The sequence below is a fragment of the Enterobacter sp. BIDMC93 genome (assembly GCF_001037805.1).
GTDB lineage: Bacteria > Pseudomonadota > Gammaproteobacteria > Enterobacterales > Enterobacteriaceae > Enterobacter > Enterobacter hormaechei_C.
Window position 1 is genome coordinate 3,696,597 of record NZ_KQ089962.1, and the last position, 230,686, is coordinate 3,927,282.

208 protein-coding genes, 8 tRNA genes and 1 pseudogene (2 of these 217 only partly in view) are annotated in these 230,686 nt (G+C 56.8%); 114 read left to right on the forward strand and 103 right to left on the reverse strand.

The annotated features are described in order from the left end of the window. The 10 genes from tolA to mngA all read right to left on the reverse strand — a co-directional run. A protein-coding gene (tolA, locus tag SK58_RS17350; RefSeq protein WP_048220264.1) for a cell envelope integrity protein TolA crosses the window boundary here: on the reverse strand, window positions 1-764 show its 5' portion. Its footprint begins 484 nt before the window's first position; 764 of the gene's 1,248 nt are visible here — the first part of the coding sequence; it begins with the start codon at window positions 762-764; its stop codon lies off the left edge, out of view. Between the two features lie 28 nt (window positions 765-792). Continuing rightward, on the reverse strand, window positions 793-1,221 hold the full coding sequence (tolR, locus tag SK58_RS17355) for a colicin uptake protein TolR (RefSeq protein ID WP_003858589.1): 429 nt from the start codon (window positions 1,219-1,221) through the stop codon (window positions 793-795). 3 nt (window positions 1,222-1,224) lie between these two features. After that, window positions 1,225-1,917, reverse strand: a complete 693-nt coding sequence (gene tolQ, locus SK58_RS17360) for a Tol-Pal system protein TolQ (protein WP_003858590.1) — start codon at window positions 1,915-1,917, stop codon at window positions 1,225-1,227. After that, complete coding sequence (ybgC, locus tag SK58_RS17365) at window positions 1,914-2,318, reverse strand: tol-pal system-associated acyl-CoA thioesterase (RefSeq protein ID WP_003858593.1); 405 nt, start codon at window positions 2,316-2,318, stop codon at window positions 1,914-1,916. The genes tolQ and ybgC overlap by 4 nt, the downstream gene beginning before the upstream one ends. Before the next feature lie 148 nt (window positions 2,319-2,466). Then, a complete protein-coding gene (gene ybgE, locus SK58_RS17370; RefSeq protein ID WP_003858596.1) occupies window positions 2,467-2,757 on the reverse strand; it encodes a cyd operon protein YbgE in 291 nt (96 codons plus the stop codon). After that, on the reverse strand, window positions 2,757-2,870 hold the full coding sequence (cydX, locus tag SK58_RS17375) for a cytochrome bd-I oxidase subunit CydX (RefSeq protein WP_003858598.1): 114 nt from the start codon (window positions 2,868-2,870) through the stop codon (window positions 2,757-2,759). The genes ybgE and cydX overlap by 1 nt, the downstream gene beginning before the upstream one ends. Window positions 2,871-2,884: 14 nt before the next feature. After that, on the reverse strand, window positions 2,885-4,024 hold the full coding sequence (gene cydB, locus SK58_RS17380; RefSeq protein WP_017384964.1) for a cytochrome d ubiquinol oxidase subunit II: 1,140 nt from the start codon (window positions 4,022-4,024) through the stop codon (window positions 2,885-2,887). Between the two features lie 15 nt (window positions 4,025-4,039). Next, on the reverse strand, window positions 4,040-5,608 hold the full coding sequence (gene cydA, locus SK58_RS17385; protein ID WP_017694134.1) for a cytochrome ubiquinol oxidase subunit I: 1,569 nt from the start codon (window positions 5,606-5,608) through the stop codon (window positions 4,040-4,042). A 679-nt stretch (window positions 5,609-6,287) separates the two neighbouring features. Continuing rightward, window positions 6,288-8,924 (reverse strand): mannosylglycerate hydrolase, encoded by a 2,637-nt coding sequence (gene mngB / locus SK58_RS17390; protein ID WP_048220265.1) that lies wholly within the window; start codon window positions 8,922-8,924, stop codon window positions 6,288-6,290. A gap of 23 nt (window positions 8,925-8,947) precedes the next feature. Continuing rightward, window positions 8,948-10,864: a PTS 2-O-a-mannosyl-D-glycerate transporter subunit IIABC gene (mngA, locus tag SK58_RS17395; protein WP_023303308.1), complete on the reverse strand. Its 1,917-nt coding sequence runs from the start codon at window positions 10,862-10,864 to the stop codon at window positions 8,948-8,950. A 170-nt stretch (window positions 10,865-11,034) separates the two neighbouring features. Between mngA and SK58_RS17400 the strand changes: the two genes are divergently transcribed. Continuing rightward, a complete protein-coding gene (locus tag SK58_RS17400; RefSeq protein WP_017384967.1) occupies window positions 11,035-11,751 on the forward strand; it encodes a GntR family transcriptional regulator in 717 nt (238 codons plus the stop codon). 86 nt (window positions 11,752-11,837) lie between these two features. Here SK58_RS17400 and sucD read toward each other — a convergent pair whose 3' ends face one another. The 8 genes from sucD to sdhC all read right to left on the reverse strand — a co-directional run bounded on the left by sucD (window position 11,838) and on the right by sdhC (window position 21,489). After that, window positions 11,838-12,707 carry a succinate--CoA ligase subunit alpha gene (sucD, locus tag SK58_RS17405; protein ID WP_003858609.1) on the reverse strand — a complete coding sequence of 290 codons (870 nt, stop codon included), beginning with the start codon at window positions 12,705-12,707 and terminating at the stop codon, window positions 11,838-11,840. Further along, a complete protein-coding gene (gene sucC / locus SK58_RS17410; protein ID WP_017384968.1) occupies window positions 12,707-13,873 on the reverse strand; it encodes an ADP-forming succinate--CoA ligase subunit beta in 1,167 nt (388 codons plus the stop codon). The genes sucD and sucC overlap by 1 nt, the downstream gene beginning before the upstream one ends. 85 nt (window positions 13,874-13,958) lie before the next feature. Next, a complete protein-coding gene (odhB, locus tag SK58_RS17415) occupies window positions 13,959-15,185 on the reverse strand; it encodes a 2-oxoglutarate dehydrogenase complex dihydrolipoyllysine-residue succinyltransferase (RefSeq protein ID WP_003858613.1) in 1,227 nt (408 codons plus the stop codon). A 14-nt stretch (window positions 15,186-15,199) separates the two neighbouring features. After that, window positions 15,200-18,007 carry a 2-oxoglutarate dehydrogenase E1 component gene (gene sucA, locus SK58_RS17420; protein ID WP_003858615.1) on the reverse strand — a complete coding sequence of 936 codons (2,808 nt, stop codon included), beginning with the start codon at window positions 18,005-18,007 and terminating at the stop codon, window positions 15,200-15,202. Window positions 18,008-18,245: 238 nt separating this feature from the next. Next, complete coding sequence (locus SK58_RS17425; RefSeq protein WP_023303307.1) at window positions 18,246-18,962, reverse strand: succinate dehydrogenase iron-sulfur subunit; 717 nt, start codon at window positions 18,960-18,962, stop codon at window positions 18,246-18,248. A gap of 15 nt (window positions 18,963-18,977) precedes the next feature. Next, window positions 18,978-20,744 (reverse strand): succinate dehydrogenase flavoprotein subunit, encoded by a 1,767-nt coding sequence (gene sdhA, locus SK58_RS17430; protein WP_017384970.1) that lies wholly within the window; start codon window positions 20,742-20,744, stop codon window positions 18,978-18,980. Then, window positions 20,744-21,091 (reverse strand): succinate dehydrogenase membrane anchor subunit, encoded by a 348-nt coding sequence (gene sdhD / locus SK58_RS17435; RefSeq protein ID WP_003858621.1) that lies wholly within the window; start codon window positions 21,089-21,091, stop codon window positions 20,744-20,746. Before sdhD ends, sdhA begins: the two co-directional genes overlap by 1 nt. Then, the gene (gene sdhC, locus SK58_RS17440) at window positions 21,085-21,489 is read right to left on the reverse strand and encodes a succinate dehydrogenase cytochrome b556 subunit (RefSeq protein ID WP_026080740.1); all 405 of its coding nucleotides are present in this window, start codon (window positions 21,487-21,489) and stop codon (window positions 21,085-21,087) included. The genes sdhD and sdhC overlap by 7 nt, the downstream gene beginning before the upstream one ends. 638 nt (window positions 21,490-22,127) lie before the next feature. Between sdhC and SK58_RS17445 the strand changes: the two genes are divergently transcribed. Beyond that, the gene (locus SK58_RS17445) at window positions 22,128-23,411 is read left to right on the forward strand and encodes a citrate synthase (protein WP_006809584.1); all 1,284 of its coding nucleotides are present in this window, start codon (window positions 22,128-22,130) and stop codon (window positions 23,409-23,411) included. Between the two features lie 84 nt (window positions 23,412-23,495). Here SK58_RS17445 and nei read toward each other — a convergent pair whose 3' ends face one another. From nei to SK58_RS17480, 7 genes are all read right to left on the reverse strand, one after another. Beyond that, entirely contained in the window at window positions 23,496-24,287 is a 792-nt protein-coding gene (gene nei, locus SK58_RS17450; RefSeq protein WP_032670331.1) for an endonuclease VIII, read from the reverse strand. An 18-nt stretch (window positions 24,288-24,305) separates the two neighbouring features. Then, entirely contained in the window at window positions 24,306-25,046 is a 741-nt protein-coding gene (gene pxpA, locus SK58_RS17455; protein WP_048220266.1) for a 5-oxoprolinase subunit PxpA, read from the reverse strand. Then, window positions 25,033-25,965 carry a 5-oxoprolinase subunit PxpC gene (pxpC, locus tag SK58_RS17460; RefSeq protein ID WP_032652989.1) on the reverse strand — a complete coding sequence of 311 codons (933 nt, stop codon included), beginning with the start codon at window positions 25,963-25,965 and terminating at the stop codon, window positions 25,033-25,035. The genes pxpA and pxpC overlap by 14 nt, the downstream gene beginning before the upstream one ends. Beyond that, window positions 25,959-26,615 (reverse strand): 5-oxoprolinase subunit PxpB, encoded by a 657-nt coding sequence (gene pxpB, locus SK58_RS17465; protein WP_003858633.1) that lies wholly within the window; start codon window positions 26,613-26,615, stop codon window positions 25,959-25,961. The genes pxpC and pxpB overlap by 7 nt, the downstream gene beginning before the upstream one ends. A gap of 14 nt (window positions 26,616-26,629) precedes the next feature. Then, entirely contained in the window at window positions 26,630-27,373 is a 744-nt protein-coding gene (locus SK58_RS17470; RefSeq protein ID WP_026094364.1) for a type 2 GTP cyclohydrolase I, read from the reverse strand. A gap of 10 nt (window positions 27,374-27,383) precedes the next feature. After that, complete coding sequence (gene phrB, locus SK58_RS17475; protein WP_023296128.1) at window positions 27,384-28,796, reverse strand: deoxyribodipyrimidine photo-lyase; 1,413 nt, start codon at window positions 28,794-28,796, stop codon at window positions 27,384-27,386. A gap of 598 nt (window positions 28,797-29,394) precedes the next feature. Beyond that, the gene (locus SK58_RS17480) at window positions 29,395-29,601 is read right to left on the reverse strand and encodes a YbfA family protein (RefSeq protein WP_003858637.1); all 207 of its coding nucleotides are present in this window, start codon (window positions 29,599-29,601) and stop codon (window positions 29,395-29,397) included. A gap of 309 nt (window positions 29,602-29,910) precedes the next feature. Here SK58_RS17480 and kdpF point away from each other — a divergent pair, with 309 nt between their 5' ends. The 9 genes from kdpF to potE all read left to right on the forward strand — a co-directional run bounded on the left by kdpF (window position 29,911) and on the right by potE (window position 41,843). Next, window positions 29,911-30,000 (forward strand): K(+)-transporting ATPase subunit F, encoded by a 90-nt coding sequence (gene kdpF / locus SK58_RS22760; protein ID WP_003858638.1) that lies wholly within the window; start codon window positions 29,911-29,913, stop codon window positions 29,998-30,000. Next, entirely contained in the window at window positions 30,000-31,679 is a 1,680-nt protein-coding gene (kdpA, locus tag SK58_RS17490; RefSeq protein WP_048220267.1) for a potassium-transporting ATPase subunit KdpA, read from the forward strand. The genes kdpF and kdpA overlap by 1 nt, the downstream gene beginning before the upstream one ends. Before the next feature lie 18 nt (window positions 31,680-31,697). After that, window positions 31,698-33,746, forward strand: a complete 2,049-nt coding sequence (kdpB, locus tag SK58_RS17495) for a potassium-transporting ATPase subunit KdpB (protein WP_048220268.1) — start codon at window positions 31,698-31,700, stop codon at window positions 33,744-33,746. A gap of 12 nt (window positions 33,747-33,758) precedes the next feature. Further along, complete coding sequence (gene kdpC, locus SK58_RS17500) at window positions 33,759-34,334, forward strand: potassium-transporting ATPase subunit KdpC (protein ID WP_015571119.1); 576 nt, start codon at window positions 33,759-33,761, stop codon at window positions 34,332-34,334. Continuing rightward, window positions 34,335-37,022: a two-component system sensor histidine kinase KdpD gene (gene kdpD, locus SK58_RS17505; protein ID WP_048220269.1), complete on the forward strand. Its 2,688-nt coding sequence runs from the start codon at window positions 34,335-34,337 to the stop codon at window positions 37,020-37,022. It abuts the gene before it with no gap. Beyond that, window positions 37,019-37,696: a two-component system response regulator KdpE gene (gene kdpE / locus SK58_RS17510; RefSeq protein ID WP_033486402.1), complete on the forward strand. Its 678-nt coding sequence runs from the start codon at window positions 37,019-37,021 to the stop codon at window positions 37,694-37,696. The genes kdpD and kdpE overlap by 4 nt, the downstream gene beginning before the upstream one ends. A 278-nt stretch (window positions 37,697-37,974) precedes the next feature. After that, complete coding sequence (gene speFL / locus SK58_RS22540; protein WP_003858645.1) at window positions 37,975-38,079, forward strand: leader peptide SpeFL; 105 nt, start codon at window positions 37,975-37,977, stop codon at window positions 38,077-38,079. A gap of 255 nt (window positions 38,080-38,334) precedes the next feature. Beyond that, entirely contained in the window at window positions 38,335-40,533 is a 2,199-nt protein-coding gene (speF, locus tag SK58_RS17515) for an ornithine decarboxylase SpeF (protein WP_015571121.1), read from the forward strand. After that, entirely contained in the window at window positions 40,530-41,843 is a 1,314-nt protein-coding gene (potE, locus tag SK58_RS17520) for a putrescine-ornithine antiporter (protein WP_003858648.1), read from the forward strand. The genes speF and potE overlap by 4 nt, the downstream gene beginning before the upstream one ends. Window positions 41,844-41,988: 145 nt before the next feature. Here the strand turns inward: potE and pgm are convergent, their stop codons facing one another. Continuing rightward, window positions 41,989-43,629, reverse strand: a complete 1,641-nt coding sequence (gene pgm, locus SK58_RS17525; protein WP_048220270.1) for a phosphoglucomutase (alpha-D-glucose-1,6-bisphosphate-dependent) — start codon at window positions 43,627-43,629, stop codon at window positions 41,989-41,991. 24 nt (window positions 43,630-43,653) lie between these two features. Beyond that, window positions 43,654-44,199: a replication initiation negative regulator SeqA gene (gene seqA / locus SK58_RS22960; protein ID WP_003858650.1), complete on the reverse strand. Its 546-nt coding sequence runs from the start codon at window positions 44,197-44,199 to the stop codon at window positions 43,654-43,656. 183 nt (window positions 44,200-44,382) lie between these two features. On the opposite strand from seqA, the gene ybfF reads away from it, so the two are divergent. The 4 genes from ybfF to fur all read left to right on the forward strand — a co-directional run bounded on the left by ybfF (window position 44,383) and on the right by fur (window position 46,996). Then, the gene (gene ybfF / locus SK58_RS17535) at window positions 44,383-45,156 is read left to right on the forward strand and encodes an esterase (RefSeq protein WP_023296122.1); all 774 of its coding nucleotides are present in this window, start codon (window positions 44,383-44,385) and stop codon (window positions 45,154-45,156) included. Between the two features lie 128 nt (window positions 45,157-45,284). Next, window positions 45,285-45,572 carry a LexA regulated protein gene (gene ybfE, locus SK58_RS17540; RefSeq protein ID WP_003858652.1) on the forward strand — a complete coding sequence of 96 codons (288 nt, stop codon included), beginning with the start codon at window positions 45,285-45,287 and terminating at the stop codon, window positions 45,570-45,572. A gap of 155 nt (window positions 45,573-45,727) precedes the next feature. Beyond that, entirely contained in the window at window positions 45,728-46,258 is a 531-nt protein-coding gene (gene fldA, locus SK58_RS17545) for a flavodoxin FldA (RefSeq protein ID WP_003858653.1), read from the forward strand. A 291-nt stretch (window positions 46,259-46,549) separates the two neighbouring features. After that, complete coding sequence (fur, locus tag SK58_RS17550) at window positions 46,550-46,996, forward strand: ferric iron uptake transcriptional regulator (RefSeq protein ID WP_010428651.1); 447 nt, start codon at window positions 46,550-46,552, stop codon at window positions 46,994-46,996. Window positions 46,997-47,138: 142 nt separating this feature from the next. Here fur and chiQ read toward each other — a convergent pair whose 3' ends face one another. Both chiQ and chiP read right to left on the reverse strand, forming a co-directional pair. After that, on the reverse strand, window positions 47,139-47,465 hold the full coding sequence (chiQ, locus tag SK58_RS17555) for a ChiQ/YbfN family lipoprotein (protein WP_032102682.1): 327 nt from the start codon (window positions 47,463-47,465) through the stop codon (window positions 47,139-47,141). Window positions 47,466-47,512: 47 nt separating this feature from the next. Further along, window positions 47,513-48,910, reverse strand: coding sequence for a chitoporin ChiP (chiP, locus tag SK58_RS17560; protein ID WP_017694280.1), 1,398 nt, complete (start codon window positions 48,908-48,910; stop codon window positions 47,513-47,515). Window positions 48,911-49,437: 527 nt separating this feature from the next. Here chiP and SK58_RS17565 point away from each other — a divergent pair. From SK58_RS17565 to SK58_RS17575, 3 genes are read left to right on the forward strand one after another with little or no spacing between them, the layout of a single operon-like run. After that, window positions 49,438-50,427, forward strand: coding sequence for a LacI family DNA-binding transcriptional regulator (locus SK58_RS17565; RefSeq protein WP_225986312.1), 990 nt, complete (start codon window positions 49,438-49,440; stop codon window positions 50,425-50,427). Between the two features lie 33 nt (window positions 50,428-50,460). Continuing rightward, entirely contained in the window at window positions 50,461-52,596 is a 2,136-nt protein-coding gene (locus SK58_RS17570; protein ID WP_032647708.1) for an ADP-ribosylglycohydrolase family protein, read from the forward strand. Then, window positions 52,593-53,885 carry an ABC transporter substrate-binding protein gene (locus tag SK58_RS17575; RefSeq protein WP_017694283.1) on the forward strand — a complete coding sequence of 431 codons (1,293 nt, stop codon included), beginning with the start codon at window positions 52,593-52,595 and terminating at the stop codon, window positions 53,883-53,885. Before SK58_RS17570 ends, SK58_RS17575 begins: the two co-directional genes overlap by 4 nt. 59 nt (window positions 53,886-53,944) lie before the next feature. Here SK58_RS17575 and glnS read toward each other — a convergent pair whose 3' ends face one another. Further along, on the reverse strand, window positions 53,945-55,612 hold the full coding sequence (glnS, locus tag SK58_RS17580; RefSeq protein WP_015571127.1) for a glutamine--tRNA ligase: 1,668 nt from the start codon (window positions 55,610-55,612) through the stop codon (window positions 53,945-53,947). Window positions 55,613-55,781: 169 nt separating this feature from the next. Continuing rightward, window positions 55,782-57,731, reverse strand: a complete 1,950-nt coding sequence (gene nagE, locus SK58_RS17585) for a PTS N-acetyl glucosamine transporter subunit IIABC (protein WP_048220271.1) — start codon at window positions 57,729-57,731, stop codon at window positions 55,782-55,784. Between the two features lie 325 nt (window positions 57,732-58,056). Between nagE and nagB the strand changes: the two genes are divergently transcribed. From nagB to SK58_RS17650, 12 genes are all read left to right on the forward strand, one after another. Further along, entirely contained in the window at window positions 58,057-58,857 is an 801-nt protein-coding gene (gene nagB, locus SK58_RS17590) for a glucosamine-6-phosphate deaminase (protein WP_003858663.1), read from the forward strand. 55 nt (window positions 58,858-58,912) lie between these two features. Then, the gene (nagA, locus tag SK58_RS17595) at window positions 58,913-60,061 is read left to right on the forward strand and encodes an N-acetylglucosamine-6-phosphate deacetylase (RefSeq protein ID WP_048220272.1); all 1,149 of its coding nucleotides are present in this window, start codon (window positions 58,913-58,915) and stop codon (window positions 60,059-60,061) included. Between the two features lie 8 nt (window positions 60,062-60,069). Next, a complete protein-coding gene (locus tag SK58_RS17600; protein WP_006809613.1) occupies window positions 60,070-61,290 on the forward strand; it encodes a DNA-binding transcriptional regulator NagC in 1,221 nt (406 codons plus the stop codon). A 45-nt stretch (window positions 61,291-61,335) separates the two neighbouring features. After that, window positions 61,336-62,088, forward strand: coding sequence for a ribonucleotide monophosphatase NagD (gene nagD / locus SK58_RS17605; RefSeq protein WP_003858667.1), 753 nt, complete (start codon window positions 61,336-61,338; stop codon window positions 62,086-62,088). 250 nt (window positions 62,089-62,338) lie between these two features. Further along, window positions 62,339-64,003 carry an asparagine synthase B gene (asnB, locus tag SK58_RS17610; RefSeq protein ID WP_015571128.1) on the forward strand — a complete coding sequence of 555 codons (1,665 nt, stop codon included), beginning with the start codon at window positions 62,339-62,341 and terminating at the stop codon, window positions 64,001-64,003. Between the two features lie 225 nt (window positions 64,004-64,228). Continuing rightward, a tRNA-Met gene (locus tag SK58_RS17620) sits at window positions 64,229-64,305 on the forward strand. Between the two features lie 8 nt (window positions 64,306-64,313). After that, a tRNA-Leu gene (locus SK58_RS17625) sits at window positions 64,314-64,398 on the forward strand. A gap of 23 nt (window positions 64,399-64,421) precedes the next feature. Next, window positions 64,422-64,496: transfer RNA gene (locus tag SK58_RS17630), tRNA-Gln, on the forward strand. Window positions 64,497-64,528: 32 nt separating this feature from the next. After that, window positions 64,529-64,603: transfer RNA gene (locus SK58_RS17635), tRNA-Gln, on the forward strand. A 17-nt stretch (window positions 64,604-64,620) separates the two neighbouring features. Further along, window positions 64,621-64,697: transfer RNA gene (locus SK58_RS17640), tRNA-Met, on the forward strand. 41 nt (window positions 64,698-64,738) lie between these two features. Beyond that, window positions 64,739-64,813: transfer RNA gene (locus SK58_RS17645), tRNA-Gln, on the forward strand. Window positions 64,814-64,847: 34 nt separating this feature from the next. Continuing rightward, window positions 64,848-64,922: transfer RNA gene (locus SK58_RS17650), tRNA-Gln, on the forward strand. 108 nt (window positions 64,923-65,030) lie between these two features. On the opposite strand, the gene ubiF is transcribed toward SK58_RS17650, so the two are convergent. Continuing rightward, complete coding sequence (gene ubiF / locus SK58_RS17655; protein WP_003858670.1) at window positions 65,031-66,206, reverse strand: 3-demethoxyubiquinol 3-hydroxylase; 1,176 nt, start codon at window positions 66,204-66,206, stop codon at window positions 65,031-65,033. A gap of 135 nt (window positions 66,207-66,341) precedes the next feature. Here ubiF and miaB point away from each other — a divergent pair, with 135 nt between their 5' ends. From miaB to rihA, 10 genes are all read left to right on the forward strand, one after another. After that, window positions 66,342-67,766 (forward strand): tRNA (N6-isopentenyl adenosine(37)-C2)-methylthiotransferase MiaB, encoded by a 1,425-nt coding sequence (gene miaB, locus SK58_RS17660; RefSeq protein ID WP_015571130.1) that lies wholly within the window; start codon window positions 66,342-66,344, stop codon window positions 67,764-67,766. A gap of 163 nt (window positions 67,767-67,929) precedes the next feature. Continuing rightward, entirely contained in the window at window positions 67,930-68,976 is a 1,047-nt protein-coding gene (locus SK58_RS17665) for a PhoH family protein (RefSeq protein ID WP_003858674.1), read from the forward strand. Then, window positions 68,973-69,440: an rRNA maturation RNase YbeY gene (gene ybeY, locus SK58_RS17670; protein ID WP_017694310.1), complete on the forward strand. Its 468-nt coding sequence runs from the start codon at window positions 68,973-68,975 to the stop codon at window positions 69,438-69,440. The genes SK58_RS17665 and ybeY overlap by 4 nt, the downstream gene beginning before the upstream one ends. Window positions 69,441-69,524: 84 nt before the next feature. After that, window positions 69,525-70,403: a CNNM family magnesium/cobalt transport protein CorC gene (gene corC / locus SK58_RS17675; protein ID WP_003858679.1), complete on the forward strand. Its 879-nt coding sequence runs from the start codon at window positions 69,525-69,527 to the stop codon at window positions 70,401-70,403. A 5-nt stretch (window positions 70,404-70,408) separates the two neighbouring features. Continuing rightward, entirely contained in the window at window positions 70,409-71,947 is a 1,539-nt protein-coding gene (lnt, locus tag SK58_RS17680) for an apolipoprotein N-acyltransferase (RefSeq protein ID WP_047735286.1), read from the forward strand. A 380-nt stretch (window positions 71,948-72,327) separates the two neighbouring features. Further along, window positions 72,328-73,233: an amino acid ABC transporter substrate-binding protein gene (locus SK58_RS17685; RefSeq protein ID WP_003858681.1), complete on the forward strand. Its 906-nt coding sequence runs from the start codon at window positions 72,328-72,330 to the stop codon at window positions 73,231-73,233. A gap of 155 nt (window positions 73,234-73,388) precedes the next feature. Further along, on the forward strand, window positions 73,389-74,129 hold the full coding sequence (gene gltJ / locus SK58_RS17690; RefSeq protein WP_015571133.1) for a glutamate/aspartate ABC transporter permease GltJ: 741 nt from the start codon (window positions 73,389-73,391) through the stop codon (window positions 74,127-74,129). Beyond that, on the forward strand, window positions 74,130-74,804 hold the full coding sequence (gltK, locus tag SK58_RS17695) for a glutamate/aspartate ABC transporter permease GltK (protein WP_003858686.1): 675 nt from the start codon (window positions 74,130-74,132) through the stop codon (window positions 74,802-74,804). It begins immediately after the preceding gene. Then, window positions 74,804-75,529, forward strand: coding sequence for an amino acid ABC transporter ATP-binding protein (locus tag SK58_RS17700; protein WP_017382465.1), 726 nt, complete (start codon window positions 74,804-74,806; stop codon window positions 75,527-75,529). Before gltK ends, SK58_RS17700 begins: the two co-directional genes overlap by 1 nt. A gap of 119 nt (window positions 75,530-75,648) precedes the next feature. Next, on the forward strand, window positions 75,649-76,590 hold the full coding sequence (gene rihA, locus SK58_RS17705; protein ID WP_032671312.1) for a pyrimidine-specific ribonucleoside hydrolase RihA: 942 nt from the start codon (window positions 75,649-75,651) through the stop codon (window positions 76,588-76,590). A gap of 56 nt (window positions 76,591-76,646) precedes the next feature. Here the strand turns inward: rihA and SK58_RS17710 are convergent, their stop codons facing one another. Beyond that, window positions 76,647-77,129, reverse strand: a complete 483-nt coding sequence (locus SK58_RS17710) for a zinc ribbon-containing protein (RefSeq protein WP_003858689.1) — start codon at window positions 77,127-77,129, stop codon at window positions 76,647-76,649. Between the two features lie 214 nt (window positions 77,130-77,343). Here SK58_RS17710 and leuS point away from each other — a divergent pair, with 214 nt between their 5' ends. The 14 genes from leuS to lipA all read left to right on the forward strand — a co-directional run bounded on the left by leuS (window position 77,344) and on the right by lipA (window position 92,300). Further along, complete coding sequence (gene leuS / locus SK58_RS17715; RefSeq protein WP_048220273.1) at window positions 77,344-79,926, forward strand: leucine--tRNA ligase; 2,583 nt, start codon at window positions 77,344-77,346, stop codon at window positions 79,924-79,926. 14 nt (window positions 79,927-79,940) lie between these two features. Beyond that, the gene (gene lptE / locus SK58_RS17720; RefSeq protein ID WP_045615085.1) at window positions 79,941-80,510 is read left to right on the forward strand and encodes an LPS assembly lipoprotein LptE; all 570 of its coding nucleotides are present in this window, start codon (window positions 79,941-79,943) and stop codon (window positions 80,508-80,510) included. Further along, on the forward strand, window positions 80,510-81,541 hold the full coding sequence (gene holA, locus SK58_RS17725; protein ID WP_032671314.1) for a DNA polymerase III subunit delta: 1,032 nt from the start codon (window positions 80,510-80,512) through the stop codon (window positions 81,539-81,541). The genes lptE and holA overlap by 1 nt, the downstream gene beginning before the upstream one ends. Further along, window positions 81,534-82,199 (forward strand): nicotinate-nucleotide adenylyltransferase, encoded by a 666-nt coding sequence (gene nadD, locus SK58_RS17730; protein ID WP_003858694.1) that lies wholly within the window; start codon window positions 81,534-81,536, stop codon window positions 82,197-82,199. Before holA ends, nadD begins: the two co-directional genes overlap by 8 nt. A 268-nt stretch (window positions 82,200-82,467) precedes the next feature. Then, window positions 82,468-82,785 carry a ribosome silencing factor gene (rsfS, locus tag SK58_RS17735; protein WP_003858696.1) on the forward strand — a complete coding sequence of 106 codons (318 nt, stop codon included), beginning with the start codon at window positions 82,468-82,470 and terminating at the stop codon, window positions 82,783-82,785. Window positions 82,786-82,788: 3 nt separating this feature from the next. Further along, window positions 82,789-83,256: a 23S rRNA (pseudouridine(1915)-N(3))-methyltransferase RlmH gene (gene rlmH, locus SK58_RS17740; RefSeq protein WP_003858701.1), complete on the forward strand. Its 468-nt coding sequence runs from the start codon at window positions 82,789-82,791 to the stop codon at window positions 83,254-83,256. A 28-nt stretch (window positions 83,257-83,284) separates the two neighbouring features. Beyond that, a complete protein-coding gene (mrdA, locus tag SK58_RS17745; RefSeq protein ID WP_015571138.1) occupies window positions 83,285-85,186 on the forward strand; it encodes a peptidoglycan DD-transpeptidase MrdA in 1,902 nt (633 codons plus the stop codon). A gap of 2 nt (window positions 85,187-85,188) precedes the next feature. Further along, on the forward strand, window positions 85,189-86,301 hold the full coding sequence (gene mrdB, locus SK58_RS17750) for a peptidoglycan glycosyltransferase MrdB (RefSeq protein ID WP_015571139.1): 1,113 nt from the start codon (window positions 85,189-85,191) through the stop codon (window positions 86,299-86,301). 16 nt (window positions 86,302-86,317) lie between these two features. Further along, the gene (gene rlpA / locus SK58_RS17755; protein WP_017382470.1) at window positions 86,318-87,424 is read left to right on the forward strand and encodes an endolytic peptidoglycan transglycosylase RlpA; all 1,107 of its coding nucleotides are present in this window, start codon (window positions 86,318-86,320) and stop codon (window positions 87,422-87,424) included. Between the two features lie 139 nt (window positions 87,425-87,563). Beyond that, window positions 87,564-88,775 (forward strand): D-alanyl-D-alanine carboxypeptidase DacA, encoded by a 1,212-nt coding sequence (gene dacA, locus SK58_RS17760; protein WP_003858714.1) that lies wholly within the window; start codon window positions 87,564-87,566, stop codon window positions 88,773-88,775. A 107-nt stretch (window positions 88,776-88,882) separates the two neighbouring features. Further along, window positions 88,883-89,146: a DUF493 family protein YbeD gene (gene ybeD, locus SK58_RS17765; protein WP_003858718.1), complete on the forward strand. Its 264-nt coding sequence runs from the start codon at window positions 88,883-88,885 to the stop codon at window positions 89,144-89,146. Window positions 89,147-89,240: 94 nt separating this feature from the next. Next, window positions 89,241-89,882, forward strand: coding sequence for a lipoyl(octanoyl) transferase LipB (gene lipB, locus SK58_RS17770; RefSeq protein ID WP_048220274.1), 642 nt, complete (start codon window positions 89,241-89,243; stop codon window positions 89,880-89,882). A 291-nt stretch (window positions 89,883-90,173) separates the two neighbouring features. Then, window positions 90,174-91,127 carry a YbeF family transcriptional regulator gene (locus SK58_RS17775; protein WP_032647690.1) on the forward strand — a complete coding sequence of 318 codons (954 nt, stop codon included), beginning with the start codon at window positions 90,174-90,176 and terminating at the stop codon, window positions 91,125-91,127. Between the two features lie 207 nt (window positions 91,128-91,334). Beyond that, window positions 91,335-92,300: a lipoyl synthase gene (gene lipA / locus SK58_RS17780; RefSeq protein WP_006809637.1), complete on the forward strand. Its 966-nt coding sequence runs from the start codon at window positions 91,335-91,337 to the stop codon at window positions 92,298-92,300. A gap of 80 nt (window positions 92,301-92,380) precedes the next feature. Here lipA and tatE read toward each other — a convergent pair whose 3' ends face one another. Together tatE and SK58_RS17790 are read right to left on the reverse strand one after the other, a co-directional pair. Beyond that, window positions 92,381-92,584, reverse strand: a complete 204-nt coding sequence (tatE, locus tag SK58_RS17785) for a twin-arginine translocase subunit TatE (RefSeq protein ID WP_003858723.1) — start codon at window positions 92,582-92,584, stop codon at window positions 92,381-92,383. 125 nt (window positions 92,585-92,709) lie between these two features. Continuing rightward, on the reverse strand, window positions 92,710-93,498 hold the full coding sequence (locus SK58_RS17790) for a deaminated glutathione amidase (protein ID WP_045907127.1): 789 nt from the start codon (window positions 93,496-93,498) through the stop codon (window positions 92,710-92,712). Between the two features lie 67 nt (window positions 93,499-93,565). Here SK58_RS17790 and crcB point away from each other — a divergent pair, with 67 nt between their 5' ends. Next, a complete protein-coding gene (gene crcB / locus SK58_RS17795) occupies window positions 93,566-93,949 on the forward strand; it encodes a fluoride efflux transporter CrcB (RefSeq protein WP_017382474.1) in 384 nt (127 codons plus the stop codon). Window positions 93,950-94,168: 219 nt separating this feature from the next. On the opposite strand, the gene cspE is transcribed toward crcB, so the two are convergent. From cspE to SK58_RS17830, 7 genes are all read right to left on the reverse strand, one after another. Then, entirely contained in the window at window positions 94,169-94,378 is a 210-nt protein-coding gene (gene cspE, locus SK58_RS17800; protein ID WP_002439184.1) for a transcription antiterminator/RNA stability regulator CspE, read from the reverse strand. Between the two features lie 190 nt (window positions 94,379-94,568). Beyond that, the gene (gene pagP / locus SK58_RS17805; RefSeq protein WP_017382475.1) at window positions 94,569-95,144 is read right to left on the reverse strand and encodes a lipid IV(A) palmitoyltransferase PagP; all 576 of its coding nucleotides are present in this window, start codon (window positions 95,142-95,144) and stop codon (window positions 94,569-94,571) included. Between the two features lie 161 nt (window positions 95,145-95,305). Beyond that, the gene (locus SK58_RS17810) at window positions 95,306-98,422 is read right to left on the reverse strand and encodes an efflux RND transporter permease subunit (RefSeq protein WP_047727370.1); all 3,117 of its coding nucleotides are present in this window, start codon (window positions 98,420-98,422) and stop codon (window positions 95,306-95,308) included. After that, window positions 98,419-99,618, reverse strand: coding sequence for an efflux RND transporter periplasmic adaptor subunit (locus SK58_RS17815; protein WP_045334371.1), 1,200 nt, complete (start codon window positions 99,616-99,618; stop codon window positions 98,419-98,421). Before SK58_RS17815 ends, SK58_RS17810 begins: the two co-directional genes overlap by 4 nt. After that, a complete protein-coding gene (locus SK58_RS17820; protein ID WP_015571145.1) occupies window positions 99,615-100,871 on the reverse strand; it encodes a TolC family protein in 1,257 nt (418 codons plus the stop codon). Before SK58_RS17820 ends, SK58_RS17815 begins: the two co-directional genes overlap by 4 nt. Before the next feature lie 11 nt (window positions 100,872-100,882). Beyond that, on the reverse strand, window positions 100,883-101,176 hold the full coding sequence (locus SK58_RS17825) for a copper-binding protein (RefSeq protein WP_015571146.1): 294 nt from the start codon (window positions 101,174-101,176) through the stop codon (window positions 100,883-100,885). Between the two features lie 54 nt (window positions 101,177-101,230). Further along, entirely contained in the window at window positions 101,231-101,632 is a 402-nt protein-coding gene (locus tag SK58_RS17830) for a hypothetical protein (RefSeq protein WP_032620077.1), read from the reverse strand. A 340-nt stretch (window positions 101,633-101,972) separates the two neighbouring features. On the opposite strand from SK58_RS17830, the gene dcuC reads away from it, so the two are divergent. From dcuC to ptsP, 7 genes are all read left to right on the forward strand, one after another. Then, window positions 101,973-103,340, forward strand: coding sequence for an anaerobic C4-dicarboxylate transporter DcuC (gene dcuC, locus SK58_RS17835; RefSeq protein ID WP_017382481.1), 1,368 nt, complete (start codon window positions 101,973-101,975; stop codon window positions 103,338-103,340). A 94-nt stretch (window positions 103,341-103,434) separates the two neighbouring features. Next, window positions 103,435-104,244 carry a ribonuclease I gene (gene rna / locus SK58_RS17840; protein WP_003858741.1) on the forward strand — a complete coding sequence of 270 codons (810 nt, stop codon included), beginning with the start codon at window positions 103,435-103,437 and terminating at the stop codon, window positions 104,242-104,244. 173 nt (window positions 104,245-104,417) lie between these two features. Then, window positions 104,418-104,741, forward strand: a complete 324-nt coding sequence (locus SK58_RS17845) for a PTS fructose transporter subunit IIB (protein ID WP_017382483.1) — start codon at window positions 104,418-104,420, stop codon at window positions 104,739-104,741. A 27-nt stretch (window positions 104,742-104,768) separates the two neighbouring features. Further along, a complete protein-coding gene (locus SK58_RS17850; protein ID WP_017382484.1) occupies window positions 104,769-106,019 on the forward strand; it encodes a PTS fructose transporter subunit IIC in 1,251 nt (416 codons plus the stop codon). Window positions 106,020-106,030: 11 nt separating this feature from the next. Next, window positions 106,031-107,143, forward strand: coding sequence for an aminopeptidase (gene ypdF / locus SK58_RS17855; protein WP_048220275.1), 1,113 nt, complete (start codon window positions 106,031-106,033; stop codon window positions 107,141-107,143). Next, on the forward strand, window positions 107,116-108,156 hold the full coding sequence (gene ypdE, locus SK58_RS17860; RefSeq protein ID WP_048220276.1) for an aminopeptidase: 1,041 nt from the start codon (window positions 107,116-107,118) through the stop codon (window positions 108,154-108,156). The genes ypdF and ypdE overlap by 28 nt, the downstream gene beginning before the upstream one ends. 22 nt (window positions 108,157-108,178) lie before the next feature. Beyond that, complete coding sequence (gene ptsP, locus SK58_RS17865) at window positions 108,179-110,674, forward strand: phosphoenolpyruvate--protein phosphotransferase (RefSeq protein ID WP_045910654.1); 2,496 nt, start codon at window positions 108,179-108,181, stop codon at window positions 110,672-110,674. Window positions 110,675-110,677: 3 nt separating this feature from the next. Here the strand turns inward: ptsP and SK58_RS17870 are convergent, their stop codons facing one another. Together SK58_RS17870 and SK58_RS17875 are read right to left on the reverse strand one after the other, a co-directional pair. Further along, window positions 110,678-111,532, reverse strand: coding sequence for a helix-turn-helix domain-containing protein (locus tag SK58_RS17870; RefSeq protein WP_032671319.1), 855 nt, complete (start codon window positions 111,530-111,532; stop codon window positions 110,678-110,680). A gap of 1 nt (window position 111,533) precedes the next feature. Beyond that, entirely contained in the window at window positions 111,534-112,154 is a 621-nt protein-coding gene (locus tag SK58_RS17875; RefSeq protein ID WP_003858756.1) for a flavin reductase family protein, read from the reverse strand. A gap of 262 nt (window positions 112,155-112,416) precedes the next feature. Here SK58_RS17875 and rnk point away from each other — a divergent pair, with 262 nt between their 5' ends. Together rnk and yldA are read left to right on the forward strand one after the other, a co-directional pair. After that, entirely contained in the window at window positions 112,417-112,827 is a 411-nt protein-coding gene (gene rnk / locus SK58_RS17880; protein WP_006809650.1) for a nucleoside diphosphate kinase regulator, read from the forward strand. 137 nt (window positions 112,828-112,964) lie between these two features. Continuing rightward, window positions 112,965-113,054 (forward strand): small membrane protein YldA, encoded by a 90-nt coding sequence (gene yldA, locus SK58_RS23250; protein WP_015571155.1) that lies wholly within the window; start codon window positions 112,965-112,967, stop codon window positions 113,052-113,054. 10 nt (window positions 113,055-113,064) lie between these two features. Here the strand turns inward: yldA and SK58_RS17885 are convergent, their stop codons facing one another. Next, the gene (locus SK58_RS17885) at window positions 113,065-114,303 is read right to left on the reverse strand and encodes a zinc-dependent alcohol dehydrogenase (RefSeq protein ID WP_015571156.1); all 1,239 of its coding nucleotides are present in this window, start codon (window positions 114,301-114,303) and stop codon (window positions 113,065-113,067) included. A 181-nt stretch (window positions 114,304-114,484) separates the two neighbouring features. On the opposite strand from SK58_RS17885, the gene uspG reads away from it, so the two are divergent. Then, window positions 114,485-114,913 carry a universal stress protein UspG gene (gene uspG, locus SK58_RS17890; protein ID WP_006809652.1) on the forward strand — a complete coding sequence of 143 codons (429 nt, stop codon included), beginning with the start codon at window positions 114,485-114,487 and terminating at the stop codon, window positions 114,911-114,913. 59 nt (window positions 114,914-114,972) lie between these two features. On the opposite strand, the gene ahpF is transcribed toward uspG, so the two are convergent. Together ahpF and ahpC are read right to left on the reverse strand one after the other, a co-directional pair. Further along, window positions 114,973-116,538, reverse strand: coding sequence for an alkyl hydroperoxide reductase subunit F (ahpF, locus tag SK58_RS17895; protein WP_017382489.1), 1,566 nt, complete (start codon window positions 116,536-116,538; stop codon window positions 114,973-114,975). Window positions 116,539-116,726: 188 nt separating this feature from the next. Next, window positions 116,727-117,290 (reverse strand): alkyl hydroperoxide reductase subunit C, encoded by a 564-nt coding sequence (ahpC, locus tag SK58_RS17900; protein ID WP_014882974.1) that lies wholly within the window; start codon window positions 117,288-117,290, stop codon window positions 116,727-116,729. Between the two features lie 621 nt (window positions 117,291-117,911). Between ahpC and SK58_RS17905 the strand changes: the two genes are divergently transcribed. From SK58_RS17905 to SK58_RS17915, 3 genes are all read left to right on the forward strand, one after another. Further along, window positions 117,912-118,832, forward strand: coding sequence for a DNA-binding transcriptional repressor CitR (locus SK58_RS17905; protein ID WP_045348560.1), 921 nt, complete (start codon window positions 117,912-117,914; stop codon window positions 118,830-118,832). Between the two features lie 126 nt (window positions 118,833-118,958). Further along, entirely contained in the window at window positions 118,959-120,182 is a 1,224-nt protein-coding gene (locus SK58_RS17910; RefSeq protein ID WP_017382491.1) for a phosphoadenosine phosphosulfate reductase, read from the forward strand. Further along, window positions 120,167-120,793: an IbrB-like domain-containing protein gene (locus SK58_RS17915; RefSeq protein WP_023303279.1), complete on the forward strand. Its 627-nt coding sequence runs from the start codon at window positions 120,167-120,169 to the stop codon at window positions 120,791-120,793. The genes SK58_RS17910 and SK58_RS17915 overlap by 16 nt, the downstream gene beginning before the upstream one ends. On the opposite strand, the gene SK58_RS17920 is transcribed toward SK58_RS17915, so the two are convergent. Beyond that, window positions 120,794-121,954, reverse strand: coding sequence for a pyridoxal phosphate-dependent aminotransferase (locus SK58_RS17920; protein ID WP_017694327.1), 1,161 nt, complete (start codon window positions 121,952-121,954; stop codon window positions 120,794-120,796). 122 nt (window positions 121,955-122,076) lie between these two features. Here SK58_RS17920 and SK58_RS17925 point away from each other — a divergent pair, with 122 nt between their 5' ends. The 3 genes from SK58_RS17925 to SK58_RS17935 are packed head-to-tail and all read left to right on the forward strand — an operon-like array spanning window position 122,077 to window position 123,916. Next, a complete protein-coding gene (locus tag SK58_RS17925) occupies window positions 122,077-122,691 on the forward strand; it encodes a methylthioribulose 1-phosphate dehydratase (RefSeq protein WP_017382494.1) in 615 nt (204 codons plus the stop codon). Further along, complete coding sequence (mtnC, locus tag SK58_RS17930) at window positions 122,688-123,377, forward strand: acireductone synthase (RefSeq protein WP_048220277.1); 690 nt, start codon at window positions 122,688-122,690, stop codon at window positions 123,375-123,377. The genes SK58_RS17925 and mtnC overlap by 4 nt, the downstream gene beginning before the upstream one ends. After that, a complete protein-coding gene (locus SK58_RS17935) occupies window positions 123,374-123,916 on the forward strand; it encodes a 1,2-dihydroxy-3-keto-5-methylthiopentene dioxygenase (protein ID WP_023315605.1) in 543 nt (180 codons plus the stop codon). Before mtnC ends, SK58_RS17935 begins: the two co-directional genes overlap by 4 nt. A 95-nt stretch (window positions 123,917-124,011) precedes the next feature. On the opposite strand, the pseudogene SK58_RS23280 reads toward SK58_RS17935, so the two are convergent. Further along, window positions 124,012-124,080, reverse strand: a pseudogene (locus SK58_RS23280) (polyketide cyclase); the annotation flags it as partial. Window positions 124,081-124,183: 103 nt separating this feature from the next. After that, window positions 124,184-125,200, reverse strand: a complete 1,017-nt coding sequence (gene mtnA, locus SK58_RS17940; protein WP_040117363.1) for an S-methyl-5-thioribose-1-phosphate isomerase — start codon at window positions 125,198-125,200, stop codon at window positions 124,184-124,186. Between the two features lie 102 nt (window positions 125,201-125,302). On the opposite strand from mtnA, the gene mtnK reads away from it, so the two are divergent. After that, the gene (gene mtnK / locus SK58_RS17945; RefSeq protein WP_048220278.1) at window positions 125,303-126,502 is read left to right on the forward strand and encodes an S-methyl-5-thioribose kinase; all 1,200 of its coding nucleotides are present in this window, start codon (window positions 125,303-125,305) and stop codon (window positions 126,500-126,502) included. Between the two features lie 87 nt (window positions 126,503-126,589). Here the strand turns inward: mtnK and SK58_RS17950 are convergent, their stop codons facing one another. The 4 genes from SK58_RS17950 to SK58_RS17965 all read right to left on the reverse strand — a co-directional run bounded on the left by SK58_RS17950 (window position 126,590) and on the right by SK58_RS17965 (window position 131,502). Then, a complete protein-coding gene (locus SK58_RS17950) occupies window positions 126,590-127,831 on the reverse strand; it encodes an LVIVD repeat-containing protein (RefSeq protein ID WP_075262157.1) in 1,242 nt (413 codons plus the stop codon). 92 nt (window positions 127,832-127,923) lie between these two features. After that, window positions 127,924-128,988: a sugar ABC transporter substrate-binding protein gene (locus SK58_RS17955; protein WP_015571167.1), complete on the reverse strand. Its 1,065-nt coding sequence runs from the start codon at window positions 128,986-128,988 to the stop codon at window positions 127,924-127,926. A 19-nt stretch (window positions 128,989-129,007) separates the two neighbouring features. Next, on the reverse strand, window positions 129,008-130,003 hold the full coding sequence (locus tag SK58_RS17960; RefSeq protein WP_032103096.1) for an ABC transporter permease: 996 nt from the start codon (window positions 130,001-130,003) through the stop codon (window positions 129,008-129,010). Beyond that, window positions 130,000-131,502: a sugar ABC transporter ATP-binding protein gene (locus tag SK58_RS17965; protein WP_023296101.1), complete on the reverse strand. Its 1,503-nt coding sequence runs from the start codon at window positions 131,500-131,502 to the stop codon at window positions 130,000-130,002. The genes SK58_RS17960 and SK58_RS17965 overlap by 4 nt, the downstream gene beginning before the upstream one ends. A 159-nt stretch (window positions 131,503-131,661) precedes the next feature. Between SK58_RS17965 and SK58_RS17970 the strand changes: the two genes are divergently transcribed. The 4 genes from SK58_RS17970 (at window position 131,662) to SK58_RS17985 (ending at window position 134,416) form a co-directional block, all read left to right on the forward strand. Beyond that, window positions 131,662-132,750: an oxidoreductase gene (locus tag SK58_RS17970; protein WP_047063326.1), complete on the forward strand. Its 1,089-nt coding sequence runs from the start codon at window positions 131,662-131,664 to the stop codon at window positions 132,748-132,750. A 57-nt stretch (window positions 132,751-132,807) separates the two neighbouring features. After that, window positions 132,808-133,551 (forward strand): SDR family NAD(P)-dependent oxidoreductase, encoded by a 744-nt coding sequence (locus tag SK58_RS17975; protein ID WP_017382507.1) that lies wholly within the window; start codon window positions 132,808-132,810, stop codon window positions 133,549-133,551. 183 nt (window positions 133,552-133,734) lie between these two features. Further along, window positions 133,735-134,031 (forward strand): type II toxin-antitoxin system RelE family toxin, encoded by a 297-nt coding sequence (locus SK58_RS17980; protein ID WP_023303272.1) that lies wholly within the window; start codon window positions 133,735-133,737, stop codon window positions 134,029-134,031. Next, window positions 134,012-134,416 carry a helix-turn-helix domain-containing protein gene (locus SK58_RS17985; RefSeq protein WP_023303271.1) on the forward strand — a complete coding sequence of 135 codons (405 nt, stop codon included), beginning with the start codon at window positions 134,012-134,014 and terminating at the stop codon, window positions 134,414-134,416. Before SK58_RS17980 ends, SK58_RS17985 begins: the two co-directional genes overlap by 20 nt. Here SK58_RS17985 and SK58_RS17990 read toward each other — a convergent pair. The 7 genes from SK58_RS17990 to entC form a co-directional block, all read right to left on the reverse strand. Further along, on the reverse strand, window positions 134,413-134,610 hold the full coding sequence (locus SK58_RS17990) for a YbdD/YjiX family protein (RefSeq protein ID WP_006809671.1): 198 nt from the start codon (window positions 134,608-134,610) through the stop codon (window positions 134,413-134,415). The genes SK58_RS17985 and SK58_RS17990 overlap by 4 nt on opposite strands. A gap of 60 nt (window positions 134,611-134,670) precedes the next feature. Beyond that, window positions 134,671-136,776 carry a pyruvate/proton symporter CstA gene (gene cstA / locus SK58_RS17995; RefSeq protein WP_017694336.1) on the reverse strand — a complete coding sequence of 702 codons (2,106 nt, stop codon included), beginning with the start codon at window positions 136,774-136,776 and terminating at the stop codon, window positions 134,671-134,673. A gap of 149 nt (window positions 136,777-136,925) precedes the next feature. Beyond that, window positions 136,926-137,339, reverse strand: coding sequence for a proofreading thioesterase EntH (entH, locus tag SK58_RS18000; RefSeq protein WP_015571173.1), 414 nt, complete (start codon window positions 137,337-137,339; stop codon window positions 136,926-136,928). Beyond that, window positions 137,339-138,091, reverse strand: coding sequence for a 2,3-dihydro-2,3-dihydroxybenzoate dehydrogenase EntA (entA, locus tag SK58_RS18005; RefSeq protein ID WP_015571174.1), 753 nt, complete (start codon window positions 138,089-138,091; stop codon window positions 137,339-137,341). The genes entH and entA overlap by 1 nt, the downstream gene beginning before the upstream one ends. After that, window positions 138,091-138,945 (reverse strand): isochorismatase, encoded by an 855-nt coding sequence (locus SK58_RS18010; RefSeq protein WP_015571175.1) that lies wholly within the window; start codon window positions 138,943-138,945, stop codon window positions 138,091-138,093. The genes entA and SK58_RS18010 overlap by 1 nt, the downstream gene beginning before the upstream one ends. 10 nt (window positions 138,946-138,955) lie before the next feature. Further along, window positions 138,956-140,566 (reverse strand): (2,3-dihydroxybenzoyl)adenylate synthase EntE, encoded by a 1,611-nt coding sequence (gene entE, locus SK58_RS18015; RefSeq protein ID WP_048220280.1) that lies wholly within the window; start codon window positions 140,564-140,566, stop codon window positions 138,956-138,958. Between the two features lie 9 nt (window positions 140,567-140,575). Beyond that, complete coding sequence (gene entC / locus SK58_RS18020) at window positions 140,576-141,751, reverse strand: isochorismate synthase EntC (RefSeq protein WP_017382512.1); 1,176 nt, start codon at window positions 141,749-141,751, stop codon at window positions 140,576-140,578. Window positions 141,752-141,938: 187 nt separating this feature from the next. Between entC and fepB the strand changes: the two genes are divergently transcribed. Then, window positions 141,939-142,898, forward strand: a complete 960-nt coding sequence (gene fepB / locus SK58_RS18025; protein ID WP_032103091.1) for a Fe2+-enterobactin ABC transporter substrate-binding protein — start codon at window positions 141,939-141,941, stop codon at window positions 142,896-142,898. A 77-nt stretch (window positions 142,899-142,975) separates the two neighbouring features. Here the strand turns inward: fepB and entS are convergent, their stop codons facing one another. Further along, a complete protein-coding gene (entS, locus tag SK58_RS18030) occupies window positions 142,976-144,202 on the reverse strand; it encodes an enterobactin transporter EntS (protein WP_017382514.1) in 1,227 nt (408 codons plus the stop codon). A gap of 109 nt (window positions 144,203-144,311) precedes the next feature. Here entS and fepD point away from each other — a divergent pair, with 109 nt between their 5' ends. Genes fepD through fepC form a run of 3 tightly spaced genes read left to right on the forward strand, consistent with a single transcriptional unit; the run spans window position 144,312 to window position 147,096 of the window. Next, on the forward strand, window positions 144,312-145,316 hold the full coding sequence (gene fepD / locus SK58_RS18035) for a Fe(3+)-siderophore ABC transporter permease (protein WP_017382515.1): 1,005 nt from the start codon (window positions 144,312-144,314) through the stop codon (window positions 145,314-145,316). Then, a complete protein-coding gene (fepG, locus tag SK58_RS18040; protein ID WP_075262171.1) occupies window positions 145,316-146,305 on the forward strand; it encodes an iron-enterobactin ABC transporter permease in 990 nt (329 codons plus the stop codon). Before fepD ends, fepG begins: the two co-directional genes overlap by 1 nt. Next, window positions 146,302-147,096 carry an iron-enterobactin ABC transporter ATP-binding protein gene (fepC, locus tag SK58_RS18045; RefSeq protein ID WP_032652926.1) on the forward strand — a complete coding sequence of 265 codons (795 nt, stop codon included), beginning with the start codon at window positions 146,302-146,304 and terminating at the stop codon, window positions 147,094-147,096. Before fepG ends, fepC begins: the two co-directional genes overlap by 4 nt. Window positions 147,097-147,178: 82 nt before the next feature. Here the strand turns inward: fepC and entF are convergent, their stop codons facing one another. The 3 genes from entF to fes are packed head-to-tail and all read right to left on the reverse strand — an operon-like array spanning window position 147,179 to window position 152,455. Beyond that, entirely contained in the window at window positions 147,179-151,036 is a 3,858-nt protein-coding gene (entF, locus tag SK58_RS18050; protein WP_048220282.1) for an enterobactin non-ribosomal peptide synthetase EntF, read from the reverse strand. Continuing rightward, on the reverse strand, window positions 151,033-151,245 hold the full coding sequence (locus SK58_RS18055) for an MbtH family protein (RefSeq protein ID WP_015571182.1): 213 nt from the start codon (window positions 151,243-151,245) through the stop codon (window positions 151,033-151,035). Before SK58_RS18055 ends, entF begins: the two co-directional genes overlap by 4 nt. Before the next feature lie 10 nt (window positions 151,246-151,255). Beyond that, the gene (fes, locus tag SK58_RS18060; protein WP_039271380.1) at window positions 151,256-152,455 is read right to left on the reverse strand and encodes an enterochelin esterase; all 1,200 of its coding nucleotides are present in this window, start codon (window positions 152,453-152,455) and stop codon (window positions 151,256-151,258) included. A gap of 146 nt (window positions 152,456-152,601) precedes the next feature. On the opposite strand from fes, the gene SK58_RS18065 reads away from it, so the two are divergent. Together SK58_RS18065 and entD are read left to right on the forward strand one after the other, a co-directional pair. Beyond that, a complete protein-coding gene (locus SK58_RS18065) occupies window positions 152,602-154,851 on the forward strand; it encodes a TonB-dependent siderophore receptor (RefSeq protein WP_015571183.1) in 2,250 nt (749 codons plus the stop codon). A 62-nt stretch (window positions 154,852-154,913) separates the two neighbouring features. Beyond that, complete coding sequence (gene entD / locus SK58_RS18070; protein WP_045142675.1) at window positions 154,914-155,603, forward strand: enterobactin synthase subunit EntD; 690 nt, start codon at window positions 154,914-154,916, stop codon at window positions 155,601-155,603. Here entD and SK58_RS18075 read toward each other — a convergent pair. Genes SK58_RS18075 through SK58_RS18090 form a run of 4 tightly spaced genes read right to left on the reverse strand, consistent with a single transcriptional unit; the run spans window position 155,539 to window position 158,940 of the window. After that, window positions 155,539-156,378, reverse strand: coding sequence for a metal ABC transporter permease (locus SK58_RS18075; protein ID WP_017382522.1), 840 nt, complete (start codon window positions 156,376-156,378; stop codon window positions 155,539-155,541). The genes entD and SK58_RS18075 overlap by 65 nt on opposite strands. Then, a complete protein-coding gene (gene sitC, locus SK58_RS18080) occupies window positions 156,372-157,223 on the reverse strand; it encodes an iron/manganese ABC transporter permease subunit SitC (RefSeq protein WP_015571185.1) in 852 nt (283 codons plus the stop codon). The genes SK58_RS18075 and sitC overlap by 7 nt, the downstream gene beginning before the upstream one ends. Further along, window positions 157,220-158,026: an iron/manganese ABC transporter ATP-binding protein SitB gene (sitB, locus tag SK58_RS18085; protein ID WP_032647626.1), complete on the reverse strand. Its 807-nt coding sequence runs from the start codon at window positions 158,024-158,026 to the stop codon at window positions 157,220-157,222. Before sitB ends, sitC begins: the two co-directional genes overlap by 4 nt. 2 nt (window positions 158,027-158,028) lie before the next feature. Continuing rightward, window positions 158,029-158,940 carry a metal ABC transporter substrate-binding protein gene (locus SK58_RS18090; RefSeq protein WP_045337974.1) on the reverse strand — a complete coding sequence of 304 codons (912 nt, stop codon included), beginning with the start codon at window positions 158,938-158,940 and terminating at the stop codon, window positions 158,029-158,031. Between the two features lie 212 nt (window positions 158,941-159,152). Between SK58_RS18090 and SK58_RS18095 the strand changes: the two genes are divergently transcribed. Genes SK58_RS18095 through SK58_RS18105 form a run of 3 tightly spaced genes read left to right on the forward strand, consistent with a single transcriptional unit; the run spans window position 159,153 to window position 160,566 of the window. Beyond that, on the forward strand, window positions 159,153-159,713 hold the full coding sequence (locus SK58_RS18095) for a hypothetical protein (protein WP_017382526.1): 561 nt from the start codon (window positions 159,153-159,155) through the stop codon (window positions 159,711-159,713). Next, entirely contained in the window at window positions 159,710-160,066 is a 357-nt protein-coding gene (locus SK58_RS23285) for a putative T6SS immunity periplasmic lipoprotein (RefSeq protein WP_017694783.1), read from the forward strand. Before SK58_RS18095 ends, SK58_RS23285 begins: the two co-directional genes overlap by 4 nt. Beyond that, window positions 160,066-160,566 carry an Hcp family type VI secretion system effector gene (locus tag SK58_RS18105; RefSeq protein ID WP_045339334.1) on the forward strand — a complete coding sequence of 167 codons (501 nt, stop codon included), beginning with the start codon at window positions 160,066-160,068 and terminating at the stop codon, window positions 160,564-160,566. The genes SK58_RS23285 and SK58_RS18105 overlap by 1 nt, the downstream gene beginning before the upstream one ends. Window positions 160,567-160,656: 90 nt before the next feature. On the opposite strand, the gene SK58_RS22545 is transcribed toward SK58_RS18105, so the two are convergent. Next, window positions 160,657-161,103 carry a SymE family type I addiction module toxin gene (locus SK58_RS22545; protein WP_072159691.1) on the reverse strand — a complete coding sequence of 149 codons (447 nt, stop codon included), beginning with the start codon at window positions 161,101-161,103 and terminating at the stop codon, window positions 160,657-160,659. Window positions 161,104-161,483: 380 nt separating this feature from the next. After that, window positions 161,484-163,517 (reverse strand): choline BCCT transporter BetT, encoded by a 2,034-nt coding sequence (gene betT, locus SK58_RS18115; RefSeq protein WP_017694351.1) that lies wholly within the window; start codon window positions 163,515-163,517, stop codon window positions 161,484-161,486. Window positions 163,518-163,645: 128 nt separating this feature from the next. Between betT and betI the strand changes: the two genes are divergently transcribed. The 3 genes from betI to betA are packed head-to-tail and all read left to right on the forward strand — an operon-like array spanning window position 163,646 to window position 167,397. Next, window positions 163,646-164,233 (forward strand): transcriptional regulator BetI, encoded by a 588-nt coding sequence (gene betI, locus SK58_RS18120; RefSeq protein WP_017382531.1) that lies wholly within the window; start codon window positions 163,646-163,648, stop codon window positions 164,231-164,233. Window positions 164,234-164,246: 13 nt separating this feature from the next. Next, window positions 164,247-165,719 carry a betaine-aldehyde dehydrogenase gene (betB, locus tag SK58_RS18125; protein ID WP_048220283.1) on the forward strand — a complete coding sequence of 491 codons (1,473 nt, stop codon included), beginning with the start codon at window positions 164,247-164,249 and terminating at the stop codon, window positions 165,717-165,719. 13 nt (window positions 165,720-165,732) lie between these two features. Next, on the forward strand, window positions 165,733-167,397 hold the full coding sequence (gene betA, locus SK58_RS18130; protein WP_048220284.1) for a choline dehydrogenase: 1,665 nt from the start codon (window positions 165,733-165,735) through the stop codon (window positions 167,395-167,397). Window positions 167,398-167,490: 93 nt separating this feature from the next. Here the strand turns inward: betA and SK58_RS18135 are convergent, their stop codons facing one another. Further along, window positions 167,491-168,189, reverse strand: a complete 699-nt coding sequence (locus SK58_RS18135) for a GNAT family N-acetyltransferase (protein ID WP_048220285.1) — start codon at window positions 168,187-168,189, stop codon at window positions 167,491-167,493. Between the two features lie 200 nt (window positions 168,190-168,389). Between SK58_RS18135 and SK58_RS18140 the strand changes: the two genes are divergently transcribed. From SK58_RS18140 to SK58_RS18160, 5 genes are all read left to right on the forward strand, one after another. Further along, the gene (locus SK58_RS18140) at window positions 168,390-169,958 is read left to right on the forward strand and encodes an ABC transporter substrate-binding protein (RefSeq protein ID WP_048220286.1); all 1,569 of its coding nucleotides are present in this window, start codon (window positions 168,390-168,392) and stop codon (window positions 169,956-169,958) included. Between the two features lie 98 nt (window positions 169,959-170,056). Next, window positions 170,057-171,070 carry an ABC transporter permease gene (locus SK58_RS18145; RefSeq protein WP_023303249.1) on the forward strand — a complete coding sequence of 338 codons (1,014 nt, stop codon included), beginning with the start codon at window positions 170,057-170,059 and terminating at the stop codon, window positions 171,068-171,070. After that, on the forward strand, window positions 171,070-171,903 hold the full coding sequence (locus SK58_RS18150; RefSeq protein WP_023296077.1) for an ABC transporter permease: 834 nt from the start codon (window positions 171,070-171,072) through the stop codon (window positions 171,901-171,903). Before SK58_RS18145 ends, SK58_RS18150 begins: the two co-directional genes overlap by 1 nt. Continuing rightward, window positions 171,896-172,732, forward strand: coding sequence for an ABC transporter ATP-binding protein (locus SK58_RS18155; protein WP_023303248.1), 837 nt, complete (start codon window positions 171,896-171,898; stop codon window positions 172,730-172,732). Before SK58_RS18150 ends, SK58_RS18155 begins: the two co-directional genes overlap by 8 nt. Further along, window positions 172,719-173,423, forward strand: coding sequence for an ABC transporter ATP-binding protein (locus tag SK58_RS18160; RefSeq protein ID WP_048220287.1), 705 nt, complete (start codon window positions 172,719-172,721; stop codon window positions 173,421-173,423). Before SK58_RS18155 ends, SK58_RS18160 begins: the two co-directional genes overlap by 14 nt. Window positions 173,424-173,492: 69 nt before the next feature. Here the strand turns inward: SK58_RS18160 and SK58_RS18165 are convergent, their stop codons facing one another. The 4 genes from SK58_RS18165 to budA all read right to left on the reverse strand — a co-directional run bounded on the left by SK58_RS18165 (window position 173,493) and on the right by budA (window position 177,367). After that, a complete protein-coding gene (locus SK58_RS18165) occupies window positions 173,493-173,966 on the reverse strand; it encodes a cold-shock protein (protein ID WP_015571193.1) in 474 nt (157 codons plus the stop codon). A gap of 137 nt (window positions 173,967-174,103) precedes the next feature. Beyond that, the gene (locus SK58_RS18170) at window positions 174,104-174,874 is read right to left on the reverse strand and encodes a (S)-acetoin forming diacetyl reductase (protein WP_015571194.1); all 771 of its coding nucleotides are present in this window, start codon (window positions 174,872-174,874) and stop codon (window positions 174,104-174,106) included. A 20-nt stretch (window positions 174,875-174,894) separates the two neighbouring features. Then, window positions 174,895-176,574, reverse strand: coding sequence for an acetolactate synthase AlsS (gene alsS / locus SK58_RS18175; protein ID WP_023296074.1), 1,680 nt, complete (start codon window positions 176,572-176,574; stop codon window positions 174,895-174,897). Between the two features lie 13 nt (window positions 176,575-176,587). Then, window positions 176,588-177,367, reverse strand: a complete 780-nt coding sequence (budA, locus tag SK58_RS18180) for an acetolactate decarboxylase (protein WP_026080550.1) — start codon at window positions 177,365-177,367, stop codon at window positions 176,588-176,590. 105 nt (window positions 177,368-177,472) lie between these two features. Between budA and SK58_RS18185 the strand changes: the two genes are divergently transcribed. Beyond that, window positions 177,473-178,354, forward strand: coding sequence for a LysR family transcriptional regulator (locus SK58_RS18185; RefSeq protein ID WP_003858850.1), 882 nt, complete (start codon window positions 177,473-177,475; stop codon window positions 178,352-178,354). A gap of 284 nt (window positions 178,355-178,638) precedes the next feature. Beyond that, on the forward strand, window positions 178,639-179,094 hold the full coding sequence (locus tag SK58_RS18190) for a hypothetical protein (RefSeq protein ID WP_048220288.1): 456 nt from the start codon (window positions 178,639-178,641) through the stop codon (window positions 179,092-179,094). Window positions 179,095-179,354: 260 nt separating this feature from the next. Here SK58_RS18190 and SK58_RS18195 read toward each other — a convergent pair whose 3' ends face one another. Together SK58_RS18195 and SK58_RS18200 are read right to left on the reverse strand one after the other, a co-directional pair. Further along, entirely contained in the window at window positions 179,355-180,050 is a 696-nt protein-coding gene (locus SK58_RS18195) for a hypothetical protein (protein WP_047746743.1), read from the reverse strand. 326 nt (window positions 180,051-180,376) lie between these two features. Continuing rightward, a complete protein-coding gene (locus tag SK58_RS18200; protein WP_048220289.1) occupies window positions 180,377-181,267 on the reverse strand; it encodes an oxidoreductase in 891 nt (296 codons plus the stop codon). A gap of 105 nt (window positions 181,268-181,372) precedes the next feature. On the opposite strand from SK58_RS18200, the gene SK58_RS18205 reads away from it, so the two are divergent. Further along, window positions 181,373-182,494 carry a YbdK family carboxylate-amine ligase gene (locus tag SK58_RS18205; protein WP_015571201.1) on the forward strand — a complete coding sequence of 374 codons (1,122 nt, stop codon included), beginning with the start codon at window positions 181,373-181,375 and terminating at the stop codon, window positions 182,492-182,494. Here SK58_RS18205 and SK58_RS18210 read toward each other — a convergent pair. The 3 genes from SK58_RS18210 to SK58_RS18220 form a co-directional block, all read right to left on the reverse strand. After that, complete coding sequence (locus tag SK58_RS18210) at window positions 182,424-185,579, reverse strand: efflux RND transporter permease subunit (RefSeq protein ID WP_047746741.1); 3,156 nt, start codon at window positions 185,577-185,579, stop codon at window positions 182,424-182,426. The genes SK58_RS18205 and SK58_RS18210 overlap by 71 nt on opposite strands. Before the next feature lie 9 nt (window positions 185,580-185,588). Beyond that, on the reverse strand, window positions 185,589-186,653 hold the full coding sequence (locus tag SK58_RS18215) for an efflux RND transporter periplasmic adaptor subunit (protein ID WP_017694366.1): 1,065 nt from the start codon (window positions 186,651-186,653) through the stop codon (window positions 185,589-185,591). Between the two features lie 106 nt (window positions 186,654-186,759). Beyond that, a complete protein-coding gene (locus SK58_RS18220; protein WP_048220290.1) occupies window positions 186,760-189,468 on the reverse strand; it encodes a cation-transporting P-type ATPase in 2,709 nt (902 codons plus the stop codon). A gap of 488 nt (window positions 189,469-189,956) precedes the next feature. Between SK58_RS18220 and SK58_RS18225 the strand changes: the two genes are divergently transcribed. Continuing rightward, window positions 189,957-190,205 carry a DUF1158 domain-containing protein gene (locus tag SK58_RS18225; protein WP_003858875.1) on the forward strand — a complete coding sequence of 83 codons (249 nt, stop codon included), beginning with the start codon at window positions 189,957-189,959 and terminating at the stop codon, window positions 190,203-190,205. On the opposite strand, the gene SK58_RS18230 is transcribed toward SK58_RS18225, so the two are convergent. After that, a complete protein-coding gene (locus SK58_RS18230; RefSeq protein WP_026094387.1) occupies window positions 190,191-191,759 on the reverse strand; it encodes an alpha/beta hydrolase-fold protein in 1,569 nt (522 codons plus the stop codon). The two genes, SK58_RS18225 and SK58_RS18230, sit on opposite strands and share 15 nt — an antisense overlap. A gap of 123 nt (window positions 191,760-191,882) precedes the next feature. Between SK58_RS18230 and SK58_RS18235 the strand changes: the two genes are divergently transcribed. Continuing rightward, window positions 191,883-194,027: a TonB-dependent siderophore receptor gene (locus tag SK58_RS18235; RefSeq protein ID WP_048220291.1), complete on the forward strand. Its 2,145-nt coding sequence runs from the start codon at window positions 191,883-191,885 to the stop codon at window positions 194,025-194,027. A 73-nt stretch (window positions 194,028-194,100) separates the two neighbouring features. On the opposite strand, the gene SK58_RS18240 is transcribed toward SK58_RS18235, so the two are convergent. Next, entirely contained in the window at window positions 194,101-194,442 is a 342-nt protein-coding gene (locus tag SK58_RS18240; RefSeq protein ID WP_003858880.1) for a RamA family antibiotic efflux transcriptional regulator, read from the reverse strand. 32 nt (window positions 194,443-194,474) lie between these two features. Continuing rightward, on the reverse strand, window positions 194,475-195,578 hold the full coding sequence (locus SK58_RS18245; protein ID WP_017694371.1) for a RomA family MBL fold metallo-hydrolase: 1,104 nt from the start codon (window positions 195,576-195,578) through the stop codon (window positions 194,475-194,477). Window positions 195,579-195,769: 191 nt separating this feature from the next. On the opposite strand from SK58_RS18245, the gene SK58_RS18250 reads away from it, so the two are divergent. From SK58_RS18250 to nfsB, 3 genes are all read left to right on the forward strand, one after another. Beyond that, window positions 195,770-196,360 (forward strand): TetR/AcrR family transcriptional regulator, encoded by a 591-nt coding sequence (locus SK58_RS18250; protein ID WP_003858882.1) that lies wholly within the window; start codon window positions 195,770-195,772, stop codon window positions 196,358-196,360. Beyond that, on the forward strand, window positions 196,350-196,718 hold the full coding sequence (locus SK58_RS18255) for an MmcQ/YjbR family DNA-binding protein (protein WP_003858883.1): 369 nt from the start codon (window positions 196,350-196,352) through the stop codon (window positions 196,716-196,718). The genes SK58_RS18250 and SK58_RS18255 overlap by 11 nt, the downstream gene beginning before the upstream one ends. A gap of 120 nt (window positions 196,719-196,838) precedes the next feature. Beyond that, entirely contained in the window at window positions 196,839-197,492 is a 654-nt protein-coding gene (gene nfsB / locus SK58_RS18260; RefSeq protein WP_003858884.1) for an oxygen-insensitive NAD(P)H nitroreductase, read from the forward strand. 36 nt (window positions 197,493-197,528) lie between these two features. Here nfsB and SK58_RS18265 read toward each other — a convergent pair whose 3' ends face one another. From SK58_RS18265 to SK58_RS18275, 3 genes are all read right to left on the reverse strand, one after another. Continuing rightward, a complete protein-coding gene (locus tag SK58_RS18265; RefSeq protein WP_015571209.1) occupies window positions 197,529-197,816 on the reverse strand; it encodes a helix-turn-helix domain-containing protein in 288 nt (95 codons plus the stop codon). Next, window positions 197,797-198,126 (reverse strand): type II toxin-antitoxin system RelE/ParE family toxin, encoded by a 330-nt coding sequence (locus tag SK58_RS18270; RefSeq protein WP_017382553.1) that lies wholly within the window; start codon window positions 198,124-198,126, stop codon window positions 197,797-197,799. The genes SK58_RS18265 and SK58_RS18270 overlap by 20 nt, the downstream gene beginning before the upstream one ends. 139 nt (window positions 198,127-198,265) lie before the next feature. Next, window positions 198,266-199,135 carry a helix-turn-helix transcriptional regulator gene (locus SK58_RS18275; RefSeq protein ID WP_048220292.1) on the reverse strand — a complete coding sequence of 290 codons (870 nt, stop codon included), beginning with the start codon at window positions 199,133-199,135 and terminating at the stop codon, window positions 198,266-198,268. Between the two features lie 107 nt (window positions 199,136-199,242). On the opposite strand from SK58_RS18275, the gene SK58_RS18280 reads away from it, so the two are divergent. Further along, window positions 199,243-200,679 (forward strand): MFS transporter, encoded by a 1,437-nt coding sequence (locus tag SK58_RS18280; protein ID WP_048220293.1) that lies wholly within the window; start codon window positions 199,243-199,245, stop codon window positions 200,677-200,679. Window positions 200,680-200,746: 67 nt separating this feature from the next. Next, window positions 200,747-201,991: a mechanosensitive ion channel family protein gene (locus SK58_RS18285; protein WP_022650531.1), complete on the forward strand. Its 1,245-nt coding sequence runs from the start codon at window positions 200,747-200,749 to the stop codon at window positions 201,989-201,991. Here SK58_RS18285 and SK58_RS18290 read toward each other — a convergent pair whose 3' ends face one another. From SK58_RS18290 to SK58_RS18330, 9 genes are all read right to left on the reverse strand, one after another. Next, window positions 201,992-202,963 (reverse strand): LacI family DNA-binding transcriptional regulator, encoded by a 972-nt coding sequence (locus SK58_RS18290; protein ID WP_045344575.1) that lies wholly within the window; start codon window positions 202,961-202,963, stop codon window positions 201,992-201,994. A gap of 75 nt (window positions 202,964-203,038) precedes the next feature. Continuing rightward, window positions 203,039-204,181 carry a Gfo/Idh/MocA family protein gene (locus SK58_RS18295; protein WP_048220294.1) on the reverse strand — a complete coding sequence of 381 codons (1,143 nt, stop codon included), beginning with the start codon at window positions 204,179-204,181 and terminating at the stop codon, window positions 203,039-203,041. Continuing rightward, window positions 204,174-205,199, reverse strand: a complete 1,026-nt coding sequence (locus SK58_RS18300) for a sugar phosphate isomerase/epimerase family protein (protein ID WP_023296060.1) — start codon at window positions 205,197-205,199, stop codon at window positions 204,174-204,176. The genes SK58_RS18295 and SK58_RS18300 overlap by 8 nt, the downstream gene beginning before the upstream one ends. Before the next feature lie 15 nt (window positions 205,200-205,214). Beyond that, a complete protein-coding gene (locus tag SK58_RS18305) occupies window positions 205,215-206,450 on the reverse strand; it encodes an MFS transporter (protein ID WP_015571216.1) in 1,236 nt (411 codons plus the stop codon). A 316-nt stretch (window positions 206,451-206,766) separates the two neighbouring features. Continuing rightward, on the reverse strand, window positions 206,767-208,152 hold the full coding sequence (pheP, locus tag SK58_RS18310; RefSeq protein WP_048220295.1) for a phenylalanine transporter: 1,386 nt from the start codon (window positions 208,150-208,152) through the stop codon (window positions 206,767-206,769). Between the two features lie 102 nt (window positions 208,153-208,254). Beyond that, window positions 208,255-210,228 (reverse strand): PhoX family protein, encoded by a 1,974-nt coding sequence (locus tag SK58_RS18315; RefSeq protein WP_048220296.1) that lies wholly within the window; start codon window positions 210,226-210,228, stop codon window positions 208,255-208,257. 127 nt (window positions 210,229-210,355) lie between these two features. Then, window positions 210,356-212,539 carry a TonB-dependent receptor gene (locus SK58_RS18320; protein WP_023296057.1) on the reverse strand — a complete coding sequence of 728 codons (2,184 nt, stop codon included), beginning with the start codon at window positions 212,537-212,539 and terminating at the stop codon, window positions 210,356-210,358. 200 nt (window positions 212,540-212,739) lie between these two features. Then, complete coding sequence (gene yahO / locus SK58_RS18325) at window positions 212,740-213,015, reverse strand: DUF1471 family periplasmic protein YahO (protein ID WP_017382562.1); 276 nt, start codon at window positions 213,013-213,015, stop codon at window positions 212,740-212,742. Window positions 213,016-213,240: 225 nt separating this feature from the next. Continuing rightward, window positions 213,241-213,317 (reverse strand) — tRNA-Arg (locus SK58_RS18330). A 303-nt stretch (window positions 213,318-213,620) separates the two neighbouring features. On the opposite strand from SK58_RS18330, the gene SK58_RS18335 reads away from it, so the two are divergent. The 3 genes from SK58_RS18335 (at window position 213,621) to fimZ (ending at window position 216,466) form a co-directional block, all read left to right on the forward strand. Beyond that, on the forward strand, window positions 213,621-214,283 hold the full coding sequence (locus SK58_RS18335; protein WP_017383241.1) for an EAL domain-containing protein: 663 nt from the start codon (window positions 213,621-213,623) through the stop codon (window positions 214,281-214,283). A 24-nt stretch (window positions 214,284-214,307) separates the two neighbouring features. Then, window positions 214,308-215,024, forward strand: a complete 717-nt coding sequence (locus SK58_RS18340; protein WP_017383240.1) for a helix-turn-helix transcriptional regulator — start codon at window positions 214,308-214,310, stop codon at window positions 215,022-215,024. A gap of 809 nt (window positions 215,025-215,833) precedes the next feature. After that, on the forward strand, window positions 215,834-216,466 hold the full coding sequence (gene fimZ, locus SK58_RS18345; protein ID WP_003858901.1) for a fimbria biosynthesis transcriptional regulator FimZ: 633 nt from the start codon (window positions 215,834-215,836) through the stop codon (window positions 216,464-216,466). Between the two features lie 50 nt (window positions 216,467-216,516). On the opposite strand, the gene sfmF is transcribed toward fimZ, so the two are convergent. From sfmF to fimA, 6 genes are all read right to left on the reverse strand, one after another. Beyond that, on the reverse strand, window positions 216,517-217,038 hold the full coding sequence (sfmF, locus tag SK58_RS18350) for a fimbria assembly protein (protein WP_023296055.1): 522 nt from the start codon (window positions 217,036-217,038) through the stop codon (window positions 216,517-216,519). Between the two features lie 9 nt (window positions 217,039-217,047). Then, entirely contained in the window at window positions 217,048-218,055 is a 1,008-nt protein-coding gene (fimH, locus tag SK58_RS18355) for a type 1 fimbria D-mannose specific adhesin FimH (protein ID WP_017383238.1), read from the reverse strand. Further along, window positions 218,048-220,606, reverse strand: a complete 2,559-nt coding sequence (locus SK58_RS18360; protein WP_048220297.1) for a fimbrial biogenesis usher protein — start codon at window positions 220,604-220,606, stop codon at window positions 218,048-218,050. The genes fimH and SK58_RS18360 overlap by 8 nt, the downstream gene beginning before the upstream one ends. Before the next feature lie 14 nt (window positions 220,607-220,620). Continuing rightward, window positions 220,621-221,313 carry a type 1 fimbria chaperone FimC gene (fimC, locus tag SK58_RS18365; protein WP_017383236.1) on the reverse strand — a complete coding sequence of 231 codons (693 nt, stop codon included), beginning with the start codon at window positions 221,311-221,313 and terminating at the stop codon, window positions 220,621-220,623. 34 nt (window positions 221,314-221,347) lie between these two features. Further along, the gene (gene fimI, locus SK58_RS18370; protein WP_017383235.1) at window positions 221,348-221,890 is read right to left on the reverse strand and encodes a type 1 fimbrial protein subunit FimI; all 543 of its coding nucleotides are present in this window, start codon (window positions 221,888-221,890) and stop codon (window positions 221,348-221,350) included. Between the two features lie 69 nt (window positions 221,891-221,959). Next, entirely contained in the window at window positions 221,960-222,523 is a 564-nt protein-coding gene (gene fimA / locus SK58_RS18375; protein WP_003858911.1) for a type 1 fimbrial major subunit FimA, read from the reverse strand. Between the two features lie 310 nt (window positions 222,524-222,833). Here fimA and folD point away from each other — a divergent pair, with 310 nt between their 5' ends. The 5 genes from folD to SK58_RS18400 all read left to right on the forward strand — a co-directional run bounded on the left by folD (window position 222,834) and on the right by SK58_RS18400 (window position 227,392). Then, window positions 222,834-223,700, forward strand: a complete 867-nt coding sequence (gene folD / locus SK58_RS18380; RefSeq protein WP_048220298.1) for a bifunctional methylenetetrahydrofolate dehydrogenase/methenyltetrahydrofolate cyclohydrolase FolD — start codon at window positions 222,834-222,836, stop codon at window positions 223,698-223,700. 2 nt (window positions 223,701-223,702) lie between these two features. Continuing rightward, entirely contained in the window at window positions 223,703-223,915 is a 213-nt protein-coding gene (ybcJ, locus tag SK58_RS18385) for a ribosome-associated protein YbcJ (protein ID WP_023296053.1), read from the forward strand. 282 nt (window positions 223,916-224,197) lie between these two features. Beyond that, window positions 224,198-225,697, forward strand: a complete 1,500-nt coding sequence (locus SK58_RS18390; protein ID WP_003858916.1) for a PTS transporter subunit EIIC — start codon at window positions 224,198-224,200, stop codon at window positions 225,695-225,697. An 83-nt stretch (window positions 225,698-225,780) separates the two neighbouring features. Continuing rightward, window positions 225,781-226,797 carry a Mal regulon transcriptional regulator MalI gene (gene malI, locus SK58_RS18395; protein WP_048220299.1) on the forward strand — a complete coding sequence of 339 codons (1,017 nt, stop codon included), beginning with the start codon at window positions 225,781-225,783 and terminating at the stop codon, window positions 226,795-226,797. Between the two features lie 73 nt (window positions 226,798-226,870). Then, window positions 226,871-227,392 carry a metal-dependent hydrolase gene (locus SK58_RS18400; RefSeq protein WP_023296050.1) on the forward strand — a complete coding sequence of 174 codons (522 nt, stop codon included), beginning with the start codon at window positions 226,871-226,873 and terminating at the stop codon, window positions 227,390-227,392. Window positions 227,393-227,483: 91 nt separating this feature from the next. Here SK58_RS18400 and cysS read toward each other — a convergent pair whose 3' ends face one another. Then, window positions 227,484-228,869, reverse strand: coding sequence for a cysteine--tRNA ligase (gene cysS / locus SK58_RS18405; protein WP_048220300.1), 1,386 nt, complete (start codon window positions 228,867-228,869; stop codon window positions 227,484-227,486). Between the two features lie 175 nt (window positions 228,870-229,044). On the opposite strand from cysS, the gene ppiB reads away from it, so the two are divergent. The 3 genes from ppiB to purE form a co-directional block, all read left to right on the forward strand. Continuing rightward, the gene (ppiB, locus tag SK58_RS18410) at window positions 229,045-229,539 is read left to right on the forward strand and encodes a peptidylprolyl isomerase B (protein ID WP_000256009.1); all 495 of its coding nucleotides are present in this window, start codon (window positions 229,045-229,047) and stop codon (window positions 229,537-229,539) included. Between the two features lie 3 nt (window positions 229,540-229,542). After that, complete coding sequence (gene lpxH / locus SK58_RS18415) at window positions 229,543-230,265, forward strand: UDP-2,3-diacylglucosamine diphosphatase (protein WP_017694382.1); 723 nt, start codon at window positions 229,543-229,545, stop codon at window positions 230,263-230,265. A gap of 119 nt (window positions 230,266-230,384) precedes the next feature. Beyond that, window positions 230,385-230,686 carry the 5' portion of a 5-(carboxyamino)imidazole ribonucleotide mutase gene (purE, locus tag SK58_RS18420; protein WP_006809824.1) on the forward strand. 208 nt of this gene lie beyond the right edge of the window, so 302 of the gene's 510 nt are visible here — the first part of the coding sequence; its start codon is at window positions 230,385-230,387; its stop codon lies off the right edge, out of view.

The window sequence follows — 230,686 nt, forward strand, 5'->3', positions numbered from 1 at the left end:
TTTTTATCAGCAGCGGCTTTTTCCGCAGCGGCGGCTTTTTCTGCCGCAGCTTTCTCGGCGGCGGCCGCTTTTTTCGCAGCATCAGCAGCCGCTTTCTTCTCTGCTTCCTGCGCAGCTTTTTTGGCGGCTTCCGCTTCGGCTTTCTTCTGTGCGTCAGCGGCCGCTTTTTTCGCCGCTTCGGCTTCTGCTTTCTTCTTCGCATCAGCAGCGGCTTTCTTCGCTGCTTCGGCTTCCGCTTTCTTCTGCGCATCAGCAGCCGCTTTCTTCGCCGCGTCTGCGGCTAACTTAGCCTGAGCATCTGCCTGCGCCTTCGCGTCTGCTGCGGCTTTGGCTGCCGCCTCTTCCGCCTGCTTCTGCTGCTCCTGAGCTTTCTTCGCTGCGGCTTCAGCCTGTTTCTGCTGCTCCGCCTGCTCTTTAGCGGCTTCCTGCGCCTGCAAACGCTCTTTCTCAAGCTGCTTCAGACGTTCCTGCTCGGCGGCCTGCTTTTCACGCAGCTCTTCCGCCTGCTGTTGCGCCTGTTTTTCACGCTGTTCTTCCGCGCGTTTTGCGCTCGCCTGCTGCTGTTGCTGACGATTATAGTTCTGAACGATCGCACCGGGATCCACCATGACGGCGTCGATGGACGAGCCACCACCGCCGCCTGATGCATCAAGGTGCTCATCGAACGAACTCCAGATCAGCGCTGCAAAAAGAATTACGTGCAGCACTGCGGAGACGATTATCGCTCGCTTAAGCTTGTCGTTCTGTTCGGTTGCCTTTGACACTATCGGTTCCCAAAAACTACGCAGATGATCAAATAGGCTGAGTCATTAAGCCAACTGACTTAACGCCCGCGCTATGTAGCAAGTTCAGCGCTTTGATAATTTCATCATATGGTACGTCTTTCGCACCACCGATTAAGAAGACCGTCTTCGGATTTGACTCCAGGCGTCGTTGCGCTTCAGCAATAACCTGCTCTGGCGGAAGCTGATCCATACGATCTTTCTCTACCACCACGCTGTACTGCCCTACGCCGGAAACCTCAATGATGACCGGAGGATCGTCATTGGTGCTTACCGCCTGTGATTCTGTCGCATCCGGCAGATCAACTTCCACGCTCTGGGTGATGATGGGCGCTGTCGCCATAAAGATCAGCAGCAGCACCAGCAGCACGTCCAGTAACGGAACGATATTGATTTCGGACTTGAGCTCGCGACGACCTCGTCCACGCGATCTGGCCATGGTTTACCCCTTGTTGCTCTCGGTGCTGGTAAACGCCTGACGATGCAGAATCGCGGTGAACTCTTCCATAAAGTTGTCGTAGTTCAGTTCCAGTTTGTTCACGCGCTGGTTCAGACGGTTGTACGCCATTACCGCCGGAATTGCGGCGAACAGACCGATTGCGGTCGCGATCAGTGCTTCTGCGATACCCGGCGCAACCATCTGCAACGTTGCCTGCTTCACCGCCCCAAGGGCGATAAAGGCGTGCATGATCCCCCACACCGTACCAAACAGGCCGATATACGGGCTGATGGAGCCAACGGTTCCGAGGAAAGGAATATGCGTTTCAAGATTTTCCAGTTCGCGGTTCATGGAGATGCGCATCGCACGCGACGCCCCTTCTACCACGGCTTCCGGCGCATGGCTGTTAGCGCGATGTAAGCGAGCGAACTCTTTGAAACCGCTATAGAAAATTTGTTCGGAGCCTGAAAGGTTATCACGGCGTCCCTGGCTTTCCTGGTACAGACGAGAAAGCTCAATACCCGACCAGAACTTATCTTCAAACGCTTCGGCTTCGCGGCCAGCGGCATTGAGGATACGCGTTCTCTGGATGATGATGGCCCAGGATGCGATTGAAAAACCAATCAAAATCAACATGATAAGTTTAACCAGAAGGCTTGCCTTCAGGAACAAATCAAGGATATTCATGTCAGTCACTGCTTAAACTCCGCGACAATAGACTTAGGAAGCGCACGAGGCTTCATTATGGTTGGATCAACACAGACAATCAGGACTTCAGCTGAGTTCAGTACCGTGTTCTCTGCATTGACTATCCGCTGCGTGAAAACCAGTGAAGTTCCGCGCATTGATGTAATTTCTGTTTGGACTTCGAGCATATCGTCGAGTCTGGCAGGCGCAAAATACTCAAGCGTCATCTTGCGTACCACGAAGGCAACTCGCTCAGCCAACAGCACCTGTTGACTAAAGTGATGATGGCGCAGCATCTCTGTGCGTGCCCGTTCATAAAAAGCAACGTAGCTGGCGTGGTAGACCACACCACCGGCATCGGTATCTTCGTAATAGACACGTACCGGCCATCGAAACAGCGTTGTATTCACTTTACATCCCAGTAATACAAGAAAAGTTGGAGCTTTCAAACTTCGCTACTATACGCGCGGGAATGATGGTTTGGAATGGGAGAAAGTAAACGGAGAGTAAATTTTTATGGGCCAGGGTAAGCCCATAACGTTAACGGACATTTCTTATTCAGAAGAAGAAGAAAATCAAACCGGCGAGGAGAACCAGATCGGCAATCAGTGGGCAGAAGATGCCCTGCCAGTGAAGCGCTTTCGGACGAAAGCCGACACCGTGAATCACGCCTGCGCACACCGCCCACATAATCAGGAAGCCGTGCCAGATTTCAAGCTCGCTGGTTTTCGCCGCGAAGCGCGACGGGTCCCAGAAGATACAGCCTGCCAGCAGTAATGCCATAATGAGGGAAAGCGCCCTCAAGGGGCGCTTATCCATTACCGCATATAACGTTGCGATAATATTCATTAGTGCTTTTCTTCACCTGCTTTGGTCGCTTCTACATGCTCAAGCGCCAGGGCAGTGATGACACCAAACGCACAGGCAAGAAGCGTCCCTAAAATCCATGCGAAATACCACATATTCAGCTCCTTACTTAGTACATAGAGTGGGTGTTGCTTTCGATATGTTCTTTAGTGATACGACCGAACATTTTCCAGTAACACCAGATGGTGTAAGCCAGAACAATCGGAACGAACACGCAAGCAACATAGGTCATTAAGTTAAGCGTCATATGGCTGGACGTTGCATCCCACATGGTCAGGCTGGCATTCATCATGGTGCTGGATGGCATCACGAACGGGAACATCGCAATACCGGCCGTCAGGATGATGCACGCCAGCGTCAGGGAAGAGAATACGAACGCCAGAGCGCCTTTCTCCAGACGAGACGTCAGCATGGTCAGCAGTGGCAGCAGCACACCCAGAGCCGGGATAGCCCACAGCACAGGGGTAGTGTTGAAGTTCACCAGCCATGCACCGGCCTGACGCGCCACCTCTTTGGTCAGCGGGTTAGACGGTGCAGCGTGGTTGATCGCGGAGGTCACCACGTATCCATCAATACCATACACCACCCACACGCCTGCCAGCGCGAAGCAGACCAGCGTCACCAGCGCCGCCACCTGAGCGGTAGCGCGGGAACGCAGGTGCAGTTCACCTACGGTACGCATCTGGAGATAGGTTGCGCCCTGGGTGATGATCATCGCCACGCTCACCACGCCTGCCAGCAGACCAAACGGATTCAGCAGCTGGAAGAAGTTACCGGTGTAGAACAGACGCATATATTCGTCGACGTGGAACGGTACGCCCTGCAACAGGTTACCAAACGCCACACCAATGACCAGCGGTGGAACGAAGCTACCGATGAAGATGCCCCAGTCCCACATGTTACGCCAGCGGGTGTCTTCAATCTTGGAACGGTAGTCGAAACCCACCGGACGGAAGAATAAAGAAGCCAGCACCAGAATCATCGCCACATAGAAGCCGGAGAACGCAGCCGCGTAGACCATCGGCCAGGCAGCGAACAGCGCGCCGCCTGCGGTGATCAGCCACACCTGGTTACCGTCCCAGTGCGGGGCGATGGAGTTGATCATGATTCGACGCTCGGTGTCATTACGACCGAGGAAACGGGTGAGCATGCCCACGCCCATGTCGAAACCATCGGTGACCGCGAAACCAATCAGCAGAACACCGATCAGCAGCCACCAGATAAAACGCAATACTTCATAATCGATCATTTGATGACTCCTGTCTTAGCGTGCCGGCTGAGTAGTCGCAACAGACTGCTCGTAGTGGTAGCGACCGGTTTTCAGGCTGCTTGGGCCAAGGCGCGCGAACTTGAACATCAGGAACAGTTCAGCCACCAGGAACAGGGTGTACAGACCGCAAATGAGCAGCATGGAGAAGATCAGGTCGCCTGCGGTCAGGGAGGAGTTTGCTACCGCTGTTGGCAGCACCTCACCGATCGCCCACGGCTGACGGCCATATTCCGCAACAAACCAGCCGGACTCGATAGCAATCCATGGCAGTGGGATACCGTACAGCGCGGTGCGCAGCAGCCATTTTTTCTCACCGATACGGTTACGAATGACTGACCAGAACGAGGCCGCGATGATCAGCAGCATGATAATGCCGCAACCCACCATGATGCGGAACGCGAAGTACAGCGGCGCAACGCGTGGAATAGAGTCTTTGGTTGCCATCTGAATCTGCGCTTCCGTCGCGTCGGAGACGTTCGGGGTATAGCGTTTCAGCAGCAGACCGTAACCGAGGTCTTTCTTCACGTCGTTAAATTGATCGCGAACGCCCTGGTCGGTAGAGCCGGCGCGCAGCTGTTCCAGCAGCGAGTAGGCTTTCATCCCGTTACGGATACGCTCTTCATGCTGCACCATCAGATCTTTCAGGCCAGTCACCTGTTTGTCGACGGAGCGCGTGGCGATAATACCCAGAGCGTAAGGAATTTGAATGGCGAAGCGGTTTTCCTGCGCTTCCTGGTCAGGCACACCGAACAGGGTAAACGCTGCCGGTGCCGGCTGGGTTTCCCATTCAGCTTCAATTGCGGCGAGTTTGGTTTTCTGCACGTCGCCCATTTCATAACCGGATTCATCACCCAGAACAATAACGGACAGAATCGCGGCCATACCGAAGCTTGCTGCGATAGCAAAAGAACGCTTGGCAAAGGCGAAGTCGCGGCCGCGCAGCATATAGTAGGAGCTGATGCCCAGCACGAACATCGCGCCGCACACATAGCCAGACGCCACGGTGTGAACGAATTTAACCTGAGCAACCGGGTTCAGGACCAGCTCAGCGAAGCTGACCATCTCCATACGCATGGTTTCGAAGTTGAAATCAGATGCGATTGGGTTTTGCATCCAGCCGTTCGCCACCAGGATCCACAGTGCGGACAAGTTGGAGCCTAATGCCACCAGCCAGGTTACCGCCATATGCTGGACTTTACCCAGACGGTCCCAACCGAAGAAGAACAGACCTACAAAGGTGGATTCGAGGAAGAAGGCCATCAGACCTTCAATGGCCAGCGGCGCACCGAAAATATCCCCCACATAATGGGAATAGTAAGACCAGTTTGTCCCGAACTGGAACTCCATGGTCAGACCGGTTGCCACGCCCAGCGCAAAGTTGATACCAAACAACTTGCCCCAGAACTTGGTCATATCTTTATAAATCTGTTTGCCGGAGAGGACGTAAACCGTTTCCATGATGGCCAGCAGGAACGCCATACCGAGCGTCAGCGGCACAAACAGGAAGTGGTACATCGCGGTCAAGGCAAACTGTAAGCGCGACAGTTCGACTACGTCTAACATTATGACTCCTTGCTCATCGCATGAAGACTCCGAGAGTGAACCCCGTTAGATAAGGATCCACACGCATGCCCCAATACAAAGTTATCTGCTTCCCTTCTTCGTTGCTTATTCTCTTCAGGAGGAAAAAGCAATGATGAAAGGTTACAAATACGTTAAGAAAAAACCAAATTGATCCCGTAAATATAATACGCTGCAAAACCCTTACAATAAACAGGTTTTTATTCGAACAGATTTACGTTTTTCGACGGCGATCAATTTATAGCAAAATTACCACTTTTCGGCCATTTTGATCGGGAACAATTTAACGCCTTTCGGAGCCTTTTTCCAAGTATTAAACATTGATTTAAATCAAAAACAGTCAGAGCTGTTAATGATGTTTCTTTGTGGTGCGGATAGTAAAAACCTTGTTAACAATATGTATATTTAAAGGCGTTATTGGTTATAAAAGCCAGAAGATAATATAAACAGTTGTGATTTTTATTAACGCGCAAGAAAAAACGCATTTTGCCGGAAGATAAACATATAATGTTATCTGCTTCACAGTATTTTTCTTTCGCTTTGCTACCCGCCGAAGCGATTACATTTCATTCACCTTTAATAATCTTAAAATTAACACCCTTTCGTGACTATTTGATGAAATAAAGGCCGCATTCCTGCGGCCTTTATTTTGTTCGGAGGATTACCTTTCAATTTTTATGCTAAAGGTGCGTGACTGGCATGGCCGGAACGCCCCCGTAATGGCTGAACCCTCCTCCCCTTGCGCCTTGCGCACCTCATTCATGTCCGTTTCGCAACAGGCCTGGACCTCACGGTTCACAGACAAAGCCACGTCACCGGAGCGGGTCTCCGCAGGGTTGTACAGACGAAGAATCATCTCGTCACGATCCTCCGCTTTTTTCAGCGCACTGAGTACGCATCCGTTAGGCGCCAGCGTTAACAGGCTATAGCTACAGGGTGTGGTGAAAAAGGCGCGGTTAAGCTTCATCGCATCCCACGGGATTTTGTTATAACAGTGCACTGGCGTTAACCACGACTTCGCCTGCTGCGCAACGCCAGCACTGACGGGCGTACCATTAAAACTGAACAGGCTAAAGCGACAGGTTAACTGGCCCCGCATCTGCGAATCAGGCACCGGCATTTTGATCCCGGACGGTCTGCCGGGGCGCAGCAGTAAATCTTCCTTCCCAAGCACCCCCACGCCGCGAAGCAACGTCAGGGCAAACGTTTTTTGACGCTCGCCAGTCACTTCAAATTCGCGCAACCCTTCGGTAAACAGGGCCATTCCGTTACGCCGTTCCTGGAGCACCGCGTAGTTGAGCAGATTCCACACCGGCAGCGGCGCTTCCTTCCAGCCCTCCTCCTGCCAGTTCGCCATCGCTTCATCCTGTACAGGTCGCGTCAGCGAACCGAACTGGGTATCGGCTAACACCGTGTCTGCGGTAAATGGCGTCGGGATCAGCACCCGCACACGGTGGTCATCCGCGTGATTTCCGAGACGCGCCTCAACGTCGATACGTCGGCTGTTATGGCTGAGCGTGACCGTGAGTTCTGCCTCAAGCGTTCCCGTCTGCTGACGCGCAGAACGTTCGGCGAGATCCGCCGGCACCGCCATGCGATGGCGGATCACCGCCCTGCTCTGCCAGGCCTCGTGGATCACCTCAACCTCATGCTCGCCCTGAGCGGAAGTGAGTCTCCACTCTTCCCGTGAAGGCGAGTAGTCGTACTCATCGCCATCATCCGAGCTCTCTTCTATTTCCAGCACGCGGTCATAGATAAGCCCGGACGCTTTATCGAGCAGACGCAGGGTGCCGTCGTCGTTTAACGTTATTTCCCAGAAAGCATTTTCCAGTAACGCCTCCGACGATTTTTCTGCCGCCAGCAGCTTGCCGGCTACGTGCGGCTCGATATAGAGCGTGCGGTAACCCATTGATGGCAGGATCTGATTGAGCTGGATATCAAACTCCATAAAGGGATCGTAGTTACCGTAATGCACAATCTGCCGGTCAATCAAGCCGGGGTCGATTTCACGCGCGCTGCGCAGGCAGTAAGGGATTTCATTCCCCCTATCGTCCAGCAGGCGGAACTGGCTGGCGCGCAGACGTATCGTGGTGTTAATCACTTCCTCACGCGGCCAGGGCGTGAGGTTAAACATCACCAGTTTGTCTTCCTCGCTCTGCGGCATGTTGTCGACAATCTTGCGCATATAGAAGCATGTCAGGTTATCGGCCATGTCTTCCGCCAGCTCGAAGCGGGACATCACCTCGCGATGCACTTTGTCACTACAGCAGCAGCCGATACTGTCATGGGCGTGATTCTTGAGGATCTCTTTCCACATTTTTTCCAGCAAGCCGTGGTGATACTCAAAGCCCAGCGTCCAGGCAAGCGTGGCCAGCGGCTCAAGGACGTTGACGATTTTATTCTCTATCCGGGCGTGGGCGATTTTGATGTCCATCCGCGTGGAGCCTATCGTCCGGTGCACCCGCATATATTTACCGTCAATAAACTCCCCTTTCAGCGTCGCCAGTTCATCGCGGTGCGCATCAATGTGGTCAAACACCTCCTCGAAGCGGCTCATCACAAACTGACGCTGCGGATAGATTTCGCGCAGCTTATCCATCACCGCAAAGATGTTCTGCTGGAGCGGCATCTGATCATGGCCGTTAGGCAGTAAGATTTCTTTCGTCACGGAGGCTTTTTCCAGCACCTCGAAGTACGTGTCGAGCCGTTTGCGCAGCCCGGCCTCATCCTCCGGTAAGTACTTACCAATCGCGTAGCCCAGCGGTAGCACCTGTGCCGTCACTTCGCTGCCGTCCTGGCTTTGCCAGAGAAATTCGGTTTTATCGGTACCGTGCCGCTCGGAACACCCGCGCCAGAACATGGTGCGCGAGATGCCAAAACCGTTGTAAATGTGCGGCAGCTGGGAGGACATGCCGAAGGAGTCCGGCAGATAGCCAATTTTCATCGGCTCGCCAAAGGCCAGACAGTCGCGTATACCGTACATCAGATTTCGGACAATCGACTCGCCGGAAACAAGGGTGGTATCCGTCTGGGTATACCACGGCCCGATAATCAGCTTCCCGGCCGCCACCAGTGCCTTCACGCGTGGCCTGTTTTCCGGTTTCACGGCAAAATAATCTTCCAGCACCGCCGTCTGGCCGTCGAGTACGTAGTATTTATACTCTGCGTCCTGCTCAAGACGAGTGAGGATCTCTTCCATATTATTGACCAGAAGAATACGTGACGCTTCGGTGGTGAAGTACCACTCCCGGTCCCAGTGCATATGTGGCGTGATATGAACGCGAGATACAGCTTTCATCTTCGTTTCCTGTCGGTGCGTGTTTAGGAGGGTATGTCTTCAGTCACGTAGGTGCCGCTCTTCACGGCCTGGCGTCGCCAGAGCAGTAAAATGAGCGTAGAGATTGCGGCGCCAGCCAGCGCGGCGCCAAACCAGCCGACAGCGGCCATCACGCCGCCCAGCCCGGCATCATGCAGTAAGAAGAGCGAGAAAATGCCCGCGCCGGGGGTGGATAGCCCAATCCCCATCGCCCCGACAATCGCTCCGGTCACCATTGACCCCAGAACAAATGAGCCAATGACCCGCAACGGATCCTCGATAGCCATCGGAATTGCCCCTTCGGTGATGCCCGCCAGCCCCAGCAGCCAGGTGGACTTGCCGGTTTCAATTTCGAACTGTTTGAACAGGTTCGGAGCCAGCATCGTTGATGCCGTCACGGTAAAGGCCGATACCATTTTGACGGAGGCAAAAATCGCATAAGGCCCGTATACGCCATTGGCCATCGCTCCCAGACAGAACGCGTAAGAGGCTTTGTTGACCGGACCGCCCAGATCGAACGAGCACATAAAGCCCAGGATCGCCCCCAGCAGCAGCGCGTTCGCGCCGGACAGACCGTTAAGCCAGGCGGTCAGGGCATTATTGATCCAGGCCACCGGTTCGCCGATCACAAACAGCATCAGGCTGCCTGCGCCCAGCACGCCAATCACCGGATAGAGATAAAAGGTCAGAAAGCCGTTGTAGCGGCTACTCAGCCGGATGTGGTTTTTCACCCAGCGCATCAGGTAGCCCGCAATCAGCCCGCCGACGATGGCCCCGAGAAAACCAGAGCCGATCATATTGGCGGCAAGACCCGCCGCAAAGCCCGGCGTTAGCGCAGGTTTATCCGCCAGCGAGTAAGCGGTATAGGCCGCCAGAACAGGCACCATCAGAATACCGAGCATCCCGCCGCCCAGTTTGCGGTACATCCACAGCCACGAGTTTTCCTGATCGAACAGATGCTGCAAGCCCAGGATTTGCGCAAGCAGTACCGACACCGCCAGCACCGTACCGCCGGCGACAATCAGCGGTACCGCAAAGGAGATACCGCTGAGCAGCGCCTGCTTGAGTTCGGTTTTAACGCACTTTTTCGCGTCCGTGTCGACGTGCGCAGGACGCGCATCGGATACAGGCTGTAGCGCCAGCGCACGCTCAATGAGCGCTTCCGCATGGCGTAAGGGTTCCGCGACGGGCACGGAAATGGCGGGCATCCCCTGAAAACGCTCACGCTCTTTGATCGCCACTTCCGCCGCGAAGATACACGCTTTTGCCTCCTGCAACTGCTGCGCGGTGATGCGCCCCTCAATACCATTTGCCCCCTGCTTTTCGACCACCACATTGACGCCGAGCTTACGTCCCGCTTTTTCGAGATACTCCGCTGCCATGTAGGTATGGGCGATCCCGGCCGGACAGGCGGTAACGCAGACGATCGTCGGGGCATTCTCCGCAACGGCGGTTTCTTGTGTGTCAGGCGCTGTTTCCAGCGCCGCAAGCACCGCTTCCGCGCTGGTCGCCGTCATCACGCGCGCCCTGAGCTCGTCATCCGCCAGGCGAGACGTCAGTTCCGTCAGGACCTGAATATGCGTTGATCCCGCTTGTGCGGGAGGAATGGCGAGCAGAAAAATCAGCTCGACCTCCTCCGGTCCGTCCACACCTTCCCAGGCCAGCGGCTCACGCAGTGTGGCCACGGCAAAAGCCGCTTCGTTTACCGCCACTGATTTACCATGAGGTACGGCCAGCCCCTCGCCCAGCGCCGTCGGGCCAAGCGATTCCCGATGGAAAACGTCTGCCAGAAACGTATCGGCGTTGGCTATTTTGCCCAACGCCACCAGCCGCGTCGCAAGCTGACGGATTGCCTCATCACGGCTGGTAAACTGCGCCTGCACGCAGACAGCACGGGGGTCGGTCAGAGTCGTCAGGTTCATAAGATCCTCACCTATCCAAAGTTATTGTCTGGGCAGGATTGTGGCAGACCGGATAATACATTTATGTGATCATTTTCACTAACACCGATATTTGTATCTTATTTGTATTATTTACAAATTTACCACTGAAGGCATAATTCCCTGAAAACGTATTAAAAAGGCGCGACACAATGGGCAATAAACCGATGTACCGGCAGATCGCCGATGCGTTCCGCGAGAAAATTAATGCCGGTGAGTTAAAACCTGGCGACGCGCTGCCGACGGAATCCAGCCTTCAGGAGGCGTTTAGCGTCAGCCGGGTCACCGTGCGGCAGGCTTTGAAGCTGCTCGCCGACGAGCAGATCATCGAAAGTATTCAGGGCAGCGGCTCGTATGTAAAAGAGGAGCGGGTGAATTACGATATTTATCAGCTCACCGGTTTTTACGAAAAGTTAGCGGATCGCAACGTCGATACGCACAGCGACGTCAGCGTCTTCGAAGTGGTGAAAGCCGATGAGCGGCTCGCGGCAAAACTTGCGCTCAATCCGGATGATAAGGTCTGGCACGTCAAGCGCGTACGCTTCATCAGGGAAAAGCCGGTGAATCTGGAAGAGACATGGATGCCGCTGGCGATGTTCCCCGACCTCACCTGGGAAGTGATGGAACAGTCGAAATACCATTACATTGAGCAGATCAAAAAGATGGTGATCGATCGCAGCGAGCAGGAGCTGGTGCCAGTCATGCCATCGGATGAGGCGATTGCCGCCCTGGCGCTCGATCCGGCAAAACCGATTCTGGAAAAAGTCTCTCGTGGCTTTCTGAAAGACGGCCGGGTATTTGAATACAGTCGCAACGTGTTTAACACCGACGACTATAAATTCACTCTGGTGGCTAAACGCAGGCAATAAAAAAAGGCCGCTTTACAGCGGCCAACCATGTCGAAACGGACATTTTTTTATACTTCAACGCGCCCCATTCGGGGAGCAGAGAGGACTTACTTAATGATGGATTTCAGTGCTTCACCGATATCCGCCAGGCTGCGAACGGTTTTCACGCCTGCGGCTTCCAGTGCTGCGAATTTCTCATCAGCCGTACCTTTACCGCCTGCGATAATCGCGCCCGCGTGACCCATACGTTTGCCTTTCGGCGCGGTCACACCCGCGATGTAACCCACCACCGGCTTGGTCACATGATCTTTGATGTAAGCAGCCGCTTCTTCTTCCGCGCTACCACCGATCTCACCGATCATCACGATCGCTTCGGTCTGTGGATCTTCCTGGAACAGCTTCAGGATGTCGATGAAGTTAGAGCCCGGGATCGGGTCACCGCCGATGCCCACGCAGGTGGACTGGCCGAAACCGTAGTCGGTGGTCTGCTTAACCGCTTCATAGGTCAGGGTACCGGAACGGGACACGATACCCACTTTGCCTGGGCGATGAATGTGGCCCGGCATGATACCGATTTTGCATTCGCCTGGAGTGATAACGCCTGGGCAGTTCGGGCCGATCATGCGCACGCCTGCTTCGTCCAGCTTCACCTTCACGGTCAGCATATCCAGCGTCGGGATGCCTTCGGTGATGGTGATGATCAGCTTAATGCCTGCGTCGATCGCTTCCAGAATAGAGTCTTTGCAGAACGGCGCCGGTACGTAGATCACGGTCGCGGTTGCGCCCGTCGCTTCTACCGCTTCACGCACGGTGTTGAACACCGGCAGGCCCAGGTGCGTGGTGCCGCCTTTACCTGGCGTTACGCCGCCAACCATCTGCGTACCGTAGGCAATCGCCTGTTCGGAGTGGAAAGTCCCCTGGCTACCGGTGAAGCCCTGGCAGATAACCTTGGTATCTTTATTAATTAAAACGGACATTATTTCCCCTCCACTGCGGCAACAACCTGCTGAGCTGCATCCGTCAGACTTTTCGCTGCAATAATATTCAGGCCGCTGTCAGCCAGTTTTTTCGCGCCGAGTTCAGCGTTGTTCCCTTCCAGACGTACAACAACCGGAACGTTAACGCCCACTTCTTCTACCGCGCCGATGATACCGTCGGCGATCAGGTCGCAACGTACGATACCGCCGAAGATGTTCACCAGAACCGCTTTCACGTTGCTGTCAGAGAGAATGATTTTGAACGCTTCGGTTACGCGCTCTTTAGTTGCGCCACCGCCCACGTCGAGGAAGTTCGCTGGCTCACCGCCGTGCAGCTTAACGATGTCCATGGTGCCCATTGCCAGGCCCGCACCGTTAACCATGCAGCCGATGTTGCCATCCAGCGCGACGTAGTTCAGCTCCCACTGTGCAGCCTGTGCTTCACGCGGATCTTCCTGAGACTGATCGCGCATTTCACGCAGATCGGACTGGCGGAACAGCGCGTTGCCGTCAGCGCCCAGCTTGCCGTCGAGGCAGATCAGGTCGCCCTGGGTGGTGATCACCAGCGGGTTGATCTCGATCAGCGCCAAATCGCGCTCCAGGAAAATGGTCGCCAGACCCATGAAGATCTTGGTGAACTGCTGAACCAGCTTGCCTTCCAGACCCAGTTTGAATGCCAGCTCACGACCCTGGTAAGGCATTGGGCCCGCCAGCGGATCGATAGCCACTTTGTGGATCAGGTGCGGGGTTTCTTCCGCCACTTTTTCGATTTCCACGCCGCCTTCGGTAGACGCCATGAACACCACGCGACGGGAGCTACGGTCTACGACTGCGCCGAGGTACAGTTCTTTCGCGATGTCGGTTGCCGCTTCAACCAGGATCTGGTTAACCGGCTGGCCGTTCGCATCTGTCTGGTAGGTTACCAGACGCTTGCCGAGCCAATGTTCAGCAAACGCACGGATCTCTTCTTTGCTCTTAACAACCTTCACACCGCCCGCTTTACCACGGCCACCAGCGTGAACCTGACATTTAACTACCCACGGGCCGGAACCGATTTTAGACGCGGCTTCTTCTGCTTCACGCGGGGTAGTACAGGCATAACCCACCGGAGCCGGTAAGCCATACCGGGCAAACAGCTGTTTGGCCTGATATTCATGTAAGTTCATGTGTTCTATCCATCCTTCAGGTAATCGTTAGGTAGTGCTTTTGTAGGCCCGGCAAGCAACGCGCCGCCGGGCAAGACTGCAAAAACTAGACGTCCAGCAGCAGACGCGTTGGATCTTCCAGCAGCTCTTTAATGGCAACCAGGAAGCCTACGGACTCGCGGCCGTCGATCAGGCGGTGATCGTAAGAGAGCGCCAGGTACATCATCGGCAGGATCTCCACTTTACCGTCTACCGCCATTGGACGATCTTTAATGGCGTGCATACCCAGGATCGCGCTCTGCGGCGGGTTGATGATCGGGGTAGACATCAGCGAGCCGAACACACCACCGTTGGTAATGGTGAAGTTACCGCCAGTCAGGTCCTCAACGGTCAGCTTGCCGTCGCGGCCTTTCACGGCCAGCTCTTTGATTTTCTTCTCGATGTCAGCCATACCCAGGGTATCCACGTCACGCAGAACCGGGGTAACCAGGCCGCGTGGGGTAGAAACCGCCATGCTGACGTCGAAGTAGTTGTGGTAAACCACGTCATCGCCATCGATAGACGCGTTCACTTCCGGGTAGCGTTTCAGCGCTTCAACTACCGCTTTCACGTAGAAGGACATGAAGCCCAGACGGATACCGTGACGTTTTTCAAACGCGTCACCGTACTGCTTGCGCAGATCCATGATTGGCTTCATGTTGACTTCGTTAAAGGTGGTCAGCATCGCGGTGGAGTTTTTCGCTTCCAGCAGACGCTCGGCCACGCGCTTACGCAGGCGGGTCATCGGCACGCGTTTTTCGCTACGTGCGCCCAGAGCTGGCTGTGCCGCTGGTGCTGCCGCAGGGGCTTTCGCTTCCGCTTTCGCCTCAGAAGGCGCTTTTGCCAGATGCTTGTCGATGTCTTCGCGCGTCAGACGGCCACCCACGCCGGTGCCTTTGATGGCTGCCGGATCGAGGCTGTGCTCAGCCAGCAGGCGACGGATCGCCGGGCTGAGCGCGTCATTGGTCTGATCGGACAGAGACGCCTGCTGGCGCTGGGCCGGAGTAGACGCTTTCTCTTCAGATTTGGCGCTGGACTCTTTGCCCGCGCTATTGCCTTCACGCAGGCGACCCAGGATCTGGCGAGAAGTGACGGTCGTACCTTCATCTTCCAGGACTGCATCCAGAATGCCATCCGCTGAAGCCGGTACTTCCAGTACCACTTTGTCAGTTTCGATTTCTACCAGCACTTCGTCACGGGTTACCGCGTCGCCTGGTTTTTTGTGCCAGGTGGCGACGGTTGCATCTGCTACGGACTCAGGCAGGTCGGGAACAAGAATATCTACGCTACTCATTATGTATCCTTTAATTAATCGACGTTCAGCGCGTCATTGACCAGATCTTGTTGCTGCTTCTGGTGAACGGACATATACCCTACCGCCGGAGAGGCGGAGGCCGGGCGACCTGCATAACGCAGGGCAGACCCAAATGGAATCACTTCACGGAAATGATGCTGGCTGCAATACCATGCGCCCTGGTTGAGCGGCTCTTCCTGGCACCAGACAAAATCATGAACGTGAGCGTACTGTTTCAGCACTTCCTGCATCGCCTGATGCGGGAACGGATAAAGCTGTTCGATACGCACGATGGCGACATCTTTCTGATCGTTCTTACGGCGCTGTTCCAGCAGGTCGTAATAAACCTTACCAGAACACATTACGACACGCTTAACGGCCTGCGGATCCAGCTCGTCAATTTCACCGATGGCCGGCAGGAAGGTGCCGTTTGCCAGCTCTTCCAGGCTGGAGACCGCCAGTGGATGGCGCAGCAGGGATTTTGGCGACATGACCACCAGCGGACGGCGCATACCGCGCAGCGCCTGACGACGCAGCATGTGGTAAACCTGAGCCGGAGTGGACGGCACGCAAACCTGCATATTCTGCTCGGCGCAAAGTTGCAGATAACGCTCCAGACGCGCGGAGGAGTGCTCCGGACCTTGTCCTTCATAGCCGTGCGGCAGCAGCATCACCAGACCGCACATACGGCCCCACTTCTGCTCACCGGAGGAGATGAACTGGTCGATGACGACCTGCGCACCGTTGGCGAAGTCACCGAACTGCGCTTCCCAGATGGTCAGGGTGCGGGGTTCTGCGGTGGCGTAGCCGTATTCGAAGGCCAGAACCGCTTCTTCTGACAGCACGGAGTCCCAGACCTTGAACTGGCCCTGACCGTTATGCACGTGCTGAAGCGGAGTGTACGTTGAACCGTTAGACTGGTTGTGTACAACCGCATGACGGTGGAAGAAGGTGCCACGACCCGCATCTTCACCGGACAGACGAACCGGAATACCTTCGTCAACCAGCGTCGCATAGGCCAGCGTTTCCGCGCCGCCCCAGTCGAACAGCTTCTCACCCGCCGCCATTGCCTGGCGATCGCCATAGATCTTGGCCACGCGGGACTGCATCTCGATCGCTTCCGGCACGGTGCTGATGCGTTTAGCCAGTTCCTGCAAACGCTTCATCTCAACCTTGTTCGGGTAGCTCTCGTCCCACTCGTGGTTGAGATACGGCGACCAGGTAAAGGAGTGCATGTTCATTGGGCGCAGCTCTTTCACTACGCATTCACCCGCATCCAGCGCGTCGCGATAAAGATTGACCATCTCGGTCGCATCTTCCAGCGTCGCCACTTTTTCGCTTTCCAGCTTGTCAGCGTAGATTTTACGCGGCGTCGGGTGTTTTTTGATTTTCTGGTACATCAGCGGCTGGGTTGCACTTGGCTCATCCGCTTCGTTGTGGCCGTGACGGCGGTAGCAGAAGAGGTCAATGAACACGTCGCGCTTGAAGGTGTTACGGAAGTCCAGCGCCAGACGGGTAACGAAAGCAACGGCTTCAGGGTCATCCGCGTTAACGTGGAAGATGGGTGCCTGAACCATTTTACCGATGTCGGTGCAGTACGGGGTGGAACGCGCATCCAGCGGGTTAGAGGTGGTGAAGCCCACCTGGTTGTTGATTACGATGCGAACGGTACCGCCCACTTCATAACCACGCGCTTTCGACATGTTCAGGGTTTCCTGAACCACGCCCTGCCCTGTGACCGCCGCATCACCGTGAATGGTGATTGGCAGCACTTTATTGCTGCTCGGCTCGTCCAGACGATCCAGACGCGCACGCACGGAACCGATAACCACCGGGCTGACGATTTCCAGGTGCGACGGGTTAAACGCCAGCGCCAGGTGAACCTGACCGCCCTCGGTTTCGATATCTGACGAGAAGCCCATGTGGTACTTCACGTCACCGGTGCCGAGGTGCTCTTTATGTTTACCCGCAAATTCGTCGAACAGATCCTGCGGCTTTTTACCCAGCACGTTAACCAGCACGTTCAGGCGACCACGGTGCGCCATGCCCAGCACCACTTCGCGCGTGCCGCTCTTACCGGCATGACGAATCAGCTCTTTCAGCATCGGGACTAACGCATCGCCGCCCTCCAGTGAGAAGCGTTTTGCGCCAGGGAATTTCGCGCCCAGATAGCGCTCAAGGCCTTCCGCTGCGGTCAGTTCGCTGAGGAAACGTTTTTTCTCTTCTGCTGAGAAATTCGCGTGGCCTGCCACGGATTCGATACGCTGCTGGATCCAGCGTTTCTCTTCGGTGGAGGTAATGTGCATATATTCCGCGCCGATGGAGCCGCAGTAGGTTTGCTTGAGCGCGTCAATCAGATCGCCCAGCTTCATCGTGTCTTTGCCGATGGCAAAGGAACCTACGTTAAAGCTTTCCTGGAAATCGGCCTCGGTCAGATCGTGATAAGCCGGATCAAGATCCGCTACACGTTCCTGCTGCCACAGTCCCAGCGGATCGAGATTCGCATGCTGGTGACCACGGAAGCGATAAGCGTTGATAAGTTGCAGGACTTTAACCTGCTTCGCATTGGTGTCAGGGTCGGAAATCGCAGAAGAGTAACGTGAGGCATCCTTCGCCAGACGACGGAAATAATCACGTGTTTTTGAATGGAATTGATCCGGTTTGACCCCTGTACCAGGCAACTGCTGGAACATGGAACGCCAGTTTGCGTCCACTGAGTCAGGATCGGTTAAGAAGTCTTCATAGAGCTGTTCTATCCAGCTCTGGTTTGAACCAGAGAGGTAAGAAGAGTCCAGCCAGGCTTTCATTGCGCCGTTCTGCATCGTGATCCCTTAAGCATTTTTATGCTTACTTTCGCCGTAGAAACTACCACGCACACCACGTGTACGTGCCGGGGTTCACCTGCGAGCTCTTTTCATTTGGCCCGCGAAGGAACCTTTAGAAACTGTCTAAACTTCAGGGCAGTTTTTAAAGGTTTCTGCAATTTGCCCGGTGACGCTACGCTTACCGGGCCTACTGTTACGTAGGCCGGATAAGCGCAGCGCCATCCGGCGATGTTACTTACGCACTGCGCTGCAACAACATCGACTTAATATGCCCGATGGCGCGCGTCGGGTTCAGCCCCTTAGGACACACACTGACGCAGTTCATGATGCTATGGCAGCGGAATACGCTGAAAGCGTCACTTAGCCCTTCCAGACGATTCTCGGTTTCGGTATCGCGGCTGTCGATCAGGAAGCGATAGGCAGCCAGCAGACCCGCAGGGCCGATAAATTTATCCGGGTTCCACCAGAATGACGGGCATGACGTAGAACAGCATGCACAGAGAATACACTCGTACAACCCATCGAGTTTTTCACGCTGCTCAGGAGACTGTAAGTGCTCGCGAGCGGGTGGATTTTGCCCATTATTCAATAAGTAAGGCTTAATCTTCTCATATTGTGCATAGAATTGCCCCATGTCCACCACCAAATCACGCACGACCGGCAGGCCAGGCAGAGGACGGATCACAATTTTCTGGCCAGAACGCTGTAGCGCTGAAATTGGCGTAATACAGGCCAGACCGTTTTTGCCGTTCATGTTTACACCGTCAGAGCCACACACCCCTTCACGGCAGGAGCGGCGGAACGACAGCGTAGGATCTTTCTCTTTCAGCTGGATTAAGGCATCCAGCAGCATCATGTCACGACCTTCTTCCGCTTCGAGGGTGTAATCCTGCATACGCGGAGCATCGTCTACATCCGGGTTATAACGATAAACTGAGAATTCGAGTTTCATTATCCTGTCTCCGCATTAGTAAGTACGAATCTTCGGCGGGAACGCCGGACGCAGTTTCGGTTCCATGTTAACGCTACGACGCGTCATGGTTTCCGACTCTGGCAGATACAGGGAATGGCACAGCCAGTTTTCGTCATCACGATCCGGGAAGTCGAAGCGGCTATGGGCGCCACGGCTTTCGGTACGGAAGTTTGCCGACATCGCAGTGGCGAACGCGGTTTCCATCAGGTTATCCAGCTCCAGGCACTCAACGCGCTGGGTGTTGAACTCGCTGGAGGTATCATCCAGACGGGCATTCTTCAGACGCTCGCGGATCGCTTTCAGCTGCTCAAGCCCTTTGGCCATCGCGTCACCTTCGCGGAATACCGAGAAGTTGTGCTGCATACACTCCTGCAACGCCTTACGGATCTCCACCGGATCTTCGCCGCTACGGTTGCCGTTCCAGCGGTTGAGGCGCTCAAGAGAGGCATCTATTTCGTCGTCGGTCGCATCACGCAGCGCGCCCTGCTCGGCAATAGACTCCTGGAGATGCAGACCCACCGCACGACCAAATACCACCAGGTCCAGCAGGGAGTTGCCGCCCAGACGGTTTGCGCCGTGCACGGATACGCAGGCAATTTCGCCTACCGCGAACAGGCCAGGGATGACCACGTCTTCGCCCTGCTCGTTCACGGTCAGCGCCTGACCGGTCACTTTGGTCGGAATACCGCCCATCATGTAGTGACAGGTTGGGATAACCGGAATTGGCTCTTTCACCGGGTCGACGTGCGCGAAGGTGCGGGACAGCTCCAGAATGCCCGGCAGACGGGATTCCAGCACTTCTTTACCCAGATGGTCGAGTTTCAGCTTCGCGTGTGGACCCCAAGGGCCGTCACAGCCGCGGCCTTCACGGATTTCGATCATGATGGAACGCGCCACCACGTCACGGCCCGCAAGGTCTTTTGCGTTTGGCGCATAACGCTCCATGAAGCGCTCGCCATGTTTGTTCAGCAGGTAACCACCTTCACCACGGCAGCCTTCTGTCACCAGTACGCCCGCACCGGCGATACCGGTTGGGTGGAACTGCCACATCTCCATGTCCTGCACCGGCACGCCAGCGCGGATCGCCATCCCAACGCCGTCACCGGTGTTGATATGGGCGTTGGTAGTGGACTGATAGATACGGCCTGCGCCGCCGGTCGCCAGCACGGTTGCGCGGGCTTTGAAGTAGACCACTTCACCGGTTTCGATGCACAGGGCGGTACAACCCACCACGGCGCCATCGGCGTTTTTCACCAGATCCAGCGCATACCACTCGGAGAAGATGGTGGTGTGGTTTTTCAGGTTCTGCTGATACAGCGTGTGCAGCAGCGCGTGGCCGGTACGGTCAGCCGCCGCTGCGGTTCGTGCCGCCTGCTCGCCGCCGAAGTTTTTCGACTGGCCGCCAAACGGACGCTGATAGATGGTGCCATTTTCCAGACGAGAGAACGGCAGACCCATGTGGTCCAGCTCCAGAATCGCTTCCGGGCCGGTTTTACACATATATTCGATGGCATCCTGGTCACCGATGTAATCGGAACCTTTTACCGTATCGTACATATGCCATTCCCAGTTATCTTCATGGGAATTACCCAGCGCAACGGTGATACCGCCCTGCGCAGACACAGTGTGGGAACGGGTCGGGAATACTTTAGAGAGCAGCGCACAGGTCTGGCCGCTCTGGGAAATTTGTAGTGCGGCGCGCATACCTGCGCCACCCGCACCAATCACAACAGCATCAAATTCTCTGACTGGCAGTTTCATTACACACCCCACACCACAACAAATCCATAAATGACGTAAACCAGCAGAGCAACAACAATAATCAGTTGCAGCGGAAGGCGAATCGCCAGCGGTTTAACGTAATCGGTCAACACCTGCCACATGCCAATCCAGGCATGAATAAGGATGGAGAACAGGGCCAGCAGGGTGAACACTTTGGTGAAGGCCGATCCGAAGAAACCACTCCAGATTTCCCACGTCAGCGTGCCGCTGGTCGCGAAGAAACCGATCATATAGATGATGTAAAGGGTGAGAACGATGGCGGTAGCACGGACCAGGATGAAGTCATGTACGCCGTTGCGTCCTAATGCGGAGGCGTTGCTTACCATACGAGAACTCCTGCGAGAAGTGAAAGCACGACAGTGATCACAAATGAAATGTTAGCGGTACGTTTACCGGCCTCGAACGTCTCTTCCAGGTAGCCAAAGTCCATCAGCATATGGCGAACGCCGCCAACCACGTGATAGGCCAGCGCGGTCAGAATGCCCCACATGATAAATTTCACGAAGAAGCTGTTCATGATGGCTGAGGCCTGGAGGAATCCTTCAGGGGATGAGAGGCTGGTTCCCAGTAACCACAGCAAGATACCGACCGCCACAAACGTAATCACACCAGAAACACGGTGCAGAATGGACGCTATTGCTGTTACAGGGAATCGGATCGTTTTGAGATCCAGATTGACAGGTCTTTGTTTTTTCACATTTCTTATCATGAATAACGCCCACATGCTGTTCTTATTGTTTCCTTCCTCCGGACTGCGATGCGGGTCAGACAGCGTTCCTTTTCTATAACTGCGCGTCATGCAAAACATTGCTTCCAAATGCTAAAACGACACGTTACAACGCTGGGTGGCTCGGGATTGCAGGGTGTTCCGGAGACCTGGCGGCAGTATAGGCCGTTCACAAAATCATTACAATTAACCTACATACAGTTTGTTGGGTTTTCTCTGGAACAGTGATCGGGGTCACGATAACAACATCTTTTTAATTTTTAATCATCTGATTTGACAAATGTTAAACAATATTGTTACAAACGTCATCAGAAAAGGCATATAATGCGCAAAAGTTATGAGGTCTCTCTTTCACCTGACAAATAGTTATGTAACAGTGTGATGGTATTGACCGAAGTTATCAGGACAGTTATTAGTGATATACAGGTTTGAATAATTCGGACTGCAAAACGCTGATTTGCTGTTGTTTCACTGATATTTCATTCGTTTACCTGCAAGGCGCCATAGCTCTGTACCCTGGTTTCTCCTCGTGAGCTGAGCGGTAAGCCAAATAACAATCTGGTAACGATGATTAACAGCTGAAAGCAAATCCGGTAAAGCGCAGTCTTAAGCATAAGGCGCTAAGGAGACCGTAAATGGCTGATACAAAGGCAAAACTCACCCTAAATGGTGATGATGCTATTGAACTGGATGTGCTAAAAGGCACGCTCGGTCAGGATGTTATTGATATCCGTACGCTGGGTTCCAAAGGGGTATTCACCTTTGACCCTGGATTCACCTCCACCGCATCTTGCGAATCCAAAATCACCTACATTGACGGTGACGAAGGTATCCTGCTCCATCGCGGCTTCCCCATCGATCAGTTAGCCACCGAATCCAACTATCTGGAAGTGTGCTACATCCTGCTGAACGGCGAAAAACCGACGCAGGCCCAGTACGATGAATTTAAAACCACCGTGACCCGTCACACCATGATCCATGAGCAGATTACCCGTCTGTTCCATGCGTTCCGTCGTGACTCTCATCCGATGGCGGTCATGTGCGGTATTACCGGTGCGCTGGCGGCGTTCTACCACGATTCTCTGGACGTGAATAACCCACGTCACCGTGATATCGCGGCGTTCCGTCTGCTGTCTAAAATGCCTACCATGGCGGCGATGTGTTACAAATACTCTATCGGTCAGCCGTTTGTGTACCCACGCAACGACCTCTCCTACGCGGGTAACTTCCTGCGTATGATGTTCTCCACGCCGTGCGAAGAGTACGAAGTGAACCCGGTGCTGGAACGCGCGATGGACCGTATTCTGATCCTGCACGCTGACCACGAACAAAACGCCTCGACCTCTACCGTCCGTACCGCGGGCTCTTCCGGCGCGAACCCGTTCGCCTGTATCGCTGCGGGCATCGCCTCCCTGTGGGGACCGGCGCACGGCGGCGCGAACGAAGCGGCACTGAAGATGCTGGAAGAGATCAGCTCCGTTGAGCACATTCCTGAGTTCGTGCGCCGCGCGAAAGACAAGAATGACTCCTTCCGTCTGATGGGCTTCGGTCACCGTGTTTACAAAAACTACGACCCGCGCGCGACCGTCATGCGTGAGACCTGCCACGAAGTGCTGAAAGAGCTGGGCACCAAAGATGATCTGCTGGAAGTAGCGATGGAGCTGGAACACATCGCGCTGAACGACCCGTACTTCATCGAGAAGAAACTCTACCCGAACGTCGATTTCTACTCTGGCATTATTCTGAAAGCGATGGGCATTCCGTCTTCCATGTTCACCGTAATCTTCGCCATGGCGCGTACCGTGGGCTGGATTGCGCACTGGAACGAAATGCACAGCGAAGGCATGAAAATCGCGCGTCCTCGTCAGCTGTATACCGGCTACGAGCAGCGTGATTTTAAGTCTGACATTAAGCGCTAAAAAACACGCCCGGCGGCGCTTCGCTTGCCGGGCCTACAAGTGCGAGATGTAGGCCGGGTAAGGCGTAGCCACCACCCGGCTTTTTTACATCTGGCACCCAGGACACCAGTAAAACGGCCTGGAAGAGATCGTCGCCTTCTCAATCACCCCGCCGCACCGCTCACACTTTTTACCTGCCCGATGAAACACCTTGAAGCGGAACAGCGCCCCGTGATGCTTGTTCTCATCCACCACGCCGCGCGTGTTGTACGACAGCCGTGGAATATCCAGTAACGCGTGCGACAGCGCCTCCAGCTGTTCATCGCTCAGCTGCGACGCTTTGCGCTGCGGCGCCAGCCCCACTTCCCAGAGGATCTCCACCCGCAGGTAGTTTCCCAACCCCGCCAGAAATGCCTGATCGAGCAACAGCCCGGAGAACTGCCGGTTGCGGAATGTGGGGGATAACAACCGGGCTTTCACATCGCTTGCCGTCAGACGCATGTCGAGCACGTCCGGCCCGACCCGCTGTAAGAACGGATGCGTCAGCAGCTGCTCCGGCGTTAACATTTCGATATCAGAGGCGCTGTAAAGCAGGATCGCCTTATCCGCCGTTTGTAGCCGCACGCGCAGCACGCGGGTCGTTTGCGGCTGCTCGTCCGCCTCCACCACCCGCCAGACACCGTAAAGCTGATTATGGCTGTATAACGTCAGGTTATGGGAAAAGTGGGTGAGTAACGCCTTGCCGCGCGTTTCAATGTGGGTCACCGTCTGCCCCACCAGCTGCGATTCAAACGGCTTGAGTTGAGGAAAGGCAAACCAGACGTGTGTCAGAGGTTTGCCCTTTATCGCCGCCTCCAGGCTATCCGCCGCGCGGCGGATCTCCGGACCTTCTGGCATGTTATTGTCCTTTCATGATTATTCTGCGCTGACAACAATGCCCTCTTCCGAGAACGCCGCCCGCAGGCGTCGCGCAAACTGGAGCGCATGCTCGCCGTCACCGTGTAAGCACACCGTATCAGCCTGAACGTTTGCCGTTGTCCCCTCCGTTGAGGTTACTCGCCCGAAGCGCACCATCTCCAGCGTCTGCGCCAGTGCTTTACCTTCGTCGGTGATCAGCGCACCGGCCTGCGTACGCGGAACAAGGCTACCGTCCGGCAGGTATCCCCGATCGGCAAACACTTCCTGCCGCGTAGTCAGCCCCAGCCGTTCTCCGGCACGAATAAGCTCGCTGCCCGCCAGGCCTACCAGAATCAGTTGCGGATTACAGTCCCGCACCGCACGGGCAATGGCATCCGCCAACACCGGATCTTTCGCCGCCTGGTTATAGAGCATGCCGTGCGGCTTGACGTGGCGCAACACGCCATTCTCAGCGCGCACTATCGCCTCCAGCGCGCCGATCTGGTAGAGCATTTGCGCGTAAACCGTCTCAGGCGGCAGATCCATCGCTGTGCGACCAAAGTTTCCCCGGTCGGGAAAGCTGGGGTGAGCGCCAATCGCCACGCCGTTTTTCATGGCATTGCGCACGCTCGCCAGCATGGTCTGCGCATCGCCGGCATGAAACCCGCAGGCGATATTCACCGAGGAGACCAGCGTCATCAGCGCCGCATCGGCGTTGCTGCCCTCCCCCAGATCGGCGTTTAAATCAATCTTTACCATCGAGCCTCCACGCCAGCTGTTCGAGATAACGCTGCTGATCCTGCCGGGCTTTCAGCGCCTCCTCCAGCGAACACTGCACAAAATGAATGGGCTGACCTAGAGGAATTTGCGCCAGATGGTAGCGATCCGCTTCGATAATGCAGGCAATACGCGGATATCCCCCCGTGGTTTGCGCATCGTTCATCAGTACGATGGGCTGCCCGTTGCCCGGCACCTGAATCACCCCGGGCAACAGACCATGGGAAAGCAGCTCCCGGTCAGTCGTGCGGATCAGCGGCTGCCCCTGAAGCCGGTAACCCATGCGGTTACTCTGCGGGCTGATCTTCCACGGCGAGCGCCAGAAAGACTCTTTCGCGGCTTCATCAAACTCATGGTATTCCGGTCCTGGTAAGGCGCGGATCACGTTCCCCCACAGCAGCTGTTTCACGCCCTGCGTGGTGGTGAAATGACGCGTTGAGGTCTTTATTCGCAGACGATCGCCGTCACGCAGCAGCCGTCCTTCATGGCCGCCCATTCCCGCTTTCTGGTCGGTGCTGGATGAGCCCAACACCTCCGGCACGTCGATCCCCCCCGCCACCGCAAGATAGCTGCGCACGCCGTGCAGAGGACGCTTGAGCGTCAGACGCTGCCCGGCCTTCGCCCGCAGGCGCCAGCCGGTCCACACCGCTTTGCCGTCCAGCGTCGCATCACAGCCCGCGCCGGTTAAGGCAAACCAGGTTTCCTGACCAAACTCAATCACGCACTGACCCAGCGTAATTTCTAACGCCGCCGTGCTGCCTGCGTTACCTACCAGCAGGTTGGCAATCTCCAGCGAAGGGCGATCGAGCGCACCGCAGTAGCTTACGCCCGACTGACGCAGCCCAAAACGCCCGGCATCCTGTACCGAGGTGTAAAGCCCTGCGCGAATAAGCGTTAACATACCCCCTCCTTCTGCGGGATAAAGCGCAGGGTATCCCCCGGACGCAGGAGTATGGGCGCGTCCTGGCCTGGTTCAAATAACGGCGTGGACGTGTGCCCAATCAGTTGCCAGCCTCCCGGTGAGGCGAGCGGATAAATTCCCGTTTGCTCGCCACCAATCGCCACGCTGCCCGCCGGTACGCTCAGGCGCGGCTCAGCCCGGCGCGGCGTATGCAGCTGGGGCGATAACCCGCCCAGATAGGGGAAACCCGGCTGAAATCCCAAAAACCAGACAACATAGTCGACTGAGCTATGCAGCTCCACAACCTGCTTCTCCGTTAATCCACAGTGTTCGGCCACCACGCCAAGGTCGGGACCTCCCTTGCCGCCATAGACAACCGGGATCTCAATCGTCCGCGATTCCGGCTCCAGCGCCTCGCTCTCCTCCCACCAGCGTTGCAGACGCTCAATGGCATCCAGCGCCCCCGTGTGCGGATCACGCAGCACCACGGTGATATTATTCATACCCGGAATAGCTTCAACCACGCCGGGTAGCTCGGGCAGTCGCTGAGCCAGACGCCAGATACGCTTTTGCGTGGCAAGCGTCACCGGAGGCTCAAGCTCCAGAACTACCGCGGTTTCACCCAGAAGATAACAACGCGCTCGCTGCACTTAACTACCTCTCATCAGGCCGGATTAGGGATATCAATAAACGTCACATCCAGATCGGTATTTTCCGTCAGCCACTCGCTGAGGGCGCGGATGCCGCCACGCTCGGTGGCGTGATGGCCCGCCGCGTAAAAATGCAGGCCTTGTTCACGGGCTGAGTGAATGGTCTGCTCGGAGACTTCGCCGGTAATGAAGGCGTCGACACCAAAACGCGCCGCGCTGTCAATAAAGCCCTGGCCGCCGCCGGTGCACCATGCCACGCGCTTCACGGTATCCGGCCCGGTGTCGCCGCACCACAGCGGACGACGCCCCAGGCGCGCTTCGATCCACGAAGCCAGCTCCAGACCCGGAACCGGCATCGACAGTTCGCCCCACGGCACCAGAGGTTCAATTTCACCCATCACGGTAATCCCCAGCAGCTGCGCAAGCTGAACGTTATTTCCCAGTTCAGGATGCGCATCGAGCGGCAGGTGATAGCCGTACAGGTTGATGTCATTCGCCAGCAGCGTTTTGAGTCGGTTGCGCTTCATGCCGCGAATAATCGGTGATTCGTTTTTCCAGAAATAACCGTGGTGGACAATCACCGCATCGGCTTCCTGACGCACCGCCTCATCCAGCAGCGCCTGGCTTGCCGTTACGCCGGTGATGATTTTTTGCACCGCCTCGCGCCCCTCCACCTGCAAGCCATTCGGGCCGTAGTCGCTAAACGAAGCCGTGTTGAGTTTTTCGTTAATCAGGCGTTCCAGTTCACTGTTTTTCATCATCATTCTCTCAAACTTTTCGGGCGGCTTCGTACGCCGCCAGCGTGGCGACGCGCGCCTGTTTATGGTCGACAATGGGACGGGGATAGTTCAGGGTAACACGCTGTTTATCCGCCCATACCCAGGGTTCATGAATGGCTTTGGCCGGGACATCCTTAAGCTCCGGCAGCCAGCGACGGATAAACTCGCCGTCGGCGTCAAATCGTTGTCCCTGCGTGGTCGGATTGAAGATCCGAAAATAGGGAGCCGCATCCGTTCCGGTGGAGGCCGCCCACTGCCAGCCGCCGTTATTCGCCGCCAGATCGCCATCGATCAGCTGAGAGATAAAATAACGCTCTCCGGTTCGCCAGTCGATAAGCAGATCCTTCACCAGGAAGCTGGCGGTAATCATACGCAGACGGTTATGCATCCACCCGGTTTCATTGAGCTGCCGCATAGCCGCATCAACAATCGGGAAGCCGGTGAGCCCACGCTGCCATGCTTTAAGCAGCTTCTCATTCGACTGCCACTGTACCTGTTCGGTCCAGCGAATAAAGGGCCGATGTTTACACAAATCAGGATGATACGTCATCAGATGGCGATAAAACTCACGCCAGATCAGTTCGTTCAGCCACACTGCGCCCGCCCCCCCGTCTAAGGCCTGAGGCTGTTCCGCCAGCAGGCGATGTAAACACTGGCGCGGAGAGAGCGCGCCCAGCGCTAAACAGGCCGACAAGCGGCTGGTGCCTTCAGTCGCTGGAAAATCCCGTCGCGCCTCGTACTCCGCCGCCCCCTGCGTGCAGAACTGACGCAACCGGGCAATAGCTGCTTTCTCACTGGCGGGGAATAGTGTTTCATCGAACGACTGCTGGGGATAATTCAGCCTGATCGCCGGCAGATCCGTTATCGTTTCCCCTCTCACGGTCGGGGCGGTAACGCACTCAGGTAGTCCCTCTTTCAGGCGTTTGATAAAGGCATTTTTAAACGGCGTGAAAACTTTATACATCTCGTGGTTACCGGTCATTACGCTGCCCGGCGCGAGCATCACGCTGTCATCAAAGCCTTCACAGACCACGCCCGCAAGGGTTTTCTCCAGCTGACGATCCCGCTGTTGCTCGTTGAATTCATACTGATAGTTGTAATAAAGATGCGTTACTGCGTGCTGCTGGCAGATTGCCTGCACCGTCTGGCGCTGCGCGGCGAAATCATGGGCCTCTTTATAGATCAGCGGAATGCCTTTTTCAGCCAGTGAATGTTGCAGGTCATTCAGATACGCGCTGAGTAGTGCCACTTGCCGGGGCGCCATGTCATGCTGCCGCCACTGTTCAGGCGTGGCGATAAACAGTGCCAGCACATTCGCGTCTTTAGCGCGGCAGGCCGCCGCGAGAGCGAAGTTGTCGTGAATGCGTAAATCCGCGCGAAACCAAACCAGATGGGTGGGCATAAAACTCCTGGCAATTGTCCATTATGTCCGTAAGGGCATGCCGTAAAAGGAAAAAGGCACGCTTTGAACTACTTTGCCATGAAGTGTAGACGGGATGAAATAAAAAAGGCCGCCCAAGGCGGCCTTAACGCTACTTGTCCTGCGCTATCAGGGTAAAGGCAATAAACACATCCGGTTTATCACTCTTTACAACGAGTGCGCTGGCGACAATGAACGCGATGCATAAATAGCGTTTCACTATGCGGTCCCTGCTGCTAACCGCTCCACCTATCACCACCGGTGATAAATCGGTGGACACAAGCCCGGGTAGGTGGGCTGCTTTACGGCTATGGATACACCTTTCCCAGGACCGATGCCCATTTGCGAGATGGCGGAAAGGGACGTGGCATAATAATTAGCACCAACACCAAAAGTAAGTTATTTCAGTAAAATTAGGAATTTATAAAGGTGAAGTGGATTGTGAACTTTTTAAAGAAGGGTATGATAAAAATCCCGGGTAGGGGCTGCAAGATTACCCAACGGACCGCGAATCCCGAGGGACAAAAAAACCGCCACATTGCTGTAGGCGGTTTTTTTATGGCTACGATGTCACACCGTATCAGTAGAAATCGCAGGTCGCTTTCTCGGCCTGATCCATCCACACCGGCTTCTCGCTGGTTTTCGCCCAGACGCGGTGCAGGTAACTGTAGAAACGTGCGCGATCTTTCCAGAACAGCATCACCGGCAGGGCCAGCACGCCAGCCACTACGGCGAAAGTGCGACGCATGAAAATGATATGAGCCGGAAACTCTTTATAAAGATCCATAATTTTCTCCCCTGTAGTTGGCCGGAAACCGTCTCCGGAAAATGTGAAATCTGTGACCTGGTTAAAATAATACCGCTTTGTTTGTAATTTTACTACTCATCCGACCACTTATTTTCATTCATTTCGTGAATATTTACATTCCCGCCTGTAATTAAGTTACAAAAAAGTTAACGATTTACTTACCAATAGTTAAATTGTGGTCTTTCCCTTTTTATACTTTTTTTACACCTGCCCTTCTGATTTTTGCGAAATCTTTGCGCCATAAATCCTACCGTTTGTACAACAACAAAAGTCACCCGGAGGTGGATTGTGAGTGCAGGTCTGATTGCCGGCATCGTGCTGGTGTTCCTGTTATTGGGTTATCTGATTTATGCCCTGATTAATGCGGAGGCATTCTGATGGCTGCTCAGGCGTTTTTGCTTATTGCCAGCTTTTTACTGGTACTGTTTGTGCTCGCCAGGCCGCTGGGAACAGCGCTGGCGCGGCTGATAAACAACGTGCCATTGCCTGGCACGCGAAATATTGAAAACGTGCTCTGGCGCATTTCAGGTATCAGCGATCGGGAAATGAACTGGCGCCAGTACCTAATGGCGATACTGCTTCTGAATATCCTGGGGCTTATTGCCCTCTTTACGCTGCTGATGCTCCAGGGCAGTCTGCCGTTGAACCCGCAGCAGTTACCGGGTTTATCCTGGCATCTGGCGCTGAACACGGCGGTCAGCTTTGTCACCAACACCAACTGGCAGTCTTACGCTGGTGAAACCACGCTCAGCTACTTCAGCCAGATGGCCGGGTTAACCGTGCAAAACTTTCTTTCTGCGGCCAGCGGTATCGCGGTGATCTTCGCCCTGACACGCGCGTTTGCCCGTCAGAATGTCAGCACCCTCGGCAACGCCTGGGTTGATGTCACGCGCATCACCCTTTGGATCCTGGTGCCTGTTGCGCTGATTATTGCCCTGTTCTTTATTCAGCAAGGCACTCTGCAAAACCTGCTGCCTTATACCCCTTACACCTCGCTTGAAGGGGCCAGGGAACTCCTTCCAATGGGGCCGGTGGCGTCGCAGGAAGCGATCAAGATGCTGGGCACCAACGGCGGCGGCTTCTTCAACGCCAACTCATCGCATCCGTTTGAAAACCCAACGGCATTAACCAATTTTGTACAGATGCTGGCGATCTTCCTGATCCCCGCCGCGCTCTGCTTCGCCTTTGGCGATGTGGTTAACGATCGCCGCCAGGGACGTACGCTGCTGTGGGCGATGTCGTTGATCTTCGTGGTCTGCGTAGCACTGGTGATGTGGGCCGAATGGAACGGCAACAGCCACTTCATGCAGCTGGGGGCTAACAGCAATATCAACCTGGAAGGCAAAGAGAGCCGCTTCGGCATTCTTGCCAGCAGCCTCTATGCGGTGGTCACCACGGCGGCCTCCTGCGGGGCAGTGAACGCCATGCACGACTCTTTTACCGCGCTCGGCGGCATGATCCCGATGTGGCTGATGCAGATTGGCGAGGTAGTTTTCGGTGGGGTCGGTTCGGGGCTGTACGGCATGCTGTTGTTCGTTCTGCTCGCCGTGTTTATCGCCGGGCTAATGATCGGTCGCACGCCGGAGTATCTCGGCAAAAAAATCGACGTCCGCGAAATGAAATTAACCGCGCTGGCAATTCTGGTCACCCCCACCCTTGTGCTGCTCGGTACCGCGCTGGCGCTGATGACCGACGCCGGGCGCAACGGCGTCTTTAACCCGGGCATTCACGGCTTTAGCGAAGTGCTTTACGCCGTTTCGTCTGCCGCCAACAACAACGGCAGCGCCTTTGCAGGATTAAGCGCCAACTCGCCGTTCTGGAACTGTTTGCTGGCGTTCTGCATGTTCATCGGACGTTTCGGCGTGATTATTCCCGTCATGGCGATCGCTGGAACACTGGTGAATAAGAAGCTCCAGCCGACCACCACCGGTACGTTACCGACTCACGGCGCGCTGTTCGTCGGCCTGCTGATTGGCACCGTTTTGCTGGTGGGTGCCCTGACCTTTATCCCCGCCCTCGCGTTAGGCCCGGTTGCGGAATATCTCTCTTTACGCTGATTTTGCGGAGAATTTGTCATGAGTCGTAAACAACTGGCCCTGCTCGAACCGACGTTAGTTCGTCAGGCCCTCATGGATGCGGTAAAAAAACTGAGCCCGCGCGTGCAGTGGCACAACCCGGTGATGTTTATTGTCTGGACTGGAAGTTTACTCACCACCGCACTGGCGATTGCCATGGGAACGGGACACCTTTCAGGGAATGCAACCTTTACCGCCGCCATCAGCCTGTGGCTGTGGTTTACCGTGCTGTTCGCCAACTTCGCCGAAGCGTTAGCGGAAGGCCGCAGTAAGGCACAGGCCAACAGCCTGAAAGGGGTAAAAAAGACCGCCTTTGCGCGCAAATTACGCGAACCTAAATACGGCGCGCAGATGGACCACGTTCCGGCGGATGAACTGCGCAAAGGTGACGTGGTGCTGGTGGAAGCTGGCGACATCATCCCCTGCGACGGTGAGGTGATTGAGGGCGGCGCGTCGGTAGACGAAAGCGCCATTACCGGGGAATCCGCACCGGTGATCCGTGAGTCGGGCGGAGATTTCGCCTCAGTTACCGGCGGAACGCGCATTCTTTCCGACTGGCTGGTGATCCAGTGCAGCGTTAACCCGGGCGAAACCTTTCTCGACCGGATGATCGCCATGGTGGAAGGCGCACAGCGTCGTAAAACGCCGAACGAGATCGCCCTGACCATTCTGCTGGTGGCGCTCACCATTGTCTTCCTGCTGGCAACGGCAACCCTGTGGCCCTTCTCCGCCTACGGCGGTACAGCGGTTAGCATCACCGTACTGATCGCCCTGCTCGTCTGTCTGATCCCCACCACTATCGGCGGCCTGCTTTCCGCGATTGGCGTGGCGGGGATGAGCCGGATGCTGGGCGCGAACGTCATCGCCACCAGCGGACGCGCCGTTGAAGCGGCGGGTGACGTAGACGTGCTGCTGCTGGATAAAACCGGGACCATCACCCTGGGCAATCGTCAGGCCTCTGACTTTCTACCTGCTCCCGGCGTGGATGAAAAAACGCTGGCTGACGCGGCGCAGCTTTCCTCGCTGGCCGATGAAACGCCGGAAGGCCGCAGTATCGTGATCCTCGCCAAGCAGCGCTTTAACCTGCGCCAGCGCGACGTTCAGAGCCTGCACGCCACGTTCGTGCCCTTCACAGCGCAAACCCGAATGAGCGGAATTAACATTCAGGACCGGATGATCCGTAAAGGGTCCGTTGATGCCATTCGCCGTCATATTGAAGCCAATAATGGACACTTCCCCCCGAAAGTCGACAACCTGGTGGAAAGCGTGGCGCGTCAGGGAGCAACCCCGCTGGTGGTGGCGGAAGGTGCAAGCGTTCTGGGGGTTATCGCCCTGAAGGATATCGTTAAAGGCGGTATTAAAGAGCGTTTCGCCCAGATGCGTAAGATGGGCATTAAAACAGTGATGATCACCGGGGATAACCGTCTGACTGCGGCGGCCATTGCCGCCGAAGCGGGCGTGGATGATTTCCTTTCCGAAGCGACGCCGGAAGCGAAGCTGGCACTCATTCGCCAGTATCAGGCGGAAGGCCGTCTGGTGGCGATGACCGGCGACGGCACCAACGACGCCCCGGCGCTGGCGCAGGCCGACGTGGCGGTGGCGATGAACTCCGGTACCCAGGCGGCAAAAGAGGCGGGCAACATGGTGGATCTCGACTCGAACCCGACCAAGCTGATCGAAGTGGTACATATCGGGAAGCAGATGCTGATGACGCGCGGCTCGCTGACCACGTTCAGTATCGCCAACGACGTGGCGAAGTATTTCGCCATCATTCCGGCGGCTTTTGCGGCAACCTACCCGCAGTTGAATGCCCTGAACGTGATGCACCTGCACTCTCCGGCCTCGGCCATTTTGAGCGCGGTGATCTTCAACGCGCTGATTATTGTCTTTCTTATTCCGCTGGCGCTGAAAGGGGTGAGCTATAAGCCGCTGACGGCCGCCGCCATGCTGCGCCGTAACCTGTGGATTTACGGTCTGGGTGGGCTGGTGGTGCCCTTTATTGGGATCAAGGTTATCGACATGCTGTTAACGCTGTTCGGGCTGGTTTAAAAGGTGGATCCAATGACGATGTTACGTCCCGCTATACTGTTGTTTATTCTGCTGTCTCTGATTACCGGCGGGCTTTACCCGCTGATGACTACCGCGCTGGGCCAGTGGTGGTTTAAAGATCAGGCCAACGGCTCGCTGATTATCCAGAACGGTGAAAACCGCGGCTCGCGTCTGATTGGGCAGAACTTTACGGACCCGCGCTACTTCCAGGGACGCCCTTCCGCCACTGCGGAAAGCCCGTATAATCCAATGGCCTCCGGCGGCAGCAATCTGGCTGGCAGTAATCCTGACCTGGACAAAGCCGTTGCTGAACGCGTTGCCGCCCTGCGCGCCGCGAATCCGCAGGCCAGCCGTGAGGTGCCGGTTGAGCTGATCACCGCTTCCGCGAGCGGGCTTGATTACAGCCTGACGCCGGATGCGGTGGTGTGGCAGATCCCACGCGTGGCAGCCGCCCGTCAGCTGACCGTCGAGCAGGTGAGCCAGCTGGTTGCAGAACATACGCAAAAGCCGCTGGTCAGCTTCATCGGCATGCCGGTAGTGAACATTGTTGAGCTGAATCTGGCGCTGGACGCGCTAAGGAAGAACTAAATGACCGACGAGCCCATGCGCCCGGATCCGGACAGGCTGCTTGAACAGACGGCTGAAGCCCACCGCGGCAAGCTGAAAATTTTCTTCGGCGCCTGCGCGGGCGTCGGGAAAACCTTCGCCATGCTGACGGAAGCCCAGCGGCTTCGGGCGCAGGGGCTTGATATTCTCATCGGCGTGGTGGAAACCCACGGTCGCAAAGAGACGGCTACGCTACTGACGGGGCTGGCGACGCAGCCGCCCCAGCGTATCAGCCATCGCGGGCGGCTGGTCACTGAGTTTGATCTTGATGCCGCCCTCGCCCGCCGCCCTGCCCTGATCCTGATGGACGAACTGGCGCACAGCAATGCGCCAGGCTCCCGCCATCCGAAGCGCTGGCAGGATGTTGAGGAGCTGCTTGAGGCAGGCATTGACGTCTTCACCACGGTGAATGTTCAGCATCTGGAAAGCCTGAACGACGTAGTGAGCGGCGTAACCGGTATCCAGGTGCGGGAAACCGTCCCCGATCCGTTTTTTGATTCTGCCGATGAAGTCGTACTGGTTGACCTGCCGCCGGACGATCTGCGCCAGCGCCTGCACGAAGGCAAAGTGTATATTGCCGGCCAGGCCGAACGCGCCATCGAACATTTTTTCCGCAAAGGAAACCTGATTGCCCTGCGCGAGCTGGCCCTGCGCCGCACCGCCGATCGCGTTGATGACCAGATGCGCGCCTGGCGAGACCTACAGGGACAAGAGCGCGTCTGGCACACGCGGGACGCCATTCTGTTATGCATTGGTCACGGCAGCGGCAACGAAAAACTGGTTCGCACCGCCGCCCGGCTGGCAGCGAAATTTGGCAGCGTCTGGCACGCGGTCTACGTCGAAACGCCGCAGCTGCATGGCCTGCCAGAAAATCAGCGTCGCGCCATTTTGAGCGCGCTGCGGCTGGCGCAGGAGCTGGGTGCCGAAACCGCCACCCTTTCCGAACCGCAGGAAGATAAAGCCATTCTGCGCTACGCGCGCGAGCACAACCTGGGCAAGATTGTCATTGGACGTCGACAGCATCGCCGCTGGTTTAGCCGCGAATCTTTTGCCGACAGGCTGGCCCGCCGCGCGCCGGATCTTGATTTAGTCATCGTCGCGCTGGATGACAAGCCCGCCCCTCTGCCCAACCGTACGCCGGATGCTCGCACCTTTGGCGAAAAATGGCGCATTCAGATCCGGGGTTGCCTGGTGGCAGTGGTCCTTTGCGCCCTGATTACGGTGATTGCCAGCCAGTGGCTCATCGCCTTCGACGCCGCCAATCTGGTCATGATTTATCTGCTCGGCGTCGTTGTGGTCGCGCTCTTTTATGGCCGCTGGCCGTCGGTGCTGGCAACGGTGATCAACGTCATCAGCTTCGACCTTTTTTTTATCGCTCCGCGCGGGACGCTTGCTGTCTCGGACGTGCAGTACATTCTGACTTTTGCCGTGATGCTTACCGTCGGGCTGGTGATCGGGAATCTGACGGCAGGCGTACGCTACCAGGCACGCATTGCCCGCTATCGCGAGCAGCGCACGCGCCATCTGTATGAAATGTCAAAATCGCTGGCGGTTGGCCGCACGCAGCGAGATATCGTGCAGACCAGCGAGCAGTTTATCCGTTCGACCTTTCATGCCAGTAACCTGATTTTGCTCCCCGACGAACAGGGGCGCCTTCGCCCGCTGACCTCCCCTTCGGGGATGACGCCCTGGGATGAAGCGATTGCCCGCTGGAGTTTCGATAAGGGGTTACCTGCCGGCGCCGGCACCGACACTCTGCCCGGCGTGCCTTACCAGATCCTGCCGCTGCGCAGCGCGGATAAAAATCACGGGCTGGTCATCGTCGAGCCGTCTAACCTGCGTCAGCTGATGATCCCAGAGCAGCAGCGCCTGCTGGAAACCTTCACCCTGCTGGTCGCCAGCGCCCTTGAACGGCTGGCGCTCACCGCCAGCGAAGAGCAGGCGCGGCTGGCAAGCGAGCGCGAAAGTATTCGCAATTCGCTGCTGGCAGCGCTGTCTCACGATTTGCGCACCCCGCTTACCGTGCTGTTTGGCCAGTCCGAAATTCTGACGCTGGATCTGGCGGCGGAAGGATCAAAGCACGCGATGCAGGCCAGCGAAATTCGCCAGCACGTGCTGAATACCACGCGCCTGGTGAACAACCTGCTGGACATGGCGCGCATTCAGTCCGGCGGGTTTAACCTCAAAAAAGAGTGGCTCACCCTTGAGGAGGTTGTCGGCAGTGCGCTGAAGATGCTGGAGCCGGGTCTCGGCGGGCGCCATATTGAGCTGGACATGCCGGAACCCCTGACCTTAATCCATGTGGATGGCCCGCTGTTTGAGCGCGTGCTGATTAATCTGCTGGAAAACGCGGCTAAATACGCCGGGACAAAGGCCCGGCTGGGGATTGCTGCCAGGGTGGATAAACGTGTGCTGCGGCTCGACGTCTGGGATACCGGGCCGGGTATTCCGGCTGGTCAGGAGCGCGCCATATTCGAAAAATTTGCGCGCGGTAATAAGGAATCCGCCATTCCGGGCGTTGGGCTGGGTCTGGCGATCTGCCAGGCGATTGTCGACGTGCATGGTGGCACTATTTCCGCAGAGAACCGCCCGGAAGGTGGGGCACGCTTTTGTGTTACACTTCCTCTTGAAACCCCACCAGAACTTGATGAATTACCAGAGGATTTGTGATTAACGTTCTGATTGTTGAAGATGAGCTCGCTATCAGCCGATTTCTGCGTACCGCGCTGGAAGGCGACGGCTTGCGCGTGCATGAAGCCGGTACGCTTCAACGGGGGTTAATTGAAGCCGCCACCCGCAAGCCAGATCTGGTGATCCTGGATCTGGGACTTCCGGATGGCGACGGCATCGATTTTATTCGTGAGGTGCGTCAGTGGAGCCAGATGCCCATTCTGGTGCTCTCTGCCCGCACCGAAGAGACGGATAAAATCGCCGCGCTGGATGCCGGAGCGGATGATTATCTGATCAAACCGTTTGGCATTGGCGAGTTACAGGCCCGGCTTCGTGTGGCGCTGCGTCGACACAGTGCCACGTCCCCTTCCGATCCGGTGTACGCCTTTAGCGATATCCGCGTCGATCTTGCCGCCCGCCGCATCGTGCGAGGGGAAGAAGAGATCCACCTTACGCCTATCGAATTTCGTCTGCTGGCCGTGCTGCTCAATAACCACGGAAAAGTGTTAACGCAGCGACAGCTGTTAAGCCAGGTCTGGGGACCGAATGCTGTCGAGCATAGTCACTATTTACGCATTTATATGGGACACCTTCGCCAGAAACTTGAAGCCGATCCCGCGCGTCCTCGTCATTTATTAACAGAAACCGGTATCGGATATCGGTTTATGATCTGAATAAGTATTCACTTTAATTTTAAATAAAAAACATACCAGCCTTAATATAGCCATGAAAATAACGATGAGTTTATTTTCATAGCTATATCCGCCCTCTTTAAACACAATTAAAACATCAAATTAACACCGAACCAACAAAACAGCATTTTGATCTGCGTTATTCACTCAAAACGATTAATTATTTCTGAAATGATCGGTTATTGGTGATCTGTTTCACAGTTAATCCCTTTTTCCTGGATAAAATGACCATGCTTTCAATTACTGAAAGGAAACTGAACATGGAAAACAATAATCGTTTAATGCCCCATATAAGGCGGACAACACATATCATGATGTTTGCCCACCGTAACTGTTTTGACTTTCATCTCTTTAACGCCCGGTAGTCCTTCGACTTCTGGCGCATCTGCTTACAGGTTATCCTGAAAAACGCTATTTTACAGGCTGTTGCCTGTGAACACCTGCGCTCATTCCTTGTGATTCAGATTCTCCGCAACCGGGCGGACTGAATTCTACTCAGCAAAAAAGCAATTAACTGATTTCGTATCAGCGGACACGCTTTGCTTTTTTTTCCGGAAATAATCGATTTCTTTACCGCAAGAAGTCGAGGGCCCCATATTGCCTGAAATAAAGAGATAAAGATGAAAACGTTAAAAATTGCCGTCAGCCGTGCCTGCCCTGAATGCTTTACCACTTCGCGCGACATCGTGGATATCACCGCATCAGATTATATTGATGTGGCAGCCGTGGTTCTGGCCGTCAGCGATATTTTCAATGGCGCCATAGAAGAAATAGAAGCCACGGGATTCGGTATCCCGGTGTTTATTGCCACGCATAAAGAAGAAAGGGTTCCGGCTGAATTTCTGTCGCGTATTCACGGCGTTTTTGAGTACTCCGACACCAGCAATGCGTACTACGGACGCCAGCTTGAAGCGGCTGCGCAGAAGTACGAAACCCAGCTCCGCCCGCCGTTCTTCCGCGCGCTGGTCGATTACGTCCAGCAGGGGAACAGCGCGTTTGACTGCCCCGGACATCAGGGAGGCCAGTTCTTCCGCCGCCATCCGGCCGGAAACCAGTTTGTCGATTTCTTTGGCGAAACGCTTTTCCGCGCCGATCTGTGCAATGCCGACGTGGCAATGGGCGATCTGCTGATCCACGAAGGCGCGCCATGCATCGCCCAGCAGCATGCGGCAAAAGTCTTTAATGCGGATAAAACCTACTTCGTGCTGAACGGCACCTCCTCTTCCAACAAGGTGGTGCTCAATGCCCTGCTCACGCCAGGCGATCTGGTGCTGTTCGATCGCAATAACCATAAATCTAATCACCACGGGGCGCTGTTACAGGCGGGCGCGACGCCGGTGTATCTGGAAACGGCGCGCAACCCGTACGGGTTTATCGGCGGTATCGACGCACACTGTTTCGACGAGAGCTACCTGCGGGAGCTGGTGTCAGAGGTCGCGCCTGGCCGTGCGCGGGATGAACGTCCGTTCCGTCTGGCGGTGATCCAGCTGGGCACCTACGACGGTACCATTTATAACGCCCGTCAGGTGGTGGATAAGATTGGTCACCTGTGCGATTACATTCTGTTTGACTCCGCCTGGGTGGGTTACGAGCAGTTTATCCCGATGATGGCCGACTGCTCGCCGCTGCTGCTGGAGCTGAACGAAAACGATCCGGGCATTCTGGTGACCCAGTCGGTGCATAAGCAGCAGGCGGGCTTCTCGCAAACCTCGCAAATCCATAAGAAGGACAGCCACATAAAAGGCCAGCCGCGCTATGTCCCGCATAAACGCCTCAACAACGCCTTTATGATGCACGCCTCCACCAGCCCGTTTTATCCGCTGTTTGCCGCCCTGGATATCAACGCCCGCATGCACGAGGGGCAAAGTGGGCGCAACATGTGGATGGACTGCGTGGTGACGGGTATTGAAGCGCGGAAACTGATCCTTCAGAACTGTCAGTTTATTCGTCCGTTCGTGCCGGAGACGGTGGATGGCCGTCCATGGGAAAGCTGGGATACGGCAGAGATTGCTACCGATCTGCGCTTCTTCCATTTCGTTCCGGGCGAACGCTGGCACGCCTTTGAGGGATACGCCGAGCATCAGTATTTTATCGATCCCTGCAAACTGCTGCTAACTACGCCGGGCATCAACGCCCGCACCGGTGAGTACGATGATTTCGGCGTGCCCGCGACCATCCTCGCCAACTTCCTGCGTGAAAACGGCATCGTGCCGGAAAAATGCGACCTCAATTCCATTCTGTTCCTGCTCACCCCGGCGGAGGACATGGGCAAATTGCAGCAGCTCGTCGCCCAGCTGGTGCGCTTCGAAAAACTGCTCCAGAGCGATGTGCCGCTGAAAGAGGTTCTGCCCTCTCTTTATAAGCAACATCCGGAACGTTATGCGGATTATACCCTGCGTCAGATTTGTCAGGAGATGCATGACCTCTACGCCCGCCATAACGTGAAGCAACTGCAAAAAGAGATGTTCCGCAAGTCTCACTTCCCGCGCGTCATGATGAACCCGCAGGAGGCGAACTATGCCTATCTGCGCGGTGAGGTCGAGCTGGTGTCCCTGCGCGACGCGGAAGGCCGTATCGCCGCGGAAGGCGCGCTGCCTTACCCACCGGGGGTGTTGTGCGTGGTGCCGGGAGAAGTCTGGGGCGGTTCCGTGCTGCGCTATTTCGCCGCGCTGGAAGACGGGATCAATCTGCTGCCGGGTTTTGCGCCGGAGTTACAGGGGGTTTACGTCGAGGAGTGTGACGGTCGCAAACAGGTGCGCTGCTACGTCATCAAACAACCTGCCGCTCAGCCATCGCTGCTGAAAGGAGAAAAATTATGAGTAAGGCCAACAAGATGGGCGTGGTGCAACTCACTATTCTCACCATGGTGAATATGATGGGTTCGGGGATCATCATGCTCCCCACCAAGCTCGCTGAAGTGGGGACGATTTCGATTATCTCCTGGCTTGTTACCGCCGTGGGTTCGATGGCGCTGGCGTGGGCGTTTGCCAAGTGCGGTATGTTCAGCCGCAAGTCCGGCGGCATGGGCGGCTATGCCGAATATGCGTTTGGTAAGTCCGGTAACTTTATGGCGAACTATACCTATGGCGTGTCGCTGCTGATCGCCAATGTGGCGATTGCCATTTCCGCTGTCGGTTACGGCACAGAGCTGTTTGGCGCGACGCTGACCCCGGTGCAAATTGGGCTGGCGACCATCGGCGTGCTCTGGATCTGCACCGTCGCTAACTTTGGCGGCGCGCGCATCACCGGACAGCTCAGCAGCATCACCGTCTGGGGCGTCATCATCCCGGTTGTCGGCCTGTGCATCATCGGCTGGTTCTGGTTCAGCCCGACGCTGTACGCCAATTCCTGGAATCCGCATCACGTACCGTTCTTCACCGCCGTGGGATCGTCCATCGCCATGACGCTGTGGGCCTTCCTCGGGCTGGAGTCGGCCTGTGCGAATGCGGAAGTGGTGGAAAACCCGGAGAAAAATGTGCCGATCGCGGTACTCGGCGGGACGCTGGGGGCGGCGGTGATCTATATCGTCTCAACCAACGTGATTGCGGGAATTGTGCCCAACATGGATCTGGCTAACTCCACGGCGCCGTTCGGACTGGCGTTTGCGCAGATGTTTACGCCGGAGGTAGGGAAAGTGATCATGGGACTGATGGTGATGTCCTGCTGCGGCTCGCTGCTGGGCTGGCAGTTCACCATCGCCCAGGTATTCAAATCTTCCGCTGACGAAGGTTATTTCCCGAAAATCTTCTCCCGCGTCACCAAAGCGGATGCGCCGGTGCAGGGTATGCTGGCGATTGTGATTTTCCAGAGCGGTTTGTCGCTGATGACCATCAGCCCGTCACTGAACAGCCAGTTTAACGTGCTGGTCAACCTGGCGGTGGTGACGAACATCATTCCGTACATTCTGTCGATGGCGGCGCTGGTGATTATTCAGAAGGTGGCGAAGGTGGATCCGCGCAAAGCCCGGGCGGCCAATATCGTGGCGCTGATTGGGGCGATTTACAGCTTCTATGCGCTCTACTCGTCCGGTCAGGAGGCGATGCTGTATGGGGCGATGGTGACATTCATGGGCTGGACGCTGTACGGTCTGGTCTCACCACGGTTTGAACTGAAGAATAAACATAGTTAAAAAAGAAGCCCGGTGGCACTGGCGCTTACCGGGCCTACGAGGTCAATGCAAAACGGCAACCCTGAGGTTGCCGTTTTTTATGTTTTCTCCCTCTCCCAGTGGGAGAGGGCCGGGGTGAGGGCATCAGCCCGCACCAGATCACGACTTATGCGTTTTTCAGCACTTCGCTGACAATCTCTACCGCTTCTTTCTCAATCTGCTGGCGGTGCTCAGCGCCGAGGAAGCTTTCGCAATAGATTTTGTACGCATCTTCCGTACCGGATGGACGCGCGGCGAACCAGCCGTTTTCGGTCATCACCTTCAGGCCGCCGATCGATGCGCCGTTACCCGGCGCCGCCGTCAGGCGCGCGGTGATCGGGTCACCTGCCAGGGTACTGGCACTGACCATCTCCGGAGAGAGTTTTGACAGAGCTGCTTTTTGCGCAGACGTGGCGCCAGCCTGAATACGGTTATAGCTTGGCGCACCAAAACGTTCCGCCAGCTCGTTGTAATGTTCCTGCGGGTTCTTACCGGTGACCGCGGTGATTTCCGCCGCCAGCAGGCACATGATGATGCCGTCTTTATCGGTTGACCATGGGGTGCCGTCGAAGCGCAGGAAGGATGCCCCCGCGCTCTCTTCACCGCCAAAGCCGAAGCTGCCGTCGTGCAGACCATCAACAAACCACTTAAAGCCCACCGGCACTTCCACCAGCTTGCGACCCAGCGCGTCGACCACACGGTCAATCATAGCGGAAGAGACCAGCGTTTTACCCACCGCGACCTCTTTGCCCCACTGCGGACGGTGCTGGAAGAGATAATTGATTGCAACAGCCAGGTAGTGGTTCGGGTTCATCAGCCCTGCCGGGGTGACGATACCGTGGCGGTCGTAGTCCGGGTCGTTGGCAAACGCCAGATCGAACTTGTCGCGCAGCGCCAGCAGGCCAGCCATTGCGCATTCGGAGGAGCAGTCCATACGGATCGCGCCGTCTTTGTCCAGGTGCATAAAGCGGAAGGTCTGATCGACGTGATCGTTCACGATGGTCAGATCCAGCTTGTAGTGCTCGGCAATGCGTTTCCAGTATTCAATACCGGAGCCGCCCAGTGGATCCACGCCCAGCTTCAGACCGGCTTTCTGGATAGCGGCCATATCGACGATATCCGCCAGCCCTTCCACGAACGGCTGCACCAGATCCTGCTCTTTCACGTGGCCGGAGGCCATGGCTTCATCCAGCGAGATGCGTTTCACACCGTTCAGACCGTTAGCCAGTAATGCGTTGGCACGATCTTCCACCACTTTCGTGACGTTGGTATCCGCCGGGCCACCGTTAGGTGGGTTGTACTTGATGCCGCCATCTTCCGGTGGGTTGTGGGACGGGGTGATCACAATGCCGTCAGCCTGCGCGCCACCTTTTTTGTTGTGTACCAGAATAGCGTTAGAAACCGCTGGCGTTGGCGTGAAACCGTTGTTCTCCTGAACAATCACGTCTACGCCGTTCGCCGCCAGCACTTCCAGCACGGAGATAAAAGCAGGTTCAGACAGGGCGTGGGTATCTTTCCCTACATAGCACGGACCGGTGACGCCATTTTTGGCGCGCTCTTCCGCGATGGCCTGAGCAATGGCCAGAATGTGCGGTTCGTTAAAGCTGTGGCGCGCCGCACTACCGCGGTGGCCAGATGTACCAAACTTCACTGCGTGTTCTGCGTTGCCCACAACCGGCTTCAGCACGTAGTACTGCGCGGTCAGTTGAGCGACGTTAATCAAATCGCTTTGTTGTGCAGGTAGTCCTGCACGGCTGTGATTTGCCATTGCCTGGTCCTTCTGATGCAAGGGTTAAATTGTACCGCAAACCTTTTCGATCAATTCCGCCGGGAACTGCATGGACTGCATGATATGTTCGATCATGCTGCACTTACGGCCCGTATTGGTGTTGGTGATCACCCAGTATGGTGTACCGGGAACGTGTTTGGGCTTGGTTTGGTTGCCATTTTGCAGCAGGGTCTGCTCGTCGCCTGCGAAGTAAACGCGCGTGCGACCGTGCAGCGACTCTGTCGCTTCTGCAAATGCGTTGTTATCCAGTGAGTAAAGTGTAGACAGCACCAGCATAAAGCGGTTAACCGCCTTTTTCTGCTCGGCATATTCATCGGACAGCAGCAGCTCGCGCATCGCGCGCACTTTGTCTTTTGCCGGCATGACAGCAGGTTTTACTTGTGCAACAACGCTCGGCTGAGACACGACATCTTTAGTGACAGGAGTGGGCTGTGAGGCGGCGGAAATTTTAAGCATGCGCCGTAAAATGTCGGACGCGCTCTCCCCAATATGCCGCGTCTGGCTGGCAATATACTGATAGAGTTCGTCATCAACTTCGATTGTTTTCATCTTAATCCAGTGCGATATCTTATCTGAATACAAGTCGTTGAGATTATAAGGTCAAATCCCAACAGCGGATAGCGTCAAACCAGGTTGGCGGCAAAAGTCAGATTAAACTGGATCCTTGCCCCCGGGCGGCAGAATGGTCAACATGATACCCTAACCTGACAAACCTAAAAAAAGAACTTTGCCATGAAATTGAATACCCGAGCGCAAACTGCACAATCGCCGAACAATAATTCTCCCATCGTACTGGTTCACGGCCTGTTTGGTAGCCTGGATAATCTGGGTGTGCTGGCGCGCGATTTAGTGACCGATCACGCGATCCTCCAGGTTGATATGCGCAATCACGGTCTTTCTGGGCGCTCGGAGGAGATGACCTACGCAGCCATGGCGCAGGATCTGCGGGACACCCTCGATGCGAATAATATCCAGAAAGCGACGCTTATCGGGCATTCAATGGGCGGCAAAGCGGTGATGGCGCTCACTGCGCTGGCCCCTGAGCGAATTTCCGGGCTGGTGGTCATCGACGTTGCGCCCGTCAATTACGACGTTCGCCGTCACGATGAGATTTTTGCCGCCATCAATGCGGTCACCGAAGCGGGTGTCGCAACCCGCCAACAGGCGGCTGCCGTTATGCGTGAGCATCTTGATGAGGAAGGCGTAGTTCAGTTCCTGCTGAAATCGTTTGTTGACGGACAATGGCGCTTTAACGTCCCGGTATTGTGGGATCAGTATTCGCATATTGTGGGCTGGGAAACCGTCCCCGCCTGGCCGCACCCTACCCTTTTTATTCGCGGCGGCAACTCCCCTTACGTCACTGATGCGTACCGTGACACGCTGCTGGCGCAATTCCCGCAGGCTCGCGCTCACGTTATTGCGGGTGCCGGGCACTGGGTACACGCGGAAAAACCGGATGCCGTCCTGCGCGCCATTCGCCGCTATCTTACTGATACAGCGAATTGATTAAAAAGCCAGCGACCGGAAGACGACGGGCTTCCAGTCGTTGGCGTGTGGATTTGGGTGATGTATGATGGCGCGCTTATCGCCCGGGCATTAGCAGGGCGGCGTGTTTCCCCCGAAGTCTCAGAATCATGGCCAAAGAACAAACGGACCGTACGACACTAGATCTGTTCGCGAATGAGCGTCGACCGGGACGACCGAAAACGAATCCGCTTTCGCGCGATGAACAGCTGCGTATCAATAAACGCAACCAGCTTAAACGCGATAAAAATCGTGGGCTTAAGCGTGTCGAACTGAAGCTTAATGCCGATGCCGTCGATGCGCTTAACGAGTTAGCTGACGCGCGCAACATCAGCCGCAGCGAACTGATCGAAGAGATGCTGATCGCCCAGCTTGAGACGTTACGCGGCAAGGCGTGAGTCAGAAAATCCCCAATATTACCTTTTTCATGTAGCACAGAGTGCAGTCCTGCGTGATAGCTGTTTCCGCAGGGTTGCCTGTTCTGCTATTATTGCCCTTATCCGTGGACAATTTGCGCCACCATACCATTAAGTTTCAAGAGGTTATTTCACTCATGGCAATCATCGGCATTTTCTTTGGCAGTGATACCGGCAATACTGAAAATATCGCAAAAAACATTCAAAAACAGCTCGGTAAAGACGTTGCTGATGTGCATGACATCGCCAAGAGCAGCAAAGAAGATCTCGAGGGCTATGACATCCTGCTGCTGGGCATCCCGACCTGGTACTACGGTGAAGCACAGTGTGACTGGGACGATTTCTTCCCGACGCTGGAAGAAGTAGACTTCAACGGCAAGCTGGTTGCCCTGTTTGGCTGTGGCGATCAGGAAGACTATGCTGAGTATTTCTGTGATGCGCTGGGCACTATTCGCGACATCATTGAGCCACGCGGTGCGGCGATCGTCGGTCACTGGCCAACGGCGGGTTACCATTTCGAAGCGTCCAAAGGTCTGGCAGATGACGATCACTTCGTTGGCCTGGCCATTGATGAAGACCGTCAGCCAGAGCTGACCGCTGAGCGTGTAGAAAAATGGGTTAAGCAGGTTCGTGAAGAGCTGAACCTGGACGATATCCTTAACGCCTGATATCCCTGCGGCGCAACTCCGGTTGCGCCCGTTTTCCAGGTAGAACCGATTAAATTAATTGCTACAAACTTTTAACTTTTTCGCCCAGACCTGTACAATATCCCCCTGGTAAAAAGTGGGTGCCATCGAACAAGTTTGTTGGTGATACCACGTTTTTATAAGCATACTTTGCTTGAGACTTGCAGTTTTCATTTAGCCATGGCAGTTCTATAATGAGACGCATTATCCCAAGTGCATTTTCTGTCACTTCTTCTTTTGAAGTGAATCGTTTAGCAACAGGACAGATTCCGCATGACTGACAACAATACCGCATTAAAGAAAGCTGGCCTGAAAGTAACGCTTCCTCGGTTAAAAATCCTTGAAGTGCTTCAGGGGCCAGACAATCACCATGTCAGTGCGGAAGACCTTTATAAGCGTCTTATCGATATGGGTGAAGAGATTGGGCTGGCAACCGTCTATCGTGTGCTGAACCAGTTTGATGACGCGGGCATTGTTACTCGTCATAATTTCGAAGGCGGTAAATCCGTGTTCGAGCTGACTCAGCAGCATCACCACGATCACCTGATCTGCCTCGACTGTGGCAAGGTCATTGAATTTAGCGATGATTCCATTGAATCACGCCAGCGTGAAATCGCCGCCCGTCATGGCATCCGCCTGACCAACCACAGCCTGTACCTGTACGGTCACTGCGCTGAAGGCGATTGCCGCGAAGACGACCACGCGCACGACGCGAAATAATATCGTGTTCATACTCTGAGCCAGCCGTAAGGTTGGCTTTTTTTTGCCTGAAAAAAGCCCGGTGGTGCTGCGCTTACCGGGCCTACGGGCTGTGACACCGTTGTAGGCCCGGTAAGCGCAGCGCCACCGGGCGTAAAGCAACTTATTTATTGTTATTGCGAATCTCGTCCCAGATCTTATCGCAACGCTTCGCCACTTCCTGATCGTTACCGCTTTTCCGCGCCTGGATACAGGCCTGGTAATCCATCACGCGAACATTTTCCTGCGTCGCAAACTGCTCATGCGCTTTCTCTTTTTTCAGCACATTCAGCACGCTCTGGCAGGCTTCAATCTTCTCTGGCGATCCTTGTGCTGTATTGATGCAGGCGCTATACGCCTCCTTCAGACGGGAGTCTTCTTTCTGCGCCTGATCCTGCGCACACGCCACCAGCCCCGATGCCAGCAGCGCAACGATTACCATTTTTTTCATCATATGCAGTCTCCATGCAGGCGGGATTTCGCCCGCCTGCGTATTCATCAGAAGATTGTGAATGGCGCAATGACCATGAATTTCACGTCACGTTCATCCTGGAAGATGTTGCCGTAACCGCCCGCGTAGCTCGGGATATCGGAGTGGTTGTCATACTGGGTGAAGTGCAGTTTGAACATCGTGCCTTTCGCACGGCCCTCCTGAAGGGTGTAAATCGCATCCAGGCTGTATGAAGACTCTTTCAGACGGTAGTTCGGATCGTAGTAGGCGTCTGGCGTAGCCATATCTGCTGGCTTCGCGTCCCAGGCGTACGCGTAGGACGCACCCACCGCCCAGCCAGGCAGGTTCCAGTTCTTCAGGTCATACATTGCGCCGAAGAAGACCGCCTTTTCGCCGTCGGCGTTGAAGTCAGAGCGGTTATCCCACCAGATATCCAGACGACCATTGGAAGAGGCGTAGGTTGGCGTCATACGTTGCAGGAAGTAGCCCTGCTGCCCTTCTGCCTTGACCCATGTTCCCTCCAGACGTAAATCAACCTGACCTACCTTGTAGCCGAAGGTCAGCGCCTGTAACCACGCGGTGCCGTCATAGATATCATTTACGCTGCCATCACTGACTTTGTCGCGCGTACCGTAGAACTGATAGCTGGTGCTCAGCGGGCTACCCGCGATATCAAATTTGTAGCTGGCTTTAGCAAAGTACTGATCGATATAGCCTTCAGCCTGACCAAAAGCAGCTTCCAGCACCAGATCGTTTTTGAAGTCGTACTTCGCCCCCAGCGAGTGGAGATAATCAACTTTGGTTTTTTTATCGTTCTGATAGAACTTGTCCATCTCAATGTGCCACGGCGCTTTGTACTCGTTGGTCCACATATAGGAGAAGCTCAACGCCCCCGCATCGCCGTAGTCAAAATTAGCACCGGCTTCCGCACCCTGATAAGTGCCTGGCATAAAGCTCCAGTGCGGTGCTAACAGCGTCTGACCAGTTGGCTGGATATAACCTCCACGCGCCCAGACCGGACCATATTTGAATTTTGCAGCCGCTTTATACAGGCTGATTCCGCTTTTATCGCCGGACCAGTCTTCGTCGTAGGCTTTATTGCTGGAGGAGAACGCAATTTCGTTCGGATGGCCGCTGTCGCCATTTTCGGCCATTTCAATTGCGGTGAACGCTGCAATATCGATCCCGAACATATCGGCGGCATATCCCGACTGGAAATCAAGGTTGGCGTTCCAGGTCGAGTGAGAAAGGTTGGTTTTGTATTTATCTTCAGTGACGTCTTTACGGTCACGCTCACGCTGCCAGTAATAAATACCGCCCGTGAGGGTGGAATCTTCGATGAAACCTGCTGCTTTTGCCTCTGGCGCAACCACCAGGCCCGACATTGCTGTCACACCGGCGATAGCCAGCGCCAGCGCACTACGTTTGCCACTGAACGTACGCATATGTTTATCCTCTTTGACGTATAAATTGCTGTTACCAAAGGCAAACAGCGAAAAAATAAAATGAAAAAGTAGCGTTGAGAAAAACCTCGTTGACTACAATGGTTAGACTATTTTTCGCGACGCGAATTATCAATCTCTTTCTGTAACGGGAATGTAAGAATATGAGCAACCGCACATATTTCATCGTTTTCTGTTACATTTCATTCATAACTCCAAAAATGCGGGCGTTTGACAAAAAACCTTTTATTTCCATAAACATGTAATCGGTTTCATCGTTTAAACATTTGAGATGTTTATTTTTTAATTGAAATCATTTATGAAAATAATAAATTTTGAATTGTTATTAATTCGCTGCGCAAAGCGGGTTCTCCCTTACTCTGACAGTACCCGTTAAAGGATGTGAGATTGCTCGCTTTTTCTAAATTAACCGTCTGTTTTTACTGTTTCTCGTCTTGACGCTGCCAAAAGACCTCATTAATTATGTGGTCAGGTTATACGTATAAGTTGGCGCACATATGGCAAAAAGAATGACGCAACGCGATGTCGCTGCACTGGCGGGAGTTTCTCAGGCGGTGGTCTCAGTAGTGTTAGGCATGGGAAAACACGCCTATCCCCAGGAGACAGTTGCCAGAGTGGAAAACGCGGCGAAACAACTGGGCTATGTACCAAACCGCTTCGCCCAAGCATTGAAAACCAATAAAACACTGTCCGTGGCCTGTATTATTCCGGACATTGCCAACCCGTTTTATGCCTCGCTGATACGCGGGGTGCAATCGGTGATGGATGCCCATCGTTATGATGTCATCGTTGCCAGTACCGATGCTGTGCGGGAAAGGGAACTGCATTTTCTGAACTGGTCGGCTCAGGGGCGCGTCGATGCCGTAATTGGCACTTTTTTTCATGCCGGCGTTAATGATTTTGAACCCTATCTCATGGCCGGTTTTCCCATCGTCCGGCTTGAAGCGGAGTATAAAACCGCCGGGAATTTGCCGTTACACAATATTTTTATCGACAACACCGCTGCCGCCCGCCGCGCTGTCGAATATCTGCTGGCTCAGGGGCACAAACACATCTGTATGATCGCAGGCGCTGGCGGCCCGGCTGGTGCCCGTGTGAAAGGCTATCAGCAGGCGATGGTGCAGGCTGGCCTTACGCCACAAATTCTTATGCAAGCAGATTTCTCAGAACCTACCAGCTATCAGTCCGCACTATCACTTTTCCGCAATGTTCCTCGCCCGGACGCTATCTTTGCCGCCAACGATGTAATGGCTATCGGCGTGATGCGGGCGGCAAGAGAGACGGGAATAACCATTCCCGGGCAGCTTGCCGTGGTCGGTTTTGATGATATCCCCTCGGCCGGACTGGTCACCCCTTCCCTGACCACTATCGCCCACTTTCCGGAACTAATCGGACAAAAAGCCGGTGAAATCCTGATGAATCACCTGTCCGGGGAACAGGATTCACCGGGAAGCACAACCGAAATGCCCTACCGCCTGGTAAAAAGGGAATCCGCCTGACTGGCGATTAATTACAGAGAAAAGGATGAAAAAATGGAATTACCTTCAGATTATTACCAGCGCGTTTACGCTGGGGTATTAGGGAAATTGATCGGCGTGTATCTGGGTCGCCCTTTTGAAGGCTGGACCTGGCAAAAAATCATGCGGGAACTCGGACCAATACGGTATTACGTTAATGAAAAATTCAATCGCCCTCTGGTGATTACCGATGACGACGTAGCCGGAACATTCACATTTATTCGCGCGCTTGAGGATTACGCGTTACCGCCAGACCTGACAGCCGAACAGATGGGGCACTGTTGGCTGAATTACATCATTGATAAGCGCACTATCCTCTGGTGGGGGGGTAATGGTAATTCAACAGAACATACGGCGTGGCTGAATCTTAAAAAGGGTATCCCTGCCCCGCTGAGTGGCGCTATCGCCACCAATGGCAAAACCATCGCAGAGCAAATCGGCGCGCAAATTTTCATTGATAGCTGGGCGCTCGTGGCTCCCGGCCAACCGCAACTGGCGGCGTCTCTGGCAAAAACAGCCGCCAGCGTGAGTCACGATGGGGAATCCGTTTATGCCGCCATGCTTTGGGCGGCAATGGAGTCACAGGCTTTTATCTGCCAGGACATCGAAAAACTGATTGCCACAGGCTTATCCGTTATCCCCCCAGATTCGCAAATTGCCATACTGGTCGCCGATGTCTGCCGCTGGCGCCAAGAGGATAACGACTGGCAGACGACGCGCCAGAAAATTGAAGACCACTACGGCTACCATAAATATCCCAGCAACTGCCATGTGATCCCCAACCACGCGTTGATGATTATGGCGATGCTCTACGCGCCGGACGATTTCCAGCAGTCCCAGTGCATCGTTAATACCTCCGGATGGGATACCGACTGCAATGCGGGCAACGTTGGCTGCCTGTCTGGAATTATGCTCGGGTTACAGGGTATTGACGCCGGCCCGGACTGGCGCGGCCCGTTGGCGGACAGAATGCTAATCTCTTCCGCGGACGGCGGTTTTTCCATCAACAACGCAGTACGCATTACGGATTATCTGGTGGATTTAGGCCATCAGATTGCCGGGCTTCCGCGCCCTGAACCGAAGAAAGGTGGGGCTCAATACCATTTCTCCCTGCCGGGAAGCGTACAGGGTTTTCGCTGGCTGAAGGAAGAGAATACCGCTCCGGTTGAGGTGAAAAACGAAGCCTGGCAGGGGCAGCAGATGCTGAGCATTCATTATCATCACCTCGCGCAGGGTCTTCAGGCCAGTGTGACCACGCAAACTTTTACCCCGCCGGAAATCGTGGAAATGCGCAGTTACGATCTCATGGCCACGCCACTGATCTACCCTGGACAACGCTTGCACGCTACGCTTATTGCCCCATCGGACAATATCTCGTCGCTTAACGTGCGGCTGTGCTATCGGGTCTATGACGATAACAATTGTCTGATCCCTTGCTACGGTGACACGCACCACGTTGCCCCAGGCGAAGAAATAACGCTCTCGCTGGATATCCCTGACTGTAAAGGCCAACCAATAGGTGAAATTGGCGTGACGCTGAGTACCGACGCCCGTACTGCCCGTGGTCGACTCCTTATCGACAGCATGTGCTGGGATGGCGTCCCGAAACTGACCCTGCGCAAACCCGCCGGAGAGAACGACTTCTGGTGGCGCTCATGGGTCAACGGAGTGGATCTCTTTTCCCGCCATTATCCAACCAGCTTTCGGATCTCAAAAGAATACGATGAGGGTTTAATCATTCACGGCACTCGCCAGTGGAATAACTATCGGGTGCAAAGTGACATCACGCTGCATTTGGGTGACTACGGTGGTCTGGCCTTCCGGGTACAGGGGATGAGACGTTACTACGCAGCGCGCGTAATGCGCGACGGAAAGGTACAGATAATACGCGTCCGCGACGCGGTGACCCGTATTCTGGCAGAAACCGTCCTGTCTGACGTTTATGAGCGGCCCCTCGTTTTCGATATCGCTGTTATGGGAAACACCCTTACCGCCACTGTCGATGGAAAAACCCTTTCCGTGGAAGATACCGAACGTGAAGCGTTTGCCGATGGTGGGATCGGGTTATTGATATGCGCCGGTGCGCTGTCAACCGACGCTATCCATATCTGCGCCAATGAAACGGTATCACAACAAGGGATGAAAAAATGAAAACAACAAACAGGCTACGGGCCCTGGCCCTGGTCGTTGCGGCATTACTCTCAGGATGTAAAGAGGATAAACCGCAGCAGGTTACAATTGAATTTATGCACTCCTCCGTAGAGCAAGAGCGCCAGGCCGTTATACGCGGCCTGATCGACCGCTTTCAGAAAGAAAACCCTACTATTACCGTGAAGCAGGTGCCGGTGGAAGAGGACGCCTTTAATACCAAAATGATTACGCTTGCCCGTTCAGGCGCGTTGCCGGAAGTGATCGAAGTTAGCCATGACTACGCCCGGGTAATGGACAAAGAGTCGCTAATCGATCACAAGGCGGTAAAAGCCCTGATAGAGAAACAAGGGGAAGCGTCTTTCTATGACGGCGTGTTGCGTATTGTCCGCACCGAAGACGGAAATGCATACACTGGCGTACCCATTAGCGCCTGGTTACAGGGGATCTGGTATCGAAAATCCGTACTGGCTAAGGCAGGGATTAGTGAGCCCAAAAACTGGGCCCAATTGCTGGATGCGGCGCGCAAGCTGACCAAAATCGGTGACAAAAAATACGGTATCGCTCTGCCGACGGCAGAGAGTGTGATGACCGAGCAAACTTTTTCCCAGTTTGCGCTTTCAAATCATGCCAACGTATTTAATGCTGACGGCAAGGTCACCGTCAACTCACCGGAAATGCTCGCGTCGCTGAATTATTACCGCGATCTTTCCCGATACACGATGCCCGGCTCTAATAATGTTATGGAGATCAAAGACGCCTTTATGAACGAGACTGCACCGATGGCGGTCTATTCGACCTACATTCTGCCAGCTATCGCTCAGGAAGGTTCGCTGGCCGACATCGGCTTTGTCGTTCCGACTGAAAAAACCTCTGCGGTGTATGGCGTAATCACTTCATTAACCATCACTACTGGGCAGAAGGAAGAAGAGACGGAAGCCGCTGAAAAATTCGTGTCATTTATGGAGCAAGCGCAAAATACCGCAGAATGGGTATTAATGTCGCCAGGGGCGATGCTGCCGGTGACAAAAGCCGTTGCTGCACACACCGTTTACAAAGATAACCCGGCTATTAAAGCCTTTGGCGATCTGACGACTCAACTGATTGCTCAGTATCCGCATATGCAGGTCTTTGGTTCCGTCGGTGAGAAGAATTTCACAGGGATGGGGGATGTCACCGGCTCCGCTATTCTCAGTGAAATGGTCAATCAGGTGACAGTAGGAAAACAGGAGACTGCCCCCGCGCTGGAACGCAGCCAGCAGCGAGTAGCTGAACTTTTGCAACGCCATTAACCCTCAAAAAAAACGCCGCATTACGCGGCGTTTGTTTCTCATTGACCATGCCAGCGTTATTATTCGCCGATCTTAGTCCAGGTATCACGCAGACCGACGGTACGGTTAAATACCGGTTTTTCCGCCGTGCTGTAACGGCTGTCCAGGCAGAAGTAACCCTCACGTTCAAACTGGAACGCTTTACCGGCTTCAGCGGCTTTCAGAGACGGCTCGGCATACCCCTGTTTGATAATCAACGACTCAGGGTTGATAACCGCCAGGAAGTCCTCCGCAGCGCCTGGGTTAGGTACGCTGAACAGACGATCGTAGAGACGGATCTCAACCGGCAGCGCATGCTGCGCACTCACCCAGTGGATCACACCTTTCACTTTACGGCCATCCGCCGGATCTTTACTCAGCGTCTCTGCGTCGTACGTACAGAAGATGGTCGTGATGTTACCTTCCGCATCTTTCTCTACGCGCTCGGCTTTGATCACATAGGCGTTACGCAGACGCACTTCTTTGCCCAGCACCAGACGCTTGTACTGCTTGTTCGCTTCTTCGCGGAAGTCGGCACGATCGATCCAGATTTCACCGCTGAACGGCACGTCGCGGGTGCCCATTTCCGGTTTGTTCGGATGGTTAGGCATCGAGACCAGTTCGCTTCCACCCTGCGGATAGTTTTCGATGACCAGTTTCACTGGATCGATCACTGCCATCGCGCGCGGCGCGTTTTCGTTCAGGTCTTCGCGAATGCAGGATTCCAGAGACGCCATTTCGATGGTGTTGTCCTGCTTGGTAACGCCAATACGTTTGCAGAACTCACGAATGGACGCCGAGGTATAGCCACGACGACGCAGGCCAGAGATGGTTGGCATACGCGGGTCGTCCCAGCCTTCAACGTGCTTGTCGGTCACCAGCAGGTTCAGCTTACGCTTGGACATCACGGTGTATTCCAGATTCAGACGAGAGAACTCGTACTGACGCGGATGCACAGGAATGGTGATGTTATCCAGCACCCAGTCATACAGACGACGGTTGTCCTGGAACTCCAGCGTACACAGCGAGTGCGTAATGCCTTCCAGCGCATCGCTGATGCAGTGCGTGAAGTCGTACATCGGGTAGATGCACCACTTGTTACCGGTCTGGTGGTGTTCCGCGAACTTAATGCGGTACAGCACCGGATCGCGCATCACGATGAACGGAGACGCCATATCGATTTTGGCGCGCAGACACGCTTTGCCTTCTTCGAAGCCACCGGCACGCATTTTTTCAAACAGCGCCAGGTTCTCTTCCACGCTGCGATCGCGGAACGGGCTGTTTTTGCCAGGCTGAGTCAGCGTACCGCGGTATTCACGGATTTCGTCAGCAGACAGTTCGTCGACGTACGCCAGACCTTTGTTGATCAGTTCAACCGCATAGGCATACAGCTGATCGAAATAGTCAGAGGAGTAGCAGATATCGCCAGACCAGTTAAAGCCCAGCCATTGCACGTCGTTTTTAATCGACTCAACGTATTCGATGTCTTCTTTTACTGGGTTGGTGTCATCGAAACGCAGGTTGCACTGCCCCTGGTAGTCTTGCGCAATACCAAAGTTCAGGCAGATCGATTTGGCGTGACCAATGTGCAGGTAGCCATTTGGCTCCGGCGGGAAACGCGTGTGGACTGTGGTGTGCTTACCACTGGCCAGATCTTCATCGATGATCTGACGAATAAAGTTACTCGGGCGGGCTTCTGCCTCACTCATCGTGGATTCCTCAAAGCGTAAACAACGTATAACGGCATATGATCTTATAAGCCGGACGTAGTGACAACCCTTAAAACGTCCCGGAAGAAAATAATGGGGGCAAATGCTGCAAAAAAAAGCGGCGGAGGATATCCCCCGCCGCTAAAGGCATGACTCTACTCAGGAGCGATTACTTGCCTTTAATCTCATACAGTGGCGTCTGGCCTGCAACCACCTGACCCTGCGCCTGGATCACCAGACCGCTGAAGTCGTCGATGTTGCTGCACACTACCGGGCTAATCATGGAGCGCGCATTGGCATTGAGGTAATCCAGATCCATCTCCAGAATCGGCTGACCTGCCACCACTTCGGCACCCTCTTCCACCAGGCGAGTAAAGCCCTGACCGTTCAGCGCAACGGTATCGATACCCATATGGACAACGATCTCCGCGCCTTTTTCGGTTTCGAGGCAGAACGCGTGGTTAGTATTGAAGATTTTCACGATAGTACCAGCTGCCGGAGAGACCACGGTTTTGTCCGTTGGTTTCACCGCCACGCCGTCACCGACCGCTTTGCTGGCGAACGCTTCGTCAGGCACCTGCTCAAGCGCAACAACGTCACCTGTCACCGGAGAGACCAGCGCAGCGATGGTCACCGCATTTGGCACCGCCTGCGGTTTTGCAACCGGCGCGTCAGCTACTGGCGCGCTGTCCGTTGAGGCGGCTGCGACCGGCCCACGGGCAACCACTTTTTTCATTTCATCGCCGATCGATTCGGCTTTCGCACCCACGATAACCTGGATGGTTTGCTTATTCAGTTTCACCACACCCGACGCGCCCAGGCGTTTGCACATTGCATCGCTCACGCGTGCAGAGTCACCTACGGTCAGACGCAGACGGGTAATACAGGCATCGATCGCTTTCAGGTTGTCAGTACCGCCTACAGCGGCAATGTAGCTGGTTGCCAGCTGGGTTAAACCTTCTTCGGTATTGCTGTTTGCTTCACTGGTCACCACATCGTCTTTCGTATCTTCGCGGCCCGGCGTTTTCAGGTTAAACATACGAATAACCGCGCTGAACAGAACGAAGTAGATAACGAAGAATACCAGGCCCATCACCACCAGCATCCAGACGTTGCTGCTTGCCGCTGGCAGGTTGTACATCAACACATAGTCGATGGCGCCTGCGGAGAAGGAGAAGCCAGCATGGATACCCAGAAGGGTGGCGACGAACAGGCTGATACCGGTCAGGATCGCGTGCATCAGATACAGCAGCGGAGCCAGGAACATGAACAGGAATTCCAGTGGCTCGGTCACGCCGGTCAGGAAGGCGGTGATCGCAACGGACAGCAGCATCCCGCCAACCATTGGGCGACGCGCTTTCGGCGCAGCCAGGTACATTGCCAGCGCAGCGCCAGGCAGACCAAACATCATGATTGGGAAGAAGCCAGACATGAACATGCCCGCGGTGCCGTCGCCTGCGTAGAAGCGGTTGATATCACCGTGGAACACCGCGCCAGCCGCGTTGGTGAACTCACCAATCTGGAACCACGCGATGGTGTTCAGTACCTGATGCAGACCGGTTGGGATCAGCAGACGGTTAATGAAACCGAAGATGCCCGCACCCATTGCACCCGCAGACACGATCCACTCGCCGCCCGCATGGATAGCATGCTGCACCGGTGGCCACACGTAGCCAAAGATGGCTGCGAGGATCAGACAGAAAAAGCCCGTCGCAATCGGCACAAAACGTTTACCGCCGAAGAAGCTCAGGAAGTCAGGCAGTTTGATACCCGCCCAACGGTTGTACACGGCACCACCGACCAGACCGGTAATGATACCTGCCAGCACACCCATGTTGATTTCAGGGTTGATGGTTACCATCGCTTTCGTGAGGATGAAGTAACCGACAGCCCCTGCCAGTGCCGCGGCACCAGCGCTGTCTTTAGACCAGCTTGACGCCACACCGATGGCGAAAATCAGCGCCAGGTTGTCAAAAATTGCGCCGCCTGCCTGGGCAATAAACGGCACGTTAAGAAGATCGGGTTGCCCGAATCGCAGCAGCAATGCTGCAACCGGTAGCACGGCGATAGGGAGCTGCAAAGCCCTACCGAGGCGCTGGAAAAAACCTAAAATATTCATCCTATTCCCCCTACGAGACCCATTGTTAAGACTCGCGCATAAACTATGTTTTTATTGTGTCACGAACGATAGATACAGTTGATGATTCACTGGCAGTGTGAGTGTGTGAAAAATTAATTCGTATCGCAAATTAAACACCTATTTTTTGTGATTATTGTCACCAAATATCGTATTAAACCCTCCCTTTCGCTGGCTAACGACGAAAACTTATTTTATCATTCAAAAAATCAAGACGGATTGATCCGGCCTGAAAGGTTCCAGGTTACGCTTAGTTCAGGTTGCACTAATCATCCGCCCACTTTTACTTAAACTTTAGAGGTGAATAATGAGACTGATTCCCCTGGCAACAGCTGAACAAGTCGGAAAATGGGCTGCGCGTCATATCGTTAACCGCATCAACGCGTTCAAACCAACAGCCGATCGTCCTTTCGTTCTCGGTCTTCCAACCGGCGGTACACCCCTGACCGCGTATAAAGCTCTGGTTGAAATGCACAAAGCGGGCCAGGTTAGCTTCAAACACGTTGTAACCTTCAACATGGACGAATATGTCGGCCTGCCAAAGGAACATCCGGAAAGTTACCACAGTTTTATGCACCGCAACTTCTTCGATCACGTTGATATTCCGGCGGAAAACATTAATCTGCTGAATGGAAACGCGCCTGATATTGACGCAGAATGCCGTCAGTATGAAGAAAAAATCCGTTCCTACGGTAAAATCCACCTGTTTATGGGCGGCGTAGGCAACGACGGTCACATCGCGTTCAACGAACCGGCATCGTCACTGGCTTCCCGCACCCGTATTAAAACGCTGACCCATGACACGCGTGTGGCTAACTCCCGCTTCTTTGACGGCGACGTCAATCAGGTACCTAAATACGCCCTGACCGTGGGCGTGGGCACGCTGCTGGATGCCGAAGAGGTGATGATTCTGGTGCTGGGCGCGGTGAAAGCGCAAGCGCTTCAGGCTGCCGTAGAAGGCAACGTGAACCATATGTGGACGATCAGCTGCTTACAGTTGCATCCAAAAGCGGTTGTCGTGTGTGACGAACCGTCCACCATGGAGCTGAAAGTGAAAACGCTGAAATACTTCAACGAGCTGGAAGCTGAAAACATTAAAGGTCTGTAATTGAATAACCGCCTCTTTTATCCGGGGCGGTCGCTTTTTTTAACCGGGGGTCGATATGTACGCTTTAACCCACGGTCGGATTTATACCGGCCATGAAATTCTGGATGACCATGCGATCGTTATCGCCAATGGCCTGATTGAACGTGTTTGCCCACTGGCGGAACTGCCGCCGGAGATCGAACAGCGTTCCCTCAATGGAGCAGTAATCTCCCCCGGTTTCATCGACGTACAGCTCAACGGCTGCGGCGGTGTCCAGTTTAACGATACCGCAGAGGCGGTGACGGTTGAAACGCTGGAAATCATGCAGAAAGCTAACGAGAAATCGGGCTGCACCAGCTATCTGCCGACGCTCATCACCAGCAGTGATGACCTGATGAAACAGGGTATCCGCGTCATGCGCGACTACCTGGCAAAACACCCAAATCAGGCGCTGGGTTTGCACCTGGAAGGACCATGGCTGAACATGGTCAAGAAAGGCACCCATAACCCGAATTACGTGCGTAAACCCGATGCCGAGCTGGTGGATTACCTGTGCGCCAATGCCGATGTGATCACCAAAGTGACGCTGGCACCGGAAATGAGCGGCACGGACGTGATCAGCAAGCTGGCAGCCGCCGGGATTGTGGTGTCTGCGGGTCATTCGAACGCGACGCTGAAAGAGGCGAAAGCTGGCTTCCGCGCGGGCATCACGTTTGCCACGCACCTCTATAACGCAATGCCGTATATTACCGGCCGCGAACCGGGGCTGGTCGGCGCAATTCTGGATGAGCCGGACGTCTACTGCGGCATTATCGCTGACGGCCTGCATGTCGATTACACCAATATCCGCAACGCCAAGCGCCTTAAGGGCGACAAGCTCTGCCTGGTCACGGATGCCACCGCTCCGGCAGGGGCGAATATTGACCAGTTCATTTTTGCTGGTAAAACAATATACTACCGGAATGGACTGTGTGTGGATGAGAACGGCACGCTGAGCGGTTCTTCGCTGACAATGATCGAAGGGGTTCGTAACCTCGTTGAGCATTGCGGCATTGCGCTTGAGGAAGTGTTGCGCATGGCCACGCTTTATCCGGCGCGCGCCATTGGCGTCGATAAACAGCTCGGCGGTATTGCGCCAGGTATGGTTGCAAACCTGACGGCGTTCACACACGATTATAAAATTATTAAGACCATCGTTAATGGTAACGAGGTCGTCACTGAGTAAGTAAAAGTATGACACCAGGCGGACAAGCTCAAATCGGTAATGTCGATCTCGTTAAACAACTTAACAGCGCGGCAGTTTATCGCCTGATTGACCAGCACGGGCCAATCTCACGCATTCAGATAGCCGAACAAAGCCAGCTTGCTCCCGCCAGCGTGACAAAAATTACACGTCAGCTTATTGAGCGCGGCCTGATCAAAGAAGTCGATCAGCAGGCCTCCACCGGAGGTCGCCGCGCGATTTCCATTGTCACGGAAACCCGTAATTTTCAGGCGATTGGCGTCCGCTTAGGCCGTCATGACACCACGCTTACGCTCTACGATCTGAGCAGCAAGGCCATTGCCGAAGAGCACTACCCCCTTCCTGAGCGCACGCAGGAGACGCTTGAACACGCGTTACTGAATACCATTGCGCATTTTATCGAAAGCTGTCAGCGCAAGATCCGTGAACTCATCGCCATCTCGGTGATTTTGCCCGGCCTGGTTGACCCGGAAAGCGGCGTTATTCGCTACATGCCGCATATTAAGGTAGAGAACTGGGGGCTGGTTGAGGCGCTGGAAAAGCGCTTTAAGCTGACCTGCTTTGTTGGTCACGATATCCGCTCGCTGGCGCTGGCGGAGCACTACTTTGGTGCGAGCCAGGACTGCGAAGACTCTATTCTGGTGCGCGTTCACCGTGGTACAGGTGCGGGCATCATCTCAAATGGCCGCATTTTTATTGGCCGTAACGGCAACGTCGGCGAGATTGGTCATATTCAGGTTGAACCGCTTGGCGAGCGCTGCCACTGCGGTAACTTTGGCTGTCTTGAAACCGTTGCCGCCAATGCCGCCATTGAACATCGCGTTCGCCACCTGCTGGAACAGGGTTATCAGAGCCGCGTCACGCTGGACGATTGTAAGATCGGTGCCATCTGCAAAGCCGCTAATAAAGGTGATGCGCTGGCCTGCGAAGTGATCGAACAGGTAGGACGCCACCTGGGTAAAACCATCGCCATTGCCATCAACCTGTTCAATCCGCAAAAAGTGGTGATTGCCGGTGAGATTGTGGAAGCCGAAAAAGTGTTACTGCCCGCGATTGAAGGCTGCATCAATACCCAGGCGCTGAAAGCCTTTCGCCAGAACTTGCCGGTGGTGCGCTCTACGCTCGATCACCGCTCGGCGATTGGCGCATTCGCCCTGGTAAAACGTGCCATGCTCAACGGGATCCTGCTGCAACATTTGCTGGAATCCTGATCGGACCTTATAGTAACGCCTTCTTTTTTTGATGTCGGATTGTCCATGACCATTAAGAATGTAATTTGTGATATCGACGGCGTGCTGATGCACGACAACGTTGCCGTGCCGGGTGCTGCGGAGTTTCTTCACCGCATCATCGACAAAGGAATGCCACTGGTTCTTCTCACGAACTACCCTTCACAGACTGGTCAGGATCTGGCAAACCGCTTTGCAACCGCAGGCGTCAACGTCCCGGACAGCGTGTTTTATACCTCTGCAATGGCGACCGCGGATTTCCTGAAGCGTCAGGAAGGCAAAAAAGCCTACGTGGTCGGCGAAGGCGCGCTGATCCACGAGCTGTATAAAGCGGGCTTCACCATTACCGACGTGAACCCGGACTTTGTCATCGTGGGCGAAACGCGCTCCTTTAACTGGGAGATGATGCATAAAGCAGCCTACTTTGTCGCCAACGGTGCACGTTTTATCGCCACCAACCCGGATACGCACGGTCGTGGTTTTTATCCTGCCTGCGGTGCGCTGTGTGCCGGTATCGAAAAAATCTCTGGTCGTAAGCCGTTTGTTGTCGGCAAACCGAGCCCGTGGATCATCCGCGCCGCGCTGAATACGATGCAGGCACACTCAGAAGAAACCGTCATTGTGGGCGATAACCTGCGCACCGATATTCTGGCTGGCTTCCAGGCGGGGCTTGAAACCATTCTGGTGCTGTCTGGCGTCTCGCAGCTTGATGACATTGATACGATGCCGTTCCGCCCAAGCTGGATATATCCCTCCGTCGACGAAATCGACGTTATTTAATTCAGAACCACGCCTCAGGGCGTGGTTTTTCATTTCCGCCGCCTGAAAACCTTACCCCATCTAACAAAAGCCATCTTTCATTGAATAAACATCAATAAAATCGCTTTAGACATACTCGTTTTTTAAGATTCAGCAATCGCCATTGCACTTTTTACGTTTTCACCCGTAAAACGCTTGCGCCCCCTCCCCCTTTTGCGGCATTTTCATAAGCAAGCAACATCACAACGCAACAGGGTTAACGGAGAAGGTTATGTGTTCTATTTTTGGCGTACTGGATATTAAAACTGACGCGGGCGAACTGCGTAAAAAAGCACTCGAATTGTCCCGCCTGATGCGCCATCGCGGTCCGGACTGGTCAGGCGTATACGCCAGCGATAAAGCGATTCTGGCTCACGAACGTCTCTCCATTGTTGATGTCAACGCTGGCGCACAGCCGCTGTATAACGAGAAAAAAACGCACGCGCTGGCTGTTAACGGTGAAATTTACAACCATCAGGCGCTGCGCGCCGAGTACGGCGATCGCTACGCGTTTCAGACTGGCTCAGACTGCGAAGTGATCCTGGCGCTGTATCAGGAGAAAGGCCCGGAGTTCCTCGACGATCTGCAAGGGATGTTCGCCTTCGCCCTGTACGACAGCGAAAAAGACGCTTACCTGATTGGCCGCGACCATATTGGTATTATCCCGCTGTACATGGGGCACGATGAGCACGGCAACTTCTACGTTGCCTCAGAGATGAAAGCCCTGGTACCGGTGTGCCGCACCATCAAAGAGTTCCCGGCAGGTAGCTACCTGTGGAGTAAAGACGGCGAGATCCGCCCGTACTACCAGCGCGACTGGTTTGATTATGAGGCGGTGAAAGACAACGTGACGGACAAAGCCGAACTGCGTCAGGCCCTGGAAGAGTCAGTGAAAAGCCACCTGATGTCAGACGTACCTTACGGCGTACTGCTCTCCGGCGGTCTGGACTCCTCCGTGATCTCCGCGATCACCAAGAAATTCGCCGCACGTCGCGTGGAAGATCAGGAGCGCTCTGAAGCCTGGTGGCCGCAGCTGCACTCCTTTGCCGTGGGTCTGGAAGGGGCACCTGACCTGAAAGCCGCCCAGGAAGTGGCAAATCATCTCGGCACGGTGCACCATGAAATTCACTTCACCGTACAGGAAGGTCTGGATGCGATCCGCGATGTGATCTATCACATTGAAACCTATGATGTGACCACCATTCGCGCCTCCACACCGATGTATTTGATGTCGCGGAAGATCAAAGCGATGGGCATCAAGATGGTGCTCTCCGGCGAGGGTTCTGACGAAGTGTTTGGCGGTTACCTCTATTTCCACAAAGCGCCAAACGCCAAAGAGCTGCATGAAGAAACGGTGCGTAAGCTACAGGCGCTGCACATGTTTGACTGCGCGCGCGCCAACAAAGCGATGTCCGCCTGGGGTGTGGAAGCCCGCGTGCCGTTCCTCGATAAGAAATTTCTTGATGTGGCGATGCGCATCAACCCGCAGGACAAAATGTGCGGCAACGGCAAAATGGAGAAACATATCCTGCGAGAATGTTTTGAATCCTACCTGCCGGCGAGCGTGGCGTGGCGTCAGAAAGAGCAGTTCTCGGATGGCGTGGGTTACAGCTGGATCGACACCCTGAAAGAGGTGGCGGCGAAACAGGTTTCTGATCAACAACTGGAAACTGCGAGCTTCCGTTTCCCGTACAACACGCCAGCCTCGAAAGAAGCGTATTTGTACCGTGAGATCTTTGAGGAGCTGTTCCCGGTTCCAAGCGCAGCAGAGTGCGTACCGGGTGGCCCATCGGTCGCCTGCTCTTCTGCTAAAGCCATTGAATGGGATGAATCATTCAAAGCGATGAACGATCCGTCAGGACGCGCGGTGGGCGTTCACCAGTCTGCCTATAAATAATGTTCAGAGTATCATCAGGCCCTCCGGGGCCTGATTTTTTTGCCTCTCTTTTCCCCCGTCAAAAACGATAAATAACCAATAATTGTCGAATATTCGGCCTCGCTGTTCGCAACCTAACCAAACAGTCACATTCCGGCTATTTTCATTGAAAAAGGTGTTGACGCTGCAAGGGTCTATACGCATAATGCGCCCCGCAACGCCGATAAGGTAACGCGAAAAAAAGATGGCTACGTAGCTCAGTTGGTTAGAGCACATCACTCATAATGATGGGGTCACAGGTTCGAATCCCGTCGTAGCCACCATCTTTTTTGCGGGAGTGGCGAAATTGGTAGACGCACCAGATTTAGGTTCTGGCGCCGCAAGGTGTGCGAGTTCAAGTCTCGCCTCCCGCACCATTCCCAGGTAAGCGTTGCACGGATGGGGTATCGCCAAGCGGTAAGGCACCGGTTTTTGATACCGGCATTCCCTGGTTCGAATCCAGGTACCCCAGCCATATTTCTTCGATCATGCGGTTCTCCGCGGTATTGGGGTATCGCCAAGCGGTAAGGCACCGGTTTTTGATACCGGCATTCCCTGGTTCGAATCCAGGTACCCCAGCCATCGAAGATTGCAGTACTGGCTACGTAGCTCAGTTGGTTAGAGCACATCACTCATAATGATGGGGTCACAGGTTCGAATCCCGTCGTAGCCACCATATTTATGTTATCGAATACGATTCGGTAAACTGAACATTGTTGGGGTATCGCCAAGCGGTAAGGCACCGGATTCTGATTCCGGCATTCCGAGGTTCGAATCCTCGTACCCCAGCCACTTTAAAGTCGTTAAGCAGTTTGTTTAACGCAATTGGGGTGTCGCCAAGCGGTAAGGCTCTGGTTTCTGATACCAGCATTCCGGGGTTCGAATCCCTGCACCCCAGCCACTTAAAACAAACAAGCCCGCTCTGCGGGCTTTTTTGTTTTTGTTGTTCAGAATAGTGCGGCCTGATGCCCTCACCCTAACCCTCTCCCACGGGGAGAGGGAATAAAGATCAGAGTCCGAGGGCGTATTTCAGGGCCTGACGCTTCAGCCCACCGGCACGCTCCGCCGCCATCAATCCAATATTGCGCACTATACGCACCGGACCAACATCGTTGCTGAACCCGGCGTAGAACAGATCCATCCCCGACTGCATAATGAAGTTATCCGCCATACGGCGCGTCTGGTAGCGCTTCAGTACCTGATGGCTGGCCCAGGCTTCCGCGTGGGCGCGAGCGTTACCCAGCACATCCAGTAACGCATCGACGTCACGGTATCCCAGATTCACCCCCTGCCCCGCCAGCGGATGAATGGTGTGCGCCGCGTCCCCCACCAGCACCAGTCCTTCACGGGCATACTGCAACGCATGGCGTCGCATCAGCGGGAATGCGCCGGCGGCAACCGGGGTCACGTTGCCCAGACGGCTCGGGAAGTGCTGGCGAATTTCGCGCTGCAACTGATCCATGGACAGACCCTGCAACTGTCGAATGCGCGCCGGTTTGTCGTACCACACCAGCGAAGCCCAGTTATCAAACAGCGGTAAGAATGCATGCGGGCCGTTCGGCGTAAAATGCTGCCACGTGCTCTCGCCCGGCGCGTTTTCTGACTGCACGGTGATCAACATGCAGGACTGCTGGTACTGCCAGGCATGGATCCCAATGCCTGCCATCTGCCTGACCTGCGAGTTCGCGCCATCCGCCCCCACCACCAGCTTCACGGCCAGCTCATCGTCGTTGTCCAGCGTCAGGAGATACCCGCCCTCATGACGATGCAGGCCTTTCAGCGAGTCCGGAACGCGCAGCGTCACCTTCGGGTGCGCCTCCAGCGCCTGCCAGAGTGCCTGCTGGAGCACGTTGTTTTCCACCATATAGCCCAGGCGCGGCAGTTTCAGCTCGGCGGCATCAAACGACACGTGAGCATTTTCCCACTCCCAGGTTTCAAGACGGCTGTATGGGTGCGCGCGCATCGCCAGCACCGCCTCCCAGACGCCCAGCCCGCGAAGCAGATCAACAGAGGCCGCGCTGATGGCGGAAATACGCACGTCCGGTTGGCTGGCAGGATCGAATGCCGGCGGAGCCGCCTGTTCAATAACGGTTACGTCAAATCCCTGCTGCGCCAGCCCCAGCGCCAGTGCGCCGCCGACCATACCGCCGCCAACAACGGCAACTTCGGTGTTCAGGAGTGTCATGGTCACTATTCCTTATTGGAGAATACCTTAAGTTTACCGGATTTTTGCGGCCCTGAGGTTGACAACCTTCATACTGGTCACAACCGCACCAAAGCATTACAATACGCGGCTTGCAATCCTGAGCTGAGCAAGTCGATGACTAAAAAACTCCATATAAAAACCTGGGGCTGTCAGATGAACGAATACGATTCATCGAAGATGGCCGATCTGCTGGATACCACCCACGGATACCAGCTGACTGAAAATGCGAAAGAAGCCGATGTGCTGCTGCTGAACACCTGTTCAATTCGTGAAAAAGCACAGGAAAAAGTCTTTCATGTGTTAGGCCGCTGGAAGCTTCTCAAACGGAAAAATCCGGACCTGATTATTGGCGTGGGTGGCTGCGTCGCATCGCAGGAAGGTAAGCTGATCCGCCAGAGAGCCCCCTATGTGGATATCGTTTTTGGCCCTCAGACCCTGCACCGCCTGCCAGAGATGATTAATCAGGTTCGCGGCAGCCGTAGCCCGGTGGTTGACGTGAGCTTCCCGGAGATCGAGAAATTTGACCGTCTGCCTGAGCCGCGCGCTGATGGCCCGACCGCCTTCGTCTCCATCATGGAAGGCTGCAACAAATACTGTACTTACTGCGTGGTGCCTTACACCCGCGGTGAAGAAGTGAGCCGCCCGGCAGACGATATCCTGTTTGAAATCGCGCAGCTTGCCGCGCAGGGCGTTCGTGAAGTGAACCTGCTGGGTCAGAACGTGAACGCCTGGCGCGGGGAAAACTACGACGGCACCACCGGCAGCTTTGCTGAACTGCTGCGTCTGGTGGCGGCGATTGACGGCATCGACCGCATTCGCTTTACCACCAGCCATCCGATGGAATTTACCGACGACATTATTGACGTCTATCGCGATACGCCAGAGCTGGTGAGCTTCCTGCACCTGCCGATCCAGTGCGGTTCTGATCGCGTGCTGAACCTGATGGGTCGTCCACATACGGTGCTCGAGTATAAGTCCACCATCCGCAAGCTGCGTGAAGCGCGCCCGGATATCCAAATTAGCTCCGACTTTATCGTCGGCTTCCCTGGCGAAACCGCTGATGACTTTGAGCGCACCATGAAGCTCATCGGCGAGGTGAATTTCGACGTCAGCTACAGCTTTATCTTCTCTGCGCGCCCGGGCACCCCTGCGGCCGATATGGTTGACGATGTGCCGGAAGAAGAGAAAAAGCAGCGTCTGTATATTCTACAGGAGCGTATCAACCAGCAGGCCAACGCCTGGAGTCGTCGTATGCTCGGCACTGTCCAGCGTATTCTGGTGGAAGGCACCTCCCGTAAGAGCGTCATGGAACTGTCTGGTCGAACCGAAAATAACCGCGTGGTGAATTTTGAAGGCACCCCGGACATGATCGGTAAGTTTGTGGACGTCGAGATTGTCGAAGTACTCACGAACTCGCTGCGCGGGAAGGTGGTACGCACTGAGGACGAAATGGGTCTGCGAATTGCACAGACTCCGGAATCCGTTATCTCTCGCACCCGCAAAGTCAACGATTCTGGCGTGGGTATTTACCAGCCTTGATCCTTCTGGCCTGCCTGTCCGGCAGGCCTTGTATTTCCTCTCATCGCCCCCAATATCTACCGCAACGCTTGCGCCTTTATTCTGTGGCGTGAATAATTTCGGTAATGACCGTTTTATTACGCCGTGTGGCCACAGGTCAGTTAACCAATTAAAGAGGAACAGTTTGAACATAGATACGCGTGAAATTAGCCTTGAGCCCGCAGACAACGCTCGCCTGCTGAGCCTGTGCGGGCCGTTTGATGACAATATCAAACAACTGGAGCGACGTCTGGGTATCGAAATCAATCGTCGCGATAACCATTTCAAACTCACCGGACGCCCAATCTGCGTCAACGCCGCGGCAGATATTCTCCGCAGCCTGTATGTTGATACCGCCCCGATGCGCGGTGAGATCCAGGATATTGAACCTGAACAGATCCACCTGGCCATTAAAGAGGCGCGCGTGCTTGAGCAGAGCGCGGAAAGCGTGCCGGACTATGGCAAAGCCATCAACATCAAAACTAAACGCGGCGTGATTAAGCCTCGTACCCCGAACCAGGCGCAGTACATCGCCAACATTCTCGACCACGACATCACCTTCGGCGTAGGCCCGGCGGGTACGGGTAAAACCTATCTGGCGGTTGCCGCTGCGGTCGATGCGCTCGAGCGTCAGGAGATCCGCCGTATCCTGCTGACCCGCCCTGCTGTTGAAGCCGGTGAAAAACTGGGCTTCCTGCCGGGCGATTTGAGTCAGAAAGTAGATCCCTACCTGCGCCCGCTGTATGACGCGCTGTTCGAAATGCTCGGCTTCGAGAAAGTTGAAAAGCTCATCGAGCGTAACGTGATTGAAGTTGCTCCGCTGGCCTACATGCGTGGCCGTACGCTTAACGACGCGTTCATCATTCTGGATGAGAGCCAGAACACCACCATCGAACAGATGAAGATGTTCCTGACGCGTATTGGCTTTAACTCGAAAGCGGTTATCACCGGTGACGTCACCCAGATTGACCTGCCGCGTAACACCAAATCGGGTCTGCGTCACGCCATCGAAGTCCTGGCCGAGGTAGAGGAAATCAGCTTTAACTTCTTCCACAGTGAAGACGTGGTACGCCATCCGGTCGTCGCGCGTATCGTTAACGCTTATGAGGCCTGGGAAGAGGCAGATCAGAAGCGCAGGGCCGAACTGGCCGCAGAACGTAAGCGCGAAGCGCAGGAGCATGAACAGAAATGAGTCAGGTGATCCTCGATTTACAGCTGGCCTGTGATGATAATTCCGGCATGCCAGAAGAGGCACAGTTTCAGAAATGGCTGGATGCCGTTATCCCCCAGTTTCAGGAAGAATCAGAGGTCACGATTCGCCTGGTGGATGAAGCAGAAAGCCATGAGCTCAACCTGACCTACCGCGGGAAAGATAAGCCGACCAACGTGCTCTCTTTCCCGTTCGAAGCCCCTCCGGGCATTGAGATGCCGCTGCTGGGCGATCTGATCATCTGCCGTCAGGTGGTTGAGCAGGAAGCCAAAGAGCAGCAAAAGCCGCTGGAAGCGCACTGGGCACACATGGTGGTGCACGGTAGCCTGCATCTTCTGGGTTACGACCATATTGAAGATGACGAAGCGGAAGAGATGGAATCCCTCGAGACAGAGATAATGCTTGCTCTGGGCTATGAGGATCCGTACATTGCCGAGAAAGAATAGTCAGTCACTGACTACCATGCCGCCGCGCAGGGACATAGCGCGGCGGTTAACATTGAACTAACAAGAGAACCCTTAACAAACGCCATGAGCGACGACAATTCACACAGTAGCGACACGACAACCACTAAAAAGGGATTTTTCTCCCTCATTCTGAACCAGCTTTTCCACGGCGAACCGAAAAACCGTGATGAACTGCTGGAGCTGATTCGTGATTCCGGGCAGAACGACCTTATCGACGAAGATACGCGCGAAATGCTCGAAGGGGTGATGGACATCGCCGACCAGCGCGTCCGCGACATCATGATCCCCCGCTCGCAGATGATTACCCTGAAACGCAACCAGACGCTGGACGAGTGCCTCGATGTGATTATCGAATCGGCTCACTCACGTTTCCCGGTCATCAGCGAAGACAAAGATCACATTGAAGGGATTTTGATGGCGAAAGATCTGCTGCCGTTTATGCGCAGCGATGCCGAAGCCTTCAGTATGGAAAAGGTGTTACGCCCGGCCGTGGTTGTGCCGGAAAGTAAACGTGTGGATCGGATGCTGAAGGAGTTTCGCTCCCAGCGCTATCACATGGCGATTGTTATTGATGAATTTGGTGGCGTTTCCGGTCTGGTCACAATCGAAGACATCCTTGAGCTGATCGTGGGCGAAATCGAAGATGAGTATGACGAAGAAGAGGATATCGACTTCCGTCAGCTGAGCCGCCACACCTGGACCGTGCGCGCGCTGGCCTCCATTGAAGACTTCAACGATACCTTTGGCACCAGCTTCAGCGATGAAGAAGTGGACACCATTGGTGGCCTGGTGATGCAGGCCTTCGGCCATCTTCCGGCCCGCGGTGAAACCGTTGACATCGATGGTTACCAGTTCAAGGTCGCAATGGCTGACAGCCGACGTATTATTCAGGTTCACGTCAGAATGCCGGACGACTCACCGGTGCCAAAACTGGAAGATTAATGTAAATGGCATTTGCCCCACTCTTTGAACGCCAGCGCGTCCGTTTGCTGCTGGCGCTGTTACTCGGAGCCAGCGGTACGCTGGCTTTTTCTCCTTACGATATCTGGCCAGCCGCTATTCTCTCCCTGATGGGGCTACAGGGTCTTACCCTGAACCGCCGTCCGGTACAGGCCGCGGCCATTGGCTACTTCTGGGGGCTGGGGCTGTTTGGCTCTGGTATCAACTGGGTCTACGTCAGTATCGCGCAATTTGGCGGAATGCCGGGGCCGGTTAACGTCTTCCTGGTTGTGCTGCTCGCCGCCTATCTCTCGCTCTACACCGGCCTGTTCGCGGGCATCCTGTCTCGCCTGTGGCCAAAAACGACCTGGCTGCGCGTGGCGATAGCGGCACCCGTTGCCTGGCAAATCACCGAATTTCTGCGCGGCTGGGTACTGACCGGCTTCCCGTGGTTGCAGTTCGGCTATAGCCAGGTAGACGGCCCGCTGAAAGGCCTGGCCCCGGTCATGGGCGTGGAGGCGATCAACTTCCTGCTCATGGCGGTCAGCGGCCTTCTGGTGCTGGCTCTGGTGACACGTAACTGGAAGCCGCTGGTTGCCTCGTTGATCCTGTTTGCCCTGCCCTTCCCGCTGCGTTATATCCAGTGGTTTACGCTGGAGCCCGCGCGCGCCACGCAGGTTTCACTGGTACAGGGCGATATCCCGCAGTCCCTGAAATGGGATGAGAATCAGCTGCTGAACACGCTGAAAATCTACGCCAACGCCACTGAAAAGGTGATGGGCAAATCGCAGCTCATCATCTGGCCTGAGTCTGCGATCCCGGACCTGGAGATCAATCAGCAGCCCTTCCTGAAGATGATGGACGATCTGCTGCGCGCGCGCGGCAGTACGCTGATCACCGGAATTGTGGATGCGCGTCTCAATCAGCAGAACCGCTATGACACGTACAACACGATCATTACGCTCGGTAAGGACAGCGAATACAGCTATACCTCCACCAATCGCTACAACAAAAACCACCTTGTACCGTTTGGCGAATTTGTTCCGCTGGAGTCTATTCTGCGCCCACTGGCACCGTTCTTTGATTTGCCGATGTCCTCATTCAGCCGGGGCCCTTACGTTCAGCCGCAGCTGCATGCGCACGGTTTTGCCCTGACGGCCGCCATTTGCTACGAGATTATCCTCGGCGAGCAGGTGCGCGATAATTTCCGCCCGGACACCGACTATCTGCTGACCATCTCAAACGATGCGTGGTTCGGTAAATCGATTGGCCCGTGGCAGCACTTCCAGATGGCGCGAATGCGTTCTCTGGAGCTGGCACGTCCGTTGCTGCGCAGCACCAATAACGGCATTACCGCCGTGATTGGTCCGCAGGGTGAAATCCAGGCCATGATCCCGCAATTTACCCGTGAGGTGCTGACTACTAACGTCACGCCAACTACCGGGCTTACGCCTTACGCGCGCACCGGGAACTGGCCGCTGTGGATTTTGACCTTGCTCTTCGGCTTTGGCGCAGTACTGATGAGCCTGCGTCAGCGTCGTAAATAACCTTACCTTCTGTTGCCGGGTGGCGGCTACGCCTTACCCGGCCTACTCTCCGCCGCCCCCACCCGACAATTTCCTCCCAAACTTCAATTCTGGCACGCCTGTTGCTTTGTTTATTCATATCAACGCTGTCTGGCTTAACGTGCAACTTTGTCGCACCAGCGTAGATCATCGGTAGCACCTAAACGGTGCAACGAGGGATTATTGCCTCTGAATGGTGCGGCGCGCTTCGCAAAAATAAACAATAACGCAGCAAAATCTTTACATTAAGCCAGACTAAATGTTAACAAGCTTGCACAACACTGCACTCGCATTGCGCGAGATATAACAACATCACAATGGGTATCTATGCGTCACTGGCGCTGATAAGAAAGGAGTTGGGTATGCAATTACGTAAACTGGCCACAGCAATGCTGGTTATGGGAATGTCTGCGGGGGTTGTCCACGCTGAAGACGCTCCGGCAGCAGGAAGCACTCTCGACAAGATTGCCAAAAACGGCGTGATCGTGGTCGGCCACCGTGAATCTTCTGTCCCGTTCTCTTACTACGACAACACGCAAAAAGTCGTGGGCTATTCACAGGATTACTCCAACGCCATCGTTGAAGCCGTGAAGAAAAAGCTGAACAAACCTGACCTGCAAGTGAAGCTGATCCCCATCACTTCACAAAACCGTATTCCTCTGCTGCAAAACGGCACATTTGATTTTGAATGTGGCTCAACCACCAACAACCTTGAGCGTCAGAAACAGGCCGCTTTCTCGGACACCATCTTCGTTGTGGGCACCCGCCTGCTGACGAAGAAAGGCGGCGACATCAAAGATTTTGCTGACCTGAAAGGCAAAGCGGTTGTCGTGACCTCCGGTACCACGTCCGAAGTGCTGCTGCACAAGCTGAACGACGAGAAGAAAATGGACATGCGCATCATCAGCGCGAAAGACCATGGCGACTCCTTCCGTACCCTGGAAAGCGGCCGTGCTGTCGCGTTTATGATGGATGACGCCCTGCTGGCGGGCGAACGCGCGAAAGCGAAGAAACCAGACAACTGGGAAATCGTCGGTACCGCCCAGTCGAAAGAAGCCTACGGCTGTATGCTGCGTAAAGGTGACGAGGACTTCAAGAAACTGATCGATGACACCATCGCTCAGGCGCAAACCTCCGGCGAAGCGGCAAAATGGTTCGACAAATGGTTCAAGAACCCAATTCCACCAAAAAACCTGAACATGAACTTTGAACTGTCTGACGACATGAAAGCGCTGTTCAAATCACCAAACGACAAAGCTCTTAACTAATTAGAACGACAGGGGCGGGATCTCCTGCCCTCTCGATTGTCGGGAAGCATGGACAGACTATACGTTGAGTGGTCGTTCCCCACTCAGCGCAAAAATTGAGCTTCTCACCAATCTTCGAGGGTAGCGCTGCTACCCTTTTTTTTCTGGAGTTTACTATGTCAATTGACTGGAACTGGGGCATCTTTCTGCAACAAGCCCCGTTCGGCAACACCACCTATCTCGGCTGGCTGTGGAGCGGCTTTCAGGTTACCGTTGCGTTATCGATAACGGCGTGGATTATCGCGTTTCTTGTCGGTTCGCTGTTCGGTATTCTGCGTACCGTCCCTAACCGTTTTCTCTCTTCGATTGGCACGCTCTATGTGGAACTGTTCCGTAACGTTCCGCTGATCGTGCAGTTCTTTACCTGGTATCTGGTGATCCCGGAACTGCTGCCGGAAGATCTCGGCATGTGGTTTAAGGCCGAGCTGGATCCTAACGTACAATTTTTTGTCTCCTCTATGCTGTGTCTGGGGCTGTTCACCGCTGCGCGCGTCTGCGAGCAGGTACGTGCCGCCATACAGTCACTGCCGCGCGGGCAAAAGAATGCGGCACTGGCAATGGGCCTGACTCTGCCCCAGGCCTACCGTTACGTACTGCTGCCTAACGCTTACCGCGTCATCGTTCCGCCGATGACGTCCGAGATGATGAACCTGGTAAAAAACTCGGCTATCGCCTCAACCATCGGTCTGGTGGATATGGCGGCACAGGCGGGCAAACTGCTGGATTACTCCGCTCACGCCTGGGAATCCTTCACGGCGATCACGCTCGCCTATGTTCTGATTAACGCTTTCATCATGCTGGTGATGAACCTGGTTGAACGCAAAGTACGCCTGCCGGGCAATCTGGGGGGCAAATAAATGTACGATTTTGACTGGAGTTCCATTGTTCCCTCCATGCCCTATCTGCTGGATGGACTGGCAATCACCTTAAAGATCACCGTTATCGCCATTATCGTCGGTATTGTCTGGGGCACCCTGCTGGCAGTGATGCGCCTGTCGAGCTTTAAGCCGCTCGCCTGGTTTGCCACGGCCTACGTTAACGTATTCCGCTCCATTCCACTGGTCATGGTGCTGCTGTGGTTTTATCTGATTGTTCCCGGCTTTTTACAGAACGTACTGGGACTGTCGCCAAAGACCGATATCCGCCTGATCTCTGCCATGGTGGCGTTTTCCATGTTTGAAGCCGCCTACTACTCAGAGATCATCCGCGCAGGTATTCAGAGTATCTCTCGCGGGCAGTCCAGCGCTGCGCTGGCGCTCGGTATGACGCACTGGCAGTCCATGAAGCTCATTATTTTGCCGCAGGCGTTTCGCGCCATGGTTCCGCTGCTGCTGACGCAGGGCATCGTCCTGTTCCAGGATACCTCCCTGGTCTACGTGCTGAGTCTGGCAGACTTCTTCCGTACCGCCTCCACCATTGGAGAACGTGACGGAACGCAGGTTGAGATGATCCTCTTCGCGGGCGGGGTCTATTTTGTGATTAGTTTAAGCGCATCGCTGTTGGTCAGCTGGCTGAAGAAAAGGACGGTATAATGATTTCCCTGAAAAATGTTTCTAAATGGTATGGGCACTTTCAGGTGCTGACCGACTGCTCAACAGAAGTAAAAAAAGGCGATGTGGTAGTGGTATGCGGCCCGTCCGGTTCCGGTAAGTCCACGCTTATCAAAACCGTTAATGGGCTGGAACCTGTCCAGCAGGGCGAGATTGTCGTTAACGGCACCAAAGTAAATGACCGCAAAACCAACCTTGCCCAGCTTCGCTCCCACGTAGGGATGGTGTTCCAGCATTTTGAGCTGTTCCCTCACCTGTCCATCATTGAGAACCTGACGCTGGCGCAGGTCAAAGTGCTGAAGCGCGACAAAAAAGCGGCGCGCGAAAAGGGGCTGAAGCTGCTGGAACGCGTCGGGCTGTCTGCGCATGCGAATAAGTTCCCGGCCCAGCTTTCGGGCGGCCAACAGCAGCGTGTGGCAATCGCGCGTGCGCTGTGCATGGATCCGGTGGCAATGCTGTTTGATGAGCCGACGTCCGCGCTCGACCCTGAGATGATCAACGAAGTGCTGGACGTCATGGTGGAGCTGGCGCACGAAGGGATGACCATGATGGTGGTGACGCACGAAATGGGCTTCGCCCGTAAAGTGGCCAACCGCGTGATCTTCATGGATGAAGGGAAAATTGTTGAAGACTCACCAAAAGAAGAGTTCTTCGCAAATCCTAAATCTGAACGTGCAAAAGACTTCCTCGCCAAAATCCTGCATTAATCTTTTTAGTGCGCAATCTGCGGATTGCGCACTGCTTCACGCTTTAGATCTCTTTTTCTATTCGGCGTCACATCGCAGCGTTAACCTTGTCACAAATAATGCTGAGAATGGAGAACGCTATGGCACAGCCAATTATTCTCGACTGCGATCCGGGTCATGATGACGCGATCGCACTCGTCCTTGCTCTTGCTTCCCCTGAACTGGACGTAAAAGCTGTCACCTCCTCCGCCGGGAACCAGACGCCGGATAAAACCTTACGAAACGTGTTGCGGATGTTGACGCTGCTGAAACGCACCGATATTCCGGTCGCAGGTGGCGCCGTTAAGCCACTAATGCGCGAGCTGATCATTGCGGATAATGTTCACGGTGAAAGTGGGCTGGATGGCCCGGCGCTACCGGAGCCGAATTTCACACCGCAAAACTGCACTGCCGTCGAGCTCATGGCGAAGGTGCTGCGTGAGAGCGCAGAGCCCGTGACGCTGGTGGCGACCGGCCCGCAGACCAACGTAGCGCTGCTGCTGAACAGCCATCCTGAACTGCACAGCAACATCGCCCGTATCGTCATCATGGGCGGGGCAATGGGGCTGGGGAACTGGACGCCAGCAGCAGAGTTCAACATCTTCGTTGACCCGGAAGCCGCGGAAATCGTCTTCCAGTCGGGCCTGCCGATTGTGATGGCGGGGCTGGACGTTACCCACCGCGCACAAATTATGGCGCAGGACATCGAACGATTCCGTTCTGTGGGCAACCCGGTTGCAACGACCGTGGCCGAGCTGCTCGACTTCTTTATGGAGTATCACAAAGCCGAGAAGTGGGGCTTCCACGGCGCCCCGCTGCATGACCCATGCACCATCGCCTGGCTGCTGAAGCCGGAAATGTTTACCACGGTCGAGCGTTGGGTTGGTGTGGAAACACAGGGGAAATATACCCAGGGAATGACGGTGGTGGACTATTACTCGCTGACGGGAAACAAGCCGAATACCACGGTAATGGTGGATATCGATCGGGAAGCGTTTGTGGATTTGCTGGCGGAGCGGCTGGCTTATTATTCTGCGGCCTGATGCCCTCACCCCGCCCCTCTCCCACAGGGAGAGGGTGCAAACAGTTTTGCTTTTACCTACGGCTCAAATGGCCGACGCTGGAACTGGTCGTGCCCGCACTTCGGACACAGCGACAACACCTCCGGCGTATAAACGGCGATATGATGGTGGCACTTCTCACACACCAGGTTCCCCAACCCCACTACTTCGCCGCTGTGATAGACACCGTGGTGGTTTAAATCCTGAAACACCTCACGCCATTCCAGCTGAGTTTTATCGGTAATATCCGCCAGCTCCTGCCACAGGCTCTCTTTGATGACCCGCATAAAAACGCTGTCGGCGATCTCGTCCTGGCTTTCTTCATAGCTTCGCGCGAACTCCTCCAGGTCACGGCGCACGGCGCGCGTCACCTCTTCCACTTCGGTTCGCGTTAACTCACCCGTTTGTGTCACGCGTGCGCGTGCCTGTTCGACCAGCGCGTCGATATCACGCTCGCCGTTACGCAGCCGTTCCGTCAGAGTCGCTACCAGTTCACGGTAAAATTGAGCAACCTTGTTCATCATTTTGCCTCTCGGGTAAGTAACTGTCTCTAATAATAGACCTTATTTCGCCGCCGCTTTGTCAGGTGAAGCACAGACCCGGTAAATTCCTGCAAAGTGCATTTGCGTGAAAGGCTGTTTTGACGCGGGCGTTTGGGCTATGCTATGCGGATCTGAATTACCACATCCATTGGCTACATTTGTAGCTGTATTGAACACAGGACCACTGGCTGCCATGCAAGAGCAATACCGCCCGGAAGAGATAGAATCAAAAGTCCAGCAACACTGGGACGAGAAGCGCACCTTTGAAGTAACCGAAGACGAGAGCAAAGAGAAGTATTACTGCCTGTCGATGCTTCCCTATCCTTCTGGTCGACTACACATGGGCCACGTGCGTAACTACACCATCGGTGACGTGATTGCGCGCTACCAGCGTATGCTGGGCAAAAACGTTCTTCAGCCTATCGGCTGGGATGCGTTCGGCCTGCCTGCTGAAGGCGCGGCGGTGAAAAACAACACGGCACCGGCTCCGTGGACGTACGACAACATTGCGTACATGAAAAACCAGCTGAAAATGCTGGGCTTTGGCTATGACTGGAGTCGCGAGCTGGCAACCTGTACCCCGGAATACTACCGCTGGGAGCAGAAATTCTTTACCGAGCTGTATAAAAAAGGCCTGGTGTACAAGAAGACCTCTGCCGTTAACTGGTGCCCGAATGACCAGACCGTTCTCGCGAACGAACAGGTTATCGATGGCTGCTGCTGGCGCTGCGACACCAAAGTAGAGCGTAAAGAGATCCCGCAGTGGTTTATCAAAATCACCGCCTACGCTGACGAACTGCTGAACGATCTGGATAATCTGGACCACTGGCCAGATACCGTTAAGACCATGCAGCGCAACTGGATCGGCCGTTCCGAAGGTGTGGAAATTACCTTCAACGTTGAGAACTACGACCAGACCCTGACCGTCTATACCACCCGTCCGGACACCTTCATGGGCGCGACCTACCTGGCCGTGGCCGCAGGTCACCCGCTGGCGCAGAAAGCGGCAGAAAACAATCCGGAACTGGCGACCTTCATCGACGAATGCCGCAATACTAAAGTGGCCGAAGCCGACATGGCGACGATGGAGAAAAAAGGCGTTGATACCGGCTTTAAAGCCATTCACCCGCTGACGGGCGAAGCGATCCCTGTCTGGGCAGCCAACTTCGTACTGATGGAATACGGCACAGGCGCAGTGATGGCCGTGCCGGGTCACGACCAGCGCGACTACGAATTTGCCACCAAATACGGCCTGACCATCAAGCCTGTTATTCTTGCCGCTGACGGCTCTGAGCCCGATCTCTCTGAGCAAGCGCTGACTGAAAAAGGCACCCTGTTTAACTCCGGTGAGTTCAGCGGCCTGAGCTTCGAAGAAGGCTTCAACGCCATCGCCGACAAGCTGGCCTCCCTGGGCGTGGGCGAGCGTAAAGTGAACTACCGTCTGCGCGACTGGGGCGTTTCCCGTCAGCGTTACTGGGGTGCGCCAATCCCAATGGTGACTCTGGAAGATGGCACCGTGATGCCAACGCCGGAAGATCAGCTGCCGGTGATCCTGCCGGAAGACGTGGTCATGGACGGCATCACCAGCCCGATCAAAGCCGATCCTGAGTGGGCGAAAACCACCGTCAACGGTCAGCCAGCGCTGCGTGAAACCGACACCTTCGACACCTTTATGGAATCCTCCTGGTACTATGCGCGCTACACCTGCCCGCAGTACAAAGAAGGCATGCTGGATTCCGATGCAGCAAACTACTGGCTGCCGGTAGACATCTACATCGGTGGCATTGAACACGCCATCATGCACCTGCTCTACTTCCGCTTCTTCCACAAACTGATGCGTGACGCAGGCCTCGTCAACTCCGACGAGCCGGCAAAACAGCTGCTGTGTCAGGGTATGGTGCTGGCAGATGCGTTCTACTACGTTGGCGCGAACGGCGAGCGTAACTGGGTTTCTCCGGTTGATGCGATTGTGGAGCGCGACGAGAAAGGCCGTATCGTGAAGGCGAAAAACGCCGAAGGTCATGAACTGGTGTATACCGGCATGAGCAAGATGTCCAAGTCGAAAAATAACGGTATCGACCCGCAGGTAATGGTTGAGCGTTACGGCGCTGACACCGTGCGTCTGTTCATGATGTTCGCCTCCCCGGCAGATATGACGCTGGAATGGCAGGAATCCGGCGTTGAAGGGGCAAACCGCTTCCTGAAACGCGTCTGGAAACTGGTGTACGAGCACACCTCTCAGGGTGATGCGCCTGCGCTGAACGTGGCTGCACTGAGCGAAGATCAGCAGGCGCTGCGTCGTGATGTTCATAAAACCATTGCGAAAGTCACCGATGATATTGGTCGTCGTCAGACCTTCAATACCGCAATTGCGGCTATTATGGAACTGATGAACAAGCTGGCGAAAGCCCCGCAGGACGGCGAGCAGGATCGCGCCTTAATGCGTGAAGCGCTGCTGGCGGTCGTTCGCATGCTTAACCCGTTCACGCCGCACGTTAGCTTCACCCTGTGGCAGGAGCTGAAAGGCGAAGACGATATCGACAACGCGCCGTGGCCAGTGGCGGATGAATCCGCTATGGTGGAAAACACCACGCTGGTGGTGGTGCAGGTTAACGGTAAAGTGCGCGGTAAAATTACCGTCGCGGTCGACGCAACCGAAGAACAGGTTCGCGAGCGCGCAGGCCAGGAGCATCTGGTCGCGAAATACCTTGAGGGCGTTACCGTACGTAAAGTGATCTACGTACCGGGTAAACTGCTGAATCTGGTCGTTGGCTAAGCGCGGGAGGAAACGTGCGACAACTGGCAACAATACTCTTATCTCTGGCGGTGCTGGTCACCGCTGGCTGCGGCTGGCACCTGCGCAACACCACGGCAGTGCCTGCTCAGATGAAAACAATGATCTTCGACTCATCCGATCCGAACGGACCGCTGAGCCGGGCCATTCGTAACCAGCTGCGTTTGAACGATGTTGAGCTGATCGAGAAGGGAACCCTGCGTCAGGATGTTCCTTCGCTTCGCGTCCTGAAATCAACGCTGGCAAAAGACACTGCGTCAATTTTCCAGGATGGGCGGACGGCGGAATATCAGATGGTGCTGACCGTTAGCGCGGCTGTTCTGATACCGGGTAAAGATATTTACCCTATCAGTACCAAAGTCTACCGTTCGTTCTTCGATAACCCGCAGACGGCGCTGGCGAAAGACGCCGAAGAGCAGATTATCATCAAAGAGATGTACGATAAGGCTGCGGAGCAGCTGATCCGTAAGCTGCCTACCATTGCCGCGTCGACGAAAAAAGGCGCTGACGTCATCGAAACACCGGATGCCCGCACGCCGGATATGCCAACGTCTCTGGGTAACTGATGATCAGGTTGTATCCTGAACAACTCCGCGCGCAGCTCAACGAAGGGCTGCGCGCGGCCTATCTGCTACTCGGCAATGACCCCCTGTTACTTCAGGAAAGCCTTGATGCGGTTCGCCATGCGGCAGCCGCACAGGGTTTCGATGAGCATCATACGTTCCAGATCGATAACAGTACCGACTGGAACGCTATCTTCTCGCTTTGTCAGGCCATGAGCCTGTTTGCCTCTCGTCAGACAATCCAGATCCTGCTGCCGGAGAATGGTCCTAACGCTGCCATCAATGAACAGCTGGCTATGCTGGTGAGTTTGTTACACGGCGATCTTCTGCTTATCGTACGCGGCAACAAACTCACAAAAGCGCAGGAAAACGCGGCCTGGTTTACCCGGCTAGCCCCCAGTGCGGTGCTGGTCACCTGCCAGACGCCAGAGCAGGCGCATCTGCCAAAATGGGTTGCCGCGCGAGCAAAGCAGCACAATTTGCAGCTGGATGAGGCCGCCAGTCAGCTCCTGTGCTACTGCTACGAAGGCAACCTTCTGGCACTGGCGCAGGCGCTGGACAGGCTCGCCCTGCTGTGGCCCGATGGTAAGCTGACGCTGCCGCGCGTGGAACAGGCGGTGAATGATGCCGCGCACTTTACCCCCTTCCACTGGGTTGATGCGCTGCTGTCGGCGAAAAGTAAGCGTGCTCTGCACATCCTGCAACAGCTGCGCCTGGAAGGGAGTGAGCCGGTCATTCTGCTCCGTACGCTCCAGCGCGAATTACTGCTGCTGAACAACCTTAAACGCCAGTCAGCACACACGCCCCTGCGCGCCTTATTCGACAAACATCGCGTCTGGCAAAACCGTCGGGCGATGACCACGGAGGCGATAAACCGCCTGAGCCAGGAGCAGTTGCGTCAGGCAGTACAACTTCTGATGCGCGCCGAACTGACGTTAAAACAGGATTACGGCCAGTCTGTCTGGGCGGAGCTGGAGAGCCTCTCTTTGCTGCTCTGCCATAAGGCGCTGGCAGACGTATTTATCGATGGGTGATATGCATTCTTTACAGGCAATGTATGGCGGGACCTTCGACCCGGTACACTATGGGCATCTTAAGCCGGTAGAAATCCTCGCGAATTTGATTGGGTTGCAGCGGGTAATCATCATGCCCAACAATGTTCCGCCGCACCGTCCTCAGCCAGAAGCAACCAGCGAGCAGCGTAAAGCGATGCTCGCACTGGCTATCGCCGATAAGCCTCTCTTCACGCTGGATGAGCGTGAACTGCGCAGGGATACCCCTTCCTGGACATCGCAAACGCTGCGGGAGTGGCGCGCTGAGCAAGGGCCCATGAAACCGCTGGCGTTTATCATCGGCCAGGATTCCTTGCTCAACTTTCCCAGCTGGTACCAGTACGAAACCATTTTGGAAAACAGTCATCTGCTGGTCTGCCGCCGTCCGGGCTACCCGCTGACCATGCGCGACGCACAGCATCAGCAGTGGCTTGACGCGCATCTGACGGACAATATAGAAGACCTGCACAGTCTCCCCGCCGGGAAAATTTACCTCGCTGAAACGCCGTGGTTTGATATTTCCGCAACCCTCATCCGCGAGCGTCTCCAGCAGGGTTTAGACTGTGACGATCTCCTCCCCTCGCCCGTGCTGGCCTATATCCATGCGCACGGTCTGTATCAGAAAAGTACAGATGTCTGAGCATCGCCGGCGAAATTGTCCGTTAATGATTATCCTGCCTTGACAGGCTAAGCCATACTGATATCCTCCGCTGCCAGACTTTCCCGCCGATCGCTGCTTTACAGAAATTGTTTTACAAAAATGGCGATGCAATATCAGGCGGAGGGTGGGATGATACCCGCCTTCAAAAGCCGGGCGGTGACATTTGTCCCGCGACTGGCGTCAGTTCAGGTATACTGACTGACCACGAATTCATAGTTGTACAATCTCATACACCCAGGGGGAAAACTTGCAGGGTAAAGCACTCCAGGATTTTGTTATCGACAAAATTGATGACCTGAAAGGTCAGGACATCATCGCTATCGACGTTAAGGGTAAATCCAGCATCACCGACTGCATGATCATCTGCACCGGGACCTCAACTCGTCACGTTGTTTCGATTGCTGACCATGTTGTTCAGGAATCGCGCGCGGCAGGGCTGCTTCCGCTGGGCGTTGAAGGTGAAGCGACCGCTGACTGGGTGGTTGTCGATCTCGGCGATGTGATTGTCCACGTCATGCAGGAAGAGAGCCGTCGCCTGTATGAGCTGGAAAAACTCTGGGGTTAATGCGTGAAGTTGCAACTGGTCGCCGTCGGCACCAAAATGCCGGACTGGGTACAAACCGGTTTTACTGAGTATCTGCGTCGTTTCCCAAAAGATATGCCGTTCGAACTGGTGGAGATCCCAGCAGGAAAGCGCGGCAAGAACGCAGATATCAAACGTATTCTCGATAAAGAGGGAGAGCTGATGCTGGCTGCCGCAGGCAAAAACCGCATCGTGACCCTCGATATTCCGGGCAAACCCTGGGATACGCCGCAGCTGGCGCACGAACTGGAGCGCTGGAAGCAGGATGGTCGGGACGTCAGTCTGTTGATTGGCGGACCAGAGGGGTTATCTCCCGCCTGCAAAGCAGCAGCAGAACAAAGTTGGTCACTCTCGGCGCTGACGCTGCCCCACCCGCTTGTACGGGTTCTCGTGGCAGAAAGTTTGTATCGCGCATGGAGCATCACTACCAACCACCCTTATCACCGCGAGTAATGACTGACCAGGGTAATTTAAGCAGCGGATGAAACTACAGAATTCTTTTCGCGACTATACGGCTGAGTCCGCGCTGTTTGTGCGCCGGGCGCTGGTCGCCTTTACGGGGATTTTGCTGCTTACCGGCGTGCTGATCGCCAACCTCTATAATCTGCAAATTGTCCGCTATACCGATTACCAGACCCGCTCAAACGAAAACCGTATCAAGCTGGTGCCCATCGCGCCCAGCCGCGGCATTATCTACGATCGTAACGGCACGCCGCTGGCGCTTAATCGCACCATCTACCAGATAGAGATGATGCCCGAGAAAGTGGATAACGTGCAGGATACCCTGAACGCGCTGAGAAGCGTTGTCGACCTGACTGATGACGATATCGCTGCGTTCAAAAAAGAGCGCGCACGTTCTCACCGCTTCACCTCCATTCCGGTAAAAACCAACCTGACGGAAGTGCAGGTCGCCCGTTTTGCCGTTAACCAGTACCGTTTCCCCGGTGTGGAAGTCAAAGGCTATAAACGCCGCTACTATCCTTACGGCTCCGCGCTGACGCACGTCATTGGTTACGTCTCCAAAATCAACGATAAAGACGTCGAACGCCTTGATAAAGACGGCAAGCTGGCTAACTACGCCGCAACCCATGATATTGGCAAGCTGGGGATCGAACGTTATTACGAAGACGTGCTGCACGGTCAGACCGGGTATGAAGAGGTTGAAGTTAACAACCGTGGCCGCGTGATCCGTCAGCTGAAAGAGGTTCCCCCGCAGGCGGGGCATGACGTCTATCTGACGCTCGACCTGAAGCTACAGCAGTATATCGAGACGCTGCTGGCGGGTAGCCGTGCTGCGGTTATTGTGACCGACCCGCGTACCGGCGGCATTCTGGCGATGGTTTCGATGCCAAGCTACGATCCGAACCTGTTCGTGGATGGCATCTCCAGCAAGGATTACTCCGGCCTGCTCAACGATCCAAACACGCCGCTGGTGAATCGCGCGACGCAGGGGGTTTATCCTCCAGCTTCAACGGTTAAACCGTATGTCGCCGTGTCTGCGCTAAGCGCGGGCGTCATCACCCGCAATACCAGTCTGTTTGACCCCGGCTGGTGGCAGTTACCTGGCTCTGAGAAACGCTACCGCGACTGGAAAAAATGGGGCCACGGCCATCTGAACGTGACCAAATCACTGGAGGAGTCGGCGGATACCTTCTTCTATCAGGTCGCCTACGACATGGGTATTGACCGTCTGTCTGAATGGATGAGCAAATTCGGCTACGGGCATTACACCGGTATAGATTTGGCTGAAGAGCGTTCCGGCAACATGCCAACCCGCGAATGGAAGCTGAAGCGCTTTAAAAAACCCTGGTATCAGGGTGACACCATTCCGGTAGGGATCGGCCAGGGCTACTGGACGGCAACGCCGCTGCAAATGAACAAGGCGATGATGATCCTCATTAACGATGGCGTTGTGAAAGTGCCGCACCTGCTGCAAAGCACCGTTGAAGACGGCAAAAAAGTGCCGTGGATACAGCCGCACGAGCCGCCGGTGGGTGACATTCATTCCGGCTACTGGGAAATCGCGAAAGACGGCATGTACGGTGTAGCCAACCGTCCTAACGGGACGGCGCACAAATATTTCGCCGGCGCACCGTATAAGGTAGCCGCGAAATCAGGTACGGCTCAGGTCTTCGGTCTGAAAGCGAATGAAACTTATAACGCACATAAAATTGCCGAACGTCTGCGTGACCACAAGCTCATGACGGCGTTTGCCCCTTATGATAACCCGCAGGTTGCGGTGGCGATGATTCTTGAGAACGGCGGCGCAGGCCCGGCGGTGGGTACCATCATGCGTCAAATCCTCGACCACATCATGCTGGGTGACAACAACACCGAACTGCCAGCTGAAAACCCGGCAGCCGCTGCGGCGGAGGACCAATAATCATGACGGATAATCCGAATAAAAAATCGCTGTGGGACAAGATCCACATCGACCCAGCCATGCTGCTGATCCTGCTGGCTCTGCTGGTCTATAGCGCCCTCGTTATCTGGAGCGCCAGCGGCCAGGATATCGGCATGATGGAGCGTAAAATCGGCCAGATCGCCATGGGTCTGGTCATTATGGTGGTGATGGCGCAAATACCGCCGCGCGTGTACGAGGGCTGGGCGCCCTATCTCTATATTTTCTGTATCATTTTGTTGGTGGCAGTAGATGCTTTCGGTGCCATCTCGAAGGGGGCGCAACGCTGGCTGGATCTGGGGATTGTCCGCTTCCAGCCGTCGGAAATCGCCAAAATCGCCGTCCCGCTGATGGTGGCGCGCTTTATTAACCGCGACGTCTGCCCGCCGTCGTTGAAAAATACCGCCATTGCGCTGGTGCTGATTTTCCTGCCGACGCTGCTCGTGGCCGCACAGCCGGACCTCGGTACTTCAATTCTTATCGCCCTCTCCGGCCTGTTCGTCCTGTTCCTGTCCGGCCTGAGCTGGCGTCTGATTGGTATCGCCGTGGTGCTGGTTGCCGCGTTTATCCCCATCCTCTGGTTCTTCCTGATGCATGATTACCAGCGTCAGCGCGTTATGATGCTGCTCGATCCCGAGACCGATCCGCTGGGCGCAGGCTATCATATTATTCAGTCGAAGATTGCGATTGGCTCCGGAGGCCTGCGTGGTAAAGGCTGGCTGCACGGTACGCAGTCGCAGCTCGAATTTTTACCGGAACGCCACACCGACTTTATCTTTGCCGTTCTGGCTGAGGAGTTAGGGCTGGTTGGCATCCTGGTGCTGCTTGCACTCTACGTGCTGCTGATCATGCGAGGTTTGTGGATTGCCGCGCGCGCGCAAACCACCTTTGGTCGCGTGATGGCAGGCGGATTAATGTTGATTTTGTTCGTTTATGTCTTCGTAAATATTGGTATGGTGAGTGGTATTCTGCCGGTTGTTGGCGTACCGCTGCCGCTGGTGAGTTACGGGGGCTCGGCACTGATCGTGTTGATGGCCGGGTTTGGTATCGTCATGTCGATCCATACCCACAGGAAAATGTTGTCCAAAAGCGTATAAAAATAAGGGGATCGCAATGCGTAAGCAGTGGCTGGGGATCTGCATCGCAGCAAGTTTACTTGCCGCCTGTACAAGTGATGATGGTCAGCAACAGGCAACCGTCGCGCCGCCGCAGCCTGCGGTCTGTAATGGCCCGATTGTTGAGATTAGCGGTGCCGATCCCGTTTATGAACCGCTGAACGCCAGCGTGAATCAGGATTATCAGCGCGACGGTAAAAGCTATAAAATCGTTCAGGATCCTTCCCGTTTCAGCCAGGCTGGCTTTGCTGCCATCTATGATGCTGAGCCCGGCAGCAATCTGACCGCGTCGGGTGAAACCTTTGATCCGATGCAGATCACGGCGGCACACCCGACGTTGCCTGTCCCGAGCTATGCACGCATCACTAACCTGGCGAATGGCCGAATGATCGTGGTGCGTATCAACGATCGCGGTCCTTACGGCACCGATCGCGTGATCTCCCTGTCCCGCGCGGCGGCCGACCGTCTGAACACCTCAAACAATACTAAAGTGCGTATCGACCCGATTATCGTGGCGCAGGATGGTTCACTGTCTGGCCCGGGCACGGCCTGTACCACGGTCGCGAAACAGACCTATGCCCTGCCCGCTCGCCCGGATCTGAGCGGTGGTATGGGGGGCGCTTCAACGCCGGCAGAGCCCGCACAGCCGCAGGGTGAAGTGCGTGCTATCAGCAACGATACGCTGCAAAGTGAAGACGCGACCGGCGCCCCGGTGAAAAGCAGTGGTTTCCTTGGCGCACCCACCACGTTAGCGCCGGGCGTGATTGAATCAAATGAACCTGCCCCAGCGCCTGCGCCCGTCGCTGCTGCACCCGCTACACAACCCGCCCCGGTGGCCGCGCCTGCTGCTACGCAGACTGCGGCGCCTGCGACGGCGAGCGGCAGCTACGTGGTTCAGGTTGGCGCCGTCAGCGATCGGACCCGTGCAGAGCAATATCAGCAGCGTTTAAGCAAGCAGTTTGGCGTGCCAGGCCGCGTTGAGCAAAACGGTGCGGTATGGCGTATCCAGATGGGTCCGTTTGCCAGCAAATCGCAGGCAGCGTCCCTGCAACAGCGTTTGCAGAGCGAGGCGCAGCTCCAGTCGTTTATCGCTGTTGCAAAATAATTATTCGGTGGTATCCGAAATGTCAGTTTGTGTAAAGCACGTTAACACTCTCATGATGAAAGTCGGATGCCTGCCCGTATAGCATTTGCTATAGTAAGGCACTTTTTTTAATTCCATCACGGATGTCGTAGTTCTGACCATGAAGACCACTTTTTCTGCTCGTTTTGTGCAGCGCATGGCGCTGACCACGGCCCTTTGCGCTGCTGCGTTCTCCGCAGCTCACGCGGACGACCTGAACATCAAGACCATGATCCCTGGCGTTCCGCAGATCGACGCGGAATCCTACATCCTGATTGATTACAACTCCGGCAAAGTTCTGGCAGAACAGAACGCCGATGCCCGCCGCGATCCGGCCAGCCTGACCAAAATGATGACCAGCTATGTTATCGGCCAGGCCATGAAAGCAGGCAAATTCAAAGAAACCGACCTGGTGACCATCGGTAATGATGCGTGGGCAACCGGCAACCCGGTGTTCAAAGGTTCATCGCTGATGTTCCTGAAGCCAGGCATGCAGGTTCCGGTCTCTCAGCTTATCCGTGGCATCAACTTGCAGTCCGGTAACGACGCCTGCGTGGCCATGGCCGATTTTGCAGCGGGCAGCCAGGACGCATTTGTGGGCCTGATGAACAGCTACGTCTCCGCCCTGGGCCTGAAAAACAGCCACTTCCAGACCGTTCACGGCCTGGACGCCGAGGGTCAGTACAGCTCCGCGCGTGACATGGCGCTGATCGGTCAGGCGCTGATCCGCGATGTGCCAAACGAGTACTCTATCTACAAAGAGAAAGAGTTCACCTTCAACGGCATTCGTCAGACCAACCGTAACGGCCTGCTGTGGGACAACAGCCTGAACGTCGACGGCATCAAAACTGGCCACACCGATAAAGCCGGCTATAACCTGGTGGCCTCCGCCACTGAAGGCCAGATGCGTCTGATCTCTGCCGTGATGGGGGGACGTACGTTTAAAGGCCGCGAAACGGAAAGCAAAAAGCTGCTGACCTGGGGCTTCCGCTTCTTCGAAACCGTGAACCCGCTGAAAGCCGGTAAAGAATTTGCCTCTGAACCTGTCTGGTTTGGCGATAACGATCGCGCTTCCCTGGGCGTGGACAAAGATCTCTATCTGACGATCCCACGCGGTCGTATGAAAGATCTGAAAGCCAGCTACGTGCTGAATACCACCGAGCTGCACGCCCCGCTGCAAAAGAATCAGGTCGTGGGTACGATTAACTTCCAGCTGGATGGCAAAACCATCGATCAGCGCCCGCTGGTGGTGCTGGAGGAAATTCCTGAAGGCAATTTCTTCGGCAAAATCATTGATTACATTAAGCTGATGTTCCATCACTGGTTTGGTTAAAAATTGAACACTTGAAAGTGTGATTTTGATCCCCATATACTACGTATCAGTAAAACTCCCGCCCCGTGGCGGGAGTTATTATTTTTTATACACACGCCGGAGCTGACATGAAAACCAAACTTAACGAACTGCTTGAATTCCCTACCCCTTTTACTTACAAAGTAATGGGTCTGGCGAAACCTGAGCTGGTTGATCAGGTGGTTGAAGTGGTACAGCGCCATGCGCCGGGTGACTACTCTCCATCAGTCAAACCGAGCAGCAAAGGTAACTACCACTCGGTCTCAATCACCATCACTGCGACACACATTGAGCAGGTTGAGACGCTGTACGAAGAGCTCGGCAATATCGAAATTGTTCGTATGGTGCTGTAGTCCCCCTGCGGTTACCCGGTTTGCCGGGTAACCCACTTCCCCGCTGTGATATACTCCCCGTTACCTATTCTCCCTTGTCTTCGGAGACGTCCTTTTGTACCAGGATAAAATTCTTGTCCGCCATCTTGGGCTACAGCCTTACGAGCCAGTCTCTCAGGCTATGCATGAATTTACCGATATGCGCGATGACACCACCCCTGATGAAATCTGGCTGGTTGAACACTTGCCGGTGTTTACTCAAGGCCAGGCAGGAAAAGCCGAACATTTATTGATGACGGGTGATATCCCGGTGATCCAGAGCGATCGCGGTGGACAGGTAACCTACCACGGCCCGGGCCAGCAGGTAATGTATGTCCTGCTTAACCTGAAACGCAGAAAGCTGGGCGTGCGTGAGCTCGTGACCTTACTGGAACAAACCGTGGTGAACACGCTCGCTGAGTACGGTATCGATGCTCACCCTCGCGCCGATGCCCCGGGCGTCTACGTGGGAGAGATGAAGATCTGTTCGCTGGGGCTGCGTATCCGTAAAGGCTGCTCGTTCCACGGGCTGGCGCTGAATATCAATATGGATCTGACCCCTTTCCAGCGCATCAACCCATGCGGGTATGCCGGTATGGAAATGACGCAAATGCGCCAGTGGGTCGATACCGCCACCCCTGAGAATATCCGCCCCGTGCTTCTGAAGAAGTTTTTAGCGCTGCTTAACAATCCTGACTACGAACATATTGCTGCTTAACACACTTCCGGCAGTGGTTCGGTTATTTGACCAGCCACTGCTTAATTGCCGCATTTACGCTTTACAATAAACCGCATATTCTATATTTTCGAGTCGCCCATATATTAGCGTCCCATATTAATTAGAACCTTAATAGTACCATCACCGGGTATCGTGTAACGTGCGTGATAATCACCCAACTGCTTGTTTTCGATAAACAAGGGAAACTTGCGAAACACTTTACGAATCTCTGCAAGCATAATAAATAAATTCAACTATCATTCATATTGTGAATGGATACGGAGTAAGAGCGTGGAGCCTACTAATTTACCAGCCAAACGCCTGAATGAAACCAGCGGCGAAGATAAGCCGCAAATTTTCCGGACTTTACGTAATATTGATCTCAATTTATTGACTATTTTTGAGGCGGTATATGTCCACAAAGGTATCGTTAATGCTGCGAAAATTCTTAATCTCACGCCCTCCGCTATTAGCCAGTCAATTCAAAAATTGCGCGCGATATTTCCCGATCCCTTATTTATTCGTAAAGGCCAGGGCGTAACCCCCACCGCGTACGCCACCCATCTGCATGAGTACATCAGCCAGGGTCTGGAATCGATTCTGGGCGCGCTGGATCTCACCGGCAGTTACGATAAGCAACGAACCATCACCATAGGCACCTCTCCCTCTGTGGGCGTTCTGGTCATGCCCGCTATTTACCAGGCTGTTAAACAGCATGCGCCACAGCTGCTGATCCGCAACGTGCCCGTTAACGATCCGGAAACTCAGCTGGCACAATTCCAGACGGACCTGATCATCGACAGCAACAGCTTCGCGGCCAGGGCATTAGGGCATAACGTTCTCTATACCGACTCTCTGGCGCTCGTGTGTCGTCAGAGTCATCCTGCTTTGGGCGCAGCTTTGACGCCTGAAAATTTGCGTCATTACGAACATGCAACCTTTATGTCCGAGGGGCAGGGTCCGGATCCGCTGCGCCAGCGTATTGACGAACTGTTCCCGGACCGTCTGATCAGCTTCAGCAGTTACAATATGTTTACCCTTGCGGCCCTGATTGGCAGCAGCGATTTGCTCTGTATTATGCCTGTGCGTCTCTTCACTCTGCTTCAAAAATGCTGGCCGCTGGAGAGCATTCCATTGAGTCAACTTACGACGGAATCTGTTGAAATCTCACTGCATTACAACAAGCTAAGCCTGCGCGATCCGGTGCTGGAAAACGTCATTAACGTGATCCGCCAGGCGTTCTGATCCCGCCTTTCAGCACAAGCCCCTGCCGCAAGCGGGGCAAAAGGCACAAAACAACAACTATTTTACAAATTGGCGACCTGGCAGGCTGCTTTATCGCCCCTTTAAATGATATACTGCCTGTCGTTCGTTCAAAAATAGTTGATAATTACAACATTCCCTTGAATTGAAACGCTTTCCTTCGATATTCGCAACTGGAACACGCACGCTATGAGTAAACCCATTGTGATGGAACGCGGTGTTAAATACCGCGATGCCGATAAAATGGCCCTTATCCCGGTTAAAAACGTGGCTACAGAGCGCGAGGCGCTGTTAAGAAAACCGGAATGGATGAAAATCAAACTTCCGGCCGACTCTTCGCGTATCCAGGGGATCAAAGCGGCGATGCGCAAAAATGGCCTTCACTCTGTCTGTGAAGAGGCCTCCTGCCCTAACCTTGCTGAATGTTTCAATCACGGTACCGCGACATTTATGATTCTGGGTGCCATCTGCACCCGCCGCTGTCCGTTCTGTGACGTTGCCCATGGCCGTCCTGTTGCGCCTGACGCAAACGAACCGCAAAAACTGGCGCAGACGATTGCCGATATGGCGCTGCGTTATGTTGTTATCACCTCCGTTGACCGTGACGATCTGCGCGATGGCGGTGCTCAGCATTTTGCTGACTGTATTACCGCCATCCGCGAAAAAAGCCCGAACATTAAGATTGAGACGCTGGTGCCAGACTTCCGTGGCCGTATGGATCGCGCGCTCGATATCCTGACCGCGACGCCACCAGATGTGTTCAACCACAACCTGGAGAACGTACCGCGTATCTACCGACAGGTACGTCCCGGTGCAGACTACAACTGGTCGCTGAAGCTGCTGGAGCGCTTTAAAGAAGCCCATCCGCATATTCCAACCAAGTCCGGCCTGATGGTCGGCCTGGGTGAAACCAACGCTGAGATCATTGAAGTGATGCGCGATCTGCGCCGCCACGGCGTCACCATGCTGACGCTGGGCCAGTACCTCCAGCCAAGCCGTCACCACCTGCCTGTACAGCGTTACGTGAGCCCGGATGAGTTCGATGAAATGAAAGCCGAAGCGATGGCGATGGGCTTTACCCATGCCGCGTGCGGTCCGTTTGTTCGCTCCTCTTATCACGCCGATATGCAGGCGAAGGGCGAAGAAGTGAAATAAAGCTGTAAAATTTATTTACAGTAAAACAAAAAACCGGCCTCGTGAGCCGGTTTTTTTATGCAAGCCTTGCAGCATTGCCATTACTCTTTGTGTGAAAGCTTCTGTGCAGTGATGTCATCTTCGGCGCTTTTCTTTGCTGCCGCGTCGTCATCGTTCATTGCTTTCTTAAAGCCCTTAATGGCAGCACCCAGGTCTCCACCCAGCGTGCGTAACTTCTTGGTACCGAACAGCAGGACGACCAGTGCGGCAACCACCAGCAGTTTGGTAATACTAATCTCACCCATAAATACCTTCTTTACATGAAACAGGCTGCATTCCGCCAAAAAACCTGAACGTATTAACGGTCATTTGGCGCGTGCACACAATAGCAATCTGTAACAAGGTGAATCAAGCATTGTTGAAAAAAACATCACATTAATTGCGGTGGCGCAAACCTGCGGTTGCGCAGAACAGGTAATTGCTGACGCGCAAGCGCTATTCGGGCGAAAATTATCTCCGTCAGCAATAACGCAGGCGTCTCCGCTGCTGCCGCAACCGTCACCCCCAGCGGATCGACAACCCTGCTCTGCCCGATATTTTTGTTACCACATTCACCCGCGGCTACCACGTAACAGGTGGTATCCAGCGCACGTGCTGCCAGCAGCGTCGCCCAGTGATGCTCCTTAAGCGGTCCTTTGACCCACGCGGCAGGCAGAACCAGCACCTCGGCCCCCTGCAATGCCAGGTTCAGCGCCAGCTCGGGAAAACGGATATCGTAGCAGGTCATCAGGCCAATCTTAAAACCCTCGACCTCAATCAGCGGCGGAATTACACTCCCCGGATCGACCAGGCGCGACTCCTGAACGCTGAACGCATCATACAGATGAAGTTTGGCGTAGCTCGCGACGATGGCACCCTCACGTATCGCCACCAGCGTGTTTACCGCGCGCCCCGGCGAGGACGGAACATGGACCGTCAAGATGGTGGTGAGCGTGTTGCCAACGCTTTCGGCCAGCAGTCGTTTCAGAAACGCCCCTTCCAGCGTTTGCGCAGACTTTACCGACAGGTCTGGATCGCCATCATCACGGGCCAGTAACGCCTCGGGAAGTACCAGCAACGATGCCCCCTTTTGCTTCGCCTGATGCATCAGGGAGACGCATTTTTCCGCGTTTTCATTCCAGTCCCGCGTCACCGCGAACTGCCCTACTGCAACATACATAATTGTCCCCCGGTTAAAAACAGCGTTACACTCGATGCACTTACACAGCAAATAGCAGGTATTGACAGTGTTACAACTACTTATAGCCGTTTTTATTGGTGGAGGCACGGGTAGCGTTGCGCGGTGGCTCTTAAGCATGCGGTTTAACCCCCTGCATCAGGCCATTCCGATGGGGACACTGGCGGCAAATCTGATCGGGGCGTTTATTATTGGGATGGGGCTGGCCTGGTTTAATCGCATGACCAACATCGACCCTATGTGGAAGGTTCTGATTACAACTGGTTTCTGCGGCGGTTTAACAACGTTTTCTACCTTCTCTGCGGAGGTGGTCTTTCTGTTTCAGGAAGGCCGGATGGGCTGGGCGCTGACCAACATTGCCGTTAACATGCTTGGCTCGTTTGCGATGACTGCGATCGCATTCTGGTTATTTTCCTCCGCCAGCGGACATTAAGCGCGGCAACCTTAATGTTGGCTTAATTTTTCTCTGTCACTCTTGGCTCAATATTGAACGAGGGTGATAGCATGAAAGAAACTCTGTCAGGCGTGGGTATGGTATTGCTAAGCGTCGCGATTGTGGCCAGCTTCCTGAAGATCTATCTTATTGGTTGATTCAGAACGAAAAAAACCCGCTCATTGAGCGGGTTTTGAAATTCTTGCTGACGCGTCTGAATTACAGAGCAATTACGTTAGCAGCAGAAGGGCCTTTGGCACCGTTAGTGATTTCGAACTCTACGCGCTGACCTTCAGCCAGAGTTTTGAAACCATTAGACTGGATTGCAGAGAAGTGTACGAACACGTCTTTGCTGCCATCTTCAGGAGTAATGAAACCGAATCCTTTGGACTCATTAAACCACTTAACGTTACCTTTAATCTTAGACATCAAAATTACCTTTACATTAAAAAACGACACAAATGCTGTGTCGGGTATCAGTACAACAATTGTGAGGCGTTTTGTCCAGCGGATCTTTGATAAAAAGTGACAAAAGTCGCGTTAATTTTCGCTGTTCGATTTTTATCCTTTACATTTCAATGTCTGTGCGTTTTTTGGCCGATTTAGCAGAAAAATTCAGTTAAAACTGAAACCGCATCCAGGCAAAGTAAACGTTACCGTTGTTATAGGTACCCGGTATGTAGGTCATCTGAAACGTTGCCGGACCATAGCCGATGGAGGCAAGCGGCAGCAGTACCGGAACAGGAATGTATTTCCAGTTATCACGCGCCGTGAACCCTGCCGTATAGCCCAGCCCCAGACGGAAGTTGTCGTCTGATAACGGACGCCAGGTTTTTTCCCAGCCGTAGCCACCAATAGGCTCCCATTTATTGTAGGAGTCCTTAAACGCCATCAGGTACAGGCCATGCCAGTTACCTTTTTCATCCCAGCGAGACTGACCGAAGCCGGCCCCCCACGGACGCTCGTTATAACGGTCAGTTTTTTCTTTATCGTAGGCAAAACGTGCATGCCACGTAATGGCCGGAATATAGAGATCGTAATGCTCAGGTTCATTCCATGTTTGCGCAACGTTATCCGTGAAGGTGGTGAACCAGCCTTTATCCGCTGTATTGCTGTCTGCATTAACCGCAGACGCAAACGATAACTGCCCAATAATAAACAACAAAATCAGGGGGAATTTAATTCGTACAATCACAATGCCATTACCATATTTAGTATTCGGTGCAGACCTTAACACAGAATACTTGAATGAACGCTTAACAGCATGGGTGTTATTCCTAATTACCATCCCGTTCCTGGGAATAATCTGAGGATACATAAACTGCATGCCTGAATAAGCACATGCAGTTGACATATTTAACGTTGATGTAACAATTTGTAGAGTGCGGGAATAACTAACATCGATAATAACGGTGCCGTTACCATGCCACCAATCATAGGCGCGGCAATACGTTGCATCACCTCCGAACCACTCCCACTCCCCCACATAATGGGCAGCAGTCCTGCCATAATAGTGGCGACCGTCATCACCTTCGGACGCACGCGCAGCACGGCACCTTCGTGGATCGCCCGCATCAGCACCGTATTTCCCCCTTCTGGCTCCAGCCTGTGATATTTATCGAGCGCATGATTCAAATAAAGAACCATAATTACGCCGAATTCTGCCGCCACTCCGGAAAGGGCGATAAAGCCAACGGCCCCCGCCACTGACAAATTATATTCAAGCAGCCACAGTAACCACACGCCCCCAATAAGCGCGAACGGCAATGTCCCCATTATTATCAGGACATTTGATATCCGCCTGAAGGTTAACCATAAAAGGACGAATATAATCATCAGCGTGACAGGTAAAACTATTTTGAGCGTCGCGGTCGCCCGTTCCAGATATTCAAACTGCCCGGACCAGGAGAGAGACACGCCCTGCGGCAATACCACCTTCTCCTCCACCCGTTTTTGCATTTCATCCACGGCGGACTTCAGATCGCGCCCGCGCAAGTCCACGTAGATCCAGCTGGAAAGGCGCGCGTTTTCACTTTTGAGCATCGGTGGGCCTTCCGTCACGACGATATCGGCCAATTCCCCCAGCGCCACCTGGCTACCGCTGGCGGTCACTACCGGCAACACCCGCAACGTGTCGACGTTATCACGCAAATCGCGGGGATAACGCAGGTTGATGGGATACCGCTCGCGTCCCTGGATCACCTCACCAATGTTATCGCCCCCGACCAGCGTGGAGACCAGGCTTTGCAGTTCATCGACGGAAACGCCGTAGCGCGCGGCTTTTTGCCGATCGATACGAATATCCACGTAGCGCCCGCCTTCCAGACGCTCCGCCAGCGCAGAGGAGACGCCAGGAACGTCCTTCACCACCTGCTCAATCTGCCGGGCCACGCGCTCAATGTCGGCAATATTATTGCCGTTCACCTTAATGCCGACAGGGCTTTTGATCCCGGTTGCCAGCATGTCCAGGCGGTTACGGACAGGCGGCACCCACACATTGGCAATACCCGGCAGCGACACGGTTTTATCAAGCTCCTCCACCAGCTTTTGCGGCGTCATTCCTGGCCGCCACTGCTCGCGGGGCTTAAAGTGAATGGTTGTTTCCAGCATGGTTAATGGCGCGGGATCGGTTGCCGACTCCGCGCGACCGGCTTTGCCAAACACGCTCGCGACCTCCGGTACGCTTTTGATCAAGCGGTCCGTCTGCTGAAGCAGCCGCGATGCCTCGCGAGCAGAGATCCCCGGCAGCGTGGAGGGCATATAGAGTAAATCCCCTTCATCCAGCGGCGGCATAAATTCGCTTCCCAGGCGGCTCAGCGGCCAGAGCGTGGCGATCAGCAGCAGACATGCCAGCGCCAGGGTCGTTTTCGGGAAGGTCAGCACCTTGTCCAGCAGCGGCTCATACAGGCGGATCAGGAGGCGGTTGATCGGGTTTGCCTTCTCATCCGGGATTTTCCCGCGAATGAAAAAGCCCATTAGCACCGGCACCAGGGTGATCCCAAGCCCGGCGGCCACGGCCATCGACCAGGTTTTGGTGAACGCCAGCGGCGAGAACATTCGTCCCTCCTGCGCTTCCAGCGAAAAAACCGGTATAAATGACAGCGTGATGATTAACAGGCTGCAAAACAGCGCTGGTCCCACTTCAACCGCCGCCTTTTCCGCCAGACGCCAGTACTCTCCCGTCGCGGGCTCCTTGCCCGGATTATCATGCCGCCACTGCTCCAGCACCTTGTGCATATTTTCAATCATCACAATTGCCGCATCCACCATCGCCCCGATGGCAATGGCGATCCCGCCGAGCGACATCATATTCGCGTTAATGCCCTGATAGTGCATCACCACAAAAGCCCCGAGGATCCCCAGCGGCAGAGAGACCATTGCTACCAGCGCGGAGCGCAGGTGGAACAGGAACAGCGCGCACACCAGTACCACCACGGCAAACTCTTCGAGCAGCTTGTGCGTCAGCGTTTTGACCGAGTCCTCAATCAGCGTGGAGCGATCGTAGACCGGAACAATCTCGACGCCCTGCGGCAGCGTTTTTTGCAGCTCGCTCAGTTTCGCTTTTACCGCACGAAGCGTTTCCAGCGCATTCTGCCCGTAGCGCATCACGATCACGCCGCCAGCGACCTCCCCTTCACCGTTAAGCTCCGCCACGCCCCGGCGGATCTCCGGGCCAATACCAATGGTGGCGACATCTTTCAGCAGGACAGGCACGCCATTGCGGGTGGCGATCACCACATTGCGAAAATCTTCCAGCGAGCGCACATAGCCCGTTGTCCGCACCATATACTCCGCTTCGCCCATCTCCAGCAGGGCGCCGCCGCTCTCTTTATTGGCGGCCTGCACCGCGCCGGATAGCTGGCTATGGGTAATATTCAGCGCGCGCATTTTCGCCGGGTCCGCCACGATCTGATACTGACGCACCATTCCGCCAATACTTGCCACTTCAGATACATTCGGTACCGCCTTAAGCTCGAACTTAAGCGTCCAGTCCTGAAGGGCCCGCAGATCTGCCAGGCTGTGTTTTCCACTACGGTCGATCAGCGCATATTCGTAGATCCAGCCCACGCCCGTCGCATCCGGCCCCAGCGACACCTTAACGCCCGGCGGAAACTGCGCCTGTACCTGGCTTAAATATTCCAGCACCCGGGATCGCGCCCAGTAGAGATCGGTGCCATCCTCAAACAGCACATACACATAAGCGTCACCAAACATTGAAAAACCACGCACGGTTTTAGCTCCCGGCACAGACAACATGGACGTTGTCAGGGGCCAGGTCACCTGATCTTCAATCACCTGCGGCGCTTTTCCGGGGTAACTCGCTTTGATAATGACCTGCACATCAGACAGATCGGGCAACGCGTCCAGCGGCGCGCGCTGCACCGCCCACCAGCCCCAGCCGGCCATCATCAGCGCGGCCAGGATCACCAGCAGGCGGTTACGCAACGAGGCGCGAATCACAGCGGCAATCATGGCGTCACCTCCGGCATCACGCTACGCAGGCTGGCTTCGGAATCAATGAGGAATTGCCCGGACGTCACCACCTTATCGCCCTCTTTGACCCCGGACAGGATCGCCGTCCAGCCCTGCGCCGTCAGGCCGGTTGTCACCGTCACAGGCTGGAAATAACCGTCCCCGCTGGCCAGCAGCAGACGCGCAGACTCTCCGCTGTTAATCACCGCCTCTTCCGGCACCGCCAGCACCGGCGGGCCTTTCATCTCTTCCGCACGCCTGACGGAGAGGTACATGCCTGGCTTCAGCTTATGTGCGGTATTTTCCAGCACGATACGGGCTTTCAGGGTTCGCGTGGTCGCCTCCATCTGCGGCAGCAATTCGCTGACCGTGCCGTGGAATTGCTCCCCCGGCCAGCTTTCTGACGTTGCTACCACGTTGCTGCCCACTGCCAGAGACTGCGCCTGCGTTTGCGGGTAGTCGACCACCAGCCAGACAGGATCGAGGCTGGCGATCTCAAACAGCGGCGCCGTTGCGGTGATTTGCGCCCCTTCCCGCACGTCCAGCTTCACCACATAGCCCGCCCGGTCAGCGCGCAGGGTGAGCGTGGTCTGCGGTTTACCGCTACGCTCCAGCAAACGAATGACCTCTTCCGGCATAAACTGCAACGCCAGCCGCTCGCGTGCGGCGCGGGTCAATGCGGCATCGCCAAGCTGACGAACCGCGAGGTACTCCTGCTGGGCGGTGGTCCATTGCGGGATCCACAGTTGCGCCAGCGCCTCTCCGGCTTTCACCTGCTGCTGTGGCGCATTAACAAACAATTTTGACACCACGCCATTGGCCGGGGCTGACACCACCGAGACGTTACGTTCATCCGTTGCAACCGTGGCAAAGGCCGAGAACGGCGAAACCAGCTGGCGCATCTCAACGTTGGCGGTTTTCATCCCCAGGTTTTGCTGCTGTTGAGTGCTGATGACCACGCCTGACGCCGCCTGTGCTTCATCGGCGTAGCGCGGGACCAGATCCATATCCATAAAGGGGGATTTACCCGGCTTATCGAAGCGCTGACCGGGCACCATAGGGTCGTACCAGTAAAGCACCTTACGTTCAGAGGGTTGTGCAGCCGCAGCCGGCTGATGCGTCTGCTTCTTTCCGACAAAATAGCCGCCAGCGGCAGCTATCGCGATGGCAATCGCCATTAACGTTGTTTTTTTCATTGCGCCAGCTCCTGCGGGATCAGCCAGTTCACGGCAGCCCAGGTTCGCGCCATTTCGCGCTCCGCCTGGTTCACCGCCAGTTCCGTATCCAGTACGCCACGACGCGCCTCCAGCAGGGCCGGAAGCGCCGACTGTCCAGAGCGATATTGCGCCGTCAGCACCGCCAGCCGTTGACGTTGCAACGGCAGTACCTCGTCCCGCTGACGCTGCCACACCGTTTGCGCAGCCTGATACTGCGCCACCAGCGTTTGCACCTGGGCAATGTGTTCGCGTTTGAGCAGCGTGAGTTGATCCACCGCCTGCATTGAGCGGGAAACATCGGCGGCGTAATCCTTGTCCTGACGTTTTGACTGGAACAGAGGCAGATCCACGCTGAACATCACGCCAGCCATATCGTCGTAGCCTTCGGCGCGGTGGGCGTAATAGACCTCCACATCCACATCGGGTATCGCCGCCACGGCAGATTGCGCTGAACGCGCTTTCGCGGTCTCGGCTTCACGTCGTGCGGCCTCCACTTCCGGGTGCCTGACGATCCCCTCCTGCAACGTTTTTTCATCGGCAGGAAGACGCTGATAGCGCGGCAACGGACCGCGAACCGCCGTAATCGCGTGCCCCGTAAGCTCCAGCAGACGGCTTTGCGCCAGCTGCACATCCCGCTGCGCCAGCGTCTCTTTGTCGCGCATGGCGCTGAGGATCATTTGCAGGGCCAGTACGCTGTCCGGCGTGGCGCTTCCCGCCCCGACGCTCGCCTTCTGCACGCCCCGCTGGCGTTCGGTTTCACGGACCAGCGTTCTGGCCGTGTTCAGCGCCTGCTGGGCCAGCGCCAGATCCAGCCAGGCCTGGGCGGTATCACGCTGAAGCGCGGCGCGGACGGCTTCGGATTTTGCCAGCACGCTTCGCGCCTGCGCCTGAAAGGTCTGCGCTTTACGTTCCCGCTTCTCTGAGCTGACGTAGCTTTGCATGATGCCAACCTTCTGCATGGTCATCCCTTCGCGCGTCAGCCGCCGATCGTTGCTGCCCTGTACCGGCACGTTTTCGATGCCGAATTTCAGTTTTGGGTCAGGTAATTGCCTGGCGGAATCCGCCATCGCATCCAGCGCCTGCGCTTCGTTACGGCTGGCGGAGAGTTCTGCTGAGTAGCGCTGGGCTTCGGTGAGGGTGTGTTCGAGCGTCCACGGCTCCGCCTGCGCGGCGGAGGTTAACAGGCCGAACAACACCCCACCGAGCCACAGGCTCAGTGTGTGTTGTTTCATGGTGACCTCGCTTAGCGTGCTGGCGTCAGCGAGATAATCTGGAAACCGTCACCCGCACGCTCAAGCGTGAAGGTCACTTCATCCCCTGGTTTGGCGTCACTCAGCGTGGCGCCGGCAGATAAAGTAAACGGCATGGTCATTGCTGGCCATTTTAGTTCCGGTATGGCCTCGTGCCGGAGCATGACGGCGCTGTCAGAGATCGACTGAACCACGCCGTGGCCCTGCCAGGTCTGGTTTGCCTGAACGGTATAAGAAGCGAAAGAGACGGACGCGCCAACCAGCGCGGAAAGGAATATAGTACGCATGAAAAAAACTCCTGTTAAACGTTAAGTAAATAAAATCAACGAATTAACAGGTTTTTACTCCCGAAACCGGCAGTAGCGGATCGTTGCCGGCGGCCCCACAGCAGGGGGGGTAACGGACCACGCAGAATGGCTTGCAGACGAGCACTCTGGGGTCGTTAAGGTCAGGGTCATGGCGGCAGGCAGCGCCACCAGATGCGGCTGGGCAGGATCTTTTTGTACCTGATCCGGCACACAATGCTTTTCACACAGCGGTGAAGCACCGGCAGCATAATGCGGCCCCGGTTGCGCCATCATCTCCATATGCTGGATAGTGGCCACCTCACCGCGCAAATCCATTGAACATTGATGGGAGGCGACGGCCACCTGACTCTGGATCAACAGCCAGCCAAACGCCAGCAAAAACATCAGCAGATGTTTTTTTATAAAGCGCAGGCGATATGTCCAGCTGGCGTGCATATTCAGATCGTCGGATAGGGTAAAAGTGAACCGAGTATAAGCAGGCAAAAGAATGAAAGAGAAGTGGTTTTAAAGAGATTTACGTTTTAAATCGATTCTCGGCAAGTAATACTCAAAACCTTAACACTTCACCATCAATTTAATGACATATAATATCTATTCATCAGGTCAATAACGTCTTAATATAAATGACGCAGGGTTAGCAAAAATATCGTCATCAGTGCCTTTAGTAGTCTCTTTCTTGATTTTAATCAGCAAGGACTGGACATTTATTCGGCACATTTCAGCTTCTTTTTTATTGATTATTTGTCTCTCGGGCAGCAAGGATACAGGGGAAATCATGCTTACTTTTCTCGAACTCCTCATTGGAGTCGTGGTCATTGTCGGTGTAGCACGCTACATCATTAAAGGTTACTCAGCCACCGGCGTGCTATTTGTCGGCGGCCTGACGCTGCTGATCATTAGCGCGCTAATGGGTCATCAGGTTTTACCCGCCAGCGAAGCCAGTACCGGATATACCGCTACCGATATTGTGGAATATATAAAAATTCTGCTGATGAGCCGCGGCGGCGATCTGGGCATGATGATCATGATGCTCTGCGGATTTGCTGCCTATATGACCCATATCGGCGCGAATGATATGGTGGTCAAGCTGGCTTCTAAGCCGCTGCAATATATTAATTCCCCCTATCTGCTGATGGTCGCGGCCTATTTCCTGGCCTGTCTGATGTCATTAGCCGTTTCCTCAGCAACCGGTCTTGGCGTGCTTTTAATGGCAACGTTATTCCCGGTAATGGTTAACGTCGGGATCAGCCGTGGCGCAGCGGCGGCTATTTGCGCCTCTCCGGCGGCGATTATTCTCTCCCCTACTTCCGGTGACGTAGTGCTGGCCGCAAAAGCCGCGGAAATGTCGTTGATTGACTTCGCCTTCAAAACCACACTGCCGATCTCCATCACCGCTATTCTCGGCATGGGCGTGGCGCATTTCTTCTGGCAGCGCTATCTCGATAAGAAAGAGAACGTCAGCCACGAAATGATGGACGTCAGCGAAATCACCACTACCGCCCCGGCGTTTTATTCCATCCTGCCCTTCACGCCGATTATTGGCGTGCTTATTTTCGACGGCAAATGGGGCCCGCAGCTGCACATCATCACTATCCTGGTGATCTGTATGCTGCTGGCGGCCATCCTGGAGTTCGTTCGTGGTTTTAATACCCAGAAAGTGTTCACGGGTCTGGAAGTTGCCTTCCGCGGTATGGCGGATGCCTTCGCGGGCGTGGTGATGCTGCTGGTTGCCGCGGGAGTGTTTGCCCAGGGGCTGAGCACCATCGGCTTTATTCAGAGCCTGATCTCTATCGCCACCTCGTTCGGCTCGGCCAGCATTATCCTGATGCTGGTGCTGGTGGTGCTGACCATGCTGGCGGCGATGACCACCGGCTCCGGTAACGCGCCGTTCTACGCCTTTGTTGAGATGATCCCGAAGCTGGCGCACTCCTCCGGCATCAACCCGGCTTACCTGTCCATTCCGATGCTTCAGGCTTCCAACCTGGGTCGTACCATTTCTCCGGTATCGGGCGTGGTGGTTGCGGTTGCGGGGATGGCGAAAATCTCTCCGTTTGAAGTGGTAAAACGCACGTCAGTGCCGGTGCTGGTTGGCCTGATTATCGTTATTATCGCCACCGAAGTGCTGGTTCCCGGCGCTGCCTAAGTGAAATTCCTGATTTCCAAAAAGCGCCCGCAGGCGCTTTTTGTGCTTTAATAACCCCCAGAAATTAATCGCGCCCAACCAATCAGGAAAGCAAATGTTCAGGAAGGATATCGTTATCCCATCTGGCGCAGTAGCGCTTGCACTCTGTGTCTTCTCAATTCAGGCAGATCCGCTTAAGCCAACCCAGTACGGCGATTTCGATCGCTACGTTCTGGCCCTTTCCTGGCAAACCGGATTTTGCCAGAGCATGGTCGAACGTAACCGTGACGAACCGGAAGAGTGTCGCCTGCAAAAAGAGAGCAGCAACAAAACCGATTTTCTGACCGTCCACGGCTTATGGCCCGCGCTGCCGAAATCTATTGCCGCTCGCGGAGTGGATGAACGCCGCTGGATGCGCTTCGGCTGTGCCACTCGTCCGGTTCCAAATATGCCGGAAGCAAAAGCCAGCCGCAAATGTGACGCCGCAGAGACCGGACTATCGCTAACCGGCGCGGCGAAGCTGAACAGCGTGATGCCCGGCGCGGGCGGCAACTCCTGCCTTGAACGTTATGAATACGCGAAACACGGCGTCTGCTTTGGTTTTGATCCCGACGCTTACTTCGGCACCATGGTGCGCATGAACCAGGAAGTGAAGCACAGCGCGGCAGGAAAATTTCTGGCAGAAAACTATGGCAAAACCGTCCGCCGCAGCGACTTCGATGCCGCCGTGGCCAAAAGCTGGGGGAAACAGAGCGTAAAAGCGTTCAAGCTTACCTGCCACGGCAATCCGGCTTATCTGACCGAGATGCAGATCTCGCTGAACGCCAGCACCATCAACAACCCGCTCTCTGCCGGCTCCTTTGCGCCACAGCCGCATCCGGGCAACTGCGGCAAACAGTTTGTCATTGATAAAGCCGGTTACTGATACTGCGCCGGGCACCTTTTTGCCCGGTTTTTCATTGATTTCCGTGATATGACGATTAACCTCACACTTCCGCTCACACGCATCATTTTTCCAGCTAAAGCATTATTAATCCGGTAAACATCACTGAAACCTCCCCGCCATAATCATGGCGTTATCTACAGGAGGAATTTCACATGGCTAAAAAACTGATTGCACTGTGCGCCTGCCCGATGGGCCTGGCACATACCTTCATGGCAGCCCAGGCGCTGGAAGACGCGGCGACGGAAGCCGGTTATGAGGTAAAAATTGAAACCCAGGGCGCGGACGGGATCCAGAATCGCCTGACCCCACAGGATATTGCCGACGCTGACATTATTATCCACGCCATCGCGATCACCCCGGAAGACAATGAGCGCTTCGAAACGCGCGACGTGTATGAGATTACGCTTCAGGACGCTATTAAAAACGCGGCAGGCACCCTGAAAGAGATCGAAGAGATGATTGCAGCAGAACAATAATAATCCTCACACCCAGGGGTTTTCGTCATGGCTATTAAAAAACGCAGCGCGGTTCGCCCGGACAGTCACGAGGGTGACACACTTGCCATCAAATCCGCACCGGTTGCCGCCGGTGCGTCTTTCTGGAAAGAGCTTCCACAGCACATTATGTCGGGGATATCCCGCATGGTGCCAACGCTTATCATGGGCGGGGTTATCCTCGCCATTTCACAGCTCATCGCCTACGTCTGGCTGGAGATCCCGCCTGACACCGGTATTCTCGACGCGCTTAACTCTGGCAAATTCACCGGTTTCAATCTCTCGGTATTGAAATTTGGCTATCTGACCGAATCGTTCGGCGGGCTGCTGTTCAGCTTCGCCATCCCGATGTTTGCCGCCTTTGTCGCCAACTCTATCGGCGGAAAGCTGGCCTTCCCGGCCGGGTTTATCGGTGGCCTTGTCGCCACGCAGCCGACGCTGGTGCTGAACTTTGATGCGGAAAAACTGACCTGGCTTGCCACCAAACCCGTGCCCTCCACGTTTATTGGCGCGCTGATTATCGCCATAGCCGCAGGCTATCTGGTCAAATGGCTGAATAGCCGTATTAACGTACCGCAGTACCTGCTGGCCTTTAAAAGCACCTTTCTGATCCCAATCCTCTCGGCGCTGTTTGTGATGCTGGCGATGTATTACATCATCACGCCGATTGGCGGCTGGCTGAATGCAGGTATGCGGACCGTACTGCTGGCGGCGGGTCAGGCGGGCTCCATGATGTACGCCATCGGGATGGCGGCGGCCACGGCGATTGATCTTGGCGGCCCCATTAACAAAGCGGCGGGATTTGTTGGCCTGGGGCTGACAACCGATCATGTCCTGCCCATCACCTCCCGCGCCGTGGCGATTGTTATTCCGCCCATTGGTCTGGGGCTGGCCACGCTGATTGACCATCGTCTGACCGGCAAACGCCTGTTTAGTCCGCAGCTTTATCCGCAAGGCAAAACGGCCATGTTCCTCGCCTTTATGGGCATCAGTGAAGGGGCCATCCCGTTCCTGCTGGAAAATCCGCTTGCGACGCTGCCGGCGTATATGGCGGGTGCGATCGCGGGTGCGATGACCGCCACCGCGCTCGGTGCCGTGCAGTGGTTCCCTGAATCGGCGATCTGGGCGTGGCCGCTGGTCACCAATCTGGGGGCGTACATGCTCAGTATTGTGGTCGGGGCGGCGATCACCGCGCTGTTGGTCGTGATTATTCGTAACAGTTTGCACAAGCGCGGAAAACTCGCTATCGACACGCTGTAACGGGGTGAACCATGGAATTACTGAGAAGGCTTCGTGCCTGGCTGGCTGCGGAAAAACTGGACGGCGTGCTCATCTCTTCGCGCCAGAATAAACAGCCGCACCTGGGCATTTCAACCGGTTCGGGATATGTGCTGGTGACACAAACCGCGGCACATATCCTGGTGGATTTCCGTTACTACAGCGATATCGCTTCACGAGCGGCGGGCTATGAAATGCACCTGCTTAACACGGAGAACCCGTTTGCGCAGGCGGTGAAACAGATTATTGCGAAGGAAGATCTTACCCGTCTTGGCTTTGAGGGTGAATACGTGAGCTGGCAAACAGGCGTGCTGTGGCGCGATACGCTGGATACCACCCTTTGCAGCACCTCGCTCGACGCGCTGCGGCAGATAAAAACCGCTGACGAAATCGACCGTATCCGTGCAGCATGCGGCATTGCCGACCGCGCCGCACAGCACATCCGGCGTTTCATTCAGCCCGGTATGCGCGAGCGTGAAGTCGCTGCCGAGCTGGAGTGGTTTATGAAGCAGGAGGGTGCGGACAAGCCCTCTTTCGACACCATTGTCGCCAGCGGGCCGCGCGGTGCGCTGCCCCACGGCAAAGCCTCTGACAAAGTGATTATGCCTGGCGAGATGATCACCCTTGATTTCGGCGCCCAACACCAGGGGTATTGCTCGGATATGACAAGGACCTTTCTTGTCGCCGGGCAAAACACGCCGCCGGAGGAGCACCCTCTCTATGCGGTGTACCAGATCGTTCTGGCGGCACAACAGGCGGCCATTGATGCCATCCGCCCCGGCGTTTCCTGTCATCAGATCGATAGCGCCGCACGTTCCGTGATTGAACGTGCAGGTTACGGTCCGCAGTTCGGGCATAACACCGGCCATGCCATTGGTATTGATGTCCATGAAAATCCACGTTTTTCCCCTACCGACCGCACCCCGTTGCAGCCCGGCATGGTGCTGACCGTTGAACCGGGGATCTACCTTGAACACCTGGGCGGGGTACGAATTGAAGATGTGGTGCTGGTGACGGAAACGGGCGCCGAGGTGCTTTATACCCTCGACAAACGGCTATTGCTGACGGGAGAACAAGAGTGGACAGAGATTTACTGCGCGCCCTGAGCGAAGCAGACGCCATTGCGGCCTCAGAGCAAGAGGTGCGCGACATCCTGCTCAGTGAGGCGCAAAAATACCATAAAGAGGTTCAGTTTGATGGGCTGGGTTCCGTGCTTATCCGCGTCAACCAGAGCCGGGGCCCGAAGGTGATGGTCTGCGCCCATATGGATGAAGTCGGTTTTATGGTGCGTAGCGTCTCGCGCGAAGGGGCCATTGATGTCCTGCCCATCGGCAACGTGCGCATGATGGCCCGTACCCTTCAGCCGGTGCGCATCACCACGCGTAACGGGGAAAAAATACCGGGCCTGCTGGATGGAGATCTGAAAGGAGAAAACGTTGACAATTTGCGTGTCGACATTGGCGCGACGTCGGCGGAGGAGGTGTTCGCCGCCGGTATCGACGCAGGCGACCGCGTGGCGTTCGATACACCCTTTCAGACCCTTCCCCACAATCGGGTGATGGGTAAAGCCTTCGACGATCGTCTCGGCTGTTACCTGCTGATCGCGCTGCTGCGTGAGCTGCACCAGACGCCGCTCGACTGCGAGCTTTGGCTGGTGGCCAGCTCAAGTGAAGAGGTCGGCCTGCGCGGGGGCCAGACCGCCACGCGCGCCATTCATCCTGATATCGCGCTGGTGCTGGATACCGCCTGCTGGTCAAAAAATTTCGATTATGGCAGCGCCAACCATCGCCAGATCGGTGCGGGCCCGATGCTGGTGCTGTACGACAAAACGCTCATCGCCCCAGCCAAACTGATTGCGCTGGCTGAGACGATCGCGCGCTCGCAAGGGATCCCGCTGCAAAAAGACATGTTCAGCAACGGCGGAACGGACGGCGGGGCGATCCATCTCTCCGGCACTGGCGTGCCGACTCTTGTGCTTGGTCCCCCAACCCGACACGGGCACTGCGCGGCATCCATTGCCGACGAAAAAGACATTCATCACACCCAACAACTGCTTGTCGCGCTTGTGGCATGCATGAACCGTGAGACCGTGGATCATCTGACGGACTTCAGATGCTGATCTCACGCGGCCAGGAGGAAGTATGCTTTCAATTGAATTTTTCTGCCCACTGCCCAACGGCCTGCATGCGCGTCCGGCCTGGGCGTTAAAAGAGCAGTGCAGCGCATGGCGCAGCGACATCCGTTTTATCAACAGACGGCTTAACACTCACGCGGATGCCAAAAGCTCGCTGGCGCTGATCAGTACCGGTACGCTGTTTAATGACAGCTGCGTGCTGGAAATTAACGGCAGCGACGAGGAGCAGGCCCGACGCGTGCTGGAGGCGTATCTCACCGGCGCGTTTATCGACAGCGACAGTATTCCCTCCGGCGACGCGCCGCACGTTGCGCATCCCCTGCCCCGTTCGCTTGTAAGGCTTGCTCCCCACCTTCAGCACGGCATTACGCTCGCCAGTGGCATCGGGGCTGGCACTCTGCGAGGCTGGCAGAGCGATAACCTCAAACGTTATTGTCAGATCCCCGCCTCGCCGGAAGATATTACCCGCCTGGAACACAGCCTGGCGACGCTGGCTGAACAGCTCAACCACCGCCTGCGCGGGCTGGACGGCGAGAGTAAAACCATTCTCAGCGCGCATCTTTCGCTGATCCAGGATGAGGAGTTTGGCGGCACCATACGCCGACTGATCGCCGAGGAGCGGCTAAGCCTTGCGGAGGCGATCATTCGTAATATGGAGCTGATCTGCGACAAGCTGTCGCTCTCCGCCAGCGACTACCTGCGTGAACGCGTCAGCGATATTCGAGACATCAGCGAGCAGCTTCTTAACATTACCTGGCCGGAGTTGCAGCAAACCTCCGCATTCACCCTCAGCGCTCCCACTATTCTGGTGGCGGAAGATCTGACGCCCAGCCAGTTTCTCAGCCTCGACACGCAGTATCTGAAAGGCATGGTGCTTGAAAAAACAGGCCGGACGTCGCATACGCTGATACTGGCACGCGCGGCCTCCGTGCCTGTGCTGAGTGGTTTAACGGTCGCCTCGCTGGCGCCGTTGATGGGAAAAGAGGTCATTCTGGACGGCATCTGTAGCGTGCTGGTCGTTGAACCCAACGACGCGGTGAATGATTACTATAGCGTGGCGCAGCGCCTTGCCGACCGACGCCACCAGCAGCAGATCAAAGATGCGGGTCTTCCAGCACTCACCCGCGACAACGTACCGGTAGAGATTGCCGCCAACATCGGCAGCGCGCTGGAAGCGCCCGGGGCGTTTACCTGCGGCGCGCAGGGTATCGGGCTGTTTCGCACTGAAATGCTGTATATGGACAGAGACTCCGCGCCGGACGAGCAGGAGCAATTCGAAGCCTATCAGCAGGTGCTGCTCTCCGCGCAGGGCAAGCCGGTCATCTTTCGCACAATGGACATCGGCGGCGATAAGCAGCTCTCTTACCTGAACATTCCCCAGGAAGAAAACCCCTTCCTCGGCTATCGTGCCGTTCGTATTTATCCCGAATTTGCCGATCTCTTCCGCACCCAACTGCGCGCGATCTTACGCGCAGGCGCCAGCGGCAATGCGCTGTTGATGATCCCGATGGTGCACAGCCTCGATCAGATTTTATGGATCAAACAGGAACTGCAAAACGTTCGTGACGCCCTGGCCTCACAGGGGTTACGTCACACCGCGCACCTGCCGCTGGGGATCATGGTTGAAGTGCCTTCAGTCTGCTTTATCATCGATCACTTCTGCGAAGAGGTGGATTTCTTCAGTATCGGCTCGAACGATATGACTCAGTATCTCTACGCTGTCGATCGCAACAACCCGCGAGTTTCGGGGCTGTATAACCCCATCACACCGTCTTTTTTACGCATGGTTCGCCAGATTGTCGCCGCAGCGCATCGTCACGGGAAATGGGTCGGCATTTGCGGGGAACTTGGCGGAGAGCAGCGCTACCTCCCTCTTCTGCTTGGTCTGGGCTTAGATGAGTTCAGCATGAGCGGGCCGCGCATCCCTGCGGTAAAAACCCAGCTGCGTCAGCTGGACATGGCAACCTGCCGGGCGCTGGCGGAAAAGGCCTGCGACAGCCGCAGCGCAGAGGAAATTGAAGCCCTGCTGGCGGATTTCACACCGGAAGCGCCGCCGCGTCCCTTGCTGGCCCTGGAGACTATCGTGGTCAATGAGCCGCTGACCTCAAAAGAGCAGGTGCTTCAGTTCTTATGCGGAAATCTTGCGATTCATGGCAGGACCGAAAACCCGCTCGAACTTGAAGAAGATCTCTGGCAGCGCGAAGAGATTGTCACCACCGCCGTCGGGTTTGGCGTGGCGATCCCTCACACCAAATCGCAATGGATACGCCACTCCAGCATCAGCATTGCACGCCTGGACAAGGCGATTGACTGGGAGTCGGATTTGGGCGACGTCGAGCTGGTGATCATGCTGACGCTCGGCGCTCAGGAAGGGATTAATCACGTGAAGGTCTTTTCCCAGCTGGCGCGGAAGCTGGTCAATAAAACGTTTCGCGAGTCGCTGTTTGCAGCAACGACGCCGCAAAGTATCCTGGATCTGTTGAACGCTGAAATCACGTTCTGACTGTCACTGAAAGCGTGCGCGATACTCCCCCGGCGTCAGGCCAAACTGGCGCCGGAACAGACGGCTAAAATAGTCGCTATCGGCATAGCCGCAGCGCTTCGCCACTTCCCCCACCGGCAGGTGGTATTTTTGCAGGATGGTTCTCGCCTTCGCCATACGCACCCAACGAACGTAATCCACAAAACTCATCGTCCCCTGTTGGGAGAACAGGCGTGACAGATGGTTAGCCGAAATATTAAAAAGCGCGGCGACGCTGTCCCGCGACAGGGATTCAGCATAGTTTTCCTGCACCCAGTTACAAATGCTCTGATAGAGGAAATCCCCGCGCGACAGTCCCGGTTCAGGCAGCGACGACACCACTTTCCGGCACCAGTGCAGCAGGCTCAGCACCAGCGGTTGAATAATGGCCTGATCCTGCGGGGAAGCGCTCAGGTGCGTCAGGGCCATCAGCATCGCAGCACATTCGCCTCGTTCAGGGTGAGGAAGCTCAACGTGTCGCTGCGCAGGCACGGAGCGCCCGTGACGGGTATCATGAAACACCAGCCCCAGCCACGACGGCGCAAAAAGAATGCTCAGCAGCATGACCGGTCGTTCAAACACCGGGACGCTGGCGGCCTGGGCGGGAAGAAACAGCATTTCCCCCTGGCAGAGGGTCTGCTGCCCGGTAACCAGTCTGTTGCCATATTCCCCGCGAAGAACGACATCAAGCCGTGGCCAGTCGCGGCTCACGCTTCCGACAGCGTCAGACGCGCCACGTTGAGCAAACCAGACTCGCCCCAGTTGCTGTGGGTTGAGCACCAGGCCGCTCAACAGATCGGCAAAAAACTGCTGATCGGCGGGCAACAGGGTTGCGTGCATATCACCCCCTGCGCGCATCCGGGCGTACCAGATCGAAGCGATGGCTGTCACTGATGGCGTAGTAGGCCGTCGGTCCACCCGCACGCAGAATGGGCTGCGCTTTCGCGGTCTGGTAAATCCCCTCTTCCAGCAAACTCTCGGCGATATGGACGCCCACGACTTCGCCGAGCACCAGCCAGGTATCAATCGGTGTCCCATCCGCGCCGGTAAGCTGAATGCACTGTGACAATCGACACTCGAAATTCACCGGGCTTTCCGCCACGCGCGGCGAGCTCACAAGCTGGCTGGCAACGGGCGTCAGGCCGGCAAAGGTAAATTCATCCTCGCCATGAGGGAGCGTGGCGGAGGTTTCATTCATCGCCTCGGCGAGATCGCGCGTTGCGAGGTTCCAGACAAACTCCCCCGTTTCGGTAATATTCCGCACGCTATCCTTCCAGCCGTTGCTGGAAAAACCAATGATCGGTGGGCGATAGTTAAAGCAGTTAAAGAAGCTGTACGGGGCAAGGTTCAGTTGACCGGCCTTATCACAGGATGAGATCCAGCCAATCGGACGTGGACCGATAATGGCGTTCAGCGGGTCGTGCGGCAGGCCGTGCCCCTGAGACGGTTGGTAAAAGTACATATCGCTCTCTCTACGCTGGGGCTGCAACGCGCATTGCCCGGGTTCAGTCTTTCCAGCGTAACGAAATTTCCGTTCAGCGTGAATCGGGACGCCGGGTTTATTGCCAAAAATTCATATGGCGCATGATTGTGACCTTCATCACTTCAAACTTACGGTTTCAGACAGTATCATCAGATAAGTTAAACCCTCGCTGCCAGACGGCGAGGGTTTTCTTTTGGATTGGTTTCTGCGTTACACGCAGCATTAACGACATGGAGTAAAAATGTCCAGACCTACGATTATCATCAATGAACTCGACGCAGAACGTATTGACCGACTGTTGGAGAAACCAGAATTCGCCTCGCTGCCGGTAGCCGATGCGCTGAACGAAGAGCTCGACCGGGCGCAGATGTGTACGCCTGAGACCATGCCGCATGATGTGGTCACCATGAACAGCCAGGTGAAGTTCCGCAACCTGACCACCGGAGAGGAGCTCACCCGTACGCTGGTCTATCCGGCGCAGATGACCGACAGCAGCACGCAACTGTCGGTGCTGGCACCCGTGGGCGCGGCGCTGCTTGGACTGCGCACGGGCGATACCATCCACTGGGAACTCCCGGGCGGCGCCTCAGCTCACCTGGAAGTGCTTGAGCTGCTCTACCAGCCCGAAGCCGCTGGCGATTACCTGCGTTAATCCCTTCTGAACAAGCGACCCCGCTTTGCACAGAGGATGCACCCGCATCCTCTTTCCGCAAATTCACCCTATTGTGCTATACCGGACAAAAACCGCTTAATCCACGCTTAGTCTGTTGTAGTGCCGTGGGGACGGTCATGGGTGAGATACTTGTTATCACACTGGTTTTTCTCATCATCCTGGCGATCCTCGTCGTGGCGGTGCTGTATCTTGAGCGCCACTGGTGAGTGAGGAACCTCACACAACGCCGCCGGGGAAGGCATTCACCAGTCCCTTCACTTTCTGCTGCGCTGCCTCCGGGGTGTCTGCGCCAGGCACCAGGATCACCTTGCGGCACTCCTCCTCCCGTTTTTCGAAGATCTTATAGGCGCGTTCCGCATCAGCCAGCGGAAGATAGTGGGTCACAATATCTTCCGGGGTAAGCAGCCCTTTTTCGATGAGCGGCAGCAGCTCTCCCAGCCAGGCATGGACGTGGGTCTGCCCCATCTTAAAGCTCAGCCCTTTATCGAAGGCATCGCCAAACAGGAAGCCGTGAATAAAACCGGCGTACACGCCCGGCACGCTGACCACGCCGCCGCGTCGCACCGCAGCAATGCACTGGCGCAGGGCTTTGCCGCTGCTGCCTTCAATTTTCAGGTTACTGAGGATCGTTTCCGTGGTGCTGCCTTTGGCCTCAAACCCGACGGCATCAATCACCGCATCCACTCCGCGCTGTCCGGCCGTTTGCTCAATGATTTTCTCCGCCGCGTCGTTATCGTCATCAAAGTTAATCGGGATCGCGCCGTAGCGCTCCTGGGCAAACCGCAGTCGATAGGGATGATGGTCAACCACGAAAATCTGCTCTGCGCCGAGAAGCCGCGCGCAGGCAATGGTCAGTAACCCCACCGGCCCGGCCCCGAATACGGCGACGCTGGAGCCTTTCTGGATCTGCGCATTTTTTGCCGCCTGCCAGGCGGTAGGCAGAATATCTGACAGGAAAAGCGCTTTGTCGTCAGACAGCAGCTGGGGCACTTTAAACGGCCCCACGTTGCCTTTCGGGACGCGCACATACTCCGCCTGTCCGCCCGGCACGCCGCCGTAAAGATGGCTGTAGCCAAACAGCGCGGCAGGGGCGGGAATTTGCTTTTTGTTCAGCGCCGCGCCCTGCCCGCGGTTCGTGTTTTCGCAGGCCGCGTACTGTTGCATCTGGCAAAAGAAGCAGTCACCGCAGGCAATCACAAACGGGATCACCACCCGGTCACCTTTCTGCACGTTTTTCACTTCGCTCCCGCACTCCACCACCTCGCCCATAAATTCATGACCAAAGATATCGCCGTGCTGGACCTTGGGAATTTTTCCGCGATAAAGATGCAAATCAGAACCACAGATCGCCGTGGCCGTTACGCGCAGGATGATATCGTCAGGCTGTTCGATGCCCGGATCGGGGACATTATCGACCCGAACATGATGTGGACCGTGATAGGTGAGAGCTTTCATGCAACCTCCGAAAGGGTGTGGGTAAGCTTATAAAAGGGTAGCTACCTCTCGGGATCTGCCCCGGAATCCGGCTGTTTTGAGATTTATCCTGGCGAGATAAAAAAGTGCTGTCGGGATTACAGAAACCTTTTATATTTTGTGGTTGAATGATTTCAGCGTTTATAAACAAGGAGAAACGGTTATGTATCAAACAATCATTATGCCGGTTGATGTTTTCGAAATGGAACTGAGTGATAAGGCTGTACGTCACGCGGAATTTCTCGCGCAGCAGGACGGAGTTATTCATCTTCTGCATGTTTTACCGGGCTCTGCCAGCCTGAGCCTGCATCGTTTCGCTGCTGATGTGCGTCGTTTTGAAGAGCATTTACAGCATGAAGCCGAGACACGCCTGCAAACCATGGTCGGGCACTTCAGCATCGATCCTTCCCGCATCAAAACCCACGTCCGGTTCGGTAGCGTGCGCGACGCCGTTAATGAGCTGGCGGGGGAATTAAATGCCGACGTGGTAGTGATTGGTTCACGTAACCCTTCCATCACCACTCACCTGCTGGGGTCGAACGCCTCCAGCGTGATCCGCCACACCCACATTCCGGTGATGGTCGTGAGATAAAAAAAGAGGCCACCTTTTGGTGGCCTCTGGCATTGCAGGTGTCGTCTTGCTTTCTTTTATTATGCGGTTTTGGTGCGGATCAGATAATCAAACGAGCTCAGCGACGCTTTCGCACCTTCGCCAGTGGCGATGATGATCTGTTTGTACGGCACGGTGGTGCAGTCGCCCGCCGCAAATACGCCCTTCACGCTGGTTTCGCATTTCGCATCAATGATGATCTCGCCCATGCGGTTGCGCTCAATCGCGCCTTCCAGCCAGGTGGTGTTTGGCAGCAGGCCAATCTGAACAAAGATCCCTGCCAGCGCCACGCTGTGGATATCGCCACTCACGCGGTCACGGTATTCCAGACCGGTCACTTTGCTGCCGTCGCCTTTCACTTCTGTCGTCTGGGCATTGAGCACAATATCGACGTTATTCAGGCTACGCACCTTATCCTGCAACACCTGGTCCGCTTTCATCTCCGGGGCGAACTCCAGCAGGGTAACGTGTTCAACAATTCCCGCCAGATCGATAGCCGCTTCCACGCCGGAGTTACCGCCGCCGATCACCGCTACGCGTTTACCTTTGAATAGCGGGCCGTCACAGTGCGGGCAATAGGTCACGCCTTTGGTGCGATACTGATCTTCGCCCGGGACGTTCATGTTGCGCCATTTCGCGCCGGTGGCAATGATCACGCTGCGCGCCTTCAGCACCGCGCCGGACGCCGTTTCAATCTGGTGCAAACCACCCTCGACCGCGGCCGGAACCAGTTTGCTGGCGCTCTGGCTGTCAATGACATCCACGTCGTAGTCGCTGACGTGCGCTTTCAACGCCCCGGCCAGCTTCTGGCCTTCGGTTTTCGGCACGGAAATGTAGTTTTCAATGTCAACGGTATCCAGAACCTGACCACCGAAACGCTCCCCCATCAGACCGGTACGGATCCCTTTACGTGCGGAGTAGACCGCTGCCGCCGCGCCCGCCGGGCCGGAGCCAACAATCAGTACGTCGTACGCATCGCGTTGGTTCAACTCTTCCGCCGCACGTTTTTCTGCGCCGGTATCCACTTTGGCGACGATTTCGGTCAAGGTCATACGCCCCTGGCCGAACTCCTGACCATTCAGGTAAACCGCCGGAACGCCCATCACGTTGCGCTCGGTGATTTCGTTCTGGAACGTACCGCCGTCAATCGCCGTGTGCTTAATGCGTGGGTTGAGGACTGACATCAGGTTCAGCGCCTGCACCACGTCCGGACAGTTATGGCAGGAGAGTGAGTAATAGGTTTCAAACTCAAAATCACCATCGATATCGCGGATCTGCTCCAGCAGCGCCTGCGCTTCTTTTGACGGATGACCACCGGTCCACAGCAGCGCCAGCACCAGGGACGTAAATTCGTGCCCCAGCGGAGAGCCCGCGAAACGCGGCCCCTGGTCAGACCCTGGGTTGGCGATCAGGAAAGAAGGCTTACGGACTGCCAGCGTGTTGTCTTCTTTGAAGGTCACCTTCGGCGACAGCTCAGCAATCTCTGTCAGCAGCGCTTTGATTTCTGCCGATTTCGCGCTGTCGTCCAGCGTGGCAATCAGCTCAACAGGTTTGGTCAGTTTCTCAAGGTAGGCCTTGAGCTGGGTTTTCATGTTAGCGTCGAGCATTATTCTTCCCTCTCTTAAAACGTCATCATGCAAGCCGCCTTATACGGGCTGCCTGAATGCAACTTGCATCATGGTGCTGGAATGAAATGGGCGCGGGGAGCGCCCATTGATTGCCGGGTGGCACTTCGTTTACCCGGCCTACGATACTGTAGGCCTGTGCAAGCGTAGCGCCGCTAGGCTTTACAGACTTAGATCTTGCCAACCAGGTCCAGAGATGGCGCCAGCGTCGCTTCGCCTTCTTTCCATTTCGCCGGGCACACTTCGCCTGGGTGAGAAGCAACGTACTGAGCCGCTTTCACTTTGCGCAGCAGGTCAGATGCATCACGGCCGATACCTTCAGCGGTAACTTCGATAGCCTGGATAATGCCCTGCGGGTCAACAACGAAGGTCGCGCGGTCTGCCAGGCCTTCATCTTCACGCATGTTGTCGAAGTTACGGGTCAGGGCGCCAGTCGGGTCGCCGATCATCGCGTATTTGATTTTCGCGATAGTTTCAGAGCTGCTGTGCCACGCTTTGTGGGTGAAGTGGGTATCGGTAGAAACAGAGTAAACGTCTACGCCCAGCTTTTGCAGTTCTTCGTAGTGGTCTGCCACGTCGCCCAGTTCGGTCGGGCAAACGAAGGTGAAGTCAGCCGGATAGAAGAAGAACACGCTCCAGCGGCCTTCGGTATCTTTCTCAGTTACTTCGATGAACTCACCGTTTTTGAACGCCTGGTTTTTGAAAGGTTTAATTTTGGTGTTAATCAAGGACATCTGTACTTCCTCCGTGTTTTCGTTGAGATGTAAGGTAACCAACTTTGTTCATCGGGGCTAATGCGTATGCTTTATCAAATCAATCAGCCAAACCTTACAACAGCAACAAGACAGCAAGGTGAACCTTTTACAGGAAAGCCTGAAAGTAAAAAGGCCGCCTCAACGGGCGGCCCTGATACCTGAATTCCCCGCAGGTACATTCAGTGCCAGCCGAAGCTGGCGTTGCGTTGCGCTCTACATACCTTGTATCAAGGCCGTAACAGCGGTTTGATTACAGCATCCGTGCGCGCATTGAGCAATGCATAAGAGGGATAGTCCTGCCTATGGTTGTGATAGGCAGAATCGAACAGGTCTCAGAAACGTTATAAATTTAATTTCATTATAAATTTCGCGCTATATATAAATGCCAGTTGTCATTCAAATAATTCAATCACACTTTAAAGATAAAATTATCTTAATAAATCTTGAAGTTGTGTTTCAATAATCCAAAGCCGTGATATATTAAGATCACTTAATTTTTAAATTAAGCGAGTTACCCCCACGGATTGTTAAAGGTAACTTCCCTCTGTCGTACTCCATGATGTGATAACGACAGCAAACACAGCACACTCAGGACGAAACATGGCCAACCTCTACGACCTAAAAAAATTCGATCTCAATCTGTTAGTCATCTTCGAATGCATTTACCAACATCTCAGTATCAGTAAGGCTGCCGAGACACTTTATATCACGCCATCCGCCGTGAGCCAGTCGCTGCAACGTCTGCGTGGCCAGCTCAATGACCCCCTGTTCATCCGCTCAGGTAAGGGAATTACGCCGACCACGGTGGGCACCAACCTGCATCATCATCTTGAACAGAATCTCAACCAAATTGAGCAGACGATCAACATGATGCATCACTCGGACATCAAGAAAAAGTTCGTTATCTATTGCTCTCAAATGATGTCGCCCGGCTATATGCTCGAACCAATGAAGCTGCTAATGTCAGAGGAAAATTACGAGATAGAACAACGAGATATGCTTATCTCTCCGGAATCCGCAGAGGACCTGCTCGCCTACCGTAAAGCCGACCTGATCTTTACTATTGCCCCAATTAAGAATCGCTCTGTGGTGTGTTCTCACTTTGCCACGGTGCCAATAGCGTTAATCTGCCGAGAAAACCACCCAAGACTCGCCGATACGGTCAGTCTTGAAGCGTTATACCGGGAAAAATTCACCTTTTACCAGAGTGCGCACCCGGGCGTTAAAGAGTTCCAGAATCGCGCCAATGACCTTTTCCCGGAAAGAGATATTGCTTTTCGCACGGACTCCATCAGCTCGCTTATCTCCATGGTCAGTTCATCTGATCTGTTAGGCTTTATACCCGTATCAATCTATGAAGCCTATAAAGAGACGTTAAAAATAAAACGGATCGCCGCCCCATTTGAATTGCCCGAAATACATGTCTATATGCTTTACAGCCGTTCATCGCTGAACAGCAGCGTTTTTTCAACGTTCATTGAGAAAATGCATAAACTCTGTCTTTCCGCTCCATCTGCGTAAAATCATTTATATGATGAATATAAAAATCGCAAACTGAAAAAATGATCCCGTGAAAATAATGAAAAATGATTTCATAATATCGTCTTAATTTTTTCCAGACATTTAACACGCAGGATGCGATTAACCATGTCTATCTATAAAATCCCTTTACAGGAAAATGTTTTAGACGCTTCAGCGGAACGCATAGACTGGACGCTAAACAATTTCTCCAGGGTATGCGTTTCCTTTTCCGGTGGAAAAGATTCTACCGTGATGCTGCATCTCGTTGCCCAGCAAGCACGGCAATTAAAGCGAAAAATAGATGTCATCTTTCTGGACTGGGAAGCGCAATTCTCCTCAACCATTCAGCATGTTGACACGATGAGAACGCTGTATCGGGATGTTATCCATCAGTTCTGGTGGGTAGCGCTTCCGCTCACGACCCAGAACGCCCTGTCACAGTTTCAACCTGAATGGCAGTGCTGGGAACCCGGGACAAACTGGGTTCGCCAGCCACCGGAAGATGCCATTACCGATTATCACTATTTCGATTTTTATCAGCAGGGAATGACGTTTGAAGTCTTCGTGCGAGAGTTTGCCGAATGGTATGCGCAAAAACGTCCTGCCGCCGTTATGGTGGGGATCCGCGCCGATGAATCCTACAACCGCTTTCTGGCTATCGCGTCGGCACGTAAGCAGCGCTTTTCTGACGATAAACCCTGGACGACCGTCGCACCGGGCGGGCACACCTGGTACATCTACCCTCTGTACGACTGGAAAACCGCCGACATCTGGACGTGGTTCGCAAAATCAAAATGTTGCTATAACCCGTTATACGACCTGATGTACAAGGCGGGGGTGCCGCCGCGTTATATGCGCATCTGCGAACCGTTTGGCCCGGAACAGCGTCAGGGCTTGTGGCTCTATCATGTCATTGAACCCGAACGCTGGGCGGCGATGTGTGAGCGTGCCTGCGGGGTGCGCAGCGGCGGTATTTATGCCGGGCACGATAACCATTTTTATGGCCACCGGAAGATCCTGAAACCAGACCATCTTGGCTGGCGCGAATACGCCATGCTGCTACTCGACAGCATGCCGCAAAATACGGCGGAACATTACCGCAATAAAATCGCGGTTTATCTCCACTGGTATCAAAAGCGAGGCATGAACGATATTCCCGATACGCAGGAGGGTGACATTGGTGCAAAAGATATCCCCTCCTGGCGACGCATTTGTAAGGTTTTACTCAACAATGACTATTGGTGCCGGGCACTTTCGTTTAGCCCAAATAAGCCCAAACACTATCAGCGCTACAGCGACAGAGTGAAAGCAAAACGCAAGGAATGGGGGATTTTATGCAACAACGAATAATCACCGAAATGGAAACGTACCTTCAGGCACTTTCTGAGGAAGAGCGAATAGCCGCTATTAATGCGTTTCGTCAGGCATTACATGAAATCAGCCCTTTTCGCGATCAGCCCGTCGATTGCGTATTGTGGATAAAAAAGACAAACATCAGCGCTAACGATTACAACCCAAATAACGTCGCGCCACCGGAAAAGCGGCTGCTCAGCAAGTCACTGGAGCTGGATGGATTCACACAGCCTATCGTGGTGACGGAAAATGCGCCACAGCACTACGAAATTGTCGATGGTTTTCACCGCCATGATATCGGCAGTAACCGGGCGACCCTGAAGCGCCAGCTTAAGGGTTACCTTCCTGTCACCTGCCTGCGTAAAGCGCGGCAGGAAAAGTTCGACCGCATGGCTGCGACCATTCGCCACAACCGCGCGCGCGGACGCCACCAGATCAACGCCATGTCAGAAATCGTGCGCGAGCTGGTGCTTATGGGCTGGAGTGAGCAGAAAATTGGCCAGGAGTTGGGTATGGACAGCGATGAAGTACTGCGTCTGAAGCAGATCAACGGTCTGCTCGAACTCTTCGCAGACCGTCGTTTTTCTGAAGCCTGGACGGTGAAATAGTCAGAGCGCGTTTAACCGCGCTGCCGCTGCCAGCAGCGTCGATTCCTGCTTCGCAAAGCAAAGTCGGATCAGCTTATGCGGGAAGGGATCGGCGCAGAACACCGACAGCGGAATGGCCGCCACGCCCACCTCTTTCGTCAGCCACTGGCAGAAACTCACGTCGTCCAGATCGGAAATCGCGCTGTAGTCGGCCAGCAGGAAATAGGTCCCTTCACAGGGTAAAATCTCCAGACGGCTTTTGCTCAACGCAGCCACAAACCGATCCCGACGCGCACGGTAGAAATCCGGTAGCTCACGGTAGTGTCCGGGTTCGCTGCGCAACATGTCCGCCAGCGCCAGCTGAGCGGGTGTGTTCACCGCAAACGTCAGATACTGGTGCACTTTACGCAGCTCAGCGCTGATGGCGGCGGGCGCCACGCAGTACCCGACCTTCCAGCCGGTCATATGGTAGGTTTTGCCAAATGACGATACCGCGATTGCACGCTCACGAAGCTGCGGATGCGCCAGCACGCTGGCATGCCCCTCTTCGGCGAAGCAGATATGCTCATACACCTCGTCGCTCAGAACATAGATTTCACGTTCGGCGATGGCCTGCCACAGGGCGGCAAAATCGCTCTTCTGCCACACCGTCGCCGATGGGTTGTGCGGCGTATTCAGGATCACCAGCCGGGTTTTATCGCTCAGCAGCGCGGCAAACGCCTGCCAGTCCGGACGAAAATGCGGCGGCTGGAGCGCCACGCGTTTCACTACGCCGCCGGCCAGTTCAATCGCCGGGGCGTAGCTATCGTAGCTTGGGTCAAAACAAATCACCTCATCGCCCGTACGCACCAGGGCGGTTATCGCCGCATACAGCGCTTCGGTCGCCCCTGCGGTTACCGTGACATCGCTGTTCGCATCAGGTTTATAGCCATACAGCTCAGCCGTTTTATCCGCAATGGCTTCACGCAACGCCTGCACGCCGGTCATCGGCGCGTACTGGTTTGCCCCCTGCGCCACGTGGTACGCCAGACGCTCCTGCAAATAGCGCGGGCCGTCAAAATCCGGGAACCCCTGCGAGAGGTTAATGGCGTTATGCTGCTGCGCCAGAGCGCTCATCCGGGTAAAAATCGTCGTGCCGAGATTTGGAAGTTTACTCTGCGGGATCAACGGGTTATTGCTCATTGTAGTGTGCCTGCCTGTAATACTTATGTTGCTGACACTATAACACGATGTTAGTCTTTGGCAATCAAGACGCTTAGACGTCTAAACGATATAAATATTCCTGACCGAGAGGGTAAAAGGAAATGACAGACAACCTGCAACTCACACACCTGGTCGAGGCCTGCCGCTGGATTGGCGCTAAAGGCTGGGCGCCCGCTACCGGCGGCAATATGTCCGTGCGTCAGGATGAACACCTGTGCTGGCTGAGCGAATCCGGAAAAGACAAAGGCAGCCTGACCACCGCCGATTTTCTACAGGTTGAAATTGCCACCAACCGTGCGCCGTCTGGCCGTAAACCGTCGGCAGAGACCGGGCTGCATACCCTCATCTATCGCCTGTTTCCCGAGGCTAACGCCGTCCTGCACGTTCACACCGTCAATGCCACGGTGCTGTCGCGTCTGGTCAACGAGGCCGAGCTGAAGATCACCGGTTTCGAGATGCAAAAATCCCTTACCGGGCAGACCACGCACCAGGATACGGTGGCCATCCCGGTGTTTGATAACGACCAGGACATCGACGCCCTCGCCTCGCGCATCGCCCATTACGCGCAGGAACGCCCGCTTAATTATGGTTTTCTTCTGCGCGGTCATGGCTTAACCTGCTGGGGACGCGACGTGGCCGAAGCCCGCCGTCATCTGGAAGGTTTAGAATTCTTATTTGAATGCGAAATGCGTTTACGACAATGGGAGAGAGTATGATTCGCGCGATTGTGACGGATATTGAAGGGACCACCAGCGATATCCGTTTTGTCCATGATGTTTTGTTCCCCTACGCGCGTGAGCGGCTGGCGGCCTTCGTGACCGCGCAGCAGTACGCCGAGCCGGTCAAATCGATTCTGGACAACCTGCGCGATGAAATCAGCGCTCCGCATGCCAGCGTCAGCGATCTCATCAACGTACTGTTTACCTTTATGGATGAAGACCGCAAATCGACGGCGCTCAAAGCCCTGCAAGGCATCATCTGGCAGGACGGTTACGTCAACGGTGACTTTACCGGACACCTCTATCCTGACGTACTGCCCGCGCTGGAAAAATGTAAGGCGCAAGGGATTGATCTCTATGTTTATTCCTCTGGCTCTGTCGCCGCGCAGAAACTGTTATTTGGCTACAGCGACGAAGGTGATATTACTCATTTGTTCAGCGGCTATTTTGATACCCACATTGGCGCCAAGCGCGAGGTGCAGTCTTATCAAAATATTGCGGCGCAAACGGGCATTGCCCCGTCGCAGATCCTGTTTCTGTCGGATATTCATCAGGAGCTGGACGCGGCTGAGCAGGCGGGTTTTCGTACCCTGCAACTGATTCGCGGTGAAGATGACGGCGCAAGCCATCATCATCAGATCCACCAGTTTGACGAGATTAATCCGGAGCAAATCCCTTCATGAGCGCATTGACCATTTATTCCGATAAAGACGCCAGTCAGCACCAGTGGCACAGCACCGACGCCGCCGAGATTGCCCAACAGCTCAACGCCAAAGGCGTGCGGTTTGAACGCTGGGCTGCGGATCGCGATTTAGGGCACGATCCCGCGCCTGAAGCCGTGATCGCGGCCTATCAGCATGCGATCGACAAGCTGGTGGCAGAGAAAGGTTACCAGAGCTGGGATGTGATCAGCCTGCGCGCCGACAATCCGCAGAAAGAGGCGCTGCGCGCGAAGTTTCTGAACGAACACACTCACGGTGAAGACGAAGTGCGCTTTTTCGTGGAAGGGGCGGGATTGTTCTGCCTGCACATCGGCGATGAGGTGTATCAGGTGCTGTGCGAGAAAAACGACCTGATTTCCGTTCCCGCGGGCACGCCGCACTGGTTTGATATGGGCTCAGAGCCGAACTTTACGGCGATTCGTATTTTCGATAACCCGGAGGGTTGGGTCGCACAGTTTACCGGGGATGCGATTGCGGATGCGTATCCACGCCTGGCATAGTCTGAACAGGCACGGTTAGCCCCCTCTCCCTGTGGGAGAGGGGGTTGAAGAGTCTTCACATAATACCCCACCAGCTGATCCAGCACAACACCCTACCCTTCATGGAAGCCCATCTGCTCATGCTGCTCGCGGATCTCCTTCGTCGGATGACGCGCAATCGCTGAGGTCGCGCGGTGCATCCACCACGCGCTCCAGTTTTAAGTCTGTGTCAGGATCGAGCGTCACGATGTTGTCCTCTCAGGGAACGCCCTTAAAGGATAGCCGGACTCAGGCAAATTTCCCTTTCGCTACCTCGTCCGGTGTGACCACGCCTGTATCCAGCACCCAGCCGCTAATCAGCGAGGCGGGGGTGACGTCAAACGCCGGGTTATAGACCTGCGCCTCTTGCGGCGCCCACTGCACCGCGCCAAAGCTCCCCGCCACGCCCGTCACTTCACTGGCCGCGCGCTGCTCAATCGGGATTGCGTCACCGTTCGGGCAGTCCGGGTCGAGGGTCGTTTGCGGGGCAGCGACGTAGAACGGAATGCCGTGAAACTTCGCCAGCACCGCCAGGGAATAGGTGCCGATTTTGTTCGCCACGTCGCCGTTGGCGGCAATGCGGTCTGCACCCACCCACACGGCGTCCACCTGCCCTTTTGCCATCAGGCTGGCGGCCATGGAGTCGGTAATCAGCTGATACGGTACGCCCAGCTCGCCGAGTTCCCACGCGGTCAGCCTGCCGCCCTGCAATAGCGGACGGGTTTCATCCACCCAGACGTTGCTTACCTTGCCTTCCTGATGCGCGCGGGCAATCACCCCCAGCGCGGTACCGACGCCCGCCGTCGCCAGCCCGCCGGTGTTGCAGTGGGTCAGCAGACGGCTGCCGCGCTTCACCAGCGCGCTGCCAGCACTGGCAATAGCGTCACAGAGCCGTTTGTCTTCGTCAATCAGCCGCAGCGCTTCAGCCACCAGCGCCGGAACATAATCTTCCTGCCACAGCGCATTCTTCATGCGATCGAGGTTATTCATCAGGTTCACCGCCGTCGGGCGGGAGGCGCGCAGGGTTTCCAGCGCCACCGCCAGCTCGTCGCGGCTTTTGCCGCTTTCCGCTAACAGCGCCAGCAACAGGCTTGCAGAGAGACCAATCAGCGGCGCGCCGCGCACCCGCAGGGCGTGGATGTGCCCGACCAGCGCCTCGACCGTCGAGGCATCCAGCCAGCGTTTCTCCTGTGGAAGCGCCTGCTGGTCGAGAATAAAGAGCTGATTATCCGCCACCCGCAGGCTGGTCGTCTGTAATGTCTGCATGTCGTTAATTCCCTGTTGCGTTGTTGTAGCACATTGTGTCAGGATGAAATCCAGATGTATAGACGTCTACATGTCTTAATTAGCAAAACTGAGGAGCAGGCCATGTCGCAATACCGTACCTTTACCGCTCAGGACGCCGTGGAGTATGCCAGGCAGTTTGGCGGACTTGACGATCCTTCATCGCTGGTAGAGGCGCAGGAAATCGGCGACGGCAACCTCAACCTGGTCTTTAAAATTTTCGACCGCGCGGGCGTGAGCCGCATCGTCGTTAAGCAGGCGCTGCCCTATGTACGCTGCGTCGGCGAATCCTGGCCGCTGACGCTGGATCGTGCCCGTCTTGAAGCGCAAACCCTGGTCGAGCATTACCAGCACAGCCCGCAGCACACGGTGAAAATCCACCACTTTGACCCGGAACTGGCGGTGATGGTGATGGAAGATCTCTCCAGCCATCGCATCTGGCGCGGCGAGCTGATTAACAACATTTACTACCCCCAGGCGGCGCGTCAGCTGGGGGAATATCTGGCTCACACCCTGTTCCACACCAGCGATTTTTATCTGCATCCGCACGATAAAAAAGCGCAGGTAGCGAAATTCATCAACCCGGAGATGTGCGAGATCACCGAAGATCTGTTCTTTAACGATCCGTACCAGATCCACGCGCGCAACAGCTACCCGGCCGATCTGGAAAACGACGTTGCCGCCCTGCGCGACGACGCCCAGCTTAAAATCGCCGTGGCCTCCCTCAAGCACCGCTTTTTCTCGCACGCCGAAGCCCTGCTGCACGGAGACATTCACAGCGGTTCGATTTTTGTGGCCGAAGGCAGCCTGAAGGCCATCGACGCTGAGTTCGGCTATTTTGGGCCGATTGGCTTTGACGTTGGCACCGCCATCGGCAACCTGCTGCTGAACTTCTGCGGCCTGCCTGGGCACCTCGGCATTCGCGATGCCGCCGCCGCGCGCGAGCAGCGCCTGACCGATATTCAGGAACTGTGGAACACCTTCGCGGAGCACTTCCAGGCGCTGGTAAACGAGAAAGCACGCGACGCCGCACTCAGCGCGCCGGGCTATGCCTCCGCGTTCCTGAAAAAGGTCTGGCATGACGCCATCGGGTTCTGCGGCACCGAGCTGATTCGCCGCAGCGTCGGGCTTTCACACGTGGCGGATATCGATACCATCCAGGATGAAGCCATGCGCCACGAATGCCTCCGCCATGCAATATCCCTCGGTAAAGCGCTGATTGTCATTGCCGACCGCATCGACAGCGCGGAAGAGCTGGTGGCGCGAGTGCGGCAGTACAGTTGAGAACGTTTGCCCGGTGGCACTGCGCTTACCGGGCCTACGGGTGCAAAATGTAGGCCGGGTAAGGCGAAGCTGCCACCCGGCAAAAACTCACCCCAGATACTCAATCACCGACATCCCGCCGTTATAGTCCGTGCTGTAAATAATCCCCTGCGCATCCACAAACACGTCGCACGACTGGATCACCTGCGGGCGGTTGGGCCGCGTATCCATCATCCTCTCCGGCGCCGCGGGCACCAGCGCTCCCGTTTCTACCGGGCGATACGGATTGGAAATGTCATACGCGCGCACGCCCGCGTTCTGGTACGTCGCGAAGATCAGCGTTGAGCTGACGAAGCTTCCCGGCCGGTTCTCGTGCAGGTTGTGCGGGCCGAAATGCGCCCCTTTCGCCACGTAGTCAGTTTCATCCGGCTGCGGGAAGGTGGCAATACTTACCGGATTCGACGGCTCGCGGATATCAAACAGCCAGATCAGCTTTTCGCCGTCCTGCTGGTTATCCAGCACCGCCTCGTCCAGTACCACCAGCAGGTCGCGATCCGGCAGCGGCAGCGCGGTGTGCGTCCCACCGCCAAACGGCGGGCTCCAGTTACGGTGGCTAATGAGCTTAGGCCGGGTGCGGTCCTTCACGTCCAGCAGCGTCAGGCCGCCGTCACGCCAGCTGCCATACGCGGTGTCGCCGGCAATAATCGCATGGTGCAGCGCGTAGCGTTTGCCTTCCGGCCAGCCCGGCTTCTCACCTTCGGCCTGGTTCATCCCGGGCAGCCACCAGCGCCCCGCGACTTCAGGCTTACGCGGGTCCGCAAGATCGATGATCAGAAAGATGTAATCGGTAAAGCCGTCGATCAGCGCTGAAACGTAGGCCCAGCGGCCGCCGACGTACCAGATGCGGTGAATGCCGATGCCACTCAGCGACAGAAAGCCGATTTCGCGCGGCGCGTCCGGCGTGGAGATATCAAAGACGCGAAGCCCGGCGCTCCAGCCTTTATCCTGCACGTCGCTGACGGTCTCCCCCACCTGGCGGGTGTAGTAGACCTTCTCATCGGCAAAACGCGCATCGGCAAACAGATCCCGGGCGTTAATCACCAGCAGCAGATCGTCGTGCGCCTGGAGGTGTACGTTCCAGGTACCCGGCGGCGCGGGCACGTAACCTGCGGCTTTTGGTTTTTTCGGATCGCGCACGTCAACAATGGAAAAGCCCTGCGACACCATATGACCGATATAGGCGAAACCACGGTGCACCATCAGCTGTACACCGTCCGGACGACCGCCCTGGTCGCTATGGCCAATCAGCCGCATATTGCGGCTGTATTCGGGAGGGGGTAATTGAGACACCTTATGCTCCTTACGCCCGGTGGCGCTACGCTTACCGGGCCTACGGGTGCGAAATGTAGGCCGGGTAAGGCGCAGCCGCCACCCGGCTTGGTTTACTTGTTTTTAGCGGCAAGCGTCGCAAACCACGGCGCGATAAAATCTTCCGTCTGGCCCCAGCCTGGAATGATTTTCCCCAGAGACGCCACGTTCACCGCGCCCGGCTGGGCGGTCAGCAGCGCCTGCGGAATAGCCGCCGCCTTGAAATCGTAGGTGGCAGGCGTCGCTTCTCCGGCAATCTTATTGGCGATCAGGCGTACGTTGGTCGCGCCAATCAGCTTCGGATCTACCGCCACGCTCACCTTCCACGGGCTACCCGGCTCGCGCATCAGCTGGAGATCCTGGTTGGAGATGTCGATGCTGTAGAGCTTGATCTCGGTGCGGCCGTTCTCTTTCAGCGCCTTATACGCGCCCTGGCTGAAGGCATCCCAGGTCCCCCAGATGGCGTCGATTTTACCTTTCGGGTATTTCGCGAGGATCGCCCCCACCTTGTTGGCGGTGTCGCCCTGCACGTCAGAGGAGACCGCGCCGATGGACTCCAGCTCTTTAATCTCCGGATACTGCTTTTGCAGTTCTTTATACGCCGCCTGACGGCGCTCCATCGGCGGGAAGCCCGCGACCCACAGCTTGACGATATTGGCCTTGCCGTTGAAATCTTTCGCCAGTTGACCAAAAGAGAGGTTGGTCAGGGAGGCATCGTCCTGCTGGGTAACGGTTACGCCCGGGATCTCGCCGTTCACGGCGGTATCAAACACCGAAACTTTAATCCCGGCATCCACCGCCTTCTTTACCAGCGCGGTGGAGTACGGATCGCGCCCCTGAGAGAGAATAATCCCGTCGTATTTCTGGCTGATGGCCTGGTTCACGAAATCCTGGAATCTGGCGTCGTCCCCGTTACTTAAAAACGTGCTGACCTTAAAGCCGAGCTTTTTCCCTTCCTGAATCGCCCCGGCAACAAACTGCGTGGTGTTGTCGTCCGAGCCCAGGTTGCGGATCACCGCAATGCGAATGGGGCCGTCATGGCTGGCAATGGCGGCCGGAACCGGCGCGGGGGTAGCCGCCAGGCCCGGCAAAGAAGTGAGTAATCCAAGAGCTACTAAAGAGAGCGCAATCTTTTTCATTTATTATCCCGTTGTGTTGTCAGCGTTTTTGTATGTAAGTAATCGCCAGTGCCATCGCGAGCACCAGCCCTTTTATAATGTCCATGGCGTAATACGGCACGGAGAGCATCACCAGCCCGTTCGACAGCACGCCGAGGATCACCGCCCCCACCAGCGTGCCCAGCGCGTTCGGCTTGCCGGACCCGGCCAGCGAGAACCCGATCCACGCCGCCGCCACCGCATCCATCAGGTAGCCGCCCCCCGCATTCACCTGCGATGAACCGATACGCGAAGCCAGCAAAATTCCACCCAGTCCCGCCAGCAGCGAGGCGATCACGTAGGCCGCCACCTTGTAGCGCGTGGTGCGAATGCCGGAAAGGCGCGCGGCTTCCGGGTTGCCGCCAATGGCGTACATCCGGCGTCCGTGGGTGGTCAGCGACAGGCCAAGCTGCGCCAGAATCGTCACCACCAGCATGACGATCACAATGGTCGGCACCTGCCCCAGCAGGCTGAACGCCGCCGGAATGGTCCCTTCCGCCATGTCGCCGCTCGGCAGCACCATGTTCTCGGTAATCGACCCGCCGTAGCTGTAGGTCATCGCCACGCCCTGGATGACAAACAGGCTGGCAAGGGTCGCGAGCATGTCCGGAATGCGCAGGATGACGATCAGAAAGGCGTTAAACAGGCCGACCAGCGTGCAGAGCGCAAGGGTAAGCAGAATCGACTCGGTGGTGCCGAAGCCGTGCCAGACGAAAAGCGAAATCACCAGCGCGTTCGCCAGCGATGCGGTTGACCCCACCGAGAGATCGAACCCGCCGACGGTCAGCGAAATCGAGACGCCGATGGCAATCACCGTCACGATGGCAATCGAGCGCAGAATGTTGATGATGTTGTTCGGATCGAGGAAGCTGTCCGACGCCAGGCCAAACACCGCTACCAGCGCGACGACGGTCAACAGCATGCCCCACCTGTAGAGAAAATCGAAAATCTGCTGACGGCCAGACGCCGCCGCGTTCACTGAAAGGGCCTTGCTCACGACGCCGTTCCTCCGGTTGAATAATAAAGTAGTGTCTCTTCCCGGGCCTCGGCTCCGGCGATTTCCGCCACGATGCGTCCGTCCCACAGCACGCAGATGCGGTCGCACAGCCCGACCAGCTCGGCGAACTCGCCCGAGGCGTAAATGACACCTTTGCCCTCGCGCGCCAGGCCGTCGATCAGCTGAAACAGATCGGTTTTGGCCTTCACGTCCACGCCTTTGGTCGGCTCGTCGAATATCAGCACGCTGGCGTCATTGCGCAGCCATTTGCCGATGGCGACCTTCTGCTGGTTACCGCCGGAAAGCCGACGCAGCACCTGCCCCGGCCCGCGCGTGCGCACACCGACGCGGGCGATCACCTCTTCTGCCCAGCGCCACGCCTGACGATGACCAAACAGGCTCCAGCGCGAGAAGCTGTTATCGGCGCACACGGCAAGGTTCATGCTCACCGGCTCGTCGATAAAAATGCCCTCTTTGCGCCGCTCCTCCGGCACCAGCGCCAGACCGCGCAGTACCGAGTCTGCCGGATCGCGCGGTTTCCAGGCCTGATGGTTCAGCTCGCCGCGCGCGACGCGGCTTTTGCTGGCGCCAAACAGCGCCTTGCAGAGTTCCGTTTTCCCCGCCCCCGCCAGCCCGGCAATGCCAAGGATTTCACCTTTGCGCAGGTGCAGGGAGATATCTTTCAGCAGCGCATCGTCGTGCAGCCCTTCCACCCGCAGCAGCGTCTCCTCACCGTGCGGCGGGCGCGGGGGCGGATAGATATCGCTCAGCTCGTGGCCGAGCATCTTCTCAACAATCGCTTCGCCGCTCAGATCCGCCATCGGGCCGGACTCAATCAGCCTGCCGTCGCGCAGCACCGTCAGGGTGTCGCAGATGGCCTTCAGCTCGTGAATGCGGTGAGAGATAAACACCACGCCGATACCCTGCTGTTGCAGACGTCTTACTACCGCAAACAGACGCTCACTCTCGTGCGCGTCCAGCGGCGCGGTGGGCTCATCAAGAATGAGAAAACGGCAGTGGTGCGAGAGCGCCCGCGCAAGCAAAATCTGCTGTTTTTCAGCCAGCGTGCAACTGTCGATGGAGCGGCGTACGTCGAGCGAAACATCCAGCTGCGCCAGCGCCTGCCGCGCCTGCTGACGAACCGCGCGCCAGCTGTAGCGGTGCCCCGGATGCGCCAACTGGTCGAGCATGATGTTTTCGGCAATGCTTAACCCGGGGATGAGCGCCACATCCACCTCCTGCTGCACAAGGTGGATACCCAGCCGTTTGGCGTCCAGCGGCTCGCGGATACTTACCGGCTGGTTGTTAATGCAGATTTCGCCTTCATAACGATCGTGCGTCCCGCACAGCACCGCCATCAGCGTCGATTTCCCCGCGCCGTTGGCGCCGGTCAGCGCATGCACCGACCCGCCGTTCAGGGTGAAATCCACGCGCGACAGGGCCTGAAAGCCGGAAAAGGCCAGGCTGATACCGCGCATCTCAAGGCGACTGGAAACCATCCGCGTAAATCCTTCATTACTCTTCTGATTTAGCGAATTTTTCACAGCTCTTGTTGACTGACAACGACGTAAAAGGCATAAGTTAAAGCAAAATATTATTAGCCATCCGGATGTCCAGACATAACATCGGGTTAGCGCTTGCTAAAAAAGGACAACTTCATGAGCAACACCGATATCCGCGTCGTGCCCGGCCCGGCGAACTACTTCTCTCATCCGGGAAGCCTTGCCCACCTGGATGATTTCTTTACTCCGGAACAGCTTTCCCGCGCGGTGTGGATCTACGGCGAGCGGGCAATCGAGGGCGCACGCCCTTATCTGCCGCAGAGTTTTAACGCGACGGGGGCAAAACATCTGCTGTTTAAGGGCCATTGCAGCGAGCGTGACGTCACCCATCTGGTGAACGAGTCGGGTAGTGAAACCAGCGTGGTGATTGGCGTGGGCGGCGGTGCGGTAATGGATACCGTCAAGGCCGTGGCGCGTCGTCTGGGCGTGCCGTTCGTAGGCATTCCCACTATCGCCGCCACCTGCGCGGCGTGGACCCCGCTCTCCGTCTGGTACAACGATGCCGGTCAGGCGCTACAGTTTGAGATTTTTGACGACGCCAACTTTCTGGTGCTGGTGGAGCCGCAGATCATCCTTAACGCCCCGGCGGAATATCTGCTGGCGGGCATCGGCGATACGCTGGCGAAGTGGTACGAAGCGGCGGTGCTCGCCCCTCAACCTGAGAGTCTGCCGCTGACCGTGCGTCTTGGCCTGAACGGTGCGCTGGCGATCCGTGACGTGCTGCTGGCACGCAGCGAAGAAGCGCTTGCGGATCAGCAGCGCGGCGAACAGACGCAGGCGTTCCGGGACGTGGTGGATGCGATTATTGCCGGAGGCGGAATGGTCGGCGGTCTGGGTGAGCGCTATACCCGCGTGGCGGCGGCGCACGCGGTGCACAACGGCTTAACCGTGCTGCCGCAGACGGAAAAATACCTGCACGGCACCAAGGTGGCCTACGGCATTCTGGTGCAGAGCGCCCTGCTCGGTCAGGACGACGTGCTGGCGCAGCTGGTGGCGGCGTACCAGCGCTTCAATCTGCCGACCACGCTTCGCGAGCTGGACGTCGATATTCACAACCGCGACGAGCTGGATAAGGTCATTGCCCACACCCTGCGCCCGGTGGAGTCGATTCACTATCTGCCGGTGACGTTAACGCCTGAGGTGCTGCGCGCCGCGTTTGAGAAGGTGGAATCCTTCAGCCGTTAATCGCGCCGACGGGCTATACCTAAGGATGATTCTCTCCACTCTTGCAACGAGGTCATCATGCAGATCGATTTAACAGGTAAAAAGGCGCTGGTTACTGGCGCCAGTCGTGGGCTGGGTCGGGCGATTGCGCTGTCGCTGGCACGCGCCGGTGCCGATGTGGTTATCACCTACGAAAAATCCGTCGATAAAGCCCAGCAGGTTGTCGATGAGATCAACGCGCTGGGGCGACACGGCGAGGCGATTCAGGCCGACAGCGCCAGCGCGCAGGCGATTCAGGATGCGGTCACGCAGGCGGCGCGCTCCCTCGGCGGGCTGGATATTCTGGTCAATAACGCCGGGATTGCGCGCGGCGGCCCGCTGGAGTCCATGACCCTGGCGGACATCGACGCTCTGATCAACGTCAACATCCGCGGCGTGGTGATCGCCATTCAGGAAGCGCTGGTGCATATGTCTGACGGCGGACGCATCATCAACATCGGTAGCTGTCTGGCGAACCGCGTGGCACAGCCGGGGATCGCCGTCTACTCGATGACCAAGTCTGCCCTTAACTCCCTCACCCGAGGTCTGGCCCGCGATTTAGGCCCGCGCGGCATTACCGTCAACCTGGTCCACCCCGGCCCGACCAACAGCGATATGAACCCGGAAGACGGCGAGCAGGCTGACTCTCAGCGTCAGCTTATTGCCCTGGGCCATTACGGCCAGCCGGAGGATATCGCAGCGGCGGTCACCTTCCTCGCCAGCCCGGCTGCGGGGCAAATTTCCGGCACCGGTCTGGATGTCGACGGCGGTCTGAACGCCTGATCGCAAATTTACTGTATGCCTCTGTCGTCCGGCAGAGGCCTGTTCGAGCCGCCTCGACGATTCGCGGTTTGCCGCTTTCTCGCGGTTTTTCTCCGCTCTACAGTAACCCATAAGAAATTCGGAATTTATCTAATAGTCTTATTATTTCCTTATATTTTGTGTGGGCGTACAGTGGAGGTACGGATGAAGATTGTCTGGTCAAAGAATGCAAAGAAAGAGTTTTCCAAAATCGATGGCCGATATCAGCGAAGAATCAAAGCAAAACTTGCTGAGCTGGACGATCGCTCAGCTCCCCGGCCCGATATCAAAAAAATATCGGCAACAGAAAATCATTTCCGGCTACGCGTTGGCGATTACCGCATTCTGATTACACTTCGGGACGATCCCGATAACCATTGTTATGTTTTGGCCGTCAAGCGCAGAACATCAACGACCTACCTTCACGAGGAGAAAGCCCCCTATGGCTGTTCAGCTAATTAAGGACGATGACGGAAAAGCGCAGTACGTCGTTATTCCCTATGATGAATACTTTCGTATGTGCTTACAGATGGCAGAAATTGACGACGAAACCGATGATGATCTAGAGGATATTGAAGTCGAACACGATTGTTATGATGACGTAGGATTACCTGGTGAAGTATGCGACATCATGCATAGCGAGAACGTCAGCCTACAGGCCGCCTGGCGCATTTTACGCGGCATGTCCCAGCAGGAGGTGGCGGAGAAGCTTGACATCAGCCAGTCCGCCGTATCACAGCTTGAGGCGCTGGACTCCCGACCGCAAAAGCGCACCCGCGAAAAGCTGGCGGCAATTTACGGCTGTAAACAGGAGCAGATCAGCCTCTATTTACCAAAAGAGGGTTAACAGCACTTCGCCCCGCCCTTGCCGCCGTAGCGGGCGTCCTGACGGTCGCGGAAAAATTCTTCGTAGGTCATGGGCGTCTGGTCCGGGTGGTTGACGCGCATATGCTCGACGTAGTTGTCGTAATCCGGCACGCCAATCATCATTTTAGCGGCCTGGCCCAGGTATTTACCTGCTTTGGAAAGGGTGTCGAACATAGTTCTGATCTCACAGGAAATGTAGGCCGGGTAAGGCGAAGCCGCCACCCGGCACACGGGTTAATGCGCCCCTTTCGCCTGGGTGACAATCTCGTCCAGGTTCTCAGGCATTGGCTCATACGGCGTCTCTTTCGCCGTCGGTGTGTCGACTTTCAGCGCCGCCAGCGCGGTTTTCAGAGAATACAACGCCAGCACCACAACCACCACCATAAAGAAGATGGTCAGCCCGGCGTCCAGACGGTTGTTAAACACCAGCTGCGACAGCTGCGACTCGGTGTACTGCGCCGGGATCTTACCGCTGTCGATCATCGCCTGGAACTTGTTGGCGATCGCCAGGAAGCCCACCTTGTTGTCCGGGCTGAAGGCTTTCTGCCAGCCCGCGGTCAGGGTACAGATCAGCAGCCACGCCGTTGGCACCAGCGCCACCCATGCGTAACGCTGGCGCTTCATCTTGAACAGGACTACGGCACAGAGCATCAGGGCCATGCCCGCCAGCATCTGGTTGGCGATACCGAACAGCGGCCACAGGGTGTTAATCCCGCCGAGCGGATCGACCACGCCCTGATGCAGGAAGTAGCCCCACGCCAGCACGCACAGCGCCGTCGCCAGCAGGTTAGCCGGGAGTGAATCGGTACGCTTCAGGTTCGGGGAGATCACCCCCAGCAGATCCTGCAACATAAAGCGCGCCGCACGCGTACCGGCATCCACCGCCGTCAGAATAAACAGCGCCTCGAACAGAATGGCGAAGTGATACCAGAACGAGACATCCATCAGCCCGCCCAGCGCGCCGTGCAGAATGTAGGCCATGCCCACCGCCAGCGTTGGTGCCCCGCCTGCACGAGAGATAATCGACTGCTCGCCGACCTCATTAGCGATATGCGTCAACGTTTCAGGGGTAATCGCAAAGCCCCAGCCGCTGACCACCTGCGCGGCAGAGGCAACCACGTCAACGGTGCCGGCCGGTGCCAGTACCGCCATTGGGCTGTTCATCGCAAAGTAAACGCCCGGGTCAATAATACAGGCCGAAACCAGCGCCATAATCGCCACGAAGGATTCCATCAGCATGCCGCCGTAGCCAATCAGGCAGGCCTGATTTTCATTCGCCAGCATCTTCGGCGTGGTCCCGGAGGCAATCAGCGCGTGGAAGCCCGACACCGCCCCACAGGCGATGGTGATAAACAGGAACGGGAACAGGTTACCGGTCCAGACCGGGCCGGTGCCGTCAATAAATTTGGTCAGCGCAGGCATGGTCAGGGTCGGGCGCATAATCAGAATGCCGATCGCCAGCCCGACGATGGTGCCGATTTTCAGGAAGGTGGAGAGGTAGTCACGCGGGGCCAGCAGCAGCCATACCGGCAGCACCGCCGCCACGAAGCCATAGCCCACCAGCATCCAGGTCAGTTGCACGCCGGTGAAGTCGAAGAACGGCGCCCAGGTCGGGCTTTCCGCTACCCAGCCGCCGGAGATAATGGCAAACACCAGGAACACCAGGCCAATAACTGAAACTTCACCAATGCGCCCCGGACGCAGATAGCGGATATAGATCCCCATAAACAGCGCCAGCGGAATGGTGAAGGCGACGGTATAGGTTCCCCACGGGCTGTGGGTCAAGGCTTTCACAACGATCATCGCCAGCACCGCGAGGATGATCACCATGATCATAAAGGTCGCCACCAGCGCAATCACCCCGGCGGTTGCGCCCATCTCCTCTTTCACCAGCTCACCCAGCGAACGACCGTCGCGGCGGGTGGAGACGAACAGCACCATGAAGTCCTGCACCGCGCCCGCCAGCACCACCCCCGCGAGGATCCAGATCATCCCTGGCAGGTAGCCCATCTGCGCGGCCAGTACCGGCCCCACCAGCGGGCCTGCCCCGGCAATCGCCGCGAAATGGTGACCGAACAGCACTTTTTTATCGGTCGGCACGTAGTCCAGACCGTCGTTATGACGCACGGCTGGCGTCATGCGCGTGCCGTCTACGCCCAGCACCGTCTTCGCGATATAGCGGCCATAAAAACGGTATGCGATCAGATAAATGCAGACGGAGGCGACGACGATCCACAGCGCGTTGATCTGCTCCCCCCGGTTGAGGGCGATATAGCCCAGGGCAAAGGCTCCCACCACGGAGAGCACCGCCCACGTAAGGTATTTCCCTGAGTTGTTCATAGTTGTTGTCCGTTGTTGTGAAACAGTGAGATGTTACATTTTGTTTCTAGAACAACGGATAAAATTTAACAACTTTGAAACGCAATAATGCGTGGTCAAACCAGAGATTTACACCACAGTGTTAAGCCGATCACTTTCAGCTGAATGACTTACCCCAACACCATCGTACTCAACCGACAGGTACAGCACCGCCGCCCCTGCTCGTCGAACACCACGATCTCCCAGCTCTGACTGGAACGGCCCAGATGCAGCGGCTGACACACGCCGCGTACCTTACCGTGAGAGACCGCGCGGTGGTGCGTGGCATTCAGTTCCGTGCCCACCACGTTCTGCCCGTCACGGGTCATCAGAAAACCGGCCATTGAGCCCAGCGTTTCCGCCAGCGCCGCCGAGGCGCCGCCATGCAGCAGGCCAAACGGCTGGTGGGTGCGGGCATCCACCGGCATCTCTGCTTCCAGCGTATCGTCCCCGAGGCGGGTATAGACGATGCCAAGGTGCCCCACCATCGTATTCAGGCTGGTGGCGTTCAGCTCCTCGAGCGTTAAATGACGTTTCCAGATCATTACGCCCCCAGCGTGGAGCCGCCGTCCACCACGATATCCTGCAAGGTGATATGGCTGGCGGCATCGGATGCCAGGAACAGCACGGTCGCAGCAATCTCCTGTGGACGGGCAATTTTACCGAGCGGAATGCCGAGCTTGAACTGCTCGCCAAAGCCGCGAATGCGCCGCTGTTCCGCATCATCGCTGGTCCACAGGGTGCGCTGCATGTCGGTATCCGTTGAACCCGGCGACACCAGGTTACAGCGTACGCCGCTGCCCGCCAGCTCCAGCCCGACGGTCAGCGCCAGGCTTTTCAGCGCCGCTTTCGACGCGCCGTAGGCGCTCATGCCGATGCGCGGCGTGTGCGCCGCGTCAGAGGCCACCGTCACAATCGCCCCCCCCTGCTGATGACGGAACTGGCCCATCGTCTGCTGGAACAGGTTGAACGCGCCGCCGACGTTGACCGCAAAGGTCTGCTGCCAGTCCTCCTGGGAGAGCTGATCCGTCGCGCCCATACGCAGAATGCCCGCCGCGTTAACCAGCACATCGAGCCGCTCAAGGCTGCTGAGCAAACGCCCGCAGACGTCACTCGCCTGCGCCGCATCCGCCACGTCCAGCGTTTCGGTGGCAAACGGATATTCGCCGTGAGGGAAAGCCAGATCGAACCCGGTCACCTGCGCCCCGGCCTCCACAAATGCCAGCGCGGTCGCATAACCAATGCCCTTACCCGCGCCCGTCACCCAGACCGTTTTACCGGTGAAATCAAAAGCCATCACTTCACCTCGCGGGAGAGCAGCGCCCACCAGGCATCGAGGGTCGGATTTTTTGCCAGCATCACGAAATCAATGTCGCCGTGCACTTTGCGCCAGCGGGCGGCCAGCGCCATCATCCTCACTGAATCCAGACCGTAGTCGATCAGGTTTTCGTCATCCATCGGCTCGTCGGACTCGTCCAGCAGCGGCAGGATCAGCTCACGCAGCGCGGCTTTCGTTGTCGGAACGGACGGCAGCAGTTCGTCGGTCATCACCACGCGGCCCGAACGTCCTGCCACGTATTTCAGCGACATCAGGTGCTCGTCGCGGGTGAAATCCGCCAGCGCGTCGGCGATAAAGAACGGTTTGATGTCGCGCATAAAGGCGTCGGTGGCGGTGGTCATGCAGCCGATGTGGGCGTACACGCCGGTGATCAAAAGCTGGTTGCGCCCGGTCTCTTTAAGCATCTGCTCCAGCGGCGAGCGGTGAAACGCGCTGTAGCGCCACTTCACCAGCACGGTGTCCGCTTCGTCCGGGGTCAGCTCAGCGACGATGCGCTGCTGCTCCGGCGAGCGAGTCAGGCCCGGCCCCCACATATCGTTCAGCAGGGCGCGGTCTTCATCGCTCTGATCTTTCGGCTGCGCGGTGTAGTACACCGGAATATTGTGCTCTTTGCAGTACGCGCGCAGTTTAGCGATGTTCGCCACTACCTGCTGCATCATGTCGCTATTTTCGCCCCAGAAGTTCAGGAAGTACTCCTGCATATCGTGGATCAGCAGCGCGGCGCGCTCCGGTTCAAACGCCCAGTTCACTTTACTGGTCGGCAGTTCGGCGGCGGTTGGCAGCGCGTATGCGGTTAATTTTGGAATGGCCATTCTCTGTTCCTCAGCCCCGGGCGCGTTCAGCAAGCCACAGGCGCAACTGTTTCTTATCAACTTTGCCGACCGGCGTGAGCGGAAGCGCATCCACGCTCTCCACGCGGTCCGGCAGCTTAAATTCGGCGACGCCCTGCTCGCGCAGGAAGCGGCGCACCTCCACCGCGCGCAGGGGCTGTTTCATCACCAGGTACGCGCAGCTTTTTTCGCCCAGCAGGCTGTCTTCCATGCTCACCAGCGCGGCGTGGATCACCGCGTCGTGGCGCAGCAGCAGGTTTTCGATCTCTTCGGCGGCGATCTTCTCGCCACCGCGGTTGATCTGATCTTTCTCGCGCCCCTGCACGGTGATGTAACCCTGCTCATCGATGGCGATCAGATCGCCCGAGCAGTAGAAACCGTTGGCATCAAAGGCGCTGGCGTTGTGTTCCGGGCTATTGAAATAGCCGCGGAAGGTGTAAGGGCCGCGCGTCATCAGACGCCCGACTTCCCCGCGCGGCAGCGGGTTGCCGTCCTCGTCCGCCACCCACACTTCATCGTCCGGGCACATCGGGCGGCCCTGGGTATTGATGATGCGCTCCGGCGCATCGTCGAGGGCGGTGTAGTTCACCAGCCCTTCCGCCATGCCAAACACCTGCTGAAGCTGGCAGCCAATTTCCGCCGGAATACGTGCCGCAAGCGTGGCGGAGAGACGTGCGCCGCCTACCTGGAGCAGTTCAAGGGATTTCAGCTGGGCGTTCCCCGCGCCGTCGGCAATCGCCTGCAACCACAGGCTGACCGCGGGCGGCACCAGTGAGGTGACGTTTATCTGATGCTGCTCAATCAGCGGGAAGCAGAGCGTGGCGCTCGGATCGTTCGCCAGCACCACGCAGCCGCCCGCGGTGAAGACGCCTAACGATCCCGGCGAGCTCATGGCGTAGTTATGCGCCGCGGGAAGCGCGTTCAGATAGCGGGTGTGCGCAGTGATACCGCAGATTTCGTTGCTGCGACGGATGCTGTAGTCGTAGTCGTTGTGCGTACGCGGGATCAGCTTCGGCGTGCCGGTGCTGCCGCCGGAGAGCTGGAAGAACGCCACTTCGTCGGCGGGCGTCGGGTTCGGGATGAAATTGTCCGCCGGGCGTGCAATCGCCGCCTCCAGCGCGTGTTCGCCCTTATCGCCGCGTAGCAGCACAACGCGTACCGAGCGATGCGCATCCACAAAGGTATTGAGAAAATCATCACCCGCGAACAGCGTGTGGTCGCGGTCGGCAATCAGCACGGCGGGTTTGATCTGCTCCGCGTAGGCGTTGAGTTCGCTGCGCTGATGGCTAAAGAGCGCGTTGACCGGTGCGACGCCGATTTGCAGCAGCGCGAAGAAGGTGATGTAGAACTCGGCCACGTTGCCGAGCTGCACCAGCGCGGTCTCGCCGCGATGCAGCCCCTGCGCCTGAAGGACAGACGCCAGATTCGTCACCGCCTGATTAAACGCGCGGTAGGTGATGCGGCGATCGCCGTCAATTATCGCGACCGCATCGTTGTCCGCATGGTCCGTCAGGATGTGGGTCAGCGGCAGATCCTGCCAGTAGCCTTTTTCACGGTAGCGGCGGGCACAATCCTCAGGCCAGCGGGTAAAAGGGATGGTCATGAGTATTCCTTAGTGCAAACCAAACACGTTGAGCATGGTGGAGAGCTTCACGCCCGTCTCGCGCCACTCGCCCACCGGGGAGGAAGCAGGCACAATACCCGCGCCGGCAAACAGGCGAACGGTATTTTGATGCAGCCGCGCGCAGCGGATAGTTACCACCCACTCGCCGTTACCTTCGCTGTCGCACCAGCCGACGATGCCGCCGAACAGCTCACGATCGAACGGCTCCAGCTCGGCAATCAGCTCTTTTGCCGCCTGATGCGGGAAGCCGCTCAGCGCTGGCGTCGGGTGCAGCAGACAGGCCAGCGTCAGGGCGTTCTCGTTTTCACGCGCGTCACCTTCTACCGGCGTCGCCAGATGCCACAGCGTCGGGGTGGTGATGAGCTGCGGGGAAGCCGGCATGGTCAGATGATGGCTGCGCGGTTCCAGAATGGTTTTCATCGCCTGCGTTACCAGGTCGTGCTCGTGACGGTCTTTTTCGGAGGCCAGCAGCTTAGTGCCCGCTTCGCGATCCAGCACATCGTCCGGCTGACGGCGCGCAGAGCCCGCCAGCGGCAGCGAGCTAAAGTGCGCGCCCTCTTTACGCAGCAGCAGTTCCGGGCTGGCGCCCAGCAGCACGCCGCCGTCTTCCAGCGGTACGTGGAAGTTAAAGCTCGCCGGGTTCTGGGCGATAAGACGCTCCATCAGCGCGCTGCTATCAATCTGTTTGTCGGTGGCGATATCAATCAGGCGCGACAGCACCACCTTATTCACCTGCGGCGTGGCGGTGAGCGACGCGGCGCGGGCGACCATCTCCTCGAAAACCGGCTGCGGCGGGATCTCGGTGCGTTGTTGCACATTCAGCGTCTGCGCGCCGGAGGCGTAGCGTGCGGACTGCTGACGCGCCGGGCGAGAGAAGGTTTGCCAGCGTTGCGGAATAAACAGCGATGACGGTTTGCGGGTATCGAAGGGGATCGCCCCTACCATCACCGGATGGGCAATGCCGCTGTTTTTCGCATTCTGGAAAGCCTGAGCTAATTTCTGCTGAAAGGGGCCCGCCGGATCGTCACCGCCGACGGCGGGTTCAGAAAAACGGGCAAAACAGCCTGACGTGGTAAAACTGCGATAGGGCGACATAAAGAAAAAGCTGTCTGATTGCAGCGTGGTCGCGGTGTGCTGAAGGTCCTCAGCCAATGACGTATCCATATCATCCTCCTAAAATGATAAAAGCAGTAATAATGATTATCATTTATATTTTCGTCGGCTAACCTAATCCCACATCGCCCTGGTGTCAACCGCAGAGCAAACAACTTGTGCGACTAACGCTTGCATACCTTCCCCGCAATCATGAAAATGAGAAGCATTAACTTCAACAAAAACAGGATGCCGCTCTGTGAAACTCCCTGCCGTTTGCCGTAATGCCTTTCTTTTAACAGGACTTTTTGTTTTAGGACTAACCTCAGCGACGGCCGCCGACTGGCCGCGTCAGGTCACAGACAGCCGCGGCGTACATACGCTTGAGAGCAAACCGACGCGCATTGTCTCCACCAGCGTGACCCTAACCGGCTCCCTGCTGGCCATTGACGCCCCGGTTATTGCCAGCGGAGCCACCACGCCAAACAACCGCGTGGCGGATGCACAGGGCTTTTTACGTCAGTGGGGCGATATCGCGAAACAGCGTAAGGTTGCCCGGCTGTACATCGGCGAGCCGAGCGCCGAAGCGGTCGCGGCCCAGATGCCGGACCTGATTTTGATCAGCGCCACCGGCGGGGATTCCGCGCTGGCGCTCTACGATCAGCTTTCCGCCATCGCCCCGACGCTTATCATTAACTACGACGACAAAAGCTGGCAGGAACTGCTGACCCAGCTGGGGACGATCACCGGGCAGGAAACACAGGCCGCAGAGCGCATCGCTGCCTTCGATAAACAGCTCGCCCAGGTGAAGCAGCAGATGAAGCTGCCGCCGCAGCCGGTGAACGCCATCGTCTACACCGCCGCGGCGCACACGGCGAACCTGTGGACGACAGACTCGGCTCAGGGCAAGCTGCTGCACCAGCTGGGCTTCACGCTGGCGGCGTTACCTGATGGATTGCACACCTCGCAAAGCCAGGGCAAGCGTCACGACATTATTCAGCTGGGCGGGGAAAACCTGGCGACGGGGCTGAACGGCGAAGGGCTGTTCGTGTTTGCCGGCGACCAGAAAGACGTGGACGCGATTTACGCCAATCCGCTGCTGGCGCATCTGCCGTCGGTCAAGAACAAGCGCGTCTGGGCGCTGGGAACGGAGACGTTCCGCCTGGATTATTACAGCGCGTTGTTGGTGTTGCAGCGTTTGAATTCAATTTTTAAATAAGTGGCACGTTTCCCGTAGGCCCGGTAAGCGCAGCGCCACCGGGCGTTTTGTCGGGTGGCGGCTACGCCTTACCCGACCTACAGGTTCTGCCTGAACCGACGCAACTCCACCAAAACCGCCAATAAAATTACGCCAACCACGGCTAACACAAACCCGCTGCTGCTCGCCGACGCCACCGGGGTCATTATCGCCCCCAGCCCGCCGAGGATCGCTGCGCCAATCGCATCGCCCGTGACGTTCTGCGCCGTCCACAGGCCGTTAATGCGCCCGAGCATCCCTTCCGGCGTCTGGGTCTGGATCAGGGTGTACTGTAAAAGAGAGCTGACCGCGCTCAGCCAGCCAAAAATCACCAGACACATCACCCCCAGCGCCCACACCGGCATCAGGCTGAAGAAACCAATCGCGATAAACGAGGCCAGCGTCGCCACCAGCATGATTAACCCCGGTCTCGCGCTCTGCGCCAGATTTCCGCTGGTCAGCGCCCCGCACGCGGCGCCGAGCGGAATGGCGGCGTACAGCACCCCAATCTCTGAGGCGCTCATCTGCCACTCGCCCGCCAGCGCCGGGTACAACACGCGCACGGCGCTCGCCATCGTCAGCAGGCCGCCGAGCAGCGCAATGCCGCCAATCAGCGGGTTGCTGAACAGAAAACGAATCGCGGCCATCAGGGACTTCAGCGGATGCTCGCGCGGCTGCGGCGGCGGTGGCAGGAGCGGCAGACGCAGCAGCGTCAGGGTGGTGATAAAGGTTCCCGCCGCGGCAAGGCCGTAGTTCCACGCCACGTTGCCGGTCGCCAGCAGCAGGCCGCCGACCATCGGCGAAATCACCGATCCCAGACGCACGGTGAGCATGGTGATCGCCCCCGCCTGCATCAGGTTCTCGCGCCCGACCAGCGCGGGCGTGGCCGCCAGCAGCGCCGTCACGCCTAACGAGGCAAAAAAGCCGTCCCACAGGCCCAGGGCATAAATCGCCATCAGCGACGGCTCCGGCAGCATTGCGTTCAGACACAGCCCGACAAAGCCCACCCCGCAGGTGCCGCGCGCCAGCAGGATCAGTTTTTTACGCTCGTAGCGGTCCGCCAGCACGCCGCCCACCATCAGGCCGATAAACATCGCCCCGCCGGTTAAGGTGACGGATAACCCCACCAGCCAGCTGGAGTGGGTCATGGTCTGGATCTGTACCGGCACGGCGACCCCGAGCAGGCCGAGGGATAAAATGGAGATAAAGCGGGCGATAAAAACCGCTCGAAACGCCGGGTGCGTTTTCAGCAGGCTGAGGTTGAGCAGCCAGGATTTTTGATTCATGACAAGGCCTTGAGGTATCGGTCTACCATTTCCATGGGCGCACATGCTAACATAGCCAAATAAGATAGATAACGATAATTACTATCATTATCACATCATGGACGTTGCTATGTCGTTTTCCTCTTCCGCGGTGCGCGCCGTAGCCGTGCCCGTTTTATTGCTGCTGTTGATCCTTGCGATTGCACTCAGTTTGCTGGTTGGCGCGAAGCCGCTGCCCGCGTCCGTTATTGTCGATGCACTCTCCGGTACCTGCCAGAGCGCCGACTGCATTATCGTGCTCGACGCCCGGCTGCCCCGCACCCTTGCCGGCCTGCTGGCCGGTGGCGCACTCGGGCTTGCCGGTGCCCTGATGCAAACCCTCACCCGCAACCCGCTGGCGGACCCTGGCATTCTCGGCGTGAACTCTGGTGCCAGTTTCGCCATTGTGCTCGGCGCGGCGCTGTTTGGTTTCACCTCTCCGTCTGAACAGCTGGTGATGGCCTTCTGCGGCGCGCTGGCCGCCTCGCTGGTGGTGGCCTTTACCGGCAGCCAGGGCGGCGGACAGCTCAGCCCGGTACGTCTGACACTGGCGGGCGTGGCGCTCGCGGCGGTGCTGGAAGGCTTATCGAACGGCATCGCCCTGCTCAACCCGGACGTGTATGACCAGCTGCGCTTCTGGCAGGCCGGTTCGCTGGATATCCGTACCCTTGATACCCTGAAAGTGGTGGCATTCCCGGTGTTTATCTCTGCCGCCGTAGCGCTGTGTTTAAGCCGGGCGCTCAACAGCCTGAGCCTCGGCAGCGACACCGCGACCGCCCTCGGCAACCGCGTGGCGCGCACGCAGCTGACGGGCCTGCTTGTCATCACCGTGCTGTGCGGCAGCGCGACCGCCGTCGTCGGGCCGATTGCCTTTATCGGCCTGATGATGCCGCACATGGCGCGCTGGCTGGTGGGGGCGGATCACCGCTGGTCACTGCCGGTCACGCTGCTGGCGACCCCTGCCCTGCTGCTGTTTGCCGACGTACTGGGCCGCCTGCTGGTGCCGGGTGAATTGCGCGTCTCGGTGGTCAGCGCCTTTATCGGCGCGCCGGTGCTGATCTTCCTGGTACGACGCAGACGCGGGGGTGGCGCATGATGGCCCCGTCCCGTCGATTACTCACCAGCGTCGCCCTGCTGGTCGTCGCCAGTCTGCTGCTGGCGGTCTGGAGCCTGCAAAGCGGTGCCGTAACGCTTGATTTCGCGCAGGTCTTTCACGCTCTCACCGGCAGCGCGCCACGTAACATCACCATGGTGGTCACCGAATGGCGACTGCCGCGTGTGGCGATGGCGATCCTGGTTGGCGCAGCGCTTGGCGTCAGCGGCGCAATATTCCAGTCGCTGATGCGTAACCCCCTCGGCAGCCCGGACGTGATGGGCCTGAATACCGGCGCGTGGAGCGGCGTGCTGGTGGCGATGGTGCTGTTCGGGCAGCATCTCATGGCCATTACCTTTACGGCGATGGCGGGCGGCATTCTCACCTCCCTGCTTATCTGGGCCCTGACCTGGCGCAACGGCATCGACACCTTCCGCCTGATCATCATCGGGATCGGCATCCGCGCGATGCTGATGGCGTTTAACACCTGGCTTCTGCTACAGGCGTCGCTGGAAACCGCACTCTCCGCCGGGCTGTGGTACGCCGGTTCCCTCAACGGTCTGACGTGGGGAAAAACCTGGCCCGCCGCGCCGCTGATTATCCTGATGTTTATTGGCGCGCTGCTGCTGGTCAGGCGCATGCGGCTGCTGGAGATGGGCGACGACAGCGCCTGCGCGCTGGGCGTGAGCGTAGAGCGCTCGCGCCTGATGCTGATGCTGGTGGCGGTCTTGCTGACCGCAGCGTCTACCGCCATCGCCGGGCCGATCTCGTTTATTGCCCTTGTCGCGCCGCATATCGCGCGGCGACTTAGCGGCACCGCGCGCTGGGGATTAACCCAGGCAGCGCTGTGCGGCGCAGTATTACTGCTGGCCGCCGATCTCTGCGCTCAGCGGCTGTTTACGCCTTATCAACTGCCGGTGGGCGTGGTGACCGTCAGCCTCGGCGGGATTTACCTCATCGTCTTGCTCGTTCAGGAGTCACGCAAGAAATGACAGATTCAACACCCCGCTTGCGCGGCGAAAACTTGACCCTCGGCTACGGTAAAAAAATCATTGCCCGGGACTTATCCGTTGCCATTCCGGACGGCCACTTCACCGCCATTATCGGGCCAAACGGCTGCGGCAAATCGACATTGCTGCGCACGCTGAGCCGCCTGATGTCGCCGGTTGAGGGCAGCGTGTTCCTCGACGGGGAGCAGATCCAGCGCTTCGCCAGCAAAGAGGTGGCGCGCCGAATTGGGCTGCTGGCGCAAAACGCCACCACGCCGGGGGATATTACCGTGCAGGAGCTGGTCTCCCGCGGGCGCTACCCGCACCAGCCGCTGTTTACCCGCTGGCGCAAGGAGGACGACGAGGCCGTGAAGCGCGCGATGCAGGCGACGGGCATCACCGATCTGGCCCAGCAAAGCGTCGATACCCTCTCCGGCGGACAGCGCCAGCGCGCGTGGATCGCGATGGTGCTGGCGCAGGAGACCTCCATCATGCTGCTGGACGAGCCGACGACCTGGCTGGATATCAGCCATCAGATTGACCTGCTGGAACTGCTGAGCGAACTGAACCGTACGCAGGGGTACACCCTGGCGGCAGTGCTGCACGACTTAAACCAGGCGTGCCGCTACGCGACGCATCTGATTGCGTTGCGCGACGGCGAGATTGTGGCGCAGGGCGCGCCGAAAGAGATTGTGACGCCGGATCTGATCGCGCGGATCTACGGCATGCGCTGCATGATTATTGAGGATCCGGTGGCGGGTACGCCGTTGGTGGTGCCGTTGGGTCGGCGGTAATTGCCGGGTGGCGGCTACGCCTTACCCGGCCTACATTTCGCTCCCGTAGGCCCGGTAAGCGCAGCGCCACCGGGCATTTGCACTATCCAAAAATTTCCTTCAGTACCGGCCCAATCTTTTCAAACGCCTGCGGTGAAATGATATCCACGTGGGCGCAGTCCTGGCTGTACACCTCCTGCTCACCCACCCACGGTGCCCACGCGGCCTGCGGATCCAGGGTTCGCGTTCGCTCGGCGACAAACAGCGTCGCTTTACCGTCAAACCGCGCGCTGTGCGCCGTGGTGAGCAGCCGCACCGCGTCCGCATAGTTGCCTTCAATGGCGTTAAACAACTCGCTGGAGCCCTGCCCCTGCTGGGCAGCGATAAACGCCTGGCGTTCGCGCTCAATTTCCGCCAGCACCTCCGGATCGAGGCCGTTGGCCTCTTTCTCCGCCCAGTTCTGGGTTTCCGGCGGCCAGGTATCCAGCAGGCCGAGGAACGCTACGTCTTCACCCTGCTCGCGCAGACGCGCCGCAATGCCCTGCGCCAGCGTGCCGCCGAGGGAATAGCCGAACAGATAATACGGCCCCTGCGGCTGTTGCTTACGCAACGTGTTCAGATGATGTTCGATCACCGCATCAAGATCCGCACACTGCTGCATCGGCCCCTCAGGCCGGGGAGACTGAATGCCGACGATTGACCAGCGCGGGCTGAGGTAGCGCGCCAGGACGCTAAACTGCCATGCAAAGCCGGACGCCGGATGGAAGCAGAACAGCGTGGGGCCGTTGCTTTCACGCAGCGGGAGAACGGTTTCATACCCCAGACGCTGCGCCTGCTCGTCGCTCATCTGCGAGTCCAGCAGGGCGCTAAGCTTGCTCACCGTCGAGGCGACCATAATCTGCCCCGGCGTGACCTTGCGGCTGAACGCACGGCTGAGCTGAGCCGCAAGGCGCATCGCCAGCAGCGAGTGGCCGCCGAGGGCAAAGAAATCGGCCTCGATATCGTTCACCGCGCAGCCCAGCAGGGCAGAAAACGCCTGCGCCACGGTGACTTCAGTTTGCGTCTCGGGCGCGCGACCGGAAGTTTTGCTGGTCAGCTCCGGCAGCGGCAGCGCCTTGCGATCCAGCTTGCCGTTGGCGCTTAACGGCAGCGCGCTGATTTGCAGCAGCACCACCGGCACCATATGCGGCGGCAGCTGGGCTTTGAGTGATGCAAGCAGCGCGTCGCGATCCAGCGGTAAGCCGGATTCAGAGACAACGTATCCCACCAGCTGGCGGGCATCGCCGCCCGTAGCAGCCGCCTGGTTGAACACGCAGGCGTGCGCCACCGCCTGGGCCACATCCGGCAGCGCGAGCATCGCCCGGTCGATTTCGCCCAGCTCGATGCGCTGGCCGCGGATTTTCAGCTGATCGTCGCTGCGGCCCAGATATTCCACCGCGCCGTTGTCCAGCCAGCGGGCAACGTCCCCGGTGCGGTACATTCGCTCGCCGGGGGCAAACGGATCGGCGATAAAGCGGCTGGCGGTAAGGTCGGGGCGTCCCAGATACCCCTGCGCCAGCTGGATGCCGGTGAGATAGAGATCCCCCGCCACGCCGAACGGCACCGGGCGCATCATCGCGTCCAGAATGCGCAGCCCCGTATTCCACACCGGGAAGCCAATTGGCACGCTGTTGCCCTCCACCGCCGCCAGCTCGGGGCCAAACGCCGGATACCAGCTGACGTCCACCGCCGCTTCGGTCGGGCCATAGAGGTTGTGCAGCGGCGCATGGGTGAGCTGTTCCCACTCGCGACACAGCGCAGTCGGCAACGCCTCGCCGCTACAGAACACCTGCTTCAGCGTCCTGCAACAGTCGACGTTTTCCGGCGTCAGCGAGGCGACGAACGCCGCCAGCATCGACGGCACGAAGTGGGTGGTGGTCACGCCGTACTGCGCGAAGAAACTCTGCATTGCCTGCGGATCGCGGTGCGCGTCCGGCTCGGCCATCACCAGCTTCGCCCCGGCGATAAACGGCCACCAGAACTCCCACACCGACACGTCAAAGCTGCACGGCGTTTTCTGCGCCACCACGTCATGCGCCGCCAGTGGATAATGATCCTGCATCCACTTCAGGCGGTTAACGATGGCGGTATGGCCGACCATCACCCCTTTTGGACGCCCCGTCGAACCGGAGGTAAATATGATGTACGCGGTCTGCTCCGGCTTCGCCAGTCGCAGAGGTTCAGCATCGGTGGCCGGTAATAGTGTGTTGTAACTAAAGGTGGCGATCGGCAGATCGTTAAAGCGCGGAAGCTGCTCGTCGGTGGTAATGAGCAGCGACGGCTTCGCGTCCTCCAGCATCATCCGCAGACGGTCATCCGGGTAACCGGTATCCAGCGGCAGCCAGGCGGCGCCTGCTTCAACAATCCCGTGCAGCGCCAGGGTCAGGAACACCGAGCGCGGGAGCGCCACCGCCACGCTGTCGCCCGGCTTCACGCCGCGCGCGCGCAGCAGGTTTGCCAGCGCGACCACCTGCTCGCGCAGCTGGCGGTAGTTCAGTTCAGTATGGGCATCCGCCAGCGCGGGGGCGTCCGGCGTTTTGCTCGCCTGCTCCGCCACCAGATCCGCCAGCGTGGTAGACGGCAGCGCCAGCCCGGTATCGTTGATGCGCGCCAGCCGGGCGTATTCCTGCTCTGATACGGTTTCCACGTCGCCACAGCGCAGGTCCGGATTGGCGGCAAACTGCGTCAGCATTGCGTTCAGGCGCGCCGCGTGCCCCTTCAGCGTCGCCTCGTCGTAACGCTGCCCGTTGGCGAGGATCTCAATGCTCAGTCCGCCCTGCTCGTCCGGGAACAGCGCCAGCTCGAGATCGTTCACCGGGCCGGTTGCCAGCGTGTGGGTGATGGCCTCCACGCCGTCGATATTCAGCTGATAATCGAACACCTTGACGTTCAGCACCGGACCAAACAGGGCTTCATCGCCTGCGGCACGTCCGCTGTCGCGCACGATCTGCTCGGCGTCGTAACGCTGATGGCGGCGCATTTTTTTCAGCTGATTAGCCAGTCGCAGCGCCAGCGCGGGCAGGCTCTCCTGCGCGTCGATATTGACCGCCAGCGGCAGCACGTTCAGCACCGGCCCGGTCGCAGTGAGCGCCGCGGAACCCATGCGGCGCATAAAAATAAACCCGGCGGCGTAGTCCAGCCGTCCGGTGAGACGGCCCAGCCACAGCGCCACCAGCGCAAGGGCCAGATCGGTACGCTGCGCCTGGTCTGCCTTCTGTGCAAGCTGGCTGAACGCACGGCCGTCCATCGCAATTTTCAGGCGCAGGATATCGGTGGTGGCGGCGCGTCCCGGCAGCGGCACGGAAGAGAGCGAGACCGGAGAAGGAAGCTGTTTGCGTTGTTCGGCCCAGAAAGCACCGTCGCGCTGATACGCCTCGCTGTCGCGATAGCGCTGATACTCCTCCACCACCTCGGCGAACGGGGTGAACGGCGAGGCCGGCGTGGATTCACCTTTCTGCCACGCAGCGTAAATGGCGGCGATCTGACGGGTAATAGCAGGGAAGCTGAAGCCATCTACCACCAGATGATGATACCGCTGATACCAGTACCAGTGGCTTTCTCCCACCTGGATCAGCTGGTGAAACGCCAGCGGCTGACCGCTGTCGACGCGCAGGTTCTGGTTGAGATCGGCCTCCATCAGCGCCACGGCGGCGTCGTGGGAGTCAACGCGCACGATGGACGGCTCCGGCAGGAGCATGGCCTCATCGATCCACTGCCACACCTCACCGTTATCTTCGGCAAAACGCATCCGCAGGGTGTCGGCCTGCATCATGCCTTCAGCGATGGCTTTTGCCAGCAATGGCGCATCGATAGCGCCTTTCAGCTCGGTGTAGTGCGCGACGCTCCAGGCGTTTGGCAGGGAGGAAAGCTGCTCTGCCATCCAGATCCCCGGCTGGGCGGCGACAAGAGGGAGACGGTTCATGCGCGCTCCCCCGCAAAACATGACGGCTCAAGCGTCTGCCACTGTTCCGCCAGCCACTGCTGGCACGCCTCCTGAGATTGCGGTTCGCAGACCACGCGCCAGCCCGCGGGCAACTCGCACTGCTGCGGCCACAGGCTGTACTGCCCCTGGTCATTTTGCAAAATGGCGAACTGTCCCTGCGGATTATCGAAAGGATTGCTGAATTCCATACAGACTCCGTTATTGAATAAGCGGCTGCCAGAGGGTCATCAGCCCCTGCGTCAGCCCACCGCGCCAGCAAAGCGCATCGTGTCCGCCGTCAACCTGACGCCAGAAAACCGGTTGCTGAGTGTGTAGTTCGGCGAGGATCGCCTGGTTTGCGCGCAAAATAAGCGGCTCGTTGCGCCCGGCCTCAAGGACGATGCGCAGCCCGCGAGCGGTTTTGTCACCCGCTTTGAGTTGTTCGATGAGCAGCCCGTCCTGCTGCGCGCCGCGGTGCGGCCACCAGTAGGATCCGGACTGGCTGAGGATGCAGCCAAAACGCTGCGGCCAGTTGAGGCCCGCATAGAGGGAAGAGAGCCCGCCGAAGCTCTGACCCGCCACCACGGTATGGTCGGCGCGGTCGCTGAACGGGGCCATGCTTTTCACCTGCGGGAGAAGTTCGTCCTGCACCGCCAGCCAGAAATCAGGGTTACACGGCAGCTCGCGGCTGCGGTGTGCGGAGTCAATCACGTCGATTAAGACATAGACCGCAGGCGGCAGTTTGCCTTCATGGGTGAGCGACGCCAGCGCAGGCCAGACGGGCATGCTTTCGGCCCAGAACTGCCCGTCGAGCAGCACCGCCAGCGGGCGCTCGGGGCTTTCATCCCCGGTGGTAAAAATCCACACGCGGCGACGGTTCTTCAGACGCGCGCTGTGCCACTCAATGCAGACAGGCTTTTTGTAAGGGGTATCGGGATGGTTCCAGCCGGGCTGTACGGGCGCCTCCGGCATCTCCAGCGCCGAGACTGCGTGCCCGCGCCCGCCGCGCCAGCTCTGGGCGTTCAGCGGGTCGGACACCGCGTGCGGCAACAGTTTGCGCCAGCCTTCGCGCAGCGCCATGCGGTCCGGCTGATCGCCTTCAAACACTGCGCTGGCAAAATCGTTTTCATTGTCGGAGGGGATAAAACAGTAGCTGCCGCGCCATTCGGGGCTGAACTCGCCCTGCCACTGCCAGACGTCGGTATCCGGGATACGTTCAAGGGACTGCGGACGGGCATTTTGATGGTGATCGGTCACACCGGTGACGTAGAGCCAGACGCGTTTAACCGTCGACGTTTTCTGCGTTCCCGCCGGGTCCCGCCACCAGAATGTCACGCGATAGTTTTCCTGATGACGTTCCCGTTCCGGCCCGTCTTTCGCCTGCCACCACGCTTCACTTCCGGTTGTTAACGCCGTCACCCTTATAACCCCATGTTTAACAGTCTTTTTTGTTTCAGAGCAAATTTTATTGATAATATTATTGATAACTATTTGCATTTGCAATAGCGTAATGCCCGCGCTGTGGGAAGCGCGCTCATTAAATAACCATAAAAGCGGGACGTACAATGAATAAGAAGATTCACTCTCTGGCCTTGCTGGTCAATTTAGGGATTTATGGTGTCGCGCTGCCCGTCATGGCAGACGACAACACCGCCTCCGCGCAGCATGAAGACACCATGGTGATCACCGCCGCCGAGCAGAATTTGCAGGCGCCGGGCGTGTCGACCATCACCGCCGACGAGATCCGCAAAAACCCGCCCGCGCGCGACGTGGCGGAAATCATCCGCACCATGCCGGGCGTTAACCTGACCGGCAACTCCACCAGCGGCCAGCGCGGGAATAACCGTCAGATTGACATTCGCGGCATGGGCCCGGAAAACACCCTGATCCTGATCGACGGCAAGCCGGTCACCAGCCGCAACTCCATCCGTCTGGGCTGGCGCGGCGAGCGTGATACCCGCGGCGATACCGGCTGGGTCCCGCCGGAGATGATCGAGCGCATCGAAGTGATCCGTGGCCCGGCTGCTGCCCGCTACGGTAACGGTGCGGCGGGCGGCGTGGTGAACATCATCACCAAAAAATTTGACGACCAGTGGCACGGCTCCTGGAACACCTACCTGAATGCGCCAGAGCATAAAGACGAAGGTTCCACCAAACGCACTAACTTCAGCCTGAGCGGCCCGCTGGGCGGGGATTTCAGCTTCCGCATGTACGGTAACCTGGATAAAACCCAGGCCGACGCCTGGGACATTAACCAGGGCCATCAGTCTGACCGTACCGGCGCATATGCCGACACGCTGCCGGCAGGCCGTGAAGGGGTCGAGAATAAAGACATCAACGGCGTGGTGCGCTGGGACTTTGCGCCTATGCAGTCCCTGGAGTTTGAGGCGGGATACAGCCGCCAGAACAACCTTTACGCGGGCGATACCCAGAATACCAACAACGACAACAGCTCAAGCGGGCTGGTGAAGAAGAACTACGGTAAAGAGACTAACCGTATCTATCGTCAGAACTTCGCCGTGACCTGGAACGGCGGCTGGGATAACGGCATCACCACCAGCAACTGGGCGCAGTACGAGCACACCCGCAACTCGCGTCTGGGCGAAGGCCTGGCGGGCGGTCTGGAAGGCCTGTTCAACAGCAATAAATTCACCGATACCGACCTGGCCGACGTGATGCTGCACAGCGAAATCAACCTGCCGATTGATTTCATTGTGAATCAAAACCTGACGCTCGGCACCGAGTGGAACCAGCAGCGCATGAAGGACTCGACCTCCTTCACGCAAACCCAGCAGGGCGGCACCATTCCGGGCATGAGCGAAGACCGTAGCCCGTACACTTCAGCGGAGATCTTCTCCCTGTTTGCCGAAAACAACATGGAGCTGACCGACAGCACCATGCTGACCCCTGCCCTGCGCTTCGACCACCACACCATTGTGGGTAATAACTGGAGCCCGTCCCTGAACCTGTCGCAGGGTCTGGGGGATGACTTCACCCTGAAGATGGGCATCGCGCGCGCCTATAAAGCGCCAAGCCTGTATCAGACCAACCCGAACTACCTGCTGTACAGTAAAGGCCAGGGCTGCTACGCCAGTTCCGACGGCGTGGGCTGCTACATGATGGGTAACGACGATCTGAAAGCGGAGACCAGCATCAACAAAGAGATTGGTCTGGAGTGGAAACGCGATGGCTGGCTGGCGGGTGTGACCTGGTTCCGCAACGACTACCGCAACAAGATTGAAGCGGGCTACGCGCCGATTGGCCAGACGTCCACCGGCAAAGTCACCACCGATATCTACCAGTGGGAAAACGTGCCGAAGGCGGTAGTAGAAGGTCTGGAAGGCTCCCTGAACGTGCCGGTCAGCGACACCATCAACTGGACCAACAACATCACCTACATGCTGCAAAGCAAGAACAAGGAGACCGGCGATCGTCTGTCGATCATCCCGGAGTATACGCTGAACTCTACCCTGAGCTGGCAGGTACGTCAGGATGTCTCATTGCAGTCGACCTTCACCTGGTATGGCAAGCAGCAGCCGAAGAAGTACAACTACAAAGGTCAGCCTGTGACAGGGTCTGAGAAAGACGAAGTCAGCCCGTACAGCATCGTTGGCCTGAGTGCGACCTGGGACGTGACCAAAAACGTCAGCCTGACCGGCGGCGTGGACAACGTCTTCGACAAGCGCCAGTGGCGCGCCGGTAACGCCCAGACCACGGGTAATACCACGACGGGTGCGTATATGTACGGTGCGGGTGCGTATACGTATAATGAACCGGGCCGTACCTGGTATATGAGCGTGAATACGCGTTTTTAAGGCACTGAAGTCAATCCTTCCCTCTCCCCTCCGGGGAGAGGGTCAGGGTGAGGGGAAAAACCATGCACACCACCCACAGCACATTTTCTCTCGCCGGCCACACCCTCCACCGCATCACTTTCGACCCCGCCACCTTTACCGACGCCGATCTCCTCTGGCTCCCCCATCACGCGCAGCTTGCTGACGCCGGACGCAAACGCAAGGCCGACCACCTGGCAGGCCGCATCGCCGCCGCGCACGCCTTACCTGACCACACCATGCCCGCCATCGGCCCCAGCGGGGAACCGCTCTGGCCGCAAGGTATTTCCGGCAGCATCACCCACAGCGGCACGCAGGCGATAGCCGTCGTCACGCAATACCCGGCGCTTATCGGCATCGATTGTGAAACGATCCTCTTCGAAAACGAAGCCAGGGAAATCAAAGACGGCATTATTGATACGCAGGAAGAACCTGTGCTTTCCCGCCAGGGATACCCGTTCGCCCTCGCCCTGACGCTGGTCTTCAGCGCCAAAGAGAGCCTGTTTAAGGCCCTCTTTCCGCAGGTACAAGCCTGGATGGGTTTTGACAGCGCCCGCGTTACCATTCTCGACGATAAGACGCTCACGCTGGCGTTGACCCGTCAACTGGCAGGCTTTGAAGAAGGCACCGCCTTCCGCCTGCACTGGCAGCAGCACGGTGAACAGGTCATCACCCTGCTGTCACACGCTCCTGGCGACGAGCCTTCACGCTGGTCACCACAAACGTCACGATAAACACCATCGCGAACAGGACCACAATGGTCGGCGCAGGCGCGCTGTCGAGATAAAACGAGGCATAAACGCCGCTTACCGACACCAGCGCTGAAACGGCGACCGCCACCAGCAGCGCCATGTGAAAGCGTCGGGTAATCAACACCGCCACGGCGCCGGGCGCAATCAGCAGGGAAATCGACAGAATGATCCCCACCGCTTTCAGCGTCGCAACGATGGTCAGCGAAACCATGCACAGTAAGCCGTAGTGCAGCCAGCGGGTGCGCAGGCCACTCGCCTGCGCCTGCTGATAGTCAAAGCAGAACAGCAGAAAATCGCGCCACTTCAGGCCAATCACCAGCGCAATCAGCCCCGCGACGAGACCGCTTTGCAGAATGTCCATCCCGTTAATACCCAACATATCGCCGAACAGAATGTGGTCGAGATGCACCTCAGGTTTGACGGCGATATAGAGGATCAGCCCGGCGCCGAACATGCCGGAAAAGACGATCCCCATGACCGTATCCTGTTTGATGCGACTGTTATCCTTCAGATATCCGGTGGCGACCGCGCAGAAAAGACCGGCCACGAACGCGCCCAGCGCCAGCGGCAGGCCCATCATCCAGGCCAGCACGACGCCGGGAAACACCGCGTGGCTCATGGCGTCGCCCATCAGCGCCCAGCCTTTCAGCACCAGAAAAACCGACAGCAGCGCGCAGGGCACGGCCACCAGGAGTGAAATCAGCAGCGCGTTGTTCATAAACGCAAACTGGAACGGTTCGAGAAGCAGCGTCAGCATGGGTGTGCCTCCCGCGCCCGACGGCGGCTGGCAAGCAGCCCGTGCTTCGGCGCAAAGACGAACGCCAGCAGGAACAGCAGTGTCTGGGCCACGACGATAATGCCGCCGGTGGCGCCGTCCAGGTAATAGCTGGCCCACGCGCCGAGGAAGCTGGTGATGCTGCCAATGGCGACGGCAATCATCAGCAGGCGCGGGAAGCGGTCGGTCAGCAGCCACGCGGTCGCGCCGGGCGTGACCACCAGACAGATCACCAGAAATGCGCCGACGGTTTGCAGCGCCGCCACGGTAGAGACCGCCAGCAGCGTGAAGAAGAGAATTTTCAGGCGTTCAGGACGCAGGCCGATGGCGCGGGCGTGGTTCTCATCAAAAAAGGTCACCATCAGATCTTTCCATTTGAACAGCAGGATAACTATCGACACCACGCCGATAATCGCCAGCTGGACGATATCTTCCGGGGCGATAGCCAGAATATTGCCGAGGACGATGGTCTGAATGTTCACCGAGGTCGGGTTGAGCGAGACCATAAACAGCCCCAGCCCGAAAAACGAGGAGAAGATCAGCCCGATAATGGCGTCCTCCTTCAGGCGGCTGCGCTGGTTGAGAAACAGCATGCTGCCCGCCGCCAGCCCGCCCGATAAAAATGCCCCCAGCGAGAACGGCAGCCCGAGCATGTAGGCCCCCGCTACGCCCGGCACGATGGAGTGCGACAGCGCATCGCCGATCAGCGACCAGCCTTTGAGCATCAGATAGCAGGAGAGAAACGCGCATAGCCCGCCCACCATCGCCGAGACCCACATCGCGTTGAGCATGTACTCGTAGCCGAAGGGTTCGAGAAGCACGTTCATTTGGCCTCCTGACGGTGCGTGACGAAGGGGCGTTCGTCGTCGGTAATAATGCGATCTTCCGAGCCGCTGAGCACCACGTGGCGCAGCACGCCGCTAAAGGCGCGCTCGAGATTCTCGGCGGTAAAGGTGGTTTCCGTCGGGCCGCTCGCCAGCACGGTGCCTTTGACCATCACCGTGTAATCGCAGAATTCCGTGACCGAGCCCAGGTTATGGGTCGAGACCAGCATCGTTTTGCCCTCGTCGCGCAGCTCCCGCAGCAGGCTGATGATCCTGGCTTCGGTTTTGACGTCCACGCCGGTAAACGGCTCGTCGAGCAGGATCACCTCGCCCTGCTGGGCAATCGCCCGCGCCAGAAACACGCGCTTCTTCTGCCCGCCGGACAGCTCGCCAATCTGCCGATGGCGCAGCTCGAGCATATCTACACGCTTCAGGGCGTCGGTGACGATCTGCTTATCGCATTCTTTGGGACGACGCAGAAACCCCATATGCCCGTAGCGGCCCATCATCACCACGTCCTCGACGAGCACCGGAAACGACCAGTCGACCTCTTCCGACTGCGGCACGTAGGCGACCAGGTTCTGACGCAGCGCCCGGTGAGGCGGCAGCCCCAGAATGGAGATAGTGCCGCTCGCCGCCCGCACAAACCCCATCACCGCCTTAAACAGCGTGGACTTGCCGGAACCGTTCACCCCCACCAGGGCGGCAATCGATCCGCCCGGCACGCTGAACGATGCGTCGCGCAGCGCCGTGTGGCCGTTGCGGTAGGTCACGGTCACGTCGGTTACAACAATCCCCTTCTGCATGGTTACTCCTTCATGCCGTCACGGATGCCCTGCACCAGCGTGCGGGTGGTGACGTTCAGCAGATCGATATAGGTCGGCACCGGGCCGTTTTCCGCGCTCAGAGAGTCGACGTACAGCACGCCGCCATAGTGGGCGCCGGTTTCACGCGCCACCTGACGGGCGGGCTTATCCGAGACCGTGCTTTCGCTAAACACCGCCGGAATGTGATGTTTTTTCACCAGATCGATAACCTTGCGCACCTGCTGGGGCGTGCCCTGCTGATCGGCGTTGATCGGCCACAGGTAAAGCTCTTTCATCCCCAGATCCCGCGCCAGATAGGAGAAGGCACCTTCGCTGGTCACCATCCAGCGTTTGTCTTCCGGTATCTCCGCGACCTGCTTGCGCAGTGGTTCGAGAGTGGCGGTGATCGTCTGCTTGTAGGCTTCCGCATTGCGCTGGTAGGTCTGTGCGTTGGCCGGATCGTACTTCACCAGCGCGTCGCGGATGTTATCGACGTAAATCAGGGCGTTGTCCGGCGACATCCACGCGTGCGGATTGGGCTTGCCGTTATAGGGCCCTTCGCTGATGCCCATCGGGGTGATGCCTTTGGTGACAATCACCTCCGGCACGCCGTTCAGATGCTGATAAAAGCGCTGGAACCACAGCTCCAGATTCATGCCGTTCGCCAGGATCAGCTGTGCCTTCTGCGCGCGTTTGATATCGCCCGGGGTGGGCTGGTATTCGTGAATTTCCGCGCCCGGTTTGGTGATGGAGGTGACCTCAGCGGCATCCCCCGCCACGTTTTTCACCATATCAGCAATAACGGTAAAAGTGGTGATGACCTGGAACTTTTCAGCCGCCAGCGCGCCGGTAGTAGTCGCGGTCATGAGCAGCGCGCCGAGCAACAAACGCTTCAATCCTTGCCGTGGATGCATCGCAGAAGTCTCCTGAGGTGATTAAATTCAAAGCAAAATTAGCCTGTGCTATAAGGTATAGCACAGGCTATGTTTAAATGAAAATAATTATCATTAAAGTTATGTCAACCTGGACTGTCAGGCGGAATTTTTAGGAAATGTGCTTTCTTTTTTCTCTCACGGTCAGGAGTATTATTTACGGCCAATACCCATATTAACAAAAGGGAATTGACATGCCGGTTAATGAAAGAATTCACCCCACTTCGGGAACCCCGATTAATCCGGGCGGGATCCGACAGCTCACAATTGGTGAAATCGCCCTTGCGAAGACGCTTTACGGTTACAGCATCCGTTATCATCTGGTGTGGGTACACAGGGAAAGCTATCTTCCTTTTAATCTGCAACCCGTTGATGTGGCGATGAGTCCCAATGGGGAGATGTGGTACAGAGAGGAAACGTATTCGCCGGATTTTTCGCTAGAGGATGACATTGTTAAAAAACATCGATTCATGCATGAGATGATGCATGTCTGGCAAACTCAAAAAGGGATGTTTGTCAGAACAAGAGGATTATTTTCCGGTATTGCTGACTATACTTATAGCTTAGATAAAGTAGATTTATTGCATTATGGGTTAGAGCAGCAAGCATCAATTGTAAGCGATTACTGGTTATTGAAATACTTTGGTTTGGAGAGGAATGAAGAATTATTACAATACAGAGACTTAAAACTTAGGGAAAGCTTGTATTTCCTTCTGCAAAAATACAAAAATGTCTTAAAGGGATTTCCAGGATGAAGAACATATTTGTCATCTTTATCCTCTGCATTTTAATCACTGGATGCCCGGGAGGTAATCGAGCCCCCAAAAATAGATTTACATTTATTAATGGTAACCGCCTATGTTTTAGCATAGATAAAAATGACGTCCTGAACTTTTACACTATTTATTCAAGTAAAGATCATAAAATCACTATCGTAACAGGGTCGGGATATAATAATTTAGACATCTCCTACCCGGATACATGTTTAAATATAAAATGGAAAAATGGTCGTACTTACGTTATTCATTACGGATTAAACAATAAAAAATATGTACACCAATTCGATGTTGATAATAACGGAAAACAAATCAACTTAGGAGAATTATAATGTCATTACCCGCTTACTTATTTCTCTACGATGAGAACGGAATGCAGGTTCAGGGCGACTGTATGATGCCAGGCCGGGAAGGTGCTATCGAAATTATGAACAGCAGTTACGGCATAAAACAGGCAGTGGACAGCCATACCGGGAATATGACCGGAACACGGCAGCATAGTCCGGTTACCGTGCATAAGCAATTAGATAAAGTGAGCCCTTATCTTGCCGTTGCCGCCTGCGAGGGCAGACGGCTGCAAAAAGCCATTATCAAATATTATGAAATTGTTGAAGCGGGAGCAGAAAGAGAGATCTACACCATGACGCTTGATAGCGTGGTGATCTCATCTCTGGATTTCACGCACGTTTATTACCCAGGCAGCTCAGCCCCGAATATGCATGAAGTTGTTGGGCTTCGATTCCGGGGCATTCAGTGGAATTATGTGAAAGGTAATATTCTTTATGCCGATGCATGGATGAAACCAGCTCAGAAAGAGAAGAGTAACGCATAATTTACCTGGCTCATAAAGATCAATGCATGCCGCCGCTCAGAAACGGCGATCCTGGCATTCCCTGGATCGCCTCGTTAATTTTTACCGCTACTATTTTCTACTTTCGTTCACGGGCAAATCCCCCGTATCAATTAACGCTCCCGGAAACGTCTCCAGCCACTTCATCATCTTCAGTTTGTTGGTATACGTTGCACTGACGCCTTCCAGACAGCCCCACAGCTCACGGGAATTTTGCGGCGTAATCACAATACAATCCGGCATCACGCGGATCTTCACGGCTATTCCTGCTTTAAACCCTGCGCGGGTTAACCACGCGCCGGTTAACGGCAGATAGTTGCGCTCCATTCGAGTATAAAGTTCCACACAGGAGGAATCCGCCTCTCCTCTTTCATGAAGATACGCAGAGTGAACCGGCTCGTCATGCAACGCCCGGATGCGTTTTTTGCGTAGCTTCTCGCGATTTTCTTGCTGAATCTCTAGATCTGCATTTTCTGTTTGGGCAATAGCCCGCTCTGGCATAGAATTCTTCGCAGCCATAATCAACTCCCTTTTAGTTGTTTGTGGTTAGCGGTATGAAGGTGGTCGCACACCTTTGTACCGCGATTCCTTTTCTTACCTTTTTACCTATTCTTTCAAGATCTCAGTGCTGGCTTAACTGCCGCTATTATACTGCCATGGATAAATGTACAGGGGTCGAATATTAGGGAAATGCGAGGCGGCTCGAGTAAATAAAGAAAAATAAAATGGTGAATATAAAGAAAGGAAATATTGCCCTTCAGATCCAATGCTCATTAAACGCCTGATGGCGCTTCGCTTATCAGGCCTACGATAAACCGGTTTTGTAGGCCGGGTAAGGCATCGCCGCCACCCGGCATGAGGGCAGCGGCGCTGCCTTTGTAGGTTCTTCAGATCAAGCCTCAAACATCCGGGAACATCACGCTATTTCCCGGCGCTTCCCTGTGCAGATGGATAAAGTTCAGGTGCCGTTCATACTGGTCCAGAATGTCCGTGATCACCTGCTCCTTGCTGTAATCCATCAAATCATTCCCCTGGCTGCCTTCCAGCAGGAAGGTCTCAAGCCGGTAGTAGGTCGACTTCCCGCTACGCGCCCGGTAGGTAAACCCGGGCACCGAATACTGCTGCGGCCAGATTTGATAGACAAAGTTCTGCTCGTCGCCCATGTGCACCAGCAGATCCAGGTGCCCCAGGGTTTCGCCCTCCTCCGGCGGCAGGTTTTTCAGCTCGACGTAGGCACCGCGCAGGCGCAGCTCCTGCGCCACCTCTTCCATCGCCGGGAAGCAGACCGTCTCCATCATCTGGCTGGTGTAGCGCGTGCCGGGGTAGTTCATCAGGCGCGAGAGGCGTTTCTTCCAGCTCAGCCTGTCCTGCGCGCCCAGCGGACGCGGGGCGGTGTCGCGGCTGGCGCTGACGCGGCGGTAGTCTTCCACCTTAAGCGATTTATACAGCCCGGCCATCACGAAGAAGATCACGAAGCTGAACGGCAGGCCCATGATCACCGTGGTGTTCTGCAACGCCGAGATACCGTTGGTCATCAGCATGCCGAGCGTCAGCAGGCCGATGGCGACGGACCAGAAGATGCGCAGCCAGTTCGGCGCGTCGCTGTTAATGTCCTTGAGCTTCGAGGTGAAGTTCCCCAGCACCAGCGCGCCGGAGTCCGCCGAGGTGACGTAGAACAGCAGGCCGGTAATGGTCGCTACGGACGCGCTAAAGGTAAACGCCGGATACTGCGCCAGCAGGCTGTAGAAGCCGCGCTCCGGGTGCGCCATCGCTTCCTGGGCAAAAGTCGCATTGCCGTGGATGATCTCGTGCAGCGCGCTGTTGCCGAAAATCGACAGCCACAGCAGGGTAAAGGTGAACGGGATGATCAGCGTGCCCATCACGAACTGACGGATGGTGCGCCCACGCGAAATACGCGCCAGGAACAGGCCGACAAACGGCGACCACGCCACCCACCACGCCCAGAAGAAGAGCGTCCAGTTGTTCATCCACTCTGTCGGACGGTCAAAGGCGAAGCTGTTCAGCGTCATGCCCATAAAGCGGTTCACGTAATCACCCACGTTCAGCACTAAGGCATTGAGCAAGAACGAGGTGTCGCCCATAAACAGCACGAACAGGATCAGCCCCAGCGCCAGCGCGACGTTCAGCTCGGAGAGCACGCGAATCCCTTTATCCACGCCGGAGGTCACCGAGATGGTGGCGATAATCACCGACAGCGCAATCAGCGCCGCCTTCGCCGCCATCGAATCCGGGATGTCAAACAGCACGCTCAGCCCGTAGTTAAGCTGCACCACGCCAATTCCGAGCGTTGTCGCGATACCAAAGATGGTGCCGATCACCGCCGCGATGTCTACCGTGTGCCCAATAGGGCCGTTGATCTTTTTGCCGAAAATCGGGTACAGCGCGGAGCGGATGGTAAGGGGCAAATTATAACGATAGCTAAAGTATCCGAGCGCCATGCCCATCAGGGCGTACATCGACCAGCCCGTCAGGCCGTAGTGGAAGAGCGTCCAGACCATCGCCTGGCGCGCAGCCTCCATCGTCTGCCCTGCCCCTTCCGGCGGCTGCATATACTGCGTGACCGGTTCCGCCACGGAGAAGAACATCAGGTCGATGCCGATGCCGGCGGCAAACAGCATTGCGGCCCAGCTCAGCAGGCTGAACTCGGGCTTAGACTGCTCTGGCCCGAGCTTCACCGAACCGAAGCGCGAGCAGGCAATGCAGACCACGAAGACGATATAGAGCGTCGCGGCCAGCAGATAGTACCAGCCGAAGGTCTTCGACACCCAGTTCAGGGTGCGCCCAATCCACTCGGCAGAAAAATCACGAAAGAAAATGGTCGTCAGGGAAAACAACAAAATCAGCCCGGCGGACGTATAAAAAACGACCGGGTTGATTTTGTCTTTTTCTCTGTCCTGTGAAAGGTCTGTCATCCAGTATCCCCACTGTTTTTGTAACTATTGAAATCCAAATCCGCAACAATTAAGACACATTTTATATTGAACGTCCAATCAAAAACCGCTTTAATAGTTAACCAACGCTGATGAATGGAGTGGCAAAAATGCCCAAAGTGGGGATGCAGCCGATCCGGCGCAGGCAGCTAATCGATGCCACGCTGGAAGCAATTAATGAAGTGGGAATGCATGACGCAACCATCGCGCAAATCGCCCGTCGGGCGGGCGTGTCCACGGGGATCATCAGCCACTATTTCAAAGATAAAAACGGTCTGCTGGAAGCGACCATGCGTGACATCACCGGTCAGCTGCGCGACGCGGTATTAAGCCGTTTACGCGCCCTGCCGGACGGCAGCGCAGAGCAGCGATTGCAGGCGATTGTCGGCGGCAATTTTGATGAAACCCAGATCAGCGGCGCGGCGATGAAGGCCTGGCTGGCCTTCTGGGCCAGCAGCATGCATCAGCCGATGCTCTACCGTTTGCAGCAGGTCAGCAGCCGCCGATTGCTCTCAAACCTGGTGTACGAGTTCCGCCGCGAGCTGCCGCGTGAACAGGCTGAAGAGGCGGGCTACGGGCTTGCCGCACTGATTGACGGGCTATGGCTGCGCGCTGCGCTCAGCGGCAAACCGCTGGATAAAACCCTGGCCCAGTCGCTCACCAGCCACTTTATCAGCCAGCATTTACCGACCGATTAACCGAGGAGAATTTATGTCCCGAATGGCAGAACAGCAGCTTTATATCAATGGTGGTTATACATCCGCCACCAGCGGTCGCACCTTCGAGACCATCAACCCGGCGAACGGTGAAGTTCTGGCGACCGTGCAGGCGGCCGGGCGCGAAGACGTCGACCGCGCCGTGGAAAGCGCAAAACGCGGGCAAAAAATATGGGCGGCGATGACCGCCATGGAGCGCTCGCGCATCTTGCGCCGCGCCGTCGATATCCTGCGCGAGCGCAACGACGAGCTGGCAACGCTGGAAACCCTCGACACCGGTAAAGCGTTTTCTGAAACCTCAACCGTCGACATCGTCACCGGCGCGGATGTGCTGGAGTACTACGCGGGGCTGATCCCGGCGCTGGAAGGCAGCCAGATCCCGCTGCGCGACACCTCGTTCGTCTACACCCGCCGCGAGCCGCTGGGCGTGGTGGCGGGCATCGGCGCGTGGAACTACCCGATCCAGATCGCCCTGTGGAAATCGGCCCCGGCGCTGGCGGCGGGCAACGCGATGATCTTCAAGCCGAGCGAAGTGACTCCGCTTACCGCCCTGAAACTGGCGGAGATCTACACCGAAGCAGGCGTGCCGGACGGCGTGTTTAACGTCCTGCCGGGCGTGGGCGCAGAGACCGGCCAGTTCCTGACCGAGCATCCGGGCATCGCCAAAGTCTCCTTCACCGGCGGCGTGGCCAGCGGCAAAAAGGTGATGGCCAACTCGGCGGCCTCGTCCCTGAAAGAGGTGACGATGGAGCTGGGAGGTAAATCTCCGCTGATAGTGTTTGACGACGCGGATCTGGATCTCGCGGCAGATATCGCCATGATGGCGAACTTCTTCAGCTCCGGTCAGGTGTGCACCAACGGCACCCGCGTGTTCGTGCCCGCGAAATTTAAGGCGGCGTTTGAGCAGAAAATCGTTGAGCGCGTGGGCCGCATCCGCGCGGGCGACCTGTTCGATGAAAACACCAACTTTGGCCCGATGGTCAGCTTCCCGCACCGCGACAGCGTGCTGCGCTACATCGCCAAAGGCAAAGAGGAAGGCGCGCGCGTGCTGTGCGGCGGCGACGTGCTGAAGGGTGACGGCTTTGACAACGGCGCGTGGGTGGCCCCGACCGTGTTCACCGACTGCACCGACGAAATGACCATCGTGCGCGAAGAGATCTTCGGCCCGGTGATGTCCATTCTTACCTATGACACTGACGAAGAGGCCATTCGCCGCGCCAATGATACCGACTACGGTCTGGCGGCGGGCATCGTCATCGCCGATCTGAACCGCGCCCACGGCGCTATTCATCAGCTCGAAGCGGGCATCTGCTGGATCAACACCTGGGGTGAATCCGCCGCAGAGATGCCGGTCGGTGGCTACAAACACTCCGGCATTGGCCGTGAGAACGGCGTGATGACGCTACAGAGTTACACCCAGGTGAAGTCCATCCAGGTTGAGATGGGTAAATTCCAGTCCATATTTTAACCGGGAGGTTTATTTGCAATTTGACTACATCATTATCGGGGCCGGCTCTGCCGGCAACGTACTGGCAACACGACTGACTGAAGATCCGAACACCACCGTCCTGCTGCTTGAGGCGGGCGGGCCGGACTACCGCTTTGACTTCCGCACCCAGATGCCTGCCGCGCTGGCCTTCCCGTTGCAGGGCAAGCGCTACAACTGGGCGTATGAAACCGAGCCTGAGCCTTTCATGAACAATCGCCGCATGGAATGCGGACGGGGTAAAGGGCTGGGCGGCTCGTCGCTGATCAACGGCATGTGCTACGTGCGCGGTAACGCGATGGATCTGGACAACTGGGCGAAACAATCGGGTCTGGAGCACTGGAGCTACCTCAACTGCCTGCCCTACTACCGCAAGGCAGAGACCCGCGACGTGGGGCCGAACGACTACCACGGCGGCGACGGTCCGGTGAGCGTCACCACCTCTAAGCCGGGCGTGAACCCGCTGTTTGAAGCGATGGTAGAGGCGGGCGTGCAGGCGGGCTACCCGCGCACCGACGACCTTAACGGCTATCAGCAGGAAGGCTTTGGCCCGATGGACCGTACGGTCACGCCGCAGGGCCGACGCGCCAGCACCGCGCGCGGCTATCTGGACCAGGCCAAACCACGCCCGAACCTGACCATCCGCACCCACGCCATGACCGATCATATAATCTTTGACGGCAAGCGCGCGGTGTGCGTCGAGTGGCTGGAAGGCGAAAGCACCATTCCGTCAAAAGCGACAGCGAAGAAAGAGGTACTGCTGTGCGCGGGCGCTATCGCGTCTCCGCAGATCCTCCAGCGCTCCGGCGTGGGCAACGCTGAACTACTGAAGCAGTTTGATATCCCGCTGGTGCATGATTTACCCGGCGTGGGGGAAAACTTGCAGGATCACCTGGAGATGTACCTTCAGTATGAATGTAAGGAGCCGGTCTCCCTCTACCCTGCCCTGCAATGGTGGAACCAGCCGAAGATTGGCGCGGAGTGGCTGTTTGGAGGCACAGGCGTGGGCGCGAGCAACCACTTCGAAGCGGGCGGGTTTATCCGCAGCCGCGAGGAGTTCGAGTGGCCGAACATTCAGTATCACTTCCTGCCGGTGGCGATTAACTACAACGGCTCGAACGCGGTGAAAGAACATGGCTTCCAGTGCCACGTTGGCTCCATGCGCTCGCCGAGCCGCGGCCACGTGCGCATCAAGTCGCGCGATCCGCACCAGCATCCGGCGATCCTGTTCAACTATATGTCCCACGAGCAGGACTGGCAGGAGTTCCGCGACGCGATCCGCATCACCCGCGAGATCATGCACCAGCCTGCGCTGGACAAGTATCGCGGTCGTGAAATCAGCCCGGGCATCGAATGCCAGACCGACGAACAGCTGGACGAGTTCGTGCGTAACCACGCCGAAACCGCCTTCCACCCGTGCGGCACCTGCAAAATGGGCTACGACGAAATGGCGGTGGTCGACGGCGAAGGCCGGGTTCACGGGCTGGAAGGGCTGCGCGTAGTGGATGCGTCGATTATGCCGCAGATTATCACCGGCAACCTGAACGCTACCACCATCATGATTGGCGAAAAGATTGCCGACGCCATTCGCGGGCGCGAGCCGCTGGCGAAGAGCACGGCGGCGTATTATGTGGCGAACGGGGCGCCGGTTCGCCGCTGAGTGCGAACGTCTCCCCTCACCCCGGCCCTCTCCCAAAGGGAGAGGGTGTCATCGTCCCCTCTCCCTCTGGGAGAGGGTTAGGGTGAGGGGAAATTATTGCCGAAATGCTTCAAGCCGCTTAACCTGCCGTCCTTCCCCGTCAAAATTCTCCGCCGCCAGCCAGGCGCGCAGCTCTGCATCGCGCTGCGGCCATTCGCCGTCAATAATCGAGAGCATATCGCTGTCGCGGTTGCGGCCTTTGCGCACCAGCTTCTGGCGCAGTCGCCCTTCCCAGACAAACCCCAGCCGCTCCGCCGCGTTGCGTGAGGCGATGTTCATCGAATCGCACTTCCACTCCAGTCGACGATATTTATGCTCAAAGGCATTTTTCAGCAGCAGCCACACCGCTTCGGTACCCACGCGGGTGCCCTTCATTCTGCGCGACCAGGTGACGTGGCCGATCTCAACCGAGCCCTGAAAGCGTTCTATCGCCATATAGCTGACCAGCCCTACCGCCTTTTCGGTGCGCAGATCGATAACGGCAAAGGGCACCAGGTCGTCATCCAGCACCTTTCCCAGCACCCAGTGCGCAGTGGCCTCAACGCTCACAGGCTGGGTGCTGGCAAGCCACGTCCAGTCGCTGTCGTCACCCAGCGCATAGGCTTCAAACAAATCAGCCGAATGGCGGTCAGCATCCAGCGGCTCCAGGCGGCAATACTGCCCGGTGAGCAGGGTACGGGTTAACGCGCGGGCGCATTTCCAGTCCGGGACAATATCATTAACGGTTTGACCATGTTGATTGATTTCGGGCACGGCGGTGACTCCCTGAAAGGTAAGGAGTTTGTTATAGCAGGTTAAAAAGCGAACGAAAAGAGAGGTGACTCATAACCAGACCGAATGCGTTATTCCCGGAGGGCATAAGCAAAGCAGAATTTCGACTTTGAGGAAATCCTCAGCCAGCCTACCGTAACGGTGCATAAAACAATCACAATATATTTTCTTCAGGGATCGCTATGAATAAAAAACTGCTGCCGTTACTGGTGCTGGCTGCGCTCTCAAGCGCTGCTCACGCCGCTACCCCGCCCAACACGCTGGTTGTCGCCCAGGGTCTGGATGATATCGTGAGCCTTGACCCGGCCGAAGCCAACGAACTTTCCAGCATCCAGACCGTACCGAGTTTGTATCAGCGTCTGGTACAGCCGGACCGCGATAACCCGGAAAAAATCACCCCGGTTCTGGCCGAAAGCTGGGAAGCGGACGCGGCAGCAAAAACCCTGACCATCAAACTTAAGCCCGATGCAAAATTTGCCTCCGGCAACCCGCTGCGCCCGGAAGATGTGATCTTCTCATATACCCGCGCCGTGACGCTGAACAAATCCCCGGCGTTTATCCTCAACGTACTGGGCTGGGACGCCAGCAACATCGCCAGCCAGCTGAAGAAAGTGGACGACCATACCCTCACGCTTCGCTGGACGGCGGACGTCAGCCCGTCGGTAGCGCTGAATATACTCTCCACGCCGATTGCCTCCATCGTCGATGAAAAGCAGGTTGCGGCGAACGTGAAGGATAACGACTTCGGCAACGCGTGGTTAAAAATGCACTCTGCGGGCAGCGGCGCGTTCAAAATGCGCGTTTACCAGCCGCATCAGGCCATCGTGCTGGAAGCCAACGAATCCGCGCCCGGCGGCGCGCCGAAGCTTAAAAGCATCATCATTAAAAACGTCCCCGATCCCGCTTCCCGCCGCCTGCTGATCCAGCAGGGTGATGCGGACGTGGCGCGCGATCTGGGTGCAGACCAGATAATCGCCCTCAGCGGCAAGCCGGGCGTGAAGGTGCTTAGCATCCCTTCTGCCGAGCAAAACTATCTGGTGTTTAACACCGGCAACAGCGCTAACCCGCTGCTGAATAATCCAGCGTTCTGGGAAGCCTCGCGCTGGCTGGTGGATTATGAAGGCATCACCAAGGACCTGCTGAAAGGCCAGTATTTTGTTCATCAGAGCTTCCTGCCGGTCGGCCTGCCGGGCGCGCTGGAGGACAATCCGTTCACGTTTGACCCGGCAAAAGCAAAAGCGATCCTCGCCAGGGCGGGCATCAAAGACGCGCATTTCACGCTGGACGTAGAGAATAAACCGCCGTTCATCACCATCGCGCAATCCATGCAGGCGAGCTTCGCTCAGGGCGGCGTGAAGGTGGATCTGCTGCCCGCGGCGGGTAGCCAGGTGTACGCCCGCGTGCGTGCGAAACAGCATCAGGCGGCCATACGTCTGTGGATCCCGGACTACTTCGATGCACACTCCAACGCCAGCGCCTTCGCATGGAATGACGGGAAATCCAGCACCGTGGCCGGGCTTAACGGCTGGAAAATTCCGGAGCTGAACAACGCTACGCTGGCGGCGGTTGCCGAGCCGGATCCGGCAAAACGTCTGGATCTGTATAAGAAGATGCAGGAACAGTTACAGCATAACTCGCCGTATGTGTTCGTTGACCAGGGCAAAACCCAGATCGTGGTGCGCGATAACGTGAAGGGGTATCAGCAGGGGCTGAACGCGGATATGGTCTGTTACGATCGCGTTACGAAGTAGCCCTTGTTGCCGGGTGGCGCTGCGCTTACCCGGCCTACGTTCCTGGTTTTTGCAGGCCGGGTAAGGCGAAGCCGCCACCCGGCATAAAGAGATTTCCCATGCCACATCTTTCCACCCGCGTGCTTCAGGGTCTGCTGACTCTCCTGCTCACGCTGTTCGGGCTACTGCTGGTCACGTTTGCGCTCTCTGCCTTTTCCCCGGTCGATCGCGTATTGCAGATCGTCGGCGATCACGCCAGCCAGTCCACTTACGATCAGGTTCGCCACCAGCTTGGGCTGGATCGGCCTCTTCCCGTACAGTTCTGGCACTACCTGCAAAACCTCGCTCACGGTGATTTAGGCACCGCCAGCGCTACCGGTCAGCCGGTATTGCAGGACCTGCTGCACGCCTTTCCCGCCACGCTGGAACTGGCAACGCTGGCGCTAATTATCGGCACGGTACTCGGCGTGATTGCGGGTGTACTGTGCGCCCGCTACGCCGGTTCGCCACTGGACTTAGCGATCAGAACGCTCACCCTGCTCGGCAATTCGGTGCCAATATTCTGGCTCGGACTGCTGATGCTGGCTCTGTTCTACGCGAAACTACAGTGGAGCGCTGGCCCCGGCAGGCTGGACGACATCTGGCAATTCACCGTTGAGCCACGAACCGGATTTGCGCTGGTTGATACCTGGCTTTCCGGCGACCGCGAGGCGTTCCGCAACGCCATCAGCCACCTGGTGCTGCCGGTACTGCTGCTGGCCTACTACTCGCTGGCAAGTATCACCCGACTGACGCGCTCCGCCTGTCTGAGCGAGATGAACAAAGAGTACATATTGCTCGCCCGCGCCAAGGGCGCTGGAGAGATGACCATCCTGCTGCGTCACGTGCTGCCGAACATTCGCAGTACCCTATTGACGGTGATTGCGCTGGCCTACACCAGCATGCTGGAGGGCGCGGTATTAACCGAAACCGTCTTCTCGTGGCCGGGCATCGGGCGCTACCTCACCACGGCCCTGTTCGCCGGTGACACCACCGCCGTGATGGGCGGCACGCTGCTGATTGGCGTCTGCTTTGTTCTGATCAATAACCTTACCGACCTGCTTGTGCGGGCGACCGATCCCAGGGTGCGCTAATGCCGTTTTATCTCTTCTTACGCCGCCTGCGCCGCTCCCCTGCCGCGTTTTGCGGGCTGATCGCCATCGCGCTGCTGGTGCTTATTGCCCTGCTAGCACCGTGGCTTGCGCCGCATGACCCCAACTGGCAGGACGCCGCCGCGCGTCTGCAACCGCCCAACGCGCAGCACTGGCTGGGTACCGATAGCTATGGGCGGGATCTGCTCTCCCGATTAATCTACGGCACCCGTCCGGCACTGGGGCTGGTGGCCTTAGTCACCGTTATTACCCTCCCCGCCGGTCTGCTGGTGGGGATTTTGTCAGGCTACTACGGCGGCTGGATGGAGCGCATCCTGATGCGCTTTACCGACGTGGTGATGTCGATGCCGCGCCTGATCCTCGCCTTCGCGTTTGTCGCGATGCTCGGCCCCGGTCTGGTGAACGGCGCGCTGGCGCTGGCCTTAACGACCTGGCCTGCCTATGCGCGCCAGGCGCGCAGTGAAATCCAGCGTCTGCGCCACAGCGATTATCTGGCCGCCGCGGAGATGATGGGCATTCGCGGCCCGCGCCTGCTGGTCGGCCATATTCTGCCCCTGTGCCTGCCCTCCGCGATTGTGCGGCTGGCGCTGGATCTGGCCGGGATCATTCTGGCCGCCGCCGGGCTGGGCTTCCTTGGCCTGGGCGCACGTCCACCGATGGCGGAATGGGGCGCGATGATCGCCGACGGCATGCAGGTCATTTTTGACCAGTGGTGGATTGCCGCCATTCCAGGCGGGGCGATTCTGTTTGCCAGCCTGGCCTTTAACCTGCTGGGCGATGGCCTGCGCGACGTACTGGAGCCACAGCATGACTGAACACCGCGTCATCGTCGATGCGCTGAATATCGACTACCCCGCCGCGCGCGTGGTCCACAACCTGAGCTTTACGTTAGGCAACGAGCGGCTGGCGCTGGTGGGAGAATCCGGCTCCGGCAAGTCCATGTCTGCCCGCGCCCTGATGGGGCTGGTGCGCAAGCCCGGCATCGTGAGCGCTAAGCGGCTTAACGTGCTTGGCAACGACCTGCTGACCCTGAACAGCCGCCGCTGGCAGGCGCTGCGCGGCAACGGCATTGCGATGGTTCTACAGGACCCGCGCTACGCGCTAAACCCGGTGAAAACCGTCGCCGCCCAGCTTGATGAAGCGCTGACCCTCCATCAGCGCCTGCCCCGCGCCGAACGCCTGGCGCGCATTCACGATATCATCCGCGCCGTGGGGCTGAACGAGCACGTGCTCCAGCGCTATCCCGGCGAACTCTCCGGCGGCATGGGCCAGCGCGTGATGATCGCCATTGCGCTCGTCAACAACCCGCAGGTGCTGATCGCCGACGAACCGACTTCCGCGCTGGACGCACGCCTGCGCAACCAGATCCTGGAGCTGCTGGTACAGCAGTGCGAGGCGCGGCAGATGGCGATGCTGTTAATCAGCCACGACTTGCCGCTCGTCGCGGAACACTGTGACCGCGTGCTGGTGATGTATCAGGGTGAGAAAGTTGATGAAATGGCGGCGAGCCAGTTGCCGCAGGCAACCCATCCCTACACGCGCACGCTCTGGACCTGCCGCCCGAACGCCGGGACGTTTGGCCAGATGCTGCCGACGCTCGACCGTTCGCAACCGTGGAAGGAGGCCGACAATGGCACTCGTTGAGGTTAACCAGCTCCGGGTGAGTTTTGGTGAAAAAACGGCGGTTTCCGCCGCCAGTTTTGCGATCGAAAAAGGCGAAACCTTCAGCCTGATCGGTGAATCCGGCTGCGGCAAATCGACTCTTCTGCGCGTGCTGGCGGGGCTGCTGCGCGAGTGGAATGGCCACATTTCCGTCCTCGGGGAAAATTTACGGCCAGGACGACGTTTTGAAGGCGCGCTTCGCCGTAACGTGCAGATGGTGTTCCAGGATCCGTGGGCGTCTTTGCACCCGAACCACACCATTGCCCGCACCCTGTCGGAGCCGTTAAACATCCACGGCGAACCCCAGGTTGCCGAAAAGGTGGCGGATGCGCTGCAACAGGTGGGTCTGGCTGCCGACGCCAGCAGGCGTTACCCGCATCAGCTTTCCGGCGGACAGCGTCAGCGCGTGGCCATTGCCCGCACGCTGCTGCTGCGCCCGCAGCTTCTGCTGCTGGATGAACCGACCTCGGCGCTGGATATGTCGGTACAGGCGGAGATCCTGAACCTGCTCAACCGCCTGAAGGCGCAGCACGGCATGACCTACCTGCTGGTGAGCCACGATGCGGACGTGATTGCGCATATGTCCGACCGGGCGGCATTTATGGCGCACGGGAAGATCCAGCGGGTATTTGACCGTGAAGCAATGTTGCGGGGGGAGCACAGGATGGGGTAAACCGTGCGGCGGCGAGTGCCGCACGCATTTCGTAGGCCGGGTAAGGCGTAGCCGCCACCCGGCAAAACGTTACTTCAGCAGCTTCACCGTGGCATCGATGTCGATCTCATCTTCAGTGAAGATCAGCGTCGTGTTCTGGAAGGTAGTGATCGCCAGCTTCTTCACCGTGCGCATTTCGCCCGGCTTTTTCTCGGTTTTGGGTTTGATGCTGTTCATCAGCAGCCCCACCGACAGCACCGCATTCTCTTTGTCGATTTTGGTCTCAACGGGCTCTTCCTCGCTGAACACCACGAAGGATTTAATTGAGGTGAGCTTCACGCGCTCGCCCGCAATATAAAGATGCTTACTCTCCGGGATCACCTTCACCGCATACGCGGAAAGGCCTTTGCTGTTGGTGGTTGGCTCGAAGGTCACCGCCGCATCTTTCTTAATCAGATCAGGGTTGGCGACCTTAATCACATGAAAATAGCGGTTGTCGCCGTTTTCATCTTTGATAAATCCAAAGCCTTTATCTTTAAACCACGTTGTGATTGTACCGTTCATCGCTGTTACCGCCTGTCAGATCTCAAGACTAAAGTTTTGCAGCGCGCAGTGTAATGCACAATGGCTGACGAGACAAAAAAAAGCCCCTGCACGGGAGCAGGGGAAAGTTCATGTCAGAGCTTTTTAGTATTGTGTATTTAGTTGAACACCATCCCACCATCAATCAGCAGCGACTGACCGGTCATGTAGTCGGAATCCGGCCCGGCGAGGTAAGAGACGCAGGCGGCCACGTCTTCCGGTTCGGACAAACGGCCAAGCGTGATGCGTTTGGCAAAGGTTTCCGTCCCGTAGCCAAGCGGTTTACCCGCCGCCTCGGAGACCTGACGGTCGATTTCCGCCCACATCGGCGTTTTGACGATCCCCGGGCAGTAGGCGTTAACAGTGATCCCCAGCGGCGCGAGATCCCGCGCGGCGGTCTGGGTTAAGCCGCGCACCGCGAATTTACTGGAACTGTAGACGGCCAGCTCCGGGTTACCGGTGTGGCCCGCCTGGGAGCAGGCGTTGATAATTTTGCCGCCGTGCCCCTCTTTGCGAAAGGCGTCAATCGCGGCCTGAATGCCCCAGATCACCCCTTTCACGTTGATGTTGTAGACCTTGTCGACAATCTCCGGCGTGATGGATTCGATGGGCGTGGACGGCGCCACCCCGGCGTTATTGACGATGACGTTAAAACCGCCCAGCGCGGTGCGGGCTTTTTCCACCGCCGCGAACACCTGCTCGCGGTCAGAGACGTCCACCTTCACGGCGACGGCCTTCCCGCCGTTACGGTTGATCTCATCCGCGACCGCTTTCGCCGTCTCTTCGTTGTAATCCGCAATAGCAACGGCAAAACCATCCTTCACCAGGCGAAGCGCGATCGCTTTGCCAATCCCCTGGCCGGAGCCGGTTACGAGAGCCACTTTTTGCATTTCTCTGTCCTTATATTGATTCACAAAATCTGGCTGAGATGGAGCTGGCCCATCAGCAGCGGGTTATCGCTGTAGTCGACGGGAATGGCCACCACGGCCGGGCCATCGACATCCATTGCCGCACGCAGCGTCGGTTCGAGCGCATCCGCGCTCTCGACGGCAAAGCCTTTCGCACCGAACGCGTCGGCATAGACTTTGAAATCGACCGGGCCGAACTCGACGCCGGAAAGCCTCTGGTATTTTTTCTCTTCCTGGATGGCCACCATGTTGTAGGCGTTATCCACCCAGATGATGTGCAGCACATTGGCGTTGAGGCGTACGGCGGTTTCCAGCTCCATGCTCGACTGCAAAAAGCCGCCGTCCCCGGAGACCGAGACCACCTTGCGCCCAGGGTTGACCAGCCACGCGCCAATCGCCCACGGCAGCGCCACGCCCATGGTCTGCTGACCGTTGGAGATCATCACCTGACGCGCCCGGAAGCTGTAGAGGTAGCGGGCGATCCAGATATGGAAGCTGCCCATGTCGACGGTGAGCGTCACGTCGTTGTTCACAATGTCCTGCATGGCGCGCACGATGCGCAGCGGATGCAGGGCAAACTGGTTAAGCGATGCGCCGCGACGGTCGAGGAGGTCCCGCTGATGCTGGCGATCGACAAGAATTTCCGAGGCGCGCTGGCTGAGTTCAAGTTTGTGCTCGATTCGACTGGCAAGCAGATTCAGCGTGGCGGCAATATCCCCGACCAGTTCCAGATCGGGAACATACTTGCGCTCCTCATAAGCGGGCAGCACGTCAATGTGCACCAGCGTCGCGTCGCCGCTGTTCCACATGGACGGCTCGTATTCCACCGGGCTGTAGCCGATGCAGATAATCAGGTCCGCCAGATGCAGCAGCCGGTCGCCCGCCTGGTTGTTAAAGAGTCCGACGCGTCCGGCGAAGCGGGTGAAGTGTTCCTGATTCACCGCCCCGGCGGCCTGATAGGTGCTGGTGACCGGAATACGGCTTCTCTCCAGCAGCTTATGCAGCGCGGCGCTGTTGGCGGGCTGGCTGGCCATCAGGCCGAGTAAGATGACCGGGTTTTTGGCCTTCGCGATAAGCTTCGCCACGTCGTTGATGGCTGACTCCGGCGCCGGGCCCATCAGCGCCGCGGTGCTGGCGGGTAAAATCGCCCCCGTGGTGGGCTGGTCGACAATATCCTGCGGCAGGCTGACAAACGCCCCGCCCGGCCTGCCCTGCTCGGCAGCGCGAAACGCGTTCGACACCACCTCGGCAATCGCGTCCGGTGAATTAACTTCGACGGCGTATTTGGTGACCGGGCTGAACATGGCGACGGTATCCATGCTCTGGTGCACCAGTTTCGCTTTATCTGCCCGCTTCACCGCCCCGCCCAGCGCCACCACCGGGTCACCTTCGCTGTTGGCGGTGGCGATGCCGGTGATCAGGTTGGAGCAGCCCGGCCCGGAGGTGACCAGCGCGACCCCGGCCTTACCGGTTAGCCGCCCTACCGCTGCCGCCATAAACGCCGCGTTCGCCTCGTGACGCACCGGGATAATCTCGATGGAGGAGTCCAGCAGGGAGTCAAAGACCTTGTCGATTTTTGCGCCCGGTATGCCGAACACCTGCTTCACACCCTGCGCTTCCAGCTGGCCGACAACCATATCGGCGCCGTGCGCCCACTGACGTGACTGTTTCTCACTGTTCACGGTAGTTCTCCTGTTAGTTTTCGACGGCGCGGATAGCCGCATCAAGGTTGCTGGGGTGCAGGTTGGCCTGTAAAAACGCGCTGTCGGCGGGCAGGTCAATCATCAGCTTGTGGATTTCGCCGAAGGTGAGCACGCCGTTCTCCAGCTGATAGTCGAGCAGGTGGCCCCCGCCCTGACGGTCGTCGGTGATAAAGTGTTCGTGATAGCCCGCCACGTTAATGCCCTGCATATGCTGCGGGGTGCGGAACCCGACCAGCACGCCCTCGCGCTGGTTAAAGCGGAACACCGGCTGGTCATCCAGCACGTCGGTCATCGCCCGGTACGGCGGTGTCTGGCGCGGTACGGTGCGGGTGTGCGCGTGGCGGAAATTGCCGTCGATGCGCAGCGCACAGAACAGGTTATCGGAAGGGATTTGCTGGTCGATCACGTCGTGGATCTGCTGACGGCTGACCGGCCCGTCGAAGGCTTTGCGGTACTGCGGCTGGAACCAGGTCATCACCGCGAACGGCGTTTTTTGCTCCGGCTTCGCGGCGCGGGCGCTGCCGTCGGCGCGCAGCTGGTACACCTGGCTGCTAAAGGCAATCATTTCACCGTCCAGCTCGTTAAAGGTACCGAGACCAAAATCACCGTGTGCCAGCAGGTCGGCGATGGTCGTCTCCCCTTCGTAGACGCCGCTTAGCAGGGCGCTCATTAGCGATGTCTGATAGATCACGCTGTCAGGATGCTGAGCCGAGAACCCACGCAGGGTCTCGCATAAACTCGCCTCACAGTCGCATGCAGATGAATGCATCATCATGCCCGTCCTCTTCAACTTTATTTATAAAGGTTAAATAAATGTTGACCCGATTCAGCAGAGAGTTCCAATATAGAATCCATGCTGGTTTGAGACGTTTTTGATATGGAACTTCGTTATCTGCGCTATTTTGTCGCGGTAGCACGCGAGCGACACTTCACCAGGGCGGCCAAAGCGCTGGGTATTTCACAGCCTCCTCTGAGTCAGCAGATCAAACGGCTCGAAGAGGAGGTGGGCACGCCGCTGTTCAGGCGCCTGACGCGGGGCGTGGAGCTGACCGAGGCGGGAGAAGCCTTCTATGAGGACGCCTGTAAGATCCTGGCGCTGAGCGACGCCGCGCTGGAAAAAGCCCGGGGCATTGCGCGCGGGCTGAACGGCAGCCTGTCGATTGGCATCACCAGTTCAGATGCTTTTCATCCCAAAATTTTTGCGCTGATACGTCAGTTTCAGGTGCAGAACATGGCGGTGCAGGTTCACCAGGTGGAAGCCAATATGTCGTCGCTGACGACGATGCTGGCGGAGGGTGAGCTGGATATCGCCTTTGTGCGCCTGCCGTGCGAAAGCAGCAAGGTGTTTGAGTTAAAAATCCTCGATCGGGAGCCGATGGTGGTGGCGCTGCATCGCGATCATCCCCTGGCGGCGTGTGGCGATCTGGCGTTGGATGAGCTGCGGGATACGCCGGTGGTGCTGTTCCCCCAGGAGGTCGCGCCGGGGCTGTATGACCGCGTTTACGGCAGCTGCGAGCGGGCCGGGATCGATATGCAACACACGCTGCAATCTTCACAACTTTCCTCTTCCCTGAGCATGGTCTCCGCTGGCGGCGGGTTCGCGCTGGTGCCGAAATCCATGGCCGCTATTTCTCCGCCGAATGTCACCTACCATGCGCTGCGCTCACCGGAGCTTTATACCGATATCGCGCTCTGCTGGCGGCGCTTTGAGCGTTCGCGGACGGTGAAGCGGTTTCTGGCGATGATGAGCGAGGGGTAGCTACGGTGTGGCTGTGCCCGGCGGCGCTGCGCTTGCGCGGGCCTACGGTTCGTGTCGCTGTTGGGGCTTTGGGTTTTGTAGGCCGGGTAAGGCGTAGCCGCCACCCGGCAATGCCCTTCTGGAAGCCGCCTCGCAAACCTGCAAGCAACCTTATGTAATTCAGGGGCATCCCTTTTCATCCCTTCTTCGCGGTTTTAAAGTGCCTGCGTTGCGGCACATCCGTAACCGGGCGTAGGAACCCGTTAGCATGACATGACATTTTTTTTGGACAACGAGGATGCTAAATGGCGACTACCCCTGGATTTTCATACGTACACGCTGAAGAAAGCGCTGTTCATCACCTTCTTCACCTGCAACTTCCCGATTCTGCGGATCTCTTTGAACTAACCGACACCTGTGCGGCGTACGTGAGCGTACTGGTGGAAACGGACGATGCGGTGACATTTGCCACGCTCTGTAAGCAACTGCTGGCAGCGCTGAAGCGGCTGCGGGAATGCTGCGATGCCGAACTGCCTTCGTATCTGGTTGAACAGCTGATCGCAGGGGAAAAGATCGCCTCCTGTGTGCCGGACTGCTGGCAGGATACGGCGTTGCAGGTGGACTATGCCGAGGCGTTAACGCTGGCGGTGATGGGCGGGACGTTGCCTGTGAGCGTGGCGAAAGAACTCACCGGGCTACTGCATGATATGGTCTGGCTGCTGGCGGAGTTTGTGAAGGAGCCTTATATAACGGCGCACTGAGGCGGGTGATGGGAGGCCGGGGCTCTGCTGGGGTAAAAAGCAGGATTTCGGCCTTATGCATAATGCAATGTGGTTTGTTGAATGTCCGTTAAGAGCGAGGAGCGGAAGCTGGCTGCCGAAGCCGTGGCGATTCATGATGTGCAATAAGATGAGTAGAATCACTTTTTAATATCTGAGTCTGGTTGGACCGTATATATTTGTCCCGCAACTCTATTGCTCATGATTCACCTGTAAAAGCCAAGGCTGGGAAACTCACCTTTCTATTTTTTTGAATTCATAATCACTGGCTGTTCACTAAACACATTCCTATTTAAAGTAAACCTATAGCACTCATTGTTGTTTCTTCTTAGATACATCACCCCCCATTGCTTTACTCCGCAATCAGATACAAATGACGCATCCGACAAGATAGCTATCTTTGCGACATAACCTGAAGATATAGCGGCAAGTAAGAACGGTATTGCTACAACAATCACCAGAGATTGAAGTATGGTAACAAACCTGACAAAGATTGATTGCTCATAATAAACTTTTGCCCGTTCGGGGAGGAAGCCAACAACGTTACCAGTAATCATGCCTACTGCACTGGATATGCCGGCGACAAGCACCAAGAAGAAGTACAGAATACAAATAGAAATAGGGATAGCAACAACGGCAGGGGAATACTTCAAATACTCCTCATCAACACCATAAATCACACTAAGCATTTTTAGCGTCAATACATATGAAATAAACCATATCACTACATTATAAAACTTAATAGAAAATGTGCTTTTTATTATTTTTTCCAGCATATATCTTTCTGGGTACAGCTTATATAAGCTGTAGATGAACAAAACTGAAAATGCGATAAAAACATGCTTGAACTCCAGAAGCAGCAGCCCAGTCGCGACAACTCCTAACGATAGCAAAAAATCCTTTGTTTTCTCTCTCATGACCTTATCCTTATCATTCATAGTAAATCTCCATCAGGGCTTTATGAACAGCAGACATGTAAAATTAAAAATACGCCACCAATTGTATATCTTCTCATTTTATTGTTTTGTTTTAAATTATTACGTGGCTAAGAGTTTGGTTTGAAGTGTTCACCTAAAAGTTCTACCCTTGTATAGGAATGTTAACAACTTCTGCTTCTGGCACAGAGCGGACATTCATATTCATCTCTCTTCCTCTCTATCGGCCCGCCGCCACTCTCAGGTATGAATGCGTTTATCACCTTGTTTAGAAAAGCGATGGGCAGCACGGCCGCCCATTACTATGCCGAACGGAAAAACAGCGGCCGTTAGCCCGGCCCTTCGCTCCCCGCCGCCAGCAGCGGCACCACCACATCGCTGACGGGCACCGCAATCCCGTGCCTGCGGCCATAGCGCTGGATCACGCCGTTGCGTATGTCCCACTCCATCGGGCGATCCGCCTGACGGTCGGCAAGGATCGACGTGCCTAAATCCACTGGCGCACGCTGGAAGTTCGCCAGGATCTCCTCCGCCACCGCATCGTCCAGCTTCGCCCCTTCGGCGCGGGCGACGGTAAGCCCCTCGCGCAGGTAGGCCAGCGCCAGCTCGCTGATATCCTCGCGCCTGAACATCCCGGCGCGGCGATTGGCCAGCACCATCAGCCCGGCGACCGCGTTTTGCAGCAGCTTGCGCCAGGCGACGGTAGTGAAATCTGTCGAGAGCTCAACGTCACAGCGCGTGCCGCGAAGCGCCTCCACCACCCGCTGCGCCTGCGGCACGTCCGGCAGCGTAAGGCGCGGTTTGGCGCGCAGCCAGACGGAGGCATCCGGCTCGCGCTGGGCAGGGAACCAGACCACCGAGGGCAGCACCGTTGCGCCATTGACCAAAGGCGCAAGCTGGGCTTTCTGCTCCACGCCGTTTTGCAGCGCGCAGACCACGGTGTTTTCATCGCACAGAGCGCGCAGCCACCCGGCGCTGTCGGCATTTTGCGTCGTTTTGACCGCAAAAAAAACAAGGTCAACGGGGCGCGTAATGACGCTGGGATCGGTGAGTACCGGACCGGGCACCACAATTTCACCCTCATCATGACGCAGGCGCAGTTCCGGATGCGCGGTGCGCCCACACAGCAGCGGCGTGCGGCCCGCTTCATGCAGCACCGCGGCGATGGTGGTCCCAATCGCACCGGGTCCTGTCAGCGCAATGGTTGGATAGTCAGACATGGATCACTCCCCTTTTGCTAAGCCTGCTATCAGTTATACCACCCTGAAAAGAGCGCGCCACGCCCATTGTCTATACTCAACTCATAACAGACAACGGAGTGCGCCATGCCTTTACCCGACTTCAAATCCTCTGAACCTTATACCCTCGGCATTGAGCTCGAACTCCAGGTGGTTAACCCGCCGGGTTACGATCTGAGCCAGGACTCCTCTGCCCTCATCGCCGCCGTCAAAGACGACATCAAAGGGGGGGAAGTCAAACACGACATCACCGAAAGCATGCTCGAAATCGCCACCGGCGTGTGCCAGACCATCGACCAGGCAGCGGCGCAGTTTTCAGTGATGCAGCAGAGCATCCTGCGCGCGGCGGAAGATCAGCATATCCAGATCTGCGGCGGTGGGACGCATCCGTTCCAGAAATGGCAGCGGCAGGAAGTGTGCGACGACGAGCGCTATAACGTCACGCTGGAGCGCTTTGGCTATCTGATTTTGCAGGCGACGGTGTTCGGCCAGCACGTACACGTCGGCTGTCGGACCGGGGACGACGCCATTTACCTGCTGCACGGCCTGTCGCGCTTTGTGCCGCACTTTATCGCCCTGGCCGCCGCATCACCGTATATGCAGGGCACGGACACGAAGTTCGCCTCATCGCGTCTCAACATCTTCTCGGGCTTCCCGGATAACGGTCAGATGCCGTGGGTCAACAGCTGGCAGGAGTTCGAGGGGCTGTTCCGCCGCCTGAGCTCCACCAGCATGATCGACAGCATTAAGGATCTGCACTGGGACATCCGCCCCAGCCCGCACTTCGGCACCGTCGAGGTGCGGGTGATGGATACGCCGCTGACGCTCAGCCACGCCATTAACATCGCCGGGCTTATTCAGGCGACGTCGCACTGGCTGCTGACCGCGCGGCCGTATAAGCATCAGGAACGGGATTTTCTGCTCTATCGCTTTAACCGTTTTCAGGCCTGTCGCTACGGGCTGGAAGGCATTCTGACGGACGTACATACCGGCGAGCACAAAACCGTGGCGGAAGATATCGCCTGGCTGCTCGAGCAGGTTGCGCCGTCGGCCGAGAAGCTCGGCGCGACAAGCGCAATCAATGAGATTGCCCTGCTGTTAAAGCAGGGCAAGAGCGAGGCGCAGCGCATGCGGGACTTTATCGCCGATGGCGGCTCGCTGATTTCTCTGGTGCAGAAGCACTGTGAGCTGTGGGCGACGAGTCCATAAGGCCGTGGCCCCACTCGCGCAGGCGCTGGAACAGCACGAACAGCGCCGGGATGAACACTATCCCCACCACGGTCGCCACCAGCATGCCGCTGAACACCGTAGTGCCGATGATGCGGCGGCTCTGGGCACCCGCCCCGGTCGCCAGCATCATCGGCAGGACGCCGATAATGAACGACACGGCGGTCATCATTACCGCGCGGAAGCGGCGCGATGCCCCCTCCCGTGCGGCATCGATAATCGCCATTCCATCCATGCGCCGGGCGCGGGCAAACTCCACGATAAGAATTGCGTTCTTGGCGGCGAGGGCTATCAGTAGCACCAGACCTATCTGCACATACACGTCGTTGGCGTAGCCCGCCAGCCACAGCCAGACCAGCGCCCCGCCGATGGCGAACAGCACCGAGAGCATCACGCTCGCCGGCAGCGTCCAGCTCTCGTACTGGGCGACGAGGAACAGCCACGCCATCACCACCGCCGCCAGCACGATCCATATCGCCTGATTGCCGGTCTGCTGCTCCTGATACGACATGCCGCTCCAGGCGTAGTCGTACCCGGCTGGCAGGTTTTCCGCCAGAATCTCGCCCATCGCCGCCATTGCGGTGCTGCTGCTCACCCCTTCCGCTGCCGAGCCGCTCACCGATACCGACGGGAACTGGTTGTACTGCTGTATAAATGGCGCGCCGACGGTCGGCGTGATGGTGATGAGGTTGCTCAGACGCACCCGCTCGCCGCTGTTGCTGCGCACGAACAGCTCGCTGATTTGCTCCGCGCGCTCGCGCCACTGCATCTCGTTCTGCATCACTACGTGGTAGACGCGGTTGTTGACGCTGAAATCCCCGGCGCGCGTGCCGCCAAAGGCGGTTTGCAGGCTGCTGAAGATGCGTGACACCGGCACGTCGAGGCGGGCCGCGCGCTCACGGTCAACGGTGAGCGTCATCTGCGGCACGTTGCTGCTCCAGGTGGTGAACACGCGGCTCAGCTGCGGGTTCTGGTTGGCTTTCGCCAGCACCTCACGCGTCACGCGCTCCAGCTCCGCCGGACTTTGCCCCGCCTGCGCCTGAATGCGCAGGTCGAAGCCGGAGGCGTTGCCCAGCCCCGGCAGCGTCGGCGGCGCAAAGGTCATGATGGTGGCTTCCGGCAGGGCCAGCAGCTGGCGCTGAAGGGTGCCCATCACCTCATCCAGCGGCGGACGCTCGCTCCAGTCTTTGAGCATGATGGAGATAAACCCGCCGTTCGATGCGCTGGTGCCGTTGAGGATGTTAAACCCGGAGACCTGAATCACGTCTTCTACCGCCGGGTTTTTAGCGATCAGCTCGCGCGCGGTGGTCATCACCGCTTCGGTGCGCTCCAGCGAGGCTGCCTCCGGCAGCTGGACGCTGGCGAAGAAGTAGCCCTGATCCTCCTGCGGCAGGAAGCCCTTTGGCATCGACATGAAGCTGAATACCACCACCGCCGCCGCACCCGCGGTGGCCAGCAGCGCCAGCCACGGGCGCAGGTTTAAAACGTTCACGATGCGGGTGTAGAAACCGCGCGTGGCGTCCAGCCCGTGGTTAAAGGCGCGATAGAGTGCCGCAGGTTTCTCCGGTCGCGGGCGCAGCAACAGCGCGCACAGGGCGGGCGTAAGAGTCAACGCCACCAGGCTTGAGAGCGTGACGGCAGTCGAGAGCGTCACCGCGAACTGGCGGTACAGCTCGCCGACAATCCCCGGCAGGAGCGCCACCGGCACAAACACCGCCAGCAGCACCAGCGTGGTGGCAATCACTGGCCCGGCAATCTGGCGCAGCGCCAGCGCGGTCGCCGCCGTACGGCTCTGCCCTTCCGCCATCAGCGTTTCGACGCTCTCCACCACCACGATGGCGTCATCCACCACCATGGTCAGCGCCAGAATGATAGCGAACAGGCTCAGCGTATTGGCGGAGTAGCCGAGCGTATAGAGCACCGCGAAGGTGCCCACCAGCGACACCGGAATGGCAAGGGCAACAATCAGCGTCGCGCGCCAGCTTTGCAGGAACAGGGACACCACGACCACCACCGCCAGCATCGTCAGCGCCAGCGAGACGCCAATCTCTTTGATGGTGGCGGCCACAAACGAGGTGGTGTCGAATTTGACTTCATAGACCAGATCGTCCGGGAAGCGCGTGGATAACCTTTCCAGCTCCGCGCGCACCGCATCGGCCACGCGCAGGGCGTTAGCGGACGGCGTCGGGTAGATGCCGAGGTAGGCGGAGTCGTGCCCGTTCAGCTGCGCGCCAGAGCTGTAGCTGCGCGAGCCAAGCTCGATGGTGGCGACGTCCTTCAGGCGCACCAGCTGCCCCATCTCCCCGGCGCGGATAATGATGTTGGCAAAGTCGTCGGCCTGATTTAAGCGCCCCAGCCCGTTAATGGTCAGGGTCTGCTGCTGGCCGTTAAACACCGGCGGCGTGCCGACCTGGCCTGCCGCCCCCTGCACGTTCTGCTCGCGCAGCGCCTGCGCCACGTCATCGCTGGTCACGTTCAGGGCGTTCATGCGGTCCGGGCGCAGCCAGATGCGCATGCTGTAGTCCCGTGCGCCAAACATCTGTACCTGCCCGACGCCCGGCAGACGCGACAGCGCCTCGCGCACCTGGGTGCTGGCGTAGTTGCTGACGAACAGCGGCGTGTGGGTGTTGTTCGGTGAGTAAAGGCTTACCCCCATCATCAGGTTGGTGGCGCGCTTGCGCACCTGCACGCCGTTTTGCTGCGCCTCGGTCGGCAGCTGCGCCACGGCCTGCGCCACGCGGTTCTGCACGTCGATGGCGGCGAGATCCGGGTCGGTGCCTGCCGCAAAGGTAATGTTCAGGCTATAGCTACCCTCGTCCGAACTGGTGGACTCCATATAGAGCATATGATCCACCCCGTTCAGCTGGGTTTCCAGCGGCGTGGCGATGGCCTCCGCCACGTCAGCCGAGCTGGCGCCCGGCCATGACGCTGACACATTCACGACCGGCGGGGTGATCTGCGGGTACTGCTCCACCGGAATAATCCTCAGCGCGATGGCCCCCAGCAGGGTGATGACCAGCGCAATCACCATCGCAAAGCGCGGGCGTTTGATGAAAAACGTCAGCATGATGGCTCCTTAATTCAGTATCTGGACGGCAACGCCTGGCTGCACGCGCTGCGCACCGTCAGTAATCGCTCGCTCACCGGGCTTCAGGCCGGAGGCAATCTGGAACTGCTGGCCGATCTGTCCGGCGACCTTCAGCGGACGCATTTCGGCTTTATCCTCGGCGTTAACCACCCATGCGAAGAATCCGTGGCCATTCTGCTGTACGGCAGCGGCGGGCAGAGTCAGCACTGGTTGCTCACTTGACGGACGCAGGTAGACGTTCACGTTGCCGCCGGGCAGCAGCTGATGGCGCGGGTTGGCGAACTCGGCGCGCAGCATCACGCTGGCGGTGCGCGGGTCGATGCGGTTGTCCACGGAGGTGAGTTCCCCGCTGATGCGCTGGCCGTTGCTGTCAATCAGCGCCTGCCAGGCCTGCTTCATGGCGCTGATATCCGCATGCTGTCCGGCTTTAGTGGCAAACGTGCCCTCTTCCAGCGCAAAGGCGATGCGGATGGGATCGAGCTGCACCACCTCCACCAGCACACCGCTGGCAGGATTCACCAGGCTGCCGACGTGAAAGTTGCTGTGCCCCACGCGCCCGTCAATCGGTGAGGTAATGCGCGTGTAGTTGAGGGTGACGCTGCGGGTGTCGAGCCGGGCTTTCGCCTGCTCCAGCGCGGCGCTCGCTACGTCGCGCTGCATGCGGGCGTTGTCCACGTCGTGGCGGCTGATGGCGTTGCTGCTGCCCAGGCTTTCGAAGCGTGACAGCTGCTGCTGCGCCTGACGCAGCGTGGCTTCGGCGCTTCTCACTTCGGCCTGCGCCAGACGCAGGGCGGCGCGCGGCTCGGCGTCGTCCAGTTCGAACAACACGTCGCCTTTTTTCACGTACTGCCCGTCGCGGAAGTGGATTCTGGTGATGACGCCTTCCGTGCGGGCGCGCAGTTCAACGGTGTGGATAGCTTCAATGCGACCCGGGATCTGACGCTCGGCGGCGTGGGCGGTCTGCTCCACGGTGGCGACACGCACGGGAATGGCCGCGGCGAATGCGGGTGGCAGGGTGCAGGCGAGGAGCGCGAACAGGAGTGGGAATTTCATGGGAGTACCTCGGCGTTGTTTTCCCTCACCCCGGCCCTCTCCCACAGGGAGAGGGAGGTCAGAGTTCCCTCTCCCTGTGGGAGAGGGTTAGGGTGAGGGCAAAAGGTTATGCAGCCTTACGGAACCTGCGGGTCAGTCGCTTCTCGATTTCGACGACGAAGAACATCACGCCCGCCACCGCCAGCGTCACGAACCAGTAGCGCAGCGGCAGCGCTTCGGTGCCGAACAGCATCTGCATAAACGGCAGGTAGATAATCGCCGCCTGGAGCAGGAACAGTACGCCCGTTACCAGCCAGATCCCTTTGTTCGCCAGCAGGCCGCGGTTCAGGGAGAACCCGTCGGTATTGCGGCAGTTAATCATGTATACCCACTGGGCGCAGACCAGCATCTGCAACAGCACGGTGCGGATGAACTCCGCGCTGTGGCCGCGCGGGGCCAGCCAGGCTTCCAGCGCAAAGGCGGCGATGGCAATCATGGTGCCGACGAAGGCCACGCGCCAGACGGCGTAGGCGTCCATCACGTGCTGCCCAGTCTGACGCGGCGGGCGGCGCATAATGTTGCGCTCGGCGGCCTCGAAGGCCAGGCCGAAGGAGAGCGTGGCGGAGGTCGCCATGTTCATCCACAGGATCAGCACTGGCGTCAGCGGAATGATGTTCCCCGCCAGCAGCGCAATCACAATCAATAGCCCCTGCGCCAGGTTGGTCGGCATGATGAACAGGATGGTCTTCTTCAGGTTGTCGTAAACGCGACGCCCCTCTTTTACCGCGCTGGCGATGGTGGCGAAGTTATCGTCCGTCAGGACCATGTCCGCCGCCTCTTTGGTCACTTCCGTGCCTTTGATGCCCATCGCGATACCCACGTCCGCCTGGCGCAGCGCCGGGGCATCGTTCACGCCGTCACCGGTCATGCCGACGATTTCGCCTTTGTCCTGCAACGCTTTCACCAGGCGCAGCTTATGCTCCGGGCTGGTACGGGCGAAGATGTCATACTTCACCGCCGCTTCCGCCAGCTCGGCGTCGTCCATCTTCTCCAGCTGGTAGCCGGTAACCGCCTGCTCGCTGTTGGTGATCCCCAGCATCTGGCCGATGCTCATCGCCGTCTGTGGGTGATCCCCGGTGATCATCTTCACGCGGATCCCCGCCTGCTGGCAGGCGTTAATCGCCTCAATCGCTTCCGGACGCGGCGGATCCATCATCCCGGCAATGCCGAGGAAGATCAGACCGTGGCTCAGGTCGTCGTGAGTTAATGCCTGCTCGCCGTTCGCTGGCTTGAACGCCGCGGCGACCATGCGCAGCCCCTGACGCGCATAGCGCTCCATCTCCGTTTCCCAGTACGCGCGGTCAAAGGCTTGCGCACCGTTGCGGGTCTGCTGCTGCTCACACAGGGCGAAAATCACGTCCGGCGCGCCGGTAATCAAAATCTGCTCCTCACTGCCAATCTGGTAGTGGGTGCTCATGTACTTGTACTGAGAGTCGAACGGGATCTTGTTAACCAGCGTGGTCACGACCGGCTCGAGGTGGGCCTTGGCCGCCAGCACCTTCAGCGCGCCCTCGGTTGGCCCGCCGGTGATGCCCCACAGGCCACGCTCGTCCTGAATCAGCTGGCTGTCGTTACACAGGTCGATGGTGCGCAGGTACTGCTCCAGCACGGTGCCCGGCTGGATCTGCACCGGCTCGTCGCTGCCTTCGAGGTAGATGTTGCCCACCGGCTCGTAGCTGTTGCCGTCCACGCGATAGCAGGTGTCGGCGGTGATGATGGCTTTCACCGTCATCTCGTTCATGGTCAGGGTGCCGGTTTTATCCGAGCAGACCACGGTCATCGCGCCCAGGGTTTCAACCGTCGGCAGCTTGCGGATAATCGCCCGCTTGCGCGCCATCGCCTGCACACCCAGGGAGAGGATAATGGAGATAATCGCTGGCAGACCTTCCGGTACGGAGGCTACCGCCAGGCTAATCAGGGAGAGCAGCAGCTCGCCCATCGGGATCTCGCGGAACACCAGGCTGAAGACAAACAGCGCGGCCATCATCGCCAGAATGATGGCGAAGATCGCTTTGCCCAGCTTGTCCATCTGCACCAGCAGCGGGGTGCGGTGTTTTTCAATGCCCGCCATCATCTGGTTGATGTGGCCGAGTTCGGTCTCCTGGCCCGTGGCAATGACCACGCCAACGCCGCCGCCCGCGCTTACCGTCGTACCGGAAAAGACCAGGTTCGTGCGGTCGCCCAGCGGTAATTCGCCGTTCATCGGGTTCGTGTGTTTATCCACCACGGTGGATTCACCGGTCAGAATTGCCTCTTCCACGCGTAAATTATGCGCTTCGATTAAGCGCATATCCGCCGGTATACGATCTCCTGCGCGCAACACAATAATATCGCCCGGGACGATTTCCGTCGTCGGGATAGTTTCATGGTTGCCGTTACGAATAACGCGCGCCTCGCTGGAGAGCATATTGCGAATACTCTTCAGGGATTTTTCCGCGTTACTTTCCTGAATGTGGCCAATTAAGGCATTGATTACCGCCACGCCCAGAATAACCAGCGTATCAACCCAGTGTCCCATTACTGCCGTTAATACGGCGGCTGCCAGCAGGACGTAAATCAGGACATCGTTAAAATGCGCGAGAAAACGCAGCCAGCCCGGCTTGCCTTTTTTCTCCGGCAGCGCGTTCGGGCCATGCTTCTGTAAACGCGCCTGCGCCTCGGCACGGTCCAGGCCATTAGCCTGGCTCTGCGCCTGAGCAAGCACCTGCTCTACGGTCTGCTGGTACGCCTGCCCGCCTGCGGGTGGCATATTCTGCGAGAAATTTTTTTTGGTCATGGTATTTTTCCTTCAATATCCGGTGGACGGAAGCCGGAATTCCTTTCTGGCTTTAAATAATTCATTTTTAAGTGTTGCGGGTTAAATTGATCTACCGCAATATATTGACTACCCGGTTATTCAAAACTGATTAAAATTATTTCGACGCGTTGATTTTTACAAAATATTTCTAAACCAACACTAAACGAGGAGGAAGCATGTTTGGTATTTATCGCGGACGGCGCCTGGCGTTATACATTGTCGCAGCCATTGTTATTGCGACGTTAATTGGATATAGCACCTATAGCTTTGTAAAATTATTTTCATGAGAAAGACGTTTATTTACATAACGCGATATTAATTTAATCGCTGCGGAAATATTATCTATTTTCTGTTATTAATTCGCAGAATAACGGTGGCCTTTCACCCAATTTTGCCAGCGGGCATGATATTGCTTTACGTTTCAGGATGCCGGACAATGACATTTTTAACTGACGATTAACATTACGATGAAACACCCGTTAGAATCGCTGCTCACCGCAGGGGGCATTTTGCTGATGGCCCTGCTCTCCTGCCTGCTGTTACCTGCGCCATCGCTGGGTCTGGTGCTGGCGCAGAAGCTGGTTCAGACCTTTCATATGGTCGATCTGAATCAGCTGTACACCATTCTGTTCTGTCTGTGGTTTTTGGTGCTCGGCGCAATTGAATTCTTTATCCTGCGTTTCATCTGGCGCCGCTGGTTTTCACTGGCGTCGTAAGCCAGTGAGATCGCGCATCCCGTGGATCAGCGCTTCACACCAGGCCGCGTAGTCGTGGCCGCTGGATGAGGGATGAAAGCTGACGCGATAGCCTTTTTTCCTCAGCACCTGTTCAAAATCCTGCGTGGTGCGATAGATGCCGCCGCCCGGCCCCGTGGTTTCAAACTTCCCGGCCTGTAACCAGAAACGCACCGGATACGGTGGAGACTGTTGGTACTGACGCGTCAGCCAGCCGGGAGCGTCACCTTCTGGCGCCCACCAGTAAGAACCGGAAAGGCTCAGCACGTTGCCAAACAGGCGCGGATAGCGGAGCGCCACCCATGAAGAGGCAATTCCCCCGTAGCTTGATCCTGCCAGTACGGTTTTCTGCCGCTGCATGCCGATGCCCTTCCCCCGCAGCCACGGCAGCAGCTCGTGCGCCATAAAGTCAGCAAAATCCGGGTTCGGCGGCAGCTCGTTGCCGCGACGGGCGTGATCGAGGCTGTCGATAAACACCACGTTAATCGGTGGCAGGTGATGCCGGGCAATCAGACCGTCCAGCACGTTGGCAAAATGGTATTCGTCCTGATAAACCTGTCCGTCGAAGAGGATGAGCGTCCAGCGTGCGGGCTGTGTGCCGCGCGGTTGGTAGATCATCACGTCGCGGGCATTGCCGAGGATGTTGCTGCTCAGCCTCTGGCGGCTCAGCGTCCCGTGTACCAGCGGCTGTGCCGTAGCCCGAACGGAGCAGTAGCGCGCCGGGCTGAGATCGAGCAGAGAAAAGCGATTCCAGCGATCGGTCTTCTGCTCCCCAAAGCTATTCGGGTTAAGCGGATCGGCCTGCGCGCTTACCAGGATGGCGCGGCGTTGATCGCGGGCAGAGCCTTCAACGATCGGCACATCGGGGGCGAGCTTGTACTGCATCACCGTATCAGCGGGGACCACGTAGCTGCGGAACCAGACGTCGCTGTTGCCCAGACGGAACAGCGGATCGTGATCCCCCGCCGGAGAGCCGAGAATGAAGACGTTATCCCGCGCGCCGCGCCACAGAAAGGTCACCCGCTTATGGCTCGCATCTACCGGCTCCACCATCGGCGTTCCCTGTCGACGCTGCGCCTGCCAGAACGCCTCGGTACTTCCACCGGCAGAAATGACGTTTGCCAGCGCCTTCAGCGTCGGGCTTTCTGGCGCCAGCATCTGCACGCGTGGTAACGGAGAGGTCTCTTTCATCCGCCACTGAAAACGCCACGGCTTGCCAGCTTCGCCGTGTAGCACCAGCGAGGTGTTCTGTTTCACCGGCAGGGCAAACAGCAGCGTGTGTTCCCCGTCCGCAGGACCGTTTTCGATCAGCGTGCGGATGCGACGGTTTTGCCCATCCAGCAGGCGCGCATCCGTCACGCCATGCAGCGTGGCGGAAACGTAATTTTCATCCAGCTCGGGCAGGGAGAAGCAGACTTCGCCGCTGGCATCAAACTTTCCCTGAACATCGCCCTGCCGGGACGACTGCTCGCACGTTGCCGCCACGGCGGGCAGCGCGCCGATCCCCAGCAGCAACCCACTCCATACCCTCTTCATTACCGCTTGTTCCCCAACGAAATTTGTTAACAACGCTAATGCAAATGGTAATAATTTGCAATATCATCAACGGCGTTTTACCGGTGTTTTTATGGCGATAGCAACCAAGGACGTTCAATAAAAATGTTTAAAAATAATAAGATAATGCAGCTCTGGCTGCTGAGTCTGGCGACGACCAGCGTCGCGGCTCAGGCAGAAACGAAAGAAGAAACGATTACAGTGACGCAGGGCGTGATTGAAGAGCCCAATGCGCCCGTAAAAGGCATTGTGGCGACGAAAACGCTCTCCGCCACCAAGACCAGCGCGGAGATCGTGAAGACGCCGCAGTCGGTATCGGTGATCACCCGCGATCAGATGAACATGCAGGACGTCACCTCCGTTTCGCAGGCGCTGCGCTACTCGGCGGGCGTGTTTACCGAGTACCGTGGCTCGTCTAACCGTAACGACGAGGTGTTTGTGCGCGGCTTTAGCTACGTGCCGAAATTCCTCGACGGCTTAAGCTTTGGCGCAACGGCTTCCTCACAGACGGGCACAGTTGACCCGTGGCTGCTGGAGCGCGTGGAGCTGGTGCGCGGCCCGGCGTCGGTGCTGTTTGGACAGGTGAATCCTGGCGGGTTAATCAGTATGACCAGCAAGCGCCCGACGGCGGAGGCCATTCACAACGTGCAGTTCCGCACCGGCAATAACGATCTCGCCGAAGGTGCGTTTGATTTCGGCGGCAAGCTGAGCGACGACGGCCGCGTGCTGTATCGCGTGAACGGTATCGCCCGTACGCAGCATAATCAGGTGGACGATTATAAAGAGACGCGGATGGCGATCGCCCCGGCGATCACCTGGTACCCGAACGATCAGACCCGCTTTACGCTGCTGACCAGCTACCAGAAAGATCCGGATGCCGGATACCGCAACTTCCTGCCCGCGTATGGCACGGTGAAAAGTGCCGACGGGAAGTACATCCCGCGCGACTTTGACGTCAGCGATCCGAATTACAATCAATCCTGGCGCGAGCAGACGATGATTGGCTACGAGCTGGAACACCAGTTCGCCGACAACCTCACCTTCCGCCAGAACGCCCGTTACGCCACCATCAAGCAGAAATATCGTTATCTGGTTTACGCCAACAGCGCGGCCAACAGCACGGTGTTGACCCGTCGCGCCCAGCGTGAAGAGCGCACGACCAACGAATTTGGCCTTGATAACCAGCTGGAATATCTGCTGGAGACCGGAAGCGTCAACCACACCCTGCTCGGCGGGTTTGATTACAAGACCAGTAAGGATAAACAGCTGCTGGCGCGCGGGAGCGGCTCACAGTATGACCTCGACTGGACAAACCCGGTTTACGGCGTGAACGTGGATGAAAGTACCTTCAAAACGGCCACCGACGAGCAGCAAAATCTCGACCAGATGGGCCTGTATCTTCAGGATCAGATGAGCTGGAACAACTGGGAGTGGCTGGTTTCCGGGCGCTACGACTGGAGCGAAGTGCGTACCAGCGACTTCACCGACAACAGCTTAACCCAGCAGAACGACAACAAATTTACCTGGCGCACTGGCCTGCTGTACGCGTTTGATTCTGGCCTGTCGCCGTACATCAGCTACAGCACCTCGTTTGAACCGAACCTGCAAACCAACCGTGCGCCGGGCGTTGCGCCATTCAGGCCTACTACCGGGGAGCAGACCGAGATTGGCGTGAAATATCAGCCGGTCGACACCACGCTGATGACCCTGGCGCTGTACGATTTGACTCAGGACAACGTCGCGACCTATAACAGCGCTGAAGGCTGGTTCGAAAATGCGGGCAAGGTGCGTTCGAAAGGCGCTGAAGCGGAAATCCACGCCACGCTGATGGATAACATCAACCTGATTGGCTCCTACACTTACACCGATGCAAAAACCGAAAGCACCACGGTGGCGGGAACTGAAGGCAAAACGCCTGCGCGCATTCCAGCGCATATGGCATCGGCGTTCGCCAGCTATACCGTTCCGGGCGGAGCGCTGAAGAGCCTGACCGCTGGCGTGGGGATGCGCTACATCGGCACCAGCTACGGCGATGCGAAGAACACCTTCAAGGTGCCATCGGTGGATCTGTATGACGCGATGCTGCGCTACGATCTGGGCGAGATGAACCGCAGCCTGAAAGGGGCAAGCGTGCAGTTCAACGTCAATAACGTGGCAGACACGAAGTATGTGGCGTCATGCGCAAGCGATACGGCGTGCTTCTACGGGATTGGCCGGACGGTGACGGCGACGGTGAATTACAGCTGGTAAGCATGGTGCTGTCTGATCCCCTCACCCTAACCCTCTCCCTAAAGGGGAGAGGGCCGGGGTGAGGGGATGTTTTTCAGTGCGCCCGACCGTGGTTTTCTTTGCGGTACGCCCCGGGCGGCTGGTTGAAGGTGCGGGTAAAGATGCGGGTAAACGTCTGCTGCGAGTCAAACCCATAGCGCAGGCAGATATCGTACACGCGCTCGTCTGACTCACGCAGATCGCGCGCCGCCATCAGCAGCTTGCGTTCGCGGATGTAGCGCCCCAGACTTTCGCCTTTGTACTGCATAAACAGCCGCTGTAAATGCCATTTTGAGTAACCCGCATGGCGGGCAATCTCTTCGATGCGTAACGGCTGGTGTAGATTGTCATCAATCCATTCGACAATCGTATCAATGACCTGAGCGGAAATCGTCATACTGCTCTCCCCCTCTGCTTCTCGCTTAAACATTATTCCCACCACTCGCGAAATTGTTGCGTGGTATCACTCACCCGCACGGGCTCGCCCAGCTCCGGCGTCAGCAGCCGGTAGTTTTTATCCTTACTGGCTTTCGCCAGCTGGATCAGTGGATCGTTCCAGGTATGTTTCGCCAGCACAAAACGCCCGTTATGTCCCGGTACGACCGCTTTGGCATTGAGATCTGCCGAGGCCTGCGCCGTTTCTGCCGGGTGCATATGGATGTACTTCCAGTCCTGGTCGTACTGGCCGTTTTCCATGATGGCTAAGTCAACTCCGCCAAACTGCTCGCCAATCGCTTTGAAGTGCGAGCCGTAACCGGAGTCTCCGCTGTAGTAGACCTTTCGCTCTGGGGTGACAAACATAAAGCTGCCCCACAGGGTCTGGTTACGCTTAATGCCGCGCCCGGAAAAATGGCGCGCCGGCAGAACGTGCACCGTCAGCGTATCGCTGATATGCACCGACTGGTTCCAGTCCCGCTCGTCGATAATCTCAGGGTTCATCCCCCAATAGCGCAGATGCGACCCCACGCCCAGCGGGGTGACCACGCGCTTAACCTTCGGCAGCAGCGCCTTGATGGTGGCGTAATCCAGATGGTCATAGTGATCGTGGGAGATAATCAGCAGGTCGATCTCCGGCATGCTCTCCGCACGCCACGGGTACTCCCCCGCAAACGCTTTATTGAGGAAGGAGAACGGTGCGGCGTAGCTACTCAGAACCGGATCGATCAGGATGCGTTTCCCCGCCAGCTGCATATACCAGGAGGAGTGGCCGAGCCACACCAGCGTGTCCTGTTCAGGCGACAGGCTCGCCAGATCGGTTTTCACCAGCGGCAGCGGCTGCGCAGGACGGGCGTTTTCGGTTTTACGGGTAAGGAACTGCCACCACGCCACCAGCATATTTTGTTGCCCGGTAAAGCCCGGCGTAGGGAGCGTGTTATGGAATTGCCCGTCGCGATAGTGCGGAGAGGCTTCCACTTCAGAGAGCTGCGCACCCTGCGGTGGCTGGCCAAATCCGGCATTCAGTACAAACGGTAAACTGGCAGCTGAAGCAATAATCATGACTAACACCACGCAGATGAATAGAGGCTTTTTCATTTCCTGACCCGCCTACGCGCCCCATCCGATGGTTTGCGCGGGTGACACTTGATTATGAGTGAGTAAGCACTCATTATAGATAGGATGATTACGCCGTCAAGAAGGTTTTCGTTCTTTGACATTCCGCGTTGCAGCGTATCAAGGCTCGTGTTTCAATCAGGGCTTTTACAATTGACGGGAGGAAAAATTTAGTGGCACGTCCAAAGAGTGAAGATAAAAAACAGGCCTTACTGGAAGCAGCAACGGCTGCGTTTGCGCAGTCAGGTATTGCCGCCTCAACGGCGTTAATTGCCCGTAATGCGGGCGTCGCTGAAGGGACACTGTTTCGCTACTTTGCTACCAAAGACGATCTGCTGAATGCCCTCTACCTGCATCTGAAGCAGGATCTCTGCCAGACCATGCTGGCGAATCTCGATCGCACCATCACCGAGCCAAAAGAGCATACCCGCAATATCTGGAACAGCTATGTAGACTGGGGCATTCGTAACCCCCTGGCGCATGCGGCTATCCGCCAGATTGGCGTCAGTGAAAAGCTGAACGCCGAAACCGAGCAGGCGGTGAAAGACATGTTCCCGGAACTGCATGAACTGTGTCGTCGTTCGATCCGCCCGGTGTTTATGTCTGACGAGTTTAAGACCTTCGGTGATGCAATGTTCTTATCGCTGGCTGAAACCACCATGGAGTTTGCCGCGCGCGATCCGTCCCGTGCCGTCGATTTTAAAGCGCTGGGCTTTGAAGCCATGTGGCGCGGGCTTGCTGAGGAAGATAACCATGGACAGTAAATCCTTGCAGGAACATGCCAGACGCGTCGCGCTGGAGATGCCTTTTACCGAACATTGCTGGCCGTTTGGCCCGGAGTATGACGTATTTAAGGTGGGCGGGAAAATTTTTATGCTGATGGCGACCGCACACGGTCGGGCCCACGTCAGCCTGAAATCCGATCCGGAAAAATCGCTGCTCAATCAGCAGATCTACCGTGGCGTGGAGCCCGGTTACCATCTGAATAAAAAACACTGGATCTCACTTTATGGCACGGACGACATCACGCCTGAACTGGTCACCGACCTGATTACGGATTCGTGGAATCTGGTCGTTGATAAACTGCCGAAAAAAGATCAGAAGTGGATTCGGCCAGCCTGATTGTTCGTCTGAGACGAACAGAATAAGCGCTCGAATCGCACTTATCTTTTCCCGCTTCGCGCGGTAATCTGCTTTCCTTTCACGCCCGCCCGCGGGCGAATTTCATCACCAGGAGTTGTTATGGATATTATTTCTGTCGCCCTGAAACGCCACTCTACCAAGGCGTTCGACCCAGCCAAAAAACTGACCGCAGAAGAAGCGGAAAAAATCAAAACGCTGCTGCAATACAGCCCGTCCAGCACCAACTCCCAGCCGTGGCACTTTATAGTTGCCAGCACTGAAGAGGGTAAAGCGCGCGTGGCAAAATCCGCGGCGGGCACCTATGTGTTTAACGAACGCAAAATGCTGGATGCCTCTCACGTGGTGGTGTTCTGCGCGAAAACCGCGATGGACGATGCCTGGCTTGAGCGCGTTGTCGATCAGGAAGAGGCTGACGGCCGTTTCGCCACGCCAGAAGCAAAAGCCGCGAACCACAAAGGCCGCTGCTATTTTGCCGACATGCACCGCGTGGATCTGAAAGATGACGACCAGTGGATGGCGAAGCAGGTTTACCTGAACGTCGGCAACTTCCTGCTGGGCGTGGCCGCGATGGGCCTGGATGCGGTACCCATCGAAGGATTTGACGCCGCGATCCTCGACGAAGAGTTTGGCCTGAAAGAGAAAGGCTTCACCAGCCTGGTGGTGGTCCCGGTCGGGCATCACAGCGTGGAAGATTTCAACGCCACGCTGCCGAAATCTCGCCTGCCGCTGAGCACGATTGTGACTGAGTGCTAAGCGCTTCTGGCACGCCGGCTATCGGCGTGCCCGTTTTCAGTAAAGCGTTATCTGCGGATGCTTTACCCCGCACACCAGCGCATAACGCGTTAATGTATCGAGACTCGCCCGGGTAATATTTGCTTCCATTCGTGATACCGTCGGTGCGCTGACGCCCATCCGCTCCGCCACCTGGGCGCGCGTCAGACCAGCATGATTGCGCCATTGCGCCAGCATCTCCCGCAGGCGTTCCTTGCGCTCTTCTGCATCAAAGGAAGCCTGAACTTCTGAATCGCTTAACAGTTCAGCTCTGAGTTCGTCCCAGTCAATAATCTTTTTGCTCATCCAACATCTCCTGTTGTCGTTTCAGTGCCAGACGGAGTTCAGCAGAGGGCGTTTTTTGCGTCTTCTTGATAAACACCCGCAGCAGAAAAATGGTTCTTTCCCGCTGATAAACGTAGATCCCACGAGTATGGATCAGCCCGACGGTTCGGATTTCGAACAAACCATTGGGTAAGGGTTTGCTGTCAGGTTCACGCAATACTGTCGGGTTGTTGCGTAATTTATCAAGCTGGCGAATCAGCTTCGCCTGTACTCCCGCAGGCAATGAGAGGATCTCCTCCCTGACTGCCGCATGAACGATAAGTCTGAACACTGTATTTCATCCCTTATAATATTAGCATGTAAGGTAATTTGCATTAAAGGATAATTTTGCCTTTCGTGATTCACCTTACCAGCTTATTCCAGGCAGGGCCGGATCCGCGTTGATTCCCTGAAAGTCCCTCGCAAAAAACTTACTTCCCCTGCTCCGCCAGCCACGCCATCGCCTTCTCCCCTGCCTCATCCACGGGTAAATAGACCAGCAGCCGCGATCCGTTTCGCGGGGCGGAGTACCAGTACATCTGCTGGAGATGAAAATCCCCCAGCTCGGGATGGGTGAACAGCTTGAGCTGGTTCTCCACGCCGCGCACGTCGTTACGCTGGTGCCACAGGGTTTTGAACTCTTCGGACACCGCAAAAAAACGCGCCAGCTTCGCTTCCCAGAGCGGGTCGCCACGGTGCTCAGCCATGGCCGCGCGGAAGTAGGAGACGAAAATCGGCAGCACGTCGTCACGTTTGCCAAGCCGCGCGCGCCACGCCGGATGGGTGAGGAACAGGTAAATACAGTTGCGATCTTCCGGCGGGATGGCGTTGAAATCGACGCCCATCAGGTGGCCGAAGCTGTCGTTCCACGCCACGATATCGAAATTCGGTTTCTGAATACTGGCAGGTTTCGGCATCAGGGTATCCAGCAGGCGACGCGTGCCTTCGCTGATCCCCTCGCAGCACACCGCCTGCGGGGCTTCGCCCGGCGGCAAACCGGCGAGCACAAAAAGATGCCGGGCTTCGGTCGGGGTGCATTGCAGCGCTTTTGCGATGGCGGCCATCACCGCGCTGGACGGATTGACGTCCCGGCCCTGTTCCAGCCAGGTGTACCAGGTCACGCCGACATCCGCGAGCATCGCCACCTCCTCCCGGCGCAGGCCCGGCGTGCGGCGGCGGCCGCTGCGCGGCAAGCCGAGGCGCTGCGGATCGAGGCTTTCGCGCCGGGCACGCAAAAACGCGCCCAGCTGCTTGCGGGTGTCATCCTGGAGAGAGGTGACAGGTTCAGACATCAGCGTCATAACATCTCCTGCATGGTAGTGTCAGTACCAGTATAAGCAAGAACTGGTACCCGTTTATCAGATGGTTGATGCTACGACTCTACGCTGTTTGACGCAATGGAGTCACCATGAATACGTCAGTTGTTTCACCGGGTCGTGCGGGCCTGATACTGCTGTTAACCGGCCAGATGCTGCCGCTGATTGATACCTCAATCACCAACGTGGCGCTGGATTCCATCACCCATTCATTACACGCCACCGCCACCGAACTGGAGCTGATCGTCGCCCTCTACGGCGTGGCCTTTGCCGTCTGCCTGGCCCCCGGCAGCAAGCTGGGCGATAACCTTGGCCGCCGTCGCCTGTTTATGTGGGGCGTGGCGTGTTTTGGCCTGGCCTCGCTGCTGTGCGGCATGGCGGGCAATATCGAACAGTTGCTTGGCGCGCGCATTATTCAGGGCGCGGGCGCCGCGCTGATCATGCCGCAAATTCTCGCGACGTTGCATGTGACGTTAAAAGGAACGGCACACGCCAGAGCGATCAGCCTGTTCGGGGGGATCGGCGGAATTGCGTTTATCGTCGGCCAGATGGGTGGCGGCTGGCTGGTGTCGGCGGACATCGCCGGGCTGGGCTGGCGCAACGCCTTCTTTATCAACGTGCCGATTTGTCTGGTGGTGCTGGCGCTGAGCCGTCGCTACGTGCCGGAAACCCGCCGCGACACGCCGTCGCGCATTGACTGGACCGGGACTGTCCTGCTGACGGCGATACTGTGCTGCCTGCTGTTCCCGATGGCGCTCGGCCCGCAGTGGCACTGGTCGTGGCCGCTGAAGGCCGCACTGCTGGCGATTGTGCCGCTGGCCTGTTTGATGGTGCTGAACGCGCGCAAAAAAGAGCGTGAGAATGCCCACCCGCTTATCGCGCCGCGCCTGTTGCAGCTGCGCAGCATCCGCTTTGGCGTGCTGATTGGGATACTCTTTTTCAGCGTCTGGTCCGGGTTCATGTTCTGTATGGCGCTGACTATGCAAAGCGGTCTGGGGATGGCGCCGTGGCAGTCCGGGAATAGCTTTATCGCGCTCGGCGTCACCTATTTTATTTCTGCCTGGTTCGCCCCACGCCTGATTGCCCGCTACAGCACCAGCGCCATCCTGCTGACCGGGCTTGCGATTCAGCTTGTCGGCCTGGTGGCGTTGATCGCCACGTTCCGTCACTGGGGAATGCAGAATACCGCGCTGACGCTGGCCCCGGCCACCGGGCTGGTGGGTTACGGGCAGGCGCTGATTGTAAACAGCTTCTACCGTATCGGGATGCGCGATATTCAGCCTGACGACGCGGGGGCCGCGAGCGCGATTTTAAGCACGCTGCAACAGGCTGCGCTGGGGCTTGGCCCGGCCATTTTCGGCGCGATTTTGCTGCACGGGCTGCAAAATCATCACGGAGATTATACCCAGGCGGTCAACGTCTTCCTGATGGTGGAAACGGCCATGATGGGGGTGCTGGCGCTGGCCACGCTGCGTATGCGCCATCGTCTGTGTTTACCGGTCGTCAAGGCCTGTCCGGCGACAAAATAAAACTGCCTGAATTTGCATAATAGATCCGCAGCCGCCATTATGGGGCTGCATCAATACAGGAGACGTTATGCAGGAATTAATTGCTCAGGTTGAAGAGTTAGGGATTGAAATTAATCACACCACCTCTTTAGTGATTATCTTTGGTATTATTTTTCTTACAGCCATTATCGTTCATTTTATTCTGCACAAAGTGGTGCTGCGCGCATTCGAGAAACGCGCCCAGGCCAGCAGTCATTTATGGTTGCAGATCATTACGCAGAACAAATTATTTCACCGTCTGGCGTTTACCCTCCAGGGGATAATCGTCAACGTCCAGGCGGTTCTGTGGCTGCAAAAAGGCAGCGAAGCGGCGGAATTACTCACCACCTGCGCAAAATTGTGGGTGATGGTTTATGCCCTGCTCTCCTTCTTCTCGCTGCTGGACGTGATTTTCAATCTGTCGCAGAAAATGGCTACCGCCTCGCAGCTGCCGCTGAAGGGGATATTCCAGGGCATCAAGCTGGTGAGCGCCATTCTGGTGGGAATATTAATTATCTCCCTGCTGATCGGTCAGTCACCCGCCATTCTGATAAGCGGCCTGGGTGCGATGGCTGCCGTTCTGATGCTGGTCTTTAAAGACCCGATACTGGGCTTAGTGGCGGGCATTCAGCTCTCCGCCAACGACATGCTCAAGCTCGGCGACTGGCTGGAGATGCCGAAGTACGGCGCTAACGGCACGGTGACCGACATCGGCCTGACCACCGTTAAAGTGCGCAATTTCGATAACACCATCACCACCATTCCGACCTGGGCGCTGGTGTCCGATGCGTTCATCAACTGGAGCGGCATGTCCGCCTCCGGTGGCCGCCGCATCAAGCGCAGCCTGAACATCGATACCACCAGCATTCATTTCCTCGACGAGCAGGAGCAGCAGAAACTGATTCAGGCGAAACTGCTGAAGCCGTATCTGGCCGCACGTCATGAGGAAATTAACCTGTGGAATCAGCAGAACGGCGAAGGGGAATCGGTATTAAACCTGCGCAAGATGACCAATATCGGCACCTTCCGTGCCTACCTGAATGAATATCTGCGTAACCACCCGCGTATTCGTAAAGATATGACGCTGATGGTGCGCCAGCTCGCGCCGGATGCCAACGGGCTGCCGATTGAAATATATGCCTTTACCAACACGGTGATCTGGGCGGAATACGAAGATATTCAGGCCGACATCTTCGATCATATTTTCGCGGTGGTGGATGAATTTGGCCTGCGTATTCACCAGTCGCCAACCGGAAACGATATTCGCTCGCTGGCTGGCGTCATCGCCAGATAATCAGGCGCTGGCGCGGGAAATAAAGCGCCAGTCCATCATGACCCTTTCCGTGGGCGCATCCGGGTTGTCGATTTTGTTCAGTAACAGATCGACCGCCTTGCGCCCGATATCCCGCGACGGCTGTTCAATGGTGGTGAGTGAAATCATCTCCGCCAGCTCAGTGCCGTCAAAGCCGACCACCGCGATATCTTCTGGCACCCGCAGCCCTGCCTGCTGTATGGCGCGCAGCGCCCCCGCCGCCAGCGTATCGGAAACGGCAAATACCGCATCCGGCGGGTTTGCTTTTAACAGGTTTTGCATCGCCGCCATGCCCGCACCGGAGCTGAGTTCGCTGGCGTACTCCACCGCCTGATAGTCCAGATCCCGCAGGTGTATGACGCTCTTATAGCCGCGCTCGCGCAGACGGGCATATTTGTAGCTGAGGTCGTGGTTGATCAGCGCAATGCGTTTGCGTCCCCCGTCGGCAAGCTGGCTGACAACGTGCTGGGAGGCATCAACATCATTAATCCCCACGCAGGAGACCGCGCCCGCATCGGCGTATTCAGCGCACTGCACCCACGGCGCGTTGCCAATCAGCGCGGCCAGCTCCGGCAGTTTCGAGAATGCATCCATGGTGATAATGCCGTCGACGATTTTGCCGGAGAGCAGGCTTAAGCCCGAGCGGGAGCGCTCAATATCCGAGCCGGAGTTGCACAGCAGAATGCGATAGCCGTTCTTTTCCGCCTCGGCTTCAATGCCCTTCACCACTTCGGCGCAGAACGGGTTGGCGATGTTCGAGACCATCACCAGGATCATATAGCTGCGGGCAGTGCGCAGCTGACGCGCCAGCAGATTGGGCTGGTAGTTACTCTCCTGGATCGCCTGCAAAACGCGCTCGCGGTTTTTCGCCTTCACGGTATCGCTGTTATTCAGTACGCGGGAGACCGTTGCCACGGATACCCCGGCCAGTTGAGCGATTTTCTGAATTGACATAGCGACGATACATCCTGCGGTTAGCGTTTTGTGCAGGCTACCACAAATTGATTGCCCGGCGAACCGGGCAATGCGTCAGTATTCCACGCGCACCCAGCGCTGCTGCTGATGGCTTTTCACAATCGCATCAATGATATACATCACACAGGCGCCATCGTGGAAGGTGGCAAACTGCGGATTATCCGGCATCGCGCCCGCCTGCACGGCACGGTAAAACTGCGCCATCATATTTTTAAAGGCATCCGGCCAGCCTTCAATGTGCCCGCCGGGGAAGTGGGCGCTGTCAGCCACGTCAGGGTTCATCAGGCCGGGATCGTCGCTGAGTATCTGGTTTGCCCTGGCGCGATGGCCGATCCACAGCTGCTGCGGGATTTCCTGATCCCACGCCACCGACTGCTCGCTGCCGTTAATTTCAAAGGTCAGGCGATTTTTTCGCCCCGCGCTCACCTGCGAGACGCTAAAGCTGCCCTTGCTGCCGTCGTCAAAGCGGAACAGCACCGAACCAAAGTCTTCGGTGGTGACCGGTTTGTCTTCATACTCCGCCTGCTCGTCATGGGAGAAGGTCTGATGACCGCCCACGCTGGCCTTGCGCGTCGGCCAGACGGTGGATAAATCAGCCATCACCCCGGTAATGCGCCTGCCGGTCACATACTGTACCGTATCGCACCAGTGGGAGCCGATATCCGCCACCGCCCGCGACGCGCCGCCGAGTGCGGCATCCACCCGCCAGTTGTAGTCGGTTTCCAGCAGCATCCAGTCCTGTAAATAGCTGCCGTGCGAGGCAAACAGCCGCCCGAGGGTGCCCGCGCGCATCATGCTCGCCGCCTGGCGCACCATCGCAAACTGGCGATAGACAAAACTCACGCCATGCACCACGCCTGCCTGCTCCGCCAGCGCCACCAGCTCGCGCGCCTCGTCCGGCGTCATGCACAGCGGCTTTTCGGAAAACACGTGCTTGCCCGCACGCAGGATCTGGCAGTTAATCTCCGCGTGCAGGTGGTTCGGCGTGCAGTTGTGCACCGCGTGCAGATTAGGGAGCGCGAGCAGTTCCTCCACGCTGGCACAGGCGTGCGGCACATTGAGCTGGTGCGCCTTTTCCTGCGCCTTAACGAGCGAGCCGTCACAGAGCGCGACCACCTGCACAAACCCGAGACGCCTGAGCGCCTCGATATGTGCCGGGCCAATAAACCCGCTGCCGATAATCCCGACGTTAATCATGGCTGCCCCCTGCGGCGAAATCATCAAACGCCCGTCCGGAAACCGGGATGATATGACGGCGGATAAATTCACTACCCTCACTCGCGCCGGTATCGCCATCCTTCAGGCAGCACTCCCACTCCAGCACCGCCCAGCCGTCGTAGTCGTACTGGGTCAGCTTGCTGAAAATGCCCTTAAAGTCGATCTGTCCGTCGCCGGGCGAGCGGAAGCGTCCGGCGCGGTTGATCCACGGCTGGTAGCCGCCGTAGACGCCGCTGCGCCCGCTGGGGCGGAACTCGGCGTCCTTCACGTGGAACGCTTTAATGCGCGCATGGTAGATATCAATAAAGGTCAGATAGTCCATCTGCTGGAGCAGCATATGGCTTGGATCGTAGAGAATATTACAGCGCGGATGGTTATCGACCAGCGCCAGAAAACGCTCGAAGGTGACGCCGTCGTGCAGATCTTCCCCCGGATGCAGCTCAAAGCAGACGTCCACGCCCTGCTCGTCGAAGGTATCCAGAATCGGCCGCCAGCGGGCTGCCAGCTCCCCGAATGCATCCTGAAAACGCTGCTCGTTGTGCGGCGGCCACGGGTAGAAAAACGGCCAGGCCAGCGATCCGGAGAAGGTGGCGTGTGCTTTCAGGCCTAATCGGGCCGAGGCGACCGCCGCCTGCTTCAGCTTCTCCGTCGCCCACGCCCGTCGCGCCGCATCGTTACCGCGCACGGAAGCAGGGGCGAAGTGGTCAAACGCCTCGCTGTAAACCGGGTTTACCGCAACAAGCTGCCCCTCCAGATGGGTCGACAGCTCGCTGATGACCAGCCCATGCGCGGCCAGCCTGGCGGTGATGTCGTCGCAGTAGGCCTGACTCTCTGCGGCTTTCTCCACATCAAAAATATGCGGATGGTTGCAGGGGATCTGCACCGCTTTGTAACCCTTCCCCGCCGCCCATCCTGCCAGCCCGTCGAGCGTGTTGAAGGGCGCTTCCCCGCCAATAAACTGCGACAGAAAAATGCCCGGTCCTTTCATTGTCCTCATACCACCTCCTGAACGTTACGCCTTGTCATCGTCATACTTAAACGTGAGAAGGAAAATCAGCGCGATCGCCGCGGCAGCCACCGCCGGGATCCACCAGAATGTGACCCACGCCTGCGGCACGGTCTGCCCTGCCACCAGACGGTTGTAGAGCGCGCCGGAAATCTGCGAGCCGAGCAGCATGCCGATGCCGTAGGTGAACATCACGATCATGCTCTGCGCCTGGCCTTTGACCTTTTCGCCCGCCACGCGGTCGGTGTAGATAAAGCCAACGACAAAGAAGAAATCGTAGCAGACGCCGTGGAGCAGAATGCCGAGATACAGCAGAATGCGCCCCTCCTCGCTGACGCCCAGCGCGAACATGGCATAACGCACGAACCACGCCAGCATGCCGATCAGCAGCATATATTTCACGCCCAGGCGGCGGAACAGCAGAGGAATAACCAGCATGAAGACGATCTCAGACATCTGCCCGAATGACATGGCGGTGCTGACGTCGGCAATGCCGGCATCCGCCAGATACGAGGCGGTGTAGGCGTAATAGGTGCCGAGCGGGACGGAGATCAGCATCGCGCAGACGGAGAAGACGAAGAAGTGGCGGGTTTTGAGCAGCGCGAAGGCGTCCGCGCAGAAGAGATCCCGCACCTTTACCGGCAGGCCTTTCGCCGGGGCGGGCGTGTGCGGCAGCGTCAGGCTGTAGATCGCCAGCAACACGGAGCTGACCGCCGCCACCTGGAAGATGGTGACGCTGGACGCCACGCCGGTGACGCCGATGAAAATGCCCGCCGCGATCCAGCCGATGGTGCCGAACACGCGCACTACCGGGAAGGTTTTATCCACGTTCGCCAGACTGTGAAACGCAATGTTGTTGGTCAGCGCCAGCGTCGGCATATAGCAGAGCGTATAGCCAAACAGCAGGCCAATCAGCAGCGCGCCGTTCTCAGCAATCAACGCCCCCGGCACGAACCAGAGGATCGCCGCGCCCGCGAGGTGCATCACCGCCATCACCTTCTGCGAGGCGAAGAAGCGGTCCACCAGCATCCCGAGCACGAACGGCGAAAGAATGGAAGCGATGGGTCCGGCAGAGAACGCGTCGCCAATCAGCAAAGACATGTTGTGCCGGGTCATCACCAGGCCAAGCGTGACCGACCAGCTACCCCAGATAAAAAATTGCAGAAACATCATCAGCGACAGACGCGGCACCAGCAGCCGGTGCTGCGTTATCGCCTTTTCACTACTCTCAGTTGACACCATGATAAGCCTCACCCGGAAAAAGTAATCGATTACAAATTCGTTCAAATGAAAAGTAATCGATTACAAAACAAAGATCCTCTGGATCAAAACAGAATTGGGAGGGGAGTCACGATAACGGTGAAGGGGAGGTGCCGGGTGACGGCTGCGCCTTACCCGGCCTACTAAATAACGTCCCCGAACATGTAGGCCCGGTAAGCGCAGCGCCACCGGGCGTGAAGGCGGGCAGTGTGGTGCGGTCTGGTGCCCTCACCCCGGCCCTCTCCCACAGGGAGAGGGTGCAAACACTAAAAACGGCAACCAGGTTGCCGTTTTGCTTTTACCTTCGTGAAAGCTTAAACGCGATAAACAGGAACGCCACCCACACCGGCAGCAGCATCGCTGACAGGCGCATCTCATCCATGGTGCACATCAGCACCAGAATCAGGCCGAGGAAGGCGATACAGAGGTAGTTCCCCGCCGGATAGAGCAGCGCTTTAAACTGCGTCTCGCGCCCCTTGCGTCGCATCGCCGCGCGGAAGCGCAGGTGCGCCAGGCAGATCATGATCCAGTTCAGCAGCAGCGTGGCGACAACCAGCGCCATCAGCAGGCCAAACGCCTCTTTCGGCAGCAGATAGTTAATCAGCACCACCAGCGAGGTGATAGCGCCAGAAAGGAACAGCGAATTGATCGGCACGCCGCGACGGCTGACGCGGGTGAGGAACTTCGGCGCGTTGCCCTGTACGGAGAGGCCAAACAGCATGCGGCTGTTGGAGTAAACCCCGCTGTTGTAAACCGACAATGACGCCACGAGAATGACGAAGTTGAGCGCCGAAGCCACCACGTTGCTGTTCAAATCGTGGAAGATCATCACGAACGGGCTACTGTCAGATTTCACTTCTACCCACGGATAGAGCGCCAGCAGCACCACCAGCGAGCCGATATAGAACAGCAGGATACGGTACACCACCTGGTTGACCGCTTTCGGAATGCTTTTGTGCGGATCGCGCGCTTCAGCCGCGGTGATGCCAATCAGCTCCAGCCCGCCGAAGGAGAACATAATGACCGCCAGCGACAGGATCAGCCCTTTCCAGCCGGTCGCCAGAAAGCCGCCGTGCTGCCACAGGTTGTCGATGCTTGCACGCTCGCCGCCGTGACCGGAGAACAGCAGCCACAGGCCAAAGCCGATCATGCCAATAATCGCCAGCACCTTGATGAGCGCAAACCAGAACTCGGTCTCGCCATACAGGCGCACGTTCACAAGGTTAACGGCGTTAATGATGATGAAGAAGGCCGCGGCCCAAATCCACGTCGGCACGTCCGGGAGCCAGTACTGCATATAGATGCCGGCGGCGGTCAGCTCTGCCATGCCCACCAGCACGAACATCACCCAGTAGTTCCAGCCGGAGAGGAAGCCTGCGAACGGCCCCCAGTATTTATAGGCAAAGTGTGCGAAGGAGCCGGACACCGGCTCTTCAACGACCATCTCGCCGAGCTGGCGCATGATCAGGAAGGCGATAATCCCGGCGATAGCGTAACCCAGCAGAACCGCCGGGCCAGCCATTTGAATGGCGGGGCCGATGCCGAGAAACAGCCCGGTACCGATCGCGCCGCCAAGGGCAATTAACTGAATATGTCGATTTTGCAAACCACGTTGCAGCGTCGGACTCTGATCCGACGAAGCTTCAGCGCTACCATGGCCTGAAGCGGATGACGCGTCTTTCACGCCCTACCCCTGTCTCTTTTTTAGAAGGGGCACGTTTTAACACTTCATGCTGGTGGTAGCAAGCTTAACGCCGGGCCAGCGCATGCGCCCGGCGGATAAACGTCACGACCCGATGAGCCCGCCGTCCGCTTTGGTAATCACCACCGTTGACGATCGCGGACGCCCGTTCGGGCTGGCGTCTGGCCAGTTGGAAACGGCGCGCGGATTGGCCGGGTCGGTAATATCATCCCCGCCCTCCCCCGGATGCTGAATGTTGATAAACAGCGTGCGGTTGTCCGGCGTAAACGCAATGCCGGTGATTTCACATCCGCGCGGCCCGGTCAGGAAACGGCGATACTCATTGGTGCCCGGAATGGTGGCGACCATCTGGTTATTGCCCATCCCCTCGTACGCTTTCTTATTGATGGTGCTGGAGGAGACGTCGGTCTGGATCCACAGCACGCCCTGATGATCGAACGACAACCCATCCGGGCTGCCGAATGCCGCGCCCTGCATCGAGCCTTTGGCCTTCGGATCGTCGCTGTCGGTGCGCCCGGCCATAACCAGAATATCCCACTTAAAGCGTGCGGCGGCAGGATCGGCGCCGTCTTCGTGCCAGTGCATGATGTGCCCAAACACGTTGTTGGCGCGCGGGTTAGCGGCATCGACCGGCGCCTTGCCCTCCTTCCCGCGATCGCTGTTGTTGGTGAGCGTACAGTAGACGCTGCCGCTGGCGTGCGGATCGACGGCAATCCACTCCGGACGATCCATTTTCGTTGCCCCCACCGCGTCGGCCGCCAGGCGGGTTTTGATCAGCAGATCGCCCTGGCTTTCAAACCCGTTGCTTTTATCCAGGCCATTTTGCCCGAAGATCAGCGGCAGCCAGTCGCCGCTTCCGTCCTGGTTGAACCTGGCGACGTACAGCGTGCCGGACGTCAGCAGCTGCATATTGGCTTCCCGGTTCGCGCGATCGTATTTTTTGTCGGAGACAAACTTATAGATGTACTCAAACTTCTGGTCGTCGCCCATGTAGACCACCACGCGATTATCGGCGGCGAGCGTGACGGCGGCCCCCTCATGCTTGAAGCGGCCCAGCGCGGTGTGCTTGCGCGGCGTGGAGGTCGGGTTGTAGGGTTCGATCTCCACCACCCAGCCGAAACGGTTGGGTTCGTTAGGGGTTTTATCGACGCTGAACCGCTCATCCACCTCGTTCCAGCGATAGGACTCATCGCTGTCGCTAATGCCGTAGCGTTTTTCCAGCGGATTGAGATCGGCTTTTTTCACAAAAATGTCCGACCAGTTCTCCTCGCAGGTGAGATAGGTGCCCCACGGCGTATGGCCGTTGGCGCAGTTCTGCATGGTGCCCAGCACGCGCTCCCCCTGCGGGTCGGCGGCGGTTTTCATTAACTCCTGATGCCGTGCCGGGCCGGTAAGCTGCATCGGCGTATTGACGGTAATACGCCGGGCGAAGGAAGACGGACGCACCACCTCCCAGCCGCTGCCCGTTTTTTTCACTTCCACCACCGACACGCCCATCGCATTCTGCCCCTTGCGGGCTTTGTCGAGGCTCCAGTTCGCCGTGCCGTCGGTAAACAGCATCCCGTTATCGATGTATTCATGGTTCAGCGCCAGCAGGCCATGCTCCGGGTTTTGCGCCCCCTGCGGCAGGCTAAACCACGCCATGCCGTCGTGGTGCATGCCCGCCTGCACAGCCTGTTCGTCTGTGGTATTACTGGCGTCCGGCTTAAATGCCGGCATGTTGTCTTTGATTCCCGTCGGATCACCCCAGCGATAGAACGGGCGGGCAATATAGCCTTCTGGCACCCTGACCGTGTCTTCCGTGGAGACGTCGATGCTGGTAAAGCCCAGGGAAACCGCTTTTGCCAGCGCGGAAGGCTTCGATACCGCGGCAATGGCATTTTCGGGTGTGATCAGATACGGGAATGATACGGCGGCCCCCGCTACGGCCCCCATCTGGAGAAAACGGCGGCGGGAGAGGAACACCTCTGCAACCTCGGAGAATACCGGGTTAGCGCTGCGGTTACTGATATCGTCGCGATGTTCTTTTTTAAATACGGATTTGAGGGGTCTGCCCATAGCGGCTTCCTGTCATTGGCCAAGAGGTAAGGATGTGGCGACCAGTGTAAGAAGCTTTTATTACAATTTTATAACACGACAACGAAGGGATTGGGGCGTCCCTGCCCCGGATAACGAGGTGGAACGCTTAGAACTCGTAGCCAACCGAGACCTTAAAGGTACGCGGCTCGCCCTGAGTGATGTAAGTACCGGAATCGTCCACGCTTGACCAGTAGTTCTCGTTGGTCACGTTGTCGATGCCTGCCCGCACGGTCATCTGGTTTTCATTGTGGTTCACCGCGAAGCGATAGCGCATGCCCAGATCCAGCGTGGTGTAGCTGTCCAGCTTTTTGGTGTTCGCAAGATCGGCATACTGCGTGCCGGAGTGGTTAACGCGTGCGGTCGCCGTCAGGCCTTCAATCGGCTTGATATCGTACTCTGCGCCCAGCACGGCGTAGAAGCTCGGAATACCGATCGCATCGTTGCCCTGATTGACGCCGTTTTTGGTTTTGGTCAGCTCGGCCTGCAACCAGGTGGCGCTGGCATTCAGACGCATCCCAAGCATTGGCTCGCCGAAGACGTTCAGCTCCACGCCGCGGTTACGTTGTTCTGCATCCAGGCCGTAGTGACCGCTGTCGTCAAGGATCGCCGACGGCATTTTGATCTCAAACAGCGCCAGGGAGCCGCCCACGCGGCCAAAGTCCGCCTTTACGCCCACTTCGTTCTGCTTAGAGTGCACGATACCGGTGCTCTGGCCGTAGTTAGTAGCAGTGTTCGGCGCAGTTTCACCGGGCTGTAACGCCTCGGTGTGGTTGGCGTAGAGGGAAATTTCCTCCCACGGTTTATAGACTACGCCGTAGGTTGGCATCCAGCGGCTGCCGTCGAAACCGTCCGCGTCGTTTTCCGCGCCGGTGATTTTGTTGTACCCGCGGATGACAACTTTCTGATGACGTGCGCCTGCGGTGAACAGCAGCTTGTCATCCAGCACGCCCAGGGTATCACTCAGCAGCCAGCCCTGCGTGCGGGTGCGCCCGCTGGTCAGCGGATCGCTGTATTTGCCGCCAGAGCCGCTGAAGTTGCTGCTGTCCGGCATAGCCACGCCGGTGTTGTGGTAGATGTTGGTGGTCGGATTATCCGCCGCGGCCGACATTTTCCACGCGATTTTTTCGTTTTTGGTCATCGCCGAATACCCGACGTTCACCTTGTGCGAGACGAAGCCGGTAGTGAAGTTACCGCGAATGCCCGCCATGCCGCTGACGGAATCGCTGATGCGGTTGGTATCAAGGCGGCTGACCGTCGCATTACCGCTCTTATCGAGGAGCTTCGGCGCGCTGTAGATCCCTTCTTCGTGCGCGTGCTGCGCGCCGAGACCGGTATATGCCGTCCAGCTATCGGTGATGTCATACTCGCTGCGCCACATCCCGAACTCGTTTTCGATATCGCTGTAGGCCCACTTCTGTGAGAAGTTACGATCGTTCTTCGGCGGTTCAGGCACAAAGTCCACCGCCGAGATGTTGACGCTGGTTGGGCTGCCGTGGAAGGTTTTTTTCTGGTAGCCCAGGTCCAGCGAGGTGCGGAAGCGGTCGCCTTTGTAATCCAGGCCGGTGGAGAGCAGCGTGGTGCGGCGGCGGTCGTTCGGCACGCCGGTTTCGCCTTCGCGATGCACGAGGTTCACGCGCGCGCCAAACTGGTCGTTATCACCAAAGCGACGACCCGCATCCAGCGTGGTGCCAATCTGGGAATCCGAGGTGTAGTCAACGCCCACTTTCGCCTGCGGGGTGTCGCCCGCGTGTTTGGGCTCAAGGTTGATCATCCCGCCCACGCCGGAGCTTGCGGCGCCGTTCATCAGGGAGTTGGCCCCTTTGAAGATCTCGATACGGTCGACCATCTGGGCATCCACCACCTGACGCGGCAGCACCCCGGACAATCCGCCAAAGGTCATATCGTCGCCGTCAAACTTCAGGCCGCGAATGCGGAAGGTTTCCGCGCTGTTGCCGTAACCCTGAACAAATTGCACGCCCGCGTCGTTGGCAACCACGTCAGCAATGGTTTTTGCCTGCTGATCTTCCACCAGCTTCGAGGTGTAGCTGATGATGTTGAACGGCACGTCCATGGCGTTCTGCTGACCGAGCATACCCATGCGCCCGCCGTTCGCCACCTGGCCGTCGAGGAAGGCTGGAAGCAGCTGGTCACCACCGGGTTTGAAATCACTCCCCGCCGTGGACTGGACCACGATGGTGTCCTCTTTTTTCTCATCCGCCGCAAAAGCGGAGTGTGTAACCGCGCCGATGGCAATCGCCAGCAGCGTTTTGTGCATTGTGGTGTTGTTCATAATGAGCTCTTAACGTGCGCGCAAAAATGACCCGTTGTCGGGCCTTAAAAGTTATTAAAAGAAATGCAAATGAGAACTATACGCATTATGAATGCGTAATCAAGTGTCAACGGACATCTCTGAGCGAGAAGAGACAAGAAACAAGGCTGGCGGGAGGTATGGCGCGCAACCACCCCGAAATAGGGGTGGTTGCTAAGGCATTATTTTTTCTTGAAAATATCGGCGGTACCGTGAATTTTGTTGTTGGTATTACCGGAAGTCAGCACCAGAACATCAGCACCTTCTTTATCGGCTTTCTCGATCAGCTCTTTTTTCGCGTCGTCTACCGAGACTTCATTGGAAGTGCTAACCGTACCGATTTTTTCATACTGTGATTCCACTTTCTCAAACTCGTTTTTCGTCAGCAGTTCAGCCGCAAAGGTATTGGTGGTAAACAGAAATGCAGTGCCCATCAAAATAGCAGTCGTTTTTTTCATAACCTTTTTCCTTGAGATTAATCAGCAACTACGAAAAGCCCCACGAGTAAGAGTGAGGTGATATGAGCATGGTAGAGGAATAGCAAAATTGCCATAGGGTAAGAAAAATACTGTTATAACAGTCAATTGTGCTGTGAAAAATGTGCGTTAACGCTACTTTCGCGAGGGGTATTTCATGGAGAAAATCAGCAGGACGTCGCGCAGGCGGCAATCTGTGAAATTTAATGGCACGCCCTGTAGGATTCGAACCTACGACCTACGGCTTAGAAGGCCGTTGCTCTATCCAACTGAGCTAAGGGCGCACGGAGAAGAGTGTACTTCGCGGTGGTGAAACGCCTGGAATTATACGGTCAATGCGTAGTGAGTCAATGCCTTTTCCGCCTTCTCTGGCGATAATGACTAGCTGATTGTAAATACGGCTGTTTTTTCAACATTTATCCCTCTTTTACGGGCTGCGAAAAGGCTTAGCCGCTTTTAAGTAACGCCTGCTGTTTTCCTGTTTACTTCACCTTCACACTGTCCAGCGGTAACCCGGCCGCCTGGAGGCTGGAAGTGAACAGGACGACGGAGTGACAGCGCCAGACCAGACAGGTTTTCCCTCGTGCGTGCAGCACATCTCACACGATATTACAGGCATTAAGCTTGAACCCATTGTCGCCCTCTCATCTTCGCGCACGGTGGGGGCCGAAGTGCTCAGCGTGCTGTCGCCGCATCAGCAAAACGAAAGCTTTTTCCAGGACTGGTCCGCCGCCCGGGCGCTTATGCTGCTGGAAGCACAGATCGCCGCGTTAAAAAACCCCTTCCCCTGTGACAACCTTTTCATAAATTTGCCGATAACCGTTCTGACCATACCGGAAATGTTCCAGCGTTTACTGCAACTTAACAGCCCACCGCTGAACATTGAACTCGTGGAGCCTGCCTCGTTCTTTACACTCTCAGACCCGGCGCGTCTGAGGGTGAGTTGTGCGCTTCAGCAGTTGACCGCGCGAGGACACCGGATCTGGCTGGATGATATTGATGAAGCGTCAGGACAAGCATTTTTATCCTGCCGCCTGCCATTAAGCGGAATAAAAATCGATAAGATCGCTTTCTGGCGTTTACGTGAAACGCAGGCGCTGACACAGCTGGTCACCCTTTGTTCAAAAATCGCTGCGAATGTGCTTATTGAAGGCATTGAAACAGAACGGGACCGTACTTGCGCGCTTCATGCTGGCGCGCGCTTCGGTCAGGGATATTATTGGCCATCCTGGAGATGGCAGGAGGACTGAACGGTCATCGCCAAGAGGGAAGCTATGCGAATGACAGTGCGCCGTTACCGGCGTCGTCGGACAGGAAGTGATTCACTGGGTTCTACGCACTCGCCTTTTGCTCTCCCATTTTTTGATCGTCTCGAATATTTGAGCCAGTCAATCAACCAGACCCGCAAAACCGATGCTCCCTTTATCATTCTGGTCACACAGGATAATTTTTTCCGTTCCGGTTTACTGAGCGGGCAGTCGCCCCTGAGCAATTGCTGCGACTATTCCACGCTGGAAGCCGCCCTCAGTGATTTAAATCACTGGCCTTCATCGCGTCTGGTAATAGACATTGAGAGCCGCGCCTCGCCGCTCATCGACCTGCTGGACCGATTACGCCGCCACAGCCTGTTCGCCCCCTACCTGACACCCTACCTGCTCGTCCGCGCCGATGATTATGATGCTCGCCTGTTTTGTAAAGCGGCTGGCCCTTTTCATGTGCTTGAACGCCAGCTAACGGCGCTGGCTATGCAACAAACCTTGCTGGAAGCACCGTCACCGGCCGGCAACCGCAAAGAGTGGTTTTCACGGGATGAATGGCCGATCTTACAGGCGCTGTCGCAGGGGAGCTCCTTGCGGCAGATCGCGCAGTTACAGAACCGCCCCTACAGCCGCATTATTTACCGTCTCAGCTGCATCCTGGCGAAACTTGGGCTGAATCATCGTCATGAGTTGCTACATCTTCTCAACAACCTCTCAGATTTCACGTATTAACGTATTCAGTAACTTCTTAATTCCTAAAGACCTTTAGGAAATTACTTAGGATGTATGTTAAATTTTTGTGTTTTTTAACAAAACTTTCGATTTTATAACTATTCCTAATTCCAGGTCTTAAACCATGCGAAATGCTGCCGGTACGCTCAACGAGAGTGATTTTATCCATGCGTTAAGGTTCTGGCGCTTCAGTTAACAGGATGATAATGGTGTAAAAACAAGCGATTCACCTGTAAAAGAATGCGATGAGAGGTGAAGAAAACAGCAGATAGTACTGTTCTGTTGTTGGGAACGGCAATTTGCCAGGAGGCGTTTGAAAGGGAGAGATGACGCACGAAATGGCGGATTTCAGGGATGGCAGGCAGGCGGGATGTTGGTTGTCACAGTCTGCCCGCTGTTAACATTCATTTAACATACAGTAAAATCGTTTATTTTTTGTTATTACATAAAGATGAAAGTGTGTGGTAAATGCAATATCAGGACATTTTTGCTAATTTTAAAAAGTTAGTGATTCAGATCCAGAACATAATAATCAGCAATATATGGATATTAATTTACAGGCTTTTCGGACAATACTTAAACGGTATAATAAGACGTGTTTGACACGCGAATAAGAAAAATCATTTTGCCATAACCAGCCTTATGAGATAACTGCGCTGAGGCATTGATATCACCACTACGTAAACAAGGATGCTTTCGCTCTTCCCAGGGACATTTACCGTACAAGGATCTGCGCAATTATCCTTCCGGCTTTTCGAGAGTTTTAACAAAACTCAGCATAACGCTTTTAACAATCTGAGGCATAAAAAATGAAACCGGCATCCGTTATCATTATGGACGAACACCCTATCGTCAGAATGTCGATAGAAGTCCTGCTACAGAAAAATAAAAACATCCAGGTCAAACTGAAGTCAGGCGACAGCCACGAGGTGCTTGACTGTATACGCAACCACCCCATTGACCTGGTCATTCTCGATATTGAAATGACGGGCACGGATGGGTTCGTATTACTGAAAAGAATCAGGAACTTAAATAAAGACATTAAGGTTCTTTTCCTCTCTTCGAAATCTGAAGCCTTCTACGCAGGACGCGCCATCCGCGCCGGGGCAAATGGTTTTGTCAGTAAGCGAAAAGATCTGGGGGAAATTTATAACGCGGTGGAAATGATCCTGACGGGCTATTCCTTCTTCCCCTCAGAAACATTGAGTTTTATAAACCATCTGGGCTCGCGGACGGGCGCCGCTGTGGATATGCCATTATCAAATCGTGAAGTGACGGTTCTGCGATATCTGGCGAACGGATTATCTAATAAGGAGATTGCGGATCAATTATTACTTAGCAACAAAACAATTAGCGCCCATAAGTCTAATATCTTTTCCAAGCTGGGCGTGCAAAGTATCGTTGAATTAATTGATTACGCGAAGGCGCACGAATTACTATAATCCTACCCTCTCCCTGCAACATATAACCGTTACAGGGAGAGTGGATACGATTAATTATAATTAATCATGAACGTTGCATCGGCGTCAGCCCGTCCCGGCTGCGGGTTATCCGCCGTGGCGATATAATTGGCATAAAACGAAAGTTCCGCATTTCCCTGCGCATCCACCGCCACCGTCTGGCTGGCCTGCTGCAACGCGAGGCGCGTTTTATCCCGATCGAGGATCTCCACGGCCACGTTGCTGGCCGCGCTGGCATCATTCAGCGCCAGCAGGCTGTTATCATGCCCGTCCATCTTCCCCGTAAATGTGACCGAAGCCGCCCCCGGCGGGCATCCGGTCAGCTTCAGGGTGAACGGTACAGGCTGCGTCCGGCTCCCCGTTGTGCGAAGCTGTTTCGTGGGCCAGGTGCCGAGCGTGACGGTTTTATTGCTGTCGTCCCCCTCCGCCACGCAGGTAAAATCCACGATATTGCCGTAGAGCTGAATGTTAATTTCCCCAAGCGCCGTCTCTGCGTGTGCAGGGGAGCAAAGCGCAAAGAGCGCGACGGCTAAATACCGCATTCCGTTTCGCATACCTGCTCCTTAGTCGTAGTCGACGCGTAAATAGCCGCGAGAGGTAAAACGCCCCTCGGCAGGTTTTTTACCGGTCACGCTGACGGGCCACGCGCGGATCCCCACCTGCGCCTGAGCGCTGTCGTCCAGACGGAACGGGATTTTGCTGGTCAGGTTGTTGGGCGTCAGCGGCACGCCATTACTGTTGGCAATCACAAAACCCACATCCGCGTTATCGGAAACCAGCGTACTGCCTGAAACTTTCTCCGCTTCAACACGCATCGTGAGCATGGCGTTCGCCTCGACGTTGGTGCATTTGATGCCGATGGTTTTGCTTTGCGCTGAGATCCCCTCCGGCTTATTCCCGATGCCTGCTTTACTGAACAGGGAGGCGCCGATGTCTCCGAAATCGAACTCCACCACATTCCCGGCATTAATTTCACAGCTCTGAGGCACCTGAATGGTCCCGCTGTAGCTGATGGTATAGACCGGCGTGGTGAGCGGATCCGAGGAGGTCGTGGTGACGTAAACCCGGAACATGGTCGCCCGGGGGATCACCACCATATTGATAAAGCGTCGGGTCACTTTAAGCCGGAAGACGAGGCTGGAATCCTGTACGCCAAACGGTTTGTTTTTAGACACATTCGGGTGGCTCCCCATCTGAATGTAGCTTTTGGGCGGATAAAACGTGCCAGCGTAGCTGTCGGTGATTTTCATCGCCCCGTCCAGATAGTCGTTTAGCTTCAGATACTGGTAGCCATCGCTGGTGCCCGTGACCGGGAAATCGGTAACATAGCTGCGCTTGGTGGTGTTCCCGGACGTTCCCTTAGGACAGACGGCGTTGACGCCCACCCACTGGGACTTCTCGCTGAGCGTGACAATCTGCCCCACCTGGTTATTGGAGCTGTTGAATTTATCCGTCAGGTCGTAATACACCTCCGTCGGCACGCCATTTTCATTGACGCAGACCGTGGCGAACGCCTCAGATAGCGGCAAAAACGCCAGCAGGGATAGCCCCAGATAATGGATTTTATTCACAGCGGATCCCCTTAAGTGTGATCGCCTGTTGCAGGCTTTGTTCTGGCAGGCTGTAGGGCGCACGACACTGGGACTGTTTCCCGTCTCCCCACTGAATCAGCAGTTCTCCGCTCAGCGGCAGCCCGCTCAGGTAAATCTGACCGTCATCTCCCACCATGCTGGTTACGCCGCTCTGCGTCTCACGCACCACCGCCCCAAACGGTACAGGCTGGTTATCACGCTTCACGGTGAGCAGCGCACGCACGCCGATGCGGGTGTCAAAACTGGCGCGAACCAGCGCACCGTTCGTCGGTACGACGCTGGAAACGTTATTTTCAATGTCGGTGTTGTTGCTCATGGTGTTGGTGTCGAGCGCCACGCGGTTGTAACGGTACACCGTGGCGTACGGCATCACCGCATAGCCACGCCAGTCTGTTTTGACGCCGGTCTGGTTTTCGACGCTCACGCCTGACGCGCCCGGCGCTTTGATCAAGACGTTGGTATCGCCCAGCGGCTGACTGAATGTGATGCCGTCTGAATGCCCTACCACGCCGCCGGAGAGCTGCCAGTTGAGGTCGTGCTGATCCCGGGCGTAGTTGTAGCCCACGCCCAGCGTGCCGTACGTTGCCTGCCAGTTAGCGCTGGCGCTGCCGCTGGCACCGTTATTGCTGGTGTGACCCTGCGTGATGCTGTAGTTCAGGTTACGATCCTGGAGCAACGTCCCGCTGATCCCGGTCTGCCAGCTGGTATCACCGTCGCTGTTACGGCTGGCTGAGGCCGTGGCATAGGCCCGGTCGATCGCGTTATCGCGACGGTAGCCGTGACGGGTAAACAGGCTGAACGGGACGGAGACGTTGAACGAGGCGATCCGGTCGGTTCCGTCAATGCCGACGGCCTTGTTCCACGACCAGGATAAGGCGTAGCTGACCCCTTTCACCCCGCCCGCGTAGCCAAGCTGATACCAGACGTTGGACTCGCTGGTGCCCCAGTAACTTTGCTGGCTGCCCGACACGTACACCGAGCCGTAATCGCCGAGAGACTGGGAGATATTGAGCTGGAAACGCCCTTTTTTATTCAGCGTCAGGTTGTGATAGCTCTGCACGTCCGGCACGCCGTCATCGTCCTGATCGTCGCCATACTGGTAGCCTTCCATTGTGCGCCAGGCCACATCGTCGAGGGTGTAGAAGCCTTTGGTCGAGTAGCGATAGCCCAGCAGCTGGAAGTTGGTGCCGAATCCGTTAAGGGATTTTGCGTACAGGAACCGCAGGGACTGCCCTTCATGGCGACTGTCATCGGCAAGCTGGCTGCGGGCATGGGTGAGATCAAGTGAAACCGCCCCCCAGTCACCGAGGTTTTTACCCGCGCCAATAGCGATGGCAGTATAGCGCGAGGCCAGCTGCGTTCCGCCGTACAGCGTGTAGCCGTCGGCAAGACCCGCAATCATCGTACCCTGAGTAAAGAACGGCGTGTCCTGCTCGCTGTTGCCGCTGCGATAGTCCCCTGCCACCAGATCGTATTTCCAGCGCCCTTCACGCTGGAGCAGCGGAACGGTGGAATACGGAACGGTGTAGCGCTGCTGGCTGCCGTCCTTCTCTTCCACCGTCACCTCCAGGTCACCGCTTGAGGAGGTCGGGTTAAGGTCAGTTATCGCAAAAGCCCCCGGCTGCACGTAGCTCTGGTAAATCACGTATCCGTTCTGGCGGATCACCACTTTGGCAGGGGTGCGGGCGATTCCGCGCACGGTAGGCGCGTAACCTTGCAGGCTGTCCGGGTACATACTGTCGGACGAATAGAGGCGACCACCGCGAAAACCAACGCTGTCGAAGACATCGTTACCGGTGTTGCTGTCGCCAAGCACCAGCTCGCTTTTCAGCGGGATGATCGTACGCTGCGCCCAGGTACCAATATTTTGCCAGCTGCTGCGCCGCTGGCCGTTGCTTTCGGTATAACGCCACGCGCCGTTATTGCGTAATCGCCAGGCGCCATAGTTCAACCCGCTTTGCAGGTTCAGATAGTAGCTGTCGTCGTCGCTGCCCCGGTTGCCGGTAAAGCTGTAGTTCAGCAGCGCGGCGGGGATGCCTTCATCCCACTGTTCAGGCGGAATATACCCGCGGGCGCTGTTTTGCATCGCCACCTGAGGCAGGCTGACGTTCAGGCGCAACGAGGCGAAGTTGAACGCCGTTTCGCTGCCCGGAATAGCCGTGGTGAGCGGAACGCAGGTATCGCCCTGCACGTTGCTCAGTTCCGGGAAGGCGGCGATATTGACGCCAAAGCGATCGAGCATCGCGCGCGTAATGCACGGCGACAAACCGCCCGCGACCGGCGGCGTGTTGTCAGCTTGCTCAAACCGCACGTCCTGCGTGCCGATAAACTCATCATTACGCCAGATATCGACGCGATAGACGCCCGGTGCCTGCTGGTGGCCTTTTTCAAAACGCGACAAATCCGCCACGTTCGCCGTGTCATCGGAGAGAAACGCCGGGTTAAAGTAGCTTTCGCCCCAGCCAGCGAGTGGCCAGAGCGTTGCCATCAGTGCCAGCGCAACCGGGCAGTAACGCCATTGAGTGTTCATCGCCCTGTCTCTGCTCACAGGCTGACGCTACGCGCCGGCGTAATGGCGCCATAGTCATTCACACTCTGCCAGGAGAGCGTGCCGCTCGCAGCGGCAGGCAGCACCTGCTGTGCCGAGCTTTTAGGGGCAACCATCAGGTTATCCAGCGTCTGACCGCCGAGCTTCAGATTGACCAGCGTGACGTAATACGGCGAGGCATTGCTCACCTTAAGATGGTTGCCGACGCGCTCAAAGCGCAGCTGTGAGAGCGCCTCTTCCGGCGGCATCGCCAGGTTAGCCGGGCGAACAAACAGCTTGATACGTGACAGAATAGCCAGTTGCAGGACGTTGTTGCCGTCCTGATGTTTTTTGCTGACGGAGGGAATCGCTTTGACGTTCATGTAAAAGAGCGATTCGCGATCGGCAGGCAGCGCCGGGCCTGCGTAGATAATGCGCAGGGTGTTTTCGCTGGCCGGCTCGCTGACAAACAGCGGCGGCGTGACGGCAAAGGTTTTTTCCTTTTGCCCGTTGGCATTTTCTATCCACGCGTTAATTAAATAGCGCTCTTGTTTATTGCTGTTGGTGATCGCCAGCGACGTTTGTTTGGCATCGGCCGGATAAATAACGCGCGTCGCGCCCAGCGCAATCCCGCCGGACGCATTCGCGCTGGCAGAAACCATCATCAAAATAAAAGATAAAAACAGTCCAGGTTTAATCAGGGTGTTCATCACAACCGTACCTTTAATAATTAGTTCGCAGGCGTCAGGGATAAATCAACGTAAACCAGACATTCGACTGAATAGTGCCTGGTACAAGGTGTTCGGAAATTGCCCGGTAGCGGGCGCTGAAATGAAATACCAGCTCGCGGGTGTCAATGGGTAACCAGCTCACCGCCGTCGCGTTCGGGATGATCTGACGTTGCTGTTCGTCAAAAAGCGCCAGCCCGACACCACTGCTGACCGCATTTTCCCCCGGCCGCGATGTCGCCAGGAAAACCTGCGGGTCTTCTGCCGGTGTCACTCCCTGGAACTGGATCCCCACGGTGCGGGAGACGTCCACGCTGCAATCCAGCAGACGTACGGTGAAAGGCACATTAACCGTGGAAAAGCTGCCGACGCCGGAAAAGGCGTTTGTGCGGTATTGCCCCATATCCACGCGCATATTCTGGCTGTCCGGGGCCACGGCGCAGCCGCCGTTAACCAGCTCTCCCCTGAGGTGTACTTTGCCGCCGTCTATGACCACGGTATGTGCGTTTACCGCTGAGGCAATCGCAAGGGCACACAGCAGTATCCCAGTCCTTGTCATCCTTCGCTCCCGGTATAGGCGATCAAAAGACCTCTTCCCTGAGGCCAGCCACATCCCTGTACTCAGGCATTACTCGTATTTCATTACGAATGTTGCGTCCGCGTTTGCCTGGCCTGGCTCGGTGGTCGCCGCCGTGGCTTTATAGCGCGCGGTGAAGTTCAGGGTGTTAGTCCCTTCAATCAGGTTCTGCGCCGCAGAGAAGGTGGCACCGTCCGGGGTCAGCGTGGAGGATTTGCTGTCGAGGATCTCAATACCTACGCCCTTCGCGGAGTTGTCGTTATTACCGGAGCTTACCGCCAGCAGCGTTTTGTCGGTGGCGTCGATCTGGCCGGTAAACGCGACAGCAGCGGTTTTCGCTACCGCAGGATCGCAGTCGTTCAGTTCGATGGTGAACGGAATATTGGAGGTGGTGTCACCCACTTTAGTGAATTTCGCGGTACGGTACTGGCCAAGATTAACCGTCTGCTCTGAAGAGTCAGTATTCACTGAACACGCGGCATTCACTAATTCACCTTTAAAATGCACCGTACCACCGTTTACAGATACAGGCGCTACCGGATCTTCTGCGTGAGCGGCACCCGCGACCAGGGCCAGAGTTGCAATAACAGTAGAAGCAATGTTGCTGAGTTTCATGTCTATTCCTTTAAAATGTAAATAACCCTTCCCGCGCATATTCGGGAATAAGAAATACGATCAATTAAAAAATTGAAGGCTTATTTCGGAGAGGACAAAGTAGCTCAGGAATTTATTTTGTAATATGTCAAAACGCTGCCATTTTGCCAGGTCACATCCTAATCACCTCTAAGAAATTGACCATGCCCTGAGAAGGGATTTTGTGGGACATCGATGAAATCTCGTAAAGGGTGACTGACAGCGGCGCTCGCTTCTGACAAAATACATGCAATCCCTCCTTTCTAACGTTACAGACGGAATCTTCTCTCTGATGGCAGCAAAGATTATTGACGGTAAAACGATTGCGCAGCAGGTGCGCTCTGAGGTTGCGGAAAAAGTGAAGGCGCGTAAAGCCGCCGGATTTCGCGCCCCCGGGCTGGCCGTTGTGCTGGTTGGCAGCAACCCGGCTTCGCAAATTTATGTCGGCAGCAAACGCAAAGCGTGTGAAGAGGTGGGGTTCGTCTCCCGCTCTTACGATCTGCCGGAAACCACCAGCGAAGCGGAACTGCTGGAACTGATCGACACTCTGAATGCCGATAAAGAGATCGACGGCATCCTGGTTCAGCTGCCGCTGCCTGCGGGCATTGACAACGTGAAGGTGCTGGAGCGCATCGCGCCGGACAAAGACGTTGACGGTTTCCATCCGTATAACGTAGGCCGACTGTGCCAGCGCGCGCCGCGCCTGCGTCCGTGCACCCCGCGCGGCATCGTGACGCTGCTGGAGCGTTATAACATCGATACCTACGGCCTCAACGCCGTGGTGATTGGCGCCTCCAACATCGTGGGCCGCCCGATGAGCATGGAGCTGCTGCTGGTGGGCTGTACCACCACCGTTACCCACCGCTTCACTAAAAACCTGCGTCACCACGTCGAAAACGCCGATCTGCTGATCGTTGCGGTCGGCAAGCCGGGCTTTATTCCGGGCGAGTGGATCAAAGAGGGCGCAATCGTCGTGGACGTGGGTATTAACCGTCTGGAAAATGGCAAAGTGGTCGGCGACGTGGTGTATGAAGATGCCGCAGCGCGCGCATCCTATATTACTCCGGTCCCGGGCGGCGTAGGCCCGATGACGGTAGCAACACTGATTCAGAATACCTTGCAGGCGTGCGAGGAGTATCACGACGTAGAGGACGCGTAATCATGGCAACTTTTTCTTTGGGTAAACACCCGCACGTTGAGCTGTGCGATCTGCTGAAGCTGGAAGGCTGGAGCGAAAGCGGCGCGCAGGCGAAGATCGTCATCGCCGACGGGCAGGTACAAGTAGACGGCGCAGTGGAAACCCGCAAGCGCTGCAAAATTGTCGCGGGTCAGACCGTGAGCTTCGCAGGACAGAGCGTGACCGTGACGGCCTGAGCTGTCTGATGCCCGGTGGCGCTGCGCTTACCGGGCCTACGTACTGTCTCCGTTTGTAGGCCGGGTAAGGCGAAGCCGCCACCCGGCAATTTCTCTCACAATCCCCTCACACCCATCACGGTTAATTATCGATCAACTTCAAATAATCACTATTCCCTCTGGCGAAATGTGAAAATTAAGTTGCGCGATTTTCAGACTTTCCCCACGATAAGTAGAACGTTCTACTAAAACGTTCTACTTAAAAATAACAGCGCGAAAAAGCGCTACTCGGGGGAAATCAGCATGAGCCTGATATCAGGGTTTGTTAAATCGCTGTCTAAGTTATCGATGATTGGTCGCGCCTTAATGCTGCCAATTTCACTGCTTCCCGCTGCGGGCCTGCTGCTGGCCTTCGGCGATAAGTTCCATCTGCCGCTGATGATGAACGCCGGCGGGGTTATCTTTGATAACCTGCCGATGCTGTTCGCCATCGGCTCTGCCGTCGGACTGGCTTCGGAATCCGGCATTGCCGCACTCTCTGCGGCGGTCTCCGTGTTTGTCACCAACATCACCATCAGCACCGTGCTGAGCATCACGCCGGAAATGGCCTCTCAGGGCGGCAAATACGCCATGGTCGTTGGCATTCCGACGTTGCAGATGGGTGTCTTTGGCGGCCTCATCTGCGGTATTCTTGCGGCCTGGTGTTACAACCGCTTCCACACCATGCAGCTGCCGGAGTTCCTCGGCTTCTTCTCCGGCAAGCGCTTTGTGGCGATTGCGACGGCGTTTCTGTCGTTCCTGCTCGGCCTGCTGCTGCCGTACGTCTGGCAGCATATTCAGTCCGGGATCGACGCCCTGTCCGTGGTGGTGAACGGCGATAACCAGGCGGCCTCGACCTTTATCTTCGGGCTGGTGGAGCGCGCGTTGATCCCGCTCGGCCTGCACCATATCTGGTATCCATCCTTCTGGTATTCCTTCGGGGATTACACTACCCAGGCGGGTCAGGTGATCCACGGTGACCAGACCATCTGGTTCAAGATGCTGGAAGAGGGAGTGAAATCCTTCAGCAGCGACACCTACCAGAACGCCGGGAAATTCATGCAGGGCGAGTTCCCGCTGATGCTGTTCGCACTGCCCGCGGCGTGTCTGGCGATGTACCACGAAGCGCACACGAAGAATAAGAAAATCGCGGCCGGTATTCTGTTCTCTGCGGCCCTCACCTGCTTCCTGACGGGCATCACCGAGCCGGTAGAGTTCACCTTTATCTTCGTGGCGCCGATCCTTTACGTCTTCAACGCCATCATGGCGGGCCTGGCGTACATGACCATGTACCTGCTGCATGCGCACATCGCCAAGTCGTTCTCGGCGGGCTTTATCGACTACCTGTCGTTCGGGATCCTGCCGTCGTTTAACGGCTATCAGACCAACTTCCTGAGCGCCATTATCATCGGCATTCCGATGGCGTTGATCTACTACTTCACCTTCCGCTTCGTGATCCGCCGTTTCGACGTGAAAACGCCGGGCCGCACCGAAGTGACCGCCAGCGCGAATGACAAGTCCGATTCCGAACTTGCCACCGAAATCATCGGCCTGCTGGGCGGTGCGCAGAACATTGATTCCGTCGGCTCCTGCATCACGCGTCTGCGTCTGGAAGTGGCGAAGAGCGAAGCGGTGGACCGGGACGGGCTGAACGGGCTTGGCGCGCGCGGCGTGGTGTTCGTTGGCGATAACGGAATACAGGTGATTTTCGGGGCCAGAGCACAGTTTATCGCCCAGACCATGTCCACCATGATTGGCAAATAATAAGATGCCTGAAGGAGGCGTCTCCTGTACGCTGGGGAACGCCTCTTATCTGGCTGATAATCGGGAAATTTCAGGGAGCGGTTTTGAAGAAAGTCAGCATTATTGATGTCGCAAAGCATGCGGGCGTGTCGGTTTCTACCGTTTCGCTGGTGCTGCGCCAGAAAGGGAAGATCTCAGAGGCGACGATCGGGAAGGTCAATGCCGCCATCACAACGCTGGGCTATGTTCATAACGTCGCCGCTGCCAATCTTCGCGCCAACACCTCCAACTTAATCGGCCTGATCCTGCGCGACTTCAGCGACAGCTTTTCCATCAAGGTGATGGCGAGCATCGTTCAGGAGCTGGAGAAACAGGGTTATATGGTATTTCTCGGTCAGCCGCTGAACGACGGCGAACATCTTGAGCGTACCCTGCTCTCATTTAAGCAGCAGGGCGTGGCGGGCGTCATCTACCTGGCGTCGGACACCCGCGCCGCCTCTCTTCCGGAACACGTTCGTCACTGCCCGCTGCCGCTTGTGGCGGTTTCGCAGTCGTTGCTGGAAGAGAAATGCAACCTGGTGATGCGCGATAACCGCCAGGCGGCGAACCTGGCCGCGCGTTATCTTATCGAGCGCGGGCACCGTAACATCGCCTACATTGGCGGGCGCGACGGGTGCCGTATCCGCGAGCAGCGCCTGCTTGGTTTTCGCAGCGCGATGACGCAGAGCGGCCTGGTCTGGCGTGAGGAATATTCTCCTGCCTGCACCGATGACACGCAGGCGGCGGCCATCGCGACTCGTCAGCTGCTGGAGAAGAACAACACGATTACCGCCCTGCTCTGCCATTCACCGGACGCGATGATCGGTTCAATCTCAGGTATTCACCAGGTGGGGCGCACGGTGGGTAAAGACGTGTTTTTAACCCAGCAGGTGGCGCTGATTGGTTTTGAAGATATGCTCCACGTTAATCTCACGTCGCCGTCACTGACTTACGTTTCGTCTGCCAGCGAAGAGACCGGCCGCCAGGCGGCAGGGCTGATGATCCGCAGGCTGAAAGAGCCGGATCTGCAAACGCAGCGCATTACCCTCTCCGGGCAGCTTATCGCGCGGGAATCGGCGTAAAATCAGAATTTAGCACAGGTTTGCTGCGGCGGATCTGCTGCTATATTCCCATGATTTGCCATGGATAAATGCAATGCCTACCATTATCACCCACGCTGCCGTACCTCTGTGTCTGGGCTTAGGGCTCGGAACCAAAGTCATCCCACCCCGCCTGCTGTTTGCCGGGATCGTCCTCGCCATGCTGCCCGATGCCGACGTACTGGCGTTTAAATTCGGTGTCGCCTACGGGAATATTTTCGGCCACCGCGGTTTCACTCATTCGCTACTGTTTGCCCTGGTGGTGCCGATACTCTGCGTGCTGGCAGGCCGATGTTGGTTCAGGGCCAGCCTGACGCGGTGCTGGCTGTTTTTAACCGTATCATTGCTGTCGCACAGCCTGCTGGATTCAATAACGACAGGCGGGAAAGGCGTCGGCTGGCTGTGGCCCTGGTCAGATGAGCGCTTCTTTGCGCCGTGGCAGGTGATCAAGGTCGCGCCGTTTGCGCTGTCGCGCTACGCCACGCCCTACGGGCATGAGGTCATTATCTCGGAACTGCTGTGGGTGTGGCTGCCGGGGATGGTGCTGATGGGGTTGCTGTGGTGGAGGCGGAGGTAAAAGAAAAGCCGGGTGGCGGCTACGCCTTACCCGGCCTACGGTCGTGATTTTGTAGGCCCGGTAAGCGTTAGCGCCACCGGGCGTTACGGACCTACTTACGACGCCAGGTGGTTCCCTGCGGGCCGTCTTCCAGAATAATGCCCATCTCGGTCAGACGGTTACGCGCCGCATCCGCCGCCGCCCAGTCTTTCGCCTGACGCGCTTCGAGACGTGCTTTGATCAGTGCTTCAATTTCCGCCACTTCACCGTCGTCCGCCTGCGCGCCGCTTTGCAGGAACAGGTCCGGCTCCTGCTCCAGCAGGCCGAGCACGGAAGAGAGCTTACGCAGATGAGACGCCAGCGCATTGGCCGCCGCCATATCTTCTGACTTCAGGCGGTTCACCTCACGCGCCATGTCGAACAGCACGGAGTAGGCTTCCGGGGTGTTGAAGTCGTCGTTCATGACCTCAACGAAGCGGGCCTCGAACGCCTCACCGCCTGCGGCCGGAACAGATTTATCGGTGCCGCGCAAGGCGGTATACAGACGCTCCAGCGCAGCGCGCGCCTGCTTCAGGTTCTCTTCGCTGTAGTTCAGCTGGCTGCGATAGTGGCCAGACATCAGGAAGTAGCGCACGGTTTCCGCGTCGTAATACTTCAGCACGTCGCGCACGGTGAAGAAGTTACCCAGCGATTTCGACATCTTCTCGCGGTCAACCATCACCATCCCGGAGTGCATCCAGTAGTTCACGTACTCGCCGCCGTGTGCACAGGTGGACTGCGCGATTTCGTTTTCATGGTGCGGGAACATCAGATCCGAACCGCCGCCATGGATGTCGAAATGGTTGCCCAGCTGCTTGCAGTTCATCGCGGAACATTCAATGTGCCAGCCCGGACGCCCTTCGCCCCACGGGGATGGCCAGCTCGGTTCGCCCGCTTTGGACATCTTCCACAGCACGAAGTCCATCGGATTACGCTTCACGTCCACCACGTCCACGCGCGCGCCGGCCTGGAGCTGGTCCAGATCCTGGCGGGAAAGCGCACCGTAGGTTGGGTTCGTTGGCACCGAGAACATCACGTCGCCGTTGTCCGCCACATAGGCGTGACCGCGCTCGATCAGCTTTTGAGTGATATCAATGATTTCATGGATATGGTGGGTCGCACGCGGCTCGCTGTCCGGGCGCAGAATATTTAAGGCATCAAAATCCTTGTGCATTTCGGCGATCATGCGATCCACCAGCGCGACAAAGCTTTCGCCATTTTCATTAGCACGTTTAATGATTTTGTCGTCGATGTCGGTGATGTTGCGCACGTACTTCAGGTTGTAGCCCAGGAAGCGCAGGTAGCGTGACACCACGTCGAACGCGACAAAGGTACGGCCATGGCCGATATGACAGAGATCGTAAACCGTAATACCACACACGTACATGCCGACTTCCCCGGCATGGATAGGTTTAAATTCCTCTTTTTGGCGCGTCATTGTATTAAAGATTTTTAACATCGAAGATTCCATGTAAACACGTGTGTGGATTGTTTGTTCCTTATAATACCCATAATTCGGAGTACGGTCAGCACACAATGCAAGGTGATCGTGTCCTGTGGTTATGCTATAACAAGCCCCTATATGTGACCCGAGCACGGGTCGACGCACCACAATAACGGAACAGGATGCAAAAATGGTTACTTTCCACACTAATCATGGCGATATCGTAATCAAAACCTTTGATGACAAAGCGCCTGAAACAGTTAAAAACTTCCTGGACTACTGCCGCGAAGGTTTCTACAACAACACCATTTTCCACCGTGTGATCAACGGCTTTATGATCCAGGGCGGCGGTTTCGAGCCTGGCATGCGCCAGAAAGAGACGAAAGAAGCGATCAAAAACGAAGCGAACAACGGCCTGAAAAACACCCGTGGTACGCTGGCAATGGCCCGTACTCAGGCGCCACACTCTGCGACCGCACAGTTCTTCATCAACGTAGCGGACAACGACTTCCTGAACTTCTCTGGCGAAAGTCTGCAAGGCTGGGGCTACTGCGTATTCGCAGAAGTGGTTGAAGGAATGGACGTGGTCGACAAGATCAAAGCCGTTTCTACTGGCCGCAGCGGTATGCACCAGGACGTTCCTAAAGAAGACGTTGTGATCACAAGCGTGACCGTCAGCGAGTAATTCGTGGCGACACTCTTTATTGCGGATCTGCATCTGCAAACAGAAGAACCGGCGATAACCGCCGGTTTTCTGCGTTTTTTACGCGGTGAAGCGAAAAGCGCCGACGCGCTGTACATTCTGGGCGACCTGTTTGAGGCCTGGATAGGCGACGACGATCCGAACCCGCTGCACCGTGAGATAGCTGCGGCCATTAAAGTGCTGGTGGATTCCGGCGTCCCCTGCTATTTCATTCACGGCAACCGTGATTTCCTGATCGGCCAGCGCTACGCCCGCGAGAGCGGTATGACGCTGCTGCCGGAAGAGCAGGTGCTCAACCTCTATGGCCGCAATATTCTGATCATGCACGGCGACACGCTCTGCACTGACGATACCGGCTACCTGGCGTTTCGCGCCAAAGTTCACACCCCGTGGATCCAGAAAGTGTTCCTCGCCCTGCCGCTGTTTATCCGCAACCGCATCGCCGCCAGAATGCGCGCGGGCAGCAAGGCCGCCAACAGCAGCAAATCGATGACCATCATGGACGTCAATCCGCAGGCGGTGGTGAAGGTGATGGAGAAGCATCGCGTTCAGTGGCTGATCCACGGCCATACCCATCGTCCCGATGTGCATTCCCTTATCGCCAACGGCGAGCCCGCCCATCGCGTGGTTTTAGGCGCCTGGCACAGCGAAGGATCGATGGTCAAAGTTACGCCGGAAGGTGTCGAACTGATCGCCTTCCCGTTTTAACGCCTCCCCGTCTTTTCGCTCATTTCCCGACCACGCAACCGTTTTCCTTGCCGGTATTACATGCTATTCTCTGTGCCCTCGAAAGCAGTGTGTTCCGCACCACAGGAGTTTTAAGACGCATGTCTTCCCGCAATAATCCGGCGCGTGTCGCCATCGTGATGGGGTCCAAAAGCGACTGGGCTACCATGCAGTTCGCCGCCGAAATCTTTGAAATCCTGAATGTTCCGCACCACGTCGAAGTGGTTTCCGCGCACCGTACGCCGGATAAACTGTTCAGCTTCGCCGAAAGCGCCGAAGAGAACGGTTACGAGGTGATCATTGCCGGTGCGGGCGGCGCAGCACATCTGCCGGGCATGATTGCCGCCAAAACGCTGGTGCCGGTACTGGGTGTTCCCGTGCAAAGCGCCGCGTTAAGCGGGGT

Bases quoted from the DNA above. Each gene is read 5' to 3' on its own strand.
- speF (WP_015571121.1), top strand. From the start codon at position 38,335: ATGAAAACGTTAAAAATTGCCGTCAGCCGTGCCTGCCCTGAATGCTTT.
- nadD (WP_003858694.1), top strand. From the start codon at position 81,534: ATGGGTGATATGCATTCTTTACAGGCAATGTATGGCGGGACCTTCGAC.
- seqA (WP_003858650.1), bottom strand. From the start codon at position 44,199: ATGAAAACAATCGAAGTTGATGACGAACTCTATCAGTATATTGCCAGC.
- nagA (WP_048220272.1), top strand. From the start codon at position 58,913: ATGTACGCTTTAACCCACGGTCGGATTTATACCGGCCATGAAATTCTG.
- SK58_RS18225 (WP_003858875.1), top strand. From the start codon at position 189,957: ATGAAACACCCGTTAGAATCGCTGCTCACCGCAGGGGGCATTTTGCTG.
- mtnK (WP_048220278.1), top strand. From the start codon at position 125,303: ATGTCGCAATACCGTACCTTTACCGCTCAGGACGCCGTGGAGTATGCC.
- ybfE (WP_003858652.1), top strand. From the start codon at position 45,285: ATGGCCAAAGAACAAACGGACCGTACGACACTAGATCTGTTCGCGAAT.
- cydB (WP_017384964.1), bottom strand. From the start codon at position 4,024: ATGATCGATTATGAAGTATTGCGTTTTATCTGGTGGCTGCTGATCGGT.
- ybeD (WP_003858718.1), top strand. From the start codon at position 88,883: ATGAAAACCAAACTTAACGAACTGCTTGAATTCCCTACCCCTTTTACT.
- ybeY (WP_017694310.1), top strand. From the start codon at position 68,973: ATGAGTCAGGTGATCCTCGATTTACAGCTGGCCTGTGATGATAATTCC.
- chiP (WP_017694280.1), bottom strand. From the start codon at position 48,910: ATGCGTACGTTCAGTGGCAAACGTAGTGCGCTGGCGCTGGCTATCGCC.
- SK58_RS17955 (WP_015571167.1), bottom strand. From the start codon at position 128,988: ATGAAAAAGATTGCGCTCTCTTTAGTAGCTCTTGGATTACTCACTTCT.
- cydX (WP_003858598.1), bottom strand. From the start codon at position 2,870: ATGTGGTATTTCGCATGGATTTTAGGGACGCTTCTTGCCTGTGCGTTT.
- nei (WP_032670331.1), bottom strand. From the start codon at position 24,287: ATGCCAGAAGGTCCGGAGATCCGCCGCGCGGCGGATAGCCTGGAGGCG.
- SK58_RS17830 (WP_032620077.1), bottom strand. From the start codon at position 101,632: ATGCACGCCAGCTGGACATATCGCCTGCGCTTTATAAAAAAACATCTG.
- fimZ (WP_003858901.1), top strand. From the start codon at position 215,834: ATGAAACCGGCATCCGTTATCATTATGGACGAACACCCTATCGTCAGA.
- potE (WP_003858648.1), top strand. From the start codon at position 40,530: ATGAGTAAGGCCAACAAGATGGGCGTGGTGCAACTCACTATTCTCACC.
- SK58_RS18205 (WP_015571201.1), top strand. From the start codon at position 181,373: ATGCCTTTACCCGACTTCAAATCCTCTGAACCTTATACCCTCGGCATT.
- SK58_RS18105 (WP_045339334.1), top strand. From the start codon at position 160,066: ATGTCATTACCCGCTTACTTATTTCTCTACGATGAGAACGGAATGCAG.
- fur (WP_010428651.1), top strand. From the start codon at position 46,550: ATGACTGACAACAATACCGCATTAAAGAAAGCTGGCCTGAAAGTAACG.
- SK58_RS18230 (WP_026094387.1), bottom strand. From the start codon at position 191,759: ATGAAGAGGGTATGGAGTGGGTTGCTGCTGGGGATCGGCGCGCTGCCC.
- mtnC (WP_048220277.1), top strand. From the start codon at position 122,688: ATGATTCGCGCGATTGTGACGGATATTGAAGGGACCACCAGCGATATC.
- SK58_RS18290 (WP_045344575.1), bottom strand. From the start codon at position 202,963: ATGTCAATTCAGAAAATCGCTCAACTGGCCGGGGTATCCGTGGCAACG.
- SK58_RS18065 (WP_015571183.1), top strand. From the start codon at position 152,602: ATGAATAAGAAGATTCACTCTCTGGCCTTGCTGGTCAATTTAGGGATT.
- SK58_RS17470 (WP_026094364.1), bottom strand. From the start codon at position 27,373: ATGAAAAACAGTGAACTGGAACGCCTGATTAACGAAAAACTCAACACG.
- kdpD (WP_048220269.1), top strand. From the start codon at position 34,335: ATGACCGACGAGCCCATGCGCCCGGATCCGGACAGGCTGCTTGAACAG.
- ahpF (WP_017382489.1), bottom strand. From the start codon at position 116,538: ATGCTCGACGCTAACATGAAAACCCAGCTCAAGGCCTACCTTGAGAAA.
- cydA (WP_017694134.1), bottom strand. From the start codon at position 5,608: ATGTTAGACGTAGTCGAACTGTCGCGCTTACAGTTTGCCTTGACCGCG.
- SK58_RS18155 (WP_023303248.1), top strand. From the start codon at position 171,896: ATGACTGAACACCGCGTCATCGTCGATGCGCTGAATATCGACTACCCC.
- speFL (WP_003858645.1), top strand. From the start codon at position 37,975: ATGGAAAACAATAATCGTTTAATGCCCCATATAAGGCGGACAACACAT.
- SK58_RS17990 (WP_006809671.1), bottom strand. From the start codon at position 134,610: ATGTTCGACACCCTTTCCAAAGCAGGTAAATACCTGGGCCAGGCCGCT.
- fldA (WP_003858653.1), top strand. From the start codon at position 45,728: ATGGCAATCATCGGCATTTTCTTTGGCAGTGATACCGGCAATACTGAA.
- SK58_RS17815 (WP_045334371.1), bottom strand. From the start codon at position 99,618: ATGAAAAAAACAACGTTAATGGCGATTGCCATCGCGATAGCTGCCGCT.
- SK58_RS18170 (WP_015571194.1), bottom strand. From the start codon at position 174,874: ATGCAAAAAGTGGCTCTCGTAACCGGCTCCGGCCAGGGGATTGGCAAA.
- fepD (WP_017382515.1), top strand. From the start codon at position 144,312: ATGTCGTTTTCCTCTTCCGCGGTGCGCGCCGTAGCCGTGCCCGTTTTA.
- SK58_RS18340 (WP_017383240.1), top strand. From the start codon at position 214,308: ATGCGAATGACAGTGCGCCGTTACCGGCGTCGTCGGACAGGAAGTGAT.
- SK58_RS17970 (WP_047063326.1), top strand. From the start codon at position 131,662: ATGAGCAACACCGATATCCGCGTCGTGCCCGGCCCGGCGAACTACTTC.
- SK58_RS18095 (WP_017382526.1), top strand. From the start codon at position 159,153: ATGCCGGTTAATGAAAGAATTCACCCCACTTCGGGAACCCCGATTAAT.
- SK58_RS18090 (WP_045337974.1), bottom strand. From the start codon at position 158,940: ATGCATCCACGGCAAGGATTGAAGCGTTTGTTGCTCGGCGCGCTGCTC.
- SK58_RS18300 (WP_023296060.1), bottom strand. From the start codon at position 205,199: ATGAGGACAATGAAAGGACCGGGCATTTTTCTGTCGCAGTTTATTGGC.
- kdpB (WP_048220268.1), top strand. From the start codon at position 31,698: ATGAGTCGTAAACAACTGGCCCTGCTCGAACCGACGTTAGTTCGTCAG.
- SK58_RS18140 (WP_048220286.1), top strand. From the start codon at position 168,390: ATGAATAAAAAACTGCTGCCGTTACTGGTGCTGGCTGCGCTCTCAAGC.
- SK58_RS18245 (WP_017694371.1), bottom strand. From the start codon at position 195,578: ATGAAAAAGCCTCTATTCATCTGCGTGGTGTTAGTCATGATTATTGCT.
- SK58_RS17600 (WP_006809613.1), top strand. From the start codon at position 60,070: ATGACACCAGGCGGACAAGCTCAAATCGGTAATGTCGATCTCGTTAAA.
- entE (WP_048220280.1), bottom strand. From the start codon at position 140,566: ATGACCATCCCTTTTACCCGCTGGCCTGAGGATTGTGCCCGCCGCTAC.
- SK58_RS17710 (WP_003858689.1), bottom strand. From the start codon at position 77,129: ATGAACAAGGTTGCTCAATTTTACCGTGAACTGGTAGCGACTCTGACG.
- SK58_RS17910 (WP_017382491.1), top strand. From the start codon at position 118,959: ATGTCTATCTATAAAATCCCTTTACAGGAAAATGTTTTAGACGCTTCA.
- nfsB (WP_003858884.1), top strand. From the start codon at position 196,839: ATGGATATTATTTCTGTCGCCCTGAAACGCCACTCTACCAAGGCGTTC.
- SK58_RS18315 (WP_048220296.1), bottom strand. From the start codon at position 210,228: ATGGGCAGACCCCTCAAATCCGTATTTAAAAAAGAACATCGCGACGAT.
- SK58_RS17565 (WP_225986312.1), top strand. From the start codon at position 49,438: ATGACGCAACGCGATGTCGCTGCACTGGCGGGAGTTTCTCAGGCGGTG.
- holA (WP_032671314.1), top strand. From the start codon at position 80,510: ATGATCAGGTTGTATCCTGAACAACTCCGCGCGCAGCTCAACGAAGGG.
- SK58_RS18200 (WP_048220289.1), bottom strand. From the start codon at position 181,267: ATGTCTGACTATCCAACCATTGCGCTGACAGGACCCGGTGCGATTGGG.
- SK58_RS18360 (WP_048220297.1), bottom strand. From the start codon at position 220,606: ATGAACACTCAATGGCGTTACTGCCCGGTTGCGCTGGCACTGATGGCA.
- SK58_RS18160 (WP_048220287.1), top strand. From the start codon at position 172,719: ATGGCACTCGTTGAGGTTAACCAGCTCCGGGTGAGTTTTGGTGAAAAA.
- cysS (WP_048220300.1), bottom strand. From the start codon at position 228,869: ATGTTAAAAATCTTTAATACAATGACGCGCCAAAAAGAGGAATTTAAA.
- rlpA (WP_017382470.1), top strand. From the start codon at position 86,318: ATGCGTAAGCAGTGGCTGGGGATCTGCATCGCAGCAAGTTTACTTGCC.
- SK58_RS17980 (WP_023303272.1), top strand. From the start codon at position 133,735: ATGAAGATTGTCTGGTCAAAGAATGCAAAGAAAGAGTTTTCCAAAATC.
- SK58_RS17965 (WP_023296101.1), bottom strand. From the start codon at position 131,502: ATGGTTTCCAGTCGCCTTGAGATGCGCGGTATCAGCCTGGCCTTTTCC.
- lipA (WP_006809637.1), top strand. From the start codon at position 91,335: ATGAGTAAACCCATTGTGATGGAACGCGGTGTTAAATACCGCGATGCC.
- entC (WP_017382512.1), bottom strand. From the start codon at position 141,751: ATGGATACGTCATTGGCTGAGGACCTTCAGCACACCGCGACCACGCTG.
- tolR (WP_003858589.1), bottom strand. From the start codon at position 1,221: ATGGCCAGATCGCGTGGACGAGGTCGTCGCGAGCTCAAGTCCGAAATC.
- fepG (WP_075262171.1), top strand. From the start codon at position 145,316: ATGGCCCCGTCCCGTCGATTACTCACCAGCGTCGCCCTGCTGGTCGTC.
- pgm (WP_048220270.1), bottom strand. From the start codon at position 43,629: ATGGCAAATCACAGCCGTGCAGGACTACCTGCACAACAAAGCGATTTG.
- SK58_RS17975 (WP_017382507.1), top strand. From the start codon at position 132,808: ATGCAGATCGATTTAACAGGTAAAAAGGCGCTGGTTACTGGCGCCAGT.
- ybgE (WP_003858596.1), bottom strand. From the start codon at position 2,757: ATGAATATTATCGCAACGTTATATGCGGTAATGGATAAGCGCCCCTTG.
- ypdF (WP_048220275.1), top strand. From the start codon at position 106,031: ATGGAATTACTGAGAAGGCTTCGTGCCTGGCTGGCTGCGGAAAAACTG.
- SK58_RS18220 (WP_048220290.1), bottom strand. From the start codon at position 189,468: ATGACCAAAAAAAATTTCTCGCAGAATATGCCACCCGCAGGCGGGCAG.
- mtnA (WP_040117363.1), bottom strand. From the start codon at position 125,200: ATGCAGACATTACAGACGACCAGCCTGCGGGTGGCGGATAATCAGCTC.
- SK58_RS17870 (WP_032671319.1), bottom strand. From the start codon at position 111,532: ATGCACGCAACCCTGTTGCCCGCCGATCAGCAGTTTTTTGCCGATCTG.
- sfmF (WP_023296055.1), bottom strand. From the start codon at position 217,038: ATGCGAAACGGAATGCGGTATTTAGCCGTCGCGCTCTTTGCGCTTTGC.
- tatE (WP_003858723.1), bottom strand. From the start codon at position 92,584: ATGGGTGAGATTAGTATTACCAAACTGCTGGTGGTTGCCGCACTGGTC.
- odhB (WP_003858613.1), bottom strand. From the start codon at position 15,185: ATGAGTAGCGTAGATATTCTTGTTCCCGACCTGCCTGAGTCCGTAGCA.
- SK58_RS17400 (WP_017384967.1), top strand. From the start codon at position 11,035: ATGGGCAATAAACCGATGTACCGGCAGATCGCCGATGCGTTCCGCGAG.
- SK58_RS18305 (WP_015571216.1), bottom strand. From the start codon at position 206,450: ATGGTGTCAACTGAGAGTAGTGAAAAGGCGATAACGCAGCACCGGCTG.
- betT (WP_017694351.1), bottom strand. From the start codon at position 163,517: ATGACAGACCTTTCACAGGACAGAGAAAAAGACAAAATCAACCCGGTC.
- miaB (WP_015571130.1), top strand. From the start codon at position 66,342: ATGACTAAAAAACTCCATATAAAAACCTGGGGCTGTCAGATGAACGAA.
- entD (WP_045142675.1), top strand. From the start codon at position 154,914: ATGCACACCACCCACAGCACATTTTCTCTCGCCGGCCACACCCTCCAC.
- SK58_RS18215 (WP_017694366.1), bottom strand. From the start codon at position 186,653: ATGAAATTCCCACTCCTGTTCGCGCTCCTCGCCTGCACCCTGCCACCC.
- SK58_RS18255 (WP_003858883.1), top strand. From the start codon at position 196,350: ATGGACAGTAAATCCTTGCAGGAACATGCCAGACGCGTCGCGCTGGAG.
- glnS (WP_015571127.1), bottom strand. From the start codon at position 55,612: ATGAGTGAGGCAGAAGCCCGCCCGAGTAACTTTATTCGTCAGATCATC.
- cspE (WP_002439184.1), bottom strand. From the start codon at position 94,378: ATGTCTAAGATTAAAGGTAACGTTAAGTGGTTTAATGAGTCCAAAGGA.
- nagE (WP_048220271.1), bottom strand. From the start codon at position 57,731: ATGAATATTTTAGGTTTTTTCCAGCGCCTCGGTAGGGCTTTGCAGCTC.
- corC (WP_003858679.1), top strand. From the start codon at position 69,525: ATGAGCGACGACAATTCACACAGTAGCGACACGACAACCACTAAAAAG.
- SK58_RS18190 (WP_048220288.1), top strand. From the start codon at position 178,639: ATGGCGACTACCCCTGGATTTTCATACGTACACGCTGAAGAAAGCGCT.
- sitC (WP_015571185.1), bottom strand. From the start codon at position 157,223: ATGAACGTGCTTCTCGAACCCTTCGGCTACGAGTACATGCTCAACGCG.
- SK58_RS17445 (WP_006809584.1), top strand. From the start codon at position 22,128: ATGGCTGATACAAAGGCAAAACTCACCCTAAATGGTGATGATGCTATT.
- SK58_RS17905 (WP_045348560.1), top strand. From the start codon at position 117,912: ATGGCCAACCTCTACGACCTAAAAAAATTCGATCTCAATCTGTTAGTC.
- rihA (WP_032671312.1), top strand. From the start codon at position 75,649: ATGGCACAGCCAATTATTCTCGACTGCGATCCGGGTCATGATGACGCG.
- SK58_RS18280 (WP_048220293.1), top strand. From the start codon at position 199,243: ATGAATACGTCAGTTGTTTCACCGGGTCGTGCGGGCCTGATACTGCTG.
- ybcJ (WP_023296053.1), top strand. From the start codon at position 223,703: ATGGCAACTTTTTCTTTGGGTAAACACCCGCACGTTGAGCTGTGCGAT.
- SK58_RS17925 (WP_017382494.1), top strand. From the start codon at position 122,077: ATGACAGACAACCTGCAACTCACACACCTGGTCGAGGCCTGCCGCTGG.
- cstA (WP_017694336.1), bottom strand. From the start codon at position 136,776: ATGAACAACTCAGGGAAATACCTTACGTGGGCGGTGCTCTCCGTGGTG.
- SK58_RS18185 (WP_003858850.1), top strand. From the start codon at position 177,473: ATGGAACTTCGTTATCTGCGCTATTTTGTCGCGGTAGCACGCGAGCGA.
- mrdA (WP_015571138.1), top strand. From the start codon at position 83,285: ATGAAACTACAGAATTCTTTTCGCGACTATACGGCTGAGTCCGCGCTG.
- pxpA (WP_048220266.1), bottom strand. From the start codon at position 25,046: ATGGTAAAGATTGATTTAAACGCCGATCTGGGGGAGGGCAGCAACGCC.
- sdhD (WP_003858621.1), bottom strand. From the start codon at position 21,091: ATGGTAAGCAACGCCTCCGCATTAGGACGCAACGGCGTACATGACTTC.
- SK58_RS17820 (WP_015571145.1), bottom strand. From the start codon at position 100,871: ATGAAACAACACACACTGAGCCTGTGGCTCGGTGGGGTGTTGTTCGGC.
- SK58_RS18010 (WP_015571175.1), bottom strand. From the start codon at position 138,945: ATGGCCATTCCAAAATTAACCGCATACGCGCTGCCAACCGCCGCCGAA.
- SK58_RS17685 (WP_003858681.1), top strand. From the start codon at position 72,328: ATGCAATTACGTAAACTGGCCACAGCAATGCTGGTTATGGGAATGTCT.
- fepC (WP_032652926.1), top strand. From the start codon at position 146,302: ATGACAGATTCAACACCCCGCTTGCGCGGCGAAAACTTGACCCTCGGC.
- nagB (WP_003858663.1), top strand. From the start codon at position 58,057: ATGAGACTGATTCCCCTGGCAACAGCTGAACAAGTCGGAAAATGGGCT.
- SK58_RS18150 (WP_023296077.1), top strand. From the start codon at position 171,070: ATGCCGTTTTATCTCTTCTTACGCCGCCTGCGCCGCTCCCCTGCCGCG.
- sdhA (WP_017384970.1), bottom strand. From the start codon at position 20,744: ATGAAACTGCCAGTCAGAGAATTTGATGCTGTTGTGATTGGTGCGGGT.
- SK58_RS17885 (WP_015571156.1), bottom strand. From the start codon at position 114,303: ATGAAAGCTCTCACCTATCACGGTCCACATCATGTTCGGGTCGATAAT.
- sdhC (WP_026080740.1), bottom strand. From the start codon at position 21,489: ATGTGGGCGTTATTCATGATAAGAAATGTGAAAAAACAAAGACCTGTC.
- SK58_RS17480 (WP_003858637.1), bottom strand. From the start codon at position 29,601: ATGGATCTTTATAAAGAGTTTCCGGCTCATATCATTTTCATGCGTCGC.
- SK58_RS18145 (WP_023303249.1), top strand. From the start codon at position 170,057: ATGCCACATCTTTCCACCCGCGTGCTTCAGGGTCTGCTGACTCTCCTG.
- yldA (WP_015571155.1), top strand. From the start codon at position 112,965: ATGGGTGAGATACTTGTTATCACACTGGTTTTTCTCATCATCCTGGCG.
- mngB (WP_048220265.1), bottom strand. From the start codon at position 8,924: ATGAAAGCTGTATCTCGCGTTCATATCACGCCACATATGCACTGGGAC.
- SK58_RS18235 (WP_048220291.1), top strand. From the start codon at position 191,883: ATGTTTAAAAATAATAAGATAATGCAGCTCTGGCTGCTGAGTCTGGCG.
- fimA (WP_003858911.1), bottom strand. From the start codon at position 222,523: ATGAAACTCAGCAACATTGCTTCTACTGTTATTGCAACTCTGGCCCTG.
- sucA (WP_003858615.1), bottom strand. From the start codon at position 18,007: ATGCAGAACGGCGCAATGAAAGCCTGGCTGGACTCTTCTTACCTCTCT.
- SK58_RS17810 (WP_047727370.1), bottom strand. From the start codon at position 98,422: ATGATTGCCGCTGTGATTCGCGCCTCGTTGCGTAACCGCCTGCTGGTG.
- nagD (WP_003858667.1), top strand. From the start codon at position 61,336: ATGACCATTAAGAATGTAATTTGTGATATCGACGGCGTGCTGATGCAC.
- sucC (WP_017384968.1), bottom strand. From the start codon at position 13,873: ATGAACTTACATGAATATCAGGCCAAACAGCTGTTTGCCCGGTATGGC.
- budA (WP_026080550.1), bottom strand. From the start codon at position 177,367: ATGATGCATTCATCTGCATGCGACTGTGAGGCGAGTTTATGCGAGACC.
- asnB (WP_015571128.1), top strand. From the start codon at position 62,339: ATGTGTTCTATTTTTGGCGTACTGGATATTAAAACTGACGCGGGCGAA.
- entA (WP_015571174.1), bottom strand. From the start codon at position 138,091: ATGGCTTTTGATTTCACCGGTAAAACGGTCTGGGTGACGGGCGCGGGT.
- ahpC (WP_014882974.1), bottom strand. From the start codon at position 117,290: ATGTCCTTGATTAACACCAAAATTAAACCTTTCAAAAACCAGGCGTTC.
- chiQ (WP_032102682.1), bottom strand. From the start codon at position 47,465: ATGAAAAAAATGGTAATCGTTGCGCTGCTGGCATCGGGGCTGGTGGCG.
- SK58_RS23285 (WP_017694783.1), top strand. From the start codon at position 159,710: ATGAAGAACATATTTGTCATCTTTATCCTCTGCATTTTAATCACTGGA.
- sitB (WP_032647626.1), bottom strand. From the start codon at position 158,026: ATGCAGAAGGGGATTGTTGTAACCGACGTGACCGTGACCTACCGCAAC.
- SK58_RS17915 (WP_023303279.1), top strand. From the start codon at position 120,167: ATGCAACAACGAATAATCACCGAAATGGAAACGTACCTTCAGGCACTT.
- SK58_RS17985 (WP_023303271.1), top strand. From the start codon at position 134,012: ATGGCTGTTCAGCTAATTAAGGACGATGACGGAAAAGCGCAGTACGTC.
- ybfF (WP_023296122.1), top strand. From the start codon at position 44,383: ATGAAATTGAATACCCGAGCGCAAACTGCACAATCGCCGAACAATAAT.
- ppiB (WP_000256009.1), top strand. From the start codon at position 229,045: ATGGTTACTTTCCACACTAATCATGGCGATATCGTAATCAAAACCTTT.
- SK58_RS17920 (WP_017694327.1), bottom strand. From the start codon at position 121,954: ATGAGCAATAACCCGTTGATCCCGCAGAGTAAACTTCCAAATCTCGGC.
- SK58_RS18275 (WP_048220292.1), bottom strand. From the start codon at position 199,135: ATGACGCTGATGTCTGAACCTGTCACCTCTCTCCAGGATGACACCCGC.
- leuS (WP_048220273.1), top strand. From the start codon at position 77,344: ATGCAAGAGCAATACCGCCCGGAAGAGATAGAATCAAAAGTCCAGCAA.
- pxpC (WP_032652989.1), bottom strand. From the start codon at position 25,965: ATGTTAACGCTTATTCGCGCAGGGCTTTACACCTCGGTACAGGATGCC.
- entS (WP_017382514.1), bottom strand. From the start codon at position 144,202: ATGAATCAAAAATCCTGGCTGCTCAACCTCAGCCTGCTGAAAACGCAC.
- mrdB (WP_015571139.1), top strand. From the start codon at position 85,189: ATGACGGATAATCCGAATAAAAAATCGCTGTGGGACAAGATCCACATC.
- kdpC (WP_015571119.1), top strand. From the start codon at position 33,759: ATGACGATGTTACGTCCCGCTATACTGTTGTTTATTCTGCTGTCTCTG.
- ubiF (WP_003858670.1), bottom strand. From the start codon at position 66,206: ATGACACTCCTGAACACCGAAGTTGCCGTTGTTGGCGGCGGTATGGTC.
- SK58_RS18390 (WP_003858916.1), top strand. From the start codon at position 224,198: ATGAGCCTGATATCAGGGTTTGTTAAATCGCTGTCTAAGTTATCGATG.
- gltJ (WP_015571133.1), top strand. From the start codon at position 73,389: ATGTCAATTGACTGGAACTGGGGCATCTTTCTGCAACAAGCCCCGTTC.
- rna (WP_003858741.1), top strand. From the start codon at position 103,435: ATGTTCAGGAAGGATATCGTTATCCCATCTGGCGCAGTAGCGCTTGCA.
- SK58_RS17425 (WP_023303307.1), bottom strand. From the start codon at position 18,962: ATGAAACTCGAATTCTCAGTTTATCGTTATAACCCGGATGTAGACGAT.
- SK58_RS18195 (WP_047746743.1), bottom strand. From the start codon at position 180,050: ATGAATGATAAGGATAAGGTCATGAGAGAGAAAACAAAGGATTTTTTG.
- SK58_RS17790 (WP_045907127.1), bottom strand. From the start codon at position 93,498: ATGTATGTTGCAGTAGGGCAGTTCGCGGTGACGCGGGACTGGAATGAA.
- SK58_RS18285 (WP_022650531.1), top strand. From the start codon at position 200,747: ATGCAGGAATTAATTGCTCAGGTTGAAGAGTTAGGGATTGAAATTAAT.
- SK58_RS17825 (WP_015571146.1), bottom strand. From the start codon at position 101,176: ATGCGTACTATATTCCTTTCCGCGCTGGTTGGCGCGTCCGTCTCTTTC.
- SK58_RS18265 (WP_015571209.1), bottom strand. From the start codon at position 197,816: ATGAGCAAAAAGATTATTGACTGGGACGAACTCAGAGCTGAACTGTTA.
- SK58_RS18075 (WP_017382522.1), bottom strand. From the start codon at position 156,378: ATGCTGACGCTGCTTCTCGAACCGTTCCAGTTTGCGTTTATGAACAAC.
- betI (WP_017382531.1), top strand. From the start codon at position 163,646: ATGCCCAAAGTGGGGATGCAGCCGATCCGGCGCAGGCAGCTAATCGAT.
- folD (WP_048220298.1), top strand. From the start codon at position 222,834: ATGGCAGCAAAGATTATTGACGGTAAAACGATTGCGCAGCAGGTGCGC.
- sucD (WP_003858609.1), bottom strand. From the start codon at position 12,707: ATGTCCGTTTTAATTAATAAAGATACCAAGGTTATCTGCCAGGGCTTC.
- fimC (WP_017383236.1), bottom strand. From the start codon at position 221,313: ATGAACACCCTGATTAAACCTGGACTGTTTTTATCTTTTATTTTGATG.
- SK58_RS18295 (WP_048220294.1), bottom strand. From the start codon at position 204,181: ATGATTAACGTCGGGATTATCGGCAGCGGGTTTATTGGCCCGGCACAT.
- fimI (WP_017383235.1), bottom strand. From the start codon at position 221,890: ATGACAAGGACTGGGATACTGCTGTGTGCCCTTGCGATTGCCTCAGCG.
- gltK (WP_003858686.1), top strand. From the start codon at position 74,130: ATGTACGATTTTGACTGGAGTTCCATTGTTCCCTCCATGCCCTATCTG.
- uspG (WP_006809652.1), top strand. From the start codon at position 114,485: ATGTATCAAACAATCATTATGCCGGTTGATGTTTTCGAAATGGAACTG.
- SK58_RS18055 (WP_015571182.1), bottom strand. From the start codon at position 151,245: ATGGAATTCAGCAATCCTTTCGATAATCCGCAGGGACAGTTCGCCATT.
- dcuC (WP_017382481.1), top strand. From the start codon at position 101,973: ATGCTTACTTTTCTCGAACTCCTCATTGGAGTCGTGGTCATTGTCGGT.
- SK58_RS18210 (WP_047746741.1), bottom strand. From the start codon at position 185,579: ATGCTGACGTTTTTCATCAAACGCCCGCGCTTTGCGATGGTGATTGCG.
- SK58_RS18240 (WP_003858880.1), bottom strand. From the start codon at position 194,442: ATGACGATTTCCGCTCAGGTCATTGATACGATTGTCGAATGGATTGAT.
- SK58_RS17575 (WP_017694283.1), top strand. From the start codon at position 52,593: ATGAAAACAACAAACAGGCTACGGGCCCTGGCCCTGGTCGTTGCGGCA.
- phrB (WP_023296128.1), bottom strand. From the start codon at position 28,796: ATGCCCACCCATCTGGTTTGGTTTCGCGCGGATTTACGCATTCACGAC.
- SK58_RS17570 (WP_032647708.1), top strand. From the start codon at position 50,461: ATGGAATTACCTTCAGATTATTACCAGCGCGTTTACGCTGGGGTATTA.
- SK58_RS22545 (WP_072159691.1), bottom strand. From the start codon at position 161,103: ATGGCTGCGAAGAATTCTATGCCAGAGCGGGCTATTGCCCAAACAGAA.
- SK58_RS17850 (WP_017382484.1), top strand. From the start codon at position 104,769: ATGGCTATTAAAAAACGCAGCGCGGTTCGCCCGGACAGTCACGAGGGT.
- SK58_RS17875 (WP_003858756.1), bottom strand. From the start codon at position 112,154: ATGTACTTTTACCAACCGTCTCAGGGGCACGGCCTGCCGCACGACCCG.
- rnk (WP_006809650.1), top strand. From the start codon at position 112,417: ATGTCCAGACCTACGATTATCATCAATGAACTCGACGCAGAACGTATT.
- kdpA (WP_048220267.1), top strand. From the start codon at position 30,000: ATGGCTGCTCAGGCGTTTTTGCTTATTGCCAGCTTTTTACTGGTACTG.
- entF (WP_048220282.1), bottom strand. From the start codon at position 151,036: ATGAACCGTCTCCCTCTTGTCGCCGCCCAGCCGGGGATCTGGATGGCA.
- SK58_RS17845 (WP_017382483.1), top strand. From the start codon at position 104,418: ATGGCTAAAAAACTGATTGCACTGTGCGCCTGCCCGATGGGCCTGGCA.
- betB (WP_048220283.1), top strand. From the start codon at position 164,247: ATGTCCCGAATGGCAGAACAGCAGCTTTATATCAATGGTGGTTATACA.
- SK58_RS18165 (WP_015571193.1), bottom strand. From the start codon at position 173,966: ATGAACGGTACAATCACAACGTGGTTTAAAGATAAAGGCTTTGGATTT.
- entH (WP_015571173.1), bottom strand. From the start codon at position 137,339: ATGATCTGGAAACGTCATTTAACGCTCGAGGAGCTGAACGCCACCAGC.
- SK58_RS17700 (WP_017382465.1), top strand. From the start codon at position 74,804: ATGATTTCCCTGAAAAATGTTTCTAAATGGTATGGGCACTTTCAGGTG.
- lnt (WP_047735286.1), top strand. From the start codon at position 70,409: ATGGCATTTGCCCCACTCTTTGAACGCCAGCGCGTCCGTTTGCTGCTG.
- yahO (WP_017382562.1), bottom strand. From the start codon at position 213,015: ATGAAAAAAACGACTGCTATTTTGATGGGCACTGCATTTCTGTTTACC.
- ptsP (WP_045910654.1), top strand. From the start codon at position 108,179: ATGCTTTCAATTGAATTTTTCTGCCCACTGCCCAACGGCCTGCATGCG.
- mngA (WP_023303308.1), bottom strand. From the start codon at position 10,864: ATGAACCTGACGACTCTGACCGACCCCCGTGCTGTCTGCGTGCAGGCG.
- SK58_RS18320 (WP_023296057.1), bottom strand. From the start codon at position 212,539: ATGAACAACACCACAATGCACAAAACGCTGCTGGCGATTGCCATCGGC.
- dacA (WP_003858714.1), top strand. From the start codon at position 87,564: ATGAAGACCACTTTTTCTGCTCGTTTTGTGCAGCGCATGGCGCTGACC.
- SK58_RS18400 (WP_023296050.1), top strand. From the start codon at position 226,871: ATGCCTACCATTATCACCCACGCTGCCGTACCTCTGTGTCTGGGCTTA.
- SK58_RS17935 (WP_023315605.1), top strand. From the start codon at position 123,374: ATGAGCGCATTGACCATTTATTCCGATAAAGACGCCAGTCAGCACCAG.